Annotated in this window: 210 protein-coding genes, 1 other RNA gene and 6 pseudogenes (2 of these 217 cut by a window edge); 113 read left to right on the top strand and 104 right to left on the bottom strand. The window is 59.9% G+C overall.

The annotated features are described in order from the left end of the window. Positions 1–93 (bottom strand): annotated as a pseudogene (locus BLS87_RS35275) (cache domain-containing protein); its annotated part reaches 594 nt to the left of the window's first position; the annotation flags it as partial. A gap of 686 nt (positions 94–779) precedes the next feature. On the opposite strand from BLS87_RS35275, the gene BLS87_RS19010 reads away from it, so the two are divergent. Next, positions 780–1172, top strand: a complete 393-nt coding sequence (locus tag BLS87_RS19010) for a response regulator (protein ID WP_244165863.1) — start codon at positions 780–782, stop codon at positions 1170–1172. Positions 1173–1175: 3 nt separating this feature from the next. Here the strand turns inward: BLS87_RS19010 and BLS87_RS19005 are convergent, their stop codons facing one another. After that, positions 1176–1784, bottom strand: a complete 609-nt coding sequence (locus BLS87_RS19005) for a TetR/AcrR family transcriptional regulator (protein WP_074754448.1) — start codon at positions 1782–1784, stop codon at positions 1176–1178. 160 nt (positions 1785–1944) lie between these two features. Here BLS87_RS19005 and BLS87_RS19000 point away from each other — a divergent pair, with 160 nt between their 5' ends. Both BLS87_RS19000 and BLS87_RS18995 read left to right on the top strand, forming a co-directional pair. After that, on the top strand, positions 1945–2874 hold the full coding sequence (locus BLS87_RS19000) for a DUF808 domain-containing protein (RefSeq protein WP_074754446.1): 930 nt from the start codon (positions 1945–1947) through the stop codon (positions 2872–2874). A 30-nt stretch (positions 2875–2904) separates the two neighbouring features. Next, positions 2905–3129, top strand: a complete 225-nt coding sequence (locus BLS87_RS18995) for a hypothetical protein (protein ID WP_074754444.1) — start codon at positions 2905–2907, stop codon at positions 3127–3129. A gap of 34 nt (positions 3130–3163) precedes the next feature. On the opposite strand, the gene BLS87_RS18990 is transcribed toward BLS87_RS18995, so the two are convergent. Next, a complete protein-coding gene (locus tag BLS87_RS18990) occupies positions 3164–3922 on the bottom strand; it encodes a COG4705 family protein (protein WP_074754442.1) in 759 nt (252 codons plus the stop codon). Positions 3923–4203: 281 nt separating this feature from the next. Between BLS87_RS18990 and BLS87_RS18985 the strand changes: the two genes are divergently transcribed. Next, on the top strand, positions 4204–4485 hold the full coding sequence (locus BLS87_RS18985; RefSeq protein ID WP_074754440.1) for a hypothetical protein: 282 nt from the start codon (positions 4204–4206) through the stop codon (positions 4483–4485). Between the two features lie 140 nt (positions 4486–4625). Here BLS87_RS18985 and BLS87_RS18980 read toward each other — a convergent pair whose 3' ends face one another. The 7 genes from BLS87_RS18980 to puuE all read right to left on the bottom strand — a co-directional run bounded on the left by BLS87_RS18980 (position 4626) and on the right by puuE (position 11903). Next, positions 4626–5414: an outer membrane protein OmpK gene (locus BLS87_RS18980; RefSeq protein WP_074754438.1), complete on the bottom strand. Its 789-nt coding sequence runs from the start codon at positions 5412–5414 to the stop codon at positions 4626–4628. Positions 5415–5772: 358 nt separating this feature from the next. Next, positions 5773–7128: a nucleobase:cation symporter-2 family protein gene (locus BLS87_RS18975; protein WP_074754436.1), complete on the bottom strand. Its 1356-nt coding sequence runs from the start codon at positions 7126–7128 to the stop codon at positions 5773–5775. A gap of 233 nt (positions 7129–7361) precedes the next feature. After that, positions 7362–8666: a urate hydroxylase PuuD gene (locus tag BLS87_RS18970; protein ID WP_074754435.1), complete on the bottom strand. Its 1305-nt coding sequence runs from the start codon at positions 8664–8666 to the stop codon at positions 7362–7364. 48 nt (positions 8667–8714) lie between these two features. Further along, positions 8715–9218 (bottom strand): ureidoglycolate lyase, encoded by a 504-nt coding sequence (locus BLS87_RS18965; protein ID WP_074754433.1) that lies wholly within the window; start codon positions 9216–9218, stop codon positions 8715–8717. A gap of 209 nt (positions 9219–9427) precedes the next feature. Next, positions 9428–10423: an allantoicase gene (alc, locus tag BLS87_RS18960; RefSeq protein ID WP_074754431.1), complete on the bottom strand. Its 996-nt coding sequence runs from the start codon at positions 10421–10423 to the stop codon at positions 9428–9430. A gap of 41 nt (positions 10424–10464) precedes the next feature. Then, positions 10465–10980, bottom strand: a complete 516-nt coding sequence (gene uraD, locus BLS87_RS18955; protein WP_074754429.1) for a 2-oxo-4-hydroxy-4-carboxy-5-ureidoimidazoline decarboxylase — start codon at positions 10978–10980, stop codon at positions 10465–10467. Further along, the gene (gene puuE, locus BLS87_RS18950; protein ID WP_074754427.1) at positions 10977–11903 is read right to left on the bottom strand and encodes an allantoinase PuuE; all 927 of its coding nucleotides are present in this window, start codon (positions 11901–11903) and stop codon (positions 10977–10979) included. Before puuE ends, uraD begins: the two co-directional genes overlap by 4 nt. A 383-nt stretch (positions 11904–12286) precedes the next feature. On the opposite strand from puuE, the gene uraH reads away from it, so the two are divergent. Then, entirely contained in the window at positions 12287–12640 is a 354-nt protein-coding gene (uraH, locus tag BLS87_RS18945) for a hydroxyisourate hydrolase (RefSeq protein WP_074754425.1), read from the top strand. A gap of 259 nt (positions 12641–12899) precedes the next feature. Here uraH and BLS87_RS18940 read toward each other — a convergent pair whose 3' ends face one another. Together BLS87_RS18940 and BLS87_RS18935 are read right to left on the bottom strand one after the other, a co-directional pair. Further along, positions 12900–13526, bottom strand: a complete 627-nt coding sequence (locus BLS87_RS18940; protein WP_074754423.1) for a LysE family translocator — start codon at positions 13524–13526, stop codon at positions 12900–12902. Between the two features lie 171 nt (positions 13527–13697). After that, positions 13698–15005 (bottom strand): NCS2 family permease, encoded by a 1308-nt coding sequence (locus BLS87_RS18935; protein WP_143024422.1) that lies wholly within the window; start codon positions 15003–15005, stop codon positions 13698–13700. 413 nt (positions 15006–15418) lie between these two features. Here BLS87_RS18935 and BLS87_RS18930 point away from each other — a divergent pair, with 413 nt between their 5' ends. Continuing rightward, entirely contained in the window at positions 15419–16183 is a 765-nt protein-coding gene (locus BLS87_RS18930) for a GntR family transcriptional regulator (RefSeq protein WP_074754419.1), read from the top strand. Between the two features lie 148 nt (positions 16184–16331). Here the strand turns inward: BLS87_RS18930 and guaD are convergent, their stop codons facing one another. The 4 genes from guaD to xdhA all read right to left on the bottom strand — a co-directional run bounded on the left by guaD (position 16332) and on the right by xdhA (position 22651). Beyond that, complete coding sequence (guaD, locus tag BLS87_RS18925; RefSeq protein WP_074754416.1) at positions 16332–17636, bottom strand: guanine deaminase; 1305 nt, start codon at positions 17634–17636, stop codon at positions 16332–16334. Between the two features lie 23 nt (positions 17637–17659). Continuing rightward, complete coding sequence (gene xdhC, locus BLS87_RS18920) at positions 17660–18511, bottom strand: xanthine dehydrogenase accessory protein XdhC (protein ID WP_074754414.1); 852 nt, start codon at positions 18509–18511, stop codon at positions 17660–17662. Positions 18512–18780: 269 nt separating this feature from the next. Continuing rightward, entirely contained in the window at positions 18781–21189 is a 2409-nt protein-coding gene (xdhB, locus tag BLS87_RS18915; protein WP_074754412.1) for a xanthine dehydrogenase molybdopterin binding subunit, read from the bottom strand. After that, on the bottom strand, positions 21182–22651 hold the full coding sequence (gene xdhA, locus BLS87_RS18910) for a xanthine dehydrogenase small subunit (RefSeq protein WP_074754410.1): 1470 nt from the start codon (positions 22649–22651) through the stop codon (positions 21182–21184). The genes xdhB and xdhA overlap by 8 nt, the downstream gene beginning before the upstream one ends. A gap of 310 nt (positions 22652–22961) precedes the next feature. Here xdhA and BLS87_RS18905 point away from each other — a divergent pair, with 310 nt between their 5' ends. The 6 genes from BLS87_RS18905 (at position 22962) to BLS87_RS18880 (ending at position 34045) form a co-directional block, all read left to right on the top strand. Beyond that, complete coding sequence (locus tag BLS87_RS18905; protein ID WP_074754409.1) at positions 22962–23621, top strand: GntR family transcriptional regulator; 660 nt, start codon at positions 22962–22964, stop codon at positions 23619–23621. A gap of 3 nt (positions 23622–23624) precedes the next feature. Further along, positions 23625–27113: a chromosome segregation protein SMC gene (smc, locus tag BLS87_RS18900; RefSeq protein WP_074754408.1), complete on the top strand. Its 3489-nt coding sequence runs from the start codon at positions 23625–23627 to the stop codon at positions 27111–27113. Positions 27114–27377: 264 nt separating this feature from the next. Next, positions 27378–28235 (top strand): cell division protein ZipA, encoded by an 858-nt coding sequence (zipA, locus tag BLS87_RS18895; protein ID WP_074754407.1) that lies wholly within the window; start codon positions 27378–27380, stop codon positions 28233–28235. 211 nt (positions 28236–28446) lie between these two features. Next, entirely contained in the window at positions 28447–30804 is a 2358-nt protein-coding gene (ligA, locus tag BLS87_RS18890; RefSeq protein ID WP_074754405.1) for an NAD-dependent DNA ligase LigA, read from the top strand. Between the two features lie 91 nt (positions 30805–30895). Then, positions 30896–32062 carry a zinc-binding metallopeptidase family protein gene (locus tag BLS87_RS18885; RefSeq protein ID WP_074754403.1) on the top strand — a complete coding sequence of 389 codons (1167 nt, stop codon included), beginning with the start codon at positions 30896–30898 and terminating at the stop codon, positions 32060–32062. Between the two features lie 177 nt (positions 32063–32239). Further along, on the top strand, positions 32240–34045 hold the full coding sequence (locus tag BLS87_RS18880) for a putative bifunctional diguanylate cyclase/phosphodiesterase (protein ID WP_074754401.1): 1806 nt from the start codon (positions 32240–32242) through the stop codon (positions 34043–34045). Positions 34046–34063: 18 nt separating this feature from the next. Here BLS87_RS18880 and BLS87_RS18875 read toward each other — a convergent pair whose 3' ends face one another. Then, positions 34064–34552 carry a GNAT family N-acetyltransferase gene (locus tag BLS87_RS18875; protein ID WP_074754489.1) on the bottom strand — a complete coding sequence of 163 codons (489 nt, stop codon included), beginning with the start codon at positions 34550–34552 and terminating at the stop codon, positions 34064–34066. 145 nt (positions 34553–34697) lie between these two features. Between BLS87_RS18875 and ffs the strand changes: the two genes are divergently transcribed. Beyond that, positions 34698–34794: signal recognition particle sRNA small type (gene ffs, locus BLS87_RS18870), an RNA gene on the top strand. A gap of 606 nt (positions 34795–35400) precedes the next feature. On the opposite strand, the gene BLS87_RS18865 is transcribed toward ffs, so the two are convergent. The 4 genes from BLS87_RS18865 to BLS87_RS18850 all read right to left on the bottom strand — a co-directional run bounded on the left by BLS87_RS18865 (position 35401) and on the right by BLS87_RS18850 (position 38717). Next, entirely contained in the window at positions 35401–36747 is a 1347-nt protein-coding gene (locus BLS87_RS18865; RefSeq protein WP_074754399.1) for a sensor histidine kinase, read from the bottom strand. Then, complete coding sequence (locus tag BLS87_RS18860) at positions 36723–37388, bottom strand: response regulator transcription factor (protein ID WP_074754397.1); 666 nt, start codon at positions 37386–37388, stop codon at positions 36723–36725. The genes BLS87_RS18865 and BLS87_RS18860 overlap by 25 nt, the downstream gene beginning before the upstream one ends. Positions 37389–37476: 88 nt before the next feature. Next, positions 37477–37917, bottom strand: a complete 441-nt coding sequence (locus BLS87_RS18855; protein WP_074754395.1) for a hypothetical protein — start codon at positions 37915–37917, stop codon at positions 37477–37479. 32 nt (positions 37918–37949) lie between these two features. Then, entirely contained in the window at positions 37950–38717 is a 768-nt protein-coding gene (locus tag BLS87_RS18850; protein ID WP_074754393.1) for a COG4705 family protein, read from the bottom strand. Positions 38718–38908: 191 nt separating this feature from the next. On the opposite strand from BLS87_RS18850, the gene BLS87_RS18845 reads away from it, so the two are divergent. The 6 genes from BLS87_RS18845 (at position 38909) to BLS87_RS18820 (ending at position 43588) form a co-directional block, all read left to right on the top strand. Further along, positions 38909–39184 carry a metal/formaldehyde-sensitive transcriptional repressor gene (locus BLS87_RS18845; protein WP_074754392.1) on the top strand — a complete coding sequence of 92 codons (276 nt, stop codon included), beginning with the start codon at positions 38909–38911 and terminating at the stop codon, positions 39182–39184. 25 nt (positions 39185–39209) lie between these two features. Further along, on the top strand, positions 39210–40178 hold the full coding sequence (gene dmeF / locus BLS87_RS18840) for a CDF family Co(II)/Ni(II) efflux transporter DmeF (protein ID WP_074754391.1): 969 nt from the start codon (positions 39210–39212) through the stop codon (positions 40176–40178). Positions 40179–40367: 189 nt separating this feature from the next. Continuing rightward, complete coding sequence (coaA, locus tag BLS87_RS18835; protein WP_244165862.1) at positions 40368–41270, top strand: type I pantothenate kinase; 903 nt, start codon at positions 40368–40370, stop codon at positions 41268–41270. After that, a complete protein-coding gene (locus BLS87_RS18830) occupies positions 41258–41638 on the top strand; it encodes a Rap1a/Tai family immunity protein (protein WP_074754389.1) in 381 nt (126 codons plus the stop codon). Before coaA ends, BLS87_RS18830 begins: the two co-directional genes overlap by 13 nt. A 108-nt stretch (positions 41639–41746) precedes the next feature. Beyond that, positions 41747–42325, top strand: coding sequence for a TetR/AcrR family transcriptional regulator (locus tag BLS87_RS18825; protein ID WP_074754388.1), 579 nt, complete (start codon positions 41747–41749; stop codon positions 42323–42325). Between the two features lie 39 nt (positions 42326–42364). Continuing rightward, positions 42365–43588 carry an MFS transporter gene (locus BLS87_RS18820; protein WP_074754383.1) on the top strand — a complete coding sequence of 408 codons (1224 nt, stop codon included), beginning with the start codon at positions 42365–42367 and terminating at the stop codon, positions 43586–43588. A gap of 137 nt (positions 43589–43725) precedes the next feature. Here BLS87_RS18820 and BLS87_RS18815 read toward each other — a convergent pair whose 3' ends face one another. The 5 genes from BLS87_RS18815 to BLS87_RS18795 form a co-directional block, all read right to left on the bottom strand. Beyond that, complete coding sequence (locus tag BLS87_RS18815) at positions 43726–44562, bottom strand: PhzF family phenazine biosynthesis protein (RefSeq protein WP_074754379.1); 837 nt, start codon at positions 44560–44562, stop codon at positions 43726–43728. 123 nt (positions 44563–44685) lie between these two features. Continuing rightward, positions 44686–45612, bottom strand: coding sequence for a LysR family transcriptional regulator (locus BLS87_RS18810; RefSeq protein ID WP_074754378.1), 927 nt, complete (start codon positions 45610–45612; stop codon positions 44686–44688). Positions 45613–45808: 196 nt separating this feature from the next. Then, positions 45809–46039 carry a hypothetical protein gene (locus BLS87_RS18805; RefSeq protein ID WP_074754375.1) on the bottom strand — a complete coding sequence of 77 codons (231 nt, stop codon included), beginning with the start codon at positions 46037–46039 and terminating at the stop codon, positions 45809–45811. Between the two features lie 53 nt (positions 46040–46092). Continuing rightward, positions 46093–47724: a methyl-accepting chemotaxis protein gene (locus BLS87_RS18800; RefSeq protein WP_074754373.1), complete on the bottom strand. Its 1632-nt coding sequence runs from the start codon at positions 47722–47724 to the stop codon at positions 46093–46095. A 173-nt stretch (positions 47725–47897) separates the two neighbouring features. Further along, positions 47898–48899 carry an AraC family transcriptional regulator gene (locus BLS87_RS18795; RefSeq protein WP_074754371.1) on the bottom strand — a complete coding sequence of 334 codons (1002 nt, stop codon included), beginning with the start codon at positions 48897–48899 and terminating at the stop codon, positions 47898–47900. 326 nt (positions 48900–49225) lie between these two features. On the opposite strand from BLS87_RS18795, the pseudogene BLS87_RS34670 reads away from it, so the two are divergent. The 5 genes and pseudogenes from BLS87_RS34670 to BLS87_RS18775 all read left to right on the top strand — a co-directional run. Beyond that, positions 49226–49327 (top strand): annotated as a pseudogene (locus BLS87_RS34670) (OprD family outer membrane porin); the annotation flags it as partial. A gap of 94 nt (positions 49328–49421) precedes the next feature. Further along, positions 49422–49580 (top strand): annotated as a pseudogene (locus tag BLS87_RS18790) (5-oxoproline transporter, DUF969 family subunit); the annotation flags it as partial. 510 nt (positions 49581–50090) lie between these two features. After that, positions 50091–51011 carry a ribokinase gene (rbsK, locus tag BLS87_RS18785; RefSeq protein WP_074754369.1) on the top strand — a complete coding sequence of 307 codons (921 nt, stop codon included), beginning with the start codon at positions 50091–50093 and terminating at the stop codon, positions 51009–51011. Positions 51012–51091: 80 nt separating this feature from the next. Next, positions 51092–52423, top strand: a complete 1332-nt coding sequence (gene fucP, locus BLS87_RS18780; RefSeq protein WP_074754367.1) for an L-fucose:H+ symporter permease — start codon at positions 51092–51094, stop codon at positions 52421–52423. After that, entirely contained in the window at positions 52420–53505 is a 1086-nt protein-coding gene (locus BLS87_RS18775) for an aldose 1-epimerase family protein (protein ID WP_074754365.1), read from the top strand. The genes fucP and BLS87_RS18775 overlap by 4 nt, the downstream gene beginning before the upstream one ends. A gap of 126 nt (positions 53506–53631) precedes the next feature. Here BLS87_RS18775 and deoR read toward each other — a convergent pair whose 3' ends face one another. Next, on the bottom strand, positions 53632–54402 hold the full coding sequence (deoR, locus tag BLS87_RS18770; RefSeq protein WP_074754363.1) for a DNA-binding transcriptional repressor DeoR: 771 nt from the start codon (positions 54400–54402) through the stop codon (positions 53632–53634). 143 nt (positions 54403–54545) lie between these two features. Here deoR and deoC point away from each other — a divergent pair, with 143 nt between their 5' ends. Beyond that, positions 54546–55226, top strand: a complete 681-nt coding sequence (gene deoC, locus BLS87_RS18765; RefSeq protein ID WP_074754361.1) for a deoxyribose-phosphate aldolase — start codon at positions 54546–54548, stop codon at positions 55224–55226. 440 nt (positions 55227–55666) lie between these two features. After that, the gene (locus BLS87_RS18760; RefSeq protein ID WP_074754359.1) at positions 55667–56620 is read left to right on the top strand and encodes an alpha/beta hydrolase; all 954 of its coding nucleotides are present in this window, start codon (positions 55667–55669) and stop codon (positions 56618–56620) included. On the opposite strand, the gene BLS87_RS18755 is transcribed toward BLS87_RS18760, so the two are convergent. Further along, the gene (locus tag BLS87_RS18755; protein ID WP_074754358.1) at positions 56621–57352 is read right to left on the bottom strand and encodes a CatB-related O-acetyltransferase; all 732 of its coding nucleotides are present in this window, start codon (positions 57350–57352) and stop codon (positions 56621–56623) included. A 277-nt stretch (positions 57353–57629) separates the two neighbouring features. Here BLS87_RS18755 and BLS87_RS18750 point away from each other — a divergent pair, with 277 nt between their 5' ends. Further along, positions 57630–58469: an AraC family transcriptional regulator gene (locus tag BLS87_RS18750; RefSeq protein ID WP_074754356.1), complete on the top strand. Its 840-nt coding sequence runs from the start codon at positions 57630–57632 to the stop codon at positions 58467–58469. A 567-nt stretch (positions 58470–59036) separates the two neighbouring features. Here BLS87_RS18750 and BLS87_RS18745 read toward each other — a convergent pair. From BLS87_RS18745 to BLS87_RS18725, 5 genes are all read right to left on the bottom strand, one after another. Beyond that, the gene (locus BLS87_RS18745) at positions 59037–60284 is read right to left on the bottom strand and encodes an aspartate aminotransferase family protein (RefSeq protein WP_074754354.1); all 1248 of its coding nucleotides are present in this window, start codon (positions 60282–60284) and stop codon (positions 59037–59039) included. Positions 60285–60385: 101 nt separating this feature from the next. Beyond that, a complete protein-coding gene (locus BLS87_RS18740) occupies positions 60386–61210 on the bottom strand; it encodes an ABC transporter permease (protein ID WP_074754352.1) in 825 nt (274 codons plus the stop codon). Between the two features lie 5 nt (positions 61211–61215). Further along, on the bottom strand, positions 61216–62463 hold the full coding sequence (locus BLS87_RS18735) for an ABC transporter permease (RefSeq protein WP_074754350.1): 1248 nt from the start codon (positions 62461–62463) through the stop codon (positions 61216–61218). A 10-nt stretch (positions 62464–62473) separates the two neighbouring features. Continuing rightward, complete coding sequence (locus tag BLS87_RS18730) at positions 62474–63553, bottom strand: ABC transporter ATP-binding protein (RefSeq protein WP_074754348.1); 1080 nt, start codon at positions 63551–63553, stop codon at positions 62474–62476. A 166-nt stretch (positions 63554–63719) separates the two neighbouring features. Beyond that, positions 63720–64781: an ABC transporter substrate-binding protein gene (locus BLS87_RS18725; protein WP_074754346.1), complete on the bottom strand. Its 1062-nt coding sequence runs from the start codon at positions 64779–64781 to the stop codon at positions 63720–63722. A 376-nt stretch (positions 64782–65157) separates the two neighbouring features. Between BLS87_RS18725 and BLS87_RS18720 the strand changes: the two genes are divergently transcribed. After that, positions 65158–65793, top strand: a complete 636-nt coding sequence (locus BLS87_RS18720) for a cupin domain-containing protein (protein WP_083370713.1) — start codon at positions 65158–65160, stop codon at positions 65791–65793. A 37-nt stretch (positions 65794–65830) separates the two neighbouring features. On the opposite strand, the gene BLS87_RS18715 is transcribed toward BLS87_RS18720, so the two are convergent. Next, on the bottom strand, positions 65831–66730 hold the full coding sequence (locus tag BLS87_RS18715) for a LysR family transcriptional regulator (protein WP_074754344.1): 900 nt from the start codon (positions 66728–66730) through the stop codon (positions 65831–65833). 104 nt (positions 66731–66834) lie between these two features. After that, positions 66835–67371 (bottom strand): 2,4'-dihydroxyacetophenone dioxygenase family protein, encoded by a 537-nt coding sequence (locus tag BLS87_RS18710; protein WP_074754342.1) that lies wholly within the window; start codon positions 67369–67371, stop codon positions 66835–66837. Positions 67372–67600: 229 nt separating this feature from the next. Between BLS87_RS18710 and BLS87_RS18705 the strand changes: the two genes are divergently transcribed. After that, complete coding sequence (locus BLS87_RS18705) at positions 67601–67993, top strand: cupin domain-containing protein (RefSeq protein WP_074754485.1); 393 nt, start codon at positions 67601–67603, stop codon at positions 67991–67993. A gap of 101 nt (positions 67994–68094) precedes the next feature. On the opposite strand, the gene BLS87_RS18700 is transcribed toward BLS87_RS18705, so the two are convergent. Further along, positions 68095–68979 carry a LysR family transcriptional regulator gene (locus BLS87_RS18700; RefSeq protein WP_074754483.1) on the bottom strand — a complete coding sequence of 295 codons (885 nt, stop codon included), beginning with the start codon at positions 68977–68979 and terminating at the stop codon, positions 68095–68097. Between the two features lie 128 nt (positions 68980–69107). Here BLS87_RS18700 and BLS87_RS18695 point away from each other — a divergent pair, with 128 nt between their 5' ends. The 8 genes from BLS87_RS18695 to dctM all read left to right on the top strand — a co-directional run bounded on the left by BLS87_RS18695 (position 69108) and on the right by dctM (position 78210). After that, the gene (locus BLS87_RS18695; protein WP_074754340.1) at positions 69108–69947 is read left to right on the top strand and encodes an HTD2 family dehydratase; all 840 of its coding nucleotides are present in this window, start codon (positions 69108–69110) and stop codon (positions 69945–69947) included. A gap of 66 nt (positions 69948–70013) precedes the next feature. After that, positions 70014–71177, top strand: coding sequence for an acyl-CoA dehydrogenase family protein (locus tag BLS87_RS18690; protein WP_074754338.1), 1164 nt, complete (start codon positions 70014–70016; stop codon positions 71175–71177). A 10-nt stretch (positions 71178–71187) separates the two neighbouring features. Next, a complete protein-coding gene (locus BLS87_RS18685; protein WP_074754336.1) occupies positions 71188–72537 on the top strand; it encodes an MmgE/PrpD family protein in 1350 nt (449 codons plus the stop codon). A 177-nt stretch (positions 72538–72714) separates the two neighbouring features. Then, complete coding sequence (locus tag BLS87_RS18680; protein ID WP_074754334.1) at positions 72715–73914, top strand: CaiB/BaiF CoA transferase family protein; 1200 nt, start codon at positions 72715–72717, stop codon at positions 73912–73914. Positions 73915–73988: 74 nt separating this feature from the next. Beyond that, complete coding sequence (locus BLS87_RS18675) at positions 73989–74813, top strand: HpcH/HpaI aldolase/citrate lyase family protein (RefSeq protein WP_074754332.1); 825 nt, start codon at positions 73989–73991, stop codon at positions 74811–74813. Between the two features lie 386 nt (positions 74814–75199). Then, complete coding sequence (locus tag BLS87_RS18670; RefSeq protein WP_074754330.1) at positions 75200–76195, top strand: TRAP transporter substrate-binding protein; 996 nt, start codon at positions 75200–75202, stop codon at positions 76193–76195. A 99-nt stretch (positions 76196–76294) separates the two neighbouring features. Beyond that, positions 76295–76927, top strand: coding sequence for a TRAP transporter small permease (locus BLS87_RS18665; RefSeq protein ID WP_074754328.1), 633 nt, complete (start codon positions 76295–76297; stop codon positions 76925–76927). Further along, entirely contained in the window at positions 76927–78210 is a 1284-nt protein-coding gene (gene dctM / locus BLS87_RS18660; RefSeq protein ID WP_074754326.1) for a C4-dicarboxylate TRAP transporter large permease protein DctM, read from the top strand. Before BLS87_RS18665 ends, dctM begins: the two co-directional genes overlap by 1 nt. Positions 78211–79180: 970 nt before the next feature. Here the strand turns inward: dctM and BLS87_RS18655 are convergent. Then, on the bottom strand, positions 79181–79981 hold the full coding sequence (locus tag BLS87_RS18655) for an aldolase (protein WP_083370712.1): 801 nt from the start codon (positions 79979–79981) through the stop codon (positions 79181–79183). A gap of 10 nt (positions 79982–79991) precedes the next feature. Then, positions 79992–80708, bottom strand: a complete 717-nt coding sequence (locus BLS87_RS18650; RefSeq protein ID WP_208605181.1) for a haloacid dehalogenase type II — start codon at positions 80706–80708, stop codon at positions 79992–79994. 106 nt (positions 80709–80814) lie between these two features. On the opposite strand from BLS87_RS18650, the gene BLS87_RS18645 reads away from it, so the two are divergent. Continuing rightward, complete coding sequence (locus tag BLS87_RS18645; RefSeq protein WP_074754322.1) at positions 80815–81684, top strand: LysR substrate-binding domain-containing protein; 870 nt, start codon at positions 80815–80817, stop codon at positions 81682–81684. A gap of 180 nt (positions 81685–81864) precedes the next feature. Here BLS87_RS18645 and BLS87_RS18640 read toward each other — a convergent pair whose 3' ends face one another. After that, on the bottom strand, positions 81865–82797 hold the full coding sequence (locus BLS87_RS18640; protein WP_074754320.1) for a hypothetical protein: 933 nt from the start codon (positions 82795–82797) through the stop codon (positions 81865–81867). Between the two features lie 413 nt (positions 82798–83210). Between BLS87_RS18640 and BLS87_RS18635 the strand changes: the two genes are divergently transcribed. The 3 genes from BLS87_RS18635 (at position 83211) to BLS87_RS18625 (ending at position 85107) form a co-directional block, all read left to right on the top strand. Further along, a complete protein-coding gene (locus tag BLS87_RS18635; protein WP_074754318.1) occupies positions 83211–83687 on the top strand; it encodes a GNAT family N-acetyltransferase in 477 nt (158 codons plus the stop codon). Positions 83688–84056: 369 nt separating this feature from the next. Continuing rightward, complete coding sequence (locus BLS87_RS18630) at positions 84057–84320, top strand: DUF1652 domain-containing protein (RefSeq protein WP_074754316.1); 264 nt, start codon at positions 84057–84059, stop codon at positions 84318–84320. Between the two features lie 370 nt (positions 84321–84690). Continuing rightward, positions 84691–85107, top strand: coding sequence for a hypothetical protein (locus BLS87_RS18625; RefSeq protein ID WP_143024416.1), 417 nt, complete (start codon positions 84691–84693; stop codon positions 85105–85107). A 20-nt stretch (positions 85108–85127) separates the two neighbouring features. Here the strand turns inward: BLS87_RS18625 and BLS87_RS18620 are convergent, their stop codons facing one another. Then, positions 85128–85442, bottom strand: a complete 315-nt coding sequence (locus BLS87_RS18620) for a hypothetical protein (RefSeq protein ID WP_074754312.1) — start codon at positions 85440–85442, stop codon at positions 85128–85130. 904 nt (positions 85443–86346) lie between these two features. On the opposite strand from BLS87_RS18620, the gene BLS87_RS18615 reads away from it, so the two are divergent. From BLS87_RS18615 to BLS87_RS18605, 3 genes are all read left to right on the top strand, one after another. Next, complete coding sequence (locus BLS87_RS18615) at positions 86347–87777, top strand: NAD(P)/FAD-dependent oxidoreductase (RefSeq protein ID WP_074754310.1); 1431 nt, start codon at positions 86347–86349, stop codon at positions 87775–87777. A 197-nt stretch (positions 87778–87974) separates the two neighbouring features. Further along, a complete protein-coding gene (locus BLS87_RS18610) occupies positions 87975–88916 on the top strand; it encodes a ketopantoate reductase family protein (protein ID WP_074754308.1) in 942 nt (313 codons plus the stop codon). A gap of 200 nt (positions 88917–89116) precedes the next feature. Next, positions 89117–89359, top strand: coding sequence for a DUF465 domain-containing protein (locus BLS87_RS18605; protein ID WP_074754306.1), 243 nt, complete (start codon positions 89117–89119; stop codon positions 89357–89359). Positions 89360–89732: 373 nt separating this feature from the next. Here BLS87_RS18605 and csrA read toward each other — a convergent pair whose 3' ends face one another. The 3 genes from csrA to BLS87_RS18590 form a co-directional block, all read right to left on the bottom strand. Next, positions 89733–89921 carry a carbon storage regulator CsrA gene (csrA, locus tag BLS87_RS18600; RefSeq protein WP_062380972.1) on the bottom strand — a complete coding sequence of 63 codons (189 nt, stop codon included), beginning with the start codon at positions 89919–89921 and terminating at the stop codon, positions 89733–89735. Positions 89922–90435: 514 nt separating this feature from the next. Then, positions 90436–91788 (bottom strand): GntP family permease, encoded by a 1353-nt coding sequence (locus BLS87_RS18595; protein ID WP_074754304.1) that lies wholly within the window; start codon positions 91786–91788, stop codon positions 90436–90438. A 115-nt stretch (positions 91789–91903) separates the two neighbouring features. Beyond that, positions 91904–92419 carry a gluconokinase gene (locus tag BLS87_RS18590; RefSeq protein ID WP_143024419.1) on the bottom strand — a complete coding sequence of 172 codons (516 nt, stop codon included), beginning with the start codon at positions 92417–92419 and terminating at the stop codon, positions 91904–91906. Positions 92420–92692: 273 nt separating this feature from the next. Between BLS87_RS18590 and gntR the strand changes: the two genes are divergently transcribed. Next, complete coding sequence (gene gntR, locus BLS87_RS18585) at positions 92693–93709, top strand: HTH-type transcriptional regulator GntR (RefSeq protein WP_074754300.1); 1017 nt, start codon at positions 92693–92695, stop codon at positions 93707–93709. A 161-nt stretch (positions 93710–93870) separates the two neighbouring features. Here gntR and BLS87_RS18580 read toward each other — a convergent pair whose 3' ends face one another. From BLS87_RS18580 to glcD, 5 genes are all read right to left on the bottom strand, one after another. Next, positions 93871–96051: a malate synthase G gene (locus tag BLS87_RS18580; protein ID WP_074754298.1), complete on the bottom strand. Its 2181-nt coding sequence runs from the start codon at positions 96049–96051 to the stop codon at positions 93871–93873. A gap of 253 nt (positions 96052–96304) precedes the next feature. Beyond that, positions 96305–96712 carry a heme-binding protein gene (locus BLS87_RS18575; protein ID WP_074754296.1) on the bottom strand — a complete coding sequence of 136 codons (408 nt, stop codon included), beginning with the start codon at positions 96710–96712 and terminating at the stop codon, positions 96305–96307. Between the two features lie 49 nt (positions 96713–96761). Next, the gene (gene glcF, locus BLS87_RS18570; protein WP_074754294.1) at positions 96762–97985 is read right to left on the bottom strand and encodes a glycolate oxidase subunit GlcF; all 1224 of its coding nucleotides are present in this window, start codon (positions 97983–97985) and stop codon (positions 96762–96764) included. 3 nt (positions 97986–97988) lie between these two features. Next, positions 97989–99086 (bottom strand): glycolate oxidase subunit GlcE, encoded by a 1098-nt coding sequence (gene glcE / locus BLS87_RS18565; RefSeq protein WP_074754292.1) that lies wholly within the window; start codon positions 99084–99086, stop codon positions 97989–97991. Further along, complete coding sequence (gene glcD / locus BLS87_RS18560) at positions 99086–100585, bottom strand: glycolate oxidase subunit GlcD (protein WP_074754290.1); 1500 nt, start codon at positions 100583–100585, stop codon at positions 99086–99088. Before glcD ends, glcE begins: the two co-directional genes overlap by 1 nt. 431 nt (positions 100586–101016) lie before the next feature. Here glcD and glcC point away from each other — a divergent pair, with 431 nt between their 5' ends. The 3 genes from glcC to hppD all read left to right on the top strand — a co-directional run bounded on the left by glcC (position 101017) and on the right by hppD (position 103727). Beyond that, positions 101017–101790 (top strand): transcriptional regulator GlcC, encoded by a 774-nt coding sequence (gene glcC / locus BLS87_RS18555; RefSeq protein ID WP_074754288.1) that lies wholly within the window; start codon positions 101017–101019, stop codon positions 101788–101790. An 85-nt stretch (positions 101791–101875) separates the two neighbouring features. Continuing rightward, positions 101876–102508, top strand: coding sequence for a maleylacetoacetate isomerase (gene maiA / locus BLS87_RS18550; RefSeq protein ID WP_074754286.1), 633 nt, complete (start codon positions 101876–101878; stop codon positions 102506–102508). Positions 102509–102650: 142 nt separating this feature from the next. Further along, a complete protein-coding gene (gene hppD / locus BLS87_RS18545) occupies positions 102651–103727 on the top strand; it encodes a 4-hydroxyphenylpyruvate dioxygenase (protein WP_074754284.1) in 1077 nt (358 codons plus the stop codon). 145 nt (positions 103728–103872) lie between these two features. Here the strand turns inward: hppD and BLS87_RS18540 are convergent, their stop codons facing one another. Further along, positions 103873–104664, bottom strand: a complete 792-nt coding sequence (locus tag BLS87_RS18540; RefSeq protein WP_074754282.1) for an IclR family transcriptional regulator — start codon at positions 104662–104664, stop codon at positions 103873–103875. Positions 104665–104774: 110 nt separating this feature from the next. On the opposite strand from BLS87_RS18540, the gene hmgA reads away from it, so the two are divergent. Together hmgA and fahA are read left to right on the top strand one after the other, a co-directional pair. Beyond that, positions 104775–106091 (top strand): homogentisate 1,2-dioxygenase, encoded by a 1317-nt coding sequence (gene hmgA, locus BLS87_RS18535; RefSeq protein ID WP_074754280.1) that lies wholly within the window; start codon positions 104775–104777, stop codon positions 106089–106091. Continuing rightward, on the top strand, positions 106088–107383 hold the full coding sequence (fahA, locus tag BLS87_RS18530) for a fumarylacetoacetase (RefSeq protein WP_074754278.1): 1296 nt from the start codon (positions 106088–106090) through the stop codon (positions 107381–107383). The genes hmgA and fahA overlap by 4 nt, the downstream gene beginning before the upstream one ends. Before the next feature lie 389 nt (positions 107384–107772). On the opposite strand, the gene BLS87_RS18525 is transcribed toward fahA, so the two are convergent. The 4 genes from BLS87_RS18525 to BLS87_RS18510 form a co-directional block, all read right to left on the bottom strand. Then, positions 107773–109230, bottom strand: a complete 1458-nt coding sequence (locus BLS87_RS18525; RefSeq protein WP_074754276.1) for an N-acyl-D-amino-acid deacylase family protein — start codon at positions 109228–109230, stop codon at positions 107773–107775. Positions 109231–109233: 3 nt separating this feature from the next. Beyond that, complete coding sequence (locus tag BLS87_RS18520; protein ID WP_074754274.1) at positions 109234–110094, bottom strand: MurR/RpiR family transcriptional regulator; 861 nt, start codon at positions 110092–110094, stop codon at positions 109234–109236. Continuing rightward, positions 110095–111444, bottom strand: a complete 1350-nt coding sequence (locus tag BLS87_RS18515) for a GntT/GntP/DsdX family permease (protein WP_074754272.1) — start codon at positions 111442–111444, stop codon at positions 110095–110097. 254 nt (positions 111445–111698) lie between these two features. Further along, positions 111699–112679, bottom strand: coding sequence for a GlxA family transcriptional regulator (locus BLS87_RS18510; protein WP_074754270.1), 981 nt, complete (start codon positions 112677–112679; stop codon positions 111699–111701). Positions 112680–112788: 109 nt separating this feature from the next. Here BLS87_RS18510 and BLS87_RS18505 point away from each other — a divergent pair, with 109 nt between their 5' ends. Next, positions 112789–113469, top strand: a complete 681-nt coding sequence (locus tag BLS87_RS18505) for a DJ-1/PfpI family protein (protein ID WP_074754268.1) — start codon at positions 112789–112791, stop codon at positions 113467–113469. Here BLS87_RS18505 and BLS87_RS18500 read toward each other — a convergent pair. Continuing rightward, positions 113466–114095, bottom strand: a complete 630-nt coding sequence (locus BLS87_RS18500; RefSeq protein ID WP_074754266.1) for a TetR/AcrR family transcriptional regulator — start codon at positions 114093–114095, stop codon at positions 113466–113468. The genes BLS87_RS18505 and BLS87_RS18500 overlap by 4 nt on opposite strands. Positions 114096–114317: 222 nt before the next feature. On the opposite strand from BLS87_RS18500, the gene BLS87_RS18495 reads away from it, so the two are divergent. Continuing rightward, the gene (locus tag BLS87_RS18495; RefSeq protein WP_074754264.1) at positions 114318–115415 is read left to right on the top strand and encodes an MBL fold metallo-hydrolase; all 1098 of its coding nucleotides are present in this window, start codon (positions 114318–114320) and stop codon (positions 115413–115415) included. Between the two features lie 24 nt (positions 115416–115439). Here BLS87_RS18495 and BLS87_RS34215 read toward each other — a convergent pair whose 3' ends face one another. The 3 genes from BLS87_RS34215 to BLS87_RS18485 form a co-directional block, all read right to left on the bottom strand. Further along, on the bottom strand, positions 115440–115604 hold the full coding sequence (locus BLS87_RS34215) for a hypothetical protein (protein WP_167362082.1): 165 nt from the start codon (positions 115602–115604) through the stop codon (positions 115440–115442). Positions 115605–115659: 55 nt separating this feature from the next. After that, on the bottom strand, positions 115660–117207 hold the full coding sequence (locus BLS87_RS18490) for an FAD-dependent oxidoreductase (RefSeq protein WP_074754262.1): 1548 nt from the start codon (positions 117205–117207) through the stop codon (positions 115660–115662). A gap of 85 nt (positions 117208–117292) precedes the next feature. Continuing rightward, the gene (locus tag BLS87_RS18485; protein WP_074754260.1) at positions 117293–117778 is read right to left on the bottom strand and encodes a GFA family protein; all 486 of its coding nucleotides are present in this window, start codon (positions 117776–117778) and stop codon (positions 117293–117295) included. Between the two features lie 194 nt (positions 117779–117972). Between BLS87_RS18485 and BLS87_RS35270 the strand changes: the two are divergent. The 3 genes and pseudogenes from BLS87_RS35270 to BLS87_RS18475 form a co-directional block, all read left to right on the top strand. Then, positions 117973–118740, top strand: a pseudogene (locus BLS87_RS35270) (MCP four helix bundle domain-containing protein); the annotation flags it as partial. Beyond that, positions 118735–119598, top strand: a complete 864-nt coding sequence (locus BLS87_RS35265; RefSeq protein ID WP_425262237.1) for a methyl-accepting chemotaxis protein — start codon at positions 118735–118737, stop codon at positions 119596–119598. The pseudogene BLS87_RS35270 and the gene BLS87_RS35265, both read left to right, overlap by 6 nt. Before the next feature lie 224 nt (positions 119599–119822). Further along, the gene (locus BLS87_RS18475; RefSeq protein ID WP_074754256.1) at positions 119823–121067 is read left to right on the top strand and encodes a D-mannose isomerase; all 1245 of its coding nucleotides are present in this window, start codon (positions 119823–119825) and stop codon (positions 121065–121067) included. 33 nt (positions 121068–121100) lie between these two features. On the opposite strand, the gene BLS87_RS18470 is transcribed toward BLS87_RS18475, so the two are convergent. Then, entirely contained in the window at positions 121101–122180 is a 1080-nt protein-coding gene (locus BLS87_RS18470; RefSeq protein WP_074754479.1) for an AbrB family transcriptional regulator, read from the bottom strand. A gap of 122 nt (positions 122181–122302) precedes the next feature. Between BLS87_RS18470 and BLS87_RS18465 the strand changes: the two genes are divergently transcribed. The 5 genes from BLS87_RS18465 (at position 122303) to BLS87_RS18445 (ending at position 127006) form a co-directional block, all read left to right on the top strand. After that, positions 122303–123205: a LysR family transcriptional regulator gene (locus BLS87_RS18465; protein WP_074754254.1), complete on the top strand. Its 903-nt coding sequence runs from the start codon at positions 122303–122305 to the stop codon at positions 123203–123205. 61 nt (positions 123206–123266) lie between these two features. Continuing rightward, positions 123267–123482 carry a hypothetical protein gene (locus BLS87_RS18460; RefSeq protein ID WP_074754252.1) on the top strand — a complete coding sequence of 72 codons (216 nt, stop codon included), beginning with the start codon at positions 123267–123269 and terminating at the stop codon, positions 123480–123482. A 168-nt stretch (positions 123483–123650) separates the two neighbouring features. Next, a complete protein-coding gene (atzF, locus tag BLS87_RS18455) occupies positions 123651–125465 on the top strand; it encodes an allophanate hydrolase (protein ID WP_074754250.1) in 1815 nt (604 codons plus the stop codon). A 60-nt stretch (positions 125466–125525) separates the two neighbouring features. After that, positions 125526–126239 (top strand): GntR family transcriptional regulator, encoded by a 714-nt coding sequence (locus tag BLS87_RS18450; protein WP_074754248.1) that lies wholly within the window; start codon positions 125526–125528, stop codon positions 126237–126239. 227 nt (positions 126240–126466) lie between these two features. Then, positions 126467–127006 (top strand): cytochrome P460 family protein, encoded by a 540-nt coding sequence (locus BLS87_RS18445; RefSeq protein WP_074754246.1) that lies wholly within the window; start codon positions 126467–126469, stop codon positions 127004–127006. A 52-nt stretch (positions 127007–127058) separates the two neighbouring features. Here BLS87_RS18445 and BLS87_RS18440 read toward each other — a convergent pair whose 3' ends face one another. Further along, positions 127059–128186 (bottom strand): alkene reductase, encoded by a 1128-nt coding sequence (locus tag BLS87_RS18440; RefSeq protein WP_074754244.1) that lies wholly within the window; start codon positions 128184–128186, stop codon positions 127059–127061. A gap of 148 nt (positions 128187–128334) precedes the next feature. Between BLS87_RS18440 and BLS87_RS18435 the strand changes: the two genes are divergently transcribed. Further along, positions 128335–129264, top strand: coding sequence for a LysR family transcriptional regulator (locus BLS87_RS18435; RefSeq protein WP_074754242.1), 930 nt, complete (start codon positions 128335–128337; stop codon positions 129262–129264). Positions 129265–129857: 593 nt separating this feature from the next. Here BLS87_RS18435 and BLS87_RS18430 read toward each other — a convergent pair. From BLS87_RS18430 to BLS87_RS18400, 7 genes are all read right to left on the bottom strand, one after another. Beyond that, positions 129858–130766: an NAD(P)-dependent oxidoreductase gene (locus tag BLS87_RS18430; RefSeq protein WP_279616218.1), complete on the bottom strand. Its 909-nt coding sequence runs from the start codon at positions 130764–130766 to the stop codon at positions 129858–129860. Between the two features lie 64 nt (positions 130767–130830). Continuing rightward, positions 130831–131667: an ABC transporter ATP-binding protein gene (locus BLS87_RS18425; protein ID WP_074754238.1), complete on the bottom strand. Its 837-nt coding sequence runs from the start codon at positions 131665–131667 to the stop codon at positions 130831–130833. Beyond that, entirely contained in the window at positions 131655–132458 is an 804-nt protein-coding gene (locus BLS87_RS18420; protein ID WP_074754236.1) for an ABC transporter permease, read from the bottom strand. The genes BLS87_RS18425 and BLS87_RS18420 overlap by 13 nt, the downstream gene beginning before the upstream one ends. A gap of 13 nt (positions 132459–132471) precedes the next feature. After that, positions 132472–133458 (bottom strand): ABC transporter substrate-binding protein, encoded by a 987-nt coding sequence (locus BLS87_RS18415; RefSeq protein WP_074754234.1) that lies wholly within the window; start codon positions 133456–133458, stop codon positions 132472–132474. Positions 133459–133791: 333 nt separating this feature from the next. Next, positions 133792–135462, bottom strand: coding sequence for a GMC family oxidoreductase (locus tag BLS87_RS18410; protein WP_074754232.1), 1671 nt, complete (start codon positions 135460–135462; stop codon positions 133792–133794). After that, on the bottom strand, positions 135459–136859 hold the full coding sequence (locus BLS87_RS18405) for a purine-cytosine permease family protein (RefSeq protein WP_074754230.1): 1401 nt from the start codon (positions 136857–136859) through the stop codon (positions 135459–135461). Before BLS87_RS18405 ends, BLS87_RS18410 begins: the two co-directional genes overlap by 4 nt. Positions 136860–136889: 30 nt before the next feature. After that, a complete protein-coding gene (locus BLS87_RS18400; RefSeq protein ID WP_425262233.1) occupies positions 136890–138413 on the bottom strand; it encodes an aldehyde dehydrogenase in 1524 nt (507 codons plus the stop codon). A 240-nt stretch (positions 138414–138653) separates the two neighbouring features. Here BLS87_RS18400 and BLS87_RS18395 point away from each other — a divergent pair, with 240 nt between their 5' ends. Then, a complete protein-coding gene (locus BLS87_RS18395) occupies positions 138654–139565 on the top strand; it encodes a LysR family transcriptional regulator (protein ID WP_074754226.1) in 912 nt (303 codons plus the stop codon). Positions 139566–139713: 148 nt separating this feature from the next. Here BLS87_RS18395 and argE read toward each other — a convergent pair whose 3' ends face one another. The 3 genes from argE to BLS87_RS18380 all read right to left on the bottom strand — a co-directional run bounded on the left by argE (position 139714) and on the right by BLS87_RS18380 (position 143153). Continuing rightward, entirely contained in the window at positions 139714–140877 is a 1164-nt protein-coding gene (argE, locus tag BLS87_RS18390) for an acetylornithine deacetylase (protein WP_074754224.1), read from the bottom strand. Positions 140878–140922: 45 nt separating this feature from the next. Continuing rightward, positions 140923–141597 carry a DUF1028 domain-containing protein gene (locus tag BLS87_RS18385; protein ID WP_074754222.1) on the bottom strand — a complete coding sequence of 225 codons (675 nt, stop codon included), beginning with the start codon at positions 141595–141597 and terminating at the stop codon, positions 140923–140925. A 173-nt stretch (positions 141598–141770) separates the two neighbouring features. Next, positions 141771–143153, bottom strand: a complete 1383-nt coding sequence (locus BLS87_RS18380; RefSeq protein WP_074754221.1) for an aspartate aminotransferase family protein — start codon at positions 143151–143153, stop codon at positions 141771–141773. 187 nt (positions 143154–143340) lie between these two features. Between BLS87_RS18380 and BLS87_RS18375 the strand changes: the two genes are divergently transcribed. The 3 genes from BLS87_RS18375 (at position 143341) to BLS87_RS18365 (ending at position 145891) form a co-directional block, all read left to right on the top strand. Beyond that, a complete protein-coding gene (locus tag BLS87_RS18375) occupies positions 143341–143943 on the top strand; it encodes a TetR/AcrR family transcriptional regulator (protein ID WP_074754219.1) in 603 nt (200 codons plus the stop codon). Between the two features lie 117 nt (positions 143944–144060). Then, positions 144061–145386, top strand: a complete 1326-nt coding sequence (locus BLS87_RS18370) for a flavin-containing monooxygenase (RefSeq protein ID WP_074754217.1) — start codon at positions 144061–144063, stop codon at positions 145384–145386. Positions 145387–145453: 67 nt separating this feature from the next. Then, complete coding sequence (locus BLS87_RS18365) at positions 145454–145891, top strand: RidA family protein (protein ID WP_074754215.1); 438 nt, start codon at positions 145454–145456, stop codon at positions 145889–145891. 67 nt (positions 145892–145958) lie between these two features. On the opposite strand, the gene BLS87_RS18360 is transcribed toward BLS87_RS18365, so the two are convergent. After that, positions 145959–146225 carry a hypothetical protein gene (locus tag BLS87_RS18360; protein ID WP_074754213.1) on the bottom strand — a complete coding sequence of 89 codons (267 nt, stop codon included), beginning with the start codon at positions 146223–146225 and terminating at the stop codon, positions 145959–145961. Positions 146226–146552: 327 nt separating this feature from the next. On the opposite strand from BLS87_RS18360, the gene BLS87_RS18355 reads away from it, so the two are divergent. After that, positions 146553–147089 carry a GNAT family N-acetyltransferase gene (locus BLS87_RS18355; protein ID WP_074754211.1) on the top strand — a complete coding sequence of 179 codons (537 nt, stop codon included), beginning with the start codon at positions 146553–146555 and terminating at the stop codon, positions 147087–147089. Here BLS87_RS18355 and BLS87_RS18350 read toward each other — a convergent pair. Then, positions 147086–147490 carry a RidA family protein gene (locus BLS87_RS18350; RefSeq protein ID WP_074754209.1) on the bottom strand — a complete coding sequence of 135 codons (405 nt, stop codon included), beginning with the start codon at positions 147488–147490 and terminating at the stop codon, positions 147086–147088. The two genes, BLS87_RS18355 and BLS87_RS18350, sit on opposite strands and share 4 nt — an antisense overlap. A 145-nt stretch (positions 147491–147635) precedes the next feature. Here BLS87_RS18350 and BLS87_RS18345 point away from each other — a divergent pair, with 145 nt between their 5' ends. The 3 genes from BLS87_RS18345 (at position 147636) to BLS87_RS18335 (ending at position 151570) form a co-directional block, all read left to right on the top strand. Further along, on the top strand, positions 147636–148550 hold the full coding sequence (locus tag BLS87_RS18345; protein ID WP_074754207.1) for a LysR family transcriptional regulator: 915 nt from the start codon (positions 147636–147638) through the stop codon (positions 148548–148550). 126 nt (positions 148551–148676) lie between these two features. After that, positions 148677–149864, top strand: a complete 1188-nt coding sequence (locus tag BLS87_RS18340) for a GAF domain-containing sensor histidine kinase (RefSeq protein ID WP_074754205.1) — start codon at positions 148677–148679, stop codon at positions 149862–149864. 137 nt (positions 149865–150001) lie between these two features. Continuing rightward, positions 150002–151570 (top strand): alkaline phosphatase D family protein, encoded by a 1569-nt coding sequence (locus BLS87_RS18335; protein WP_074754203.1) that lies wholly within the window; start codon positions 150002–150004, stop codon positions 151568–151570. Positions 151571–151637: 67 nt separating this feature from the next. Here the strand turns inward: BLS87_RS18335 and BLS87_RS18330 are convergent, their stop codons facing one another. Continuing rightward, positions 151638–152546 carry a LysR family transcriptional regulator gene (locus BLS87_RS18330; protein WP_074754477.1) on the bottom strand — a complete coding sequence of 303 codons (909 nt, stop codon included), beginning with the start codon at positions 152544–152546 and terminating at the stop codon, positions 151638–151640. Between the two features lie 113 nt (positions 152547–152659). On the opposite strand from BLS87_RS18330, the gene BLS87_RS18325 reads away from it, so the two are divergent. From BLS87_RS18325 to BLS87_RS18310, 4 genes are all read left to right on the top strand, one after another. Continuing rightward, positions 152660–153616, top strand: a complete 957-nt coding sequence (locus BLS87_RS18325) for a hydroxymethylglutaryl-CoA lyase (RefSeq protein WP_074754201.1) — start codon at positions 152660–152662, stop codon at positions 153614–153616. 44 nt (positions 153617–153660) lie between these two features. After that, entirely contained in the window at positions 153661–154602 is a 942-nt protein-coding gene (locus BLS87_RS18320; RefSeq protein ID WP_074754199.1) for a D-2-hydroxyacid dehydrogenase, read from the top strand. Between the two features lie 36 nt (positions 154603–154638). Further along, positions 154639–155937: a dicarboxylate/amino acid:cation symporter gene (locus BLS87_RS18315; protein WP_074754197.1), complete on the top strand. Its 1299-nt coding sequence runs from the start codon at positions 154639–154641 to the stop codon at positions 155935–155937. A 100-nt stretch (positions 155938–156037) separates the two neighbouring features. Beyond that, entirely contained in the window at positions 156038–156541 is a 504-nt protein-coding gene (locus BLS87_RS18310) for a GNAT family N-acetyltransferase (protein ID WP_074754195.1), read from the top strand. 19 nt (positions 156542–156560) lie between these two features. On the opposite strand, the gene BLS87_RS18305 is transcribed toward BLS87_RS18310, so the two are convergent. The 3 genes from BLS87_RS18305 to BLS87_RS18295 all read right to left on the bottom strand — a co-directional run bounded on the left by BLS87_RS18305 (position 156561) and on the right by BLS87_RS18295 (position 158328). After that, positions 156561–156905, bottom strand: a complete 345-nt coding sequence (locus BLS87_RS18305) for a hypothetical protein (protein WP_074754193.1) — start codon at positions 156903–156905, stop codon at positions 156561–156563. A 133-nt stretch (positions 156906–157038) separates the two neighbouring features. Continuing rightward, a complete protein-coding gene (locus BLS87_RS18300) occupies positions 157039–157419 on the bottom strand; it encodes a hypothetical protein (protein WP_074754191.1) in 381 nt (126 codons plus the stop codon). A 171-nt stretch (positions 157420–157590) separates the two neighbouring features. After that, a complete protein-coding gene (locus BLS87_RS18295; protein WP_074754189.1) occupies positions 157591–158328 on the bottom strand; it encodes a lipopolysaccharide kinase InaA family protein in 738 nt (245 codons plus the stop codon). Positions 158329–158604: 276 nt separating this feature from the next. Between BLS87_RS18295 and BLS87_RS18290 the strand changes: the two genes are divergently transcribed. The 3 genes from BLS87_RS18290 (at position 158605) to BLS87_RS18280 (ending at position 162102) form a co-directional block, all read left to right on the top strand. Further along, complete coding sequence (locus BLS87_RS18290) at positions 158605–158790, top strand: DUF3606 domain-containing protein (RefSeq protein ID WP_074754187.1); 186 nt, start codon at positions 158605–158607, stop codon at positions 158788–158790. A gap of 434 nt (positions 158791–159224) precedes the next feature. Continuing rightward, a complete protein-coding gene (chrA, locus tag BLS87_RS18285; RefSeq protein WP_074754185.1) occupies positions 159225–160586 on the top strand; it encodes a chromate efflux transporter in 1362 nt (453 codons plus the stop codon). A 169-nt stretch (positions 160587–160755) separates the two neighbouring features. After that, positions 160756–162102: an MFS transporter gene (locus BLS87_RS18280; protein WP_074754183.1), complete on the top strand. Its 1347-nt coding sequence runs from the start codon at positions 160756–160758 to the stop codon at positions 162100–162102. Between the two features lie 66 nt (positions 162103–162168). Here the strand turns inward: BLS87_RS18280 and BLS87_RS18275 are convergent, their stop codons facing one another. Further along, on the bottom strand, positions 162169–163068 hold the full coding sequence (locus BLS87_RS18275; RefSeq protein WP_074754181.1) for a LysR family transcriptional regulator: 900 nt from the start codon (positions 163066–163068) through the stop codon (positions 162169–162171). A gap of 99 nt (positions 163069–163167) precedes the next feature. Between BLS87_RS18275 and BLS87_RS18270 the strand changes: the two genes are divergently transcribed. Further along, positions 163168–163794 (top strand): RraA family protein, encoded by a 627-nt coding sequence (locus BLS87_RS18270; RefSeq protein WP_074754179.1) that lies wholly within the window; start codon positions 163168–163170, stop codon positions 163792–163794. 16 nt (positions 163795–163810) lie between these two features. Continuing rightward, positions 163811–164680: an NAD(P)-dependent oxidoreductase gene (locus tag BLS87_RS18265; protein ID WP_167362081.1), complete on the top strand. Its 870-nt coding sequence runs from the start codon at positions 163811–163813 to the stop codon at positions 164678–164680. 284 nt (positions 164681–164964) lie between these two features. Here the strand turns inward: BLS87_RS18265 and BLS87_RS18260 are convergent, their stop codons facing one another. Further along, positions 164965–165279 carry an oxidoreductase gene (locus BLS87_RS18260; RefSeq protein ID WP_244165861.1) on the bottom strand — a complete coding sequence of 105 codons (315 nt, stop codon included), beginning with the start codon at positions 165277–165279 and terminating at the stop codon, positions 164965–164967. 370 nt (positions 165280–165649) lie between these two features. Here BLS87_RS18260 and BLS87_RS18255 point away from each other — a divergent pair, with 370 nt between their 5' ends. Together BLS87_RS18255 and BLS87_RS18250 are read left to right on the top strand one after the other, a co-directional pair. After that, positions 165650–166429, top strand: coding sequence for an SDR family NAD(P)-dependent oxidoreductase (locus BLS87_RS18255; protein ID WP_074754176.1), 780 nt, complete (start codon positions 165650–165652; stop codon positions 166427–166429). A 179-nt stretch (positions 166430–166608) separates the two neighbouring features. After that, on the top strand, positions 166609–166887 hold the full coding sequence (locus tag BLS87_RS18250; protein ID WP_074754175.1) for a DUF3509 domain-containing protein: 279 nt from the start codon (positions 166609–166611) through the stop codon (positions 166885–166887). Positions 166888–167347: 460 nt separating this feature from the next. Here BLS87_RS18250 and BLS87_RS18245 read toward each other — a convergent pair whose 3' ends face one another. The 4 genes from BLS87_RS18245 to BLS87_RS18230 all read right to left on the bottom strand — a co-directional run bounded on the left by BLS87_RS18245 (position 167348) and on the right by BLS87_RS18230 (position 172996). Then, the gene (locus BLS87_RS18245; RefSeq protein WP_074754173.1) at positions 167348–168754 is read right to left on the bottom strand and encodes a diguanylate cyclase domain-containing protein; all 1407 of its coding nucleotides are present in this window, start codon (positions 168752–168754) and stop codon (positions 167348–167350) included. 41 nt (positions 168755–168795) lie between these two features. After that, a complete protein-coding gene (locus BLS87_RS18240; RefSeq protein ID WP_074754171.1) occupies positions 168796–170250 on the bottom strand; it encodes a DUF7125 family protein in 1455 nt (484 codons plus the stop codon). After that, positions 170247–170675, bottom strand: a complete 429-nt coding sequence (locus BLS87_RS18235; protein ID WP_083370708.1) for a hypothetical protein — start codon at positions 170673–170675, stop codon at positions 170247–170249. The genes BLS87_RS18240 and BLS87_RS18235 overlap by 4 nt, the downstream gene beginning before the upstream one ends. Before the next feature lie 149 nt (positions 170676–170824). Continuing rightward, on the bottom strand, positions 170825–172996 hold the full coding sequence (locus BLS87_RS18230) for a response regulator (RefSeq protein ID WP_074754169.1): 2172 nt from the start codon (positions 172994–172996) through the stop codon (positions 170825–170827). A 376-nt stretch (positions 172997–173372) separates the two neighbouring features. Between BLS87_RS18230 and BLS87_RS18225 the strand changes: the two genes are divergently transcribed. From BLS87_RS18225 to BLS87_RS18205, 5 genes are all read left to right on the top strand, one after another. Further along, complete coding sequence (locus BLS87_RS18225) at positions 173373–173624, top strand: Lpp/OprI family alanine-zipper lipoprotein (protein ID WP_244165860.1); 252 nt, start codon at positions 173373–173375, stop codon at positions 173622–173624. Next, positions 173621–174040 carry a hypothetical protein gene (locus BLS87_RS18220; protein ID WP_074754167.1) on the top strand — a complete coding sequence of 140 codons (420 nt, stop codon included), beginning with the start codon at positions 173621–173623 and terminating at the stop codon, positions 174038–174040. The genes BLS87_RS18225 and BLS87_RS18220 overlap by 4 nt, the downstream gene beginning before the upstream one ends. Before the next feature lie 80 nt (positions 174041–174120). Further along, entirely contained in the window at positions 174121–174384 is a 264-nt protein-coding gene (locus tag BLS87_RS18215; protein WP_074754165.1) for a hypothetical protein, read from the top strand. Positions 174385–174540: 156 nt separating this feature from the next. Continuing rightward, positions 174541–175194 (top strand): BON domain-containing protein, encoded by a 654-nt coding sequence (locus tag BLS87_RS18210; protein ID WP_074754163.1) that lies wholly within the window; start codon positions 174541–174543, stop codon positions 175192–175194. A gap of 26 nt (positions 175195–175220) precedes the next feature. Then, a complete protein-coding gene (locus BLS87_RS18205; RefSeq protein ID WP_074754161.1) occupies positions 175221–175703 on the top strand; it encodes a DUF1269 domain-containing family protein in 483 nt (160 codons plus the stop codon). Between the two features lie 83 nt (positions 175704–175786). Here the strand turns inward: BLS87_RS18205 and BLS87_RS18200 are convergent, their stop codons facing one another. From BLS87_RS18200 to BLS87_RS18180, 5 genes are all read right to left on the bottom strand, one after another. Beyond that, positions 175787–176491 (bottom strand): VIT1/CCC1 transporter family protein, encoded by a 705-nt coding sequence (locus BLS87_RS18200; RefSeq protein WP_074754159.1) that lies wholly within the window; start codon positions 176489–176491, stop codon positions 175787–175789. Positions 176492–176566: 75 nt separating this feature from the next. Further along, a complete protein-coding gene (locus BLS87_RS18195) occupies positions 176567–177685 on the bottom strand; it encodes an ABC transporter permease (RefSeq protein ID WP_074754157.1) in 1119 nt (372 codons plus the stop codon). After that, positions 177685–180408, bottom strand: coding sequence for a ribosome-associated ATPase/putative transporter RbbA (rbbA, locus tag BLS87_RS18190; protein ID WP_074754155.1), 2724 nt, complete (start codon positions 180406–180408; stop codon positions 177685–177687). The genes BLS87_RS18195 and rbbA overlap by 1 nt, the downstream gene beginning before the upstream one ends. Beyond that, positions 180405–181346 (bottom strand): HlyD family secretion protein, encoded by a 942-nt coding sequence (locus tag BLS87_RS18185; RefSeq protein ID WP_074754153.1) that lies wholly within the window; start codon positions 181344–181346, stop codon positions 180405–180407. Before BLS87_RS18185 ends, rbbA begins: the two co-directional genes overlap by 4 nt. A gap of 179 nt (positions 181347–181525) precedes the next feature. Further along, positions 181526–182173: a BON domain-containing protein gene (locus BLS87_RS18180; RefSeq protein WP_074754151.1), complete on the bottom strand. Its 648-nt coding sequence runs from the start codon at positions 182171–182173 to the stop codon at positions 181526–181528. A gap of 272 nt (positions 182174–182445) precedes the next feature. On the opposite strand from BLS87_RS18180, the gene BLS87_RS18175 reads away from it, so the two are divergent. Further along, a complete protein-coding gene (locus BLS87_RS18175) occupies positions 182446–183375 on the top strand; it encodes a universal stress protein (RefSeq protein ID WP_074754149.1) in 930 nt (309 codons plus the stop codon). A gap of 1 nt (position 183376) precedes the next feature. Here BLS87_RS18175 and BLS87_RS18170 read toward each other — a convergent pair whose 3' ends face one another. After that, positions 183377–184129: a helix-turn-helix domain-containing protein gene (locus BLS87_RS18170; protein ID WP_074754147.1), complete on the bottom strand. Its 753-nt coding sequence runs from the start codon at positions 184127–184129 to the stop codon at positions 183377–183379. Between the two features lie 318 nt (positions 184130–184447). Here BLS87_RS18170 and BLS87_RS18165 point away from each other — a divergent pair, with 318 nt between their 5' ends. The 13 genes and pseudogenes from BLS87_RS18165 to BLS87_RS35255 all read left to right on the top strand — a co-directional run bounded on the left by BLS87_RS18165 (position 184448) and on the right by BLS87_RS35255 (position 201742). After that, complete coding sequence (locus BLS87_RS18165; protein ID WP_074754471.1) at positions 184448–185350, top strand: universal stress protein; 903 nt, start codon at positions 184448–184450, stop codon at positions 185348–185350. Positions 185351–185437: 87 nt separating this feature from the next. After that, a complete protein-coding gene (locus tag BLS87_RS18160; RefSeq protein WP_074754145.1) occupies positions 185438–187942 on the top strand; it encodes a phosphoketolase family protein in 2505 nt (834 codons plus the stop codon). Positions 187943–187983: 41 nt separating this feature from the next. After that, a complete protein-coding gene (locus BLS87_RS18155; protein ID WP_074754143.1) occupies positions 187984–189012 on the top strand; it encodes a class I fructose-bisphosphate aldolase in 1029 nt (342 codons plus the stop codon). Next, a complete protein-coding gene (locus BLS87_RS18150; RefSeq protein WP_074754141.1) occupies positions 189009–189611 on the top strand; it encodes a histidine phosphatase family protein in 603 nt (200 codons plus the stop codon). The genes BLS87_RS18155 and BLS87_RS18150 overlap by 4 nt, the downstream gene beginning before the upstream one ends. A gap of 170 nt (positions 189612–189781) precedes the next feature. Continuing rightward, a complete protein-coding gene (locus BLS87_RS18145; RefSeq protein WP_074754139.1) occupies positions 189782–189967 on the top strand; it encodes a hypothetical protein in 186 nt (61 codons plus the stop codon). A 124-nt stretch (positions 189968–190091) separates the two neighbouring features. Further along, positions 190092–190901, top strand: a complete 810-nt coding sequence (locus tag BLS87_RS18140) for a PRC-barrel domain-containing protein (protein WP_074754137.1) — start codon at positions 190092–190094, stop codon at positions 190899–190901. A gap of 159 nt (positions 190902–191060) precedes the next feature. After that, positions 191061–192266 (top strand): acetate/propionate family kinase, encoded by a 1206-nt coding sequence (locus BLS87_RS18135; protein WP_074754135.1) that lies wholly within the window; start codon positions 191061–191063, stop codon positions 192264–192266. A 77-nt stretch (positions 192267–192343) separates the two neighbouring features. Further along, positions 192344–195322, top strand: coding sequence for a cation-translocating P-type ATPase (locus tag BLS87_RS34950; protein WP_083370707.1), 2979 nt, complete (start codon positions 192344–192346; stop codon positions 195320–195322). Positions 195323–195416: 94 nt separating this feature from the next. Next, positions 195417–197600, top strand: coding sequence for an ornithine decarboxylase (locus tag BLS87_RS18125; protein WP_074754133.1), 2184 nt, complete (start codon positions 195417–195419; stop codon positions 197598–197600). Between the two features lie 387 nt (positions 197601–197987). Further along, positions 197988–198479, top strand: a complete 492-nt coding sequence (locus tag BLS87_RS33370; protein WP_425262236.1) for a hypothetical protein — start codon at positions 197988–197990, stop codon at positions 198477–198479. 88 nt (positions 198480–198567) lie between these two features. Further along, positions 198568–199260 carry a type 1 glutamine amidotransferase domain-containing protein gene (locus BLS87_RS18115; protein WP_074754129.1) on the top strand — a complete coding sequence of 231 codons (693 nt, stop codon included), beginning with the start codon at positions 198568–198570 and terminating at the stop codon, positions 199258–199260. 547 nt (positions 199261–199807) lie between these two features. Further along, positions 199808–200884 (top strand): annotated as a pseudogene (locus tag BLS87_RS35260) (methyl-accepting chemotaxis protein); the annotation flags it as partial. After that, on the top strand, positions 200870–201742 hold the full coding sequence (locus tag BLS87_RS35255) for a methyl-accepting chemotaxis protein (protein WP_425262235.1): 873 nt from the start codon (positions 200870–200872) through the stop codon (positions 201740–201742). The pseudogene BLS87_RS35260 and the gene BLS87_RS35255, both read left to right, overlap by 15 nt. Positions 201743–201861: 119 nt before the next feature. On the opposite strand, the gene BLS87_RS18105 is transcribed toward BLS87_RS35255, so the two are convergent. The 3 genes from BLS87_RS18105 to BLS87_RS18095 all read right to left on the bottom strand — a co-directional run bounded on the left by BLS87_RS18105 (position 201862) and on the right by BLS87_RS18095 (position 204804). Further along, a complete protein-coding gene (locus BLS87_RS18105; RefSeq protein ID WP_074754125.1) occupies positions 201862–202791 on the bottom strand; it encodes a MurR/RpiR family transcriptional regulator in 930 nt (309 codons plus the stop codon). A gap of 69 nt (positions 202792–202860) precedes the next feature. Then, positions 202861–203973 (bottom strand): succinylglutamate desuccinylase/aspartoacylase family protein, encoded by a 1113-nt coding sequence (locus tag BLS87_RS18100; protein WP_074754123.1) that lies wholly within the window; start codon positions 203971–203973, stop codon positions 202861–202863. Between the two features lie 54 nt (positions 203974–204027). After that, positions 204028–204804, bottom strand: coding sequence for an ABC transporter substrate-binding protein (locus BLS87_RS18095; protein WP_074754121.1), 777 nt, complete (start codon positions 204802–204804; stop codon positions 204028–204030). A 381-nt stretch (positions 204805–205185) separates the two neighbouring features. Between BLS87_RS18095 and BLS87_RS18090 the strand changes: the two genes are divergently transcribed. Next, the gene (locus BLS87_RS18090) at positions 205186–205485 is read left to right on the top strand and encodes a hypothetical protein (RefSeq protein WP_074754119.1); all 300 of its coding nucleotides are present in this window, start codon (positions 205186–205188) and stop codon (positions 205483–205485) included. Between the two features lie 113 nt (positions 205486–205598). Here BLS87_RS18090 and phnX (BLS87_RS18085) read toward each other — a convergent pair whose 3' ends face one another. The 6 genes from phnX (BLS87_RS18085) to BLS87_RS18060 form a co-directional block, all read right to left on the bottom strand. Beyond that, positions 205599–206426, bottom strand: coding sequence for a phosphonoacetaldehyde hydrolase (phnX, locus tag BLS87_RS18085; RefSeq protein WP_074754117.1), 828 nt, complete (start codon positions 206424–206426; stop codon positions 205599–205601). Between the two features lie 85 nt (positions 206427–206511). Beyond that, positions 206512–207393, bottom strand: a complete 882-nt coding sequence (locus BLS87_RS18080; RefSeq protein WP_074754115.1) for a LysR substrate-binding domain-containing protein — start codon at positions 207391–207393, stop codon at positions 206512–206514. A gap of 51 nt (positions 207394–207444) precedes the next feature. Next, entirely contained in the window at positions 207445–208740 is a 1296-nt protein-coding gene (locus BLS87_RS18075) for an MFS transporter (RefSeq protein ID WP_074754113.1), read from the bottom strand. Positions 208741–208860: 120 nt separating this feature from the next. After that, positions 208861–209952: an iron-containing alcohol dehydrogenase PsrA gene (gene psrA / locus BLS87_RS18070; protein ID WP_074754111.1), complete on the bottom strand. Its 1092-nt coding sequence runs from the start codon at positions 209950–209952 to the stop codon at positions 208861–208863. A gap of 218 nt (positions 209953–210170) precedes the next feature. Then, positions 210171–210998, bottom strand: coding sequence for a phosphonoacetaldehyde hydrolase (gene phnX, locus BLS87_RS18065; protein WP_074754109.1), 828 nt, complete (start codon positions 210996–210998; stop codon positions 210171–210173). A 25-nt stretch (positions 210999–211023) separates the two neighbouring features. Further along, complete coding sequence (locus BLS87_RS18060) at positions 211024–212127, bottom strand: 2-aminoethylphosphonate--pyruvate transaminase (RefSeq protein ID WP_074754107.1); 1104 nt, start codon at positions 212125–212127, stop codon at positions 211024–211026. Positions 212128–212233: 106 nt separating this feature from the next. On the opposite strand from BLS87_RS18060, the gene BLS87_RS18055 reads away from it, so the two are divergent. Next, positions 212234–213100: a LysR substrate-binding domain-containing protein gene (locus BLS87_RS18055; RefSeq protein WP_074754105.1), complete on the top strand. Its 867-nt coding sequence runs from the start codon at positions 212234–212236 to the stop codon at positions 213098–213100. Between the two features lie 51 nt (positions 213101–213151). On the opposite strand, the gene BLS87_RS18050 is transcribed toward BLS87_RS18055, so the two are convergent. The 4 genes from BLS87_RS18050 to BLS87_RS33810 form a co-directional block, all read right to left on the bottom strand. Continuing rightward, the gene (locus BLS87_RS18050; RefSeq protein WP_074754103.1) at positions 213152–214174 is read right to left on the bottom strand and encodes a putative 2-aminoethylphosphonate ABC transporter substrate-binding protein; all 1023 of its coding nucleotides are present in this window, start codon (positions 214172–214174) and stop codon (positions 213152–213154) included. Positions 214175–214219: 45 nt separating this feature from the next. Then, positions 214220–215929: a putative 2-aminoethylphosphonate ABC transporter permease subunit gene (locus BLS87_RS18045; RefSeq protein WP_074754102.1), complete on the bottom strand. Its 1710-nt coding sequence runs from the start codon at positions 215927–215929 to the stop codon at positions 214220–214222. Continuing rightward, positions 215926–217011, bottom strand: a complete 1086-nt coding sequence (locus BLS87_RS18040) for a putative 2-aminoethylphosphonate ABC transporter ATP-binding protein (protein ID WP_074754100.1) — start codon at positions 217009–217011, stop codon at positions 215926–215928. The genes BLS87_RS18045 and BLS87_RS18040 overlap by 4 nt, the downstream gene beginning before the upstream one ends. Before the next feature lie 151 nt (positions 217012–217162). Next, entirely contained in the window at positions 217163–217474 is a 312-nt protein-coding gene (locus BLS87_RS33810; protein ID WP_143024415.1) for a hypothetical protein, read from the bottom strand. A gap of 30 nt (positions 217475–217504) precedes the next feature. Here BLS87_RS33810 and BLS87_RS18035 point away from each other — a divergent pair, with 30 nt between their 5' ends. Further along, a complete protein-coding gene (locus BLS87_RS18035) occupies positions 217505–218341 on the top strand; it encodes an EamA family transporter (protein ID WP_074754098.1) in 837 nt (278 codons plus the stop codon). Here BLS87_RS18035 and BLS87_RS18030 read toward each other — a convergent pair. Next, positions 218338–219195: a LysR substrate-binding domain-containing protein gene (locus tag BLS87_RS18030; protein ID WP_074754096.1), complete on the bottom strand. Its 858-nt coding sequence runs from the start codon at positions 219193–219195 to the stop codon at positions 218338–218340. The genes BLS87_RS18035 and BLS87_RS18030 overlap by 4 nt on opposite strands. Before the next feature lie 204 nt (positions 219196–219399). On the opposite strand from BLS87_RS18030, the gene BLS87_RS18025 reads away from it, so the two are divergent. Then, positions 219400–219804 (top strand): g-type lysozyme inhibitor, encoded by a 405-nt coding sequence (locus BLS87_RS18025; RefSeq protein ID WP_074754094.1) that lies wholly within the window; start codon positions 219400–219402, stop codon positions 219802–219804. A 148-nt stretch (positions 219805–219952) separates the two neighbouring features. On the opposite strand, the gene BLS87_RS18015 is transcribed toward BLS87_RS18025, so the two are convergent. Next, complete coding sequence (locus BLS87_RS18015; protein WP_074754090.1) at positions 219953–220429, bottom strand: GNAT family N-acetyltransferase; 477 nt, start codon at positions 220427–220429, stop codon at positions 219953–219955. 166 nt (positions 220430–220595) lie between these two features. On the opposite strand from BLS87_RS18015, the pseudogene BLS87_RS18010 reads away from it, so the two are divergent. The 3 genes and pseudogenes from BLS87_RS18010 to BLS87_RS18000 form a co-directional block, all read left to right on the top strand. Continuing rightward, a pseudogene (locus BLS87_RS18010) lies at positions 220596–220893 on the top strand (formaldehyde-activating enzyme); the annotation flags it as partial. A gap of 240 nt (positions 220894–221133) precedes the next feature. Then, entirely contained in the window at positions 221134–221835 is a 702-nt protein-coding gene (locus BLS87_RS18005; protein WP_074754088.1) for a glutathione S-transferase family protein, read from the top strand. Positions 221836–222069: 234 nt separating this feature from the next. Beyond that, entirely contained in the window at positions 222070–222633 is a 564-nt protein-coding gene (locus tag BLS87_RS18000; RefSeq protein ID WP_074754086.1) for a TetR/AcrR family transcriptional regulator, read from the top strand. A gap of 31 nt (positions 222634–222664) precedes the next feature. On the opposite strand, the gene BLS87_RS17995 is transcribed toward BLS87_RS18000, so the two are convergent. Beyond that, positions 222665–223573: a LysR family transcriptional regulator gene (locus tag BLS87_RS17995; RefSeq protein ID WP_074754084.1), complete on the bottom strand. Its 909-nt coding sequence runs from the start codon at positions 223571–223573 to the stop codon at positions 222665–222667. Positions 223574–223696: 123 nt separating this feature from the next. Here BLS87_RS17995 and BLS87_RS17990 point away from each other — a divergent pair, with 123 nt between their 5' ends. Continuing rightward, positions 223697–224107 (top strand): nuclear transport factor 2 family protein, encoded by a 411-nt coding sequence (locus tag BLS87_RS17990; protein WP_074754082.1) that lies wholly within the window; start codon positions 223697–223699, stop codon positions 224105–224107. A 31-nt stretch (positions 224108–224138) separates the two neighbouring features. Here BLS87_RS17990 and BLS87_RS17985 read toward each other — a convergent pair whose 3' ends face one another. After that, positions 224139–224522 carry a GFA family protein gene (locus tag BLS87_RS17985; RefSeq protein ID WP_083370706.1) on the bottom strand — a complete coding sequence of 128 codons (384 nt, stop codon included), beginning with the start codon at positions 224520–224522 and terminating at the stop codon, positions 224139–224141. A gap of 319 nt (positions 224523–224841) precedes the next feature. Between BLS87_RS17985 and BLS87_RS17980 the strand changes: the two genes are divergently transcribed. The 6 genes from BLS87_RS17980 to BLS87_RS17960 form a co-directional block, all read left to right on the top strand. Continuing rightward, positions 224842–225243 (top strand): NUDIX hydrolase, encoded by a 402-nt coding sequence (locus BLS87_RS17980; protein WP_074754080.1) that lies wholly within the window; start codon positions 224842–224844, stop codon positions 225241–225243. A 217-nt stretch (positions 225244–225460) separates the two neighbouring features. Further along, a complete protein-coding gene (locus tag BLS87_RS34210) occupies positions 225461–225616 on the top strand; it encodes a hypothetical protein (protein WP_167362080.1) in 156 nt (51 codons plus the stop codon). A gap of 104 nt (positions 225617–225720) precedes the next feature. Beyond that, positions 225721–226521, top strand: coding sequence for a GNAT family N-acetyltransferase (locus BLS87_RS17975; protein ID WP_074754078.1), 801 nt, complete (start codon positions 225721–225723; stop codon positions 226519–226521). A 205-nt stretch (positions 226522–226726) separates the two neighbouring features. Then, positions 226727–227968 (top strand): DUF1835 domain-containing protein, encoded by a 1242-nt coding sequence (locus tag BLS87_RS17970; protein WP_074754076.1) that lies wholly within the window; start codon positions 226727–226729, stop codon positions 227966–227968. Positions 227969–228177: 209 nt separating this feature from the next. After that, complete coding sequence (locus tag BLS87_RS17965) at positions 228178–229989, top strand: ABC transporter ATP-binding protein (protein ID WP_074754074.1); 1812 nt, start codon at positions 228178–228180, stop codon at positions 229987–229989. A gap of 270 nt (positions 229990–230259) precedes the next feature. After that, a protein-coding gene (locus BLS87_RS17960; RefSeq protein WP_074754072.1) for an AraC family transcriptional regulator crosses the window boundary here: on the top strand, positions 230260–230686 show its 5' portion. Its footprint extends 419 nt past the window's final position; only the first 427 of its 846 coding nucleotides appear in the window; the start codon lies at positions 230260–230262; its stop codon lies beyond the right edge, outside the window.

Here is a 230686-nt window from a genome sequence, read left to right as displayed (position 1 = left end):
GTAGTAGTCGAGCAGGCCGCTGGCGGTCTGCACCACATGCATGGTTTTCTGCGCCTTGGCGTCGTAGAGGTCGTCGTGGATCTGTTTGAGCATGGCCACGGCCAGCGTGAACAACATCAAAACAGCGACGATAAGGATCAGCCACAAACGCCGGCTGATCGAGAGATTGCGCATAGTCATAACCGTCACTCCGTTCATTGTTCTTGTTATTACGCCAAACCGTTTCTGAGTCCGGCTTGCGTGAGGGGGAATCTTCCACGCTCGCAGCTGGCAAAAGCGTGCCCGTCATAAAGCATCTCGGCTCCGCTGAGACAAACCTGAGAGCGTTGTAGGGCATTTCTCAACTAGTCGTCGAATAAGTCTGAATCGTCGTAAGGGATGACCAAAAAGTGACGTCAGAATTTTTACAGATATGGCGAAAGGCTTACACGAAGTGGAGATTTTTGCTCTAGGTTGGATCCCATTTCAGCAGTACATTGGATCCATCAACTGCAGCAATGGACCGCTGCAGGATCAGGGACGATCGACCGTTGCCAGGCATTGGCGGCCGACAGGAAGTTGGACGGTCTTGCACAAACCCGCTTCGGCGGGTTTTTTTATGCCTGCGAAAACGACGCTTCCGTCCCTGCGCGCGGCCTCTGTTACAACCGTTTCGACCAAATGTCATCACTTGATGGAATTTCCAGCGCTTGCGCCGTTCACAGTACGGACGACAACCCGAGTCCAGGACAGGGCCGGCCGGGCAGGCAATGGGAAGAATTATGGTGGACGCAGCGCAAATGGAAGCAAACGGGCAGCAAAAAGGACTCATTCTGGTGGTGGAGGATGAGTCGATCATTCGCGATTTTGTGTGTGAGATTCTGGGGGACGAGGGTTTTTCAACCCATGCCCTGGAGAGCGCAGACGAGGCCGCGAAATTTCTCGACGATCACGCCGAGCGAGTGTCGCTGCTGTTGACCGACATTTTGATGCCGGGCACGTTGAACGGTGCTGACCTGGCAAATCTGTCGGGCAACAAATGGCCGCAGATTCCGATTCTCATCATGTCGGGTCACGAGACGCCAGAAAGCTCCGGCGTCCAGCACGCTGTGACCTTTATCCGCAAACCCTGGAGCTTTGGCCAGCTGCTCGACGGTGTCGACAAGGCGCTGCAAGGCGGCAAGGCGCTTTAGGGATCAGCGGTCGGGCTCACAGCCTTTTAGTACAAGCCGAATGATGGTCTGGGCGGCGGCTTCATAGTCGGCGTCGTCCAGCTTCGGCTTGCCCGTGACCGTGGAAATCTGCCAATCGAAATCCGCGTACGTCTGGGTCGCCGCCCAGATGCTGAACATCAGATGGTTAGGGTCGATCGGGGCGATCAAACCGTCGTCGATCCAGCCCTGGATACAGTCGATGTTGTGCTTCGCCTGGCCATTGAGCTGTTCGACCTGCTCAGGCGTCAGGTGCGGTGCGCCGTGCATGATCTCGCTCGCAAACACCTTCGAGGCGAACGGCAGTTCCTGTGAAATACGGATCTTGGAGCGGATGTAGCCGCTCAGCACGTCGGCGGGCACCCCTTCGCGGTTGAAGGGAGTCGAGGCCTGCATGATGGGCTCGATGATGCTTTCGAGCACCTCGCGGTAGAGGTTTTCCTTCGACTTGAAATAGTAATAAACGTTGGGCTTGGGCACACCGGCCTTGGCGGCGATGTCGCTGGTCTTGCTGGCGGCGAAACCCTTGTCGGCGAATTCTTCACTGGCTGCGCGCAGGATCAGTTCTTTGTTGCGCTCGCGGATGCTGCTCATAAAGCTGAATGTCCTTGCCTGCTCGGCGGTGGCGAATGGTAGCACCGGCTTCGCGGCAGGCTCAAGATTGGTGGCGGGGCGGGCCAGCGTCGGTCCGACAGGTTATGCTGCACACTCTAAACGCACTCCATCGCTACACCTCGCGAGCAGGAAAAAACACATGGCAGGAAGCAGTTTGCTGGTATTGATCGACGACATCGCGACCGTCCTCGACGACGTTGCGCTGATGACCAAGATGGCGGCGAAGAAAACCGCTGGCGTACTGGGTGACGATTTGGCCCTCAATGCACAGCAAGTGTCGGGCGTGCGTGCCGAGCGCGAGTTGCCGGTGGTTTGGGCCGTCGCCAAGGGCTCGTTCGTCAACAAACTCATTCTGGTGCCAGCGGCATTGGCAATCAGCGCGTTCATTCCCTGGGCGGTCACGCCCCTGTTGATGCTCGGCGGCGCGTACCTGTGTTTCGAAGGTTTCGAAAAACTGGCGCACAAATTCCTGCACAGCCCGCAAGACGATCAAGCGGAGCATGCGCAACTGACCGATGCCGTCGCAAACCCGGCGACCGATCTGGTGGCGTTCGAGAAAGACAAGATCAAGGGCGCGGTGCGCACCGATTTCATTCTTTCGGCGGAAATCATCGCGATCACGCTGGGCACGGTGGCCGAGGCTTCGCTGACGCAGCAGGTCATCGTGCTGTCGGGTATCGCGATCGTCATGACCGTCGGTGTGTATGGCTTGGTGGGCGCCATCGTCAAACTCGATGACGGCGGCCTTTACCTCAGTGAACTGAAAGGCGAGGGCGGACTGCGGCGCATGCAGCGGGCGTTGGGTCGAGGCGTGCTGAGCGCGGCGCCGTACATGATGAAAAGCCTGTCGGTGATTGGTACGGCGGCGATGTTTCTGGTGGGTGGCGGCATCCTGACCCATGGCCTGCCGGTGCTGCATCACGGCATCGAAAGCCTGGCGTCTGCAGCCGGTGCTCTGTCGTTTGCGGTGCCCACGCTGCTCAACGCGGTGGCGGGAATAATTGCCGGTGGTATTGTGTTGGCGGTGGTCATGGGAGCAGGAAAAATCTGGCGCCTTTTCAAGGCCTGAACGGGTATTAGGTGGCGAGGTGTCGGCAGAATGAACAGCCCTTTGTTTTCCAGTGTGGTCGCTTACGCCCAGCATTGTGAGCGGCAGCTGGTGGAGATCCTCCATCGTCGACCGTCGCTCGACCGGCAACAGGTCATGACGTGGGTGGATGAGCAAAGTCATGCGATGAAAGACCGTGATCCTCTGGACCTGTTGCGCTCGCTCAATGCCCGGGTGCGTGCTGGCAAACCGTTGCCGTGGGAGAGCCATCCCTGAGGCCCTCCGTGGGCGCACGCAGCGGCGGATTGCCTTAATTGTCAGTGACCTGCCCGTAGGCTTTGGCCGGCTGGCGGTTGTACATCATTGCCGCGCCCACCAGCAGCACCAGAATGCTCAGCAATACCAGCGACGAACCGACGGTGCCGAAGTCCAGACCGCCCTTTTCGTGCGGCTTGGTCAGTACGTCGCCCAATGTCGCCCCGAACGGACGGGTCAGCACGAAAGCGATCCAGAACAGCGCCACCGACGAGATCCGGGTGGTGTAGTGCAGCACCACGACCACCGCAATCGCCGCGCCGATCAGCAGTGCACCGCCCATGAACCCGAGGCCCGAATCATCGGCCAGGAAGTCACCCAGGGCTGTGCCCAAGGTGTTGGAAAACAGAATCGCGAACCAGTAGAACAGCTCGGCCTTGAGCGTGGTGACGCGGGTCACGGACAGCGATTTTTCACTCAAGTACCAGACCGAGAAGATCGCCAGCAGAATGGCGATCAGAATGGCGGAGCCTGCTGCGTAGCCGAGCCCAAGGGTGCGGTCCATGAAGTCGGACATCGTCGTGCCCGCGGTGCTGGTCGAAAGAATCACGATCCAGTACAGCGCAGGGTTATAGCGTTTGGATTTCAGCTGCGTGAGCAGCGTGACCACGAACACGCTGATCAGAATCAGCGAGCTCATCAAATAGCCGACATCCAGCGTCATCGACAGTAAGTCGCCGGCTGTTTCGCCCAATGTCGTGGCACAGATTTTCATGACCCAGAATGCAAGGGTGATCTGTGGAAGTTTATTCATTGTTAATACCCGGGAAGGTTTGACCGCGTTATTCAAGTGGCCGTCTGCATGAAGCCGACGATGGCGCGCATGATCCCGGGATGGGTGTTAAAAATAGGTCGTCTGAATATGAAAACGTTATGAAAGAACCTGTTGTCGCCTCAATAGCAGACAGTGCGCGACCCATCGCGCGGTTATCGGTTTCAGGGAGGTGTAGAATGCCGGGCGGCGTGACGTTAAGCGAAGCCGCTGATTGAGTGTCCAGGATTGAAATAAGGAGAGATCCGATGCACGGAAATGGAATGTCCGGAGACTTGTTGCACCTGTGTGTTTATCTGTTGACCATCGTTGCCTGGTTGTACCTGTGGCTGACGTGTGTGTTCAGCGCAAAAGTGCCGTTCAAACGAAAACTGGGAACCCATGCGTTGCTGATCTTCGCACTGGGCGTGCCCAGTCTGGCGACTGTCATGGTAGGCGGCGCTTTTCTGCTGTTCGGGTTGGAGTACATCCTCTGGAGCCTGATGGTGGTCGGGGTCGGGTTTCCACTGGCCAGCGCCCAGATGGTTCGCGCTCACCGGATCTGACGACCGTGGGTCGCCCTTGAGCGCGCATTGCCTCATTGATCCGGCTTGAACGCGTCATGTGCACGCCCAGAAGCGCAATCGCTGATCAGGCGCGAGGTCAGGCGGTGCGCACACGACTGTGCGCGCGCACCGCAGCGACGTCAGAAAAACACTTTCACCAGCAAACTCGCGGTGTTCTGGTCGGTGTCGAAGTAACGGGTGTCGTTGATCCCGTACTTGTTGGTCCAGTAGTCATACTCGATACCCACGTACAACTGTCTTTCCGGCAGGTTCATCGCTTTGCCCAGGTCGTACTTGATTTGCGGATTGAAGTGCAGGTTGGAGTGGTAATCGCCTTTGGTGTTGGACTGCTTGTTGTCCACGACCCAGTCCATGAAACCGTCGATCAGGATGTCGGACTTGCCCACGGGAATGGTGTAGGACCAGACCGGGGTGATCTGCCAGGCGCCGTAGCCAGCACGATGACCGTCGTTATAACGCTTGTAGAAGTTCAGCTGGAAGTAGTCGAAGCCCGGGATGTTCAGGTCAAAGCCGGGACCGATCAGATACGACTCGACATCGCCTTCGCCAAACTCATACGTGCCCGCCAGCAACACGTCCTTGATCGGACCCAGCTCGAATTTCTGATCGAAGATCTTGCCCAGGGACAGGCGAGGGGAGAACTCGCCGTACAGGGTGTTATTGCCCACGCCCGCGTCTTTTTTGCCGTTGTAGAAGATGTTATCGACGAACAGGAAGTTGTCGCCGTATTTCCAGCCATCAGCATGTTCAAAAGTAAAGGTTTGCTGAATTTCCGGGTTGACGGCGAAGTCTTTGCCGTAAAGGTACGTCAGGCTGTTGCTCTGCCACTGCAACAGATCGCCGGACATGGCCGGAGCGGCGGCAAGCAGGCTACCTGCGGCCATCAGGCTGGAAAGCGTACGGTTCATGCGGTTACTCCCTAAGGTTGAAAGTCGTTGTTGCCCATGGTTGACGCTCTGTTCAGGCGCCTTTTTTTTGCTGATTAAGTTGTCTAATTGGTCAGCTTTGTGTTGATAGCAAGAGCTGAGCCAACACCCTGAAAAAAGACAAAAAAGTCTCGTCGGCTGTTTAGAAAACAGTCGATTCGCGGATTTCTTCGTGCCTTTTCGAGTGTGTTGAGACTGATCGGTAATCTGTCCGACCAGTCAGGATAAAGTCAGCGGTCGTTCCGGGCTGATTTCGAGCGGCGGCGGAGGATACTGACTCGCGCAGCCGTCCTCAAGTGCTCTGCGACAGAGCACCCGAGTCGAAAACAGGGCAGTGGGTTTAGTGCGAGTGTGCCGGCCCGGCCATGGCTGCGCGTTCGGCACCGCCTAGCACGTTGAACAGCAGGTTCAACAGCACTGCGCTCAGGGTCGCCATCGCGATGCCGCTGTGGGTGATCGGGCCCATCCAGTGAGGCAACTGGCTGAAAAACTCAGGCCGTACCACCGGGATCAGGCCCATGCCGATGCTCACCGCGACCAGCAACTGGTTGCGGCGATCAGAGATATCGGCTTCCTGAAGGATCTTGATACCCGTCGCCGCCACCATGCCAAACATCGCGATGGCTGCGCCGCCCAGGACTGCAGGCGGAATCGACGCCACCAGATACGCCGCTTTGGGCAGCAGGCTCAGGAGGATCAGGAAACCACCGGCGACGATGGTCACCGAGCGGCAACGCACGCCGGTCATCTGCACAAGGCCAATGTTCTGGGCGAACGAGGAGTGGGTGAAGGTGTTGAGGAAACCGGCGAGGAACGAGGCTGCGGCATCGCACAGCAAGCCGCGACGCAGCATGCCCGGTGTGACTTCGCGATCGGTGATCTTGCCCAGCGCCAGAAACATCCCGGTGGACTCGACGAAAATGATCACCACCACCAGGCACATCGAGAGGATCGGTGCGAGGCTGAACTGCGGCATGCCGAAGTGCAGCGGCGTGACCACTTTCATCCAGTCGGCCTGGGCCAGCCCGCTGAGGTCGACCATGCCGATGAAGCCGGAAAGGATGTAGCCCAGGCCCATGCCGATCAGCACCGAAATGTTGACCCAGAAACCGCGCATGAAGCGATTGATCAGCAGGATGGTCAGCAGCACGAGAGCAGCGACGCCCAGATAAAGCGGGTCGCCGAAGCTGACCGCTTTGTTGCCGCCGCCCGCCCAGTTCACCGCGACGGGAAACAGCGATAAACCGATCGAGGTGATGACGGTGCCGGTGACGAGCGGTGGAAAGAAGCGGACGATTTTCGACATGAACGGCGCGATCAGCATGCCGAAGAGCCCGGCCGCGATGGTTGCGCCGAAGATACCCGGCAAGCCCACGCCCGGCATGCCTGCCATGGCGACCATGCTGCCGACGGCGGCGAAGCTGGCGCCCATCATGATCGGCATGCGAATGCCCAGTGGGCCGATGCCCAGCGACTGCACCACGGTGGCGATGCCGGCGACGAGCAGGTCAGCGTTGATCAAAAAGGCGATTTCTTCACGGGAGAGGCCAGCGGCCTGGCCGATGATCAGCGGCACCGCCACGGCACCCCCGTACATCAACAGGACGTGTTGCAGGCCCACCAGAATCAGTTGCATCAGTGGCAGGGGCTGTCGTGGTGGCGCAGCAGGGATGCGCGCGTGAGTTGACTCGGACATGCAACACCTCATTTGTTCTTATTTTTTGAGTACGCCCGTTGCGGCTGGGCGGTGAAACGTTGGTTGAGCACATTCTCTGTAGGAGCGAGGCTTGTCCCGCGATCGGCGACGAAGTCGTCGTAACGGCAGCGATGCCGTTTTTCCAGATACACCGCGTTCACCGAATTCACGACTGCTTCGCAGCCGATCGCGGGACAAGCCACGCTCCTACACTGGGCGCGTGGCTCGGCCGCTTAATTCGTCTGCGCCCCCTTATCAATCCACTGCCCCAGCAGGTCGCGTTCCTGTTGAGTCATCTGGGTGATGTTGCCCAGCGGCATGATCTGCGCGGTCACGGCCTGGGCCTGGATGCGCGGCGCCAGTTGCTGGATCTGTTGCGGGGTGTCGAACATGATCCCGGCCGGTGCGCTGCTGAACAGCGGGCTGGTCGGTTTGGCCGAGTGGCAGACCGCGCAGCGCTCCTGAATCACGCTGTGCACCTTGTCGAAATCCACGCCGCCGCCGTTGCTGGCCTGTGCAGGTGCTGTGGCCGGAGCAGGGGCAGGCGCAACTTCCGGTTTTGGTTCATCGGCACGGTGACCGCCAATCGCCGTGGCAGGCAGCGGCTGGTATTCGATCCTGGCGACCTCCGGACCACGCGGCATTTGCGCAGGACCGGTCACGTAAGCCAGGCAGATCATGCCCAATGCGCCGACCGGCAATGCCCAGGCAAACTTGTGGCTGTTGTGACGGGTGTTGAAGTAGTGACGCACCAGCACCGCACACACCGCGATCGCCGCCAGAATCAGCCAGTTGTACTGACTGCCGTAGGTGCTCGGGAAGTGGTTGCTGATCATGATGAACAGCACCGGCAGGGTGAAATAGTTGTTGTGACGCGAACGCAGCAGGCCTTTGGCTGGCAGCGTCGGATCCGGCGTGCGGTTTTCGGCAATCGCCGCGACCAATGCGCGCTGCGCCGGCATGATGATGCGGAACACGTTGCCGACCATGATGGTGCCGATGATCGCGCCGGTGTGCAGGTACGCACCTCGACCGCTGAACACCTGGCTGAAGCCGTAGCACGCGCCGATGACCAGCACGAACAGCACCAGACCCAGCAGCCCGGGACGCTTGCCCAGTGGCGAGTCGCAGAGCAGGTCATAGATGAACCAGCTGGCAACCAACGCACCGACGCCGATGGCGATGCCTTCGCCGCCGCTCAGTGTGCTGCCGGGGGCCAGCAGGTAAAGGGTAGGGTTGGAATAGAACACGATGCACAGCAGCACGATGCCCGACATCCAGGTCCAGTAGGCTTCCCATTTGAACCAGTGCAGGTTGTCCGGCATGGTCGGCGGGGCCAGCTTGTATTTTTCCAGGTGGTAGATACCGCCACCGTGGATCGCCCACAGATCCCCCGAAAGCCCGTCGCGCGGGTTGGCGCGGTTGAGGTTGTTCTCCAGCCAGACGAAGTAAAAGGACGCGCCGATCCAGGCGATCCCGACGATCATGTGAATCCAGCGCACGCCCAGATTCAGCCATTCCATCAGATGTGCAGCCACAGTCTTTACCGTTAGTCTTCCGCCACTTAACGAGCGGTCAGACCCTCATTATTTTTGGGGATCGAGAATCATCTTCTGACTCTCTTCGAAGAAATGCTCATCGCAGTTATTGCCACTGCCACTGCGATCAACCACCAGGAAGTCATCCCGCTTTTCGATCGTCAGCACCGGGTGGTGCCAGACGCCGCGATGGTAATTAACACCCTGCCTGCCATTGGAAATGAAGGCGCGGGTCAACTCTGGCTCAGGTACATCGCCAAATGGCGCGACCACGACCAGAAAAGGGTTGCCTAGCAGCGGAATGAAAGCCTGGCTGCCCAGCGGATGGCGCTCCAGCATGCTGACGGTCAATGGCATGTCCAGCGCGTCGGCGCGGAAGATGCTGATGATCGCCTGGTCGTCCGGGGTGGCCGTTTCCACGGTCGCCAGACGATGAAAGCGCATGGTCGAGCCGTTGTTGATCATGAAATGATCGCTGCCATCGGTTTCGATGACATCACCGAAAGGGGCGAAGGCTTCTTTGGTCAACGGCTCGATAGTCAGTGTGCGCATGCGGGTTCTTCTTTCTCGAAATTCGTAAATGAAAACACAGCAATTTTTGTCTTTACGCGATCTTCTGTAGGAGCGCGGCTTGTCCCGCGATCGGCGACGCAGTCGTCGTAAATCCGAGAAATGCGGTCGGTCTGATACACCGAATTTGCCGGTATCACTGCCGCTTCGCGACAGATCGCGGGACAAGCCACGCTCCTACAGACTCAGCATTACTTCGCGACCTTACCCAACACGCGCAACCGGCTCACACCGCCGTCCGGGAAAACGTTCAGGCGGATGTGGGTGATCGGGCCCAGGCTTTTGATCTGCTCGACGAAGCTATGCTCGGCGTGCATCTCCAGTTTCTGGCTTGGCAGCAGTTCGCGCCAGAACAGGCTCTGGGTTTCGATCTGGCTGTCGGTGCCACCTTTGACGTAGGCGCCCTGAATCGAGCAGCTGTCCGGGTAGTTGCCTTTGAAGTGCAGGGTGTCGACGACAATCTGCTCGACTTCACCGGCATGACCCAGGGCCACGATGACCCAGTCGTTGCCAGGCGTGCGACGACGTGCCGTTTCCCAGCCGTCGCCCATGTTCACGCCACGGCCCGGGTTGAGGATGTTGCTCATGCGGCCGAAGTGCTCGTCGGAGCAGGCCAGTGCGCGTCCGCCATTGAGCGCCGCGGCCAGATCGACCTGTTCGTTGTCACCCACCGCCGACCAGTCGCGGTGCGGCACGCCGTACACGCGCAGACGCGCCACGCCGCCGTCCGGGTAGATGTTGAACCGCAGGTGGCTGTAGGCCTTGGTGTCGCTGATTTCGTGGTAGTGATGGCTGTCGCCTTTGAGCTCCACGGCGGGCAGCACTTCGGTCCACTCGGTGCTTTCGTCTGGCTCGCCCGAGGCCAGGAAGCAGGCTTCCAGCGAGGCCGATGGCGGGTAGTTACCGGTGAAGTACGAGGTGTCGATGTCCACACCTTTGATCGAACCGGCCACGCCCAGGCGAATCACCGCGCTGTCATAACCTTCGAAGCGCTTGCGGCGCGATTCCCAGCCGTCCATCCACTTGCCGTTGTCATCGAACACGCCTTCTTTCCATACGGCCGGGGTCGGCTGGAACAGGCGGTTGGCATCGGCGAACCAGTCGTCGGTGACGGAAATGATTTTGGTGCCCAGACGGGCGTCGGCAAGGTTGACGAATTTTTCGAAGGGTACGGCGTAAGCTTTCATTATTGTCTGCCTCTGGTAGTGGGCGTGGGGATGGTCACGGCTCAAAGGGTCTGCAAACGGAACATCGCGATCTTGTTGATTTCGGCCAGCGCGCACGCGAACTCGACGTCGGGCGAGTTGTGAATGCGCGTCTCGAACGCCGCGAGGATCTGATGCCGGTTGCTGCCTTTTACCGCCATGATGAAGGGGAACGCGAACGTGGCCTTGTAGGCGTCGTTCAGCTCGGTGAAGCGTGCGAACTCTTCAGCCGTGCATTGGTGGATACCGGCGCCAGCCTGTTCATTTGTGCTGGCTTCGGTCAGTTGGCCTTGCACGGCGGCTTTGCCGGCAAGATCCGGGTGAGCGTTGATCAGTGCCAGTTGCGTGGCGTGATCGGCGCTCAACAGGATGTCGCTCATACGGGCGTGCAGCGTCTCGATGTCGTCCAGATCGCTGCCTTGCCCCAGGTCGTAGGCCTTTTCGGCGACCCAGGGCGAGTGCTCGTAGATGTCGGCGAAGGCTTTTACAAAGTCTTCGCGGCTCAGGGAAGAAGGTGTCAGGGTCTGGAAGCGGCTCATTTTACGTCTCCCTTGAAGGGATGAACGTCATGCCAATGGCGAGCGATTTCGACGCGACGGGCAAACCACACCTGCTCATGGCCTTTGACGTATTCAAGGAAACGCTGCAGCGAAGCGAGGCGGGCAGGGCGGCCGATCAGGCGGCAGTGCAGACCGATCGACAGCATTTTCGGTGCGTCGGCGCCTTCGGCGTACAGCACGTCGAACGCGTCCTTCAGGTAATCGAAAAAGTCGTCACCCTTGTTGAAGCCTTGCACCTGGGTGAAGCGCATGTCGTTGGTGTCCAGCGTGTAGGGAATCACCAGGTGAGGCTTGCCGGTCGGGTTGTTGGGTTCCCAGTACGGCAGGTCGTCGTCGTAGGTGTCGCAGTCATAAAGAAAACCGCCTTCTTCCATCACCAGCCGACGGGTGTTGGGGCCGGTGCGACCGGTGTACCAGCCCAGCGGGCGTTCGCCGGTGAGCTCGGTGAGGATGCGGATCGCTTCGAGCATGTGCTCGCGTTCCTGCGCCTCGTCCATGTTCTGATAGTCGATCCAGCGGTAACCGTGGCTGCAGATCTCGTGACCGGCTTCAACCATCGCGCGGATGACGTCCGGGTGGCGCTGCGCGGCCATGGCCACGGCGAAGATCGTCAACGGGATGTCGAATTGCTTGAACAGCTTGAGGATGCGCCACACACCGGCACGGCTGCCGTATTCGTACAGCGACTCCATGCTCATGTTGCGCTGGCCTTGCAGCGGTTGCGCCGCGACCATTTCGGACAGGAACGCTTCGGATTCCTTGTCGCCGTGCAGAATGTTGCGCTCGCCGCCTTCCTCGTAGTTGAGTACGAACGACAGCGCGATCCGGGCATTGCCTGGCCAGTGTGGGTGGGGCGGGTTACTGCCGTAACCGATCAGGTCGCGTGGATAGTCGGCGCTCACTGCAATCTTCCTTATCTACGTGTTGTCTGTGGCAGGGCCTTCGTTGAATCATCAGGCCGCCGCTGCGATGGGTAGATTGTATACAACTTTATTTCGGATTTGTAAGCCTGTTTTTTCGCTTTTTCTGTGCCGTACGTCACTGCAAGAAACTTGCCTGAGTGGTCAGGATCCGTGGAAAAACCCTAATACTTTCCGAGATGCCCGTGAATTCGGGCGTGTCGGTAGTCGAGCGGCGCTCGCGTCATAAAATCTGTTTTTTATTGTGTACAATATTTTTGAAAAGTGTCTTAATCGGTCATCGGTCGCACCCGAGGGATTGCCATCACGGCACCAAATGGGTGCGGCTCCTCGACATCCAACCACCAATGAGGCACTGACACGCCATGGGACGACTGACCACACACGTACTGGACGCCGCGCACGGCTGCCCCGGCAGCGGAATCCGGATTGCCCTGTACAGGGTCGAAGGCGAGCGCCTTGAGAAAGTCGCCGAAGCGCTGACCAACAGCGACGGCCGCTGCGACGCCCCCTTGTTACAGGGCGATGATTACCGTTCAGGTGTCTACCAGCTGCAATTCAGCGCGGGGGACTACTACCGCGCCAAAGGCGTCAAGCTGGGTGATCAAGCCTTTCTGGATGAAGTCGTGCTGCGCTTCGGCATCGATGCCGCTCAGGACCACTACCATGTGCCTCTGCTGATTTCTCCTTACAGCTATTCGACCTATCGCGGCAGCTAGCCATCCCGTTTCACCCGCTTCACTGCTTTGCCCCTGTTCCTCTTGCCCGCCCCACACTGCGGGCTTTTTTTCGTCTGGTGAAAACGGTGCTGACGCTTCATGACTGTAGGAGCGTGGCTTGTCCCGCGATCGGCTGCGCAGCAGTCGTAAACTCATATGCATTGGCAATATCTGATAGGCGCATTCACATGTTTTACGACGACTGCGTCGCCGATCGCGGGACAAGCCACGCTCCTACAAGGGCGAGGCGTGTGCGGCATCAATGACTGATCAACGCCGCCGTCCCCGCCGTACCAAACAGCCCGGCGCTGATACGGTTGAACCAGCTCTGACCCTTGCCGGTGCGCAGGTAACGCGCCGCGCTCTGGGCGCTGAGGCCGTAGAACAGCTTGCAGGCCAGGTCGAGCAGGGTCCAGGTGATGATCATCGTGATCAGTTGCCCGAGGAAGGGTTGGTCGGCCTTGAGGAACTGCGGCAGAAAAGCGGCGAAGAACAGAATGTCTTTGGGGTTACTGCCGCCGAGTACGAAGGCGCGCCAGAACAGTGAGCCGAACCCTGGAAGACTGATCGCGCCAGGCACGTCGGCGCCTGTTGCGGGCTGGCGTGATTGTTTCCAGCTTTGCCAGGCCAGATAGAACAGGTACAGCCCGCCGACGATCTTCAGCGCGCTGAACACCTGTTCCGACGCCATCAGCAAGGCGCCCAAGCCCAGCGCCGACGCACTGAGCAGGCAGACCGAGGCGCAGACCCCGCCGAGAAACGCCGGGTAAGAACGCAGCAGGCCATAGTTGAGGCTGTTGCCAATCATCAGCAGCGACAGCGGTCCCGGGATCAGAATCACCACCAGCGCAGCGCCGCTGAACAGCAGCCAGGTTTCCAGGGTCATGCGGGTTTCTCCTTGTTGAACATCAGAAAAGCAAAAACGCCTTTCGGCGTTGATGTAGAACCCTTGTAGGAGCGCGCTTGCCCGCGATTGCGTTCTTTCGGTCACCAGATCCCTGGCTGAGATGACGCATCGCGGGCAAGCGCGCTCCTACATTTGGGTATTCATACGGGCTTACAAAAACACAAACTTGGCAATGAAGATCGCACACAGCGCCCAAAGGCTCACTGAAATCTCTTTGTGTCGCCCGGTGCAGGCTTTCAGCACCACGTAGGTGATGAAGCCCAGCGCAATCCCGTCAGCGACCGAGAACGTCAGCGGCATCATGATCGCGGTCACGATGGCGGGGATCGCGTCGGTCGCCTCGTCCCATTCGATGTGCGCCATGCCGCCCATCATCAACATCGCCACGTAGATCAATGCCCCGGCGGTCGCATAAGCGGGAATCATGCCAGCCAGCGGCGCGAAGAACATCGCGGCGACGAACAAGACACCGACCGTCACCGCGGTCAGGCCAGTACGACCACCGGCGGCCACACCCGAAGCACTTTCCACATAGCTGGTGACCGGCGGCACACCGACCATCGCGCCGAACACGCTTGAGGCGCTGTCGGCCTTGAGGGCGCGGGACAGGTTCTCGATGCGGCCGTCGTCATTGACCAGACCTGCGCGCTGGGCCACGCCCATCAACGTGCCTGCGGTGTCGAACATGTGCACGAAGAGGAAGGCCAGGACCACGCTGATCATGCTGACGTTGAACACGCCTGCGACGTCCATCGCCATCCAGGTGGGCGCCAGGCTCGGCGGGGTCGAAAAGATGCCGTTGTAATGCACCAGCCCCAGGCCCCAGCCCGCCAGCGTCACGGTAATGATGCTGATCAGGATCGCACCGAACACGCGGTGATAACTGAGCACGGCAATCATCAGGAAGCAGATGGCGGCCAGCAACGGGCCAGGCTCACGCAGCGAACCCAGCTTGATCAATGTTGCAGGGCTGTCGACCACGATGCCCGCAGTCTTCAGGCCGATCAGCCCGAGGAACAGGCCGACACCGGCGCCCATGGCAAAGCGCAGGCTCACCGGGATGCTGTTGAGCAGCCATTCACGAATGCGCGACAGGGTCAGGACCATGAAGATCAGCCCCGAGATGAACACCGCGCCCAGCGCCGTTTGCCAGCTGTAGCCCATGGTGCCGACCACGGTGTAGGTAAAGAATGCGTTCAGGCCCATGCCTGGCGCCAGGCCGACGGGCCAGTTGGCGTAAAGGCCCATCAACAGGCAACCCAGCGCGGCAGCGATGCAGGTGGCCACGAAGGCAGCACCATGATCGATACCGGCGTCGGCCATGATGTTCGGGTTGACGAAGATGATGTAAGCCATGGTGATGAAGGTCGTCAGCCCCGCCAGCAGCTCGGTTTTGACCGTCGTGCCATGCAGGCTCAACTTGAAGATGCGTTCAAGCAGACCTGTTCGCGGCGGCATGCTTTTGAGATCGTTGGCTTCAAGTTGAGTGGCATCCAGCGGCGCGGCTTCGGTTTTGCGACTTTCCACAGTGAATTCCTCGGAACGTTTTTGTTGTTTTTTTCAGAGCCGGTAACTGCTCCGTGAGGCGACTTGACCTGTCAGTGTGATTTGTTGACTGAAAGGTCAGAAACGTGCACGAGCGAATTATGCTTTTGTATACAAAAATTGCAAATAATGTTTTTGGTTTTGTCGTGAGTATTTTCGGGATTGTGTGCATAACGGCTTGATGAGCAGAAGCGTGTTCAGACTTTGCACACTGTGTACAATGCGCCATTACTTTTACTGTGACTTTTGGGCGATATCTGCTATTGATTTGCTCATTACCGATCACGGTCACGGCCCCGCGCCGGATTCAGTTCTTACGAGTGCCCATGAACGATCAGCTGCAACCCCTCAAGAAACAACCGCGCGCCGCCAAGGCTGGCCGCAGCGGCACCCAGGACGACATCGTCTACGCGCACATCTTCGAGGCCATCCTCGAGCAGCGGCTGGCGCCCGGCACCAAGCTGAGCGAAGAAGCGCTGGGCGAGATCTTCGGGGTCAGCCGCACCATCATCCGTCGTGCCTTGTCGCGCCTGGCCCATGAAGGGGTCGTGTTGCTGCGTCCGAACCGTGGCGCGGTGGTCGCGAGCCCAAGCGTTGAAGAGGCACGTCAGGTGTTCTTCGCTCGCCGCATGGTCGAGAAGGCGATCACGGAACTCGCCGTCGAGCATGCGACGGCCGAGCAGCTCACTGAACTGCGCAAGATGGTCAGTGACGAGCGCGACAGTTTTTCCAGGGGCGATCGCGGGGCGGGCATTCGTCTGTCCGGCGAGTTTCACCTGAAACTGGCAGAGGCGGCGAAGAATGCGCCGCTGATCAGCTTCCAGCGCAGCCTGGTGTCCCAGACATCGCTGATCATCGCCCAGTACGAAAGCGGCAACCGCTCGCACTGTTCCTACGATGAGCACACCCAACTGATCGACGCCATCGAATCCCGCGACGCGGCGCTGGCGGTGAACCTGATGATGCACCACATGGACCACATCGACAGCAAGCTCAACCTCGACGAAGAAAGCGCGTCGGACGACCTGCACGCGGTGTTCTCGCACCTGATGCTGCCGAAGAAGAAAGCGGGGCGCAGCACGTCGGTTTGATGGAGTTTGATCGTTCCCACGCTCCGCGTGGGAATGCATCCCTGGACGCTCCGCGTCCAAAGTCGACGCAGAGCGCCGAGAAAGGCGCTACCACGCAGAGCGTGGGAGCGATCAGAAAGGGCGCGCTCATGACACCAGGCTTCGAGCCTCAGCGCTTATGCACCAAAACCCCCGCCGAATACGTCTCGCTGACCGTCCTGTCATCCCCCAGCGTCATCAGCACGAACAACTTCTCTTCAATACTGGTCGCCTGTTTCATGCGATAGGACAGCAGCGGCGTGGCGTTGAAGTCCAGCACCACGAAGTCGGCCTCGGTGCCTTCATGCAGGTTGCCGATCTTGTCTTCCAGACGCAGCGCTCGCGCACCGCCGAGCGTCGCCAGGTACAGCGACTTGAACGGGCTCAGCTTGGCGCCTTGCAGTTGCATCACCTTGTACGCCTCGTTCAGCGTCTGCAGGATCGAGAAGCTGGTGCCGCCGCCGACGTCGGTGCCCAGGCCGACATTGACCTTGTGCCGCTCGGCCATCGGCAGGTTGAACAGCCCGCTGCCGAGGAAGAAGTTGGACGTGGGGCAGAAGGCGATGGCCGAGCCGGTTTCCGCCAGGCGCTCGCATTCCTGATCACACAGATGCACCCCGTGCGCGAACACCGAGCGCTCGCCCAATAGCTTGAAATGGTCGTAGACGTCCAGGTAGTTCTTGCGCTCTGGAAACAACGCTTTGACCCATTCGACTTCCTTCAGGTTTTCGCTGATGTGGGTCTGCATGTACAGGTCCGGATACTCGGTCAGCAGTTGGCCCGCAAGGGTGAGCTGCTCCGGTGTACTGGTCGGCGCAAAGCGCGGCGTGACGGCGTAATGCAAGCGACCCTTGCCGTGCCAGCGCTCGATCAGCGCCTTGCTGTCGACGTAACTGGACTCGGCGGTGTCCACCAGATAATCCGGGGCATTGCGGTCCATCATCACCTTGCCGGCGATCATGCGCAGGTTGAGCTTCTCGGCGGCGGTGAAGAATGCGTCCACCGATTCCTTGTGACGGCTGCCGAACACCAGCGCAGTGGTGGTGCCGTTGCGCAGCAGTTCCTTGATGAAAATATCGGACACTTCAGCAGCGTGGCCAGGGTCGGCAAACTGCCGCTCGACCGGGAAGACGTAAGTGTTGAGCCAGTCCAGCAACTGTTCGCCATAAGAGCCGACCATGCCGGTCTGCGGCAGATGGATGTGGGTGTCGATGAAGCCGGCGGTGATCAGCGCATCTGTGTAGGTCACCACTTCGACGTCGCTGGCGAGGCTGCCAAGGAGGTCTCGGGTGTGGCCGACGGCCGTGATTTTGCCGTTCTCGACCACCATCAGGCCGTCTTCGAAATACTCGTAGGAGGCTTCGACGACTACCTCGGCAGGGTCGGCGATGCTGTGGACGATGGCGGCGCGGTAAGCTTTCTTTTCAATAGTCATGTTCAGGATTCGTTCGTCTTAATTCATTGAGCCTGACTGCGGCGCGAGACCGGCAGCAGCTTGGCAACAGGTTCGGCGCTCGAGCCTTGCTCGCCGCTCTCCATGCCAAAGCAGGCGTTGTAGGTGGCAATCACTTCTGCGGCGACCGAGACCGCAATCTCTATCGGCAGCTTGCCCTTCACCTCGGCCAGGCCCATCGGGCAGCGCATGCGCTGAACCAGGGCCGGATCGAAGCCGCGATCACGCAGGCGGTGTTCGAATTTTGCGCGTTTGGTTTTCGAGCCGATCAGGCCGAACCAGGTGAAGTCGCCGCGTTTGAGGATCGCGGCGGTGAGCTCCAGGTCCAGTTGATGGTTGTGGGTCATGACGATGCAATAACTGCCAGCGGGCAGATTGTCCACTTCATCGACGACCTCCTCGTTGACGATTTTGGTCACACCTTCAGGCAGTTGCGCTGGGAACTCGGCATCCCGCGAGTCGATCCAGCGCACGCGACACGGCAGGCTGGCGAGCAGCGGCACCAGCGCGCGGCCGACATGACCTGCGCCGAAGACTGCGATCTGCGCGTGTGGCTGGCCCATCGGTTCGAACAGCAAGACGTTCACGCCGCCACAGCACTGACCCAGGCTGGCACCCAGGCTGAAGCGCTCCAGCCGCGTTTGCTGGCTGCCGCTGTCGAGCATTTCACGGGCAATCGCCATGGCCTTGTATTCCAGATGGCCGCCGCCAATGGTGTCGTAGATCCGCTCGGCGCTGACCACCATCTTCGAGCCTGCATTGCGCGGCGTTGAGCCACGCTCCTCGATGATGGTCACCAGCACGCAGGCTTCACCCTGGGTTTGCAACTCGGCGAGGGCGCTGATCCAGTTGTTCATGTGTTTCTCCTGATCACCTGTGTGGCAGATCAAAAATTCTGGTTGTCCTTTCGGGCGTCATCGCGAGCAAGCTCACGCCTACAAGGGACCGTGTTCCTACTGTAGGAGTGAGCTTGCTCGCGATAGGGCGGTGCGGACACCCCAACAATCCCGGCAAACTACGTCGGTCCTTCTGGCCAATCGCGAATGAATTCGCTCCCACAGGTTTACCGCGTACCTCCTGTGGGAGCGGATTCATCCGCGATGGCGTCGGTCCAGACGACAGTCTGTTAGACCGGCGAAACCGTCAGCTCATGGGCCACGCCTTCCGCTTCCGGCGCTGCGGCCTTCAACTGGCGCATCTGCTCGCAGCCCCACAGCACGCGCTCCGGTGTTGCCGGTGCGTCGATCTTTGGCTGATGGCGGTAATCGCCCAGGCTCGCCACCGCATCCTTGATCGCACACCACGCCGCGATTCCCAGCATGAACGGCGGTTCACCCACGGCCTTGGAGTGGAACACCGTGTCTTCGGGGTTCTTGCGGTTTTCCACCAGTTTTACGCGCAGGTCTGCTGGCATGTCTGCCACCGCCGGGATCTTGTAGCCGGCCGGACCGTTGGTCATCAGCTTGCCTTTGGCGTTCCACACCAGTTCTTCGGTGGTCAACCAGCCCATGCCTTGAATGTAGCCGCCCTCGACCTGACCGATGTCGATCGCCGGGTTCAGCGAGGCGCCGACGTCATGCAGGATGTCGGTGCGCAGCATTTTGTACTCGCCGGTCAGTGTGTCGACGATCACCTCGGTGCACGCCGCGCCAAAGGCGAAATAGTAGAACGGCCGGCCGCGTGCCTGACTGCGGTCGTAGTAGATCTTCGGCGTTTTGTAATAGCCGGTGCTCGACAGCGACACCTGCCCCATCCATGCCTGCTGCGCCAGGGTGTCGAAGCTGATCACCTGCTCGCCGACGCGCACGTGGCCGTTGCGGAACTCGACCTGCGACGCTTCGCACTGATAGTGTTTTGCCGCGAACTCGATCAGCCGTTGCTTGATGGTTTCGGCTGCATTCTGTGCCGCCTTGCCGTTCAGGTCCGCGCCGCTGGACGCTGCGGTGGGCGAGGTGTTCGGCACTTTGTCCGTGTTGGTCGCAGTGATCTGCACGCGGTCAATGCTGACCTGAAACACTTCCGCCACGACCTGCGCGACCTTGGTGTTCAAGCCTTGGCCCATCTCGGTACCGCCATGGTTCAGGTGAATGCTCCCATCGGTGTAAATGTGGATCAGCGCACCGGCCTGATTGAGGAAGCTGGCGGTGAAGGAAATGCCGAATTTTACCGGGGTCAGCGCCAGGCCTTTCTTGAGGATCGGGCTGTTGGCGTTGTAGGCCATGATCGCCTTGCGACGCTCCGCGTACTGACTGCTTTCTTCCAGTTCGGCGGTCATCTCTTCAAGCATGTTGTGCTCGACGGTCTGATAGTAGTGCGTGACGTTGCGCTCGGTCTTGCCGTAGTAGTTGGCCTTGCGCACGGCCAGCGGATCCTTGCCCAGATGCCGGGCAATCGCGTCCATCACTTCTTCGATGGCGACCATGCCCTGCGGGCCGCCGAAGCCGCGGTAGGCCGTATTGGAAGCAGTGTTGGTCTTGCAGCGATGGCCGTTGATGGTGGCATCGCCCAGGTAGTACGAGTTGTCGGCGTGGAACATCGCCCGGTCGACGATCGAGGCCGACAGGTCAGGGGAGCAGCCGCAATTGCCCGCCAGCTCCAGCTGAATCCCGTGCAGACGGCCGTCGTTGTCGAAGCCCACGTCGTACTCGACGTAGAAGGGGTGGCGCTTGCCGGTCATCATCATGTCTTCGACGCGCGGCAGGCGCATCTTGGTCGGCTGACCGGTGAGCCGCGCCACCACGGCGCACAGGCAGGCAGGGCTCGCCGCTTGGGTTTCTTTGCCACCGAAACCGCCGCCCATGCGACGCATGTCTACGACCACCTTGTTCATCGACACGTCGAGCACTTCGGCGACGAGCTTCTGTACTTCGGTCGGGTTTTGCGTGGAGCAGTAAACGATCATGCCGCCATCTTCGGTCGGCATCACCGAGGAGATTTGCGTCTCCAGGTAGAAGTGTTCCTGGCCGCCGATGTGCAGCGTGCCTTGAATGCGGTTCGGCGCGGTTTCCAGCGCCCCGGCTGAATCGCCGCGTTGATGGGTGTGGCTGTCGAGCACGAAATGCTTCTTGCGGTAAGCCTCGACCACGTCGAGCACCGGCTCCAGATCCTCGTATTCGATGATCGCGGCCATCGCTGCTTTGCGCGCGGTTTCGTGGTCGCGCGCCGCCACGGCAATCACCGGTTGACCGACGAACTCGACGGTGTCGATGGCCAGCAGCGGGTCGCCGGGCAGCAACGGACCGATGTCTTTCAGGCCGGGAATGTCTTCGTGAGTAATCGCGATGCGCACGCCTTCGAAGTCGTAGCACGGCGAGACGTCAACGCTGACGATTCGCGCGTGCGCCCGGTCGGACATCCGCGCATAGACGTGCAGCTGATTGGGAAACTCCAGCCGGTCATCGATGTAGATCGCTTCGCCCGACACATGCTTGTCGGCGCTGTCGTGCTTGACGCTGCGGCCAACGCCGGTGGTGAGGTCCTGCTGGAACAGGGCGACCAGTTCTTCTTGAGTCTTTTGGGGAGCGTGATTAGACATATGCAGTCACCCGAGTCTCGATGTGTGGCGTTTGCAGCTCGATGAAGTATTTGCGCAGCAGGTTCTGCGCGCTCAGCAGGCGGTATTCCTTGGTGGCGCGGAAATCCGAGAGCGGCGTGAAGTCTTTTTCCAGCGCAGCACAGGCGCGCTCAATGGTGGCCGACGTCCAGGGCTGACCGATCAATGCCTGTTCGCAGTTCGCGGCACGTTTGGGAATCGCCGCCATGCCGCCGAATGCCGCGCGGGCGTCGACGATGGCGCCATTCTCGACCTGCAGGCGAAAGGCTGCGCACACCGCCGAGATGTCGTCATCCAGACGTTTGGACACTTTATAGGCGCGGAAGGCCTGTTTGGCATTGGCCTTGGGCACGATGATCTTCTCGATGAACTCGCTTTCCTGACGTGCGGTCACGCGGTAATCGATGAAGTAATCTTCCAGCGCCAGGGTGCGAGACGTGTCGCCTTTGCGCAGGACGATCTTCGCGCCCAGTGCGATCAGCAGGGGAGGCGAGTCGCCAATTGGCGAGGCATTGCCGATATTGCCGCCCAACGTGCCCTGATTGCGGATCTGCAACGATGCAAAACGGTGCAGCAGTTCGCCGAAATCCGGGTATTGGCTGCTCAGCGCTTCGTAGCAATCGGTCAGTGCGGTGGCGGCGCCGATCTCGATACGGTCGTCGAAGTGTTCGATCTTCTTCATCTCGGCGACGTTGCCGACGTAGATCATCACCGGTAATGGACGATGGAACTGCGTGACTTCCAGCGCCAGGTCGGTGCCGCCGGCCAGCAAGCGTGCCTGAGGGTACGAATCGTAGAGGTCGGCGAGGTCCGCGACGGTCATCGGCACCAGGCAGCGTTTGTCGCCGCTGTTCAGCTCGGCGGTTTCCTGCGGTTTGATGGCTTTCAGGCGGCCGATGGTCTGCGCCTGGCGGGTGTCGAACTGGTCGGGCTGACGGCGGCTGCAGCTCTGTTCGGCGGCGGCCAGAATCGGGCGATAGCCGGTGCAGCGACAGAGGTTGCCGGCCAGGGCTTCATGGGCCTGAGCGTGTTTGACCTGAGTCGAGTCCGCCTCGTTGCTGTTCTTCTGCAAGGCAAACAGCGACATCACGAAACCCGGGGTACAGAACCCGCATTGCGAACCGTGGCACTCGACCATGGCCTTTTGCACGCTGTGCAGTTCGCCCTGGTGCTTGAGGTCTTCGACGCTGATCAGCTGTTTGCCATGCAGCGATGCCACGAAGGTCAGGCACGAATTGAGACTGCGATAGCTCAGGTGATCCTGACCGTCGTCATCGGTGGTCAGCTCGCCCACCACCACGGTGCAGGCGCCGCAGTCGCCGCTGGCGCAGCCTTCCTTGGTGCCGGATTTGTGCAAATGCTCACGCAGATAGTTGAGCACCGTCATGTTGGGGTCCAGAGCATGCTCGGTTTTCAGCTCTTGGTTCAGCAAAAACTGGATCACGGGTCGCGCCTCGTCTTCTTGTAATGGATAGCGATCTTGGAAAGGTATAACGGAATCTGTCATTGAACCTGTCGATGAATCTATCAGTTCTGACTATTGGGTCAATTAAATTCTGACCTTTAAGTCAAGAAAACGGCTTTTCCGCTGGCTGGCCGATTAACGGCAACATGACCTTGCAATAAAACGGTGTGGAGACGCTCAAAGTTTTGCTTATTTCGTGCCAGTTTCCGTGCATATGGCCCTGCGCCACAGGTATCCAGTGCGATACACTGCGCCGCTTGTGTGCAGCTATTGGATTTAAAGGAAAGACATGACGTTCAAGGCACCGGACAGCCTCGCTGAGCAGATCGCTCACCACCTCGCCGAGCGGATCATTCGCGGCGAGCTCAAGCCAGGGGAGCGGATTCAGGAGCAGAAGGTCACTGCTGCACTCAACGTCAGCCGCGGCTCGGTGCGTGAAGCGCTGCTGATCCTCGAGCGTCGGCACCTCATCGTGATCCTGCCGCGCCGTGGCGCCCAGGTGTCGGTGCTCACGCCGCATAACGTCACCAGCCTTTGCGCACTGATGAGCGAGCTGTACATCCTGCTCGGCCTCGCGGTGGCCAAAAGCTGGACGGAAGAACTCGAACTGGCGCCTTTCCTGCAGATCCAGCAGCGTCTGATCGCCAGTTGTGAACGACAGGATGTGAAGAGCTTCGTCGAGGACAGTTTCAACGTGATGCGCGCGGCGTATCCGTTTGCCAACAACCCGTACCTGGAAGAGACCGTCGAGAATCTGCAGCCGTCCATGAGCCGTTTCTACTATCTCGCGCTGGAACAACGGCAGGCCGAGATGAGCGAATACCTGACCCTGTTCGGTCAGTTGCTCGAAGCGGTGGTTGCACGAGATCTGGCGCGCATTCGCGCCGTGCTGACCCGCTACGCCGAGCGCAGCTGCCAGTCGATCCTGTCTGCCCTGGCGGCCAGCTGATCCATGCGCCTTAAATGCATCAGGCTGGCGGGGTTCAAGTCGTTCGTCGACCCGACGACGGTGAACTTCCCCAGCAACATGGCGGCCGTGGTCGGCCCCAATGGATGCGGCAAATCCAACATCATCGACGCGGTGCGCTGGGTCATGGGCGAAAGCTCGGCCAAGAACCTGCGCGGCGAGTCGATGACCGACGTCATTTTCAACGGTTCCACCAGCCGTAAACCGGTCAGTCAGGCCAGCATCGAGCTGGTGTTCGACAACTCGGACAGCACCCTGGTCGGCGAATATGCCAGCTACGCGGAAATTTCCATTCGCCGCAAAGTGACCCGCGACAGCCAGAACAGCTACTACCTGAACGGCACCAAGTGCCGTCGTCGGGACATCACCGACATCTTCCTCGGCACCGGCCTTGGCCCACGCAGCTATTCGATCATCGAGCAGGGCATGATCTCCAAGCTGATCGAAGCCAAGCCTGAGGACCTGCGCAACTTCATCGAAGAAGCAGCGGGCATTTCCAAGTACAAGGAACGCCGTCGCGACACCGAAAACCGCATCCGCCGCACCCACGAAAACCTCGCGCGCCTGACCGACCTGCGCGACGAGCTGGGTCGTCAGCTGGAGCGCCTGCAGCGTCAGGCGCAGGCCGCCGAAAAGTATCAGGAATATAAAGCCGAAGAACGGCAGCTCAAGGCACAGCTGTCGGCGTTGCGCTGGCAGGCCCTGAACGAACAGGTCGCCCAGCGCGAATCGGTCATCGGCACTCAGGAAATCGGTTTCGAATCCCTCGTGGCCGATCAGCGCAGCGCCGATGCCTTGATCGAGCGTCTGCGTGACGGCCATCACGACCTGTCCGAACGGTTCAACCTGGTGCAGGGCCGCTTCTATTCGGTGGGCGGTGATATCGCGCGCGTCGAGCAGAGCATTCAGCACGGTCAGCAGCGCTTGCGTCAGTTGCAGGACGACCTGCGCGAAGCCGAACGTGCGCGGCAGGAAACCGAATCGCACCTGGGCCATGACCGCACCTTGCTGGCGACCCTCGGCGAAGAGCTGGAGATGCTCGAGCCCGAGCAGGAAATGACCCTCGCCGCCGCCGAGGAATCCGCCGCATCGCTGGAAGAGGCCGAAGCCTCGATGCACAGCTGGCAGGAGAAGTGGGATGCCTTCAACCTGACTTCCGCCGAGCCTCGGCGCCAAGCCGAGGTTCAGCAGTCGCGCATCCAGCAACTGGAAACCAGCATGGAGCGGCTGGCCGAGCGTCAGCGCCGTTTGGGCGAAGAACGTCAGCTGCTGGCCGCCGATCCTGAAGACGCCGCCATTCTTGAGCTCACTGAAGACCTCGCTGCACGTGAGATGGCCTTCGAGGAACTGACGGCTGAAGAAGAACAGCTGATCGAACGCCTTGAGGCGCTGCGCCTGGAACTGCAACAGGCCACGCAATCCCAGCAAAAGGCGCAGGGTGATCTGCAACGCCTGAACGGGCGTATCGCGTCGCTGGAAGCGTTGCAACAGGCGGCGCTCGATCCCGGCACCGGCACCGCCGAGTGGCTGCGCGATCAACAGCTCAGCGAACGCCCGCGTCTGGCCGAGGGCCTGCGCGTCGAAGCAGGTTGGGAGCTGGCGGTGGAAACCGTGCTCGGTGCCGATTTGCACGCGGTCTTGGTGGACGACTTCTCAGGGCTTGATCTCGCCGGTTTCAGTCAGGGCGATTTACGTCTGGTAAGTCCGGCCGCAGACAAGACGCGCATTCCCGGCAGCCTGCTGGACAAGGTGGACACGCAGGTCGACCTGACCCATTGGCTGGGGCAGGTCAGGCCGGTCGAAACCCTGGACGATGCGTTGTCGCTGCGTGCACAACTGAGTGCCGGACAGAGCCTGATCAGCCGTGACGGCTACTGGGTCGGTCGGGATTTCCTGCGGGTTCGTCGTGCCAGCGAAGCCGAGAGCGGTGTGTTGGCGCGGGGTCAGGAACTGCAGCGTCTGGCGCTTGAACGTGAAGAGCGCGAAGCGACCCTCGCGGCGCTGGAAGAACAACTGCTGACGCAGCGCGAGCAGCAACGGTTGCAGGAAGGCAATCGCGAGCAACTGCGCCGTCGTCTGCAAGATGAAACCCGTCAGCAAAGCGAACTCAAGGCGCAACTGTCCGCGGCCAGAGCCAAGGTCGAGCAGTTGACCTTGCGCCGCACGCGGCTGGATGAAGAACTCACCGAACTGGGTGAGCAGCGCGCCATCGAGCAGGAAAGTCTCGGTGAGTCGCGGCTGCAATTGCAGGAAGCCCTGGACAGCATGGCGCTGGACACCGAGCAACGCGAGTTGCTGCTGGCCCAGCGTGACAGCCTGCGTGAACGGCTCGACCGGGTGCGTCAGGAGGCGCGTCAGCACAAGGACCACGCCAACCAGCTGGCCGTGCGGCTCAGCTCGCTACGGGCACAGCACGACTCAACGCGGCAGGCGCTGGAGCGTCTGGAAATGCAGTCCGAACGGCTGACCGAAAAACGCGAGCAGTTGAACCTCAACCTGGAGGAGGGCGAGGCGCCCCTTGAGGAGCTGCGCCTGAAGCTCGAAGAGTTGCTGGAAAAACGCATGGTGGTCGACGACGAAATGCGCACTGCCAAAAACGCGCTCGAAGACGCCGACCGTGAGCTGCGCGATGCCGAGAAACGCAGGACTCAGGCCGAGCAGCAGTCACAACTGTTGCGTGGACAGCTGGAGCAGCAGCGCCTCGAATGGCAGTCACTGACCGTGCGCCGCAAGGCCCTGCAGGAGCAACTGCACGAAGACGGCTACGATCTGAATGGTGTCCTGGCGACGCTGACGCCCGAGGCGAGCGAGAAAGAAGCCGAGGAAGAGCTGGGGCGTATCGATGCCCGTATTCAGCGTCTGGGTGCGATCAACCTCGCGGCCATCGACGAGTACCAGCAGCAGTCCGAGCGCAAGCGTTATCTGGATGCTCAGGACGCTGACCTGGTGGAAGCGCTGGAGACGCTGGAAAACGTGATCCGCAAGATCGACAAAGAGACCCGTAATCGCTTTAAAGAGACCTTTGATCAGATAAACAGCGGAATTCAGGCACTTTTTCCAAAAGTTTTCGGTGGTGGCAGCGCTTACTTGGAACTGACGGGCGAAGATTTACTCGATACAGGAGTGACGATCATGGCGCGTCCCCCGGGCAAGAAGAACAGCACGATCCATTTGCTGTCCGGTGGCGAAAAAGCCCTGACCGCATTGGCGCTGGTTTTTGCCATTTTCAAACTCAACCCGGCACCGTTCTGCATGCTCGACGAGGTCGACGCGCCGCTGGACGACGCCAACGTGGGTCGCTACGCCCGACTGGTCAAGGAGATGTCGCAAACCGTGCAGTTCATCTACATCACCCACAACAAGATCGCCATGGAAATGGCTGATCAGTTGATGGGCGTCACCATGCATGAGCCTGGGTGTTCGCGCCTTGTGGCCGTTGACGTAGAGGAGGCGATGGCGCTGGTGGATGCGTAGCGGACTGCCACGCGGTCAAACAGATTAACGAGGGAAAAGTGGCGCTTCGAAGGCACGGCACAGGAATAACTGTCGTAGCGGTACAGATGCTCGCGACATGCAGATGTAACAGACGGTGTAAAGTTACCTTTGGTCGTGCTAGCTTAATGTCCACTTTTTCATTTTGCGTGGGTAAAAGGCCATTCAGAACATAGAGTTGGCTCCACGTTTTAAAGGGGTTTACGCCCTTAATTTTCAGAATTTTCATTAGAGGCACGGGATTACATGGAAATCGGTCTGCGAGAGTGGCTGATCGTCATCGGCATCATTGTCATTGCCGGTATTCTTTTTGACGGCTGGCGCCGGATGCGCGGCGGTAAAGGCAAGTTGAAATTCAGGCTGGACCGCAGTTTCTCAAACCTGCCGGACGACGAAGAAGGCTCGTCCGCCGAGGTATTGGGCCCTGCACGTGTCCTAGACACCCAGAAAGAACCGCAGCTCGACGAGCATGACCTGCCCGCCATGAGCGCGGCCCGCGAGCGGCCGGAACGCCCCGAGCGCGAAAGCAAACGCAACAAGCGCAAGGATGAGCCGCAGCAGGGCGACCTGAATCTGGATGTCGACGGCCCGAGCCTGTTCAGCGCCCGCGACGACGATTTCCCGGACGACAAGCCGACTCAGCGCATCACCGAAGATAAGGATCTGCCGCCGGTCGAAGAAGTGCTGGTGATCAGCGTGATCTCCCGCGACGAAAGTGGCTTCAAAGGTCCTGCGTTGCTGCAGAACATTCTGGAAAGCGGCCTGCGTTTCGGCGAAATGGACATTTTCCATCGCCACGAGAGCATGGCCGGCAACGGTGAAGTGCTGTTCTCCATGGCCAACGCGGTCAAGCCGGGCGTATTTGACCTGGACGACATCGACCATTTCACTACCCGTGCAGTGAGTTTCTTCCTGGGTCTGCCGGGTCCGCGCCATCCGAAGCAGGCGTTCGATGTGATGGTGGCCGCTGCTCGCAAGCTCGCTCACGAGTTGAACGGTGAATTGAAAGACGATCAGCGCAGTGTCATGACCGCGCAGACCATTGAGCACTACCGCCAGCGCATCGTCGAATTCGAACGCCGCGCCCTGACTCAGCGTCGTTGATAGGGCTAACGGGTCCTTATGACCAATGAGGACCCACTGTGGGAGCGAATTCATTCGCGAAAAATGCTTCAGGCGATATAGCTCTGTCGGCTGTACGCCCGCCTCGCGAATGAATTCGCTCCCACAGAGAGCAGTGTGGCGCCGTGATTGCGCGGCAGCACCATGAATTGAGCAGCTCCGGCTGCTCTTTTGCATTCTGAGAGAACACCGTATGAAAGCCGCCGAAACCCGAATCCTGGAACTGCGCGCAGAGCTGGACCTTCACAACTACCGCTACCACGTTCTCGACGAGCCGAGCATTCCGGACGTTGAATACGACCGGCTGTTCCACGAACTCAAGGCGCTGGAAGCTGAAAATCCGCATCTGGTCACGCCGGATTCGCCCACGCAGCGGGTCGGCAGTGCGGCGCTGTCGGCGTTCACTCAGGTGCGTCATGAAATCCCCATGCTCAGCCTGGGCAACGCCTTCGAAGAGACCGACATGCATGAGTTCGACCGGCGTGTCACCGAAGGTCTGGACTTGCCAAACGACGGGTTGTTCGCAGAAAAGGTCGAATACAGCTGCGAGCCCAAGCTTGATGGTCTGGCGGTGAGCTTGCTGTACCAGAACGGCGCATTGGTCCGGGGTGCCACGCGTGGCGATGGCACGACCGGCGAAGACATCAGCGTCAACGTGCGCACCGTGCGCAATATCCCACTCAAGCTGCACGGCGAAGGCTGGCCGGAAACCCTCGAAGTGCGCGGCGAGGTGTTCATGTCCAAGGCGGGCTTCGACCGCCTCAACGAAAGCCAGCTGGAAGTCGGCGGCAAGACCTTCGCCAACCCGCGCAATGCCGCTGCGGGCAGCCTGCGCCAGCTGGACTCGAAGATCACCGCCAACCGGCCGCTGGAGTTCTGCTGCTACGGCATCGGCCAGGTTTCACACGACATTTCCGACACCCACATCGGCAACCTGAAGCAACTGAAAGCGTGGGGCATGCCCATCAGTCGCGAGCTGAAGGCGGCCGCCGGCATTGAAGACTGCCTGAAGTACTACCACGACATTGGCGAGCGTCGCCTGTCGCTGCCGTATGAAATCGACGGCGTGGTGTTCAAGGTCAACAGCATCGCCGCGCAGCGCGAACTGGGTTTCCGCGCTCGCGAGCCGCGCTGGGCCATTGCGCACAAATTCCCGGCCATGGAAGAGCTGACCGAGCTGCTCGACGTGGAATTTCAGGTCGGCCGTACCGGCGCCGTAACCCCGGTCGCGCGTTTGAAACCGGTCAAGGTCGCTGGCGTGACGGTCGCCAATGCCACGCTGCATAACATGGACGAAGTGGCGCGCCTGGGCCTGATGATCGGTGACACCGTGATCATCCGCCGTGCCGGTGACGTGATCCCGCAAGTCGTGCAAGTGGTGCTTGAACGGCGTCCTGACAACGCGCGCAAGGTCGAGATCCCGCAGACCTGCCCGGTTTGCGGCTCGCAGGTCGAGCGCACGCAACTGATCAAGCGCAGTAAAGGCAAGGAAACCGTCAGCGAGGGCGCGGTGTATCGCTGCGTCGGGCGGCTGGCGTGTGGCGCGCAACTCAAGCAGGCGATCATCCACTACGTGTCCCGTCGTGCGATGGACATCGAAGGCCTGGGCGACAAGACCATCGAGCAGTTGGTGGACGAAAAGCTCATCGGTTCGCCCGCCGATCTCTACAAGCTCGAATACGACCAGATCATCGAGCTGGAAGGCTTCGCCGATATTTCCAGCAAGAAGCTGCTGAAGGCCATCGACGACAGCAAGACGCCAACGCTGGCGCGCTTCATCTACGCACTGGGCATTCCCGATGTGGGTGAAGAAACCGCCAAGGTACTGGCCCGGTCTCTGGGGTCGCTGGACAAGGTCAAGGTTGCGCTGCCGGAAGTGCTCACCTACCTGCCGGACATCGGCCTGGAGGTCGCCCACGAGATTCACAGTTTCTTTGAAGACGACCACAACCAGAACGTCATTGGCGCGCTGCTGGGCGAATGCAAAATGCAACTGCAGGACACGGGCGATCTGGGCGCCGAGTTCGCCGCCAGCGCGACGCTGGGTGGCATGCTCGACAAACTGAACATCCCTTCCATCGGGCCGGGCGGCGCACAGAAACTGGCGGACAAGTTCGGCACGCTGGAAGGCGTGGTCAAGGCCGACTGGCTGGACATGCGCCAGACCTTGCCGGAAAAGCAGGCGCAGTCTGTCAGAGCGTTCTTCGATGTTCCGGAAAACGCCGAGCGCGCGCTCAAGATCGAACAGCAGCTCAAAGACTTCGGCATGCACTGGCAGAATGAGAAGAAGGTGGTGGAAGGCTTGCCGCTGACCGGCCAGACCTGGGTGCTGACCGGTTCGCTGGAGCTGATGAGCCGCGACGTAGCCAAGGAAAAGCTCGAAAGCCTTGGTGCTAAGGTGTCGGGCTCGGTGTCAGCCAAGACCCACACGGTGGTCGCAGGGCCGGGGGCGGGCTCCAAGTTGACCAAGGCCAATGAGCTGGGTTTGAAGGTGCTGGATGAAGAAGCGTTCGTGGCGTTTCTCAAGCAGCATGATATTTCGGTGGAGTAAGCCGCTCCTGCAGGTGGTGCGGCGCAAACAAATCATGGAACCGCCGCACCCCCCAACGATCTAGTGCTTGCAGCCCCTTCAGGAGATCGCCATGTTCCAGTTCTTCGAACAACTCAGCACACGGATCGCGGCGCCCTTCGCCGGCGAAAGCAAGCGCAACAGCAAGGTCTGGCAATGCCATTGCGGACAGTCGGTGTTCTTCCGCAACAGCCAGTGCCTGGCGTGTTCAGCCGCGTTGGGGTATCTGCCTGAACAAAGCAAAATTGCTGCCCTTGAACCGGGGCCCGACCTCCATACCTGGCGTCTGAGCGACGAGCCGCAGGCCGGTCTCTATCGTCGCTGCGCCAACCTCGACACATCGGCTGCCTGCAACTGGCTGTTTCCGGCGCACAACTCCGGGGAGTTTTGCACTGCGTGCAGCCTGAACAGGACCATCCCCGATCTGTCCGTCCCGGAAAACGCCGAGCGTTGGCGCAAGATCGAGATCGCCAAACGCCGGCTCGTCGCACAGCTCATCACGCTGGGCCTGCCCGTCATCCCGAAAAGCATCGATGAAGAGCGCGGCCTCGCCTTCGAGTTTCTCGGCGTCGACCTGGAAGGCAACCTGCCCACCACCGGCCACGCCAATGGCCTGATCACCCTCAACGTTGATGAAGCCGACGACGCGATTCGCGAGAAAGTGCGCGTGCAGATGCACGAACCCTACCGCACGCTGCTCGGGCATTTCCGTCATGAGGTGGGGCATTACTACTGGGACAGGCTGATCGCGAACACCTACTGGCAGGACGGTTTTCGCCATCTGTTCGGAGACGACCGCGCAAGTTACGCCGACGCGCTCGATCACCATTACCAGCACGGCGCGCCAGCGGACTGGCAGCAACGTTATGTCAGCGCCTACGCCACGATGCATCCCTGGGAAGACTGGGCCGAAACCTGGGCGCATTACCTGCACATGATGGATGCCGTCGACACGGCGCTGAGTCTGGGCATGAGCGCACGCGACATGGACCTCGACTATCAGCCCTTCGAGCTGGAAACCCTCTACGATCCGCAGCATCCGGGAGGGCCTTCGTTCCTCGCCTTCGTCAATGCCTGGATCGAGCTGGCGGGCATGCTCAACGAACTGTCTCGTGCGATGGGCCAGCCGGATTTCTACCCGTTCGTGCTGCCGCCAGCGGTGATCACCAAGCTGCACTTCATTCATCTGGTGATACAAGGTGCGGGCGGCAAGGCAGATGAAGTGCTGCAGGTTCAGTGACCCACTCATCTGGAGGGTGAGGGCCCGGGCGCTGCAACATGTTGCAACTTTGTTGGAGGGGCTCGGCCATTGCCGTCGGTCTGCGAGTGCCTGCAGGCCGTTGAATCTAGTGCTACTTTGCCTAGCAATATCGTTTTGATACTACTGGCGTAGAGCAGTTGCACAGGGATTTCGCATATGGCCAATAGCGCTCCAATACCGTTGAACGAGGCCTCACGGCTGTCCCGCATCACCCACATGGGGCTTCTCGATTCAGCCGCTGACGAGGTGCTGGATCACATCGTCGACATGGTTGCTCACTACTTCGACGTACCCATCGCGCTGGTGTCCATTGTCAGTGAGCACCGACAGTGGTTCCGCGCGGGCACCGGCCTGGACGAGCGTGAAACACCGCGTGAAATTTCTTTTTGTGCCTACTCCATTCTCAGTCACGACGTGTTTCAGGTCCCCGACGCACTGCTCGATACCCGCTTCAATGACAACCCGCTGGTCACGGGCGAGCCGCACATTCGTTTCTATGCCGGTGTGCCGCTGGTCACCGCCGACGGATTGGCGCTGGGCACGCTCTGCATCATCGACAACCAACCCCGACCGCCACTGGCGCCGCGCGACCTCACCATGCTGGAAATGTATGGCCAGCTGGTAATGAAGCGGCTCAACAACATGCGCAAGGCCAGCTATGTCGATCAGCCAACCGGGTTGTTCAATCGCCTGCGCCTGGAAGAAGACATCTTGGCCCTGGCTGAGCGCGACGATCATGCGTTGGTCGCCCTGGACATGGTCAACCCGGTGTTCCTCGACAGCATCATCAAAGCGCTGGGTTACAACTTCGCCCAGGAATTGGTGCGGTGCATGATCGATAGCTGCCGCGAGCAACTGCCGGCCGACACGGCGTTGTACAAGGTCAGCCCGACACGCATCGCGCTGCTGACCCGACACGACGGGCCTGAGCAGGCAGAGCACCTGTTTCGCCGGTTGATCAAGCATTTTCAGCGCCCGTTGATCTGCCGCAACATCCCGATCCAGATGGATGTCGGCATCGGTGTGCTGCCGTTGGGATTGGGCCGGTGTGATGAAAAAGACTGGATTCGTCTGGTGGTCAGCGCCGCCGACGAAGCCCGCGGCAAGGCGACGGGCTGGCGCTGGTACGAACCGCATCTGGATTTCGCGCAGCAACGCGCCTTCCTGCTGCTGGCGTCACTGGCCGACGCCGTTCGCAGCCCGGATCAGCTGTCGCTGGTGTTTCAGCCGCGGCTCGAAGTCTCGACCGGGCGTATTGTCACCGTCGAGGCGCTGCTGCGTTGGCAGCATCCGGTCCTGGGGCCGATCAGCCCGGCCGAGTTCATTCCTCTGGCGGAGAAGACCGCACTGATTCGCTCGCTGAGTCTGTGGGTGCTGCGCAACGCCGTCGAGCAGGCGAGGAGCTGGCAGCGCCAGGGTTATGCATTCAAGGTCGCCATGAACGTGTCTGCCATCGACCTCGCGAACTCGCAGTTCAGCGACGCGCTGTTTGAGCAATTGGCGATCAGTGGCCTCGACCCAGGCCGCTTCGAGCTCGAATTCACCGAGAGCGCGCTCTGTGATAACCCTGATGTCACCCGGCAGCAACTCGAACGCCTGCGCGCGTTGAACATCGACATTGCCATCGACGACTTCGGCACCGGTTACAGCAACTGGACTTACCTGCGCCAGTTGCCGGCCACCACCGTCAAGCTCGACAAGTCGCTGGTGGAGAACGTGGACGCTAACGAAAAGGATCGGCGGTTGGTAGAAGCCATCGTCGACCTGGCACGGCGTCTGGGTTATCGCGTCGTCGCGGAAGGGGCGGAGACAGAAGACGTCTACGAGATTCTTTGCCAACTCGGCTGCCATGAAGTGCAGGGCTACCTCATCGCCCGGCCCATGACCGTCAGCGCGCTGGAACACTGGATGAATGGCGAGCGCAGCAACAAGGTCAAGCAACTGCGCGCGCTGGGGCGCTGATGGCCTGACCTCCGCATGCTAAGGCAGTTTGAGCAGCATCCGGCGCTCGAACCCCACCAACGCCCGGTCGGCGTCGCCGTAGTCCTGCCAGCCAAGGCTTCGGTACAGCGCATGAGCGGTCGTGTTTCCCAGATCGACCGCCAGCATCAGTTGCCGGGTCTCAGGCCACAGTTCGCGGACCAAGTCCGGTAACTGCTCAAGGCAGTTTTTCCCCAGCCCACGGCCCTGGTATCGCCGATCAATCATCACGCCGTGCAAGGTGACCGTCTGACCGTTCGCCCAACGCGGTAGCAACGACCGGCGCTTGAGCAGGAAAAAGCCACGGGCAACGTCATCCACCAGCACGGCGTAGCCCTGAATGTCAGACGCCGGTCGCGCTGTCAGCCCATGCACGGCGCCATAAGCATCCCCGACCAGGGTTTTCTGCTCACCCAGCAACTCGATCTCCAGCACCTGCTGACGCTGCAACGCCGAGAGCGTTTCGTATTTCTTCAAAATGCTTTTCATGAACGCCACCATGCCGCGTCCACAGCCACCCGTGCAAGTGGTTGAGCCCTATCAAATTTTTTATCTGAAACCAGAGGTTGTAACTTCGCGCCAGACCGGTACAATGGCGCGGCTCGCCGACTGGCGAGCGTCGTTATGGTGACCCCATCGGTCCCCCCGCAACGATTACCCGTGAACCTGGTCAGAGCCGGAAGGCAGCAGCCACAGCGGGAACATTGTGTGCCGGGGTGTGGCTGGTGGGGTTGCCTCCATAACGAATCCTCTTCGGAGTTTTCGCTCCCGCTTCAAACACCACGCATTTAAAGCTGAACGACAGTACGTCAAGTTCATTGTGTTCGAATTTCCCTTCCTGGATCAGTCGCTCAACACGAAGGTTTCCCGAGCCCCGCATCCCGACTCCGGAGCACCTCCCCCCGCACAGTCATAGCTCGAAGTGGTGCCATCACCTCTCGTTCGCCCATGCCTCCGATGAGCGCGCCGCTCGCTCACTGGCAAACTGTTTCCCTTGTGCCGTGCGCTCTGCTACCACGCATCCATCTCTGACAGAAACGGATGCATAGCCCTGATCCCTGAGGTAGAGCAGTGCGGTGAAATCCAGCGGGTTGACTCTGGACGTCGCCCCATCCGTGAGCGTTTGAAGAAGTCGAATGGCCAACGATTCAAGCCGCATGAAGCACGCCTCGGGTGGTGTGTGTGGGATAGTGGCTATTCGTCACCAGAGGGCAATGTGTAGTTCCATTTATTTCATTGGGTCATTCGTTTGAATAGGCCGGTGCGAGTCCGCTGTTTCAATCGAATGAGGGCGTTGTTCAACGCGAAATTGGGCGATTTTTTGAAGCGTTGCGCAGTCATGCGCGCGCCAGACGAATCTCAACCACCAGACCGACTCCCTTCATCCCGGCGCCCAGGCGAACGATTGCGCCATTGCGTTCGGCGATCGCTTTGACGATCGACAGCCCAAGACCGGATCCGACTTCGAGGTTGCCGAGGGTGCGATAGAAGGGGTCAAACACGCGCTCGCGCTCTTCGACGTTGATGCCGGGGCCGCTGTCGTTAATCGACAGGATGGCGTGACCCGTTTCGACGCTGAGCGACAGGTCGACGCGTCCGCCCGGCGGGGTGTAGCGGATGGCGTTGTCCACGAGGTTCTTGATCAGGATGGTCAAGTCGGTTTCATCGATCAGCACCCAGGCGTCCTGTTCGCCCTCGACGCCGATGTCGATGTTTTTGGCCTCCGCCAACGGCAGCAGGTCTTCCAGCACGTGGCGATAGACGTTGAAGACGGAAGCGGCCGTGGCGGGCGCGGAGGGGGTGGACTGGGCTTTGGCAAGGCCCAGCAGTTGGTGGACAAGGTTGCGGCCGCGTTCGATGCCGCGACGAAGCGGCTGGAAGCGTTCCAGAGCCGCTGGCGACATCTCGACGACGGCCAGGCGTTCGGCTTGCAGCGACAGCGCGGTCAGGGGCGAGCGAAGCTCATGGGCAGCGTCGGCGACGAAACGACGCTGGGTTTCCATGGACTGGGCCACTCGGTCGAGCAGGCGATTGATGGCGATCACGAAGGGTCGGATCTCTGTCGGAAGGTGCTGTTCGTCGATGGGATGCAGGTCCTGCTCGGCGCGCTGGTCGATCTCTGTGGACAGCGTTGCGATAGGCCGAAACAGCTTGCGTACCAGATCACCGACCACCAGCAGCAGGACCGGAAGCAGAATCAGAAACGGGAGCAGGCTGCGCAAGGCGCTTTCTTTGGCGTCCTTGTCACGGGCGCCACTTTCCTGAGCGACGGCAATCCGTTCGCCTCGCGAAGTGGTTTTGACCAGCACCCGGAAGGGTTCACCACCCACCTCCAGCGTGTGGATACCGTCCTTCAGGTCTGTAGGCAACGGCAACGGCAGGGTGTTGTCTGTGTTCTTCTCTGCGTGGGCGCCATCGGCCATATACTGCACAACGACCCGCTTTTCCTCATCGTCGCCTTCAATGTGATGCCCGTCAGCAGGGTAGGTCAGGGTCATGTGTTGACGGTCGATCAGGACGGCCACCCGACGCAACGTATCGTCCTGCATTTCGTTGGCTTCGTCGTAGGCCGAGATGAACGCGAACACGCCAGCCGCCAACGCGACGATCAGGATGGCCAGCGACAAGGCAAACGAAAGCCTGAGCTGCACCGACTCGCTCAAGCGTTTTTTGAAACCATCCATCCCACACCCCTTACATTCTTGATGATCTTCGCGCCCAGCTTGCGCCGCAGCCCGTGGATCAAAAACTCGACCGCGTTGCTTTCCACCTCGTTGCCCCACCCGTAGATCCGGTCTTCCAGATCGCTGCGTGACAGAATCGCGCCGGGGCGGATCAGCAGCGCCTGCAGTAACGCGAACTCGCGGTTTGAGAGTTGAACACCCTGCGTGTCTTGAGTGCAGGCTTCGCGTGTGGCGGGGTCCAGCGACACCAGGCCGTTACTCAGCATCGGCTGAGCAGAACCGCCTTTACGCCGCAACACCGCGCGCATGCGTGCGAGCAATTCGGCCATGTCGAAGGGCTTGAGCAGGTAGTCGTCGGCGCCCCCGTCAAGCCCGCGCAGTCGATCGTCGAGCCCGTCGCGCGCGGTGATGATGAGCAGCGGCACCGGGTTGTTGCGGGCACGAATGCTGTTGAGCACGCTGAGCCCGTCTTTGCCCGGCAAGCCGAGATCGAGCAACACCAGATCATAATGTTGAGTGTCGAGGGTGGCGAGGGCGGTCAGGCCGTCCTTGACCCAATCAGTCGCGTAACTTGCGTCCTTGAGTGCGCCGTGGATTGCGTCTCCGATCATGGGATCATCTTCGACCAGCAAAATCCGCATGTTTCCCTCCTTATGCGGTCGCAGTGGTTGCATTGAAGCATGGCAAAAGGGTTCGCGCAGCGCATTGATGCCGCGCGAACCCCTGAGATCACTGTTTACCCTGCAACGTATCAAAGGTTTTCAGCAGGTCGTCCATGGCGGTTTTACATTCGGCCTGGTTTGGCGTGCTGGCACGCAGGGCCGCGAGTGCACGGTCGATGGCCTTGTCCAGCAGATGCCAGTCGCTCGCTGCTCGCGGTTTGATCCCGGCCTCGGCTTCATCCCAGGAGAGTTCCAGATCCTTGATGCGTTTTTTCGCCGCTGGCAGGTCGTTTTTGTCGACAATCCCGGCAACGTCCACAGCGATATTGCGGAAGCCCGACAGATCTCCCAGTTTTGTACCCGATGTGGGAGTGCCTTGCTGGACGGCTGCTTCGGCGGCAGCTGTCTTGGGTTTTTCCGCCGGTTTGGAGCAAGCGGTCGCCAGGCTCAGGAGGGCAATGGCGGAAATGATGGCGGCCGAACGAATGACGGATTTTACGGAATGCATAGGGATACCTTGAAGGATGTTTGAAAGGGGAATCAGTGTGTGGCGGATGGGCGTTGACCGGCACTGAACTGGGCGACGCCCACCAGAATAAGGATCACGCACAGAAAGATGGCGCTGGTCCAGGTGGCGCCCATGCCCATGCCGCCGTATTGCTTCGACTGGGTCAGCAAGTCGCCCAGAGATGCGCCGAATGGGCGGGTGAGGATGTAGCCGATCCAGAACGTCAGCACGGCGTTGACGCCTTTGCGCCAAGCGGCGAATGAAATCGCGATCAGTGCGCCAAATATCAATACGCCCAGCGTGAAGCCCAGCCCGAGTGCTTCCGTCGCAAGATCACCTGCGGCGGTACCCAGCGCGAAGGTGCAGAGCACGGTCGCCCAATAGAACAATTCGCGTCGTGGCGTCACGATTTCGTGGATCGACAGGTTGCGCTCCACCGCGTACCAGACTGCGAAGTTGATCGCCAGCAGGACCGAGAACACCGCCGTGCTGGTGTACAGGCTGATGTCGAGGATGTCGGTCATGATGTCGGTGATCTGGGTGCCGACAATGCTCACCAGCACCACTGTCAACCAGTAGATCCAGGGCGTGTAGGCCCGTGTGCGCAGTTGAGTAAACAACGCAATCATCAGAAGGACGGCCATGCCGATGCTGGTGATGCCGGCCCCGAGGTCTGCATCGACTGCAAGAAAGTCGGCGACCGTCTCTCCCACAGTGGTGGACATGATCTTGATTACCCAGAAGGACAGCGTCACCTCGGGCACCTTGTTGAGCCAGTCGGCCCTCGTCATTGAATACATCGGTTAGCTTCTCCTCTAGCGCAGAGCAATTGACAGGGAGGAGAGGTTACGGCGCGAAACTTAGCGCTGACTGAGGAAGGCGATTAAAACGTGCAGGCCTTTATGGTGTGCCTGCGGGTAAGGGGCAGGGGCTTGCAGGGTCTGTGTAAAAGGCTCATCATGCCGCCCAATATAGGTAGGGGGGGTATGGTATGGCGCATTTGCACGCCGAGAAAGACGATCTGCTCAAGCGTGTCAGGCGCATTGCGGGGCAGGTGCAGGCGATCGAGCGGGGTCTGGAGTCGGATACCGATTGCGCCAAGACCCTGCATCTCGTGGCCGCCACCCGCGGTGCGATCAATGGTCTGCTTGACCAGATCATCGAAGCCCATGCTCGCGAGCATGTGGCTCATCCAGATTTGAGTGATGAGGATCGAGCCCAAGGGCTTGAAGATTTGCTCGAAGCGATTCGTCGGTATTCAAAATAAGTCGCAGGCGACACATGGAGGCCGCATGGTCCTTTCGCAGAAGCACACACACGAACATGTTTTCCTCAGTCAGTCTCACGACGAAAATGCTCGCCGCACGTTATGGGTGGTGGTGCTGACCTTCGTGATGATGGTCGGGGAGATTGCCGCCGGTTACGTCACAGGCTCCATGGCGCTGCTGGCCGACGGCTTTCATATGGCAACCCATGCCGGTGCATTGGGCATCGCGGCGGCGGCCTATTCGTTTGCGCGGCGCAACGCCAATAACGGTCGCTTCAGTTTCGGCACCGGCAAGGTAGGCGATCTGGCGGGGTTCGCGTCGGCGCTCATTCTGATGATGGTCGCGCTGGGCATCGGCATCGAGTCGCTGATGCGCCTGTTCGAACCGACGCAGGTGGCGTTCGGCGAGGCCACCTTGATTGCGGTGGTCGGTCTGTTGGTCAACATCGTCAGCGCCTTCATGCTGTCCGGCGGCCATGGCCACCACGGGCATCACCACCATGGGCATCACTCGCACGATGATCACGATCACCATAGCCACGATCACCATGCCCACGAAAAGCACCATGGCCACGGCGGGGACAACAACCTGCGCTCCGCCTATGTGCACGTCCTGGCCGATGCATTGACGTCGGTATTGGCGATCGGTGCATTGCTGGCAGGACGTTACCTGGGCTGGGTCTGGCTCGATCCGTTGATGGGCGTGGTCGGCGCGGTGGTCATCGCCAAGTGGTCTGCCGGCCTGATCAAGCAGAGCGCCAACGTGTTGCTGGACGTCACCGATGAGCACGTCGCAGAAGAAATTCGTGAAGTGCTCGAAGCCGATGGCAACGTGCAGATCACCGATCTGCATGTGTGGAAGGTCGGTCCGGATGCCCGTGCGGCGATTGTCAGCGTGCTGGCGAAGGTCGAGGTGACGGCAGAGGCGATTCGGGAGCGGCTCGGTGTCGTGCACGAGGTGTCGCACCTGACCATCGAGTATCGAACGGCCTGAAGGGCGGCTTCATGCTGAATCGTATCCAGCGCTTTTCGGGGCGCTGGAACGATGCCGAATCCGCCAATAATGCGTGTCAAATCAAAGAAATCTGCCCCGTTTTTAGGGCAATACGATAGTCTTCGCACCATTGTCGATACAGACACCTGGATTGGAAGGCTATAGATGGCGCCTGATGACTATCTCGTAATGACCAGCAAGGAGTGGGCGGGGCTGCGCGCCAGTACGCCACTGACCTTGTCCGAAGAAGATCTGGCGGCGTTACGAGGCGTAAACGAAGATATTTCCCTGGAAGATGTGGTCAACATCTACCTTCCGCTGTCGCGCCTGATCAATCTGCACGTCAGCGCCGCGCGCAATCTGGCGAGCATCAAGGACACTTTCCTCGGGCGTCCGGCGAAAAAACAGACCTATGTCGTGGCGGTTGCGGGCAGTGTCGCGGTCGGCAAAAGCACGTTTGCCCGTGTCCTGCAGGCGCTGATGGCGCGCTGGCCGGATCATCCTCGGGTCGATCTGGTGACCACCGACGGTTTCCTGCACCCGAACGCCCGGCTGGATGCGGACGGCATCATGCACCGCAAGGGTTTTCCGGAGAGCTACGATCGCAAGCGCATGGTCAAGTTTCTCTCGGACCTCAAGGCGGGCATTCCCGTGATCAGCGCGCCGGTCTATTCGCACATCAGCTACGACATCGTCCCGGATAAATTCATCGAGATCAGCCAGCCGGACATCCTGATCTTTGAAGGTCTGAATGTGCTGCAGACCGAGGGCAATGACGGCCAGAAGCCTGGCAGCATCGTGTCGGATTTCTTCGACTTCTCGATCTACCTGGACGCGGCCGAAGGGGATATCGAGCGTTGGTACGTCGAGCGCTTTCTCATGCTGCAACGCACTGCATTTCGTGCCCGGGGCGCTTATTTCCGTGAACTGGCCGACTTGCCGCCCGAGAAATCCCCGGACGCCGCGCGCAAGATCTGGCGCGACATCAACCGTCCCAACCTGCTGGAAAACATTCTGCCAACTCGCGAGCGGGCAAGCCTGGTGGTGCGCAAGGCAGCGGATCATTCGGTGAAAGAGCTGTGGCTGCGCTGACGATCGGCTCTGCCGTGCGCCTTTCAGCATTGCTCGCCCTGTGCTTCAGCGCTGCCGCGATGGCAGACGGCAACAAACTGCTGCTCGAATGCCAGGACGGTATCAACAGCATGAGCGGCGGGGTGGCCAAGAACCCGGTGGGGATTGGCCATTGCGTCGGCGTTTTGCAAGCGACCATGGACACCCTCGACATTTTTCACGAAGCCGGCGGCGTGCCCAAGCTGGTGTGTGTGCCGGAAGGCGGGATTCCGATGGTGCAGTCCATGCGCGTGGTGGTTCAGTCTCTTGAAGCACATCCCCAGAGTCTGCACCTGAACGAATCGGTGCTGGTCGTCTCCGCGCTGAAAAACGCCTTTCCCTGCCGCTGAACACCTCCCAGTATTGATGGCCGCTCGTCGTAGCCGGTGATCAGTGCTGGTTTTTTTTGTTTCGAGGTCTATCCTTACCGGTCAGTACAGTTAAATTGAGAGGCAACCATGCCGACCACCCGAGACGCCAGCGTCAATCATCAACGCTTGATCGATGCGGCCTCCGCGCTGTTTTTTCGTGACGGGATCAATGCGACGGGAATTGCCGCCGTGGCGGAATTTGCGGGCGTGTCGAAGATGACGCTGTACGCCCACTTCGCGTCGAAGGACGAGTTGATCGTGGCGTTTCTGGACAAGCGCAATGAGCGCTGGGAGGCGGCGGTGGAGCAGACGTTGGCGGCCAGCGAGGCGCCAGCGGAGAAGCTTCTGGGGCTGTTCGACCTGCACCGGCAGTGGCTGCGCGAAGGCGGATTGCGTGGCTGCCCTTACGTGAATTCCGCTGCCGAGTTCCCAGACCGCAGTCACCCGGTTCGCCTGGCGGTGGATCGGCATAAACAAGGGGTGAAGCAACACCTGCTGGACCTCGCCGAAAGGGCGGGGCTGACCGACCCGCAGACGTTGGTAAGACGATTGTTCCTGTTACTGGAAGGGGCGTTTCTCACAGGCGCTCTGGAAAACGACGACAGCGTATTTCTGGTGGCGCGAGCGCTGGCCGCAGAGCTGATTGACGCGGCGCAACCGGCGTAATCCTGTTCTCTCCTTCACATTCAAGAAAGGAAGCTGACCATGCGTATCAATGCACTGATTGTCTTGCTGCTCACCGGGCTGGTGGCGGCGACGTTTGGTTTCGGTATCTACCTGTTCGCGCAACTGGTGCCCGACATGCGCGCCAGCCTCGGTTTTGACATTGCCTACGTTGGCACCATTACCGCGTCCGGGCAGTTCGGTTTCCTGCTGTGTGCGTTGTTGGCGGCGTGGATCACCCCACGGGTGGGCGGGGGTTGGGTGATTTTCGGTTCCGGGGTGGTGTGCGCCGTAGCGCTGCTGCTGATCCCCCTGACCCACAATATCCTGCTGATCGGCGCCTTACTGACGGTGTTGGCGGGCACGGCAGCGACCGTTTTCGTGCCCATGGTCGACGTGATCTCCCGCACGGTTGCCTATAAATCACGCGGCATGGCGATGGGCCTTGTGTCCAGCGGCACCAGCTATGGCGTGTTCATCAACAGTCTGTTGGTGCCGCTGTATGCACCGCAGGGCGAGTGGCGCATGGTGTGGTGGATCGTCGGGCTGATCACCGTGGCGCTGGCGGTTGGCGTGATGGTGGTGTTCAAGCGGGCGCGGTTGTTCGTCCATGAAAAGGTTTCGGCACCCGAGGCTGAACAGACCGCACAGGCGGGCAAAGCCGCGCTGAAGCAGCCATGGGTGCTGACGGTGTGGACGATGAATTTCCTCCTCGGTTTCTCGACCTTTCCTTTTCAGAATTACCTGTCGTCCTACCTGCGCAGCGAATTGAATTTCGACGTGACCTACACCGCGCACATCTGGGCGAGTGTCGGTTTCGTTGGCATGTTTGCCGGGCTTGCCGTCGGTGGGCTGTCGGATCGCATCGGCCTGCGCGCGGCGATGGTGCTGGTCTACGCCTGTGTGGGCGCGGCGGCGTTGATCTTCGTCGTTCATCCTGTCGGTTACTGGCCGTTGGCAGCGGGCGTTCTGTTCGCGGTGGCGTTTTACCCGATCTTCGGCTTGATCCCGGCGTATGTGTCGAAGATGGCGGGCAGTGCGACGCTGGCCGTGACGATTTTTGGCGTGGCCAACATCCTGCAAGGCGTCGGCGGCATGATCGGAAACTTCTGCGGCGGGTTGCTGGCCAGTTTCAACGGCTCGTTCGTGGGTGTTTACGTGGCCATCGGCATGGTTGCCGTGGTGTTGGCGATGTTGACGCTGCGTTTGCCGAAGGAGGCTCGCGGTCTGGAGCAGGATAACGCGCTGGCCTGCGTGAATGGCTGATTGCCCAAGGCCGGGCGCGGTGCGAGCCGCCCGGATGGGGTGTCATCCCGCCGCACCATTCAGGCGGCGTCATTGTTGATCGCCGGGCCTGAAGTTCCGGCCCGGCTGATCCTTGCATCGACGACGCAGCCCATGGTTTACAGCGTGACACTCCCCGCGATGCAGGTCTGCACCTCACCGCCGACCCAGATCTGATCCCCGACCTGTTCGATGGAAACGCGTCCGCGGTGGCCCAGGACGGTGCCTTGGCGCGTGGTGTACTGGCGCGGCGCGAGACCGGCCGGGATCAGCCATTGCGCCAGGCTGGCGTTGAGGCTGCCGGTCACCGGATCTTCGGCGTTGAGGTCGCCGGTCAGCGCCCGCACCTCGAAGTCGGCCTCGGCGTCCGGCCCGGTCCAGGGGGCGACGATGCCTACATTCAGGCCTTTGAGTGCCGCGTAATCGGGACGGATCGCCAGGACCTCTTCACGGCTCGCCAGCATCACCGCGACCCAGCCCGGCCCGTTATCCGCCCACTGACTGCCGATGATCTGTTCGCGGCGCACGCCAAGCCCGGCTACCAGACTGGTCAACACTTCGTCTTCCACCGGGCCGCTGCGCAAAAGCGGTGGGGCGCAGAACGCCAGACGTGAACCGTCCCGACGAATGCGCACCAGCCCTGCGCCGCACTCCTGAACCACTTCCTGGGCTTTGGCCGCGCCGCCGTCATCCAGCCAGACGAAACAGCTGCCCAGCGTCGGATGACCGGCAAACGGCAGTTCACGCGTGGTGGTGAAGATGCGCACACGGTAGTCCGCTTCCGGGTGAGTAGGGCGCAACAGGAAAGTCGTTTCACTGAGGTTGGTCCAACGGGCGAACGCGGCCATTTGCGCGTCGGTCAGGTCATCGGCGGCACTGACCACGGCCAGCGGATTGCCTTGGGTGGCGGCGCTGGAAAACACGTCGACCTGCTGGAATTTGAGGGTGTGTGCCATGACGTTATCTCCTTGGACGGTGGCGGGATCGGCCACTCTAGGGAGGCGGTAGGAGGCTGTACAGAGACAGATGACCGTGATTTTTTTAGCCGTCTGAATGGTTCAGGCGGCTGTCATCCACGGTTACGCCTCACCGCCCGCCAGCACGAAGCCTGTCGGCATTTGTTGCGCGTATTCGCTCACCACCTCGCGTGTCAGGCCGACGATGTCCTCCACCAACTCCATGCCCGCGCCGGTTCGCCAACTGGCGACAATGTCCATGACCGGCGGCAGGGGCACATTGTCGATGCGCGTTAGCACGCCTTGGGTAAGTTCGCCATGCACCAATGTGGCGGGCAGGGCGCCGATGCCGAAGCCGTCGCGCACCAATCGGGTGATCGCGGACGCTGAGTTCACGCAGTTGATGCGCGGCGTGACGATGTCGGCCGTGTGTAGCATGTTGAGGATGTCCTGATGCGGCCGTGAATGACGGGAAAAGGTCACGATGCGCGCCATGGCAATCTCTTCCAGCGTCACGTCCGCGCGGTCGAATTCAGAGCCCGTCGGCGCCACCCAATGCAGCGGGTATCGGGCGAGCACCGCGTTGCGAACGGTGTCGAAGCGTAGGATGTCGGTCTGGAAAATGATGTCCTGGTAACCCTTTTCCAGTTGCGAGCACAGGTTGCTGGCCGTCTCGGCGGTCAGTTCGATCTCAAGATTGGGGTAACACTTCATCAAGCGTGTTACCAAGGGACTGAGCCAGGTGTGTATCACCGTATCCATGGCGCCGATGCGAATCCGTCCACGCACCTGGCTCGGGTCCTTGATCGCTGCCTTCATGCTTTGCAGGGTGTCCATGATGTGCTCGGCGTACTCGAGCACCCGCAAGCCCTCGGGTGTCAGTGACACGCCTTTGGAGTCACGCACGAACAGCCGCACGCCCATTTCGTCTTCCAGCGCCGCGATCCGGCTGGAAATAGAGGCCTGCGTGCTGAACAGTTTTTCCGCCGTGAGCCGGAAGCTTTTCAGCCGTGCGACCCAGACGAAGGTTTCCAGAAACTTGAGGTTCACCGAAAGATTTCCTTGAGCGGGGTACGACGATGCGCGCTGGACGGGATGAACCGTCTAACGCCGTCGCCCGCGTTGACATGCATGTCATGGAGAGACAGCAGGTTGCATGCCAGTCGATCAATGGAAATTCTTATCGGGGCGCGCGATTTTTCTTGTTTGACGTCGCTTTCACGTTCTGCCGCCCCGACCCAACCGCTTATTTGACGAGGTAAAGCGCTGGCCTCAGGGGCTGCGACTGAGGCCCTGTCGCTGGCTGATTTCGGGCCAAGGCTTGCAGCTGGATGTTCAGTTTCTCGGTGGCGATGAGGAGTTTTCTCAGGGCATCAAGGAGGATTTTTTGACCTTCAATGTCCAGGTCGCACCGTTTCTCGGCGATCTCCTGCAGCAGCGTTGTCAGGTTCATGCTCAATTCGTTGATAGGTTCCATGGCTAATCCTGGCTCAATCCTTTCGGTAGCGGTTGTCGTGCCGCGTCGCGTGTTCACCCGAAGGTGAATCCGTCCAGGCGCTGCTTGAGTGCGACGGCGATCTGCGCCAGTTCTTCACTCGCGGCTCGGGTCTGATCGGAGCGAACCGACGACTGCACCGAGAGGTCGCGAATGCGGATGATGCTGCGGTCCACATCCTTGGCGACCAGGGCCTGCTCTTCACACGCCGTGGCGATCAGGGCATTGCGCTCGTCAATGCTGTTGACCGTGGTCGTGATGCCTTGCAGCGCCTTGTTGGCGGAAGCCGCCTGCTCGCGGGTCTGCGCGGCTTGAATGGCGCTGTCGTTCAACGCGCCCACGGTGTCCTGAGTGCCGTTCTGGATATGGCCGATCATGCGTTCGATATCCATGGTCGACGTACTGGTGCGGTGCGCCAGCGATCGGACTTCGTCGGCGACGACGGCAAACCCCCGTCCTGCTTCCCCTGCGCGTGCGGCTTCGATCGCGGCGTTGAGCGCCAGCAGGTTGGTCTGGTCGGCGACCGAACGAATCACCTCAAGCACCTTGCTGATTTCCACGGTGTTGGCCGCCAGAATGCCTGCGCGCTCGGAGGCGCCGTTGACGCTGGTGTCCAGCCGGGTGATCGCATTGATCGTCGAGGTCAGTTCCTGCTGGCCATCGCGAGCGAGATTCAGCGAGGCCCGCGACTCCTCGCATGTGCTGCTCGCGTTGCGTGCGACTTCGTCCACAGCCTGACTCATCTCGGTGATGGCGGTGGCTGCCTGTTCCAGCTCACTGTTCTGCAGCTGCAGGTCTTCGTAGCTGGTGCTGACGAGCATGCTCAGCTCCTCGGCAGCGCTTGAAAGCTGGCTGGCCGCCTGGTGCACACCGGTCAGCGTCTGACTGAGGCTTTCACGCATGGTCACCACCGCTCGCAGCAATTGCGCAGCCTCGTCATTGTCGCTGACGTCCAGGGCGGTTTCACGTAGATCGCCCCGCGCGATGGCGTCGGCAGCGTGCAGCGCCTGCGCGACAGGGCGTGCAATGCTTTCGGTCAGGCGATAGGCGATGACGATCGCGCCCAGCGTCGACAGCACGATTACGATCAAGGTGACACGAAGCGAGGTCTGGTACGCCTGCTGCCCGGCCGCGCTTGCAGTTTGCTGCGCCTGGTCGTTGAGCAGCTCAAGCTCGCCCAGTGTTTTGATCATGGCCTGAGCGAGGGTCGACATCTCGCCGTTGACCAGCGCGTTCGCGTCGTTGGAAGCGCCTTGCTTGAGCAAGTCATGAACGCGGACGGCAGAGGTCCGGTACTTTTCGAAAAGCGTGCCAATGGTATTGAACAGGGTCCGTTCCTGATCCCCGCTGATGATCGGCCGATAGGTGTCCTGAGCCGTCGCGAACTCCCGGGTGTCGGAGACAAACGCCGCATAGTTGCTGTCCAGCGCGCTGTCGCTGGTGGAAGTCAGCAACCGAATCACGCCGAAGCGGGTTTTGGTAAAGGCCAGCGTGATGTCGTCACCCAGAGCGATGCCGGGCAGGGCATCCTGTTCGACCACCAGACTCGCCTGACGTATTTCCCTGGCTTGATACATGGCAAAGGCGCCCACGCCCATCAGCGCCGCGATCACCAAGGCAAAACACAGTCGGATTCGCATCGCGAAATTAAAACGTCTTAGCTGCATCGTTCGATTTATCCACGTGAAGGTCAGGTCTTACTGCCAATTCTCACCTTGTTAGTAGCGTGATGAGTAAGACTGTCCTGCCGCGGATAAATGAAAACCGGATGCGGATAACAATTATGGACGGCGCGTTACTGCATGTTCCCGACTATCGGTTACGCCCGCTTTCGAATACCTCAGGCCCGTCTGCCCAGGCGATAAGTACCCGAAGACATACCGAACCATCGTTCGCATGCTTTGTTAAACGCGCTGGGGTTTTTGAAACCCACGCTGTATGAAATCTGTTTAAGGCTGAGCGACGTGTTCATCAACAAATGGTGACTGTGTTGCTTTTTAACGGTGTCCACCAGCTTTTGAAAACGCTGCCCGTCTTTGTCCAGCGACCTGATCAATTGATGGTTGGAGAGCCCCAGCGTCTTTGCGATGTCTTCCATGCCAAGTGCCCGGGCTTGATTGAGGTGTTGCAGTATTGCGCCGGTGGTCCTTGCGGTGATGCTGTCGCTGTTCTGCTCGTCCTGACAGCGTTTCAGGTATTGATCGTGGATATGTTGCAGGGAAGGATCGAAGGTGGCGACGGCATGCTCTGCGTCAGCCCGCTGGAAGGTCAACGCATTCACCGGGCATGAAAAGCGCAGGTCGGTACCGAACAGTTGTTCGAGTCGCCCCGTATTCCGGGGCTGCTCGTACATGAATTCCGCTCTGACCGGCGTAATCCGCAGCGATGGGGCGAGCCAGTGGAGCAGGCCCAGCGTGATCGACGCCACCGCATCGACGAAGACCCTGGGCAATGCGTTCTGTGGGGTCGCAGACAGTCCGGCCATTCTGAGGGTGCTCGCGGTGCTGTCCATAAACATGCAGAAGCCGGTGCCAATCATGGTGTGGTGTTCCACCATCCGAGCCATGGCCTCGCGCAGTGTGGCGCTGGACATGGCCGCGTAGCCCAAGGCTCCCAAATGAGCCGGGTGGGCCTTTTCATAGGCCAGCAGCCCAAGGTCTTCATTCCCGCTGCGCACCTGAACGTCTTCAATGAGCCGTGAAAGTTCATGCAGGGGTATCCGCTCAGGCGTCAACGGTGCGGTCGTTTTGGTGAGCGTTACTGCAAGCGGATTAATCGGTGTATCGGCACTGCCCATTGCCTCGATAAGTGCGAGGGCGAACGCAGAAGAAATACTTTGCATATCGATTCCATTGGGAGAGTTATCGAGCTCCTGTTGTTCTTGTTGTGCGAGATATTATTGTTGACTCATTGATCAGGAAAATAAGACGGACATTTCCAGTGTGGTGTCATGGGAAGCGTTCGAGCGCATTCAGGACACTTTTTCAGGCAGCGCAAGTTTGCGACTCATTAAAGGCGGGCGTTATTCCAATCAAATACCTGAGCCCGCCGCTGAACAGAAAATGTTATCGGGCATAGTGGTTTTTTCCCGTTGGACGCAGCGCCCCGACCTGCAGAAAGATGGCCGTCGAGAAGAGCAAGGGACGCCGCCGGAGTGGACGCAGCACGCTGGAAAACCTCGGCCTGAAGTGGCGCAATGCGACCGTGCGCTCGAACGTCGGCAATGACCTGGACGAGAACCGCTTGATCGTCAGCTTTACCGTGCCGATGGGGTCGGCGCGTTGGCATCTGCGCCGAATCGGTCGGTCCACCGTCGATGTGTCCATTCCCCGAATCAGGGCACCACAACCACGAGATCTCGATTATGCAAACCGCTATCAACCTCTGGCCGCTGCTCGGTGTGCTGGTGATCGTTCTGGGATTTGTCCTGCGCTTCAATCCGATGCTGGTGGTGGCACTGGCCACGGGCCTGGCCGCGAGCATGCCGCTGGACACCCTCCTTGCCAACATCGGTACGGGGTTCTGTATTTCCTGATGTAGTGCGTAGGGGGTTGGTTTTGCCCGGCTTTGCTCGGTTTACCTGACACTCCGTATGCATCCGTTGTGCTGCCGGTTCCCGGCAGATCGTCCGAATGCGGCCCAGACCAAGCGCGCTCCTACATTGAAGCGTGTTCAGCCATGGGAGCGTGGGGCGAACATTGAAGCGTGTTCAGCCATGGGAGCGTGGGATGCGCAGTGAGCGTGTTTAGCCGCAGGTGCGTGCGGCTGACAGCGATCTCGAGATGACGAAAAAAGGTGATCGCAAACGATTGCGACTGGCGGTGGTCTGTATAGACCAGCGGCGCCAACCCCTCTAAATCCAGGGTTTTCACGGGCCAGGCAGCGATGTCTGGCCCGTTTTCGTTTGCGCAGCACGACCGCCTATAAAAAATAGGTTGAATAGTCACAACAAATGTTATTTAAATAACAAAAATAATAACGCGCTGTGGTTCGTTTTCCAGAACCTCACCGCGTGCACAAGGTAATCACACACATGAACAAGATCGCGGTCATCGGCAGCAACATGGTGGATTTGATCACCTACATCGACCGGATGCCGGCTCAGGGCGAAACCCTTGAAGCGCCGAATTTCGCCATGGGGTGCGGTGGCAAGGGTGCCAACCAGGCCGTCGCGGCTGCCAAGCTCGGCGCCGACGTGCTGATGCTGAGCAAGGTCGGCGACGACATGTTCGCCGACAACACCTTGGCCAACTTCAAGCGCTTCGGCATCGACACCCAATTCGTGCAGCGCGTGCCTGGCGTATCCAGCGGCGTCGCACCGATCTTCGTGCAGAGCGATTCGCACAACAGCATCCTCATCGTCAAAGGCGCCAACGCGCACCTCAAACCGTCCGACATCGACGCCGCGCACGCCGCATTGCGCGACTGCAAACTGATGGTGCTGCAGCTGGAAATCGAGCTGGAGACGGTTTACTACGCCATCGAATTTGCCAAGGCCAACGGCATCCCGGTGTTGCTCAACCCCGCGCCGGCCGTCAAAGGCCTGAGCCGTGAGCACCTGTCGCAACTGGACTTTTTCATCCCCAACGAGACCGAGCTGGCGCTGATCACCGGGCAAGTCGTCGACTCCCTGGAGGCTGCCCGCGCTGCCGCCTTGCAACTGGTGCAGGACGGCATTCGTCACGTCATCGTGACCCTTGGCGAGAAGGGCGCGCTGTACGTGGGCGAAGAGGGTGAATTCCGCGTCGAGGGCATTAAGGTCAACGCCCGCGACACGACAGGCGCAGGCGATGCCTTCATCGGTTGTTTCGCTCGCCACTGGAGCGAGGACGGTGACATGCGCAATGCCATGACCCAGGCGGTGGCCTACTCCGCCTGTTCGGTCACCGGCCTGGGCACTCAGAGTTCCTATCCGGACGCTGCCAAGTTCGGGCAATTCCTCGAAACGCTGTAAGTCATCCACGCGCCGCCGCGCCATGACCGATGACCGCATCGGCGTGGCGCGGCAGTCCCTGCACTTCACGGAGAACAACAATGACAAAACCCGCGCTCCAACAATCACCGGACGGGTTCTACCTGAACCGCACGCCCTGGTTCGCCTTCCTGCTGCTGTGCTGCTGTTTCGCGTTGTGGGCGGCGGCGGCGAGCATGAACGATGTGCTGATCGCGCACTTCAAGAAGGCCTTTCTGCTCAGCGATTTCCAGACCGCCTTCGTCCAGTCGGCGTTCTATCTGGGTTACTTCTTCGTGGCGATTCCGGCGGCCATGGTCGTCCGGCGTTTCAGCTACAAGACCACCATTCTGATCGGCCTGTTGTTGTACATGGTGGGTTGCTCGCTGTTTTTCCCGGCAGCGTCCATGGCCAAGTACGGCATGTTCCTGATGGCGCTGTTCGTCATCGCAGCGGGGCTGTCGTTCCTGGAAACCGCCTGCAACACTTACTCCACCCTGATGGGCCCTCGCGAAACCGGTACTCGCCGCCTGAACATCTCGCAGACCTTCCACCCGTTCGGCGCCATGGCGGGCGTGTACGTCGGCAGCTTCGTGATGTTCAAGGACACCGACGCCACCCGTGAGCAGCTGACGCAGATGAGTGCCTCCGACGCGGCGATCCAGCAACTGGAAATGATCCAGTCGACCCTGCTGCCGTACAAATGGATGATCGCGGTGCTGATTCTGATGTTCGTGCTGATCGCCTTCACCAAGTTCCCGGCCTGCAAAGGCATCGTCAAAGCCAGCGTGAAATCCAGTAGCATCGGCCAGAGCCTGTCGCGCTTGTGGCGCAATCCGCGTTTCACCTTCGGTGTGCTGGCGCAGTTCCTGTACGTCGGGGCGCAAGTCGGTGTGTGGAGCTTCACCATTCGCCTGGCGATGCAGATGGGTGGCATGAACGAACGCAGCGCGTCGTGGTTCCTGCTGACCACCTTTGCTGCTTACTTCGTCGGCAAGATGATTGCCAACCTGCTGATGCGCAAGATGCACCCTGCAAAGGTGCTGGCGATCTACGGCGTGCTGACCATTGCGCTGCTGGCGTACACGATTCTGGTGCCGAACATCAGCGCGGTTTACGCCGCGGTGGGTGTGAGTATCTTCCTCGGTCCTTGCTGGCCGACGATTTATGGCCTGACCATCGATGGCCTGGGCGAAGACACTGGCGTGGGCGGCTCATTGCTGGTCATGAGTATTGTCGGTGGCGGCGTCATGCCGATCTTCCAGGGCCTGCTGTCCGATGCCACCCACGGCAATATGCAGATTGCCTACACCGTGCCGCTGTTGTGCTTCGTGGTGATCGTCGCCTACGCGATCAAGTGCATGCGTGATCCGCGCAGCGAAACAGCACCTGTCGGTGCGGTGACGGCATCATGACCGGTCTCGACACGCGCACCACGATCTCGCTCTACCCCGAGCTGTTCGGTGGCGACGAGAAAACCCTGCTCGAGTCGGCGGATTTTCGCGTGTTGGCGTGGACGTACCCGAGCGGCGTGAGGGCGCTGGCGCTGGAGAACAATCGCGGTCGCGTGGTGGTCTTGCCGTATCAGGGGCAGATGATCTGGTCGGCCGTGTTCGACGGTTGCGACCTGACCATGCGCAACATGTTCGAGCAACCGCGCCCGAGTGCGACCGTGATCGGCACCTATGGCTGCTTCATGTTCCACAGCGGCCTTCTGCGCAACGGCTGCCCGACCCCGCAGGACGATCACCCGCTGCACGGCGAAATGCCGTGCGCGCCCATGGACAGTGCCTGGCTGGAAGTCGGCCAGGATGCGGCCGGCGCGTTTCTGCGCGTTGGCGGCGAGTATGAGTACGTGATGGGCTTCGGCGATCACTATCGCGCCCGGCCCAGCGTGACGCTGCGTGCCGGTTCGGCGCTGTTCGACATCGGCATGGACGTGCGCAACCTGGCCGGCAAGCCGATGGAACTGATGTACATGGCGCACATGAACTACGCCTACGTCGCGGACGGGCAATTCGTCGAGCCGCTGGGCGTTGAACGCACGCGGGTTCGCAGCAGCGTGCCGGCGCATGTCAAGCCGACTCCTGCATGGTCGGCGTACATGGCCGAGCTGACGGAAGATCCCTCGCGCTTGCAGACCTTGAACACGCCCGAGCTGTATGACCCGGAGATCGTCTGTTTCTTCGACGGCGTTCAGGCGGACGCCAGGGGCGATGCGCATTTCCTGCTCAAGCACCCCGACGGGCCTGCTTTTTATACCCGTTACAAACCGCAGCAGTTCGACCACGCGGCACGCTGGATTCTGCACAACGTCGATCAACAGGTGGCGGCGTTCGTATTGCCCGCCACCTGCGAGCCCGAGGGGTACCTGGCCGAGAAGTCCAAGGGCAATGTGCGGATGCTGGGGGCAGGGGAGAGTGCGTCGTTCAGCGTGACGACGGGGTATCTCGCTGCGGGTGAAGTGCGGCAACTGGAAGGTGATTTGAAACGCTGATGCCATTTCTTTTGTAGGAGCGCGCTTGCCCGCGATGGCGGTGTATCAGACGCCACTATTGCAACTGACAGACCGCAATCGCGGGCAAGCGCGCTCCTACAAGGGCCAGCGTCTGTCAAGACAACATCACATCACCAACTGCGCCCCATACCCTTGAATCAGGTCGCGGTACGGTTTGGGCAGTTTCTTGTCGGTGACCACCACATGGAAGTTCTCCAGCGCGGCGAAGTGCGCGGTGCGCACGGCGTCGAATTTGGTGTGGTCGGCCAGCAGCATGCAGTGGCGCGCCTGGCGCAGGACTTTCTGCTTGACCTCGACCTCGTTGAAGTTGAAGCAGGTCACGCCGAATTCATCGCTGACACCCGCAGCCGAGACAAAGGCCCAGGTCAGGCGAATGCCGTCCAGGATGCTGGCTTCGCTGTGATGCTCGAAGACTTGGTTCTTGCGATGAAACGTGCCGCCGCACAGCACGATGGTGCAGTTGGGTTTCTGCTGCAGCTTGAGCAACACGTTGAGCGAGTTGCACACGGCAGTGAACTCCAGCTCGTCGGGGATGAAATCGATGACGAAAGGGATCGTCGTGCCGCAGTCGAAGAACACGGTGTCACCCGGCTTGATGAAGGCGGCTGCCAGTTTGCCAATGCGGCGCTTTTCTTCGACGTGGCGCGTGCCTTGCTCGGTGACCTTGTAATCGCTGGCGTCGGACGGATCGAAGGCCAGCGTGATGTGCCCGCCCAGCAGGTGGAATTTGTCGGGATGACGGCCCAGGTCACGGCGCAACGTCATTTCCGAGACGTCCAGCAGGTCAGCCATTTCACGCAGGTGAATGGCTTTCTGATCCTGCAGGGCTTGTTGAATCAGTTTGATGCGGTCGGATTTTTTACTGTCCACAGGCATTCCGGCTGTCGATTGAATATGGTAAAAAAATAACATTTACTGTTATATATACAACACAAAATGAAGCGCACAGGCTTGCAGCTTAAAGCGTGTCGCTGGTAACTGCTTCTCTTACCCGCTCCCCGACAGGAAGAAGGACCGAAATGAAGATCGAACCCGCAGCACTCGCGCAGTATATCGACCACACCTTGCTGGCCGCCGATGCGACTCGCGAGCAGATCGCCACATTGTGCCGTGAAGCGCAGGAGCATGGATTCTATTCGGTGTGCGTGAACTCAGGCCAGGTGCCATACGCCGCCTCGCTGCTTACCGATGGGCAGGTCAAGGTCTGCGCCGTGGTCGGCTTCCCGTTGGGCGCCGGCTTGAGCGACACCAAAGCCTTCGAAGCGAAGCAGGCGATTGCGGCAGGGGCTGGCGAGATCGACATGGTGCTGAACGTAGGCGCGTTGAAAGATGGCCTGCTGGATCAGGTCGGTGACGACATCGCCGCCGTCAAACAGGCCTGTGGTGAAGTGCCGCTAAAAGTGATTCTGGAAACCTGCCTGCTCGACGATGCGCAGAAAACCAAAGCCTGTGAAATCTGCCGCGAGCTGAACGTGGCGTTCGTCAAAACCTCCACTGGTTTCAGCCGCAGCGGCGCGACCCTCGAAGACGTTGCCCTGATGCGCAAGGTCGTGGGGGCCGACGTCGGCGTCAAAGCGTCGGGTGGCGTGCGCGACTACAAGACGGCCATCGCCATGATCGAAGCCGGCGCCACGCGTCTGGGCACCAGCTCCGGGATTGCCATCATCAGCGGCGCTGAGGCGTCGGGTTCGGGGTACTGAATCCTTCCGCCGTGTAAAACGATTCGCCAGCCTCCAGGTTTGCGCATCGGCGCAATACCTGTGGGAGTGAGCTTGCTCACGAAAGCGGCATTCCGGCGAAGCGCTGTGTCAGTTGACGATGATGTTCAATGGTCCACCGCCTTCGCTAGCAAGCCAGCTCCTACAGTATCCGCGTCATGCTCAAGTCTTTGGTGCCCCCGATTCCTGTAGGAGCAATCGGAGGTTACGACGGTCGCGATTGCGGTGTGTCATTCACCCTTGATGCTGCTGACCCACCGCAATCGCCAGCAAGCCACAGATTCAAACCACCTCGCAGGCTTCGTCAGTCCTCTGACGTTCAAGCATGCAAAGCTGGCTTTCCTTTCAGCAGACAGACATGACCTGCCTCGGTAATGAGTGGCACACTGCCCCTGTACGTCCTCTCACACCGGAAACGCTTTATGCCGCAACTCTCCCTGGCCCACTTCAAGGCGCGCTGGTTTTTCTGGCTGTGCATGCTGTTGATCGTCGTCGGCCTGCCGGTCGGGTGCGCGGCATTGCAGCACAAGGAGCGGGAGCTGGTGTTCATGATCGAACCGGGCGTCGCCAGTTGGTATCACGGGATCCCGGAAGACGTTCAGGTCCTGGAGCTCAAGGCGCCGTCGTTTGGCGTCTCCCAGAACATCCACGCCTGGTGGTGGCTGGCGGAAAAAAAGGACGCGCCCGCTGTGCTTTACCTGCATGGGTCGCGCTGGAATCTCACCGGTCAGTTCTTTCGCATCGAACAATTGCATGCCTTGGGCTTTTCCGTGCTGGCCATCGACTATCGCGGCTTTGGCGAAAGCAAAGGGCAGCTGCCCTCTGAAGCCTCGGTGTACGAGGATGCGCGGATCGCCTGGGAGCGGTTGAAGCAACTGCAGCCCGATCCGCAGAAGCGCCTGATCTACGGGCATTCGCTCGGTGGTGCGGTGGCCGTGGACCTGGCCGCCGAGCTGGGCCGCGATGCGCAAACGGGAAAGGAGCCGATACAGGCGCGCGGCCTGATTATCGAGTCGACCTTCACCAACCTCGCCGATGTGGCGGCGTCCGTTGCAAGTACGCGAACATCGCTGCCGGTGCGCTGGCTGGTGTCGCAAAAATTCGACTCCATCGACAAAATCGCCGAGGTCCACATGCCGCTCCTGATCGTTCACGGGACCGCCGATCCGTTCGTCTCGCCGCGCTTCAGCCAGGCGCTTTTCCAGGCGGCGCAAGAGCCCAAGCATCTGCTGATGGTGCCCGGTGGCAATCACAACAACAGCATGAACCTGGGACGACAGGCCTACAATCAGGCGATTCAGGCGCTGCTCAATGCCAGGATGCCTGACGCGCATGCCACCAACGACGCTGCGGTCAGCACGAAACAGTCGGGTTAGTCACTGCGCTGCGTGGTAGTCCACCGCAAATGGCTGGTTGCGCACCACGACCTTGCCCGGGTGACTGTCCGGCACGACAAAACCTTTCAACGCGTCCAGCAGCGCCTCGGGGTCTTCAATCGGCAGTTCGGCGAGTTGATGCGGGGTCAGGTTCCACCACTGGCTGGCGAGCAATCCGTCGATGATGTGCGGCTCGAAGCGATAGCGCTGCACCTTGCCCGGCGACCCCGTCACGATGGCGTACGGCGGAACATCCTTGGTGATGAGCGACTGAGCGCCAATCACCGCGCCGGTGCCAATGGTAACGCCTTCCAGAATCAACACGTCCATGCCGATCCACACGTCATGCCCGACGACGGTCTGCTTGACCTCCTCGTGAGTCGAGGTGGCGGGGCTTTGGCGCTGACGCAGGCCGACCAGACCACTGTGGGAGCTGAGCCAGCTCAGTGGATGCGATTTCCGGTTTTGACCGATGGTCACATTGCGGGCAATGGAGCAGTAGCGGCCGATGCTGGAGACATTTTGCAGCTCTGAACCGCTGACGATATCGGTGTAGGCGCCGATGCTCAGTTTGCTGGCGTTGATCTTGATCTGGTGCAGCTTCACGCCGTATTCCAGGGTCAGCTCCATATCCTTGCGCAGGCCTCGGATGCCACTGTCCAGTCGGCATTTGTTGCGGGACAGGGAGTGTTTGAGCTGTCGATCAAGCACGCTACGGCGCAGAAAATTCATAGTGAGGCAGTCCGCGTAAAGAAGGAGGCATCAAGGGCTGCGTGTGCCGAATCGGTCGATGCCACGCGCCTGTTTTTATTTGAGAACGGTTCTCGATGGTGTCACATTAATGGCCATTCCGGTAAACGAGAACCCGTGGGTCACGCGTCAGTCGTCTGAAAGGTGCTGGATCAATCTGACGCAGCCCGTCGGACCGTCCATGCACCTGAACATTCCCAATAATGTTGCCAGATGGTATCTGTGTCGCGTTGCAACCTTTCGATCATGAGTCGTCACGATGGATAAATATTCAAACGGAGAAGCCCACCTCGCCCATTCCGAGCGGGACTGGGTGGTGCGTGCCAAACCGTTACCGCAGATGGAGCGGATCGAGGCGTTTTTCCATGGCCATGGTTTCGAGATGCATCGGCACGACACCTATGCCATCGGGCATACCTTGTCGGGCGTGCAAAGCTTTCAGTACGGCAAGGAGCGGGTGAACAACCTGCCAGGTCAGACCATGGTGTTGCACCCCGATGAGCCGCACGACGGGCATGCGGGCACCGAAGACGGTTTTCGCTATCGGATGTTCTACCTGGAACCGGCGATGATTCAGGATGTGCTGGGCGGCAAACCGTTGCCGTTTATTAAAGGCGGTGTGTCCAGCGATCCGCGGTTGTTCAAAGCGACGCAGGGGTTGTTGCAGGACTTGCACACAACGCTCGATCCGCTGGAGCTGGACGATGCAGTGTTCGACATTGCCATGGCGCTGCAGGACGCGGCGGGCGTGCGCAAGGGGCGGCAATCGGTTGACTATGCGGCTGCCGAGCGTGCGCGGGAGTTGCTGATGGCGAGCCTGGAGCAGGGCGTCAGCCTCGACCAACTGGAGCAGGCCAGTGACACCGACCGCTGGCGCCTGTCGCGGGATTTTCGCGTGCTGTTCGGCACCAGCCCGCATCGCTACCTGACCCTGCGAAGACTGGATCTGGTGCGGCATTCGATTTCACTGGGCGTGTCGCTGAGTGACGCGTCCGTGATGGCCGGATTTTCCGATCAAAGCCACATGACGCGGCATTTCGTGAAGACCTATGGTTACCCGCCAGGCCGGTGGCTGAAGATGCTCGGCACTGGGATGTGATCTCAAGCCTGAGAGCGGGGGAGTGCATCAGTCACCGGCGATGTCACTGACCCACCTCCTTCGTCGGAATGCCGCCCAGACCAAGCTCGCTCCCACAGGTTGAGTGTCCACCGCAAATTCTGGTAACCCCGCATTACCTGTAGGAGACGTCGGAGGTTACGAGGGTATGGGCCGCACTCGGACGAATGCGGTGTGTCATGCAGCATGAATGTCGCTGACCTACCGCATTCGCCAGCAAGCCGGCTCCTACAAATCGATGTGTGCCGCAAAATCCCCGAAACGCCGCAATACCTGTAGGAGACGTCGGAGGTTACGAGGGTATGGGCCGCACTCGGACGAACGCGGTGTGTCATGCAGCATGGATGTCGCTGACCCACCGCATTCGCCAGCAAGCCGGCTCCTACAAATCGATGTGTGCCGCAAAATCCCCGAAACGCCGCAATACCTGTAGGAGACGTCGGAGGTTACGAGGGTATGGGCCGCACTCGGACGAACGCGGTGTGTCATGCAGCATGGATGTCGCTGAGCCACCGCATTCGTCAGCAGGCCGGCTTTCAGGGCCAGCCTTCAAGCGTCGGCAAATGCCGGCTTCAATTTTGCGGCAGCGGTTTCAAATGCCGCTTTCATCGCGTCAATCACCTCGTCGGTGTGCTCGAACGAGATGTAAATCCGTCCGTAAGGCGAAGGCATCATCAGCAATCCTGCTTCACGCAATGCCAGGTGAAGCGCGGTGGTGAATGCAGGGTTCGCCTTGTGCGCCGCTTGCTCATAGGTCACCGGCGCGTCCGCTGAAAGCCAGATGCCAAAGACGTTTCCATAGCCGCTGGTGACCACCGTGATGCCCTGGGATTTGAAGGCAGCTTCAATCGACTGACGCAGCGCGTCGCCGCGTTCGATCAGCGCCTCAAAGTCGCTTTCGTCCAGCTGCGCCAAGGTGCTGGTCACGGCAGCGCAGGCCATTGGGTTGCCGCTGAACGTGCCGCCGCGTGCCACGCGACCTTCCTCGAAACCCGCCAGAATCTCGGGCTTGCCGACCACCGCCGACACCGGAACGCCATTGCCGATGGCTTTGCCGACGCTGGCCAAATCAGGGTCCAGCCCTTCGCGCAAACCGGCGAGGCCTGCGTACAGGCGAAAGCCCATCAGCACTTCGTCGCAGATCACCAGCGCACCGTGCTGGTGGGCGATGTCCTGCACATGCTTCAGATAACCGGGCAGCGGCATGATGCAGCCGGCGTTGGCGAGCATCGGTTCCAGGATGACCGCCGCAATGTCCTGATCTTCGGCGAACAGTCGCTCCACATCCTCGAAGTCGTTGAAGCGCAGCAGCGTGGTCCGTTCGGTCGTGGGGCGAGCGCCATCGCTGAAGCTCGCTTCGTTCGAGGTCACGTTGCCGAAGCTGACATCATCGAACCAGCCGTCGAAACCGGCCGCCATCTTGGCTATCTTCTTGCGACCGGTGTACGCCCGCGCCGCGCGGCAGGCCAGGTGCACTGCCTCGCTACCGGAGTTGGTGAACATCACTTTGCTCAGCGCACCGGTGTGCTGAGCCAGTGCCGTGGCCGCGCCGTGTTCGCGAACGTGCGCCCAGGAAGGCGCCGCACTGTCCGCCAGGGCTTGGGTCACGCCGGCGTTGACCGAGTCATTGGCGTGCCCGAGCAACACCGCGCCGAAACCCAGCGCGGTGTCGATGTACTGGCGGCCCTTGTCGTCCCAGAGATACGCGCCCTTGCCGTGACGAATGAACAGCTTCTCGCCGTTCAATTCCGGAAGGATGCGGGCAGCGCTGGATACATCGCCAACTAAGTTAGCCATTTTGAACCTCTGAATCTGGACAGTAGTTTGCCGTCCCGAAGGCGGTCCGGGAGGCGTCACGTGGTTTTCTTCGATGCGGCCGACAGGGCGGCGCGGCCTGCTTATTCTTGTTTTACCTTCAGTTTTTCGTTGCGCCGCCTCAGCACCTCCAGCGTCAGCAACATCAGCACCGACAAAACGACCATGATGGTGGCGACGGCGGCGATGTTCGGGCTGATGTTCTCCCGGATCCCGGCGAACATCTGCAGCGGCAGGGTGCGTTGCGACGGGCTGGCGAGGAACAGCGTGACCACCACTTCATCGAAGGAGGTCGCAAACGCAAACAGCCCGCCGGAGATCACACCCGGCGCAATCAGCGGCAACACGACCCTGAAGAACACGGTCAACGGCGGCGCGCCGAGGCTTGCTGCGGCGCGGCTCAGGTTGGTGTTGAACCCCTGCAGCGTGGCGTTGACCGTGATCACGACGAAGGGCACGCCGAGCATGGCGTGGGCCAGCACCAGGCCGATGTAGCTGTTGAGCAATTGCAGCTTGGCGAAGAAGAAGTACAGGCCGACCGCCACGATGATCAGCGGCACGATCATCGGCGAGATCAGAAACGCCATGACCACGCTTTTGAAGCGGAAGTCACCCCGGCACAGGCCCACTGAAGCCATGGTGCCGAAGACCATCGCCAGCAACGTGGCGCCGGGCGCGATGATGAAGCTGTTCTTGAACGCCTGCTGCCAGTCCTGCGAAGACATCAACTCCTCGTACCAACGCAAGGAAAAACCGTCCATGGGGTACGTCAGGAACGACGAAGAATTGAACGACAGCGGAATGATCACCAGGATCGGCACGATCAGGAACAGCAGGATCAGGATGGACGCCGACACCAGGGCGAACCGGGCGAGCTTTTCAGCGGGGGACGCATAAGGCTGCAACATGTCGATTACCTCGCCTGGGTCGGTTGGGTGAGCTTGCCGTACACCACGTAGAGCAACAGCGTCGCGATCAGCAGCAGGCTGCCGAGCGCCGACGCCATGCCCCAGTTCACCGTCTTGTTGGTGTAGAACGCGACGAAGTAGCTGACCATCTGATCGGCAGCGCCGCCCACCAGCGCGGGTGTCACGTAGTAACCGATGGCAAGGATGAACGTGAGCAAACCGCCCGCTGCCAGCCCCGCGACGGTCTGCGGGACATAGACGCGCCAGAACGCCACGAACGGGTGAGCACCCAGGGAAATGGCGGCACGCACGTAGTTCGACGGAATGCTTTTCATGACGCTGTACAGCGGCAGGATCATGAACGGCAGCAGCACATGGGTCATCGCGATGATCACCCCGGTCCTGTTGAACACCAGTTGGATCGGCGCATCCACGACGCCGAGGAACATCAAGGTCCGATTGATCAGACCGTCCGATTGCAACAGCACGATCCACGCCGCCGTGCGCACGATCAACGAGGTCCAAAACGGCAGCAGCACGCAGATCATCAGCAGGTTGCTTTTGCCTTCCGGCAGGATCGCCAGCCAGTACGCCACGGGAAATCCGAGCAACAGGCAGAGCACCGTGACGATGGCGCCGATGTAGAACGTGCGGGCGAAGATGTCGACGTAGATCGACTGATTGGGATCGGCCTTGACGATGCTGCCCGCCGCCGGATCAAAGCGATGATCCAGCGAGGCCAGCAGGTAATACGGCGTCAGTTTCGACGAAGCTTGCTTGAGCGCTTTCCAGTAGGTGACGTCGCCCCAGGCCCTGTCGACCTCAATGAGCGCGTCGCGTTTCGATGCGGCGCTGTCGTCCGGCAACTTGCGCAAGGTCTTGGTGATGACCGTGCGGTAGTCCGGAATTTCGTAACTCAGGCGTTTGCTCAGCGCCAGAATCTGACCGTTCTCTTTGGCATCGGCCAGGTCCTTGATCAAGGCCACGTAGGTGCGTTCATCAGGCAGTGCGTTGCCTTGCCAAGTGCTCAAGGCGGCAGTCGTCGCCGGCATCGCCGTATTGACTTCAGGGTTGTCGACGCTGCGACTGAGCATCGTGCCGATGGGGAATGCAAAGCACACCAGCACGAACAGGAACAACGGAGCGATCAGCGCAAGGGACTTCAGTTTGTAGGCGCGCTGGGACTTGCGCAGCTTGGCCCTCAGGTCGAAGGTATCTTCATCGCCCTGAAGCAGTGTGGCGGTCTGGCTCATGATCGGCGCCTCAGTGCTGGATGACGTCGAGGGCGCGAATATGCTCGGGCGCCCACGAGAGGGAAATGGAGCTGCCGACGGTCCAGCTGCTGTCCATCTGCGCGGTCGGCAGCTTGATCATGAAGTCAGGCTGGCCGGCGATTTCGGTGATCATCCGCACGTGGTCACCGAGGTAGATGTACTCGCGGATGCGCGCGGTCAAAGGCGTTGTTCCGGCGGCGCTGACAATCACGCGCTCAGGGCGGATGCACAGCGCGACGGACTCGCCCGGTTGCGCGTCGGTGACCGTGATTGCCTGCACGATGCTGCCGTCCTTGAGACGGACGCTGGAGTGGGTCGCGTCTCTGGAAAGCACGGTGCCCAGCAACGTGTTGTTCTCACCGATGAACTGCGCCACGAAGCTTTTGGTCGGGGTTTCGTAAATGGCGGCCGGGCTGTCGATCTGCTGAATCACGCCGTCGTTGAACACCGCCACGCGATCCGACATCGTCAGGGCTTCGCTCTGATCATGGGTCACGTAGACGACGGTGAGCCCGAGTTGCTTGTGCAGATGCTTGATTTCCAGCTGCATGTGTTCGCGCAGTTGCTTGTCGAGTGCGCCGAGCGGTTCGTCCATCAGCACCAGCTTGGGCTCGAACACCAGTGCCCGCGCCAGGGCTACACGCTGCTGCTGGCCGCCGGACATTTGCGCCGGGTAGCGTTTTGCGAAATCGTTGAGCCGGACCATGTCCAAGGCGCGGCGGACTTTCTCGGCCCGCTCTATACGGTTCATCTTGCGCACGGACAGCGGAAACGCGAGGTTTTCCTCAATGGTCATGTGCGGGAACAGCGCGTAGTTCTGAAACACCATGCCGATGTCGCGCTTGTGCGGCGGCAGGTTATGCAGCGGCTTGTCTTTCAGGAAAATCTCGCCGTGGGTGGGCGTTTCAAAACCGGCCAGCATCATCAGACTGGTGGTTTTGCCCGAGCCGGAAGGGCCGAGCAGGGTGACGAATTCGCCTTCCTTGATGTCCAGGTTCAGGTCTTTGACGACAGGACGAAAGCCGTCGTAGGTTTTTTGTATGTTCTTGAAGCTGACCAGGTGTTTCATGTCGCAGCCCTCATCAGGGAGTAGGCAGAATCCGTTTTCGCTACTCATCTGCCTGCTCACGCAAAATGAAGAAGCAAACAGTGACCGCACCTCGCGAACAGCGCGAGGCGGGGATCATTCATGGGTTAAACCGCCGCCCTGAAGCGGGCGGCCGGGAAGGTGAGTCTTACTTCTGCGCGATCCAGGCGTTGAAACGCTCGGTAAGCGACTCGGTGTTGTCGACCCAGAACTCGACGTCCAGCGGCAGCGCGGCGGCGAGATTGTCCGGCGTGGTCGGCAGGTCGGCCTTCAGGTCTGCCGGCACCAGGTCGTTGGCTTTCTTGTTGGGCAGGCCGTAGGCGATGAACTTCGGCAGCTTGGACAGGTTTTCCGGCTTGCTGGCGAACGCGATGAAGTCCATGGCGGCTGCTTTGTTTTCGCTGCCCTTGAGCACGGTCCAGGAGTCGATCGCCGACACGCTGCCGTTCCACAGGAACTTGAAGTGCTTGCCTTCGTTACGGTTGAAACCGGTGATGCGGCCGTTGTAGGCCGAGCTCATGACCACGTCGCCCGCGGACAGCATCTGCAGCGGCTGGGCGCCGGCTTCCCACCAGACGATGCTGGATTTGATGCTGTTCAGCTTGTTGAACGCGCGGTCCACGCCTTCAGGGGTGCGCAGCACTTTGTACACGTCGGCGGGCTTCACGCCGTCGGCGATGAGGGCGAATTCCAGCGAGTATTTAGGGCCTTTGCGCAGGCCGCGTTTGCCTGGAAATTTCTGCGTGTCGAAGAAGTCGGCCCACGAGGTCGGTGCAGTTTTCAGCTTGTCACCGTCCCACGCCACACCGGTGTTCCACACGATCGCGCCGACGCCGCAGTCGTTCACGGCTTCGGGGATGAAGTCAGCCTTGTTGCCGACTTTCGCCCAGTCGATTTTTTCGTAGAGCCCCGAGTCGCAACCCAGCGCCAGGTCTTCGGCTTCCACTTCGACGACGTCCCAGTTCGGGTTGCCGACTTTCACTTTGGCGTCGAGGACACCCACGCCACCGTCCCAGCTTTGGTCGAGGACTTTCTTGCCGGTTTGCTGGGCAAACGGCGTGAAGAAAATTTCCCGTTGCGCGTCCTGAAAGTTTCCTCCCCAGGAAACGATGGTCAGGTCACGGGCGCTTGCAGTCTGTGCGGCGGCCAGACCGGCGACGGCAAACGCGAGAGCGGCTAACGCGTGGCACGGCTTGTGCTTCTTGTGCATTTGGAACCTCGACGCAGATGGTGTGTGTTGTGGTGGTAAAAATTTTTACCACTGCGAAATCTGCGACGCAAGTTTTATTTTCGTGCGCCTCTGAAAACTGAAATTGCCCGGATGACCGGTAAGCGATTGATTTTTCATGCCTGAAATTTGATATTCGGCCACACGCATTTCCGCGCCCGCTGTCGCCTGCACGCTCGCCAGGCAGCGCCTTGCCAGACCGAGCGCGATTCCCGCCTGTTACTTTTGCGCTTGTCAGGTGACGCGTGTTGGTGCGAAATACCCAACATGGTGCGCCGCGATTCCCTTGGCATTGCGCGCGCGCAAACCACAGCACGGCAGCGCCGTGATGTGTTGCGTTCATTCGAGGAATAACACCGTGACCGATACGCCGGCGATCAGCCGCAACCCCCACGCGCCGGAAGAGCCGCCTGAAGACGAGATCGCGGGCGAAGAAACCGACTCCGTCGGTGCGCGGCTCAAGGCCCTCCGACAAAGCCGGGGCTTGTCCATACGCGGCCTCGCCGAACTGGCAGGCGTGCCTCACGCCACGCTGTCGATCATCGAGCGGGACAAATCCAGCCCCTCAGTCAGTATCCTCAAGCGCTTGCTCAAGCCACTCAACGTGACCTTGAGCGTGTTTTTTTCAGACTCCGCCGTGGTCGATCGCGCGGTGTTCTACAAGGCCAACGAGCTGGTCGAACTGGCGGACGGCAAAATGCTGTCGTATCGACAGGTGGGCGCCAACCTGACCAACAGCTCGATGATGATCCTGCACGAACGCTACGAACCCGGCGCCGACACCGGCCAGGAAGGCGAAGAGCTTTACTCCCACGAAGCCGAGGAGGGCGGCATCATCATCGAAGGCCGGCTGGAAATGACCGTGGGCGATGAGGTGCGGGTCCTGTCGGTCGGAGACGCGTACTACTTCGACAGCCGCCTGCCGCACCGGATGAGAAACCCCTTCGATGAAGTGTGCGTGGTGGTCAGCGCGGTGTCGCCGCCGACGTTCTGACGTCTGTGCCTGCGCTCAGGCGCGCGGATGCATGGCATTAATCCCAAGGCGACTCCCGCAGCCTGTTCTCCAGAAAATCGCGAAACACGCGGATTCTGGGGCTCAGGTGCTTTCTGTTCGAATAGATCAGGTACAGCGGCTCTTTGTCCGGCAGGTCGAATTCGGTCAGCAACGGGACGAGTCGCCCGGCACGAATGTCTTCGCCGATGTGAAACTGCGCCAAGCGCACGATTCCTGCTCCGCCCAGCGCTATCTCGCGTAGCAGGTCTCCTTGAGCGAACGCCGCTTTGGGCGTGATGGGCACCGTCACCACGCCTTCCGGTGTCGAGAACCGCCAGTTGTTCCAGGCGCTGGTGAAACCAAAATTGAAGCAGTCGTGGGCGAGCAAGTCCTGCGGCCGGGACGGCGTGCCTCGTCGCGCCAGGTACGCGGGCGACGCGCAGGTGATCCACGCGCTTTCGCCGATCTTTTTCGCCACTCGGGACGAGTCAGACAGCACGCCGCTGTGGATTGCGACATCCAGCCCCTGATCGAAAGTGTCCACGTACTGCGCGCCCACCTGAATGTCGACGGTCAGCCCCGGGTAAGTGGACAGGAATTCCGGCAGCCACGGCAGAATCTGGTGTTTGGCGAACGTGGTCATGGTGTGGATGCGCAGCGATCCGCTGACCCGGTTCGGAAAGGCTTCGGCCAGCGAGTCCGCTTCGGCCATGGCATTAATGACTTCGCGCGCGCTGAGCAGGTACGCCGAGCCTTCTTCCGTCAGGGTGAGGCTGCGTGTGCCGCGCTGAAAAAGCCGGGCCTGCAAGCGGTTTTCAAGGCGAGTGATCAGCTTGCTCACCGCTGACGGGGTCAGCCCGTGCGCGCGCCCTGCAGCGGAAAAGCTGCCGTGTTCGGTCGCCCACATGAACGCCAGCATCTGTGAGTAGTTATCCATCCGCCTCTCGTGACCGCCTGTGATTTGCCATGCAGCCTGCCAGTATTTCGACCCTCGAACAACAAACGCGCCCACGGCGCGCCTGTCGTCTCTCGCGGCACCACTCAGCGAATGAACTGCTCGATGTAATCGTCAGGCAGGCCCAGGGATTTGTAGTGTTTACGTGCGGCTTCAAGCTTGGTGAACACGTCTTCGTAGCCGACCGCGACACCCTGAGGATCGACATAGGTGTAGCCGCCCTGAACGTGAAACCAGGTGATCATTTCCTCGACGTCTTCCGGCACGAACAAAGTATGGGTTTCACCTGGCGGCTCGTAGGCAAAAGAGCCCTCTTCGGCGACCCAGTCGTGCTCCAGGTAATACCAGCGGCCTTTCAACACGATCGCGTGAACCCCGCCGCTGTGGCGATGACGGGACAGCACACCACTCTGGCGAACGCGCAGCAGGTTGATGTAGTAGCCCCCGGTGGTGCTGAGCAGCAGCGGCTTGAATGAAACGGAACGGGTCACTGGCACCCAGAGGTTGTCGTCGTCGAGCCAGGTCGTGAGCACGCCAGGGTGCACCATGTCTGGCGTCATATACGGCACTTGTGGCAATTGATAGGGAATGTCGAGTTCGTCTGGCTTGGCGGGTGTGCTCATCGGCGGCTGCTCACGGTAGGTGATCTGAATCCCGGGATGCTCGAATGTCCAGGGTTGAGTTCAGCCTATGCCGTTCCTGAAAGAGGAAAAAGCCCCTTGCTGGCACACCTGCTATGAATCTGCGTCACAGGTAACAGCCATGGCGCTTGCAATAACGTACAAGACGTTCCCGGCGGGTACCCCTTAGATTCACCGCTCCACCGAACCCTTTGGAGTCGCTCACGTGTCTATCCCCGATACCGCGCATACCCGCTCAACCGTCCGTACACCCATCAACTTCGCTCAGAAATACAGCCTGTTCACCGAGCAATGGCAGCCCAAGGTCGTTGCACAAATGAACGACTACCAGTTCAAGCTGGCGCGCCTGGAAGGGGACTTTTTGTGGCACAGCCACGCCGACACCGATGAAACCTTCATCGTGCTCGAAGGCTGCCTGCGCATCGATTTTCGTGACGGCTTCGTCGAGCTCAACGCCGGCGAGTTGTACGTCGTGCCAAAGGGCCTGGAGCACAAACCCTATGCCGAGAAAGAAGTGAAGCTGATGCTGATCGAGCCGGCCGGCGTGATCAATACCGGCGACGACACCAACGAGCGCACGGCGCAAAATGACGTGTGGATCTGAGTGCTGAGGCGCCTGACCCGCCGCATCCGGATGAAGACTGAATTTTTGACGCTCCAGATCAGACAGCCATACGGGCACTTTCAGTGAGTGCGGTGTTTTCGCTAACCCGGCATCAACGTCGCAATCAACGCCCTGACCACGCCTGGCAGGGCGTCCAGTTCCCGGACCAGAATGCTGCGCTCGCGTACAGCCCATGGCTCGTCCAGCTCAATGGTCACCAGCTTCATGGTTTTGCTGTGCCGCAGTGCCGCCGACTCGGGGATGATGCCGATGCCCACGCCCGCTTCCACCATCCGGCAAATCGCTTCGAAGCTCGACACCTGAATCCGCAACGAAAGATTCTGTCCCAGCCGCTCGACGTGATCGCGTAGAAAACTCAACAACGTGCTGCCTTCGTGCAGACCGATGTGCTGAAACGCCAGGGTCTGTTTGAGCGTGACTTTCTTCTGCTTCGAAAGCTCGTGTCCTTCTGGCACCGTCAGCACCAGGCGGTCGGTGCTGAAGTGGATGATCTGCAAGCCTGCGGCTTCGACGGGGCCGGCAATGATGCCTATGTCGGTGCTGCCGTCGAGCACGCCGCGCACGATGTCGCGCGATAACCGTTCCTGCAGGTCCACCGTCACGCCTGGCCGCTTGGCAAGAAACCCGGCCAGTACTTCAGGCAAAAACTCGGTCACGGCGGTGGTGTTGGCGAAGATGCGGATGTGCCCGGCCGAGTCTGTCCCGTAATGGGTGAACTCACTCTTCAGGTAATCCACCTGACTCATGATCAGCCGCGCGTGCTTGAGCAGACGTTGCCCGGCCGGGGTCAGTTCGACCCCCCGGCTGTCGCGATAGAGCAGGCGCGTATCGAGCTGACCCTCAAGTGCCTTAATGCGCGCACTGGCGGCAGCAGGAGACAGAAAAGCACGGCGAGCGCCCTGGGTCAGGCTTGGGGATTCACCGATGTGAATGAAGAGGCGCAAGTCAGCCAGGTCGAAGTGCATGGTTGTGTCCGAACATTGCAGAAAGCGTTCAGCATACATGAACGCCGGTATATGCAAATGCAAATTCACAGAATGCCGGACAGCTCCCATGATCTGCCAATAACAACAAACGCAGAAGGTTCCTTGCCATGAGTGCTTCAGATTCGCCTGTGGATTTCAGTGCCTGGATTGGTCGAACCGAGCAAGCGCAGGATCACTTGAGCCACAACCTGATCAAGCGCATTGCCGCCACCTTTGGCGAGCCCACGCCTGCCGATGGTGATGCATTACCGCCACTGTGGCAGTGGTGCTTTTTTCAGGAACCGGTGTTTGAAGCGCAGCTGGGCGGCGACGGTCACCCCGCGCGCGGCGGCTTTTTGCCTCCCGCCGACAACCGCAATCGGATGTGGGCCGGGGGGCGCGTGGAATTCATCCAGCCGCTGATCGTCGGCGCGGATGCCCATCGTCTGTCGACCATCCTGCACATCGAAGAAAAGCACGGCCGCACGGGTTCGCTGCTGTTCGTGACGGTGCGTCACGACTATTCGCAGCATGGCGAACTGTGCGTGCGCGAAGAACAGGACATCGTGTACCGCGAACCCAATCCGCCCAAGCTCACCAGCGGCGAGCCGCCTGCGCAGGGTGACTGGAGCGAGACCGTCGAGCCGACGCCGACCCTGCTGTTCCGTTATTCGGCCGTGACCTTCAACGGTCATCGCATCCACTACGACTACCCCTACGTGACCGAGACCGAAGGCTACCCGGGGCTGGTGGTGCATGGTCCGATGATCGCCACGTTCAACCTGCGTGCCTTTATCCGTGGCAACCCGGGCAAGCGCGTGCGTCATTTCGCTTATCGCGGCGTCCGGCCGCTGAACGTCCCTGATGCGTTTCGCGTCGGCGGTCGCATCGTCGAACCCGGCAAAGCGCAGCTGTGGGCGGGTAATGAAGCCGGTGTCGCGCAGAGCGCTGAAGTCAGCTTCGACTGAACCCTTCTTCTTATAGATCGCCAGGCCCGGCTATACACGGGCGGCTGGCAGACGCGAGCAGACACGATGAATCCATACGAAAACGAAGACCTGAATGCCATCCGCGAAGGCGTGCGCGCCCTCTGTGCCGAGTTCCCGGCTGAATACTGGCGCAAGATCGATGAAGAAAAGGGCTTCCCCGAAGCCTTCGTCAAGGCGCTGACCGACGCGGGCTGGCTGTCGGCGATGATCCCGGAAGAATATGGCGGTTCAGGTCTGGGCCTGGCCGAAGCCTCGGTCATTCTCGAAGAGGTAAACGCCTGCGGCGGCAACTCCGGCACCGTGCACGGCCAGATGTACAACATGTTCACCCTGTTGCGTCATGGCAGCGAGGAACAGAAGCGCTACTACCTGCCCAAGCTCGCCAGCGGCGAGCTGCGCCTGCAATCGATGGGCGTCACCGAGCCCACCACCGGCACCGACACCACCAAGATCAAGACCACGGCGGTGAAGCAGGGCGACAAGTACGTGATCAACGGCCAGAAGGTCTGGATCTCGCGCATTCAGCACTCCGACCTGATGATCCTGCTGGCGCGCACCACGCCGTTGGCTGAGGTGAAGAAGAAATCCGAAGGCATGTCGATCTTCCTGGTCGACCTGCGTGAAGCCATCGGCAAAGGCCTGACCGTTCAGCCCATCGCCAACATGGTCAATCACGAAACCAACGAACTGTTCTTCGACAACCTTGAGCTTCCGGCCGACAGTCTGATTGGTGAAGAGGGCAAGGGCTTCAGGTACATCCTCGATGGCCTGAACGCCGAGCGCACCCTGATCGCCGCCGAGTGCATTGGCGACGGTCGCTGGTTCATTGAGAAATCCGCGGCCTATGCCCGCGACCGCGTGGTGTTTGGTCGCCCGATTGGGCAGAACCAGGGCGTGCAGTTCCCGATTGCCGAAGCGCACATCGAGATCGAAGCCGCCGACCTGATGCGTTGGCGTGCCTGCGAGGAATACGACAGCGGCAAAAACGCCGGCGCCAGTGCCAACATGGCCAAGTACCTCGCCGCCAAAGCTTCATGGGAAGCGGCCAACGCGTGTCTGCAGACCCACGGCGGTTTCGGCTTTGCCTGCGAATACGACGTGGAGCGCAAATTCCGCGAGACCCGTCTGTATCAGGTCGCGCCGATTTCCACCAACCTGATTCTTTCCTACGTCGCCGAGCACTTGCTCGAACTGCCACGCAGCTTCTGAGGACACCGAGATGAGTCATACCCAGGCATTGGCGGGCTTCCTCGCCGAGCTGACCTACGAACAGATCCCGGGCCATGTGCTGGACCGGACCGAAGACCTGTTTCTGGACTGGATCGGCTCCGGCCTCGCCAGTCAGGGCGCGCGGCCGATTCCGATCTTCGAACGTTATGCCGAGCGCATGGGGCCGGCAGACGGCAAGTCGAAGATTCTGGTTAACGGACGCGGCACCTCGGCTTACTTCGCGGCGCTGGTCAACGGTGCGTCCTCGCACTTGGTCGAGCAGGATGATCTGCACAACAGTTCGGTGTTGCACCCGGCGACCGTGGTGTTCTCCGCGGTGCTGGCCGCGGCGCAGGACCTGGATAAATCCGGGCAGGACCTGTTGCTCGCTTCGGTGGCCGGTTACGAAGCCGGGATCCGCATCGGCGAGTTCATGGGCCGCTCGCACTACCGCATCTTTCACACCACGGCCACGGTCGGCACCCTCGCCGCAGCGGTCGCAGTGGGCAAGCTGCTGAATTTCGACAAAGAGCAGTTCATCAACCTGCTGGGCAGCGCCGGGACACAGGCGGCCGGTTTGTGGGAATTCCTGCGCGACGCCGCCGACTCGAAACAGCTGCACACCGCCAAAGCGGCGGCGGACGGCTTGCTCGCCGCCTATATGACCCAAGACGGTCTGACTGGCGCGCGCAACATTCTCGAAGGTGACCAGGGCATGGCGGCGGGCATGTCGACCGACAGCGACCCGGGCAAGTTGTCCGACCGGCTTGGCTCGCGTTGGGCGCTGGTGGAAACCTCGTTCAAGTTCCATGCCTCGTGCCGTCATACGCATCCGGCGGCCGATGCGCTGTTGCACCTGATGCAGCGCGAGCACCTGCGTCATGACCAGATCGCCAAGGTCGTCACGCGTGTTCACCAAGGGGCGATCGATGTGCTGGGGCGGGTCGATGTGCCGCAGACCGTGCACCAGGCCAAGTTCTCGATGGGCGCCGTGCTGGGCCTGATCGCCGTACATGGCAGTGCGCAGCTGATCGAGTTCCGCGATCTGGCGCTGACCGATGCCGACGTGGCGGCCTTCCGTGAAAAAGTGACGATGGAACTCGACCCGGAAGTCGATGGCGCCTACCCGGCGCGTTGGCTGGGACGGGTGGTCGTGACGACCACTGACGGACGCACGCTGACGGCTGCCATTGATGATCCGAAGGGCGATCCGGGCAATACCTTGTCGCGGCGGGAGTTGGAGGACAAGGTTCAGCGCCTGTTAGCGTTCTCCGGTGCCCGCACGCCGGAGCAGGGCCAAGCCTTGATCGAGCGTGTCTGGCACCTGCGCGATGCGCGGGATTTGGCTGATTTGATTTAAAGCGAACGCCAACCTTTGTAGGAGCGTGGCTTGTCCCGCGATCTGCCGCGTAGTGGCAGCAAATTCGGAGTTCCCGGAGTGTCTGGCACACCGAGGTGTCTGGTTTTACTGCCGGTATCCGGCAGATCGCGGGACAAGCCACGCTCCTACAAGGGAGCGTATGAGAGGTTTCCACACATGACTCAACAAACTCCCCGTCCACTGGACGGCATCACCGTCGTCAGCCTGGAGCACGCGATCGCGGCGCCGTTCTGCACGCGGCAACTGGCGGATCTGGGCGCGCGCGTGATCAAGGTCGAGCGTCCGGGCGTTGGCGACTTCGCCCGTGGTTATGACCAGCGTGTCGATGGCCTGGCCTCGCATTTCGTCTGGACCAACCGTTCCAAGGAAAGCCTGACGCTGGACCTCAAGCAGGACCAGGCGGGCGACATTCTCGAGTCGTTGCTCGGTAAGGCCGACGTGCTGGTGCAGAACCTCGCACCGGGTGCGGCGGCCCGCATGGGCCTGTCGTTCGAGGCGCTGCATGAGCGTTTTCCGCGGCTCATCGTGTGCGATATTTCCGGCTACGGCGAAGGCGGCCCTTATGAAAAGAAGAAAGCCTACGACCTGCTGATTCAGAGCGAAGGCGGCTTTCTGTCGGTCACCGGCGGCCCGGGCGAAAACGAAATGGCCAAGGCTGGATGCTCCATTGCCGACATTGCCGCCGGCATGTACGCCTACACCGGGATCCTGTCGGCCTTGTTGCTGCGCGACAAGACTGGCGAGGGTAGCCGCATCGACGTGAGCATGCTGGAAAGCCTGGTGGAGTGGATGGGCTATCCGATGTATTACGCCTACCACGGCGCGCCTCAGCCACCAAGGGCGGGCGCTTCACACTCGACCATCTACCCGTACGGGCCGTTTCCGACGGGTGATGGCGGCACGATCATGCTCGGCTTGCAGAACGAGCGCGAGTGGGCGCTGTTCTGCGAAAAGGTGCTGCTGGACAAGGCCTTGGCGACTGACGAGCGTTTCTCGGCCAACTTCAAACGCTCGGAAAACCGTGAGGTGTTGCGCCAGATCATCGTCGATGGGTTTGCTTCGTTGAGCGTGGACGAGGTGGTCGCACGACTTGAAGGCGCGCAAATCGCCAACGCACGCGTCAATGACATGCAAGGGGTGTGGAATCACCCTCAGCTCAAGGCTCGCGACAGCTGGCGCGAAGTGGACAGCCCGTCCGGTTCGTTGCCATCGCTGTTGCCCCCGGGACGCAACGCAGCGTTCACCCCGCGCATGGACGGCGTGCCGGGATTGGGACAGCACACAGGCAGCATCCTTGGCGAGCTGGGTTTCAGTGACGAGGACCAGGCGCGGATGGCCGCGGCCGGAGTGGTTTAGCGCCCCACACATTCTTCTGTAGGAGCGCGCGCTGACCTCGTGCGCCCGACCTTTTATTCAGGAGTTGATCCACCATGCCCCCATCCACCGTCCGCTCAGCACTGTTCGTGCCTGGCAGTCGACCCGAACGCTTCGCCAAAGCCCTGGCGGCTGGCGCCGATGCGGTGATTGTCGACTTCGAAGATGCCGTTGAGGAACCGCTCAAGCGTCAGGCCCGGGATCATCTCTCGGCGTTTCTGCACGCCAATCCGCAGGTCTCGCTCTGGGTGCGGGTCAATGCCCCCGATCACGCCGAGCACGTGGCGGATCTGGCGTTCTGCAAACAACACGCCGGGGTCACTGGCGTGTTGCTGCCCAAAGTCGAAAGCGCCGCACACGTGGCGGCCGTGTGGCAAACCGGTAAACCGGTCTGGCCGATCATCGAGAGCGCCAAAGGCCTGCTGGCGCTGGAAGCCATTGCGCATGCACCCGGGGTGCAGCGCCTGTCATTCGGTGGGCTGGACCTGGCGCTGGACCTGAACCTCAACAGCGGCACGCCTGCTGCGCAGATGTTCCTCGATCAGGCGCGGATGTCGGTGCAGTTGCATTCACGAGGCGCAGGGTTGTTGCCGCCGCTGGATGGTGTGCACCCGGCCATCGGCGACCCCGATGGCCTGCACCGCGCGATTCGCCATGCCTATGACATGGGCTATGGCGGCGCGCTGTGCATCCACCCTAAACAGGTGGCGGTCATCCATGCTGCGCTCGCGCCCAGTGCAGACGACCTGAGCTGGGCCCAGCGAGTGGTGGATGCAAGCCAGGCGGCGAAAGGCGCCGGGGCGTTTCAGCTGGACGGGCAGATGGTCGATGCACCGGTTTTGCTGCGGGCTCAACGGCTGTTGGCGCTGGCGAGTGAGTAGAAACCTCTGATCACGGCACATTTTCTCTGGGAGCGAGTTCATTCGTGATTGGCCGGTGAGCGTGATGAATCTCTATCGCCTGGCAGTTTTTTCGCGAATGAATTCGCTGCCACAGGAGGGCCGCGTCGTTCCCAAGGTGTATGAACAGCCGGGAAGTAGTGGCACTTTTCTCTCAGCGTGCTAGTTTCCGTGGGACACGCTGTCTAGCACGCGGGTGAAGGGGAGAGCGCCACAAAGGTCGGCGTTCAGCAATGCCGAATGCCGGCTTACAAAAAAGCTAATTCTCTAAACACCTCGTGTTCGGCATCGTTAGATGGCACAACGCTCAAGCGACACCTACTGCTCATACAAAAATAAGCTCTTACAACAATAAGAAGGTGATATCGATGTTGAAGCTGACCAAGGCGCTTTTCTGCGCCGCTGCAGTGTCCATGGCCGGCATGGCCTGCGCTGACCCAATCGTCATCAAGTTCGCCCACGTAGTGGCGGAAAACACGCCAAAAGGCCAGGGCGCCTTGATGTTCCAGAAGATGGTTGCCGCCGATCCTGCCTTGAAAGACAAGGTCAAGGTCGAGGTCTACCCGAACTCTTCGCTGTTCGGTGACGGCAAGGAAATGGAAGCGCTGTTGCTGGGGGATGTGCAGATGCTTGCCCCGTCGCTGGCCAAGTTCGAGCAATACACCAAGAAGGTGCAGATCTTCGACCTTCCTTTCCTGTTCAATGACCTCGCCGCTGTTGACCGCTTCCAGCAAGGTCCTCAGGGCAAGGCGCTGCTGACCTCCATGGACGACAAGGGCATTCACGGCCTGGCTTACTGGCACAACGGCCTGAAGCAACTGTCCGCGAACAAGAAAATGATCGAGCCCAAGGACGCTCGCGGTCTGAAATTCCGCGTACAGGCCTCCAGCGTGCTGGAAGCCCAGTTCGTGGCCCTTCACGCCAACCCACGCAAGATGAGCTTTGCCGAGGTGTATCAGGGGCTGCAGACCGGCACCGTCAACGGCACCGAAAACACCTGGTCGAACTACGAAAGCCAGAAGGTCAACGAAGTACAGCCGTTCTTCACCGAAACCAACCATGGCCTGATCGACTACATGGTGATCACCAACTCCAAGTTCTGGAACGGTCTGCCGGCTGACGTGCGTGACGAGTTGCAGAAAATCATGGATCAGGTGACGGTCGAAGTGAACAAGCAGGCTGAAGCCCTGAACCAGACCGCCAAGCAGAAAATCGCTGATTCCAAAACCAGCGAAATCGACACGCTCACGCCCGAGCAGCGTGCCAAATGGCGCGAAGTCATGAAGCCGGTCTGGGACAAGTTCTCCGACGAAATCGGCGCTGACCTGATCAAGGCCGCGGACGACTCGAACAAGGCACCTTGACCCTCAAGGCCGCTTGATCGACACAGGCAGTGATGTCTGCGTGACCACCCGGAGCATGGGTGGTCACCCTCTACGTTCGAATACGTTCGGAGAATTCTTATGCAATCGCTGACGCGACTCTGGGAGCATCTGGAGGAGGGCATGATCGCCTTTCTGCTCGCTGCCATGACGCTGGTGACATTCGTCTACGTGGCGCTGAACAACATCTACACCCTGTTTTACACCCTCAGTGACCAGTGGGCGGTCAGCAGTGACTTTTTCGCAGGGATTGGCGATCACTTGATGGGCTACGCACAGGGCATGACCTGGAGCGTGGCGCTGACCAAAGCCATCTTCGGCTGGCTGATCTTTTTCGGGATTTCCTACGGTGTGCGCACCGCCGGGCACTTGGGTGTCGATGCGTTGGTGAAGAAAACCAGCAAACCGGTTCAGCGCTGCCTGGCGATGCTGGCGTGTGCCTGCTGCCTGGCGTATGCCGGGCTGTTTCTGGTGGCAAGTTACAAATGGGTGTCGGCGTTGTGGGTCGCGGGCATCGGCGCTGAAGACCTGGACCGGTTCGGTATCAAGGTGTCTTACATCACGATTATTGTGCCCATCGGTTTCGCGCTGGTGATTGCCCGTTACCTGGAAATCCTTTATCGCATCTGGACCCACCGGCAGACCGGTCTGGGTCTTGCCGACGAAGCGGCCGAAGCGAGCAAACTGGCCAACCCTGGTGAGGAGCAACACTGATGACGGTTATCTGTTTGTTCCTGCTGCTGTTCGTGTTCATGTTCCTCGGCGTGCCTATCGCGATCTCGCTCGGGCTGGCCGGTGCCACCTCGATTCTGCTGTTCAGCCCCGACTCATTGAGTTCGCTGGCGATCAAGCTGTTCGAGACGTCCGACAGCTACACCTTTCTGGCGATTCCGTTCTTCCTGCTGTCCGGTGCGTTCATGACCACCGGTGGCGTGGCGCAACGTTTGATCGACTTCGCCAACGCCTGTGTCGGCCACATTCGCGGCGGCCTGGCGATCGCGGCGGTGCTGGCGTGCATGTTGTTCGCCGCATTGTCCGGCTCATCCCCGGCGACGGTAGCGGCGGTGGGTTCGATTGCCGTGGCGGGCATGGTGCGCTCCGGTTATCCGAAAGAGTTCGGCGCCGGGATCATCTGCAACGCCGGTACGCTGGGCATTCTGATCCCTCCCTCCATTGTCATGGTGGTGTATGCGGCAGCGACGGAGACCTCGGTTGGCAAGCTGTTCATCGCCGGTGTGGTACCAGGGATCTTGCTCGGCGTGGCGTTGATGGTGGTGATCTACATCGTCGCCCGGGTCAAAAAACTGCCCGCCCAGCCTCGGGTGACGTTCCGTGAATGGCTGCACACCGCGCAACGGGCGTTCTGGGGCTTGCTGCTGCTGGTGATCATCCTCGGCGGTATCTACAGCGGCATGTTTACCCCGACCGAAGCCGCAGCGGTCGCGGCGGTCTATTCCGCTTTTATCGCGCTGTTTGTTTACAAAGACATGAGCCTCAAGGATTGCCCGAAGGTCTTGCTGGAGTCCGGGCGGTTGACCATCATGCTGATGTTCATCATTGCCAACGCGATGCTCTTTGCGCATGTGCTGACCACCGAACAGATTCCGCAGCAGATTACCGCCTGGGTCATTTCCGAAGGCCTGACGCCAATCGGCTTTTTGATCATGGTCAATATCGTTTTGCTGATCGCTGGCAGTTTCATGGAGCCCTCGGCGATTATCCTGATTCTTGCGCCGATCTTCTTTCCGATTGCGATGAAGCTGGGGATTGATCCGATTCACTTGGGTATCGTGATGGTGGTGAACATGGAGATTGGACTGGTGCATCCACCGGTGGGTCTTAACCTGTTCGTCACCTCCGCAGTGACCGGCCTGACGCTCGGGCAGACCATTCGTGCGGCACTGCCTTGGCTGTCGATCCTGCTTGTATTCCTGTTGTTGGTGACCTACGTACCGTTCATATCCCTTGCTCTGCCGAACTGGCTGGGGATGCCTTGAGGGCTGTTCGAGCCCTGAAATAGAACTGTGAGCGCAGTGCCTTGGCCCTCGTTGACGTTGAGTCTTCGGGGGCTTTTTTATGGTCGGGATTTGAGGTGTTCTGGATGTTTGGTGGTGCTGGTTTTTGTGTGTGTATCCGTTGTTGCAGGCGACACGGATTCACCTTTTCGCCCCTCGGCGAGTCACTTTTGAAAAGGCGCCAAAAGTAACCAAAAGCGCCTTGCTCCTGGTTTGGCCTCGACTGCGTCGAAGTTCCTTCACTCCGGCGACGCTCCGTGGGCCTGCGTTCAGCCTGCACCCAAGTCGCGTTTTGTGGCGTTTGGGCTATCGCGCTAGAAAAGCAAAATCAAAAGCATCGGGTCACGCGAATCCTGTAGGAGCGTGGCTTGTCCCGCGATCTACCGCGCAGCGGTAGCAAAATCAGACGACTCAGTAATGCCTGACACTACGCGTGCACAGGTCTTGCTGCCGGTTTCCGGCAGATCGCGGGACAAGCCGCGCTCCTACAATTACCGGGGTAGCGTTCCACCTTGCCCGCGATCTACCGCGCAGCGGTAGCAACATCAGCCGACTCGATGAGGCCTCACACCCCGCGTGCACAGGTTTTGCTGCCGGTTCCCGGCAGATCGCGGGCAAGCGCGCTCCTACAGGGGGGGACGGCAGGTAGATGCACGAACCAAGAAAGCGAAGAGCGTTAGCTCCAGCCCGCGTTGCTCTTGTACGCGAGAGCCGCCCCCGGCCATGGATGGCCGATGGCGGCGGGCCCACGGAGCGTCGCCGGAGAGAAGGAACCCGACCCAGGAGGGCCCGACCGGGAGTTCAGACCCTTGGTTACTTGGGGATGGTCCGGCATTCCGGTTTTCAAGTAACCCGCCGAATGGCGGAACGCTTCTGCCGTTAGGCAGAACCAGAAATGCCAGTGGCACCACAAAATTACGGATAGACACAAAAACTCAACGCAACTCCAGACTCAATCAACATAATCCGGCTCAGTCCGCGCCAGCACCCGCTTCACACTCTCCAGATGCAACCGCGCACTTTCAGCATCCTCCTCACTCATCTGCCGCGCCGTACGCAGCAGCACCTCCTGATCGATCACCTTCAATGGACGCCCGGAACTCATCGCCTTGAGCTGCACCTCAGCCGCCCGCTCCAGGTAATACACATCATCCCAGGCCTGCGCGATGCTGGGTGCCGTCACCATCACCCCATGGTTCTTCAAAAACACAATGTCCGCCTGACCCATCGAGGCCGCAATCCGGTCGCCTTCCTGATTGTCCAGCGCCAGGCCGTTGTAATCCTCATCCACCGCTACACGCCCATAAAACTTCAACGCCGTCTGACCCGCCCAGACCAAAGGCTGACCTTCCAGCATCGCCAGCGCCGTCGCATAGGGCATGTGCGTATGAAACGCCGCCACCGCGCGTGGCTTTTGCAGGTGCAGCCGCGCGTGGATATAGAAGGCCGTCGCCTCAGGCTTGCCATCCCCCATGATCACGTTGCCGTCGAAATCACACACCAACAGGCTCGACGCCGTGATTTCTGCGAAGGCCAGGCCATAGGGATTCACCAGAAACAGCTCCGGATAACCCGGCACCAGCGCTGAAAAATGATTGCAGATGCCCTCGCTCAAACCCAGTCGCGCCGCCATGCGAAAGCTGGCCGCCAGATCGATGCGGGCGGCGTGGACCTGTGGGGCGGTCAGATGTGGATAGCACCTGTCGTGACGATCATGCAGCGGGTCACCGGAAACACGCAGATCGTGCGCCATGAGTTTCTCCTTATTCGTTCACCCAGCCTTGGCTGCGGAGGTAATCCGGCACGTTCGCCAAGTCTGGCAGTGTAGCGTCAGGCGTGTAGTCCGGGAGTGGTTTGCGTTGGGTTCCCCGGTCGATCCAGACGCAACGGAACCCCATACCCTTGGCGGCTTCGAGGTCCAGGTGCGGGCTGGCACAAATGTGCAGCACGTCATCAATGCCCACACCCAGTAGCGCGTGAGCATGCAGGAACAACCGATGGTCCGGCTTGTACGCCTGCGCCTGTTGAGCCGTGATCACCCGGTCGATGCAACCGCCCAGTTGAGCAACGTTACCCGCGATGATGTCGTCATCAGTGTTGGAGACGATGCACAGCATGAAGCCCTGCGTTTTCAACCATTGGAGCGTAGCGACCACCTCGGGAAAGGGCGGCATCTGGCCGATGCGCCGAATCAGTCGTTCGCCATCGTCCGGCTCGAAAGCCATACCCAGTTCTTCAAGCGTCAGGGACATCGACGCCCTGGAAATGTCGGCGAACGAGCGGTGGGGAGGTGTTTGCTCCAGCCGATGTTCGTGGCGGTCATAGACGGCGATGAAACGGGCAACGTCCAGGTCCGTGTTGCCCTTGCGCTGCAGCAGGTCGCGGACGCAATCGAGCAGGCCTTCGTCCCATTGAATCAAGGTGCCGTAGCAGTCGAAGGTCAGCCAGCGCGGCCGGGTAGGGGAAGTGGTCATGGTCAACTCCGTGGTCAGGGTGCGTACCCCACTTTAGGAAGCAGTGGTGTGGATCGTAAAATTAAATTAAATTGAAAAATTAATTCGATAGTCGAATGAAAGGCCCGCCCCCATGTTTGATCTTGAACTGCTTCACACCTTTGTCTCCGTGGTCGATGCAGGCGGCTTTACCAAGGCAGGGGAGCGGGTCAATCGCACGCAGTCCACGGTCAGCCAGCAGATTCGCAAGCTTGAGGAGCAGTTGGGTCGGCCGCTGTTGTTGCGTCAGCGCGCGAGCAAGCATATTGAGCTGACCGAGGATGGCGAGCGTCTGATGGGCTATGCGCGCCGTCTGGTTGCGTTATCGCTGGAAGCGCACAGCGTGCTGTGTCGCAGTGATGACACGGGCGTGGTCAAACTCGGCGTGCCCGAGGATTTTGATGTGCAGCGCTTGATGACCTTGCTCTCGGGTTTCGCACAGCAACACCCGCGCATTCGTCTGGACACGGTGAATGGTCTGAGTGTCGACCTGCATGCACGGCTCGAGGCCAGGGAGATCGATCTGGCGTTGGTCAAACGAGACCTCCCTTCCCGTCAGGCCAAGCGAGACGAGCCTGCACTGGCGAGCTGGCCTGAGCAAGTGAACTGGGTCGCCGGCCGGGAGGTGAGGGTCATCGAAGACCCGGTGCCGCTGGTGGTTTATCCCCAAGGCTGTATCTATCGCAATCGCATCGTGCATGCCTTGGAGTCGTCTGGCCGGCGATGGCGCGTGGCGTTTGCCAGTCAAAGTCTGGTGGGGATTCAGGCGGCGGTGTCGGCAGGATTGGGGATCAGTCTACTGCCAGCATCGGCGATGTTGGCGGACCATCGTCTGCTGAACGAAGAGGAAGGATTCGCGCCGGTGCCGGCCAGTGAGCTGGCGTTGATTGCGGGGAACCGTTTGTTGACTGACGTGCAACGCACGCTGGTGACCTACATGAAGCAGGCGATGGCCGCGAACTGATCGGTCACGTGCCGGATGTCAGGCAATAAAAAATCCGCGTGGGCCTGACAGAAACTCAGGGCGCCACGCGGATCGTCTACGACTCGGTCAGTGCATGAACAGGGCGATCAGGATGATCACTGGAATCGGCACACCCAGGAACCACAGCAGTAATGAGCGCATAGCGTTTCTCCTTGATACTCAGCGAATGTTGGAAGTAGTGGTGTAGGCACGGGCTTCGACGTAGGTCACGGCGTCGCGACGACGGCCACCCCAGATCGCTGCAAGGCTGGCAACGAAGGCACCGCACAGCAGGGCAACGAAGGTCCACAGCGCACTCATGGCGGCTACTTTGGCAGCGGTTTCAGCCGCCTGTTGAGCTTTCAGCTTGGCATCGGCCACCGCTTGCTTAGCCTGGCCATACACCTGATCGACGCGGGCTTGTGCATCAGCCTGACTGAGGTTGGTGCGCTGAGCGACCAGTTGAGCCAGGTAGTTACGGTCTTCAGGCGCCAGCTGACCGTCGTTGGCCAGGGTCTTGGTAAAAATCCGTACGACAACGCCGCGTGCAGCATCGTCGCTGACCGCAGCTGGACGGTCGTCGCGGAACAGGGTGTCGACGAAGTAACCATATTGATCTCCACTGGTGTTGCCTGCTGCAGTGCCTGCAGCAACAGCGGCGGTACCGGCTACCCCGGCAACTGCGCTGGCACCCGCTTTGACTCCGCTGCCCACCAAACCGCTCACGGACCCAATGATCAGCACGGCGGCGACCAGAGTCGCGATAGCCCACGACAGGAAGCCATGCGCAGTGTCGCGGAAATACACTTCATCGCCATGCATGTTCGACCACTTCACCCGCAGACGACCGGCCAGGTAGCCGCCCAAGCCGGACGCGACGATTTGCGTGAACGCCAGCCAGACCACCGTTGAAATCCCGATGGTTTTGGCACTGACCCCTTCGTTGGCCCAAGGCGACATTGCCGAAAAGCCAAGACCCGAGCCCAGCAGGACGAGTATCAGAGATAAAGCGGCGGCGCCCGCGGCACCGGCGAAAATAGCGCCCCAGGACACGCCCGAGACAGAGGAGGGTTCTTCTACAGCGGCAGGGTAAGCATCAGGCGAGACATTCATTGTTATGCAGCTCCATGCGAATAAGGGTGTGACGTCGCAGGGATAGGTGCAGCGCTTGTGCCAGATCGATAATTTTAAAAATACCCTTAAATATCAATAGCTTGTTTTTGTAATGAAACGTCTGGTTCATGCAAATTGCATGAATGGCCCGGTCGGCGCATGCGTTATGCCCGGTTTGTAGAAGTTCAACGTGTTCAGTGGCTTGCGACGGCCTTTTAGCGTCCGCTCAGACGAGATTGAAACACCTTGGGACTATTTTTTTAAAAAAGTTGTCCTATGCGTTCAACACTGACACTGTGCAATCGCCGACCTGACATATAAATGTGCTTCTGAGCGGATTCGCTAATGTCCTCGTGCCAGTGTTTGACCTATAGTTTCCGCTCAGCGCCTGTTTCTTCGAGAGGTAAATCGTCATGTTTCTACATCGTCCCCTGGAAGAAAAAGACATCCCGGCTGTGTGCGACATGCCACAGAGTGTCGACGAGCTGTTTTACATGTTCCCCAAAGCGGTTTTCCCGCTGACGCCCGCGCAGCTGCGCGACTCGATCGAACAACGGTCCGACAACACGGTGATCGAACTCGATGGCGAGGTCGTCGGCTTTGCCAACTTTTCGCGCTATGACTTCCGCGGACGCTGTTCGATGGGCAATGTCATCATTGCGCCCCATGCCCGCGCCAAGGGTGTCGGTCGGTATATGATCGGCTGCATGATGGAGCTTGCGTTCGGCAAGCATGAGGCGAAAGAGCTGACGGCTTCGTGTTTTAACCACAACGTGCCCGGCCTGTTGTTTTATCCCAAGCTGGGCTTCAAGCCCTTCGCGATAGAAGAGCGTCAGGACAAGAAGGGCGCTCGCGTTGCGCTCATTCACCTGCGTCTGCCTCGGGAATAAGGCCCACACACGTCATTCGTCGGTCGGCGTTACAGTCACCGACGAGTGGACGCCCCCAAAACTTCTCCTCTGGCCCCTGCCAGACGGCATCCGTGCCTCTGCATCAGAAGAAACCCCTTCTTTTATCTGCACGTTATCGCTGATGAAACGTTTTTTCTGAAATCCTGATCTTTATTTACCGCATTGAGGCACGCGTATTTGCTTGTTTGCTTCAAGTTGGGGCCAGGCGTATAAGTTGGACAGGCGTCATTCTTGTGATCGAGGCGGCGATTAACGCTCAACCTCAGTACAAGGAAGCCATTAATAACAACGTGTCAGGCGAGCGACTGTACATGTGGTGACAGGGACCGCCTCTGGAGGATATCGCTAATGATTGCATGCACACTCTCCAACCTTGAACTGCGCAGCATAATTGAAAGTGCGTTCCTGCCGCTGCGGTGCAATTGCACCGTTCTGGACGACACCATGACGGTTGAGGTCATTGATCCGGCCACCGAACACGTAGAGCTGCTGGTCACCGGGATTGCCCTGGACCGGCTGGACACCAGTCGGGCGCTGTGCGAGTTGATTTCCGAGCTGCACGCTGAGTTAAATAACAGTCGACACACTCACAGGCATGCGTTGGCCAGTTAATTTTTCGTTCACCGCTTCATTTGCTTTACTACGGTACGCCCATGATGCAGTCGTTATCATGGGCGTTGTTGTATCTGGCTCACTATAACGGGGTATGTCATACACCCTCAGAGGCGTGATAGTTTCAACGTGCCGTTGCCAAATGAGTGGATATTTTAAAAGATTGAGTATTTCTTATCCCTTCTCGATAGAGGAGCCCGTGGCCAGCGAACAAACACACTGTCCCAAGGTGATGAGCGCGTTGAGACCTTTGCTACCAGAAAGGCACCCGGGCGACACCCCAAATGAATCTGGCAAACTGCGCGTTTACCTTTTATCTTAAGGTCGATTACGGCGGTTGAGCGCCGACTTTCAATCTCAAGGGGAACGCATGGCGCATCACCAGCCCAATGACCTGGGACTGCCAGACTCTGACGATTCGAGAAGAATGATTCGCCGACGCCGAATGCTGTGGGGTGTTGGCTCACTTCTGAGTGTCGTGGTGATCTGTGTCGCCGTCATGATGACGATGTTGCAACGTCTCGAAGACAGAACCGCCAGCTTCCAGCCACCCATGACCGCGCTGGAGCGCCAGCGCCTCCTGCCCAAGGACCCTGTTCTTGAGGCTGCACCCAGGCTGGATGGGTTGCGCTACGGAGATGGGGCGGAGTCTGACGCCACGCATTACTCGGTCAGGGAGGTAGAGGCGCAGGGGCGCGATGCGCCGCTCGGGCAGACATTGATTCTTCAGCAAACCCATCTGCACGCCAACACTGAGGATGGCCTGCGGTCAGCCAGGCAAAACTGACCGGCCGTACCCTTGCCTGATCAGTGCACCCGGCGACGGTGCTCATTCTCGAACAGCACTTTAAACCGTTCCTCGCCCTCTTCGTCGGCCGCGTAATGTTCGCGAATCGGGCCTGCTTCTATCCTGCCATCCAGGGCAATGCGGATGATGGCGGACTTGGGCAGGTAATCCGGTACGTCGCCAATAATGGTCAACTCCCTCAAGGTGTGCCCGTCTTGCTCGACCGTCGCCAGCCTCACCCGGCAAGTGGCCTGCATCGGGATCGGCCCGAAAAGGGTGTCCCGGGAATAATCGATTTCGGCAATGCTGGACCGAAGGTTTTTCTCAGCATTCATGTCAGCGACCTCTATGTCAGTTTGAAAGCGGGCAGGAGCCTGATAATGGAGACGGATCCGACTGAAATAGTTCGGCTTTTTTTTCCGCGGGTGTGACCATTCATCGGTGGGCGTCCTGACGCTGGCTTATCGGCCTGCACGGGTTGAGAGAAAACCGGCGCCATAAAACAGGTCGCCGCTCTAAAATCATGCAACTAAAGAGAAGGTTTCGCATTGGCAAGATGCCCCACTTTTTAGTACGACAAAAAACCGGCAACTTGTGAGAACGGAGGTGCGGCGAAACACGCTGTCTTAGTTTGTGACTGCCAAAAAAGGAATTTTTTAATGTTAAAAATGCATGGCGCGTGGTGCAGTTTACGGAAATCCGACGTCAAAAAATAAAAAACATACAAATCAATGAGTTGCACTGTCTGATTGTCGCTTTTAATGAATTCTCGAAAATTTGACACTTGATGTGATTTTTGAAACTATCACGTTACGGATTTTCTCTTGTAATAGTTTGTAATAGATTCCCGGCGACGCTCACAGCATGGACGAGACACTTGATCCAGGGCGCCTGGTGAAAGGGCGGTAGCGTCCGTCATTGCTCCACCACGGCCGCCAGCCCGTCATCTATTCCCTCTCTTTACCGTTCGTTAAGTTCAGGCCAGACGCAGGCGTTCGTATTGCTTGTTCACGGCGTCCATTGAACATGAAGTGCGTGTTTTCTTTTCGTTTAAAGCCCGACTGTCCTCGCTGTCAGTTGTAACGGTAGTCATGCCTGAATTTTACCCGTTGCAGGGTTATGTACCCAGTTCGACATAAAAAGAAGTCTCGTCAGAACGGGCGGTTGTTTGTGCCTGTTATTCAGGGCCCAGAGGATTTGGGCGCGCTCAATGCATCGACTAAGTTCGGAGTTACGATTATGTATGGAGATCATCTGGAAACCGTTTGTGGTTGCGTAGTAGGGGGAGCCGGGCCCGCAGGCATGGGGTTGCTTTTCAATGCGTTGAAAAGCGGCGCAATGCCTGAGCTTGCCAAGGAAGGCTTGATCATTGTCGATGCGAGCCCCAATCCCGGCACGGGTCGGTTGGGTGACTACAGAATCACCGCCAACTCGGTGGGCGATGTCTTCCTCGATTGTCTGCGCGACCCTGCGTTGCGAGACGTGTTCGAGCCCCTTGAGCACTCGCCTGCCTACTGGCGCATTCGTCGTCAGGCGCAAAGTGCGCCGCAGCTTTCGGATGTTGCGGAGTTGTTGGCCGAGGCGTCGACGCTGGTGCTGAACTTCATTGTCGAACACTACGGTGTGAAGCTGTGGACCAGCACCACCATCACCGAAGTCGTGCATGAGGATGACGAATACCAGGTCTGGGTGGAGTCGGAAGGCCGCAGCCGCCGCATCCGCTGCCGAGCCGTCGTGCTCAACCTGGGCGGCCGTCAGGATCCCCGGCATTTGCTGAACAGTCTGGCCGATCAGGGATTGGCGGTGCCACCCGCTGCCAAGGTGCAAAGTGCCGATGAGTTGCTGCGCATGAACGGCGTGCAATTGCGCAATTTCTTCGCACCGACCCTGGCACGTCAAGGCCGGGTGAGCGTGGTCGGTGGCTCCCACAGCGCGTTCTCGGTGTTGGAGAATCTCGCCGATGCGCTCGAGTTTGCAGGGCTCAGTGAAGTAACACTGGTGCATCGCTCGCCTATCCGCCTGTTCTACGAAACCGCTGAGGCAGCCATCGAAGCCGGCTATTCGTTCGATCCGCTTAAAGACGTATGCCCGGTGTCGGGGCGCGTCAATCGCTCGGGCGGATTGCGTTACCGTGCGCTGGATGTAGGGCGCGAGGCATTGGCGCGCGGCCACATCGGCAAGACCGGGGTGCGCGTGCAGCTGCTGCAGACCCAGAACGGCCCTGAAGGTCAATTCGAACGTGCGCGGCAAGCCTTGGCCGAATCCGAGGTCGTGGTGCAATGCACCGGGTATCAGCCACTATTGCCGACGCTGACATACGCTGGCGGGGCCGCCGTCAGCCTGATGGAAGTGAAGGGCGGTCTGGATTCCGATCCTTCTGGCTGTCCGCTCGACAGCAACGGACAGCGCCTCTACGGGCTGCACCTCTTTGGTCTGGGCGCCGGGCTTGGCGTCGACCCGCGATTGGGGAGCGAGGCGTCGTTTGACGGCCGCATCTACGGCGTATGGCAATTCCACAACGACGCCAGCGGCGCCGTCATCGATGCCGTGCTTGCGCGTCTGCAACAGCCTGTGATCCAGCCCGTCAGCCTCAGTCGTCGGCTGATCGTCAACCGCGAAGAACAGCGCCAACCGTTCCTCTGGCCTGCGCTGGCCAACGCGCAATCCTGACTCTCCTTGCAACACGTATCCCGGACCGCCTGGCGCGCTCCGGGATTTTTTTTGCCGGTGCCTCTGACCTTGATGTATCGATGCTTTGAAAAAGCAATATGTTGGCCATCATTCCACGGTTGGATAGAGTGGACGCCTTCATCTATTCTGGGGTGTCCCAACCCTCTCTGGCTGACTCGACAAGGAATCAACAGATCATGCGAATTTTGATCGTGGGTGCAGGCGCGATAGGTGGCTATTTTGGCGGCCGGCTGCTGGAAGCCGGGCGCGATGTCACGTTTCTGGTTCGCCCGGGTCGCGCGGAAGAGCTGGACCGTAATGGCCTGATCGTGCGCAGTCCCTTGGGGAACATCCTGTATCCGTCACCGCCGCACGTGATGACGCCGATGCTGGACCAGACCTTCGACCTGATCCTGCTCAGTTGCAAGGCTTACGACCTTGATGCGGCCATGGATTCTTTCTCTGCGGCAGTCGGCGCACAGACGATGATTCTGCCGATGCTCAACGGGATGGCGCATCTGGATCGATTGGACGAGCGCTTTGAGCCTGAGAACGTCCTGGGCGGGCAGTGCCTGATTTCCCTCGATCGTGATGCCTCCGGCGCCATCCTGCATCTGAACGACACCAACCAGCTGTCCTTTGGCGAACGAAGCGGTGCGTTGACGCCGCGCATTCTCAAGGTCGCCGAGGCGCTGGCAGACGCCGGCTTCGATGCCAATCTGAGCCAGCATATCGTTCAGGAAATGTGGGAGAAATGGTGTTTCATCGCCACGGGTGCGGGGATCACAGGCTCGATGCGCGCCAGCATCGGCGATGTGATTGCCAGCGGTGGCGAGGGGATGATTCTCACGTTGCTGGCCGAATGCGCGCAGGTGGCGGAGGGCGCCGGTTATGCGATTCGACGCGACGTCAGACAGCGCTTTCAAACCATGCTGACCACCCAGGGCTCGAAAATGACCGCGTCCATGCTGCGGGATATCGAGCGGGGCGCCTCGATTGAGGTCGAGCACGTGATCGGCGATATGCTTGCCCGCCGTTCCAGCACCGATAAATCCGCGAAAAGTCAGCTATCGATGCTGGAGGCTGTTTACGTCAACCTCAAGTCCTACGAAGCCCGGCGGGTAAGGGAGGCGGGCTGAGCGGTCGCACGCAACACCTGTTGGTTGAGCGATCAAACTTCTTCCAGCATTGCTGCGCGCACGCCGGTTTTTTGAACGGGTCTGTGCAGGTCGGTTTGCGACGAGGATGCAGCTCGGTCGATTGCATTGCACAAATGCCGAACCTTTGGGGTGAGCTACCCTCAATCATTCAACATCTGTCATCAGAGGAGAGGCGCACCATGCCGGTCAAGCACGATTTGTACGCGGATTTAAGTGTCAGCAAGGACGAGTTGGGCAAACTTCGCAGCAAGGATGCCAAGCTCAACCAACTGGTCGACCAATACGAAATGATCGACGCTGACATCGTCAAGGCGGAGGCCGGATCGGCCGGCGACATGTCGGACGACCAACTCAAGAAGCTTAAGGAAAAACGCCTGCTGGCCAAGGACAATATCGTTGACCATCTGCCGCCTTCGAACTGAATCTTCCTGATTCCTGAATAACAGACGGCCGGTTTTCATTGGAAATCGGCCGTTTTTTATTGAGCTCTCACGTGAACGCGCACGGCAATGAAGCCGCGGCCTCTTCCTGAAAGTACGAGCTAGAGCGGTTCTTTGGACCTGTCAGTTAAGTAGCGAGCTAACTTGTTAGTTGACGGCAGCCAATGGTTAAGCGGCGGCGGGCGCCAAGGGAACGATGGCTGTCATGGATCCAAAAGTGTCGCCGAAAATAAACGGCGCCGGGCGTGCGCCGTTTAATGTGTCTGCCGCCGGGCAGCAGCAGACGCGTGACTTAAACACTAAACCCGGGTGGCTAACATGCGCACGGGTGGGCAAGTCAGCTGCACCGGGTGGTTCATTGGGGTTCTTGGTTCGGTGCGATTTCGGCCTGAATACGTTTGTAAATTTCTTCACGGTGTACTGAAACATTCTTCGGGGCGTTGATGCCGAGCCTTACTTGAAGGCCTTGTACGCCCAGAATGGTGACAGTGATTTCGTCACCGATGTTTATGCTTTCGCCGACTTTGCGGGTGAGTATCAACATAATCTTTTCCTTGATGGCCTCTTGAAGCGCCTCTACCAGGAGGCTGGCGTTAGCCTTTTGGGTGGTGGTAATGCCGAGTGCATCCAAATGCGTCCGTCAGTATGACGCTATGGATACGGTTTTAATTCCCCAGGACCCGCTTCTTATCATTGGTATGGGTGCTCCCGAGGCGAGACGGCATGCGAATTTTGCCTGTTTTTGGCAGTACATCCCCTTAGTGATTGGCTATAACCCTGATAGCCGGATCCGGGGCGGCGCCTATTGCACACTCCTTTCGCATTTATTGCAAAGAACTCGTGCCAGACGGCGATGAAATTTTCATTAGCCTGCTTGTACGTGATCTCCTAGAGCAGTGTAGGAGAGTTCCGAATTGCGTGGCGGCAAAGTGAGATGAGTTTGAGCAAATCGGCGACAGGCTGCGTGAGTCCCGCAGCGTGCGAGCGAGCAGAGGCGGGAGGAGGGCAGAAACAACATGCCCACCGCGAGGGTGGGCATGGGTGCAGCGGTCAGGGAATCAGACCACCAGCGACAGCAGCATGATCAGGATGATACCCACCACGGAGAGGATGGTTTCCATCACGGTCCAGGTCTTCAGGGTTTCAACCACGGTCATGTTGAAGTACTGCTTCACCAGCCAGAAACCGGCATCGTTGACGTGGGACAGGATCAGCGAGCCCGCGCCGGTGGCCAGCACCAGCAGCTCGCGGTTGACGCCTGGCACCAGTGCAACGACGGGGGCCACGATCCCGGCGCCGGTGATGGTGGCAACGGTTGCAGAACCGGTCGCAACGCGGATCACCGCAGCCACCAGCCACGCCAGCAGGATCGGCGAAATCTGCGCCTGCACGGCCATGTGACCGATCAGGTTGCCGACGCCGCTGTCCACCAGCATTTGTTTGAAGCCGCCACCCGCGCCCACGATCAGCACGATTGCGGCGACCGGCGCCAGGCTCTGGTCCAGCAGCTTGATGATCTGGTCGCGGCTGAAGCCGCGTGCCGAGCCAAAGGTGTAGAACGCCAGCAGCAACGCGAAGAGCAGGGCAGCGATCGGGTGACCGATGAAGTCCATCCAGATGCGGAAGATATGGCCGTTCGGCAACGCGACGTCGGCGAAGGTTTTCAGCAGCATCAGGAAAACCGGCAGCAGGATCGTGACCAGCGTGATGCCGAAGCTCGGCAGGTTCTCGTTGGTCGATTCCCTGGCGATCTGGTCCATCAGCTCTTTGGACGGGTTGCCAGGAATGCGTTTGGCGATCCATTTACCAAAGATCGGGCCGGCGATGATTGCCGTCGGGAAAGCGACGATCAGGCCGTAGAAAATGGTCTTGCCGATGTCAGCGTTGAAGATGCCGATGGCCAGCAGCGGGCCCGGGTGCGGTGGCACCAGACCGTGTACCGCGGACAGGCCGGCGAGCAGCGGGATACCGATCTTGACGATGGAGACGCCGCTGCGACGGGCAACGATGAACACCAGCGGGATCAGCAGCACGAAGCCGATTTCGAAGAACAGCGGGATACCGACCAGAAAGGCCGAGAACATCATGGCCCAGTGAACACGATCCTTGCCGAAGCGACGAATCAACGTCTGGGCGATCTGGTCGGCACCGCCGGAGTCAGCCATCAACTTGCCAAGCATGGTGCCCAGGCCAAGGATGATACCGACGAAACCCAGAACGCCGCCAAAACCGTCCTGGAACGATTTCATGACTTTGTCTACTGGCATCCCGGAGGTCAGCCCGAGAAAACCTGCTGCGATGGTCAGTGCAATAAAAGGGTGGACTTTGAACTTGGTGATCAATAGCACGAGGCCAATGATGGTCACCAACGCATCGACGAGTAGATACGTGTCTTGAGTCATACCGAACATGGGGTGTCTCTCCGTTGTATTTTGTTTTTTTGGAGCTACTGCTCAGCGCTGTTGTTCACTGCCGTGTGCACACAAGAAGACAGCGCTATCTTTGTCGCTCACGCCGGATCCAGGATCAGGAGCCGGTGAGAGCGTTGGCAGATTGGGTTTGCGAAGCCGTCCACCAGGTCGCCGCTTCGGCACCGATGGTCTCGATGGTTTTGGTCGCATCGACGACCAGCGTCCGGTCTTCACCGTAGGGCGGCTCGAGGGTCGCGAACTGGCTGTCGACAAGACTGGCCGGCATGAAATGCCCTGGGCGGTGCGAGCAACGCTCGGTCGCCAGCTCCTTGGTCAGTTCCAGAAACACGAAACCAAGCCCTGGCACGGCTGCACGCAGACGGTCACGGTAGATGAGCTTGAGGGAGGAGCAGGTCAGGACCGGCTTTTCGCCATTCTTCAGCGCGTTGGCCACTTCTTCGCCCAAACGGGTCAACCAGCCTGCGCGGTCTTCGTCATCGAGGGGATGGCCAGCGCTCATCTTGTCGATGTTCGCTTGAGGATGGAACGCATCGCCTTCGATAAGGCGACCGCCGCAGTTCTTGGCAATTTCAGCGCCGACGGCGCTTTTGCCGCAGCCGGAAACACCCATTACCACAACGGCGGATATTGCATGTGGAGCAGTAGTCATAAAAACCTCGTCCCGAAGACAGCGCTGTCTTTGCCGGATGGTGTGCAAAACCGGCAAGACTGTTTCCGGGTGTAGTCATTGTTATGGGTATCTCGCTGATCCATGAGATGCATCGGTTCCGTTCGTGAGTACGATCGAAGAAAGTTGCGGGCCTCCGTGAGATAGCGCTACCTTAGAGCCCATCCGAAACAATCGCGACCCCTTCAGCTTTTCCTTCCAATCAGTTGGCAACGCATGACACGCATTGGTTCCCGCTCCACCGGTCGTCCCACGCTCAATGAAGTCGCGAAACTGGCCGCCGTCTCCCCGATTACCGCTTCCCGAGCACTGCGTGGCGTGGCCACGGTGGCGCCGGAACTGGTGGAGAAAGTCCGTGCCGCTGCGCAGAGTCTAGGCTATGTCGCCAACCCTGCTGCCCGTGCGCTGGCTTCCTCGCAAAGTCAGTCGGTCGTGGTGCTGGTGCCGTCCCTGTCCAACCAGTTGTTCATTGAGACACTGGAAGCCATTCAAACCGTCTTGCGCCCGCGCGGGCTGGAAGTGGTGATCGGTAACTATCACTACTCGCCTATAGAAGAAGAAAACCTGTTGCGCAGCCATCTGGCGAACCGACCGCGTGGCATTTTGCTGACCGGCTTCGATCGCAGTCAGGCTGCGCAACAGCTGCTGGCGGCGAGTGGTGTACCGTGCGTGCACATGATGGAGCTCGACCCTGCGCGCGCGGAGCCTTGCGTGGGCTTTTCCCAGCAGCAGGCGGGCGCCGAGGCGGCGCGGCATTTGTTGAGCCGTGGGCGTCGGCGTCTGGCGTATGTGTCGGCGCAACTGGACCCACGGGTGATTCAGCGCGGCACGGGGTTTCGCGGAGCACTGGAAGCGCAAGGGCTGTATGACGAAACCTTGCAGATGGCCTCGCCGCTGCCGTCCTCGATCGGCCTGGGCGGCGAGTTGTTTGCGCGTCTGCTGGCAGAGCATCCGGACGTGGACGGGGTCTTCTTCTGTAACGACGACCTGGCGCAAGGGGCTGCGCTGGAGGCATTGCGTCGCGGGATCAAGATTCCTGAGCAAGTGTCGCTGATCGGCTTCAACGACTTGCCAGGCTCGGCCCATATGGTGCCGCGTCTGACCTCCATTCGTACCCCCCGTGAAGAAGTCGGTCAGCGCGCCGCGCAATTGCTGCTCGGCTTGCTGGACGGCAATGTTCAGCAGGCGCAGGTCGATCTGGGGTTTGAGCTGGTGGTGCGGGAAAGCACCTGATCACGATGGTGTGCGGACCGGGATTTCTGGCTGACACATCTCGTTGCGGGAGCTGCAGGAGGTAACGACGGTGGCGAATGCAGTGTGTCAGGTAAACCGCTTTCGCCACCGTCGTTACCTCCTGCAGCTCCCACAGGTGCTGCAGTCTTCCTGGGACAGCTTTACTTGTCTTCTTTCTTATACGCCAACCGGAACGCGTGCAGCAGCGGTTCGGTGTACCCGCTCGGCTGTTCACGGCCTTTGAACACCAGTTCACATGCGGCCTGAAACGCGTCCGATGTGTCGAAGTTTTCCGCCATCGGTTTGTAGGCCGAATCGCCGGCGTTCTGCTTGTCCACGACCTTCGCCATGCGCTTGAGAGTTTCCAGCGCGTAGTGATCGTCGATCACCTTGTGGCGCAGCCAGTTGGCGATGTGCTGACTGGAGATGCGCAGCGTGGCGCGGTCTTCCATCAAGCCGACGTTGTGGATGTCCGGCACCTTGGAACAGCCGACGCCTTGCTCGACCCAACGCACGACGTAGCCCAACAGCCCTTGCGCATTGTTCTCGACCTCTTCGCGAATCTGCTCGTCGGTCCAGTTCGCTTCGGCCACAACCGGGATGCTCAACAGGTCGAGCAGAATGTCTTCGCTGACGCTGTCCAGATCAACCTGTTCCAGCTCCAGTTGCACCGCCTTCACATCGACCTTGTGATAGTGCAGGGCGTGCAGGGTGGCGGCGGTTGGTGAAGGCACCCAGGCGGTGGTCGCACCGGACTTCGGATGGCCGATCTTTTGCGCCAGCATGTCGGCCATCTGGTCCGGCATTGCCCACATGCCTTTGCCGATCTGCGCCCGACCGCGCAGACCACAGGCCAGACCGACCAGCACGTTGCTGCGCTCGTAGGCCTTGATCCACGGCGTGGCCTTCATGTCGCCCTTGCGCAGCATCGGGCCTGCTTCCATCGAGGTGTGCATCTCGTCGCCGGTGCGGTCTAGGAAGCCGGTGTTGATGAACGCGACCCGTGCGGACGCGGCATTGATGCAGGCCTTGAGGTTGACACTGGTGCGCCGCTCTTCGTCCATGATCCCCATTTTCAGGGTGTTGCGCGGGATCTTCAGAACGTCTTCGATGCGGCTGAACAGTTGATCGGCGAAGGCCACTTCGGCCGGGCCGTGCATCTTCGGTTTGACGATGTAGACACTGCCCGCACGCGAGTTGCCGCGATTGTGCAGATCGTGCAGCGCGATCAGGCTGGTGATCACGCCGTCGAGAATACCTTCCGGAATTTCCTTTTTGCCGTCGTAAAGGATCGCCGGGTTGGTCATCAGATGGCCGACGTTGCGGATGAACAGCAGCGAACGACCGTGCAGGGTGATGTGGCTGCCATCGGCGGCGGTGTATTCGCGATCGGGGTTGAGTCGGCGAGTGATGGTCTTGCCGCCCTTGACCAACGCTTCGGTCAGGTCGCCCTTCATCAGGCCCAGCCAGTTGCGGTAGATCACCAGCTTGTCGTCGGCGTCAACGGCCGCCACGGAGTCTTCGCAGTCGATGATCGTCGACAGCGCCGCTTCCATCAGCAGGTCTTTGATGCCCGCGGGGTCGCTGCTGCCGATCGGGCTGGTCGGATCAATCTGGATTTCGATGTGCAGGCCGTGGTTTTTCAGCAGGATCGCAGTGGGCTGCTGGGGGTCACCCTGATAGCCGACGTATTTTTCCGGCTGTGCGAGGCGCGACTGGCTGCCGTCGGCCAGGGTCACCCGCAGTTCGCCGCTGTCCACGGCGTAGGCCTTGGCGTCGACATGGGAGCCGGACGCCAGCGGTGCTGCTTCGTCGAGCAGCGCACGGGCGAAGGCGATGACTTTTTCGCCACGCAGCGGGTTGTAACCGGCCTTGATCTCCGCACCGTTGGCGCTGGAAATCGCATCGGTGCCGTACAGCGCGTCATACAGCGAGCCCCAACGGGCGTTGGCGGCGTTGAGTGCGTAACGCGCATTGGCGGCGGGCACCACGAGCTGCGGACCGGCCTGTTCGCTGACTTCAATGTCGACCTTGCTGGTGGTCGCCTGAACCTCGGCCGGCACCGGTTGCAGGTAGCCGATGGAGTCGAGGAAGGCGATGTAGGCAGGCATGTCGGTGACAGGGCCCGGATTGGACTTGTGCCATTTGTCCATCTGCACCTGAATCCGGTCGCGCTCGGCCAGCAGTTCACGGTTGATGGGCGCCAGGTCGTGGATCAGCGAGTCAAAATCGGCCCAGAAGACGTCCGGGTCCAGTCCCGTTCCGGGAAGCACGTCCTCGTCGACAAAGCGTTTCAGGTTGGCCGCGACCTTCAGGTTGTGGCTGTTGACGAATTCGGTCATCTCGGGTTCTCCGTTAAAAACATGTCTATGCGCTTTCCGTCGATGGCGGATGGGCATTTCTGCATCACGCCTTATGTGTAGGAGCGCGCTTGTTCTGGGCCGCACTCGGACGATCTGGCGCGAAGCGGCAGTAAACCCTGATCGCGCGAAACCTCTGACACTCCGCGTATGGATCATTTGCTGCCGGTTCCCGGCAGATCGCGAGCAAGCTTGCTCCTACGCCCTCCGGGCAGAATCAAAAGCAGTGCAGCATTTATCCCGCGTTCACCGCTGCGACACCGGCCTTGGCGACTTGCGCATCCTGGTCGGCTTTTACGCCGGACACACCCACCGCACCGATGGTTTCGCCGCCCACGATCACCGGCACGCCGCCTTCCAGCGAGGTCAGCAGCGGCGCGGTCACGAATGCGGTGCGACCGCCATTGACCATCTCCTCGTAGCCTTTGGACTCGCGACGGCCCAGCGCCGAGGTGCGGGCCTTTTCGATGGCGATATAGCCGCCAATCGGCGCGCAACCGTCCAGGCGCTCGAAGCCCAGCAGGTGGCCGCCGTCGTCGGTCACGGCGATGGACACGGCCCAGCCGTTGGCCTGAGCTTCGGCGCGGGCGGCGGCGAGGATTTGCGTGACTTCGGTCTGGGTCAGTACGGATTTGGTTTTCATGAAGTTCTCCTGATGAAGAGGGTGGCGAAAGGGAGAAGACGGTCTGCGATCAACTTGGATGCAGCGCGTCCTCGATGAGTTCGATCCAGTGCTTGACCGGTGTGCGGCCCGCGCTGGCCAGGTGGGTCTGGCAACCGATGTTGGCGGTCGCGATGACCTCAGGTCGGCCGCTTTCCAGCGCATTCATTTTGTTGTCGCGCAATTGCTTCGACAGCACCGGTTGGGTGATCGAGTACGTGCCTGCCGAGCCACAGCATAGGTGACTGTCAGGAACCGTGGTCAGGTTGAACCCCAGTCGGGTCAGCACCGCCTCCACCGCGCCGCCGAGTTTCTGCGCGTGCTGCAGGGTGCAGGGACAATGAAACGCCAGTTTTGCGCTGGTGCAGGCCCCGAGTTTTTCCAGGGGTTCGACACGCAGCACCTCCACCAGGTCTTTGGTCAGGGCGCTGACTTTGGCTGCCTTGTCGGCGTACGCCGGATCGTCGCGCAGCATATGGCCGTAATCCTTGACGAACGCACCGCAACCGCTGGCCGTTTGCACAATGGCTTCAGCACCGGCCTGCACGCTCGGCCACCAGGCATCGATGTTGCGCCGGGCGCGGTCCAGGCCTTGTTCCTGTGCATTCAAGTGGTAATCCACCGCGCCGCAGCACCCGGCCTGCGCGATCGATTTCACGCTGATTCCCAGGCGATCCAGCACCCGTGCGGTTGCGGCGTTGGTGTTGGGTGAAAGGCCCGGCTGCACGCAGCCTTCAAGAATGAGCACCTGCCGGGCATGTTGTTGCGTGGGGCGGGCTTTGGCCGGACGAATGTTGCCGGGCAACTTGTCCTTGAGCGAGCCCGGCAGCAGGGGGCGAAACGAATTGCCCATCTGCGTGAGCGTCTTGAACAGGCCGGCGTTCGGCACCACGGCGCGCAGGCTCTCGCGCAACATGCGCTGGCTCAGGGGACGGGGCACGGCGGCGTCGACCACGGCACGACCGATGTCCAGCAGGTTGTGATAATTCACGCCGGACGGGCAGGTGGTTTCGCAGTTGCGGCAGGACAGGCAACGGTCCAGGTGCAGCTGGGTTTTCTCGGTGACTTCCTTGCCTTCCAGGACTTGCTTGATCAGGTAAATTCGCCCGCGCGGGCCGTCCAGCTCATCGCCAAGCAGTTGGTAGGTCGGGCAGGTGGCGTTGCAGAAACCGCAATGCACGCAACTGCGCAAAATGCTTTCGGCTTCTTCGCCGCGGGGCAGGCGTTTTGCCTGTTCGCTCAGGGTGGTCTGCATGGTTCAGATCTCTGCGTACATTCGGCCCGGATTGAAGATTCCGTGCGGATCGAGTTGCGCCTTGAGCTGGCGGTGATAGCGCAGGAGCGGCGCCGCCAAGGGCTGAAACGGGCTGTCGTCCAGGCCGTGGCTGTAAGAGAGCGCATGCCCGCCAACCGCGCTGACGATGGCGCGAATCTCGCTGCCGCTGGCGTCGGATTTGAGCCAGCGTTGCGCGCCACCCCAGTCGATCAATTGATCGCCCGGTAGGTCGAGCACAGCGGTATTGGTCGGCAGCGACAGCCGCCACAGCGGTCGGCCATCGGTGAAGAAGTCCAGCCGATGCTCGTTCAGCGCTCGCCAGTAAGCCGGGTCGATGGATTCGCCGCCCAGGCGATCGTGGGCCGCCGCCACCGAGCCTTCGCCACCTTCCAGGCGCAGCCTCAGCACACGGCCATCGTGACTGGCCGCACTGATCGGTAACGGCTGCTGGCCCCATTCAGCCAAGCGGGCGAGGGCACGGGCGCTGTCCATCTCCAATGCGATGCTGGTGCACAGGCGTGGCTTGGGCAGCACTTTCAGTGAGACTTCGGTGATCAATCCCAGGCAACCGAAACTGCCGGCCATCAAACGCGAGAGGTCATAACCGGCGACGTTTTTCATCACCTCGCCGCCGAATTTCAGGTGTTTGCCCAAACCGGTGATGACGCGCGTGCCGAGAACAAAATCGCGCACCGAGCCTGACCACGGCCGGCGCGGACCGGACAAGCCCGCCGCGATCATGCCGCCCACCGTTGCATCGCCCACGCCGCCGTCACTGAAGGTGGGCGGCTCGCACGGCAGCATCTGTCCGGCAGCGTCCAGCGCAGCGTTGAGTTCGCTGAGCGGGGTTCCGGCGCGGGCAGTGATGACCAGTTCGGTCGGGTCGTACGTCACGATGCCGCGATGAGCCCGAGTGTCGAGCACTTCCCCGGCGACTTCCCGGCCCAGGAATGACTTGCTGTTGGCGCCCTGAATACGCAGCGGCAGGCCGCTTTCAATGGCTTGGTTGACCTGTTCCAGCAGCACGTCGCTGGCGTCGCGATCCTGCGCGGTGAAATGGGGTTGACGTTCGGCACCCATCAGAAACGCTCCAGTTCAGGGAAGGGCAGCTTGCCCATGTGCACGTGCATCGCACCGAATTCGGCGCAACGATGCAGCGTCGGGATGTTCTTGCCGGGATTGAGCATACCGCTGGGGTCAAACGCCGCTTTTACCGCATGGAACAACGTCAGTTCGTCGCTGTTGAACTGCGCGCACATCTGATTGATCTTCTCGCGGCCGACCCCGTGCTCGCCGGTAATGCTGCCGCCGACTTTCACGCACAGCTCGAGAATCTTGCCGCCCAGCGCTTCGGCCCTGTCCAGCTCGCCCGGTTGGTTCGCATCGAACAGAATCAAAGGGTGCATGTTGCCGTCGCCGGCATGAAACACGTTGGCCACGCGCAGCCCGTATTCTTCGGACAAGGCCGAGATGCCTTTGAGCACCCCCGGCAATTCCCGGCGCGGAATGGTGCCGTCCATGCAGTAGTAATCGGGTGACAACCGACCCACCGCAGGAAACGCATTTTTACGACCGGCCCAGAAACGCACGCGCTCGGCTTCGTCTTTGGCCTGGCGCACTTCGGTGGCGCCGGCTTTTTCAAGCACGGCGCGAACCCGGTCGCAGTCGTCGTGAACGTCGGCTTCCACGCCGTCGAGTTCGCACAGCAGAATGGCTTCGGCGTCGACCGGGTAACCCGCGTGAATAAAGTCTTCGGCGGCCCGGATCGCCAGGTTGTCCATCATCTCCAGCCCGCCCGGAATGATCCCCTCGGCGATGATGTCGCCCACCGCACGCCCGGCTTTCTCCACGGAGTCGAACGCCGCCAGCAGCACCCGCGCGACTTGCGGTTTGGGCAACAGCTTGACGGTGACTTCGGTGATGATGCCCAGCATGCCCTCGGAGCCGGTGAACAGCGCCAGCAGGTCGAAGCCGGGCGTGTCCAGTGCGTCCGAGCCCAACACCATACGTTCGCCTTCGACGGTCAGGATGTCGACCTTGAGCAGGTTGTGCACGGTCAGGCCGTACTTGAGGCAGTGCACGCCACCTGCGTTTTCCGCGACGTTGCCGCCGATGGAACAGGCGATTTGCGACGAAGGGTCGGGTGCGTAGTAGAGGTCGTGAGGCGCAGCAGCCTGAGAAATGGCCAGATTGCGCACGCCGGGTTGAACACGGGCGAAACGTCCGGCGGGGTCGATGTGCAGGATCTTGTTAAAGCGCGCCATCACCAGCAGCACGCCTTTTTCCAAGGGCAGGGCGCCACCGGACAAGCCTGTTCCCGCGCCGCGCGCCACGACGGGCACGCCGCGCTCGTGGCAGACCTTGAGCAGCGTCTGGACCTGTTCGACCCGCTCCGGCAGCACCACCAGCATCGGGGTGGTGCGATAGGCGGAGAGGCCGTCGCATTCGTAAGGACGCAGTTCTTCCTCGCGATGGAGGATGTCCAGATCAGGCAGTCGCGCTTGCAAGGCCTGAAGCAGCTGAGCCTTGTCGATGGCAGGCAACGCGCCATCGACGCGTTCGTCGTACAGAATATTCATGATGGGTTCGCAACCCTGTTGTTTTTATATAAAGCGGTTTTATGGAGGGCCCGTTCTTGGACGGAACGTTCTACCGCTGACTTGCATCATTGGCTGTGAGCGTCTTACTGTCCATGTCTTAAAGCACTGGTCGAACCAGTTTTTTTTGTCATTTGCACAACGGCTGTTGAAAAATTGTTTGCTTATCAAGGTCTTGGTATCGGGTCGTTTCCTCGATATCTTCACGTTTATCACTGGTCATACCAGTTGGTTCGGCGTGAATGGATACTGCTCTTCCAATGCTTGATCAAAGAACGCTGTCTTGTAGGAGCCGGCTTGCTGGCGAATGCGGTCAGGCAGAAAGCTAAAGGGTAGCTGACCCTCTGCGTTCGCTAGCACCCCGACTCCTACAGGCATGCACAGGAATCACCCCTATCGCGGACGCTGGATCAATGGAAACGCCTGCAAACAAGCTCGCGCCTCAAGTCGCCGATGTGGTCAGCGAGCGTATCGAACGGCTGATCGTCGACGGGGTGCTCAAGGTCGGGCAGTTGTTGCCCTCCGAGCGGCGCCTGACCGAAAAGCTCGGCGTATCGCGCACGGCGCTGCGTGAAGGGCTCAAGCTGTTACGCGCCAGAGGTATCATCGAGACCCGACAAGGCAAGGGCTCGTTCGTCGCCCAGATGGGTGGGTTGGGGCTGACCGCCGCCTCGCCCTTGATGCACTTATTCGCCTCTCAACCTCGCACGCTGTACGACCTGTTCGAGGTGCGCAGCCTGCTGGAAGGGGAATCCGCTCGCCTGGCAGCCTTGCGTGGGACGGACGCTGATTTCGTGCTGATCAGCCGGGCCTACGACGCGCTGGTTGCCGCTCACGACCATGAACTGTCGGCCTCCGAACACGCACGCCTCGATCATGCCTTCCACCTGGCGATCTGCGAGGCCTCGCACAACCCGGTCCTGGTCCAGACCTTGCGCTCGCTGACCGACCTGCTGCTCAACACGGTGTTTGCATCAGTCAACAACCTCTACCACCGCGAAGCGCAGAAGCGCCAGATCGACCGCCATCATGCGCGGCTTTACAACGCCGTCACCGGGCGGCTGCCGGAACAGGCGCGCAAGGCAGCCGTGGCGCACATTCAGAGCATCTGCGACAGCCTGCGCGAGATCGAGAACGAAGAGCAGCGACTGGTGCGGGCCACCTTGCGGCTGGAGGGGTGGACCTGACCTTGACAGCTGACAGGTATTGCCGCAATTTACGCATTGCGTAAATCGTTTACGAAAAACAAGAAAACAACGCGAAGGCCTGCCCGTGGATCTTTATACCTACTACCGATCAACCTCCAGCTACCGGGTGCGGATTGCCCTGGCGCTGAAAGGGCTGGAGGTCAATGCCATCCCCGTCAACCTGATCCGCGACGGCGGCGAGCATCGCAAACCTGACTACCTGGCGATCAATCCTCAGGGTCGCGTTCCCGCGCTTCGGCTCGACACGGGCGAGGTCATCATCCAGTCGATGGCGATCATCGAATACCTGGAAGAGCGTGCATCCCTCCCGGCGTTGCTGCCCGGGGATCTGATTCAGCGAGCCCGGCATCGAGCGGTGGCTGCGTTGATCGGCTGCGACATTCATCCTCTGCACAACGTCGCGGTGCTCAATCGGTTGCGCGGTCTTGGGCATGACGAAGGCAACGTGACGGCCTGGATTGGACACTGGATCGGTGAGGGCTTTGCCGCGCTTGAAGCGATGATGGGCGACGAAGGCTTCTGTTTCGGCGAGGTGGGCCTGGCCGATGTTTACCTTTTACCGCAGCTGTATGCGGCACGCCGCTTCAATGTCGACCTGACCGCGTTCCCGCGAATCTGCCGGGTCGAGGCGCTGGCGTTGCAGCATCCGGCCTTTCAGGCCGCGCACCCTGATGCGCAATCCGACAAGCCGGAGTAACCTCTCTTCCATGAAAATCTTCGGTCTGCAACTGATCTTCGGCGACTTCCTCGCCCGCAGTGTACGGGGCATTCCCTGTGCGCCACCCGCTGAACTGTGACCCTCGCCGCTGTGCCTCTCACTTTTTAGCAGGAGCAAGACCGTGACTGATCTCTACGAAAACCCGATGGGCCTGATGGGCTTCGAATTCATCGAATTCGCCTCGCCGACCCCCAACACGCTGGAGCCGGTGTTCCAGATGATGGGCTTCACCAAGGTCGCCAACCACCGTTCCAAGAACGTGGCGCTGTACCGTCAGGGCGCGATCAATATCATCCTCAACAACGAGCCTCATAGCGAAGCGTCCTACTTCGCCGCCGAGCACGGTCCTTCTGTGTGCGGCATGGCGTTCCGGGTCAAGGATTCGCAGCAGGCCTACAAACGCGCGCTGGAACTCGGTGCTCAGCCGATCGAGATCGGGACAGGCCCGATGGAGTTGCGTTTGCCTGCGATCAAGGGCATTGGCGGCGCGCCGCTGTATTTGATCGATCGTTTTGGTGAAGGCACTTCGATCTATGACATCGACTTCGTGTTCATCGAAGGCGTCGACCGTCACCCTGAGGGCGCAGGCCTTAAATTCATCGACCATTTGACCCACAACGTCTATCGCGGGCGCATGGCGTATTGGGCCAACTTCTACGAGAAACTGTTCAACTTCCGCGAAATTCGCTACTTCGACATCAAGGGTGAATACACGGGGCTCACCTCCAAAGCGATGACCGCGCCGGACGGGATGATCCGCATCCCGCTCAACGAAGAGTCGTCCAAGGGCGCTGGCCAGATCGAAGAGTTTTTGATGCAGTTCAACGGCGAAGGCATTCAGCACGTCGCGTTCTTCACCGAAGACCTCATCGACACCTGGGACCGACTCAAGGCACTGGGCATGCGCTTCATGACGGCCCCGCCTGAAACCTATTACGAAATGCTCGAAGGGCGACTGCCGAACCACGGCGAGCCGGAAAGCGAACTCAAGGCGCGCGGCATCCTGCTGGACGGCACATCAGACGGCGGCAACCAGCGCCTGCTGCTGCAGATTTTCTCGGAAACCCTGATGGGGCCGGTGTTCTTCGAATTCATCCAGCGCAAGGGCGATGACGGCTTCGGCGAGGGCAACTTCAAGGCGCTGTTTGAATCGATCGAACGCGACCAGTTGCGGCGTGGGGTGTTGACGGCGGATTGATCTGCGGCGTCTGGCGCTGTTCTGCCTGTAGGAGCGAATTCATTCGCGAAAAATGTTTCAGGCGAAAGAGATTTGTCGGTCGTACCGGCAATCGCGAATGAATTCGCTCCTACAGGGTTTATCGGTGTCCGAGCCGTATCAGGGATCAGACCTTCGGCATTTCACCGCCCATCCGCGCGCTGATCGCTTGGGCTGTGGTTAACAGCTTCTGCGCTGCCAGCGCCTGGCGTTCATCGGTGAGCACCGATGCCGAGCCCACCACGGTCACCACCCCCACCAGCGTGTGGCCCATGGCGAACACCGGTGACGACACGGCGTTGACGCCGGCCATCAGCAGGCCGTGAATCTGATGCACGCCGGTGCTGCGGATTTCCTCAATGTGACGGTCGATCTCCTTCAGCTGTTTCGCGTTCAGGGACGCGGCTTCCGCTTTTCTCAGCGCTGCTGTCTCGGCGGGCGAGAGGAAGGTGTCGAACACAAGCCCAGTCGAGGAACTGAGCAGCGGCAACACCGAGCCGATCTGCGTGACCAGCGTCACCGCGCCCAGCGATTGCTCGACATACACCACGGTGGGGCCTTTGTTGCCCCACACTGCGAGGAAGCAGGTTTCATTGAGGTCGTCGCGCAGCGCAATCAGTTCAGGTGCCGAGGTCTTTAGCACGTCCAGCTGACTCAGCGCCGCAAGGCCGACCTGCAGCGCCGAACGTCCCAACCGGTAATGGTTGGTGACCGGGTCCTGCTCGGCGAAGCCGCTGTCCACCAATGCCTGTAAGTAACGATGCACCTTGCTGGCAGGCATGCCCACGTATTCGGCGAGTTTCGACAACGAGGTGGCGGGGGCGAGTTCGGCCAGCGCTTTGAGAATGCCGACGCCGACTTCGGCGGACTGCACTTTCTGTTGGCGCGAGCCTGCGGGGATTGCGGATTCTTCGGTCATGAGCGGGGCGTGCGCCGGTCTGGAAAGGCTGCTTTATAGCTTGACCGACCTGCAAACTCAAATTACGTTATGCGTAATCTGTTTACGTAAAATAAAAACAAGAGGTCGAGATGTTCACAGCACCTGCATCCGAGGCTTTGAGGTATCAATCCGGCTTCGGCAATCAATTCAGCAGCGAGGCCGTACCGGGCGGTTTGCCGGTGGGACAGAACTCGCCGCAACGTCACCCCCTCGGTCTCTACGCCGAACAATTCTCAGGCACTGCCTTCACTGTCCCTCGCGCCGAAGCCCGGCGTACCTGGCTGTACCGTATCCAGCCCTCGGCGGCGCACCCTCAGTACCAACGTCTGACGCGGCAGATCACCGGCCAGCAGCAAGGACCGATCACCCCCAATCGCCTGCGCTGGAATGCGTTTGACGTTCCCACTGAGCCCACCGATTTCATTGACGGTCTGATCGCCCTGGCGAGCACGTCGGCGGCGGATCAGGCTGAAGGCGTCAGCGTGTATGTGTACGCCGCCAACCGCTCCATGCAGCGCGCATTCTTCAATGCCGATGGCGAATGGTTGATCGTTCCGCAGCAGGGGCGCCTGCGCATCGTCACTGAGCTCGGCCTGCTGGACATCGAGCCGCAGGAAATAGCGGTAATGCCCCGTGGCCTGAAATTCAGCGTTCAGCTGCTCGACGAAATGGCGCGCGGTTATATCTGCGAGAACCATGGCTGTGCCTTGCGCCTGCCAGACCTCGGGCCGATTGGCAGCAACGGGCTGGCCAATCCCCGCGACTTCCAGGCGCCGGTGGCTCACTTCGAGAACAGCGAACAACCCACCGAACTGGTGCAGAAATTCCTTGGCGAGCTGTGGAGCGCACCCCTCGACCACACGCCTTTCGACGTGGTGGCCTGGCACGGCAACAACGTGCCTTACAAATATGACCTGCGCCTGTTCAACACCCTGGGCACGGTCAGTTACGACCATCCTGATCCGTCGATCTTCACCGTGCTGACCTCGCCGGGCGCGGTTCACGGGCAAGCCAACGTCGATTTCGTGATCTTCCCGCCGCGCTGGATGGTGGCGGAAAACACCTTCCGTCCGCCGTGGTTCCACCGCAACCTGATGAACGAATTCATGGGCCTGATCGACGGTGCGTACGATGCCAAGGCCGAGGGTTTCATGCCCGGCGGCGTCTCCTTGCACAACTGCATGAGTGCCCACGGCCCGGACAACGCCACGGCCGAGAAGGCCATGGCCGCGGACCTCAAACCGCACAAGATCGAACAGACCATGGCGTTCATGTTCGAGACTGGCAAGGTCCTGCGCCCCAGCCGTCATGCGCTGGAATGCCCGCAACTGCAAAGCGACTACGATGCCTGCTGGAAGGGCATCGCCAGAACGTTCAAACCCTTCGATACGGACAGCCAACAATGAGCACTTCCCGACACCTCCGCAGCTGGGTGACCAGCGCCAACGATCACCCTGATTTTCCGCTGCAGAACCTGCCATTCGGCGTGTTCAGTGTTCCGGGCCTCGGCAAACGTGGCGGGGTGGCGATCGGCGACTTCATTTTCGATCTGCAGGTCGCGCTGGAGGCAGGGTTGTTCAGTGGCGCTGCGCAAGTGGCGGCAGAAGGCGCCAGTCGCAGTCAGTTCAATGAGTTTTTTGCGCTGGACGCTTCTGCTCGCCAGGCCTTGCGCTCCCGCTTGTTGCAGTTGCTGGATGAACACAGCCCGCAGCGCGAACAACTGCAGGCACTCGGCAACCTGTTGCAACCGATGAGTGACAGCCAGATGCACCTCCCGGCGCAGGTCGGCGACTACACCGACTTCTACGTCGGCATCCATCACGCAATGAACGTCGGCAAGCTGTTTCGCCCCGATAACCCGCTGCTGCCCAATTACAAATACGTGCCCATCGCCTACCACGGCCGGGCATCCACGCTCTGCGTGTCGGGGGCGCCAGTCAAACGTCCCCAGGGTCAGACACTCGCACCGGGTGCAGAGGCGCCGGTATTCGGGCCGAGCAAGCGGCTTGACTACGAGCTGGAAGTGGGCGTCTGGATGGGGCAGGGCAACGAAGCGGGCGAGCCGATCCCAATCGCGCAAGCCAGCCAGCACATTGCCGGTTTCTGCCTGCTCAACGACTGGTCGGCGCGAGATCTGCAGGCCTGGGAATACCAGCCGTTGGGGCCTTTTTTGTCGAAGAGCTTCGCCACCAGTATTTCGCCGTGGGTGGTGACCGCTGAAGCCCTGGCGCCGTTCCGCAGGGCACAACCCGCGCGGCCGGATGGCGACCCAAAACCGCTGGACTATCTGTTCGATGAACAGGACCAGCAACATGGCGCACTGGACATCGAGCTGGAGGTATTGCTGCTTACCGCGCACATGAAACAGCAAGGCCTTGCGCCACAACGCCTGGCGCTGAGCAACACGCTGAACATGTACTGGACCGTCGCGCAGATGGTCACCCATCACAGCGTCAACGGCTGCAAACTGCAGCCGGGCGACCTGTTCGGTACCGGCACATTGTCCGGTCCGCAAGCCGGGCAGTTCGGCAGTTTGCTGGAGATGACCGAGGGCGGGAAACAGGTGGTCGAATTGTCCAGCGGCGAGACGCGCACATTCCTGCAAGCCGGCGACGAAGTGATCCTCAAAGCGCGCTGCCGCAAGGATGGCGAGGTGAGCATCGGGTTTGGCGAATGCCGTGGGGTGGTGGTGGGGTAAGCCGCGATACGTGTAGGAGCCGTATTCGTCGGAATGCCGCCCAGACCAAGCTCGCTCCCACAGGTTTCGCGTGATTTCACAGGCCTTTTGCAGCGACGCGGTCCCTGTAGGAGACGTCCGAGGTTACGAGGGCAGCGAATGCGGTGGGTCATTCAGCATTGACGTCGCTGACCCACCGCATTCGCCAGCAAGCCGGCTCCCACAGGTCAGATGTCGACCACAAATCATCGTAACGACGCAGTACCTGTAGGAGACGTCCGAGGTTACGAGGGCAGCGAATGCGGTGGGTTAGTGACATCAATGTCGCCTGAAACACCGCATTCGTCGAAATGCCGCCCTGACCAAGCCCGCTCCCACAGGTTTCGCATGATTTTCCAGACCTTGTTGTATCAAGTGAATCCCGAAACCAACGAACCTTCACGAGGCAGGAACCTGCCGTGTCTTTCGCCCTGCGGTTTGCCGTCGGCATAACTCAAGTGTCCATTGACCCAAACCCCATCGATCCCTTCGGCTGCACGCTTCGGTTCTTTGAAATCGGCGACATCGCGAACCGTCTCGGCATTGAACAGCACCAGATCGGCCCAATAACCCTCACGCACGAATCCACGCTCATGCAGGCCAAAGCGCGTGGCGGTCAGCCCCGTCATCTTGTGCACGGCGGTGTGCAGCGGGAACAGCCCCACGTCCCGACTGAAATGCCCTAACACCCTCGGGAAAGCCCCCCACAGGCGCGGGTGCGGGAACGGGTCTTCCGGCAGGCCGTCCGAACCGATCATCGACAACGGATGCTTCATGATGCGCTGCACGTCGTTCTCGTCCATGCCGTAATACACCGCGCCCGCCGGTTGAAGCTTGCGGGCCGCATCCTCCAGCGACAGGTTCCAGTGCGCGGCGATCTCGTTCAGGTCACGGCCGCCCTGATCCGGGTGAGGCGTCGACCAGGTGATGGTGATGCGGTGGGCGTCGGTGACTTGCTTCAAATCCAGCGTCGAGGAACTGGCGGCGTACGGGTAGCAGTCGCAGCCGACCGGGTGCGTGAGCGCGGCTTTTTCCAGCGAGGCCAACAGCTGCGGACTGCGACCCCAGTTGCCGGCGCCGGCGCATTTAAGGTGGGAAATCACCACCGGCGAGCGGGCATGGCGACCGATCGCGAACGCTTCGTCCATCGCTTCCAGCACCGGCTCGAACTCACTGCGCAGGTGCGTGGTGTACACCGCGCCGAAGTCGGTCAGTTCCTCGGCCAGTTGCTTGACCTCGTCGGTGTCGGCCGAATAAGCCGAGGCGTAGGCAAGTCCGGTGGAAAGCCCCAGCGCGCCGTCCTGCAGACTCTCGCGCAACTGGTCGCGCATGGCGCTGATCTCCTCGGGCGTCGCCGTGCGGAACAGGTCGTCCAGATGGTTGCTGCGCAACGCCGTGTGGCCAACCAAGGCCGCGACGTTGACCGCTGGACGCGCCTTGTCCACGGCGTTGCGATAATCCATGAAGCGCGGGTACGCAAAGGCCTTGGCCGGACCCAGAAGGTTCATCGGGTCGGGTGGATCACCGGCCAGGGTGACCGGCGAGGCACTGATCCCGCAGTTGCCGACGATCACCGTGGTCACACCTTGAGTGATCTTCGGCAGCATGTCCGGCTGGCGAATGACCACGGTGTCATCGTGGGTGTGCACGTCGATGAAGCCCGGCGCCAGCACCCGGCCGGCAGCGTTGATGTCTTCCTTGGCCGAGACACCGTTCAGGTCGCCGATCCGCTGAATGCGGCCGTCGCGAAGGGCAACATCAGCGCGGTAGCCTGGCGTGTCGCTGCCGTCGATCACCAGCGCGTCGCGAATGATCAGGTCGTAAAGCATGGTTCAGTCTCCAAGCGGCAGGCCGTCGTCGCCGCCGCGGTAATCATCGAGGGCCAGCTTGATGCGCCGCAGCCGCTCCTGATTGTCATCCGGGGCGATCAGCGCAAGCTCGGTGGCGAGCACGTCGATGGTCAGCAGCATGCCGTAACGCGCTGCCGTGGGTTTGTAGATGAAATTGGTTTCGGCGATCTGCAATGGCAACACCGCATCGGCGAGACCGGCCAGCGGAGAGTCGGGCAGGGTGATCGCCACGGTCTTCGCGCCATAGCTGCGCGCGAGGCTCACGGCATCGAGCAGTTCGGGCGTACGACCGCTCAATGAACACACAATCAGGCTGTGATCCGGGCCGAGGGTGGCGGCGATCAGGCGCATCATCACTGGATCGCGGCTGGCGGCGATCGGGTAGCCGAGGCGCACCAGACGGGTCTGTAATTCTTCGCTGCACAGACTCGAACAGCCGCCCATGCCGAAGCTGTGAATCATGCGTGCCGGGGTCAGCAGGGCAACGGCAGCCTTGAAGCGGGCGTCGTCGAACCCGGCCAGATGCTGGCGCAGCGTCGACTCGATATCGCCGACGATCTGGGTGAAAAACGCCGATTGCTCAGGCGCCTGTTCCGGATTGAGAAACCGAGTGCCAACGCCGCTGGCCTGGGCCAATTGCAGGCGCAAATCGCGAAGATCCTTGCAGCCGATCGAGCGCGCAAACCGCGACAGCGTGGCGCTGCTGACCTCGGCGCGCGCGGCCAACTCGTCGAGGCTGGCGCTGGCGCAGAACGCAACGTCGCTGAGAATCAGTCGGGCGATGCGGCCTTCACCCGCGCTGAATGAATCCTGGCGAGCGCGGATCTGGTAAAGGATGTCCACTCAGATCACCTGGGCCAGGCCAAGGGTGAAGAGGAAGGCGATGACGGAAATCAGCGTTTCCAGCACCGTCCAGGTCTTGAAGGTTTGCGCCACGGTCATGTTGAAGTACTCCTTGATCAGCCAGAAGCCGCCGTCGTTGACGTGAGAAAAGATCACCGAGCCCGCACCGGTCGCCAGCACCAGCAGTTCCGGATGCGGATAGCCCAGGCCCATCGCGACCGGGGCAACGATGCCTGAGGCGGTGGTCATGGCCACGGTCGCCGAGCCGGTCGCCACGCGCATCAATGCCGCGAACAACCAGCCCATCAACAGCGGGGACAGATGAAAATCCTGCGCCAGGCTGACAATCTCGTTGGTCACGCCACTGTCGACGAGAATCCGGTTCAGGCCACCCCCCGCACCCACCAGCAAGGTGATGCTGGCCGTGGGCGCGAGGCATTCCTGGGTGAATTTCAGGATCGCGTCTCGGTTAAAGCCCTGCGCGATGCCCAGGGTCCAGAAGCTTAGCAAGGTCGCCAGCAACAGGGCGATCACGGAGTTGCCGACAAACAGCAGGAAGCTGTTGAACGCGCTGCCGGGTGTGGAAATCAAGTTGGCCCAGCCACCGAGCAGCATCAGCAAGACCGGCAGCAGAATGGTCGCCATGGTGATGGCAAAGCCCGGCAGTTGCTTGCGCGGCTCGCGGTCGAGAAACTGCTTGGCCAGCGGGTTCTCTTCCGGCAGCTGAATGTGCGGCACGATGAACTTTGCGTAGAGCGGACCGGCAATGATCGCGGTCGGGATACCGATAAGGATGGCGTAGAACAGCGTCTGACCGACTGAAGCCTGGTAGGCCTGAACCGCCAGCATCGCTGCAGGGTGCGGTGGAACCAGCGCATGCACCACCGAAAGGCCTGCGACCATCGGCAGGCCGACCATCAGGATCGAGACCCCTACACGCCGTGCGACCGTAAACGCGATGGGTACGAGCAAGACGAAGCCGACTTCGAAGAACAGCGGCAGTCCCACCAGGAACGCGATGCAGACCATCGCCCAGTGCGCGTTGCGCTCCCCGAAGCGGTCGATCAGCGTGCGCGCCACCTGCTCGGCGCCGCCGGACTCGGCCATCATCTTGCCGAGCATGGTGCCCAGCGCCACGACCAACGCGATGTGACCCAGTGTCTTGCCAACGCCACCTTCATAGGAACTGACCACCGAGGTGGCGGGCATGCCGGCGACCAGGGCCAGGCCCACGGAAACAAGGGTGATGACGACGAAGGGGTTGAGGCGAAAACGCGCAATCAGGACGATCAGGGCGATGATCGCGATGGCGGCGTAGACCAGTAGAGAAAGGCCGGTAGACGGTGGCATGCAACGGTTCCTTGCAGAGAAAGAGGGAGGCCAGGCTGGGCGAAAGGACGTCAGTCCGGGCGCAGGCAAGCGGTGAAAACACTCTCGGCAGTGGGTGTTGCAGAAGGCGCACACGATAAAGCGGGGGTCGAAAAACGACGATCACAGGCAGGCATTATTGTTATCTCTGATTTCGTGATGAAAATTAAATTACATGAATTCAGATACAGATATCAATTTATGAAAATTAATTTCTTAAACGATTAGCGCAGGCGTCATCCCGCGCTGAACCGCTCACGGTACGCCTGTGGCGTCACCGACACTGCGCGCAGGAAGCTTCTGCGCAATGTTTCCTCCGTGCCAAAGCCGCACCGGTCGGCGATCCGCTTGATCGGTAACGCGCTGTCGCCCAACAAGCGCCGGGCGGCTTCAACGCGCAACTGTTCGATGGCGCGTGCGGGCGTGTTACCCGTATGGGCACGGTAATGCCGGACGAAACTGCGCTCGCTCATGCCCACTTGTGCCGCGAGGGTGGCAACGGAAAGGTCGCTCGCAAGGTTGTCGAGAATCCAGGCGTGAAGGTCGCCAAAGCGGCTGTCCTGTCCGCGTGTGGCCTGTTGCATCGACAATGCAGTGCTGAACTGGGACTGGCCACCGGGCCGTTTGAGAAACACCACCAGGTCCCGCGCCACGGCGAGGGCGATGTGTCGGCCAAGGTCGGCTTCGACCATCGCCAGCGCCAGGTCAATACCTGCCGTGACGCCGGCCGAGGTCCACAGTGCTTCCTCATTGATGAAGATCGGTTCCGGATCGACCTGCAACGCCGGATAACGCCGGGCCAGTTCATCGCAACTGTCCCAGTGGGTCACCACTCGATGCCCGTCGAGCACACCGGCTTCGGCCAGCATGAACGCGCCCGTACAGACCGATGCCACCCGTCTCGCGCGGGCGGCCTGGGCACGCACCCAGTGCAGCAAGCCTTGATCGCGCAACGCCGTGTGTACGCCACGACCACCCGCGATGATCAGCGTGTCCGACGGTGTATCCGGCAACGGATGAGTGTGCAGACCCAGGCCTGCCGACGACACCACGCTGCCATTCTCGCTGGCGATGACCATGGGCACATAGGGCGCTGGCAGATGGTTCTCCAGCATCTGCACATTCGCCGACGCGAAGACTTGCAACGGGCCGCTGACGTCGAGCAATTGCACGTTGGGGAACGCCAGGATGTGGATGGGTCTGGGCTGATCGGGCATGACGCACCTCATCAGAGGGTTGGCGGAAATTGTGGGTGTTATGGCGTATCCGCCAGAGCGTATCTGGCTACAGTGAATTCGTCCAATCGACCTCTCACTGGAGAACCCCATGACTCTGCACATCGGCTTGCTGGTATTTCCCAAGGTTCAACAGCTGGACCTCACCGGTCCCTACGACGTTTTCTGCACGATGCCGGGTGTCGAGGTGCATCTGGTCTGGAAAAACCGCGACCCGCTGCAGTCCAGCACCCATCTGACGTTGACGCCGACCTGCACATTCGACGATTGCCCTGACCTCGACGTGATCTGTGTGCCGGGCGGTGTAGGCGTGGACGCCCTGATGGAAGACGCCGAAACGCTGGCGTTCATTCAGCAGCAGGCCGCCAATGCCCAATACGTCACGTCGGTCTGCACCGGCGCGCTGGTCCTGGGCGCTGCGGGGTTGCTGGAGGGCAAGCGCGCGACGACTCACTGGGCCTCCCATGGCTTGCTGGAAAAGTTCGGGGCGATCCCGGTCAAGGAGCGGGTCGTTCGCGACGGCAATCTGATGACCGGCGGCGGCGTGACCGCAGGCATTGATTTCGCCTTGACGCTGATCAGCGAAATCTTCGATGCAGACACATCGCAGACTATTCAACTGCAGCTGGAATATGCACCCGCGCCACCGTTCAATGCCGGTCGTCCGGACACAGCGCCTGCCCACGTGCTGGCGATTGCCACGGAGCGGGCAACGCCTGGACTGGTCGCGCGTCAGCAGATCGTCGAACGGGTGACAGCAGGCCGTCGTTAAGCGGGCGAGCAGGAGGCGGGGACTTCGTACCAGCACAGGAACAGGTCCAGCGCCGATTCCACCACCGACACCTGCTCCTCGGGTGTCAGCAGTGGTTTATTGAGGGTGACTTGCGGCCAAAAGGCAAAGGCCTTGAGCAGGGCGTGAATCTGTGACGCGGCGAAACCGGGTTCGACGGCCTTGAGGCGGCCGTCCTGCTGGGCGCCGCGCACCCAGACCGTGAACGTTTCCTCACGCTCGTTCAGACGGTTGACCCACGCCTGAGCGCGTTCGGGGGAGTGGATGGTCGCACCGATGGCGACGCGCGCCAGGTCGATAAAATTGCTGTCGCCGAGGGTCTTCATCTTCGCGTCGAGCAAGTCGCGCAACTGATCACGCAATGGCAGGGTGGGGCGGTAGATCGCCTCGGGCTGTGCGGTGGCGCTGGCCCACAGGCGCTGAAGCATTTCGGCGAAAAGCTCTTCCTTGCTCGGGAAATGGTTGTACACCGTGCGCTTGGAGACTTCGGCCCGTGCTGCGATGCGGTCCATGCTGGTGACCTCGAAACCGTTGTCCCGGAATTCGGCAATCGCCGCCATCACAATGGCTTCACGTTTTCGGTCGGTCAGTCGCAGGGGAGCAGTCATGGCATCGCTTCTAAAGGGTTGGACGCAGGTCGGGCGAACTCCCGACAATAAAATTACACCGGGCAGTTTACTTCTCTTTGACGATCGTGCAAGCTTGAAACTACACTGTGTAGTGTAAAACACGGTTACAAATTGCCGCTTACTTCTTTCCGTCGTATGCAACATTCTGCAATGCGTCCGCCGTCGCAGAAACCTCCACCCGTTTCATGGAGTCAGCACCTCATGGCCTCGATCGAAAAAAACCTCGATAACGCCTCCTCGTTGCCCGTTCTATCCCGGCAAGAGGGCCGCTATCTCAATCACAAGCCGATGAAGCGCTCCGGGTTTCTCAAGACATTGCGCATCTTCTGGAACGCGATGGTCAACAAACCTCGCCACACCCGTCCTGTGGGCGAGATCCCGGTTCAGCCGCTCTCGCGTCAGCAACTGCTCGCGGCCCCGAACAACACGGTCTATCGGCTGGGCCACTCGACGGTGTTACTCAAGCTGCGCAATCAGTACTTCCTGACGGACCCGGTCTTCGCCGAACGGGCGTCGCCGATCCAATGGGCTGGCCCGCAGCGTTTCCACCAGCCACCCATCAGCCTGGAAGACCTGCCGCCGCTCAAGGCGGTGATCCTCTCCCACAACCACTACGACCACCTTGACCACATGACCATTCAGGTGCTCAAGGACAAGGCCGAACACTTCATCGCGCCGCTGGGTGTGGGCGATACGCTGATCAAGTGGGGCGTGGACGCAAAGAAGGTTCAACAATTGAACTGGTGGGAAGCCACCGAGATCCATGGCATCCGTTTTGTCGCAACGCCCGCGCAGCACTTTTCAGGACGCAGTTTCAGTGACAGCAACCAAACGCTGTGGTGTTCGTGGGTAATGATCGACGCTGACCAGCGGATTTTCTTCAGCGGCGACACCGGTTATCACAGCGGCTTCAAACTCATCGGCGAGCAATACGGCCCGTTCGACCTGACGTTGATGGAAACCGGGGCCTACAACGTGGACTGGCCGGATGTGCACATGCAACCGGAGGAGACGCTGCAGGCGCATATCGACGTACGCGGCAAGTGGCTGCTGCCGATTCACAACGGGACGTTCGACCTGGCCATGCACGCTTGGCACGAGCCATTCGACCGCATTCTGGCATTGGCGTGGGATCGCAGTATCTCGATCACCACGCCGGAAATGGGCCAGCCGTTCTATGTCCAGTACCCAAGCCGCGGCGAGGCCTGGTGGATGAAGGTCGAAAAGGCTGTTGAATCCGAGGCGCCGCGCCGTCGTGGCCGTCGCTGCGATCGGCAGCAGGCGACCAGTCGAGGTTAGACCAGTCGAGGTTAAAGGGCGGGATCAGGGTTTGTTGTGATTCTGATCCCGATCCTGTTCATCGCCTTCTGGTTGGCCAGGGTGCCTGGGCTGTTCGCCCTGCTGGTTGGCCTGCTTGTGCTGCTCGCCCACTTTCCCCGCATTGTCAGGTTGGTGGTCCAGGTCTTCACGGCTGGATTCTTTAGGCATCACATGTTCTCCGTTCGTTAACAGCTGAGCTCAAGGCGCGCGGCGCCCGCAGCGTTCACTGGCTGAGCTGGTGGATCAACATCAAGGCTTCGTCCTTGAACAAAGGTTGTTTCATCCGTTCAGCCAGCAACGCGACTTCACGTTCGCGCTCGCATCCCACGACGCTTCTGACGACCCCTTGTTTGCAGAGCAGCGCCAGGAACGTAAATGTTTCGGGCTCGCCGAGATAGACGATGTCGTCCCAGTCTTCGGCATGCCCCAGACAGTCCAGACGTTTACCGAAGTGGAACGTCCAGAAGTAGGGCACATCGCTGTAATGCTTGTCGTCGCCGAGCATGTTGCTCGCCGCGATGCGCGCGTGTTGTTGCGCCAGACGCCAGTGCTCGATGCGTTGCGGGGTGTCGTTGATCGGGAAGGTCGCGATATCGCCCGCCGCCCACAGACCCTTGCCTGCCTGCATTCCGGCATCCACCCACAGCGATCCGTCCTCTTCAAGCTCAATGCCGTCGATGAACTGCGTCGCCGGCGCCACGCCGATGCCAACCAATGCAGCATCGACCGGCATCCGTTCACCATTGCTCAACACCGCCACCTTCAGACGTTTTTCCTCAGTGTCCCCGTCGCCTTCGAAGCAAGTGACCTCGACATGGGTGCGGAACAACACCCCGTTCTGTTCATGCAGCGCGCGGATCGCCTTACCGATCCGCTCGCCAAGCTGTTTCGCGAACGGCACTTCGTGGCGGGCGATTACCGTCACTTTGACGCCGTGCTTACGCAGCGCGGACGCCGCCTCCAGGCCGATAAAGCTGTCGCCGACAATCAATACGTGACGCCCCGGTTGTGCCGCCGCCAGAATCTTTTTCGCATCATCTCGGCAGCGCAGCGTCAGCACTTGCGGCAGATCAGCGCCGATCAAAGGCAGCGCACGGGGCTCGCCACCGGTGGCGATCAACGCGGCGTCATAAGCAAAACGTCGTCGGTCCGCCAACGTCACGCGTTTGTTGATGACGTCCAGCTTCATCACCTCGCCCTGAATGCGTTCGATGTGATTCTCGTCATAGAAGGCGTCTTCGCGCAGCGGCGGCGTTTCATCGGGACGCATCTCTGCCGCCAACACAAATTTGCTCAATGCCGTGCGGTCGTAACCCGGTGAATCTTCCCGGTCGATCAGCAGCAACTGGCCGTTGAAGCCCTTTTCCCTCAATGCGCAGGCCGCAGCTGTGCCTGCGGCGCCAGCGCCGATGATGACGAAGCAGCGGTCGTCGTCGGCGCGTATCTGCGGCGCGGTCTGAACGGGCTGATCGTCGACGTGGATCTGATCGTCGATCACCTGCGTCGCATAACGCCTCAGCGCGTTCAGCGCAGGCGGCTCACACAGGCGCCCGTCATGGACGGCGAACTCGGCCTTGTGCCAAGGGCAAATCAGATGGCCGTTGCACACGGCGCCATCGGCGAGCGGTGCACCCGCATGAGGGCACTCGCCTTGATACGCGCGCACCGCTTCACCGTCACGGACCAAAACGATTTTTGTCTCGCCAACTTCAACCTGAATACCGCGATCTTGACGAAGATCGGCCAGGCTAGCGACCCGATGCATAGGCATGTGACTTTCCTCCCAGGCTTTCTTTTGGGAGTGGGCCGCGCATGAAGAGGTTCAGCGAATCTGCCGGGCGCATCAAATGAGTGGGTCAGCGCACCAGCCCCAGGCGCTCATGCCAGTCTGCAATGGACTCATCGGGGTACTGCTGGAACTGCTGATCCTTGGGCCCGGCCTGGACTTCGACCCACGGCGCTTTAGAATTCAGCAACAAATGCGTGTGTTCCGGCGGCGTCGGCAACGGTGTGTCAATGGCCGAGGCGAACGGATGGATCAGCTCCGGCCATTGCGGACTGAACAGCCACAACCCGCTGCCGCACTGCTTGCAGAAGTGTCGTTCTGCGCTGCTGGTGTGGACGTGATGGTGTTCGTCGCGCATCTTCGCGTGGTAGATGGCAATGCTGTTTTTGCCTTTGACCTTGAGGCTTTTTGCGTCGCCGCCCAGGTTGATGGAATAGCCGCCACCGCCTTGGGTCTTGCGGCAGATCGAGCAGTAGCAACGTTGATAAGGGTAGGGGTGGGCGCTCGTCAGACTGAACTCGACCGCGCCGCAATGGCAGGAACCTTCCAGGTGCATGGCTTTTTCTCCGTGCTGGTGATCAGGGACACTTAGGTCTAGACCGCTCTGGGTCGTGGGGTTCGCAGTTTTTCTCGAACAGCCGTTCGTTTTCTTCATGTGGCGGGCACTCAAGAAGCGACAGCGACCGTCGATAAGCGATAGTCGTACGATGAGATACGACCACTGCCACTTATAACAACGAGCCAACGGTCATGAATCTACGCAATTTGACCATCGCCCGCCGTGCGGGCCTTGGATTCACCCTGATCTCCCTGCTGGTGGCGCTGCTGGGCTGGTTTGCCCTGACCCAGATGTCCAACATTCGTCAAAGCGAAGTGGCGGTCGAGAGCAACTGGATGCCGAGCATGCGACTGGTCAACGACATCCGCGAAGCCATGCTGCGCATCCGTACCATCTCGCTGCGCATGGCGCTGGACACCGACCCCAAGAACGTCAGCGTCTACAAAGGGCAAATGGATGCCCGCGCCAAGGTGCTCGCCGACAAGCTGAGCAGCCTCGACGCCTTCATCGATACACCTGAAGAAAAGGTCCTCTACGACAAGTTTCGCGGCACGTTGGCTGACTATCAGCGCGGGCTGGCCCGCTCGTTCGTGCTGGCGGAAAGCGGCGATCTGAAAGCGTTGAACACACTGCTGCTGGTGGACATGAAAACCGCCGTCGACAACTCAGGTACGCAACTGGGCGATCTGGGCGACTTCTATTCGCATCAGGTCGAGCTCGAGGGGGTGGCTGCGCAATCGCAGTACGGGCAGTCGCGCACGGTGGTCCTGGTGTTCGTGCTGATCGCGGCGCTGGCGACGGTCATACTCGCACTGTGGCTGACCCGCAGCATCATTCTGCCGCTGGAACAGGCGGTCACTGCGGCTGAGTTCGTGGCCAAGGGCGATCTGACCCACGACATCCGCGTCGAAGGCAAAGACGAAGTGACGCGTTTGCTCAACGCCTTGCAGCAGATGCAGAACAACCTGCGTAGCACCTTGAGCCTGATCGGCAGCTCCGCCAGTCAGTTGGCGTCCGCTGCGACCGAGCTGAACTCGGTGACCGAAGACAGTCACCGTGGCCTGCATCAACAGAACGCCGAAATTGAGCAGGCGGCGACGGCCGTCAACGAGATGACCTCCGCGGTCGAGGAAGTGGCGCGCAATGCCGTGTCCACCTCTCAGGCGTCGAGCGAGTCCAACACCGCCGCGCAGGATGGCCAGGCACGTGTCATTGAAACCGTGACCTCAATCCAGAACCTCTCCAGCAATGTGCAACACACCTCGGTGCTGGTGCAGAGCCTGGCCGATCAGTCTCAGGACATCGGTAAGGTGCTGGATGTGATTCGCTCCATTGCCGAGCAAACCAACTTGCTGGCGTTGAACGCGGCCATCGAAGCGGCGCGCGCAGGTGAGTCGGGCCGAGGCTTTGCGGTGGTGGCGGATGAGGTGCGGGCACTGGCGCATCGCACCCAACAGTCGACGCTGGAAATCGACAAGATGGTCTCGACGATGCGCAGCGGTTCCAGCGAAGCGCTGGAGTCGATGCTGATCAGTCGCTCGCGGGCGTCCGAGACGCTGGAGCTGGCGCAGGGCGCGGGCGAGTCGCTGACCCGCATCACGTCATCGATCAACCAGATTTCCGAACGCAACCTGGTGATCGCCAGCGCGGCCGAGGAGCAGGCGCAGGTGGCGCGGGAAGTGGACCGCAACATCGTCAACATTCGTGATCTGTCGCTGCAGTCTTCCTCGGGTGCCAACCAGATCAGCGCGTCGAGCAATGAGTTGTCGCGTCTGGCGGGTGAGCTGAATCAGGTCGTGACGCGTTTCCGGGTTTAACAAAAAAGTGCAGGAGCGCGTTGCCCGCGATGGCTGCCTGTCTGTGACAGCGATGTTGGCTGAGGTATCGGGTTCGCGGGCAAGCGCGCTCGTACAGGGGAATGCTTCACCTGCATAAACGTTTCACCTCATTCACTTGCCTGCACCCGCGGTTGGCTTGCATGATTCGCCCCGACTAATAATTCCTGGCGGGCTGAACCTGCCGAGCAGATAGGTGAATGGCAATGGATAATGTGAATCGCGGTTTCAGCAGCTGGCTGCGCTCCCCCGGACACAAAGCGTGGCTGGCGCAAGAAGGCAATCGGCTGCTGGCGTTCGCCAAGGCGTCGAGGTTGCCTCAGGGCTTTGGCAATCTGGACGAGCAGGGGCGCCTCCCCGCCGACGCCATTGCCGAAACCATGAACACCGCGCGCATGACCCACAGTTTCGCCATGGCCCACATCAACGGCATTCCCGGTTGCGCCGAGCTGGTCGATCACGGCGTTGCTGCGCTGGCCGGCCCATTGCGCGACGCCGAGCATGGCGGCTGGTTCGCCAAACCGCTCGAGCACAGTGCCGATACCGGCAAAGCCGCCTACCTCCACGCCTTCGTCGCGCTCGCGGCCAGTTCTGCCGTTGTCGCACAACGACCTGGAGCCAAGGCGCTGCTGGAGCAGGCCATTCAAGTGATCAGTCAGCGTTTCTGGAGCGAGGAAGAAGGCGCCATGCGCGAGTCGTTCGCCCGCGACTGGAGCCAGGAAGAAGCCTATCGCGGCGCGAACAGCAACATGCACAGCACTGAAGCCTTTCTGGCGCTGGCGGACGTGACGGGGGATGCCCGCTGGCTGGACCGCGCGCTGCGCATCGTCGAGCGCGTGATTCATGAGCACGCCGCCGCCAATAACCATCAAGTCATCGAGCACTTCACGCTGCAATGGCAGCCTGTTCCCGAGTACAACGCTGACAAACCGGATGACGGTTTTCGCCCTTACGGCACCACGCCCGGGCATGCGTTCGAGTGGGCGCGGCTGGTGCTGCATCTTGAGGCCGCGCGACAGAAAGCCAAGCTGGAGACGCCGTCCTGGCTCGTGGAAGATGCGCGGTTGTTGTTCGAAAATGCTTGTCGGTTCGGCTGGGATGTCGACGGCGCACCGGGCATTGTCTACACCCTCGACTGGGAGAATCGCCCGGTGGTTCGCCATCGTTTGCACTGGACCCACGCCGAAGCCGCTGCGGCCTCGGCGGCGCTGCTGCAACGCACGGGTGAGCAGCAATACGAAACCTGGTACCGCACGTTCTGGGAATTCAACGAAACCCTGTTCATCGACCTTGAGCAGGGCAGCTGGCGTCATGAGCTGAACCCGCAGAATCAACCCAGCGCCGATATCTGGCCAGGCAAGCCGGATCTCTATCACGCCTATCAGGCGACCCTGCTGCCGGTCTTGCCGCTGGCGCAAAGTCTGGCGACTGCGCTGGAGCATTTGCAGTGAGACGGCAATGCTTTTGATCCTGCCGCTGACCCGTCAGGCCAGGCGCTGGGTTACCCGAATCACCTGCCGCGCGATGTAGGCCCCGGTCACAATGACCCCGAACAGACGCAGGGTTTGCATCGCCAGCACGAAGCCAACGTCGGAGTGGGTGTCGATGGCGATGATCGCCATGGCGTCCAGGCCACCAGGGCTGGTCGCCAGGTACACCGAGAGGAAGTCCTTGCCCATCATTTCGGCGATCACCCAGGCGGAGATCGCGCAGAGCAGGATCAACAGCAGTGCGCCGAAAATCATTGCCGGCAGCCGCCGCCAGACATAACGGATGGTGGCCCGATCGAAGCGCAGCCCAATGTAACTGCCGATGGCGCCATAGGCGATTGCCAGCAGCCAGGTCGGCATGACGATCTGCAGGACGCCACTTAATTGCAGCGCGCCCCCCAGTAACAGCGGCACCAGCAAGGCGCCGGCCGGAACCTTCGATCCGAGGGTCACACCCACCACGATCACCAGCAGGCTCAGGCCAAGATTCAGCAGGTTGGCACCTTGCAACAGGGCATCGCTGCTGTGTGCATCGGTGCCGCCCACGTCAGCGCCGATCAGGCGGCTGACCAACGCGCCGACCATCACCACGCACACCACCCGCACATACTGCATCGTTGCAACCACGCGCGAGTCGGCGCCGTAATCCTCGGACATCGCCACCATCGCCGACGCGGCGCCGGGCGAAGTGCCCCACGCGGCCGTGCTGCCTTGAATACCGCCCCAGCGCGCCAGGCCGATACCGACCACGGCGCTCAAGGCCACGGTCAGCAGGGTGGCGAACACCATCACGTGCCAGGACTGCAGGGCAGTGAGCAACACGCCCATGGTCATTGAGTGCGCGACCAGCACGCCGACGCTGCCCTGGCCCAGGCGAAACACATGCTTGTGCAGCCGGATATTTGCGCCGCAAACCCCGAAGCCGATGGCGACCAGCATCGGGCCAAGAAACAGCGCAGCGGGAACGTGAAAGTATTTGAAGGCCTGACCGGCGCTGCCCGCCAGAACGATGAGCAGCGACCACTGCACAAGCGAAGGCAGGGAATCGAGGGAAAAGGGTGCAGGGCGTGACAACGAGGATCTCCAGAGCATTGGCAGGTTCCTGGTGGAAGTGTGTCCAATGCCGGGAAGTATCGACAGTTGAATTGATCAAGTCTATTTTCTAATAATCATGAATTGATAACTTTGGTTGATATATGGACCTGCGTGACCTGACCTATTTCGAAACCATCGCTGAGCTCGGTCACCTGGGGCGTGCGGCTGAAAAACTCAATCGCAGCCAGCCTGCACTGACCAAAAGCATTCAGCGCCTGGAAGAATCGTTTGGCACCAAGTTGTTTCAGCGCGACGGTCGGCGGATCAAGCTCACGCCGGTCGGCGAACTGCTGCAGGCGCGGGGCAAAATGCTCCAGCAAAGCATTGCCCAGACCCAGCGAGAGGTTCGTGATTTCGCCAGCGGGGCGGTGGGCGAGATTCGTTTGGGGTGTGCGTCGACGATGGCTGAATACCTGCTGCCGGAGTTGACTGACGCGTTACTCAAGCGCGCGCCGGACATCACCCTGAAACTGGTGATCGGGCAGGATGACATGCTGCGCGAGCAGTTGCGCTCGGGGCATCTGGACATGATCATCTGCGCGCAACGCAGCATTGAAGACGAGTTCACGGCCCATCCTATTCTCACGGACGAGGCGGTCGTGATCGCCAGTCGCAATCATCCGATCTTCAATGCGCCGTTTCAGATGAGCGACCTGTGCAGCTACCGCTGGGTGTTGCCGCCACCCGGTGTGTCTTCGCGGATCTGGGTCGACGAGGCGTTCGCACGGCACAACCTGCCGCTGCCGGTGGTGCAGATCGAAGCCAATTCCATTTCCCTGTTGCCCCGGCTCATCGCCCAGACCCGCCTTTTGAGCTTCATCGCCAGGGAAACCCTCGAATATGGCAAGAACATGCAATACCTGCGGGAGGTGCCGCTGGAAAATACCACCATGGCGCGGACCATCTGCGTGATCCTGCGCCGCGAGGGTTACCTGTCTCCGGCCGCTCACGCCATGGCGAAAATGCTGCGCGAGGACGGCGGATCGTTTTTCAGCTGGGTGTGATCGCGCCGGGATCTGGAGTAACTTGAAATTGAACATGAAGAGCCGTTAGGAGACTCCTGCAATGCACGTACAGCCACACAAACGCGGCAAGCATCATCTGACACCGTATTTTCTGAACAACGAAGACCCGCATTTCGGCGGCGACCAGTCGCCACTCAACGACGCCGATGCCGACGAAGACAGTGACCCGGAAGGCGATCTTGACTTGGGAGACCTGCGGCTGGACGAGTTTGAAGATTCGGACAAGCTGGACATTGGGTCATCGACGCTGGGTTGAATCCGGCCGGGCACCAAAATCACGCACGGCTGCCTCCTGAGCGGGCATCTTGGTGTGGGCTGGCGCAGCTGAAATCCCTACGACGCCGCGTAAATAAAGGCTTTCAACAAGATGGCCTGCGTTTTGCTGTTGTTGGATTCAAACTTGGATACAAGATGGAATCCACACATGCAGAACGCTCAACACCCCTTGTTCGGTTGGACCGTTAACCAATGGATCGCTGCGTATCAGCGCGGTGAGGTGACCCCGAACGGGTTGCTGGCGCTGCTCGATGCTTTTCCCGCACCGGATAACGCCTGGATCTCGCGCGTCAGCCACGCACAACTCGATGCGCAACTGGCCCAGCTGGCGACTCGTCTTGAAGCCGTTGGCGGCGATATCGGTAAGCTGCCGTTGTACGGGGTGCCGTTCGCCATCAAGGACAACATCGACGCTGAGGGCTGGCTCACGACAGCGGCGTGCCCGGAGTTCGCCTACACCGCCAGTGCCGATGCGACGGTGGTCGCCAGGCTGCGCGCGGCCGGTGCGATTCTGATGGGCAAGACCAACCTCGACCAGTTCGCCACGGGGCTGGTCGGTACGCGTTCTCCCTACGGTGCAGTACCGAACAGTTTCAATCCCGAGTACGTCAGCGGCGGTTCGAGCTCGGGCTCGGCGTCTGTCGTGGCGCGGGGCCTGGTGGCGTTCTCCCTGGGTACCGACACCGCCGGTTCCGGACGGGTGCCTGCCGGGTTCAATAACATCGTGGGCCTGAAACCCACCAAGGGTCGCTTGTCGAATACCGGGTTGGTGCCGGCCTGTCGCACCGTGGACTGCATCTCGGTCTTCGCCCTGACCGTCGAGGACGCTGAGTGCGTGGCCGGGATCGCCGAAGGGTACGACGCCTCCGACGCGTATTCCCGTGCCAACCCCAACACTGCGCCAGTGGGCTTCGGTGCATCGATCAAACTGGCGGTGCCGGCCACACTGGAGTTTTTTGGCGATGCTCATAATCAGGCCGTCTACGAGCAGGCCTTGCAGACACTCGGCGACATGGGGGCCGAGATCACGCGCATCGATTTCGCTCCCTTCAAGGCGCTGGCCGAGCAGCTTTATTACGGTTCATGGGTCGCGGAGCGGACCGTGGCGCTCGAGTCGATGCTCGCCTCCAGCCCGGACGCGATCAACCCGGTGGTGCGGGGGATCGTTGAAAACGGCTTGGGGTACAGCGCCTGCGACGCCTACAAGGCCGAGTACCTGCGTGCGACGCTGAGCCGGCAGATCAACGATGCACTGGCCGGTTTCGACGCGCTGGTGGTGCCGACCTCGGCGACGATTCGCACGCTGGCCGAGATGGCGGCGGAACCGGTGCTCTATAACTCGCAATTCGGGTTCTACACTAACTTCACCAACCTGGCGGATTTGTCTGCTCTGGCGCTGCCCGCGGGGCTGCGGGCGGATGGCTTACCCGCCGGCATCACGCTGATCGCACCGGCCTGGCATGACGCAGCGCTCGCGCGTTTCGGCAAGCAGTGGCAAGCGCATCTCAAACTGCCGATGGGGGCAACGGGGCGCCCATTGCCTGAGCCAGCTGCCGCACCTCAACCGTTTGGCAGTGTCCGCGTGGCCGTGGTCGGCGCACACCTGACCGGCATGCCGCTCAATTTTCAGCTGACCCGCCGCGACGCCGTGTTCGTCGAGCAGACCCTGACCCAGGGTGACTACCGCTTGTACGCGCTCCCCGGTACGGTGCCGCCCAAGCCTGGCCTGGCCAAAGCCGAAGGCGGGCAGTCGATCATCGTCGAGTTGTGGGACATTCCGCTGGCGCGCTTCGGCGAGTTCGTCGCCGAGATTCCTGCGCCGCTGGGCATCGGCAACCTCACGCTGGCGGACGGTCGCAGCGTGAAGGGTTTCATCTGCGAACCCTGGGCATTGGCAGACGCGCAAGACATCACCGCGTTCGGTGGCTGGCGCGCTTATATCGCCAGCTTGAACAAGGCCTGACGTTCCTCAGACAAGGCGGCAAGCCTTCGTTTTAACCCCGATAACCGCTCGGACAACACCATGCAGATCCTAACGTCGCAAAAGCCCAAGGAACGCCCGGACAACATGGTCGAGCGGATCTACCAGCAGCTCAAGGACGACATTTTCGAGTTCCGATTGCTGCCGGGTGATCGCTTTAGCGAAAGCGAGGTGGCCGAGCGTGTCCAGGCCAGTCGCACGCCGGTGCGTCAGGCGTTGTACAGGCTCGAACGCGAAGGTTATCTGCAGGTGTATTTCCGCAGCGGCTGGCAGGTCAAAGCGTTTGACTTCCAGTATTTCGAAGAGCTTTACGACGTCCGAATTGTGCTGGAAAGCGCGGCGGTGGCGCGTCTCGGACACATGGATATCCATTCCAACCCGGTGATCGCTGAACTCAAAAACACCTGGTTGGTGACAGAAGTCGAACGCGTGCAGGACGGCGCACGGGTGTCCGCGCTGGACGAGCGATTCCACTGCGCGCTCGTCGAGGCCGCAGGCAACACAGAGATGGCGCGCATGCACTTCGAAATCACCGAGAAGATCCGCATCATCCGGCGTCTGGATTTCACCCAGGCGCCGCGCATCGATGCGACGTATGCCGAGCACGGGCAGATCCTCGACGCGATCCTGCAACGCCGTACCGAACAGGCCCAGCAACTGCTGAAACACCACATCGACATCAGCAAGCAGGAAGTGCGCAAGATTACCCTCCACAGGCTGCATACGGCGCGGCAGCGCAACGTGCCAGGCACCTGAGCACGGCAGCTGACAAAGCGTCTGCATGACGTTGCCGGCCCTCCCTTCGGCGAGGGAGCAATTACCTGACGCTTGACGGCGGTGTGCAGGTTTGTATCGCAGCGTATCCGCAGGGCGCGCGCTTACACGTTCATGCAATACCGCGCTTCGTCGATACACCCTGGATACATCGCCTGCGTACCGTTGCGGCTTAGCCACTCACCTCACCCAGAGAGAGGACGCCGCTCATGAAGCGTGCCCGCATCGGTTTGCTCACCGCCGTTATGGCATCCGCCATTGCCGCGCCGTTTGTGTTCGCGCAAACAAGCCCGCAAAGCAGCCCCCCGCAAACCGCCAGTGATCATGACGCGAAGGCATCGCCGATCTATGGCGTGACGATCCCGGAAGGTTACCGGCAGTGGCAACTGATCGCGCCCGCCACCGAAGGCGCACCGCTTAACGAGATCCGCGCCGTGCTGGGCAACGACATCGCCATCAAGGCTTATCAGGAAGGAACGCTGCCATTTCCCGACGGCACCGTCCTGACCAAACTGGCCTGGAAGCACGTGCAATCTCCGGAATTTGAACCGGCGGCGGTGCCGGGTGCCGCGACCACGGTGCAATTCATGGTCAAGGACTCGGTCAAGTACAAGGATTCGGGAGGCTGGGGGTTCGGGCGCTTCGTCAACGGTCAGCCCGTTGACGAGAAACAACACCAGACCTGCCTCGGCTGTCATCAGGCCAGGGTCAAGGACCACGATCTGGTATTCACCCGCTGGGCGCCTTGATCGCCGTTCATGTTCTGCGATCAAGGCCCATCATTGCTGGCGTGCAACGGGGTCAGGCGGGTTCGTACGGCGGGTAGTCCACGTAGCCTTTTGCGTCGCCACCGTAGTAGGTGTCACGGTCCGGCGTGGTCAATGGCCAGCCGTTCTTGAGACGCGCCACCAGGTCGGGGTTGGCGATGAATGGCTGGCCGAAGGCAGCGAGGTCGATCAGTCCGGCGTCCACCAGATCCTGAGCGCGCTCCAGCGTCATGTCCCCCGCAAGAATCAACGCGGTCTGACCCAGTTCGGCCTTGCAGTGCGTGAGCAGGGTGCGCAGAGCCTGCTCCTGCGCCGCCGAATCTTCACCCGCGAGGAAGAAGTGCGATTGATCCATGACATGGACGTAGGCGATGCCACGCTGGTTCATGCCTGCGCACAGCGCCGAGTAGGTCTCGTCGATTTCCGGGTAGATCGGCATGTCGAACAGCTGACCGTACGGCGAGATGCGAATGCCGACCCGGTTGGCACCGATTCTGGCGCTGACCGCATCCACCACCTCGAACACGAAGCGCAAACGGTCTTGCAGGTCTTTTGCCGAGTAACGGTCCGTGCGGTCGTTGACCAACGGGTTCAGGAACTGCTCGATCAGGTAGCCGTTGGCACCATGGATTTCCACGCCATCGAAGCCTGCGTCAATTGCGTTTTGCGCCGCCTGGGCGAAGTCTTCGACGACCCGACCGACTTCTTCGGTGGTCAGCGAACGCGGCACCGAAGTCGCCACGAAGCCGGGCTCGCCGCTTTCGTCGTAGCCAAAAGCAATCGCGCCTTGCGCGGGCCTGTTTGTGGCGCTCACCGGGGCTTGTCCGTCTACCTGAATCGATGTGTGGGACACACGGCCCACATGCCACAGCTGAGCGAACATGCGACCGCCGACGCTGCGCACCGAGTCGGTCACCAGTTTCCAGCCCTTGATCTGCGCCTCGGTGAAGATACCCGGATTGAACAGGTAACCCTGGCCTTCGCGGGAAATCGGTGTGCCTTCGGAAACGATCAGTCCGGTGGTGCCGCGCTGGGTGTAATGCAGAGCAATCTCGGCAGTGGCGATGTCTTCCGGCGCGCGGGAGCGGGTCATTGGCGCCATGACGAAGCGGTTGTTCAGGGTCAGACCGTGGAGGTCGTAGGGTTCAAACAGATTGATCATGGGGTGAAGTCTCGTGTGGCAGAAGACGAGGCGTGATCGCGGTGTCTTCGTAAAAGATGCCGCCATGGTAGGAGCTTGCTAAAACAGCCACAATGCACCGCATTGGCAAAATACTATTGCGATTACAGCAATTCGTTCGAGGCCTTGCATGCACCTCAAAGCCCACAGATTTTTCGCGATGGTCGCGGTCACCGGCAGCTTTTCTGCCACCGCGCGTCACTTTCAGGTTCCGGCGTCATCGGTCTCGCGCTTCATTGCTGCGCTTGAGCGTGAGGTCGGGCAACAACTGCTGTACCGCAATACGCGCGCGGTGAAGCTGACCGATGCCGGTGAGCGCTATTACCTGCAGATCCGCGAAGTGCTGGAGCTGCTGGATGCCGCCGATGAGGAAGTCACCGGCACCGGCAGTGCCGTTCGCGGACTGGTAAGGATCAACGCGCCGGTTGCGCTGGGGCATCTGCATATCGTCAAGCTGTTGAACGGCCTGTACGAGCGATACCCGCAACTGACTGTCGAATTGTCGGTCACTGACCTGTACATCGACCCGGTGCAGGAGGGCATGGACATCGTGTTTCGGGTTGGGCATCTGGGCGATTCCGGGTTGATCGGGCGCAAGTTGTGCGACCAGCAATTCGTGGTGTGCGCGAGTCCCGCTTACCTCGAAAAGTACGGCGAGCCGCAAACCCCGGAAGACCTAAAAGACCACTGCTGTCTTGTCTACAAAGGCAACATCGGGGCGCAGCGCTGGTATTTCCGTCACCCTGAAAGTCATGAGCTCCAGATCATCGACGTCACCGGCCCCCTTCGCAGCAACAACGCGCAAGTGCTGGTCGAGGCCGCGCTTGCCGGTCGGGGTATCGTGTTTTTCCCGACCTGGTTGTTCAGCAAGGACAGCTTCATGGAAAAGAAACTGGTCAGGCTGTTGACCTGTTGGGGTGGGTCGGTGGAAGAAGTGCCGAGCCAGATCCACCTGATCTCTCCGGAAAACCGCCTGCGCTCGCAAAAGACCCGCGCGGTGTGGGAGTACTTCCTGGAGGCAATCGGCTCGCCGCCGTATTGGGATGATCTGGAGGGGTAGGGTGTGTGGAGGGTCAGTCGCCGATGAGGTTGACTGACCCATCGCATTCGCCAGCAAGCCGGCTCCCACAAAATTCAGCTTCGACGCAAAATACTCAGCGATCGCGAATTTTGAAGTCTGGTAACAGGTTTGTGCATCACCCCGGTTCTTGTAGGAGACGTCCGAGGTTACGAGGGTATGGGCCGCACTTCGGACGAATGCGTTGGTTCATTCAGCATTAATGTCGCTGACGTACTGCATTCGCCAGCAAGCCGGCCCACTGGTTTAATGCGGTGGGTCAGTGACAGATGACGTCGCCTGATCCACCGCATTCGTCGGAATGCCGCCCAGACCACGCTCGCTCCCACAGGTCCGAGGTCTGGACATAGGTTCGTGTATCGACCCGGTCTCTGTAGGAGACGTCCGAGGTTACGAGGGTATGGGCCGCACTTCGGACGAATGCGTTGGTTCATTCAGCATTAATGCCGCTGACCCACCGCATTCGCCAGCAAGCCGGTTCCCACTGGTTTAATGCGGTGGGTCAGTGACAGATGGTGTCGCCTGATCCACCGCATTCGTCGGAATGCCGCACTACCCAGGGATATCGGCACACATCACGCCGGGTTACGACGCTCCGCGACCTCGGCCAGGACCGCAAGGTCCATTTCACCCTGGCCGTGGTCGACGGCATCCTGCAGGTTGGCGCGGATCATGTCGGCGGTCGGCATCTGTACCGACACCTGACTGGCCGCCGCCAGGATCAGATCCACGTCCTTGAGTCCCAGCACGGCCTTGAATGCGGCGGGCTCGTAGCGGCGTTCCCCGATCAGCGCGCCGTAGCCGGCATACACCGGGCCGGTGAAGATGGTGTTCGACACCAGGTCCACAAGGTCCGCTGATTTGAGGCCGTGGCGGGTGACGAGCACGGCGGCTTCGCTCATGGCTTCAACCGCCGACACCAGCAGGAAGTTCGTCGCCAGTTTCATCGCGTTGGCGGCCGAGGCTTTCTCGCCGAGGCGCCAGGTCTTGCGCCCGATCAGGTCGAACAGCGGTTGAACGGTGTCGATGGCCTGTTCGGGCCCGGCCGCCAGAATATTCAGCTGAGCCGCAGCGGCGACATTCGGCCGCCCCATCACCGGCGCTGCGATGTAGTCGATGCCCTGAGCCTTGTGCAGCTCGGCCAGCTCATCGGCAAACGTCACGGCAATGGTCGCCAGGTTGACGTGAATCAGCGGCGCCTTGAGTTGCTTGAGCAGGCCCGAATCCAGCAGCACCGAGCGCAGCGCCTTGTCATCGGCGAGCATGCTGAACACCACGTCGGCGTCGAACGCCTGTGCGGGGTCTGCCACCGCCTTGGCGCCGAGTTCGACCAGCGGCTGGGACGCCTGCGGCGAGCGGTTCCACACCCGCAGTTCATGTTCGCCTTTCAGCAGATTGGCGGCGATGGCCTGACCCATGTTGCCCAGGCCCAAGAAACCGATTTTCATCCGATGTACTCCCGTGAGCGGTGTGATGAGTGTCACCTGTGTGGTGAAGGACTCTACCACCGCATGGCGTTACACGGAGTGATACGAACGTGCTATCGCGTCATAGGTGTTCTTCCGGCCCGTCATGCAACAGATGGAAAATGTTGCGTTTCATGCGGATGAATTCCGGGTCCATGACCATGTCCAGGTTGCGCGGACGGCTAATCGGCACATCGAGCACTTCCTTGATCCGGCCCGGACGCGCGCCCATGACGAAGATGCGATCGCCCAACAGAATGGCCTCGTCGATGTCGTGAGTCACGAACAGTACGGTCTTCTTGCTGTGCTCCCAGACCTTGAGCAGCAGTTGCTGCATCTGCAGACGCGTCTGGCTGTCGAGCGCGCCGAACGGCTCGTCCATCAGCAGGATCTGCGGGTCGTTGGCCAGGGCGCGGGCAATCGCCACGCGCTGCATCATCCCGCCGGACAGCTGCTTGGCGTAGTTGTCGGCGAAGCGCGACAGGCCCACTTCGTTCAGGTAGAACTCGACGATTTCCTTGCGTTCGGCCGCCGGCATGCCACGGCGCTTGAGGCCGAATTCGATGTTCTTGCGCACGGTCAGCCACGGGAACAGCGTGTAGCCCTGAAACACCATGCCGCGATCCGCGCCGGGGCCGTCGACTTGTTGACCGCCGACGTAGATGTCACCCGACGTCGGTTCGGCCAGGCCGGCTGTGAGGTACAGCAGGCTGGATTTGCCGCAGCCCGACGGGCCGACCAACACGGCAAACTGTTGATCGGGAACATCGAACGACACTTTGTCCAGCGCCGTGAAGGTGCTGCCCGAGGGTGTCTTGTACTGCAACGTGACGTTGTCGACGCGCAGGCGTGGCGTGGCGGCCGTTGTCACGGGAGCGGGGCGTAGCTGAATCGGCGAGGTTGCGGTTACTGAGCCCATGCGGCCACCTTCAAGCGAAGAAATCGGAACAGTTGATCGGTGATCAGGCCCAACAGCCCGATGACGGCGATCGCCAGGAAAATCACGTCCACCTGAAAACCACGCATGGCCTTGAGGCTCAGGTAACCCAGGCCACTGGACGCTGCGACCAGCTCGGCGACCACCAGGTAGGTCCAGGCCCAGCCCATGGTCACGCGCAGGGTGTCCAGCACACCGGGCAGCGAAGCCGGTGCGATGACATGCAACACGGCGTCGGCGCGGCTGGAGCCCAGGGTGTAGGAGGCGTTGATCAGGTCCTTGGAAATGCCCTTGGACACGTCGGCGATCATCACCAGCTGCTGGAAGAACACGCCGAAGATGATGATCGACACACGCTGTTCCAGGCCAATGCCGATCCACAGGATGAACAGCGGAACGAACGAGGTGACCGGCAGGTAGCGGATGAAGTTGACCAGCGGCTCCAGGAAGGCTTGCACGACACGGAAGCTGCCCATCATCAAACCGATCGGCACCGCGACCACTGAAGAGATCACGAAACCGACCATCACCACTTCGACGCTGGCCCACACATGCGGGCCGAGGGTGCCGTCACGGGCCAGGCGCATCGCAGCATCGAAGACCGCACCGGGCGTTGGCAGGAACATCGCCGGCACCACGCCGCCGTAGGAAAGAAAAGCCCACAGGCCGATCAACAGCGCCCAGGCCAGACCGCTGGCGCTCCAGATCACCTGGATCGGCAAGCTGGTCTTGGGCGTGAGGCAACGGTTCAGCCACGAATTGCGCTTGGACATGACGTGCTCCTGTTTATTTCGGGCTGATGAAACGGTTGTCGATCAGGTCGCTGTAGCTGACGTTGTACGGTTTGCCCTGCAACTCGCTGGCGGTTTCGTTCGCCAGTTTGATCACTGCGGCGGCGTCGCCGGTGCTGCCGTTGCTGCCGAGCAGTTTTTCGCTCATGGCCTGGTCGTAGAAGCGCACCCCTTTGGCCGCGGCTTCCAGTTCAGCCGGGTCGGCCAGGTAACCACCGACGCCTTTGGCCATGATTGCGTAGGCTTCTTTCGGATGGTCCTTGGTGTACTGCACGGCTTTGTACAGGCCTGCGACCAGTGCCTTGACGTCAGCCTGTTGCTTGTCGACCACATCGCAGCTGAGGGCCACGACATCGACGATCACGCCGGGTGTCGTGCTGCTGTCGACGAGCACTTTGCCTTGTTGCTTGTTGCGCACGGTGGTCAGGTGCGGTTCCCAGGTCACGGCGGCCGGTACACGACCGGCAATGAACGCAGTGGCCGCATCGTCAGCGGTCATGTTCTGGATGGTCAGGTCGCTCATCTTCATGCCGGCGTTTTTGAGCAGGTAGTTGAGCCAGAACTGCGAAACCGAACCTTCGTTGACCGCGACTGCCTTGCCTTTGAGGTCCTGCAGGTTGTTGATGTCCTTGCTGACCAGCACGCCGTCGCCGCCGTGGCTTTCGTCGAGCGCGGCGACCGCCTTGAAGCAGAACTGCGGACGGTACTTGAGGATTTCATCCAGGGTCGAAGCGGAGCCGGACAGCTTGCCCGAGGCCTGAGCCGCCATGTACATCGAGGCTTCTTCGATGGTCGGCAATTCGACGGTCAGGCCGTTGTCCTTGAAGTAACCCAGGTCCTTGGCCAGGTACAGGGTGCCGTAACCTACCCAGGTGGTGTGCCCGATGGACAGGGTGCCGGCCTGAGCGCCGCTGGCGATGCCGGCCGCCAGTGCAGTCAGGGCCAGCGGACGCACACAGCGCGATACGAAAGACTTGATCATGGAACACTCCCGGATGGTGGTTTTTTAATTCGACGTTGTCTCGGGGCAGTGGGGCTAGACGCCAAAACTTGAACCGCTCGTGGCCTCTGACGGACCTTTTGCCTCTGTGGGGCGAGGTTGATGTTGGCCGATGTCGCGGGATACGAAAATTAGTAAATATGTGGTCCCTGACGAGGAAAAAACTGGGGTGGGAAAAGGTGTTCGAAGCTGGGGCAGGCGCACAAAAAACGCCGCTTCCTAGTGCAGGAAAGCGGCGTTTTGGTGAGGCTGTCTAGTGGCTTCTATTCTGCCCGCAGGGCGTCGTGTCCCACGCTACTGTGGGAGTGAGCTTGCTCACGAAGACTGAGTTTCAGCCGCCGGAGAGGTGGGGGTGGTTCCGGTCTCTTGGCGAGCAAGCTGGCTCTCATAAGGCCGGGTGTTTCTGTTGAGGATCATATCCGCCGCTTTTTCCCCGATCATGATGCAGGGCGCATTGGTGTTGCCGCTGATCAGTGTCGGCATGATCGATGCGTCGACCACCCGCAAGCCTTGCACGCCGTGCACCTTAAGGTCCGGCCCCACGACGCTCATCGGGTCGACGCCCATCTTGCAGGTGCCAACCGGGTGGAACACGGTCGCGGCGCATTCACGCACATAGGTCATCAGTTGCTCGTCGGTCTGCACCTGCTTGCCGGGAAGCATCTCGGTGCCGCGGATGCCATCGAACTGCGGATCGGCCAGGATCCTGCGCGCCAGTTTCAGGCCTTCGATCAGCACCTTGGCGTCTTGGGGATCGGCGAGGAAGTTGAAATCGATCACGGGTTTGCCGTCGCGACCCAGGCGTATTTCGCCAATGCTTTTGGGACGCAGCACGCAGGTGTGGACCGCGTAGCCATGGCCCCATTCGAACAGCCGGCCGCGATGGCTGCGATAACCCGGCACGAAGTGAAACTGCACATCGGGCAACGTCTCTGCCAGCGGCGTGCGGGCAAAGCCACCGGCCTCGACGTAATTGGTGGTCAGCCAGCCTTTTTTGCCGAACAGATAACGCAGCGGCGAGGTCAGGATGCTCGGCAGTGAGCCCAACGAAAAGCCCAGGGTCAGCGGGCTTTTCGAGCGCACGGTGATCAGGCCGTCGAGGTGGTCCTGCAGGTTCTTGCCGACGCCGGGCAGGTCATGCTCGAGCTGGATGCCGGCGTTCGTCAGGTCGTTCGCTGGCCCGATCCCCGACGCCAGCAGCAGGCTCGGACTGCCCAGCGAACCCGCCGACAGAATCACTTCACGACGGGCAGTCAGGGTGGTCTGCTCACCCTCGGATTCGACCCTTACACCTCGGGTCACCCGATCCTCAATCACCAGTGACTGCACCGAGCAGTCGGTGATCACGGTCAGGTTGGGGCGGTCGAGCACCGGTGCGACAAACGCGCGGTAACTCGACAGGCGTCTGGCGTCTTTCTGCGTGAGGTTGTAGAGGCCGCAGCCTTCCAGCTGGTCGCCGTTGAAATCATCGTTGCGGCGAATGCCTACCTGTTGCGCGGCCTTCACGAACAGCCGCGACACCGGGTTGGGATCACGCGCAGCTTCCACGTTCAATTCGCCGGTGGTGCCATGCAGGCGTGGGTCCTGGCCAAGCCGGTTGTTCTCGGATTTCTTGAAGTAGGGCAGCACGCTAATCCAGTCCCAACCGGGGCAGCCGGCCTGCGCCCAGCGATCGTAATCGCTGGCGTGACCGCGGATGTAGATCATGCTGTTCATCGAGCTTGAGCCACCCAATGCTTTACCGCGCGGGGTGTGCAGGCTGCGACCGTTGAGGTTTTTCTGCGGGGCGGAAAAGAAGTTCCAGCTGTATTTTTTGCTCTTGTACAGCGTGATGGTCCCGGCCGGTGTCTGGATGCGCAGGCTCTTGTCGTGGCTGCCCGCTTCGATCAAACAGACGCTCACGGCAGGGTCGGCGCTCAGACGATTCGCCAGCACGCAGCCGGACGAACCGGCGCCGACGATGATGTAGTCGTAATCGGTTTTCATGCGTTTCTCCCGAGTGCGCCCACTGAGGGCTTGCGGCTGCGACGGCGGCTGGCGAGGTAGTAGATCGGCGAGATCACCACCAGGCCGACGATCCACGATACGTCGGCGCCGCCCATGGCTTTGGCAATGACCCCGGTGTACAGCTCGGTGGCCATGAACGGGATCTGCACCAGGATGCCCAGCACGTAGCAGCCGACCGCCGTCCAGTTGAAGTAACCGTAGATGCCGCCGTCGCGTCGGAAAAACGAAGCCACGTCGTAGCTGCCGTGGGCGACCAGGTAGTAATCCACCAGGTTGATGGCGGTCCACGGCACGAGCACGTACAGCAACAACAGAATGAAGTTGGTGTAGTTGGCCATGAAGTCGTCCTGCCCAAACAGGGCGAGCGTCAGGGAAATCGAGAACAGCACCAATGCCGTGATGGCGCGGGAGAGGGCGCCTGCCGACCATTTGGGCACCAGCGTCTGGCCGACGGTAATGGCCGAGAGCGTGCCGCAATACAGGTTCATGGCGTTGGTGGCGGCGATACCGATGGAGAACACCGCCACCACCAGCGTGGCGATGCTGCCGGTCATTTCGATCAATCCACCGATGATGTCGCCTTCCACGCACAGGCCGACGATCACGCCCAGGGCCATCGGCAGAATCGAACCCAGGCAGCAACCCCAGTAGCTGGACCAGAAGGCCGCTTTGCCGCCGGTGTCAGCGGGCATGTAACGGGAGTAATCCGACACGTAAGGCGCGTACGCCAGTTGCCACAGCGCCGCAATCGACAGGGTGCCGAGAAAGCCCGCGAGGTTCATGTCGTTGCGCTGCAGGAAGTCTGCGGGCAGGCCGTGTACCGCGATGATCCAGACAAAGCACAGCAGCAGGATGGCCCCGGACAGGTAGGACATCAGCCGGGTGTAAGCATGAATCAGGCGATAGCCAAACACGGTCGCCACCACGCTGATCAGACCGACCAGCACGATGCCCTGGTTGGTGCTGAACATCGCGTAGCGGCTGTGCAGCGATTGCCCGCCGAGCACCAGATTGGAGGCGAAGAAACCCAGGTACATGATCACCACCAGGGCGACCACCAACAGCGAGCCGTAGGAGCCGAACTGGCCGCGGGTCTGGACCATCTGCGGTACGCCCAGTTGCGGCCCCTGGGCCGAGTGCAGGGCCATGAAGATCCCGCCGATCAGGTTGCCGAGCACCAACGCGACCATGGCGGCGATGAACGGCAGCTTGAACACCGTGACGGCCAGGGCGCCGGTGACGACGGTCAGCAGCATGATGTTGGAGCCGAACCAGATCGTGAACAGATCACGCGCGCGGCCATGGCGCTGATCAGGTGCAATGGGCTGGATGGTGCTCAATTCGAGGGTGGCGACGCCAGGGTCGTTGTGGTTCATGGCTATTTACTCAAGTAATGGGGCGACGACTCAGCGCAACTGAAACCAGGTGGTTTTCAGTTGGGTGTATTTGTCGAATGAGTGCAGCGACAGGTCGCGTCCGAACCCGGACTGCTTGCCACCACCGAACGGAACGGTCACGTCCAGGGCGTCCACGGTGTTGACCGAGACGGTGCCGGCGTTCAAGCGACTGGCGACGCGGTGCGCGCGATTGAGGTCATCGCTCCACACGGAGGCAGCCAATCCATAGATATGGTCGTTGGCCATGTGCACCGCCTCGTCCTCGGTGTCGAACGGGGTGATCGCAAGAACCGGGCCGAACACCTCCTCGCGGGACAAACCCATGTCCGGGGTGACGTGGGTGAACAGCGTGGGCTGAATGAAATTGTTCGAGCCGTTGATCAAGACCCGGTCGCCGCCTGCGACCAACCGGGCACCGCTGGCACTGGCCTGGTTGATGTATTCCATCACCCGCGCGGCCTGGTTCGCGTCTACGATCGCACCCATTCGGGTTGCCGGGTTCAGCGGGTCGCCGGGCTGCCAGTGTCGTGCTTGCTCGATCAGGCGCTCGACGAACGCATCATGAATCGACCGCTGCACCAGCAACCGTGAGTTGGCCGAGCACACTTCACCTTGATTGAAGAAGATGCCAAAGGCGGCTTTCTCGGCGGCCAAGTCGAGGTCCTGGCAGTCGGCGAACACCAGGTTCGGACTCTTGCCGCCGCACTCCAGCCACACTTGCTTGAGGTTGGACTGCGCCGCGTATTGCATGAAGTACTTGCCGACCTGCGTCGAGCCGGTGAAGGCCAGTGCATCGACGTCCGGGTGCAGCCCCAGCGCGCGCCCGGCCTGTTCACCCAGCCCGGTGACCACATTGAAAACGCCCTCGGGAACACCGGCTTCCAGGGCCAGTTCGGCCAGACGTAACGCCGAAAACGGTGATTGTTCGGCGGGCTTGAGGATCACGCTGTTACCGGCGGCGAGGGCAGGCGCGAGTTTCCAGGCGGCCATGTCCAGCGGGAAGTTCCATGGCACCACGGCGGCAATCACGCCCAACGGCACCCGGGTGATGGTCGCCAGTGTTCCGGGGCCGGTGGGTGCGACCTGGTCATACAGCTTGTCCAGGCTTTCGGCGTACCAGGCGAATACGTGGGCGGCGCCGGGCACATCGATGCTGTACGCGTCCATCACCGGTTTGCCCATGCTCAGTGAGTCAAGCAGTGCCAGTTCTTCGCGGTGAGCCAGGATCAGCTCGGACAAGCGCAACAGGATCGCCTTGCGTTCCTTGGGCTGCATGCGCGGCCACGGGCCGCTTTCAAAGCTTCTCCGGGCGACGCTCACGGCCAGGTCGACCTCCGTCTCCGAGCAGGCCGTCACGTTGGCCAACACGGCGTTGGTGGCGGGGTTGATGACGGCGAAGGTTTCGCCGTTGCGGGCCTGATGAGGACGGCCGGCGATCAGCGCCGCGTCGATGAAGCGTTGATGTCCGGCACGCTGTTGCCAGTGGTTAAAGTCCGTCACTGCACACACTCCTGGATGGCCTCTGCGGGCCATGTTCACGATCAATGGTGCCGATAGTGGGCGATGTGGAGAGGTCAGGAAATGAGTAAAAATGTGTTCGCTGTCGATAAAAAAACTCACCAATAACGCACCTTTGCGGTGCGTCTGCGCACCGTTTTAAGGTCAGTTTTTTTAGCTTCAATGGGCAGGAAATTGCTTGTTTCTCCTGCGCTGGGAACGCCGCAGAATAACGCGCAAGATCTGGTCTGACAGTTCACCGATTTCGAGGTAGCAATGGCCGCGTACAACCTGCGACAACTCAAGTATTTCGTCACCACGGTGGAGTGCGGCAGCGTGGCCGAAGCGTCGCGCAAGCTCTACATCGCACAGCCTTCGGTCTCTACCGCCATCAAACACCTGGAAGAAAGCTTTGCCGTGCAGCTGTTCATTCGGCATCACGCGCAGGGTGTGTCGTTGACGCCCAGCGGCGCGCGCTTCTACCGCAAGGCGCAAGAGTTGCTGCGGGTGGCGCACGAGTTCGAGCAGAACGCCCTGGCGGACAACGATGTCGTGGCCGGTCAGATCGACATCGGCTGTTTCGAGACGGTCGCGCCGCTGTACCTGCCACGCTTGATCGCCGGGTTTCGGGATCGCTGGCCGGGCGTGGAAATTCGCATCCGCGATGGCGAGCAGCAGGAACTGGTGCAGGCCCTGACGTCGGGCAGTATCGATCTGGCGATTCTGTATGAGCACGATCTGGACAGCACCATCGACACCGTGCCGCTGATGGCGCCGCAACAGCCCTATGCGCTATTGCCCGAGGGGCATCGCTTTGCCAGCCAGGCCAAGGTTTCGCTGAACGATCTGGTGCTCGAACCGATGGTGCTGCTGGATGTACAACCCAGCCGGACCTATTTCGTGAGCATCTTCGAGGAGCGCGGACTGACCCCGCACATCCAGTTCAGCTCGCCGTCGATCGAGATGGTCCGCGGCATGGTGGGTCGCGGGTTCGGTTTTTCGATTCTGGTGACCCGACCGAAGTCCGAATACACCTACGACGGGCAGAAGCTGGTGTGCGTGCCGCTGGCCGAGCAGGTCACCGGTTCAGGGCTGTCCGCTGCCTGGCTGCGCCGTTCGCAATTGACCAAACCGGCGCAGTTGTTCGTGGATCATTGCCGGGAGGAGTTGGCGCCGAAAGAAGGGTAATAAGGGTAATAAGGGTAATAAATAAGCCTGCCGCTGATTCGCTGTGGGAGCGAATTCATTCGCGATTGGCCAGTGCAGGCGAAAGGGTATCGACTGGACGAGTTTTCGCGAATGAATTCGCTCCCACAGGGGAACATGCCCCCCGTTGTTATCGGTGCAGTCCCGTTCGCAAGGCTTCGATCATCCGACGCAACATCGCGTCACAGGCCTCCAACTGCTCGACGCTGACAAACTCATCCGGCTTGTGCCCCTGATCCATGCTTCCCGGCCCACACACCACGGTGGGGATGCCGATGGCATCGAACAAGCCACCTTCGGTCCCAAACGCCACGGTGGTGAATTCTTCCGATCCGCAGAACTGCGCGATCAACCGTGCGGCCTGGCTTTTCTCATCGGTCACCAGGCCCGGATAGGCTGAGAGCGCGGAGAAGCGGATATCGCTGTCCGGGTTGACCGCCTGCATGCGCGGCAGCACCTGGTCTTTGGCGTACTGCTGCAATCGTTGAGCGACTTCAAGGGGATCATGGGCAGGCAATGCCCGCACTTCGAAATCGAAGCGGCAGTCGGCGGGCACGATGTTCAGCGCCTTGCCGCCGGTGATCACACCGGTCTGCACCGTGGTGAAGGGTGGGTCGAAGCGCGGATCGTGCAGATCCACGGCGCGCAGCGTCGTGCCGATGCGTCCCAGCTCGCCGATGAGCTCGGCGGCGTATTCGATGGCGTTCACACCCTGCGGCGCATACGCCGAATGACAGGCTGCGCCGTGCACATCGCAACGCATGGCCAGCTTGCCCTTGTGGCCCAGCACGGGCTTGAGTTCGGTGGGTTCGCCAATGATGCACAACAGCGGTTTGACCGGTCGCTGTTCAAGCTCGGCCAACAATGAACGCACCCCGAGGCAGCCGACTTCCTCGTCATAGGACAGGGCGATGTGCACCGGTATCGTCAAGGATGCAGCCAGCAGGCCCGGCACCGCCGCCAATACACAGGCTATGTAGCCTTTCATGTCCGCCGTGCCACGCCCGAACAGCTTGCCGTCATGTTCGCTCAGTTCAAACGGCGGTACGCTCCATGGCTGACCGTCCACCGGCACCACGTCGGTGTGGCCGGACAGCACGATGCCCGGGCGATCCGCCGGGCCCAGGGTGGCGAAGAGGTTGGCCTTGCTGCGCTCGGCGTTGTAGATCAGTTCACAGGGCACGTCGAGCTGGGCGAGGTAGTCGCGAACGAACTCGATCAATTGCAGGTTCGACTCACGGCTGGTGGTGTCGAATCCGACCAGTGCGGCCAGCAATTCCCGGCTTTTGCTCATACGTTGATCCTTGCGGGGTTCATAAGCGCGTGATGGATTACCGTTTCACTCATCACCGGGAACGCCATAGCTCGGCGCTTTGGTCGGGTCGAGGGCGCGGGTGATGTAGTCCTGCAGTTGAGGGCGATAGTCGGTCCATAGTTGTGCGAGTTGACCGATCGGGTCCTCATCGGCCCAGTCCACGCGCAGATCGACGATCGGCCAGGTCAGTTCGCCGACCACCACCAAGGCAGCCGAGTGTACAGGACCTGCTTCGCCGCCGGCCGCGACCGCCGCCTGCATCGCGGCGATCAGCCGGTCTGCGAGTTGACCGCCGCTGTTTTCGAAGGTGTGCACCAGCGTTTCGATGACGGCACGATCGGCCAGCATGTTGCCGGCGCCCACGCACTGTTCACCCGCTAACGCGTTGTGTGTACCAAGGGTTTCACTGCCGCTGAAATGGGCGGTCTGGCCGAGGTGGTCGATGGCGGTCAACTGCCGAAACTGGCTGTAGCCGTTGCTGGTCAGGGCCTTGTCCAGCGCTTGGGCAGGGGACAGGCCTTGTTCCAGTTGATCGAGCACGTGCGGGCCCAGCGCGGGGAGGGTGATGTTCTGGGTGGCGACCGCGCCGACGCCGGGGCGCAACCAGGGGCAACGCGCGCCTACCGCAATGCTGGAAGAGCTGATGGCGATGCCCAGTTGTCCGGTTTCGGCGCAACGGCCGACGATTGAAAACGTCATGGTGTGTTCGTCCTGTTTCGTCCTGACCCGCCATCCGGCGCCCGGCGAGCGTGCTTGACGCTGCCCGGGCGTGGATGGGACATGACTGCATTCTGTCCATGGGTTGCGGTTGGCGAAACGAGGTTTTTTGTGGAGCCTGATTACGAAAAAGCGTGCCAGTGCCTCACGGCGTTTTACAGCCGGCCGTACTCGCGGGCGGTGCGGTCCACGGCAATGCGGGTCTTGTCCACCAGTTCGTCCAGCTCCAAGCGTGTGGCGACCAGCGCGGGCGCCATGATCATGCGGCCCAGCGTGGAGCGAATGATGATGCCTTCTTCAAAACCCAGGGTGCGGCAGCGCCAGGCGATGTCGTTCTCGTTGGCGAAGCGTTTGCGCGTTGCTTTGTCCTCGGCGAATTGCAGCGCGGCGACCAGCCCGACGCCTTGAACCTCGCCCACCAGCGGATGGTTGCCGAAGACTTCGCGCAGGCAGTTCTGCAGGTAAGGGCCTGTGTCGGTCTTCACTTGAGTGACCACGCCTTCGTCGCGCAGTGCCTTGAGGTTGGCAATCGCCACGGCGGCGGCGACGGGGTGCCCGGAGTAGGTCAGACCGTGGGCGAATACACCGCCTTTTTCCACCAGCGCTTCGGCCATGCGCCGCGACAGGATCAAGCCGCCCATGGGGATGTAACCCGAGGTCAGGCCTTTGGCGATCGACAGGGTGTCGGGCTCGAAACCGAAGGTTTGATGCGCGAACCATTCGCCGGTGCGACCGAACCCGCCGATCACCTCGTCGGCACACAGCAGCACGTCGTACTTGCGGCAAATACGCTGAATTTCCGGCCAGTAGGTCGAGGGAGGAATGATCATCCCGCCCGCACCCTGGAACGGTTCGGCAACGAAGGCAGCCACGGTGTCCGCGCCCAGTTCGAGAATCTTCTCTTCCAGTTGGCGAGCCGCGCGCAGCCCGAAGGCTTCGGGGCTTAGATCGCCTTCATGGGCAAACCAGTAAGGCTCGTCGATGTGCGCGACATCCGGAATCGTACCGCCCATTTCGTGCATGAATTTCATGCCGCCCAGCGCAGTCGCCGCCAGGGTCGAGCCGTGGTACCCGTTCCAGCGCCCGATCATGACTTTCTTCTCCGGCTTGCCCATGACCTGCCAGAACTTGCGCACGGTGCGGATCAGCACCTCGTTGGCTTCGGAGCCTGAGTTGGTGTAGATCGCGTGGCTGTAATGGTCGGGCAGCAGGCTGAACAGCAGCTCGGACAGCTCGATCACCGCCGGGTGGGTCGTGTGGAAGAACATGTTGTAGTAGGGCAGTTGCTCCAGTTGCGCGCTGGCGGCAGCGGCCAGGTCTTTGCGTCCGTAACCCAGGTTGGTGCACCACAACCCTGACATGCCATCCAGATACCGCTTGCCGTCGTTGTCCCACAGCGCCAGCCGGTCGCCTTTGACCATCACCCGCGGGCCCTCCGCGTTGAGCGCCTTCTGGTCGACGAATGCATGAATGTGGTGGGCGGCATCGGCGGCCTGGTAGTCAGTGGTGGTGCGGGAGGTCTCGGGGCTGATGGACATGTCGCGTCTCCAGGGTCGATGGCGCCCAGCCCCTGCGATCACGGTTTTCCAGTGGGCGGGGCGGGGTGGCCGGGGCTTCGTTGGCAATAAGTTTTGTCATCTAAAAATATTTTGTAAAGAAAATATTTGTTGGGAAAAACATACGCCCGTAATCTGGGCAGCACTGCACATCCACCTCAGGGGCAACATGACAGGGCTTAGAGAACGGCAGAAGGAACAACGCCGACAGCTGATCGCGGACGCGGCATTGACGTTGTTCAAGGCCAATGGCTTCGGCGCGACCACACTGGAACACATCGCTAACGAAGCTGGGGTTTCAGCCCCCACCGTCGTGAATTACTTCGGTGGCAAGCAGGAAATCCTGCTGGCGCTGCTCAAAGCGCCGGACGAACAGGCGATGCGCGAGGCGCGGGCCAACCTGGATGAAAACACCGACCCCCTCGACGCCCTGTGCGAGCTTGAAGGGCTGATGACCCGCTACCAGTTGCGCGCCATGCCCGCGTCATTATGGCGTGAGCTGGCGCCGTTTCTGTTTACCGGCGAACTGGCCCAGGCGTTCCATCCGTGGAATGCCGCCGTGGTCGAAGAAGCCAAGGCACTGCTCCTGCATTTTCAAACGCAGGGCAAAGTGCGCGACTCGGTCGATATCGACGTGGCCGCCACGTTGTTCAACCAGTACGCCAACCTGGCGTTTATCCGACTGGCCACCGAAGCCGTGCCGGATCGCGAGGCTCATGCCGCACATATGCGCAGCGTACTGGGCCTGATGTGCCACGGCATGTTGAGCTGAGCAGCGCCATTCACAGGCCTAGCTTTTTCCTGCTTTGCGACGACAAAAATCATAATTTCGCTATCCCCTGATCCTGCACAGAATGCGCTCACACCCGCCTTCGTGAAGGACACAGGTATGACAGCTGGAAAAACAGAAATCGATACGCTCGTGGTCGGTGCCGGTCAGGCAGGCGTGGCCATGAGTGAGCACCTGAGCAGGCTCGGAATCCCTCACCTGGTCCTTGAGCGCAACCGCATTGCGGAAGCCTGGCGCAGCGGCCGCTGGGATTCACTGGTCGCCAACGGACCCGCCTGGCACGACCGGTTTCCGGGCCTCGAGTTTGATGACCTCAGTCCGGACGGTTTTGCGCCCAAAGAGCGGGTTGCCGACTATTTCGAAGCCTACGCGCGCAAATTCAAGGCACCGATCCGCACCGGCGTCGACGTGCGCAAGGTCGAGCGTAACGTTGGACGTCCGGGCTTTACGGTGGAGACGTCCGACGGTGTCATCGAAGCCAATCGCGTGGTGGTGGCCACCGGCCCGTTTCAACACCCGGTGATTCCCGCCATCGCACCCAAAGACGAACGCCTGACGCAGATTCACTCCGCCCAGTACCGCAACCCGCAGCAGTTGCCGGAAGGCGCCGTGCTGGTCGTGGGCGCCGGGTCTTCCGGTACGCAGATTGCGGACGAACTTCAGCGAGCGGGCAGGCAGGTCTACCTGTCGGTGGGCCAGCACGATCGTCCACCGCGCGCGTATCGCAACCGGGATTTCTGCTGGTGGCTGGGCGTGCTCGGCGAATGGGACCAGGCCGCGATGAAGCCGGGTCGCGAGCACGTGACGATCGCGGTCAGCGGTGCCCATGGCGGCCGTACGGTGGACTTTCGAGAACTGGCGCAGCGCGGTATGAAGCTGGTCGGCGTGACGCGCGGGTTCAACGATGGCGTGGTGAGCTTTCAACCGGACCTGGCCGACAACCTGGCGCGCGGCGATGAGAACTACCTGGCGGTGCTGGACGCTGCAGATGCCTACATCGAACGCAATGGCCTGGACCTGCCGCTGGAGCCCGAAGCACGCCGGGTGTTTCCCGACCCTGAATGCATGAGCACGCCGATTCTAGAGCTCGATCTGGCCAAGGCCGGCATCACCACCGTCATCTGGGCGACCGGCTTTGCCACCGATTACAGCTGGCTGAAGGTCGATGCGTTCGACGCCAAGGGCAAACCGCTTCATCAGCGTGGGGTGTCCACCGAGTCGGGGATCTACTTCCTCGGTTTGCCATGGCAGTCGCGACGCGGGTCTTCGTTCATCTGGGGTGTGTGGCACGACGCCAAGTACGTGGCCGACCACATCGCGATCCAGCGCACTTACCTGGAATACCGCGACGCCGCGCAGCGCCAGGCCGCGCAAACCGTGGCGCCGGTATCGGCGACCCAAGGGCACCCCGTCGTCACTGCCTGACCGTGAACACCCGTGCCGACCCACCTGTCGGCGGCGCGACCCGTTTTGTGTTTTCGAGGAGCTTCACATGGCGCAGCCAACCCACACACGCATTCGCATGTTCAACACCAAAGAAACCTACCCGAACCAGTCGCTGGACAACGACCTGTGCCAGGCGGTTCGGGCCGGCAACACCATCTATGTGCGTGGCCAGATCGGCACCGACTTTGAGGGCAATCTGGTGGGCCTCGGTGACCCGCGCGCCCAAGCCGAACAGGCCATGAAAAATGTCAAGCAACTGCTGGAAGAAGCGGGCTCCGACCTGTCGCACATCGTCAAGACCACCACGTACATCATCGACCCGCGCTATCGCGAGCCGGTGTATCAGGAGGTCGGCAAGTGGCTCAAGGGCGTGTTCCCGATTTCCACAGGGCTGGTGATTTCAGGGTTGGGGCAGCCCCAGTGGCTGATGGAAATCGACGTGATTGCGGTGGTCCCGGACGACTGGCAGGCAAACCCGGCATAAGCCACGCTGCGATGCGGTCCGCCTGAGTCGTCGCTTCAGGTGTTCGCATCGCGTTGCAGCCAGCGGATCAATAACGCTGATACTGCGAACCGAACTCGGCGCGCACGTCAGCGACGGTTTCGGCAGACTTCAGGTCGAAGCTCACCGAGCCACGCTCGGCGGTGCGGAAGGCTTTCAGGTGATCCGAGCCATCCGACGCCACGCGTTGCTGATTGACGATGTGCGAACCGGCCTGAGCTGTCTGGAACTGTTTGAGGTGTTCCGCGCCATCGGCGGCGAAGACGTTGGCGGCGAGTACGGACAGTGCGATGCTGAGAAGGATCTGGCGTTTCATGGGTGAACTCCTGCGGTCATGACCGATTGGGTTTTCAGGTTTTGATCGCGTTGCCGCTGTGAGGGGCTGCGCTGATCGACGAGCCCAGTAAACCTCTTGGGTGTATCGCGTCTGTGTCCGGTGCTGTCTGCAAATGAGGGTGGATGTATCACTGCGAAGGCTGTACACAGAGCGATACAAAAAGCCCGCTCCCTTCTGTTTTTTCCACGCCGTCGCTGCCGAGCGATCATGGATCCTCGCAAAGGCACCTCACAAACGTCTTGGGGCTATACAGGGCGAAGTGGAAGTGGGTAATGTTTTCCACCTGACTCAAGAGGCCGCACAGACATGCAGAAAACCACCGCCCGACTGGTTTTGCGGCCACCTGTCCTTGACGACCTCGACAGCCTTTTTGCCATTTATGGCGATCCGGCGACCAACCGCTTCAATCCATCCGGGCCTCTGTCCAGCATCGAACAAGCGCAGTGGCTGCTGAACGGCTGGATAGCCCACTGGAAAGCTCATGGGTACGGACAATGGGTGATCTGCACACGGGAATCCCCCGACGACATCATCGGCTTCGGCGGGATCGACGCGCGTAAATACCTCGACGTGGAACGCCTGAACCTGGGTTACCGGTTCGGCACTCAGGCGTGGGGCAAAGGCTTCGCAACGGAACTCAGTCAGGCGGCGCTTGACTATGCGTTCACCGAGCTGCACGTGCCGGAAGTCTTCGCGGTGGTCAGGCCCCACCACCAGGCGTCGATACGCGTGCTGGAAAAAGTCGGCATGCTGCGTATCGACACGCTGGACGATGTGCCGGGGCAGGCGGCGAGTCTGGTGTATCGATTGCGGCGTGAGGACGCCGCCCCTGGGCGTTATTAGGCGGCATCGCTCTCCGGCAATTTGGCAATGACCTTGATCTCGAAATCAAAACCGTACAGCCAGGTCACCCCGACCGCCGTCACTGTCGGGTGCGGGGCCTGACCCCAGAATTCCGGCACCACTTCCCATATCCTTTCGAACCGCGATTGCGGATCGACGATGAAGACCGTGACGTCGATCACGTCATCAAACGTGCAACCTGCCGCATCGAGGATGGCGTTGAGGTTGTTGAAAGCCAGCCTGACCTGCGCCTGAAGGTCGGGCTCGGGCGAGCCGTCTTCGCGGCTGCCGACCTGTCCCGAGACGAACAGCAGACCGTTGGATTTGATGGCCGGCGAATACCGGTTGATGTCGTAAAGCGCCTGGCGTCCGGCTGGGAAAACCACGTTGCGAACTGTCATGTGCAGCCTCCATCTGTGGGTCGGGTGTGACCCGTTAGTGACGATGAAGAGACTGTAAAGCGCTTGCGTGCGGCCGATAAACGAGCAACCTTGATCAGGACTGTTTGTAAATCCCAAACAATCCCCTTCATTTTCGGGAGTGGCGATGGACCGTTTTGATGCAATGCAGGCCTTTGTTCGCGTCGTGGAAACCGGCAGTTTCACCAAGGCCGCCGGCACACTGCACATGAGCAAGACCAGCGTGACCCAACTGGTGCAACAACTGGAAGCGCGCCTGCGGGTCAAGCTGCTCAACCGCACCACACGCAAGGTTAACGTGACGGCCGATGGCGCCGCGTATTACGAGCGCGCAGTGCGGGTGCTGGCCGATCTGGACGATGCGGAAACCGGCTTGTCGAGCGCGGCGACGTTGCCCCGTGGACGGTTGCGGGTGGACGTTCCGAGTCCGTTTGCGCGCTTGATCCTGATTCCGGCGCTGCCTGCGTTTCACGCACGCTACCCCGACATCCAGCTCGACCTGGGTGTCAGTGATCGCATGGTCGACATCATCGGCGAGCACATCGATTGTGTGGTGCGCGGCGGTGAGTTGACCGATCAATCGCTGATGGCGCGGCGTATCGGCGATCTGCAGCTGGGGGTTTATGCGGCGCCCCATTATCTGGCGCGGGCAGGACGGCCAGCGCACCCCGCAGAACTGGAAGACACGCATCATCGCATCGTGGGCTATCGCTGGGCGCGTACCGGCAAGCTGTTTGCGATGGTCATGCGCAAAGGCGAAGAAACCGTCCAGGTGCAAGGCCGTTACGCGGTGTCCGTGGACGACGGCAATGCCTACATGGCGGCTGGGGTGGCCGGGATGGGCATGCTCTGGTTGCCGCATTACATGGCCAGGGCGTCACTGGCGAGCGGCGAACTGCTGCCGTTGTTCGAGGACTGGCGTCTGGACACCATGCCCATGTTCGTTGCGTTTCCGCCCAATCGGCACATCAGCATCAAGCTGCGGGTGTTCATCGACTGGATGATCGAGTTGATGGCCGAGCATGCGCCGGTCGTCGGCTGACGACACGGCGAAGGCGAGAACGCCTCGCGGTGGCGGGATTCAGCATTCGTTTTCCTGACCGTTGCGTTAAGATCGAGCGCGTTGTGATGACAGCGACCTTTATTTATTCACTCTCCAGGCGAACCGATGTCTGAAAACGATGCGTTTACCCAGGATATCGCCGCCGTCGCCAGGATCGACGCCGTCCCGATCATTCTGGACATGGTCAAGCATGTGACCGGCATGCGCTTTGCGGCGGTCGCACGGGTCACGGATGCGCACTGGGTGGCGTTGGCGGTCGATGACTCGATCAACTTCGGCCTGAAACCCGGTGGCGAGTTGCTCCTTGAATCGACGATCTGCCATGAAATCCGGCAGAGCCGTCAACCCGTGGTCTTCACCCACGCCAGTGAGCATCCGGTGTACGCGCAGCATCACACGCCCAAAACCTATCAGCTGGAAAGCTATGCCTCGATCCCGATCGTCAAGGCCAATGGCGAGTTTTTCGGCACCCTTTGCGCGATCGACACGGTGCCTGCGCATTTCGACGAGTGCGCTGTCCTCAAAACCTTGGGGTTATTTGCTCAGTTGATTGCGATGCACCTGGATTTGCGGAGCGATCTGGAAAAGTCTGAAAACGCCCTGGCCGATGCGACCCAAGCCGGTCGTCTGCGCGAGCAGTTCATTGCCGTGCTCGGCCATGACCTGCGCACGCCCCTCAGCGCCATCCGCATGAGTGCCGACCTGCTTGAGTCCAGACTCGAGGACAAACGCGAACGCGGACTGGCCAGCGCGATCCGCAAGAGCTCGCAGCGGATGGGCGCCTTGATCGAGGACGTGCTGGATTTCGCCCGTGGCCGACTCGGCGGCGGGATTCCGGTAAGGCGCATGCGGGTGGACGATCTGCAAGGCGTGTTCAGTTCGGTCATTGCGGAGATCCAGGCGTCGGAGCCGGATGTGCAGATTGAGCAGGACTTCGCGATCCCGGCGGACATTTATTGTGATCCGACGCGCATCGGGCAGTTGCTGTCCAATCTGGTGGGCAACGCCGTGACCCATGGCACCCGCGAATCGCCGGTCAGGATCGTGGCAAAAACCGAAGGCGATGATTTTGTTTTGTCGGTGACCAATCACGGGGCGTGCATTCCCGCTGCATTGATGCCGCTGCTCTTTCAGCCCTTCAAGCGCTCGGATGGAGGGCAAAGGGGAGAAGGCCTGGGCCTCGGGCTTTACATCGCTTCGCAGATTCTTGAGGGCCATGGCGGCACGCTTTCGGTCAGTTCGTCGCCGGATCAGGGCACGTGCTTCGTGGCGCGGTTTGCGGCCAGACTCTAGCGGGCTATCGGTATCGTAAAACGAAGCTAGTATGAGTCGTTGCAACCGTATTGCCTTCGCCAGCGATGCGCAGTGGGTAAGCAGTGCAAAGACCGGCATGACTTGGCGTTCACCTCGACCTTCAAAGGATGAAATGTATGAGTGTGTTACTCGGTCCTGTGCTTCAGTTTCGTGGTTGTTCCGACCCTGATTACAACGTGTCCGCCTTGGTTGTCACGCCTCTCGACAGCCCCTCGCCGAAGGTTACGAAGGATGCGGGCCTTACGGCTGGCAAGCCGGTGCCATTGGCAGACATCCCGCTGCTGAAACCGCAATACCGGGTGTGGCGTATCGATGTGAAGGTTGCTCAAGGCACCAGTAAAAAGACCTTTAACCTGAGCATTGACGACCAGCCGGCCTCCTTTGAAGTGCCCGCCAGGGGCCAGGCGCCGCGTATGGCGTATGCCTCGTGCAACGGGTTTTCGGACCCGAAGCTGATGGACAAGGTCGACAAGAAAAACGATCGCTGGGACGACATGGCCGCGGTGCATCAGCGTACGCCTTATCACCTTTTGTTGTTGGGCGGCGATCAGGTCTACAGCGATGAGATGCGCGGTCGTGTGAAGTCCATGAAGGACTGGTTCGCGAAAGGCATGGACGGCCGGATCGCTGCGACGTTCACCAAAGGGATCGAGTCGGACCTCGACACGTTTTTCACCACGCTTTACATGGAGCGTTGGAAGCAGCCTGAGCCCGCCCGGATGTTCGCGGCCATCCCGTCGATCATGATGTGGGACGACCACGACATTGTGGACGGCTGGGGTTCCTACGACGAAGGCCTGCATAGCTGTCCGGTTTTTCAGGGGCTGTTTCGAACCGCCAGGCTGTATTTCCGGATTTTCCAGCAACAGTTGATCACGCAACCCGCCGCTCAACCGTCCCCTGACGTACACCCTTGCCAGATCGCCGGCATCGCCGACGGCTTTCACATGGGGTTCACCGGCCTGGGCGGTCTCTCGATTCTGGTCCCGGACCTGCGAACGGAACGCCACCCCGATTTCAAACGGGGCGACTTCACGCCCACCCAGATTATTTCCGCGCAGAGTTGGGACGCCATTTTCGCCTGGCTGGACAAGGTCAAAGGACAGCGGCATCTGCTGGTGATGAGCAGCATCCCGGTGGGGTATCTCGATCTGCAGGCCGCTGAGAAGGCGCTTGACCTGCTGCCCGGCCAACAGGAACTTGAAGATGACCTGCGCGATCACTGGCGCAGCCTTCCACACCGGGACGAAAGAAAGCGTCTGATCATGCGCCTGCTTGACTATGCGAGTTCAACAAACGGCTGCAAGGTGACCTTGGTGTCGGGTGACGTTCACGTCGCTGGCGTGTGCGCGATCGAGTCGACCCTTCAGCAACATTCGGTCGGCGGAGCGGGTGTGATCAAACAGCTGATTTCGACCGGTGTCGTGCACCCGTCGCCACCCGCGCTCGCGGTCTATTTTCTGGAATCGCTTGGGGCCGGGCAGGAGCAGATCGATTACAAAATCACCGGGACGATGCTGCCGATCGGCACCCGAGGACGGTACCTGATTCCTGCGAGGAACTGGATGGCGATCGAGCCGGACGAAAACGATCCCCGCGCGCGGCTCTGGATCAATTGGCACGTGGAAGGTCTGGACCATCTGGTCACTCAGGTCATTGATCCGGTCGTGAAAGCGGGCCCCTGAGCGGTCCTTCCCTGAACTCGGGTGTGCGCTTGAGTGGCTGACAGGTTGAGGCCCCTCAAGGCGCCGGTCAGGCTTCGTCCTCCAGGCTGGTCAGAAAAGCGAACAGGTTCGCGGCTTCGGGAGACAGGCGTGCTCCCGACGCCACGCCGACGAACAGCGTGCGCGCGGCCCATGGGTCTTGCAGCGGGATCGCGGTCAGCGTGCTTTCCAGCAGGGCGGGCTGCACTGAACCCAGCGGCAGAATTCCGATACCGAGACCGGCGTCGATCATCCGGCAGATACCGTCGAAGCTGCTGACCTGGATGCGAACCTTCAGCCCTTTCCCCGCGCTGTGGGCCGCGTCGCTGATGCGCTTGAGCAGCGAACTCCCCTGATTCAATGCCACGTAGTCACAGTCCAGCGTCTCGGTAAACCGCACGGATGACCGCTGCGCCAAGGGATGATCGCGAGGCACCAGCACCACCAGCCGGTCCCGCCGGTAAGGCCGCAGGTCCAGATTAGGGGCGGGGACGTTGTCGGCGAAGATCCCGATGTCGGCACGACCGTCTTCCACGGCCTGAATGGTCATCTCGCTCAGTGCTTCTTCCATGCCGATGCGTACGTGTGGGTTGGCTGAAAGGAAAGTATTGAGGTCCTTGGGCAAGAACTGGATGACCGCCGAGGTGTTGGCGAACAACCTTACGTGGCCGCGTACGCCGTTGGAAAAATCACTGGCGTCATGGGCCATACGCTGCGCGCTTTCCAGAATATGGCGCGCGTGTTCAGCCAGACCCCGTCCGGCCGGCGTCAGTTGCAGGCCCCTTGGAAGCCTTACGAACAGGGTGCAGTCGGTGATGCGCTCCAGCTCTGCCAGGCGCTTGCTGGCGGCCGACACGGTGAGGTGAGCACTGTCCGCAGCCTTGGTGAGGTTTTCGCTTTCCGCCGCCAGCACCAGCAGGCGCAGGGACACCAGATCCAGCTGAAGCACGTTATGCATGGGTACACCCAGTGTTTCCGTTTCGGAAAGCATAATGGAAATCTTTGAAATTCTCATCGCTCGGGTTTGCGCCGATCATCCAGCCAAGACAAGGCCCGGGAGAGGCAGCCAGAATGAAACGTCTGTTCATGCAGGAAGTGGCGACACGCGACGGTTTCCAGAACGAAAAAACCTTTATCGAAACCGACGACAAGATCGCCCTCATTGATGCGCTGAGCGAGTGCGGTTACGCCAAGATCGAGGTCACCTCTTTCACCTCGCCCAAGGCGATTCCCGCGCTGCGCGACGCTGAGGCCGTCATGGCCGGCATCACCCGCCGGCCCGGGGTCGAGTACACGGTGCTGGTGCCCAATGTCCGCGGTGCCGAACGCGCATTGGGGTGCGGGATCGATGAGGCGAATCTGGTGATGTCGGTCAGCGAACCGCACAACCGCTCCAATCTGCGCATGACGCGTGAGCAATCGTTCGCCCAGTTGACCGATGTCATCGGGGTAATAGGGCAGGGGCCGGTTGCGGTCAACGTATCGCTTTCAACTGTCTTTGGTTGCCCGATGCAAGGCGAGATGTCGGCCGATGAGGTGCTCGCCTGGATTGATCGTTTTGCCGCGCTGGGCGTGCGCGGTGTGACGTTGTGCGATACGACCGGCATGGCCTATCCCTCGCAGGTTCAGGCGCTGTCCCGACAGGTGCGCGAACGTTTTCCTCACTTGCAGCTGACCCTGCATTTCCACAACACCCGCGGCATGGCGCTGGCCAACACGTTGGGCGCACTGCAGGCCGGTGTCGATCGCTTTGATGCTTCGCTCGGTGGGCTTGGCGGGTGTCCTTATGCGCCCGGTGCCAGCGGCAACGTGTGCATGGAAGACCTCGTGCACATGCTCGACCTCATGGGGTATCAGACCGGAATGGACCTTGAGCGCGTGCTGGCGGCGTCGGCGCGGTTGCCGGGATTGATCGGCCACGACACCCCCGGTCAGGTGCTCAAAGCCGGTCGCCGACTGGACCTGCATCCCGTGCCCGAGCACGTTCACACGCTGAGCAAACAGGTCGCCAACGCCGAGCGGGGTTGACGCAGGCCCGCACACCCTCACAACGTCACAAAAGAGCACTTGCCATGAACATCGTTTTTCTCGACGGCGCAAGCCTGCCGTCTCCCTTGGCGCGTCCGCCCGAAGCCCGTGAATGGACGGTGCGTGAAACAACGCCCCAGGACCAGGTCCTCGATGCACTGGCGCTGGCCGACGTCGCGATCACCAACAAAGTCCGGATCGACCGTGCGGCGCTGGCGCATCTTCCGAGGCTCAAGCTCATCTGCGTGGCGGCGACCGGTTACGACTGTGTCGACATCGCCGCGTGCCGCGATCAGGGCGTGACGGTCTGCAACGTACCGGCTTACAGCGCCGTCAGCGTCGCCGAGTCGGTCATCGCGTCACTGTTCGCGCTGCGCCGTCATCTGATGGCGTATCGCGCCGCCGCTGCAACCGAATGGCCGACGTCTTCGCATTTCTGTGTGCATGGAGCGCCGATCCAGGACCTTCAGGGATCAACGCTGGGCATCGTGGGTCGGGGTGACATCGGCAGTCGTGTGGCACGCCTTGCCCGCGCGCTGGAGATCAATGTCCTGTTTGCAGAGCATCGCGGTGTTTCGCGCGTGCGTGAGGGCTACACCGCGTTCGATGACGTGCTCGCAAAGGCCGACGCACTGACCCTTCACTGCCCGCTGACGTCGCACACCCGATACCTGATCGGCGCGGCGCAAATCGCCCGCATGAAACCTGGCGCGCTGCTCATCAACACCGCCCGCGGTCCGTTGGTGGACGAAAACGCGGTGCTGGCCGGTCTTGCCAATGGTCGACTGGGCGGCGCGGCGCTGGACGTGCTCTATGCAGAACCCCCGCAGGCCGACCATCCGTTGCTGCACTGTACGCACCCCAACCTTATCGTCACGCCGCACGTGGCCTGGGCCAGCCAGAGCAGCGTGGCGCGTTTGAAAACAGTACTGACCGCCAACATCGCCGCCTTCGCCGCCGGTGCGCCCATCAACGTGGTGACCTGAACCGCATTCCCCTGAACAACCTCATAAGGCAGAGCCATGACAAAAACAATCAGCTCTACGATCGATACCGCCGCCGTGCACTCGCCGCGCCGCAAGCCGTTCTATCATCACCTGTACGTTCAGGTGCTCGCGGCCATTCTGCTGGGCATCGTGCTCGGGCATTTCAGTCCCGCGCTCGGCGAGCAGATGAAGCCGTTGGGCGACACCTTCATCAAACTCATCAAGATGCTCATTGCGCCGATCATCTTCTGCACCGTCGTCAGCGGCATTGCCAGCATGCAGAGCCTCAAGCGCATCGGCCGTATCGGGTTCAAATCGCTGATCTATTTCGAGGTGCTGACCACGATCGCGCTGGTCATCGGGTTGATTGGCGTCAACGTGCTCAAGCCTGGGGCAGGCATGCACATCGACCCCGCGTCGCTCGACTCATCGGCGATCGCAGGCTACGCCAAGGCCGCCCATGACCAGAGCGTGGTGGGCTTCTTGACGCACATCGTGCCGGGCACGGTGTTCGGTGCCTTCGCTGAAGGCGAGATCCTGCAGGTGCTGTTCATTTCGGTGCTCTTCGCCTTTGGCCTCCAATTGCTGGGCGAGGCAGGCAAACCGCTGTTGGCGATCATTGACCTGGTGGCCAAGGCGTTCTTCCGCATGCTGAAGATCGTGATGTATGTCGCGCCGCTCGGCGCATTCGGCGGCATGGCGTTCACGGTCGGCAAGTACGGCGTTCAGTCCTTGGGCGCCTACGCCAACCTGCTGGTGTGTTATTACCTGACTGCGTTGGTGTTCGTGTTTGTGGTGTTGAACATCGTCGCGTGGCTGGCGGGTTTCAGTCTGTGGAAATTCCTCAAGTACATTCGTGAAGAACTCGTGCTGGTATTGGGCACGTCGTCGTCGGAATCGGCGCTGCCGCGTTTGATGGACAAGCTTGAGAAGCTGGGCTGCGAGAAATCCACCGTCGGCCTGGTCGTGCCGTCGGGCTATTGCTTCAACCTGGACGGCAGTTGCATCAACATGACCGTGCTGGCGATGTTCATCGCCCAGGCGCTGGACATTGATGTCTCGCTGTACCACCAGGTGACGCTGTTGCTGATTCTGCTGCTGACCTCCAAGGGCGCGGCCAGCGTGACGGGCGGCGCGTTCATTACCTTGGCGGCGACTCTCTCCTCGGTCGATGTGATTCCCGCTGCCGGGCTGGTGCTGGTGTTGGGGGTCTACCGTTTCATCTCGGAAGGTGGTGCGCTGATCAATGTGATCGGCAACGGTGTGGCGACCTTGTTCGTCGCGCGGTGGGACGGCGCGCTGGACCGCGAGCAACTGCAGCGTGAACTGGGCTGAGTCTGCCGGACGCGGGTGCACTGAAAGGCGATTCTCGGGCACTATGCCGGCAGCGCATCCGACCTGCGCCGCCATGCACCGATGAAAAAAGGAGAGGGATTTGAGGGAGTCATTCAGTGTTCGCGAACTGCTCCGCACCGATATCGAAGCACTGCTGGCATTCGAAACGCAGAACCGCGCGTGGTTCGAGTCCCACATCGATGCCCGCGCGCCTTCGTTCTACTCAGTGGAGGGCGTTACCGAGCACATCGACGGGTATCTGTCCGATTTTGCGCGAGGTGTCTGGCATCCTTTCGTGATCGAGGACTCATCGGGAAGAATCGTCGGCCGCGCCAACTTGAAAGGTATCGACACGACTGCACGCCTTGCAGAAGTCGGCTATCGGATCGCGCAAAGCGCCTGCGGCCAGGGACTGGCGACCCATGCGCTGGAACACCTGATCGGGCAGGCACAGACGCGCTGGGCGCTGACGCAACTGGTGGCGTACGTGTTCCCGGAGAATGCGGGTTCAACAAAAGTCCTGGAGCGCTGCGGGTTTCTGCCAGAGCCCCCTTTGAAAAGCGACGCGGTGGCCGCTGAGCGCCGGTTCGTTCGTGCGATCTGATGCCTCGGTCAGCGCTTTATTACTCGGCCCGGTAGTTCCATACCAATTCCACCACGCGTTCCGAGATAAACACGTACAGGACGACGATCATGATCTGCCAGACGATGTGATACCGCAGACGGGCCAACCGGCGAATACCGTCGCTGAGGTTCAGCACCATCAGGATCGCGGCGATCGCGATCAGGCCCCAGCCGGTGGTGCTGGAGTCCACGGGACTCATGAACAACGAATGCCCCTTGCGTAGAGCATCCGTGCCCGCTGCAAGCAACAGGGCACACAGCACCATGTTTTTAAAGTTGTCGAATATTTTGGGGCTGAGATCGTTGTCGAGTAACACCAGATAACGTTGCCAAAGTCGGTGCATGCAGACCCCCTGAACAACAGCGTCGAGTGTGGGCGCAGCTTGGCGCTGCAACCTCGTTGCACAGTCAGGGTAGACCGATACCATGCAAAAAACCGCCGTCAGTGATGACGGCGGCCTTTTTGTCTACAGCGATTTACCAGCGACCGTCGCCACGGCCATGGTCGTAACCTCGATCGTGGCCTCGGTTATCCCAGCCCCGGCGATCATAGCCACCGTGGTAATAGCCGTGAGGCGGTGGCGGGGCGAAGCGGCGGTATTCAACCCGAGTGGCCACCGGCACATACGCTACCGGCTGGTACTGGTACTGCGGTTGATAACGCGGCTGCGGTCGGTATTGCGGGTACTGAGGGCGGTAGTGATCATGGCCCGAATTGCTGAGCGCGGTGGCCAATACGGCACCCACGGCGGCCCCGGCGATGACGGGCACTATCACGTTGCGTTCACCGGCGGATGCTGCACCCCCAGCGACCAGGCAACCGGACAGGATCAAGGCTTGGGTCATCTTCGAAAACATGGTGTCTCCTCAGGCGATGTGTTTGGGTTCGCCATGGATCTATGAAACACCCATTGCGTGTAAACGAACGTCCAGACTCGGTAAACGTTGAGTAAAGGGTCAGGATTTTCGTTTTACATCGCCCTACTTGCTGCACCTGTGAGAGACGTCCGGACTTACATCCCCTCCGGCCTAGACGTTTCGCTCTGCGGGATGCGGTCGCTTTTGGCCCAGACGATGCTGCCGGCTGGACCGGGCGATCGTTTTACCCAGACTCGATTCATAGCACGACATGAGGGCCTGCCACTCCGACTCGCTCCAGAAAGAGTGGCGCCTGAGTTGGGGAATGTCGTGCCGCGCGGCGCCCAGGGCCGTGAGTCGCCCGTGGGATTTCTCAAGGTCCAGCAGTGCAAGGTCGAATTCATGGCCAGCGGTGCCGTTCCTGACCCTGATGAAAATATGCTTCGAACGCATGCAGCCATGTTGCCAACGGGCCAAGTGCATGCGGGATAAAAGCTGGGCCAGTTGATCCAGGATTTTCAGGTGCTCGTCTTCGGTGAGTCGAGTCCGGCCACCCTCCGAATACCAGGTGTCCAGGTCTTGAAAGCCGCCTAGATCCTTGGTCACCAGAATCCCGCGCCAAATGCCATCCACTTTCTGCGCGCCGTAAAAAATAGGGGAAGGCGCTGTGACGCCAAGTTGCAATAACTTCGACAGTGCCTTGCCTTCGCGCATGACCGTGGGCCGCCCGAAGGGATAGCGGATGCTGCGGGACAGGTGCCCGGTCTGGCGCTTTACATAGACCAGTTTCCCGTCATGCATGACGCGCTGTACGCCGCTGGTTCCGCTTCTGCGGACATTAGGCTCTTCAACCCACGGTCCCGAAGTATTCCACCAGTAATCAAAGTTCTTTTCGTGTTGTGCCAGCATCGTTGCTCCTGTTCGCGAATCACTAAGCTCAACACTCAGCGATAAAGCGTGATCCTTCGCAAGTTTCACACCAGTCTGACGGGAAAGTGGGTGCTGACGTATACCGCTGGTCGATGTCTGGTGTTCCAATGGCTTTTTCTGCGACGTTATGGCGGATATGGCAGGCTGCCCCTTAGATCAACTAAAGGATAAAGGCAGTTCAATGGACACGAATCGGCACACCACCCGAAATTCCCAGCTAACCTCTACTTGCCTCTTCAGGCAGGGAGAATGTCCATGAAACAGCGCAGGCGCACTCCGGGCACTGATGACATCAGGATAAATGTTCAGGACAGCAGTGAACTCAAGTACTGGGCGGATAAATTCAGCGTCTCCAAAGACACGATCAAATCCACCGTCATTGCGGTCGGGGATTCATTGACCGATGTACAACGACAGCTTCAGCTCTCGCACTTCGCGTGACGATTAAAGCCCGGCAAACATGCCGGGCTTCTACTTTTTTCACGCTCTTGGCGCCTCTAATGCCGGCTGTAATGACAGCTGGGAAAAAGGTTTTTCTGACACCATCTTTCCGCCGGGGTCGTCAGTCAGCCGACACTTTAATTGTCCCGTTAGATGCAGGTGAGGGTGATGGGTATTGCACCTCGGCATCACCGTCGAGACTACGCTGCGCAATTGAAGCGACCGTCTGTGGGGCAGTCATGCCTGGATCATGGAGGCCCTCGGCACCTTGCAAACGTGCGCAGGCGCTATATCGTAATTGCCTCTGGATTGGGGTGGTGATCGCGACATGAACAAATGGATCGCACAGGTGATGGGGCTTCCTGGCACGCCGGGTTCAACCGAACCTCTCCCTGGCTGGCTCATAAGCGCAGACGTCAAAAAAGAAGCCGCCCATGAGTGAGTGGACCACGGATCACACTGAGGCTGCTGCTCCCAAGAAAGTCAGCCTGCGCGAGGCCTTCTGGTTCTGGCTGAAACTTGGCTTCATCAGTTTCGGTGGCCCGGCGGGCCAGATTTCGACCATGCACCAGGAGTTGGTGGAACGCCGTCGCTGGATCTCCGAGCGGCGGTTTTTGCACGCACTCAACTACTGCATGCTGCTTCCCGGCCCGGAAGCACAGCAACTGGCGACGTACATTGGATGGCTGATGCATCGCACCCGAGGGGGCGTAATCGCAGGCGTGCTCTTCGTATTGCCCTCACTCTTCGTACTGATCGCCCTGTCCTGGATGTACATCGCGTTCGGTGAGGTTCCCTGGGTGGCCGGTATTTTCTACGGGATCAAACCCGCCGTGACCGCAATCGTCGTTCAGGCGGCCCACCGGATTGGATCGCGAACGCTCAAAAACACCGGGCTGTGGGGAATTGCTGCGGCATCGTTCGTCGCCATCTTTGCATTTAACGTCCCGTTTCCCCTGATCGTGCTGGGGGCCGCCGTGATCGGCTATCTGGGAGGACGGTTTGCGCCCGACAGGTTCGACAACGCAAACCATCACGCCGCGAATAAATCCTACGGCCCCGCCCTGATTGATGACGACACGCCTTCACCCGAGCATGCCCGTTTCAGTTGGCCGACGCTTGCCGTGATCGCCGCAGTCGGCGTGACGTTGTGGGTGCTGCCCATGGGGTTGCTGACGCTGCTGTTGGGCTGGTATGCCACGCTGACGCAGATGGGCTGGTTCTTCACCAAGGCCGCGCTGTTGACGTTTGGAGGCGCCTACGCCGTTCTGCCCTATGTGTACCAGGGTGCGGTCGGTCACTACGGATGGCTCACACCCACACAAATGATCGACGGTCTGGCCTTGGGGGAGTCAACGCCTGGACCGCTGATCATGGTGGTGGCCTTCGTCGGGTTCATCGGTGCGTACGTGCTGCAGGTATTCGGCCCGAATCACGCGTTTCTGGCAGGCGCCGTCGCGGCATCACTGGTCACCTGGTTTACGTTTCTGCCGTCGTTCCTGTTCATCCTGGCAGGCGGGCCGCTGGTGGAGTCCACCCAGAACGCTGTCCGGTTTACGGCTCCACTCACCGGGATCACGGCCGCTGTTGTCGGCGTCATCCTGAACCTTGCGCTGTTCTTTGCGTATCACGTGTTCTGGCCGGCCGGCATGGCGGGAAGCGTTGACTGGGCCTGCGTGATCATCGCGTTGGCCGCCGCCATCGCGCTGTTCAAATACAAGCGCGGGGTCATTCCCGTATTGATGGGCAGTGGCATGGCTGGGATGGTGGTGTTTCTGGTGAGGCAAAGTTACTGAGGATCGCGGTCATTTTGATGTCTAGCGCTATGCGCTATCCCTGCATCGATGAGACTCTTAGCCCAATTATTCTCTTAAGGAATGAATGGGGTTTCCAATTTATCGCTTTTTCTACAATGGCTGATTCCCGACCATGGTCACTCCAATAAACATAAAAAGGGGGAGAGCCATGCCTGCCATCGCCACCACGGACACCGCCGTGCAAACGGCCAGGTCAAAATATCGCTGGGTAGTCCTGTCGGTTATCGTCCTTGTCTACATGCTGGCCGCCGCCGACCGGGCCAACATCGGTATCGCGCTGCCCTACATCCAGAAGGAGTTCGGCGCGACCAACGCCCAGGCAGGGCTGTTGGTTAGCGCGTTCTTCCTGTTCTATTCCTTGGGGCAGATTCCCGCAGGCTTTTTGCTGAGCCGCGTGGGCGTGCGTCTGGTGGCGCCGGTGTCCATTGGCCTGACGTCGGTTGTCACGCTGCTCATTGGCACGGCGCACAACTTTGGGCTGCTCAAGATCTACCGGTCAGCCCTCGGTATCGCCGAAGCTGCGCTGCCGTTGTCGATGCTCAGTACCATCAACCGCTGGTTTCCGGCCCGTGAGAAGGGCCTGGCGACCGGGGCTTTTCTGTCGGCTGCGAAGATGGGGGCGGTGATCGCGCCGCCCATTGGGGCTGCGCTGATCATGTTCGATGGCTGGCGCACGATGTTCTTCGCCTTCGCCATCCCGGGAATTCTGATGGCGCTGATCTGGTGGTGGCTGGTGCCCAACGATCCACGTTCGGGGCAGCGGGTCAACGAGGCCGAAGCCACCTACATCGAGGATCAGACCAAGAGCGAAACGGGCGTTGCACGCGTGCACAAGAACTTCGGCGCGCTGGACAAACTGCTGCGTTACAAACACACGACGCCACTGGCCACGTCGCGCTCGGTGTTTGCGTCGTGGAATATCTGGGGCTGCGGGCTGGGCTACTTGCTGATGACCGGCGTGGTCAATGTGCTGCTGGCCTGGCTGCCGAAGTACCTGGGGGAGGTGAAGCACTTCGAACTGATGCAGATCGGCTTCGTCGCCTCGCTGCCGTTTGCTGGCGGCGTGTTGGGCAACATCGTGGGGGGCTGGCTGTCCGACACCGTTCTGGACCGTCGCAGAAAACCGACCATGATGATCAGCGCCGTGGCCACGTGCCTGATGATGGTCGCGCTGGTCTACGCGCCCAACGATCTGCTGTCGGTCAGCCTGTTGCTGTTTGGCACCGGTTTCTTGCTGAACATCGGCTACTCATCGTTTTCGGTGTATTCGATGGGCGTTACCACGCGCACGACGTACCCGGTCGCTGCCTCGCTGGTCAACAGCGCAGGGCAGGCGGGCGGGGCGATGGCGCCGCTGATCACTGGCATGCTGCTCGATAGCTATAGCTGGACCGCAGTGTTCCTTTTTTTGGGTGCCTGTTCACTGGCGGCGCTGATGTTCGTGCTCACCATTCATGAACCCGTTGACCTCAGCGAGCAGCAAGCTGCCCGGTAAACTGCCTGCCGTTTTCCCTATCTGCCTAATCGAACAAGGCGCACGTGCATCAGCCCGTGCGCCTTGTCAGCTCTGCAGTTGTCGCGAGAAATCGCACAGCTCCACGGCCCGAGACGCCACTTCAGTGACGAACGCTGAGGGCCGGTCATTTCGGTACATCGCCATGTACGGCACCGGCGGCAATTCGGGGTCGGTCTTGATGATCGTCAGCTTCCCTTCGTCCACCAGCGGACGAAAGCATTCCAGCGGCAGATAGGTCACACCCAACCCGGCGGCGGTCAGGCCGAGCATCGCCGTGAGGCTGTCGGAGGACAGCGTCTTGGGCAGGTCGATGCCCAGCGCGCCCAGCCATTTGTTGACGAACAGGCCCGACCCCGAGCGTTTGCCCTGCACCAGCACCGGGTATTTGGCCAGCTCTGCCAGGCCCACCACACCTGAATGCCCGATCAGCCCCGGTGCTGCCATCCAGGCGTTTTCCACGATGGCCAGGGGCACGGCCGTCACCTCGGGCGCCGTGAAGGTGTCGGGGATGATGATGAGGTCGACCAGATCGTCCATGAGCTTTTCGTGGAGGGTGCGACTCATGTCGACCTCAGGCTCGACGGTCAGCCCCGGAAAGTCCTTTACCAGCCGCGCGATCAGCCGTGGCAGCCAGGTGAGCGCGGTGAGTTCGGTCACACCTAGCCTCAAGCGTCGGGTGATGACTTGGGTACCGTCTTTCAATGAGGTGATTCGATCGGCAAGACTGAGTATTTCACGAGCAATGATCAGGAGTTCTTCGCCAGCGGCGGTGAGCCGTGCGCCGCGCTGCGATCGGTCGAAGAGTTGCAGACCCGTTGTCGACTCCAGTTCCTGCACTCGCTTGGAGATAGCGGACTGTGTGGTATGAAGATGTTCGGCTGCGCGTTCGAATGTTCCAAGACGTTCGATCCAGTGAAGCGCGGTGAGTTGTCGAAGCGTGATCACCTATATTCCTTATGGGAATGTATTTCCATAAAATAATATCGCTTTTTCTATTTAACGGCGCCTTTATTCTCAGAGACATCAGCCATCTGAGGAACACCCATGAACGCTATCGCCTCAACGTTGGAAGTCAGCACCTTGTTGGCGGCTTTCACCCGCACCTCGACCTCAATCATCAGCGACTGCCTGGAGCGCCTTCCCGGCGCGCGGCTCAAGCCATTTCACCGCATCGAAGGCACCATGGCCGGCATCGCCCTGACCGTGAAAGTCCCTTGCGGCGATAACCGTGCGATTCATCAGGCGCTGGAAATTCTCACCCCTGGCCAGGTGCTGGTAGTCGACGGCGGGGGCGACGTCAGTCGTGCGTTGATGGGCGACATCATGGCCGCAATCGCCGAAAAACGTGGTGCTGCCGGCGTCGTGGTGGACGGCGCCATTCGTGACCTGGCGACCATCGGCAAGGGGGCATTCCCGATGTTTGCCCGCGCAGGCTTCCATCGCGGCCCCTACAAAAACGGCCCCGGCGAAATCAACGTGCCGGTCAGCATTGGCGGCATGCTGGTCTCGCCGGGCGACATCGTCGTGGGCGATCATGATGGCATCGTCGCGTTTCCCGCAGCCCAGGCAGAAAGCCTGTTGCAGCGCTGCCTGGCCACCGAGCAAAAAGAAGCAGAGATGCTGGAGCAAATCGCCGCCGGCACTTACAAAGGCGCCTATGCGGCCCACTGAAGCGGAAACCAGAACAATGAAAATCGGAATTATCGGAGCGGGTGAAGTCGGTCTCACGTATGCACAGCCGTGGTCGGCCGCAGGGCATGACATCGTGCTGTGCGATTTGAAACCGTCTCCTCGCGCCCAGGCGTTTGCGGCAGAGCTGGGGCTGAACGTCTCCACGTCCATTGCCGAGGTCGTGCCAGCCTGCGATGTGGTCGTCTCCTGCGTCTTTGGGACGGTCTCCCTGGCGGTCGCCGAACAGGCCTTGGGCAGTCTGCAAAAGAGTGCGCTGTTCATCGACATGACCACCGCCGATCCGGCGCAGATCCGTGTCGCAGCGTCCCACGCGGCGCAACGGGGTGTGGCCTACGTGGATGTTGCTATCCTCGGCGCCATTGCCCTGACCCACGAGAAAACCAACCTGCTCGGTGCAGGCGTAGGGCTTGATCGAGCTATCGAGCTGTTCGCGTCGGCAGGGGCGCCGCTCAAACCCGTGGAAGACGGTGCAGCGGGTGATGCAGCAGCGCTGAAAATCCTGCGTAGCGTGTTCACCAAAGGTCTCGAAGCGCTGACCATCGAGTGCTTCATGGCCGCCGAAAAACAGGGCGTGACTGACAAGCTCCACGACGCTTTGAGCGATATCGATCAGGCCAGCCTGCGCGACTTCCTCGGCGCCCTTATTCGCACCCACGTCGTCCATGCGCCCCGTCGCCTCAAAGAGATCGAAGAAGCTGAGCGCCAACTGCGCGCCGCCGACATGCCGGTGTCGGTACTTCCCGGCGTCAGGGACCTGTTCCAGCGTACGGCCGACCAGATCAGCGCCACCCCCGTGCAGGCGCCTGCGCCAACGCTGGAGCAGGCATTCGAGTGGCTTTTCAAGGCCAATGGGATAAGCCGTTAATCCGCTGGGAGGGAAAGGGCTTTTGCCCTCTGCACGTCAGGAGGGAGCACAGGCAGGCTCTCTCTCCCTTTGCACAGGCGATCACACAGGCAGAGGCACGTAAAAAAGCAGGGGTTTTGCGCTGATATCCTGGTTGGATACGAAGAGGAATTCAGTCCGTTTCCGACCCGAATTAGCCGCTCAGCAGGGATGGAAATTGGCCACTGGCTGACGCTGGTGGGCGAGAGCCTTGGCAGCAAAGTGCACAGCTGGAAAATGCACTTTTCTGCTTGCCGATTACGGGATTATTTCTGAGATACACTGGCGAATGGATAATCGGTGTAGCCACGCTCGTCACCCCCGTAAAATGAATTCCGGTCGTAGGCGTTCAGTGGCAAGTCCTCACGCAAGCGGCGTGGTAAGTCTGGGTTGGAGATGAAGTGCCTGCCGAACGCCACCATGTCTGCATGTCCCTCGGCAACAATAGCCTCAGCGCTTTTGCGGTCGAAGCCGCCAGCTGCAATGATCGGCCCTTTGAACAAGGTACGCAGGTACTGGACAGCTACCGGCGCAGCATGTGCATCCACCGTTTCGGTGCCTTTGATGCGTGGCTCAACCACGTGCAGATACGGAGCGCTAGCGCGGCACCCTTGCGAAACTCTTCAATTACGCTTGGGATTCCGTCGATATCAAGGGCCGAGGTATACCAAATGCGACTGGGCCGTTTTCAGCGAAAGCCTCGCCTTCAGCCTGAATCGCCGAAGGCGCAACAGGGTCGATGCCACCTGGCCGCAACATCGAGCTGAGTTACTGCCCCGAGGCGATGATCCGAGCTGTTCAAGGCGCCGCGGCTCCCAGGGTGGATCGTTCGCGTGGTTTTGAAGAGCGTTCGCGTCTGGCCGTCTCCCGTCCCTCACCATCTTCCGTGCATTGATTCGGTCCGGCAGCGTCTACGCTGTATCGCAAGCAGTACATCTGAAGGGGCGGATAATGTTCAATGATTTGAGGGGCCACGTCGCGCTGGTCAGTGGGGCGGGCAGCGAGGGGGGAATTGGTTTCGCCATCGCCAAGCGGCTTGGAGGTCTTGGCGCAAAGCTGATCATCACCGGCAGTAGTGCACGGATCCATGACCGTGTCGCGGACTTGAGCGCGGCCGGTTATGAAGTGGAAGGCCGTGCGGCGGATCTCACAGATCAGTCCCAGGTCGTTGAACTGGTCACTTGGGCTGAATCGCTGTGGGGACGCGTTGATGTGCTCGTGAACAACGCAGGCATGGCGATTCAGGGCGATCCCGAGGCGTTCTCTGAAGTGGCGAGCATGAGTCTTGATGTGTGGAGTGCTTCGATTGCCCGCAACCTGACCACCGCGTTCTTGCTGACCCGCTCAGTGTTGCCGGGCATGCAGCGTCGACGATATGGCCGCATCATTAACATCAGTTCCACAACCGGCACCCGTGTCAGTAATCCTGGCGAGGCCGCGTATGCAGCAGCGAAAGCGGGAATGGTAGGAATGAACATGAGCCTGGCTCTGGAAGTTGCGCCTTATGGCGTCACCGTGAATGCGGTTGCTCCCGGATGGATCGCTACGCTGTCCAGTACACCGGAGGAACTGGCCGCAGCGAAGTATGTTCCGGTCGGGCGTGCGGGTAGACCGGACGAGGTCGCCGCAGCCGTTGCCTTCCTCGCGTCTCCTGAGTCCAGCTATATCACCGGCGAGTTGCTCGTGGTCGACGGTGGCAACTGTCTCACCGAGAACAAGAGCCCGCGTTAGCAAGCCCGCCCTCGCTAGCATTATGCAAGATCTCCAGAAGCAAATCAGGCAAAAAGCCCGATGGTAATGACCATAAATATCATTAACTTATTGATTTTAAAGGACTTTATTTTTATTCGAGTTTGGCACAGTTGCTGCGATGTCAGTTTCATTCATCAACCTGCCATGAGCATCCCACTGTGACTAATCATTTCGATCGACTGAGCTCCGCGTTTGCAGGCTTTCAGACCAGCACCCGAAATCGGCCTGATGGCGGCGTTTTATTTGAAATCAAAGATGGCAGCGGCGGCACCATCACCCGGGCCATTTCGCACATGCAGCTCCACAATGCCCTGCAGATGGAGTGGTTAATCAGCTCCATCAGACGTGACATGGCAGCGTCGCCTGAACATTTGCCTGCTATTGCGGCGCTTCAGAGTCAGCAACGCTTCGATATGCCCACCTACGTATCGCGATAACCCAGCCTCTTCTACACGTACTCTCCTTCAGCCGCGATCAATGTCGTGGCTTTTTTATTTCACCTCATCGTGACCCGGTTCGCTGCCGTAGACCCAATACCCTGGATCGGGCAAACCTTGCACGCATCCCTGGGTCCTGTTCATGCGATCCAGGAAGAGTATGGCTCCAGACTCTTGCACAGCTGACAACCCGTACCCAGGTGAGTATTCACGCTGGGATTGGCGCTGACGTAAACCGGAAAGGGAGCGCTCACCTAACAAGTGTTAGGTACATGCTTGACCCGGGATAAGCGGCTGGTTTCGACCGATTTCTGCCTGTCGCTGGAATCCCAAGTTGCTCGCACCCTTGCGGCCGCGTTCGAAGGCGACGAATCTGCGGGCGCTGCACGCTGCACGCTGCACGCTGCACTCATCCTCATTAACCCTCATCGCGCTTCGTGGAGCGCGCCAGCCACCCGCGCTAAACCTCGGGGACCAATTGACTGAGCTCCGAAAGCGGCAGGCGTGTGGTGAAGCAGCTGCCCAACCCCAGTCCGCCGCTTTGAGCGACCACGCAGCCGCCATGAGCCTCAACCAGTTCACGCACTACCGTCAATCCGATCCCCAAGCCCTTGCTGTTGAGGCTTCGTGAGTGTGGATCCTGGACAAATGGCTCGAAAATGATCGGCAGCGCTTCTGGGGAAATGCCCACGCCACTGTCTGCAATCTCCACTTTTGCCCAGCCGTCGACAGCGCTGAGCGACAGGGTAATCACCCCCGTGGTCAGCGAAAACTTGCAGGCGTTGCCTAGCAGGTTGGTAAACACTTGGGTGAGTCTCAACGGATCGCCATCGACGTACAGCACACTGCTCGGCGACTGGAGTTCGAGCATCTGGTGCCGCGCTTTCATCGCAGGTGCGCACACCTCGATCGCCTGCCGAATGACCGTCGACAGATCCACTGTCGTCCGTATCAGGTGCATCTTTCCCGAACTGAATCGAGTGACGTCGACCAGATCGTCAACCAGTCGGGTCAGGTGCTCTATCTGCCTTGCGATCATGTCATGCAGCCGTGGCAACGCTTTCTGTTCGACACGGCTGAGCAGCTCTGTGCTCAGGCCAAGCGGCGCCAAGGGCGCGCGCAGTTCGTGGGCGACCTTGGCCAGGATAAATTTCTCCTGCTGCAGCGTGGCTTCGGCACGCTGTTGCGACAGCTGTGCGTCCAGAGCAGCCATGACCAGTGCGCTGTTAGCCGCGCGCATCTGAGACATTTGCAGGTCTTGGCTGGGAGCGCTTGCAAGCCTTGCGCGTTTGACCCGGTACATTGCAGCATCGGCGCTAGCGATCAGACATCGGGCATCGGCGCCGTCCTGCGGATAAACGCTGATGCCGATACTCATGCTGATGAACAGTTGATACTCGTTGATCAATTTGGGGTTACGCAGGCGCTGGATGATGTCATCGGCGACGGCCAACGCCTCGACGTGGGAAGCGCAGCGTGTGAGCAGAATGACGAACTCATCGCCGCCGTATCGCGCGACCGTGTCGTGATCGCGAACGCACTCAGTCAGGCAGCGTGCCGCTTCGATGAGCACTGCATCCCCGGCCTCATGACCCAAGGCGTCGTTTATCTGCTTTAAATCGTTCAGATCCAAAAACAGCAACGCGAAGCTTTCACCGGACTGTTGCGCGTGATCGAGTGTCTGGTGCAGCCGTGTTCGAAGCTCCCGACGATTAGGCAAGTTGGTTAACTCGTCGAGACTCGCAACGCGAAATATCTCTCTCAAGGTTTTGTCGGTCGCTTCTACCTCGTTTTGAATGCGCAGCATGCCCAGTACGAGCTGTTCGTTGATGGCCAACAGCTGTTCGGGGTCAAGGGGAGGTTTCATGGCGGTGCTCCGTCAGTGTCGAGCGGGAAATCCAGTCGCCCTTACGCGCCTTTGAGTTTCTGCGAGGGTCGTCCACCCAGCAGTCCTTCCTGGTTACTCATAGGTTGGCCCACCACGATTCCAGTATCGTTAATGTCGTAAAGTCGCAGCTCATCGGAGTGGGCGCTGGCTCTGACCTTCACGACGGCCATGACGCGCAACAGGCGACTGTCCACTTCGATATAACGTTGGACGATAATCGCGTCTGTCATGAATGCCGTACCGTAGGGACTGAAACGCAGGTCCGTATAGCGGTCTTCGAGTTCGCACGTCATAAGAACGCTAACCCCCGCCTGGTTCAAGGCACTGACCAGCCGCGACAGGGACTCGCGAAAGTCTTCGCGAAACGTAGGTGCCAGGGCCAGCTCAAATCCCGAGAGCGAATCGATGACCACGCGTGTGGCGCCGAGTCGATCAACTTCACGAAGCAGCAGATGGACAATTTCATCGATGGACAAGTCAGGCGCGCGGCTGTCCACCAGGCCCACACTGTCGGAGTCGATTAACTCCGCAAGCGCAGGATTCTGGGAGCGGTTGGGGCGCTGCTCGAACATCGCAATGACGCCCGTTTCACCTTGCTGGGCGCCACAGGCAAGAAAGCTGGCGGCGAGGATGCTTTTGCCAGAACCAGACGGCCCAGCTACAAGCAGCGAGTAGCCCTTGGGCAACCCGCCGCCGAGCATTTCATCCAGGCCTGAAATGCCGGTCTTCAGACGCACCGCAGTGCCAGGTGGGTGGGCACGCGTTCGGGCAACGGGCTGCACAGGGGCGAAGACGTTGATGCCATCCTGGTTGATGCGAAAGGTATGCAGCCCGGGCAGGCTCGGTTGCCCACGCATTTTCATGATCTGCATCTGGCGCACCATTGAATTGCGCTGGACGCTCTGACCCATCCAGATCAAGCCATCGGCCACGGTAAAAATGGGGTTGCTCTCGGTCTGGGAGAAGTACTCACCGATCAGAAAGGTGGTTGCCTGCCAGCTGGTCATCATCACGCCCAGTTGTTGAACGAACTGCGGCAGGTTGTTGTTTGGATTGGCCTGAGTCTGGCTGGCCAGCACCACAGAGCGGAATGAATCAACGAACACCATCGCCGGACTGTAGGTTTCGACTTCCGTCACGATTCTGCGCAGTACCTCGTCAAGATTACCGGCGAGCGTATCGATGGAGAGGTTGATGTAGCGGACGGAATCGTTGATCGCCTGGTTCTTGAAAAACTCGAATTGCTGCTGATAGCGCAACATCTTCAGCGGGGGTTCGCCCAGTACAGTGAAGTACAGGGCAGGTCGTTGCGGCGTTGCCAGGGCAAACATCATCTGATGGGCGAGGGTGGTCTTGCCGCTGCCGGGTGGTCCGGCGATCAGGTTGAATGAAAGTTCGGGCAGGCCGCCACCCAATACTTCATCGAGTCCGGGTACACCCGTATTCAGGCGTTTGATACTTAGTTTGGTGCTCATTGGGCAATGCCCTGGTGATCGTCGCCACCCATGGAGCTTGCCGTGTAGTCGCCCACCAGTTGCTCAGTGAGCGCGAGGCCGATGAGGGAAGCCAACAAAGTATGGAATGTGGTGATCAGCGCATCACCCCGTCGACGGGCCTCTGCGTTGCTTTGTTGAGCCAGCATCGTTTTGACAGCCAAGGTATTCATGACGGTTTCTTCGTTCCCGTAGAGAGATTCGAAACACGGATGGTCTGCCGCGCAGAGGTGCAGGCAGCGTCGATACAGCGCGGCTACTGCCTGCGGGCCCAGTATCGGTGTTAGCACCGCGCGCATCTGTTCCAGCGTTTGCGCGAATACTTCGGACACTTGAATGGCGCTGGAATGATCGCTTCCCACTGCCTTGAGCAGCGGTGCGCTGCGTCTTTGTTCATCATTTGGCATGAGTATCGTCACTCATCAGCACGAAGGACCTGCAAACGGTATCGCCAGCGATAAACCCAGAGGCGTTTACGCTCGCGATTCGATCATGACCGTTGCAGTGGAAGTCGTCTGTGTGCTGGCACACATAGCGCGGTGACCTCAGGATCTGTTCATGAGTCCATCACGACGCTCTCGACATTTTGCAGATTGGCGGCCAGGGCCAGACGGGCCAGGGCCGGTATGGAACGGGAGTGAGTCCGGGTCATGATGGACGCACGATGATTTTCAACGGTGCGTTGGCTGATGCCCAGATCGACCGCAATGTTCTTGCTGGGATGGCCGGCCAGTACCATTTCCATGATCTGGCGTTGGCGTGCGGTCAATGTCGCGATGTAGTCGATGGCCTCCTGACGCCCGGCCAGGATCTTGTGATCAAGCTGTGAGCGGCCCAAGGCACGGTTGATGGTGTCTAGCATTTCGTGACGGTCAAAGGGCTTCTCGATGAAGTCCCATGCGCCGGCTTTCATCGCGTCCACAGCGAGGGCAATGTCACCACTGCCGCTGATGATGGTGGGCACCAGGTCGCCTCGCTGACGAAGTGCTCGGAGCGCGTCGACCCCATTCATTCCCGGCAAACGCGCGTCGAGCAGCAAGCAGGCACGCTCCTCAGGTGAGTAGGCAGCAAGGAAAGCCTCGCATGTCGGGAAGTCATACACCCGGTAGTCTTCGGCCTGCAGAATCTGTCTGACCATGTCGCGCATCACGTTGTCGCTGTCCACGACATACACCACCGATGTGTTGGCCGGACATTGGCGAGGGACCGAAGGCTCGGGTTCTGATTGCGTGAACATGGCGTGCACCAACTGGATCAGCTCCTTGAGCTTGGCGGGCTTGTTCAACTGAGTGCATCGAGCGGAAGCGATCTCAAAAGCGGTCTGGCCTGACACATCGCCTGTCAGGACGATGGCGGGAACCTCTGAGCGCCATTGCTCACGAAGCGTATCGATGAGCATAAGGCCGCTCATGTCGGTGCCGAGGTGGTAATCGGCAAGAATCAGGTCCGGTTTCAAGCCGCTGTGTTGGATCCAGCTGAGTGCAGCGGCACTGTCGAGCGCCATCGCCACTTCGTAGCCTTGATGGTGCAACAATGTGCCCAGCAACTTGAGCAAGTCAGCGTCGTCCTCAACGATGAGGATGATGCCTCGATGGCTTGCGGCAGATGCGTGGGATCCTTTGCCCGAATCGATCAGCAGATCCGATTGGCGATCACCCTGGACCGACAACGCGATGCTGATCGCGTAGTTCATGCCGATACCTGACGCGGTATGCTTGTGCAGTCGATGGCCCAATACGGCGCTCAGACGCTCTACTTCGGCAAGCGCCTGCGCATCGGGCAGTGGGTCCATCATGCTGACGCCCGAGGTTCTGACCTCAAGACTTACCCAGCCATGATGACGACGGCAACCGACGGAAACCCGGCCGTGCCAAGTATGCGTAAGCGCGCTGTCCAGCAAGGTGTGGAGCATCTGTTTCAATAACAGCGGGTCACTATGTACCGATTGACTGCACGGGATGAAGCGCAGCGTCGTGGCGTGTTCACGTGCTTGATGACCGAGTGCGAGGTTGATTTTCTGAAACAGTGTATTGAGTTGAAAATCCTCGCGATGCGCCCTGAGCCCACTCGACGTATCAGACGTATCAGACGTATCAGACGTGTTATCGAGGTTCAGGCTGATCATCCCCGACATCGCCGCCAGGGTATCGCCAATCTGCTCGGCCAACTGCAGGGCCGGGACGTCATTGAGCGTTTCCCTTAAAAGCGCTTGCAGCAACTTGAGGGTTTGCAGCGGCTGGCGCAGGTCATGGCTCAAGGCAGAGAGCACGTTCAGATGGCTCGTGCGAACGGTCTCCATTTCTTTTTGCACCCTGGCGAGCTCAATGCGTGACCGCTGACTGGCGGTATGGTCGGCGAACGTGATCGAAATACCAGGCAGCTCGGCACCCAGCCAGTCGAACAGTGATACCCGACGCAGAAAGCAGCGGTTATTGCGATCGACGATTTCCCGCTCCAGATCACAGCCGGAGGTCAGCACTTGGGCGGCGTCGCCAGATAAATCAGCCCCCAGACCCTCAGTGCTCAGGTCGAGTAGCGGCCTGCCAATGTCGAGCGTGAGGATATTGATTAACGAGGTAATGGCGGGGGTGAAAAACAGGATGTTGAGGTCCGCATCGAGAAACAGGGTTGGGGAGGCGGCCTGGTTGAGGAAAGGCTGGAAGTGACTGCTCACTGCATCGACGGCCAGTGCGCAGGCCTTCGGTGGGCCCGTTGCACGTCTCATCATTTATCCCTCCCTCTGTTTGCGCTCGAACCTCCAGACGGTACGAGTCGGCGTGTACTGTCTGTTTATAGGCCTGAACGCCGGTCAATGCCCGGCAATTCCGATCAAAGGAAAGGGTCCTGAAGTTGTTCGGACTCTAAGCTTCCGGGCCGTGCTTTTTGTGTAGGTATATTCCGAGTCTGTCGAGTGCGCGGGGCCTTGGCTACTGTGCGAGGTACTGCCAACTTCGGCATTCAGAGCACGCACGGATGAACAACGACGACTGGCTCCAGCGCGATTGCGATGACGAATTCAGACAGGGCGCCAGGCCCTGCTCGTCGCCATTCAACGTTATTCCTTCCCATGGAATTGATCTGCCCGTGCACGCAGGAGAACGACCATGAACATGACTAAGTGGGGGACATCGCTGGGTTTGGTGATGACGATCACGCTGACCTCCGGCTGCATGCAGCAACGCCATCGGGAGACCGAGGCACGCATCAGCGGTGCTGAAGACATGGCCGCTGCGGCGCGGGTGCATGCCAATGATGCTTACACCAAGGCTGAACAGGCGTTGAAAGTAGCGCTTGAAGCCCAGCATTCGGCAGACGATGCAAACAGGCGCGCAAGCCTGAGACTCGACAAAAAATGAAACTGAGTCTGTGGATCTCGCTGTTCGTGTTGGCTGGTTGCCAGCAACTCCCGGGCGCCCAGCCACCTGCATCGGCAGACGGCAATACAGAGTCCCTGACCGGGGTAGGTAAGTCTCGAGTGGAGGTTCAGGTTTCAAGCGCAGCCCGAAAAGCGGCCGAGACAAAAGCACTCACCGGCGTGGAGGGCAAAGGATGGGTATTCGATCCTCCGTTTGCCACGGCGCGCGATGACCGTGGGGATGATATGGCCGTATGTGGCCACGCTCATCAGTCGGGTAGCGAAAACACACTGTTCTTCGCGGTCTATCAGGGCGAGCTGCTGTTATGGGACGAGCGCGCCCCGGCGGGTTTAAGCGTCGAAAACGAATTCCTCACGCTCATTTGCAGCGCCTCGCCATTGGCGACCCGTTTTTAGAGCGTGACAGTGCTTGGGTTTGAATGCGGATTCAGTGGGCGCAGGGACATTGATGGACAACCACAGACAGGAAGAGCGTGATGAGCAAGGCACACAAACGCACGGACGATATTTTGTACGTCAACTCCGATGGCACCAAGGCAAAAATAGCGTTCATCTGGGGTCGCAAGAAAGACCCCGTTCCCAAGGGCCTGGACATCACCGTCAAGCTGGCTCACCGCAAAAGCCGTGACCTGGTGATTCACTACGATCACAAGGTCTATGGGACGGTCGGTCAGGCCCGCAAACAAGGCTTGATACTGGCGCGAGGCATCGTTGACCTGCTGAGTGAGCCGCTGGATTGACGTGACGCTGTTCGTGGGTGAGGCACAGGTACAGCGTCTCTGCTGATGAGTAGTTTCCGAGGCTGTCGGCTCCGTGACACGAGGTATAGGTTTCAGTGGCCGCGGACGGCTAGCGCGCCGCCCTGGCACCTCCTTGATCAAGCAGAGGCATGAACCATGAAAACGGACAGGCAGTTGAAAGATGATGTTATTTCGGAGTTACGTTGGGAACCTTCGGTCAATGCCGAGCAGATCGGTGTGGAAGTCAAGGACGGTGTGGTAACGCTGGCAGGCCAGGTCGACACCTACGCCGAAAAGTGGAACGCGGAAAAGGCGGCAGAGCGAGTATCGGGAGTCAGAGCCATGGCGCTGACAATGGAAGTCAAACTGCCAGGTCTGCACCAGCGCACCGACCCCGAGATCGCCGCCTCGGCGGCCAACGCTTTGCAGTGGAAAACCTTTTTTCCCAATAACGCAGTGAAGGTCGTTGTTCAGGACGGCTGGCTGACCCTCTCCGGTGAGCTTGAGTGGGAGTATCAGCGTCAGGCGGCGTTTAATGCGCTGCGGGATCTGACCGGCGTAAAAGGCTTGAGCAACAACATCGTGCTCAAGCCGAAGGTATCGGTCAGCAGCGTTAAATCGGACATTGAAGCAGCATTGAAACGCCGTGCTATCGCTGACGCGGCCACTATTCGGGTTGAGGTCAAAGGCGCAGACGTGACCCTGAGCGGCACAGTCAAGAGCTGGCCTGAGCGAGAGCTGGCTCGTTATTCCGCCTGGAGTACCGCCGGGGTTCAGGACGTGGTGAACAATATCGTCGTTTCCTATTAATGCAGTTGACTGCAAGGAATAGAGTCATGACTGCGCAAAGTTCCTACACCTACATTTTCAATACTCATGCCGAAGCGGAGACCGCTATCCGTTCGCTGAGCAAATCCAGTTTCGACGTTAAGAAGCTGTCGATCGTTGGCAAGGGATATCACAGTGAAGAACATCCCATGGGCTTCTACACCGTCGGTGACCGGATGAAAACATGGGGCAGCATGGGGGTTTTCTGGGGCAGTATCTGGGGCTTGCTGGCCGCGCCTGCAGTGTTCTTTCTACCTGGTCTGGGTGTCATTGCTCTGGCAGGGCCGTTTGTCACGATGCTGGTGGGCGCGCTTGAGGGCGCCGCGGTGGTGGGTGGTCTGTCCGCCTTGGGGGCGGCGTTCATGAGTATCGGTGCCAGCAAAGACGATGTGATCAAGTACGACACGGCGCTCAAGGCAGACAAGTATGTCTTGATCGTGCATGGCAGTGCCGACGACATTGCCCACGCCCGCTCGGTGCTCGATCACTGACTCATATCCGGATCTGCTCTGATCAGCCCGATTGCCAGCCAGTCGCGTTTTTTGTGGGCAGTCATCTAACGCTCCATACGTGGCTAAACGACCGCGCCGAACAGCCGGCCCACCAGCGCCGTGATCACCATCGCCAGCGCGCCCCAAAACGTCACGCGCCAGGCACCCAGCAGCAGAGAGGCGCCGCCGGCCTTTGCAGCGATTGCACCGAGCACCGCCAGGAAAATCAGGGACATCAGCGACACCCAGAGGATGACCTGCTCCAGTGATACCAGCAGCGTGACCACCACCGGCAAAATGGCGCCTACCACGAAGCTCATTGCCGACGCGAACGCCGCGGAGAGCGGCTTGGCGCTCAGCGCTTCAGAGATGCCGAGTTCATCACGGGCGTGGGAGCCCAGCGCATCGTGCGCCATCAGCTGAGTAGCCACTTGCGTGGCCAACGCAGGTTCGAGTCCGCGTTTGACATAGATCTGCGCCAGCTCGCGGTTTTCAGCCTCAGGCGCCGTATTGATTTCCTTCTGCTCTCGGGCCAGGTCGGCGTGCTCCGTATCGGCTTGAGCGTGTACTGAAACATATTCCCCGGCAGCCATGGACATGGCGCCCGCCACCAGCCCCGCGATGCCCGTCACGATGAGGGTCTGGTGCGTTGTGCCGGCGGCCGCAACCCCTATCAATAGGCTACCCGTCGAGACGATGCCGTCGTTTGCTCCAAGCACTGCCGCTCTGAGCCAGCCAATACGGCTGCTGTTGTGGGTTTCGGCGTGACGCTGGGTGAATGTGCTCATGGCATGACCCGTTAGGCAGGGAGAAATTCGTTGTGTCAGGGGTTTGCAGGTGACGGTGTAGATGGGTGACCTTCATCAGGAAGCGAGACTGGAACGAAACCGCAGCAACGTGAACCCAAAGAAAATAGACCCGATAGCCGCCAGTGCGAGGAGGTCCGGCCACACCAGATCAAGACCCGCGTCGCGGAACAATATCGCCGAGCTGAGGCTGACGAAGTGGGTGGAGGGCGAGAGCTGCATCGCCCACTGCAACCAGACCGGCATGCTTTCCAGTGGCGTGCTGCCGCCTGACAGCAGAAGCATCGGTATGATGACAGGGATCGCCAGCAGTCCAAATTGAGGCGTTGAACGCGCCAGCGTGGCGAGGAAAATCCCCAGTGAGTTGGCAGCGAACAGATAGGTCGCAGTGGCGCAAAGAAACAGCGTCATCGATCCGGTGAGCGGCACGCCCAGTGCGTATCTGACCACACCCTCCAGCGACAACCCGGTACAGCCCACCACGACCAGCGCGTTGCTGCCGATTTTCGACAGCATGATTTCAAACGGGGTAAGGGGCATGACCAGCAAATGATCCAGTGTTCCGTGTTCGCGCTCTCGGAGCAGCGCAGTCCCGGTAAGCACGATGGCCATGATGGTGATGTTGTTGACGATCTGGATCACCGCCAGAAACCACCCGCCGTTCAGGTTCGGATTGAATAGGGAGTGGGTCACCAGCTTGATCGGCGGCGTCAACGTGTCATGGCCCCGGGAGCGATAATTCTCAAGCTCCTTTTCGAAGATGCGAGCGATATACCCTGCGCCCATGAACGCCTGGCTCATCGCCGTGGCATCGACATTGATCTGTAGCGTGGGGCCGCGCCCGGCATTGAGATCGGTTTGAAAGTGCGGCGGGACATCGATGATGAAGGTGTAACGCCCAGTATCCATGGCCGCATCCAACTGATCGTACGGCAGCAGGACAGGGTGCTGAAACTCCGGCGGCAGCAAGGCGGCCGATACTTGCCGTGACAGGTAGCTGCGGTCCTCGTCGACAATCGCCACGCTGGCGTGGTGGACGCCGATGACTGAACCTGCGGCGGGCATGTAGATTGCCACGCTGAACGCATACACCAGAAACAGCAGCAGCACCCGATCATGACGCAGGCTGGTGAGTTCCTTGAGCACCAACCAGAAGACATGCGCGGTTTTGTTCATCACCGCTCCTGCTTCTTCAGCATGAACAGGCTGATCCCGCTGAATGCCAGGAAGAATCCCGCCAACGCCAGGCATTGGGGCCAGAGTTGCCTGATATCGAGGGCTTTGGTGAAGGTGCCCACGGCGATGTCCAGAAAATCTCCGGCGGGGAACAGCGCGCCCATGATCGCTGCCGCCCCTTCCAGTGATGAGCGAGGGACGATCAGTCCCGAGAACTGAATGGTCGGCAGGCTGGTGATAATCATCGTGCCGAGAATGGCGGCAATCTGCGTTCGCGTGAACGCCGAAATCAACAGCCCCATACTGGTCGTGGCCAGCACATACAGCAGCCCGCCCAAGGCCAGTGTCAGCAGGCTGCCTTTGAAGGGGACCTGAAACAGCCATCGATTCATTGCCGTCAGCAGGCACAGATTGATCAGGCTGATCACGACATAGGGCATCTGTTTACCCAGCAGAAATTCGAGGCGTGAAAGCGGTGTCGCGAAGAAATTGGTGATCGACCCCAGCTCTTTCTCCCGCACGATGCCCAACGCCGTGAGCATCGCCGGTATGAACGCCAGAATCAGTGCCATGACGCCGGGGCCGATGGCGTTGACGCTGACCACATCCTGGTTGTAGCGGAAACGAACCTGCAGGGTCGCTGCGGGCGGAGGGGCCTTGTCGTGGCTGTTCAGCGCACGCAATTGCTCAAGGTTCGACGCGTGTACGGACTCGACATAATTGCGCGCGGTCTCGGCACGAAACGGCATGCCGCCTTCCAGCCACGCCGCCACCACTGGCTGGCGCCCGGCGTACAGATCACGGCCGAACCCCGGCGGGATTTCCAGCGCCAGCTTGATCTCGGAGCGTTGCAGGCGTTGCTGCAACTGGGCAGGGTCATGAATGGGGGCTAGTTCAGAGAAGTAACGAGAGCCACGAAAAGCCTCAAGGTAGGCGCGGCTCTGCGGCGACTGGTCCTGGTCAAACGCGGCGAACGCCAGGTTCTCTACATCCAGCGAGATGCCGAAGCCGAAGATCACCATCATGAACAACGCGCCCACGAAGGCGAACGTCAGGCGCACCCGGTCGCGCAGTAATTCCCGCGTCTCCTTACCCGCGACGGCCAGCAGACGACGCAAGCGAAAGCCCTGGCGGGTGGGTATCGGCGCCTCATCGTTGGCGATCACTTTGCTTTTGGAGACTGACGGAGCGTCTGGCGTCTGGGCTTTTTCGAGGCAGGCAATGAACGCCAGTTCAAGCGTCGCTGCTGCATACTGCTGTTGCAGTTGCGCCGGTGTGCCACAGGCGAGCACTTTGCCGGCGTGCATGAACGAAATCCGGTCGCAGCGCAGGGCTTCATTCATGAAGTGGGTCGACAGAAAGATCGTCACGGCTTCGTCCCGGGACAGCTCGGTCAGCAAAAGCCAGAACGCGTCCCGAGCCGCCGGGTCCACGCCCGAGGTCGGTTCATCAAGGATCAGCACCTGTGGGCCGTGCAGCACCGCAACCGCCAGCGAAAGGCGCTGACGCAGGCCCAACGGCAACGGGCCGGAGGCTTGTGCCGCGACATCAAGTAATTCAAAGCGCGTCAGCAACGTCTTGATGCGGGCCGCGCTCCTGGCTTTGGGCATATCGTAAAGGCGTGCGTGCAGGTCCAGGTTCTGACGCACGGTCAGTTCGCCGTAAAGCGAAAAGCTCTGAGACATGAAGCCGACGCGCTTACGGGTGTCCAGATCGCGTGCATTCACTGGTTTGCCCAACAACTCCACGGTGCCCTGAGTCGCAGGAATCAGTCCGGTGAGTACCTTCATCGTCGACGTTTTGCCGCAGCCGTTGGAGCCCAGAAAACCAAAGATTTCCCCCCGCTTGATCGAGAAGCTGACGTTATCCACGGCCGTGAAAGTGCCGAATCGAAGGGTCAGGCCGGTGGCGGCAATGGCCACTGGCGGCGGTCCGGTCTCCTGTCTTTTGACCGTTGGCGACGCCTGCCAGGCCTTTCTCGTCCCGCCCTGAAAATGGGTAAAGGCATCGTCAAGCTTGCCGCTGGATGTGGCCGCCGCCAGCTCGGCGCTCAAGCCGGATGCGATGATCCGTCCTTGGTCGAGCATCAGGCACTGCTCGAACTGTTCGGCCTCTTCCATATAGGCCGTCGCCACCAGCAACGTCAGTTGCGGGCGAAGAGCGCGCACCTGATCGATCAATTCCCAGAAACGCCGACGTGAAAGAGGGTCTACGCCGGTGGTGGGCTCATCGAGAATCAGCAGGTCGGGTTCGTGAATCAGCGCACAGCACAGGCCCAGCTTTTGCTTCATGCCTCCCGAGAGCTTGCCGGCGGGTCGGTCTTTGAAACGTGCGAGGTCGGTGGCTGCCAGCAGGTCGTTCAGTCGCGCCTCAGTGGTTTGCCCGTGAAGGCTGAACAACGCCGCGAAGTAGCGCACGTTTTCGGCGATGCTCAAGTCCGGATACAGATTGTTACCAAGACCCTGAGGCATGAACGCAATGCGGGCGTACAGCGTGGCGCGGTGGGCGACGTCGCTGATCGAACCGTCCAGCACCCACAGTTGACCGGTTTGCAGTTTTTTGACCCCGGCGATCAGGCCCAGCAATGTCGACTTGCCAGCGCCGTCGGGGCCGATCAGACCACAGCGTATGCCGCGCGGCAGTTCAAGGTTGATGTCGGTCAACGCATTCTGTGCGCCATAGGCGTGGTTCAGTCCGCTGACCCTGATCGCCGCGTCTGTCATGGAAACGTAGCCGGCCAGACCGCGGTTGTTGTTCGCACGTAGCCCTGGCCAGGCATCCCGGGTTTTGCCTGCGGTGTGTCGGCAGGACTGACCAGGCGTGCCTTGACACGAAATACCAGCTTTTGTCGCTCGTCTTGTGTTTCCACTTCTTTGGGCGTGAATTGGGATTTGTCTTCGACAAAGGTAATGCGCGCCGGCAATGACTGACCGGGGAGGGCATCCAGAACGATTTTCGCCTCATCGCCGGCGGTCAGCTTGCCCGCGGTAGCGGCTGGCAGGTAGAGGTTCATGTATTGGTCGCTAAGGTCGATGAGCACGAATACTTGCCCGCCTGCACCCAATACTTCGCCGGGTTCGGCCATGCGCAGCTGAATCAGACCGTCGATGGGCGCGCGCAGGCTGTTGTCGTCGATTTCGCTTTGCAGGCTCGCGGCGTTTGCCAAGGCTTCGGCAATGGTCGCCTGGAGGGCTTGCACTTGAGCGCTGGCGGACCTGACAGCTGCAGTGCGCGTGTCGAATTGCGCTTGATGCTGATCGAGCAACTGAGCGCTGTAATAGCCACGCTCGAACATCTGCCGCGCACGGTTGAGCTCCTGTCCCGCCAGCCGTTGCTCGGCCTGGCGCAGTTGCACGGTGGCCTGAGCGACGGCAACGTTCTGGCGTGCCGCTGAGACACCCGCCTGTGCCTGGCGAAGCTGCGCTTCAAGCGTGCGGGTGTCCATCCGCGCGAGCAGTTGTCCGGTGCTGACCCTATCGCCCTCGTGCACCAGTACCTGAGCGAGGCGGCCGGCGGTCTTGCTGGCGATTTGCACCTCTGTGGCTTCCAGCCGGCCGTTGGCGACATAGAAATCCGCTGAGAGGGCAGGGTGACTCCAGCGCCAGTAGGCAAACACAGCTCCCGCCAGCATCAGAATGAACATCACCCCGACCGAGATCATCAGCCTGCGATGTTTTGTCCGCCCGGCATTGCCCCCGGATTCCACGGGGGGGTGTGCGGGTGTGACGGTGGGTGCCGGTTGACCCTCGTCAGGAGTTTCAGGCGCCTGTCGCCCGAGGGGCAAGGGCACCACGTTCGGCGCCGCATCCAGATCAGTGTGCAATGGCATGCCGTGCCCAGTCAGGTAATGAGCAGATGGTTTTCGACATTCTTGACGCCAGGCACAGCCCAGGCAGCATGCTCGACGGCCTTGCGTTCAAGCCATCGATTGACAGTCCCTTCAAGCTTGACCTGATTGCCGTCTGCAGAGACGTGGATCTTGCTGGCGTCCAGGTCCGAGCTTCTCGCCAGCGCGTCCTCGATCAGCTTCTTGATGTCCTGGATGTCGAGTCTGGGTTTGATGACCAGCAGGTTGTTGAGGCCCGTAATGCCGTCCAGTTTCTGTATTGCGTTTTGCGCGGCCTCTTTCTGATACTGCCACTCCACGTCGCCTTCGAGCGTGACCCAGCCCTGCTGTACCTTGATTTGTATCTGTTCGTCGGGCACGACGCTGTTCCAGCGCAGCAGGTCCAGGCACCGTGATGCAATCACGTCGTCCTCGAAGCCCTGCGTACTGTCCACCCTCACTTTCAGTTCCTCGGCAACGGCCCGCACGCCCTTCACGCGTTTGACGGCGCGTTCCGCGGCTATTTTTTCGGCGTAGGTCTTCACATGCCCACTCAGGATGACAACACCGTTCTCGAGGGTGACGCCGATGGCGCCGGCATCGATGTGGGGCAGAAACTCAAGCTCATCCAGGATGCGTCGGCGTAAGGTCAAGTCGTTCATGGTTAATCCTCTGGCTGCAAGCAATCGGCGCGGCCCATTCACCCGAAGCCGCGCTGTGCTTATTGAGCGCTCGCAGGGAAATCAAACATTGAGGTTTGTCAGGGAAAGACGCTTTAGGTGCCTGGCGATGCAGATGGCTTCTTTGATCTACATCAGGTTCAGAGCCCGGTGCACGTCCACACTTCACCCAAGGCGCAAAGCCCTGACAGGTTGTTCATCACTGATGAGTGGCCGCCGTTGTTCAGCCCAGAGAGATAACGAGTGAGGTCTGCATGGACGACTCTCCGTACCTTTTATTAATCGCCTCGTCGAAACCAGCGCGTACGCCTGCGTTCGAGCGAGCGGTTGCGTTAGCCAGGGCCAGCGGTGCCCGCTTGCGTATCGTGGCTCTGGACCACGTCAATCTGCTGGAGGTCATGGGGCTTTTCGAGCCTCGCGCATTGGCGAAACTGCGCGACGCGCACTTGCAGTCTTATCAGGGCTGGCTCGATTCGCAGGTCGAAGAAGAGCGCAGCAGGGGCCTTGATGTTTCTGTGCAGATGCTGTGGACGGGCCATGTGTTCGACGAAATACTGCACTGTGTCAGGGCTGAACGGCCCAGCATGCTGATCAAGGACGTTCACCATGAACCCTCGCTACAGCGGCTGTTTTCCACCCCTCTGGACTGGGAGTTGTTGCGCCACTGCCCGTGCCCGGTGCAACTGGTGACCCGTTCCACGCACCCGTTGCCGGTCAAGATGCTGGCAGCAGTCAATCTCTACCGCTCCAATGACGCCGACCTGCGCCTGAACGATCACCTGCTCAAGGTCTCGACCCGGCTGGCGGCCCAATGTCATGCCGTACTGCACGTGCTATATGTCTACGATTGGGCTGCGATTTATGCGTCGGGCGCGACCATGATGGGCGCCATGCCTGTGGAGTCCGGGTTTCAGGAAGCCTTAAGCGACGCACACGAAGAGTCGTTTTCGCTGTTATGCACGCAGCATGGGATCGCGGCGCGGCGTCGCCATTTCATGACCGGTACTCCACAGCCGACGCTCGAAGCGTTCGCCCGACAAAACGACTTTGATCTGCTGGTGATGGGGACGTTGCCGCGCCATGGTCTGGAAAGGGTCATGGGTGACACGGCAGAAGTGGTGCTGACGCACGCGCCTTGCAGCGTTCTGATCGTCAAGGCCGACACGTTGGAGATGGGCTGCTGATTCAGAGCGTTTTCGGTCCGCAGCCACAGCCGTTTATCAACGCATCCAGGCGTTTGAGGTCAAGGATCTCCACAGCGCGTCCGGAAATTCTGACAATGCTGTGGTCGCGCAGATTGGCGATGGCGCGACAGATCGTTTCAAGGCGTAATCCAAGGTAGGAACCGATGTCTTCCCGGGTCATGCGCAGCACGAAGGCGGTGGGGGAGTAGCCTCGGTTGGCCATTCGACCCGACAGGTTAAGCAGAAACGCGGCCATGCGCTCTTCCGCGTTGAGATTACCCATCAGCAGCAACATCTCATGATCACGAACGATCTCTCCGCTCAGAGCGCGGTTGAGGTTGTGCTGCAAAGAAGGCAGCTCGCGGGATAACCGTTCCAAGTGGGTGAAACGAATGGGGCACACTTCACTGTCTTCCAGCGCGATGGCGTCACACACGTGGCGATTGTTGCTGATCGCATTGCAGCCCAGCAATTCTCCCGACATCTGAAACCCGGTCAGTTGATCGCGCCCGTCGTGCGAGGAAATCGTCGTCTTGAAAAAGCCGTAGCGCACGGCGTAAAGCGATCGCAGCGCATCACCTGCGTGATAAAGCGCCTGGCCTTTCTTGACCTTCAGGGGCTGGGGAATGATGGCGGACAAACGATCGGTATCAATGACACTCATACCCATCGACAGGCACATCTCACGAACACCGCAATTGGCGCACTCAGCCTTGAGAAACAGATCGGGGACAGCGGCCAGATGGGCGCTCATGGGAATCTCCTTATTCAATTCAGCATAGGCGTGCCGGACCAGCACTGACAGCAGGCATTTGGAATGTGGATGAGCGGGGCGGTGGAAATAGACAAAGCCAGCGAATTAGCAGCTGTTCCACGCGAACGGATAGAGATTGTCGGACAACTGGCCGCATCTCCCGTTGTTCTCCGATCTCTGCACCGTCCTTGATGTAAATCAAGCGAGCTTCTGATCGGCCACCGAGAATCGAAAGCAATCGCCCACACCCCATGTGTGGAGCCTGTGGTTGCCGTTCTTGCTGATTGGAGGTGCGCCGTGTTCGAACCAGAGCGTCTGATGCTGATCGCTTCGCCGTTAATGAACAAAACACCCGCCTTTGATCGCGCAGCGGCGCTGGCTCACGCCAAGGACGCGGCGTTGCATATCGTCGCCTTTGATTACGTGGACGGCCTTGCCACTGCCGGCCTGGTCAACGAGAGGGCGCTGAGAGAAATGCGCGAGGGTTACCTGTTACGGCACCGTGAATGGCTAGAGGAACAAGCCCATTCGATACGAAATCAGGGCGTGCAGGTCACGACGGAGGTGGTTTGGGTCGCGCAACCGCTTGAAGAAATCATGGTGCACATCCGTGAAATCAATCCGTCGCTGGTCATCAAAGATCTTGAACAGGAATCCTGGTTGATGCGCATGCTCTTCACCTCTCTGGATCTGCGTTTACTGCATGATTGCCCGGCCCCGTTGCATCTTGTGTCGAAGGTGACCCATGCCCTGCCACGCAGGGTGTTGGCGGCGGTGGACACCTTCGGTCCCGATGATCAGTTCGCGGGGATCAATGAAGCGATCATCACCCATGCCGAGAAACTGGCCGCGCAATGCGATGCGCAGTTGCATCTGATCTACGCCTACGACCTGACCTCTGTTTTCGCTTCGCAGGACGCGGTGGGTTTCAGCTCGGACTTAGCACAGACCCTTTATGAAGCCGAGGAAGGCGCATTCAACACACTGGCCGCGCAGTTTGGTGTGCCCGATGAGTGCAAGCACTTGGTGATGGGCTATCCGGCCAAGGTGATTCGCGCGTTTGCCGAGACCGAAAGCATTGATGTCATCGTCATGGGAACGGTGCACCGTAATCGCTTGAGCGCCCTGTTGGGCAGTACTACGGAGCAGGTGGCCTATCACATGCCGAGCAGCTTGCTGGTCGTCAACCCTCGGAGCAGCGAGCACCGAGCATCGGAATGAATCGCTCAGGTGCAGGGTATGTCTGTGAATCCCGACACGCTCCAGCCAACGGCAACCTGTGCGTTGACTCACTTCCCCGGAGTAACCATGTACCGGTTTAACGCAACGCTCTCCAGCGCCGAACTTTCGAACGACTTGTCACCTATGGCCAGGGCAGACACGGGGCAGGCTGGCCCTTTGAGCTCGGAACTGCTGTCCTGTCTGCATCGATACTGGAGCGCGGCGAATTATCTGTGTGTCGGGCAGATTTACCTGCAGGCCAATGCCATGCTGCGTGAGCCTCTGCTGGCTGAGCACATAAAACCCAGGTTGCTGGGGCACTGGGGAACGTCCGTCGGGCAGAACTTTATTTACGTGCACCTGAACCGTTTGATCAGCCAGCGCAATGCCCAGGTCGTGTTTATTTCCGGGCCGGGCCACGGCGGTCCGACCATGAACGCTTGCGCCTGGCTGGAGGGGACATACAGTGAGGTTCACCCTGAGATCGGTCGCGATGAAGACGGGGTGCTGCGCTTTTTCCGCAGTTTCTCAACGCCTGGCGGGGTGCCGAGCCATTGTGGTCCGCACACGCCCAATTCAATGCACGAAGGCGGGGAGCTGGGGTATTCACTGTTGCATGCCTTCGGCGCGGTGTTCGATAACCCGGAATTGCTGGTGGCCTGTGTCATCGGTGATGGCGAGGCCGAGACCTGTCCGCTGGAGGGCAGCTGGAAGAGCATTCACTTTCTCAATCCACGTCGCGACGGTGCGGTGCTGCCGATCCTGCACCTCAATGGCTACAAGATTTCCGGGCCGACGGTGGAGGCACGATTGCCCGACGAAGACCTGATCGAACTCTACAGGGGCCGTGGTTATCAGCCTTTGATAGTGGCCGGCGATGACCTGCCCGGCATGCACCAGCGATTTGCCGCCGCACTGGACGCCTGTCACGACGAGATTCTGCGAATACAGGCCCAGGCCAGACACGAAACGGGGCCGGTTCGTGCCCGCTGGCCGATGATCATCCTGCGCAGCCCCAAAGGCTGGACGGGGCCCAAAGTGGTTGACGGGCTGCCGGTGGAAGGCACGTTTCGGGCCCATCAGGTGCCGTTGGCAAACGTCAAAACCAACGCCGAGCATCTTCAGCAACTGGAAGCCTGGATGCGCAGTTACGGGGTGGACTCGCTGTTCAGCGAGCGCGGCGAGTTGTTGCCGGATCTGCAAGCCCTGACTCCACCGGCCAATTTACGCATGGGCGCGGTTCCCTATGTGAATGGCGGCCGAATGCTGGTGGCGCTGGATCTTCCGAACTTCGCCGATTATGGGTTGGAGGTGCCGGCTCCCGGCGAGGTCATTGCCGAAGCGCCCCGCAAGCTGGGCGAGTACCTGCGTGACGTGATGCGCTACAACCCCCACGACTTCCGGGTGTTCGGCCCGGATGAAACCAACTCGAACCGCCTCAATGCGGTGTTCGAAGCCAGCAATCGCCTCGCACCGGGACCTTGTCTGTCCATCGACGATCACTTGTCCCCTGAAGGCCGGGTCATGGAGGTGCTCAGCGAGCACCTGTGCGAAGGCTGGCTGGAGGGTTACCTGCTCACCGGTCGACACGGCATGTGGTCCACGTATGAGGCGTTCGCCCAGGTGGTCGACTCAATGGTCACCCAGCACGCCAAATGGCTGCAGCAAAGCAAGGAGTTTGCGTGGCGCCGGCCATTGGCTTCACTGAATATCCTCATCACCAGTCATGCCTGGCGTAACGATCACAACGGTTTCAGCCACCAGTCCACCGGCTTTGTCGATAACGTCTTGCAGCGTCGCGCGGACGTGGTGCGCGTGTACTACCCGCCGGATTCCAACTGCCTGGTCAATGTCTTCGATCACTGTCTGCGCAGCCGCAACTACATCAACGTCGTGACCTGCGGCAAACAGCCGGAATTTCAGTGGCTGGATGTCGACGCCGCGCTCAAGCATTGCTCTCAGGGCGCATCGATCTGGTCGTTCGCGAGCAATGACCACGGCCAGAAAGCTGACGTGGTGCTGGCCTGCGCCGGCGATGTGCCGACCACAGAAGCCGTCGCCGCCAGTTGGCTGCTACAGAAACATGTGCCTGGCATTCGGGTGAGGCTGGTCAATGTCATCGATCTGGGCATCCTCAGTGCCCCGCAAGATCGCCCTCACGGCATGGATCATCTGTCCTTCGAAGCGCTGTTTACCCATGACGTGCCGGTGATGTTCGCCTTTCATGGATCGACATGGGTGATCCATTCCATGGTTCACGGGCGTGCCAACGAGGCGCGCTTTCACGTGCGAGGCTTCAGTGACCGAGGCACCACGACGACGCCGTTCGACATGGTGGTGCTCAACAACATGAGCCGCTACCAGTTGGCAATCGATGCATTGAGTCATGTACCGCGCCTGCAGAACCAGGCTCAGGAGGCCCTCCGGTTTTTCGAGAGCCAGCTGCTTCGTCATCACGTGTGGATTCGTGAGTATTTCGAAGACTTGCCGGAAATCCGCAACTGGCACTGGACCCCTGATTTCAGTGAGCCGCAGTCACCGCCACCGCTGGCAGAAGGTCATGTCAGGGATCAGGTCTTCACCGACGCCTGATGACGGTCAGGCTTCACTTCACGGTGAACGAGGAGAAAAGCATGAATGCGCGAGCACTGATCCATACGGCACGGGCGTTGGTCAAAGGTGAAAAAGGCTTGCTGGCCTTGGATGAGAGCACGCCCACCTGCAACCGGCGTTTTGCTGCGTTGGGTATCCCTCAGACGGAGGATGCCCGGCGTGCCTATCGAGAACTGATTGTGACCACCCCGACGCTGGGTGAGTACATCAACGGAGCGATTCTCTACGAAGAAACCCTCCGTCAGATGACGCACGAGGGCGTTCCGTTCACCAAGGTCCTGAGCGATGCGGGCGTTATGCCGGGCATCAAGGTGGACATGGGCACAACGGAGTTGGCGGGGCATCCCGGTGAGACCATCACCGAGGGCCTGGACGGTTTGCGCGGTCGACTGCAAGCGTACGTAAAACTGGGTGCGCGGTTTGCCAAGTGGCGGGCGGTCATCACGCCGGGAGCAAATATTCCCAGCCATGGCTGCATCCACTCCAACGCTCATGCGCTGGCCCGATACGCAGCGTTGTGTCAGGAGGTCGGGCTGGTCCCCATCATCGAGCCAGAAGTGTTGATGGACGGTGACCAGACGCTCCAGCAATGCGCCGCTGTCACGCAGGACGTTCTGCGGACCGTCTTTGAGCAGCTGCATACCCAGCGGGTGCTGCTGGAGGGGATGCTGCTCAAACCCAACATGGTACTGCCGGGGTTGGCCTGCACTGCACCGACCACGGTGGGCGAGGTCAGCGAAGCGACCGTCAGTTGTCTGCTGCGCACCGTACCCGCCGCCGTGCCGGGGATCGTTTTCTTGTCGGGAGGGCAGACGGCGGAGCTGGCTTCAGCCCGATTGAATGACATGAACGCAAGATTCAAACTGCAGCTGCCCTGGGCACTGGCGTTTTCATTTGCCCGGGCCATACAGCAACCGGCGATGGAGATCTGGAAGGGGAATCCGGGCAATACGGCGGCGGCCCAAAAGGCGTTGCTGCACCGGCTCAGGTGCAACCACGCGGCGTGCCGCGGTGAATACAACGCCGATCTGGAGTGGCTGACGGTATGAGCGCGACTGCACCCGCGCCTTTGCGCCTGTACCTGATCAGGCACGGCGAAACGCAATGGACGGCGTCTCGACTGCACACCAGTCACACGGATATCGCGCTGACGGCGAACGGCGAGGATCAGGCGCGCAAGCTGGCGCCTTACCTGCTCAATGTCGAGTTTTCTCATGTACTGACCAGCCCGCTCCAACGAGCGCGACAAACCTGCAGCCTGGCAGGGCAGGGAGCGCATGCGGTCATCGACCCGGACCTGACCGAGTGGGATTACGGCGATTACGAAGGGCAGCGTTCAGTGGACATTCTCAAGCAGCGAAAGGGCTGGAATCTGTTCCGCGATGGCTGTCCCAACGGTGAAACCACGGTCCAGATCACTGAGCGTGCTGATCGTCTCATCACCCGGCTACACACCCTCGATGGTCATGTTGCGCTCTTCTCCCATGGCCATTTTGCCACCGTCCTGGGTATGCGCTGGGTTGGCTTGCCGCTCATCGCAGCACAGCATTTTCCGTTGAGCACGGCGTCACTGAGCATTCTTACCTACGACAGCCATCACCCCGACGTCGCGGTCGTCGCGCTGTGGAACGCGTTATCGAGCCCATGATGTAGGCGCCTTGTCTCTCGCTCGCCTCATCCTCGCTCGCCCGTTCGCTTCAGACCCGGTCTGCTTACCCGTCAATTCAGCCCTGTGCACTAGGTACATTCCGAGCCTTACGGATGTTCAACCCGCTGGCTACTGTATCCGGACTGCCATTTCGGCACCCAGAGCATGTGATGATGAAAACGAATAGCGAACTCAATGTCGACCAGAAGGACGAGTTTGCTGGTGATTCGTCGAGCGGTCCCGCGCAACGCGATGTTGAAGTCCAGAGCGGTATTGTCCTGCTCAACGCGTATCTGGATGGCTTCTTCGATAACTGGAGTGCCGAACAGGCCGCCGAGAAAGTGGCAGGTGATTGACAGGTAATCCGTATCAATCCTCACCGAAAACCCATCAACGAAAGACCGACTGCCCACCGCGTCTCCCGTACTGGGTATCTCCCTGTACTAAGTCGTTGATCGCCGTCTGAAAAGGACACCCTCCATGTTGCTGAGTATGAAAGACCTCAAGGGTTACACCATCGGTGCCACCGATGGGGATATAGGCGAAGTGACAGACTTCTATTTCGATGATGACGCGTGGGTAATCCGGTATTTCATCGTCGACACAGGAAGCTGGCTTTCCCAGCGCAAGGTGTTGATCTCGCCGATTGCGATCCGGCAGCTGGATGGCGATGCGCGTCGCCTGTCCGTCGCGCTCACCCGGGAGCAGGTGAAAAACAGCCCCGATATCGATACCGACAAGCCCGTCTCTCGACAGCATGAAATCCAGTACTTTGGTTATTACGGCTATCCGTACTATTGGGGACGTTCGGGGATGTGGAATGCCGGGATTTATTCCGGGGGATTCGGCCTGCCCGGTGGGGAATCAGGCCAAATTCAGGCCCGCGCGGAAAGTGAAAGGGCCGAGCGGGTGATCCATGAGGACGATGACCTTCATTTGCGCAGCTGCGAGGCCATTATCGGCTATCACGTAAAAGCCACCGACGGTGGGGTGGGGCACGTCGACAGTCTGTTGATCAATGAAAAAACCTGGGCGATTCAATACCTGGTGATCAATACCAGCAACTGGTGGCTCGGCCACAAGGTCCTGATTGCTCCCGAATGGATCGATGGGGTGCACTGGCACGATAAGACCGTCGCCGTGGACCTTGATTCTGAGTCGATCAAGACCTCGCCTACCTATGAATCCTCGCAGGTGTTGAACCGGGAGCGAGAGGAAAGTCTGTATAGCCACTACGGTCGTAGCGGCTATTGGGTGACTGAGACGGTCATCATTGATGTAGAGCGCTGAACCTGCCAATTCTCGGGAAGGCCTCACTACTTGAGCCAGACTGCGGTTTTCTGATCCAGATCAATTCCGCCCATGCGTGGCGGATCAGACTGTCGTCACTTGATTCGTCTTGATCGGGACCACGATCAAACGGATCTCAAGCCATCACCGGAGCGCTGCATGAACGATCAATCGCCGGCTTTGCTCCTGGTCCTCAATGCGGGTTCCTCCAGCATCAAGTTCTCGTTATACGACGCAGCCGAAAATGGGGTGGGCCTCAAATGCGTTGGCAATGGCACCTTTGAGGTGCGCGAGGACACCGAGCGCTTGATCTTCTATCACAGCGGCCACGCTGCGCAAAAACGCGAGGAGTGGCCGCGAAACGATTCTTCACCGGACAGCGGCACGCTGTTCAATCTGATGGACTGGGTCGAACGTCACATGGGTGGCGATATTAGTGCTGCTGCGCACCGTATCGTTCACGGTGGCAACCGCCGCGAAGTGGCGATGCGGGTCGATTACTCGCTGATGGAAGAAATGGAAGCGCTTATTCCGGTTGCGCCATTGCATCAACCGATATGCCTGGCGCCGATCAGGTACTTGACGCGCGAACATCCCGACATGCCCCAGTTCGCCTGTTTCGATACGGCGTTTCACCACAGCCTCGACCCTCTGGAGACCCGTTTCGGGCTGCCACTGGCGCTGACCGAACAAGGCCTTCGCCGCTATGGTTTTCACGGATTGTCCTACGAATACATCGCCAGCGTGCTCCCTGAATACGATCAGCGTGCAGCCACTGGGCGGACGATCGTCGCTCATTTGGGTAACGGCGCAAGCCTGTGCGCCATGCATGACCGGGTCAGCCGCAGCACGACAATGGGCTTCAGCACGCTGGACGGCGTGCTGATGGGGACGCGTCCTGGACGTCTTGACCCGGGCCTTTTGCTGTACCTGCTGCGCGAACGCGGCATGACCGCGCAGGCGTTGGAATACATGCTCTATCACGAGTGTGGATTGCTGGGCGTGTCCGGTGGAGTCGCCAGCGACATGCGCGCACTGTCCGCCAGTCAGGCGCCCGAGGCCCAAGACGCCGTCGCATTGTTCGTGCGCAGCGTGGTCCGCGAAATAGGCAGCCTGACCGCTGTCCTGGGCGGCGTGGACGCGCTGGTCTTCACCGGCGGCATCGGCGAGCACTCGGCGGGCGTGCGCAACGCCATCCTTGATGGCTGCGCCTGGCTCGGGCTGGAGCACGACGGGGCTGATCCGACTGAACGGGCGGGACGGCTGTCGTCGGTGGGCAGCGGTGTCTCGGCATGGGTGATCCCCACGGATGAAAACGCAGTCATCGCGCGGCATGCCTTGGGATTACTGCAGGGCGGTACTTGACGCCCGCGTTCGCTCAACACTGCGAGCGGGGCGCACATTTCGCCAACTCCCCACCTGTCGATAGGGAAGGGTGATACATGACCAGATTAAAAACAGACAGCATTGTCGTTGGACGGAATGAGTCTCTAACCTGTGCAGAATCCGGCGTTGCTGACATAAATGCGGATGAGCGAAGTCAGTCACTCCCTTGGAACGATGCATCGTTGATTGGCATTGCCGAACTGGTCTGCGGATTAGGTACTGATCTGAACCGAGGTCTCAGTTCTGAGGAAGCATTTGCCCGGCTTCGGGCCGACGGCCCTAATGAGTTGCGGGCTGTCCTTCCTGTCGCAGCCTGGCGTCGTGCATTGGCACAGTTGCACAGCCCGTTGATTTACTTGCTAGTTGCCGCTGCGGCTATCGCGCTCGCTGCTTGGTGGTTTGAGGGGCAGGGGCATGATGGCGTTGCAGCTTGGCCACTGGATGCCATCGTGATCGTCTGCGTGATTTTGCTGAATGCGTCAATTGGGTGGCTGCAGGATGCCAAGGCGACCCAAGCAGTCGCAGCTCTTGCGAAGATGACGATTGCAACATCGACGGTTCTGCGCGATGGCGCGCTGACTCGGGTCTCTAACACAGAATTGGTAAAGGGAGATCTTCTCGTCCTGGCCGAAGGTGATGCCGTGGGAGCCGATGCTCGCGTGGCGCAATCCTCTGCTCTTATGGTGCTGGAAGCCTCGTTGACGGGTGAAAGCGAAGCGGTGCTCAAAGATGCGGCGTTGTTGCAAGGTGCCGTTGCACTGGGCGACCGCCTGAACATGGTGTTCAAAGGCACAGCGGTTGCGCAGGGCACAGGGCGTGCGATTGTAACTGCCACCGGCATGCAGACAGAGGTCGGCGCGATCGCCACGCTGTTGGAGTGCACCCAAGACGCTCCCACACCCCTGCAGATTGAAATAGCCTATCTGGGCAAGGTGCTCGGCGTCAGTGTTTTGCTCATCAGTTGCGTAGTGGTGGCCATCGCACTTTTAATTTCCGAGACCTATAGCGTCGCATCGGTCATGAAAGTGCTTCTGATGGGCGTGTCTTTAGCAGTAGCGGCAGTACCTGAGGGGTTGCCTGCGATCCTTTCGGTGGTGCTTGCCATGGGCGTGCGGCGCATGGCACTGCGTCACGCTATCGTCAAACAATTAGCATCCGTGGAGACACTCGGGTCGGCTTCAGTCATCGCCACTGACAAGACAGGCACACTGACTCGCGGCGAAATGACGTTACAGCGAGTGATGACGGCCTCGGGGCGCAGCGACATCACCGGAGTGGGCTATGCCCCTGATGGGCGTGCAGAGCGTGGAGGTATACCGCTGACAGCGGGTATCTTGCGCGACGAACTGGAAGCGGTGCTCGACGCAGGGAGCCTGGCAGGCAACGCTCAGTTGCGCAGGGATGATGCCGGTGTGTGGGCCATTCAGGGGGATCCTACCGATGCCGCATTTTTGGTGGCCCAATACAAGCTGAAAGCAGGTGCGGGGACAACAGGCATCGACCGATTGGAGCGTATAGGAGAAATACCCTTCACCTCACATCGAAAAATGATGTCCGTGCTTGTCGCAGACCGGAGCAACGACGCCGCACACCTGCTGTTCACAAAAGGCGCGCCTGACGTGCTTTTGGCTCATTGTTCCCACGTTCGCAGGGGACGAGCCACAGTGCCATTGGATAAAACCTTGCGTAGCCAGCTTGTCTCGGACGTGGAGACAATGGCCGGTGATGCGCTACGGACCCTCGCTGTCTCCTACCGCAAGCTATCGCCTGGCGCACAAGTCCCGGCTGATAGGGTGCAGGCAGCGGCACTTGAACAAAACCTGGAGTACATCGGCGCGGTTGGCATCATCGATCCTCCTCGCATAGAGGCGGCGCAGGCGATAGCTCAAGCCAGCCACGCCGGTATTCGAGTGATCATGATTACCGGTGACCATCCTCGCACTGCCCTTCGCGTTGCCGTCGATCTCGGAATCGTTGCGATCGACGCTCCCGTGTTGACCGGCATCGAAATCGACGCGCTTGAGGATGCCGACTTCGCTGTTGCAGCGCTGACAACCTCGGTATTCGCTCGGGTGGCGCCGAGTCATAAGCTGCGTATCGTAAGAGCGCTGCAAAATGCGGGCAATGTCGTCGCCATGACCGGCGACGGGGTCAACGATGCACCTGCATTGAAGGCTGCTGATATTGGCGTAGCAATGGGCGTTACGGGCACCGAGGTGACGAAGGAAGCCGCACGCATGATCCTCACTGACGATAACTTCGCCACCATCGTAATGGCGGTCCGCGAAGGTCGTGGTGTGCTGGATAACATTTGCAAGTTCCTGCGCTACTTGCTGTCCTCCAATCTTGCCGAAGTGCTAACGGTATTTATAGGGTTGGTAGCGGCGGGGATCATCGGGCTCAAGGACGCGGCAAGCGCCTCAGACAGCACGGTGGTCCTCCCGCTGCTAGCGACGCAAATTTTATGGATAAATCTGGTCACTGATTCCGGTCCCGCGCTGGCCTTGGGTGTCGATCCTATCGACGAAGAAGTCATGGCGCGGACTCCTCGAGCGCGAACACAGCGCATCATTGATGCCGGTATGTTACGCAGCGTAATCGAGACTGGGGTTGTGATGGCATTGCTGACGCTAGCGACACTGGATCTTTTCCTCCCAGGCGGTTTGATAGAGCCGATAGACCTGTTAGCCAGCCAGAACCCCTTCAGCCTGGAAGTTGCGCGAACCGCGGCCTTCACGGTGTTGGTGTTTACCCAACTGTTCAACTGTTTTAACGCTCGATCAGAAACGAAGTCGGCATTGCGCGGAGCTTTTTCGAACCGTTGGCTGCTCGTTGCCGTGCTGGTCTCGTTACTTCTTCAGATCGTTGTAGTGAATGACACCTCCCTCAACCTCGCGTTCGGCACCGTGCCGATGTCCATCGCACAGTGGTCTACCTGTGTCGTCATCGCCAGCGGGGTTTTATGGTTCAGTGAAGCACGCAAGTTTGTTCGCAGATTACACACCTCCTTTACAGGGCTGACTCCGAAGCCATGAGCGCGGATTCGTCCATGTCCTGCCGATTCATGCCTGTGATTCGCGCGGTGCCAGCTTTTGGTTGCTCTATCTACTCATTTAAAAAGGTCCTGACATGAACAGACTAAAAATCGCCGCAAGCCCTGGCGCACGAAGCAGCTTTCTGACGGACCGCGAAGTCGTAGCCTTTGGCGCCACCGACTTGACTGACGTCGCTGCGGTGGTGATCACGGCTGCTGACTGGCGTGAGGGGAGGGTGGACGATATCAGTCGATCTGGCTTCGACATCCCGGTCTTCTTTGCGGTGGCCGAACACGATGAGCTCAGCCGAGAAGTCATTGCCGACATCGAAAAGGTGCTGCTGCAGATCAGCGGCGTATTTGATCTGGGGACCGACAACGCCGAGTTTTATGGCCACAAGCTGGAGCGGGCGGCGACGTTATACGAAGAGGCCTTGTTGCCCCCGTTTTTCGGCGCGCTCAAACACTATGTCGAACGCGGCAATTCGACCTTTGCCTGTCCGGGACATCAGGGTGGCCAGTTCTTTCGCAAGCATCCAGCCGGTCGACAGTTTTTTGATTTCTTTGGCGAAGCACTGTTTCGGGCGGATCGCTGCAATGCCGACGTTGAGATGGGCGACCTGCTGATCCATGAGGGCGCGCCGCTGGAGGCGCAAAAACGTGCCGCACGGGTCTATAACGCCGACAAGACGTACTTCGTGCTCAACGGTACGTCGACCTCCAACAAGGTGGTGACTCAAGCGTTGCTCACGCCGGGGGACGTGGTCCTGTTTGATCGAAACAACCATAAATCCATTCACCAGGGCGCATTGTTTCAGGCAGGAGCGACGCCGCTGTATCTGGAGACCGCGCGCAATCCCTACGGCCTGATCGGGGGTATCGACTCGCACTGTTTCGAGGAGGCCTACCTGCGTGAGCAACTACAGGTTGTCGCGCCTGCCAAGGCCGATGATGCGCGGCCGTTCCGACTGGCGATCATCCAGTTGGGCACCTACGACGGTACTGTCTACAACGCGCGCCAGGTCGTTGACCGCATTGGTCATTTGTGTGACTACATCCTGTTCGACTCAGCCTGGCTGGGCTACGAGCAGTTCATTCCGATGATGAGAGATTGTTCGCCGCTGCTGCTGGAATTGGGCGCTGACGATCCAGGCATCTTTGTCACCCAGTCGATTCACAAACAGCAGGCGGGTTTCTCCCAAGCCTCGCAGATTCACAAGAAGGACCGCCACATCAAAGGGCAGGCACGGTACTGCAACCACTTACGCCTGAACAACGCATTCATGGCCCAGGCTTCGACCAGCCCGTTCTATCCGCTGTTCGCGTCCCTGGATGTTAATGCCCGCATGCACAGCGGTCGTTGCGGCCACCGGTTATGGGATGAGTGTGTTCGCGCCGGAATCGAAGCGCGCAAGCTGATGCTGGACAACTGCACCCTGGTCAAACCCTTCGTCCCGCCCACCATCGATGGTCGCTACTGGCAGGACTACCCCACCGATGAAATCGCCACAGACCTGAGGTTTTTCCGTTACCACCCGGGCGAGCGTTGGCACGCGTTCGACGGCTATATCGAGAATCAATATTTCATCGATCCGTGCAAGCTGCTGTTCACCACGCCAGGCATTGACGCAGAGACAGGCCAGTACATGGACTTTGGCATCCACGCTGGCGTGCTTGCGACGTTCCTGCGCCAGTACGAAATCATCCCTGAGAAGAACGACCTCAATACCATCTTGTTTCTGCTGACGCCTGCCGAAGGCAAAGCAAAAATGGAACATCTGGTGGCGCAGATCGGACGCTTCGAACGCTTCATCAAGGAGGACGCACTCTTGGCAGACGTGCTCCCCGGCGTCTACAACGCCCATCTGGCGCGCTATCGCGACTACAGCATTCGTCAGTTGTGTCAGGAAATGCATTCGTTGTACGCACGTCATGACGTCAAGCAATTGCAGAAAGACATGTTCCGCAAGGCAGGTATGCCCGCTGTCGCTATGGACCCGCGCGAAGCGAACCTTGAGTTTGTGCGGGGCAGGGTAGAGCTGATTCCCCTGGAAGAGGCGCGTGGACGGATGGCTGCAGAAGGGGCGTTGCCCTATCCGCCGGGCGTGCTGTGTGTCGTGCCGGGCGAAATCTGGGATGGCGCGGCGCTGGACTATTTCCTTGCGCTGCAGGATGCGATCAACCGTTTTCCGGGATTCAATCCGGAACTTCAGGGCGTGTATCTGCGCACCGAGGAAGATGGTCGCATCCGGGCGTATGGCCACCTCATCAAGCCGTGAGCAAACGGCACCCCGTATCGTGATGTTCATCGACCGCCAACTGATAGGGCAGACTTTTGATGCAGGAGAAAGCCTTATCTAGGGTGTCCAACGCGTTACCACGATGATGCTTGATAGTTGCTTTGCTGCAACACTGAAATCCGGACATGCCGTAAAGAGGGGTGCGCGCTCCAGCACCTCTCTCCCCACCTTTGTTCGAACCAGACCGCAGAAAGAACGCTGTGGCCATTGGGAGATCCGTTTGCCGATATGATCGGTGACGACCGCTTGTTTCATGTGCTCAATGCCAGTGAGCGGCTGGCGATGGCGGCATCGGTGGATGAGGTCGTCGCTGTGCTGTGAGATACGGCGCGCGCCACGTTAGGCGCGGAGAGCGTCGCGGTTGTCATCGAAAAGGATGGACGCTGCTTTTATGTCGCCGAGGATTCTATTTCGCCTCTCTGGCAAGGTCAGAGCTTTCTGCTCGACCACTGCATCTCAGGCTGGGCGATGCGTCACGGCGAGACGGTAGCGATCCGTGACGTGCGGCTCGATCCGCGTATCCCTAAGGAAGCCTACGCGCCGACCTTCGTTCGCAGCCTCGTGATGGTACCCATCGACTTCGTGGTCCAGACAGTCGGGCTATTGGTGCATCGTGCCCGAGCGGCCTCCGCCATCCGGATCAGCGAAGAGAGATTGCGTCTTGCCGTTGACCATGCCGATGTCGGTTTCTGGGATGTGGATTTCGTTCAGAACACCTTGGTCTGGCCGTCACAGACAAAAGCGATGTTCGGCGTGTCGGCTGATGTGCCGGTCACGTTGCAAGACTTCTACGACGGATTGCATCCCGAGGATCGGGACGCGATGATCGAAGCCTTCACGGCGGCCGCTGACCCGTGAATCGACTTGAACGTCTGCGCGCCCAAGGTCTCTGACAGTAACGCGGCGCGACTTTGTGCTGCCTCATCTTGCAAGGAGACCGGTTCACATGAAAATTCTCATGGTTCTTACCTCTCACGACCAGCTTGGCGATACTGGCAAAAAGACCGGCTTCTGGCTGGAAGAGTTTGCAGCCCCGTATTACGCATTCGTTGACGCCAACGCCGAGATTACCTTGTCTTCACCCAAGGGTGGACAGCCGCCGTTAGACCCTAAAAGCGACGAGCCCGATGCCCAGACCGAGGCCACTCGGCGTTTCAGCAAGGACAGCGAGGCACAGGCCGCATTGGCCGATACCGTGCCATTGAGCGGGATCGACCCCTACGATTTCGATGCGGTGTTTTACCCCGGCGGCCATGGCCCCCTGTGGGACCTCGCCGAAGACAAGGATTCCAAGACGCTGATCGAAGCGTTCTACGCGGCCAACAAGCCCGTTGCCGCCGTGTGTCATGCGCCGGGCGTATTGAAGAACGTTAATGCCCCCGATGGCCACCCGGTGGTGAAGGGCAAGAACGTCACCGGCTTTACCAACTCTGAGGAAGAGGCGGTTGGACTGACTCAGGTCGTGCCCTTTCTCGTCGAAGACATGCTGAGGGCCAAAGGCGGCAACTACTCCAAGGCCGCAGATTGGGCCAGCTACGTGGTAGAGGACGGGCACCTGATCACAGGCCAGAATCCAGCTTCATCGGAGGCGGTGGCTCAAGCACTGCTCAAACGCCTGCAGCAGGAACAATCAGCCTGATTCACACTGCCTGGTCTGCGCAATCGCAGATCAGGCATGCATTGCTGTGCGCGAAACAACCTACCCTCCCACTGTTTGACGCAAACACACCGTTCATATCCCAGCCCCCTTTTTTGAAAAGCACTCTCGGTTGAGCAGTGCCAGCACTTTGTCGGACCTGCATTCGCCCCTTGAACGGCTTAACGTAAGCAAATCACCAAGTGATAGCAAAGTGCTTGCTTAGCCTTTAAAAAGTTCAAAAGTTATACAAAAATAAAACGATGTACAACTTTCTTCCAAGCCCATAGCATCCCCGCCGAATGCAAGGGCTGAAACCTTTAAGCCTGTTCAACACATGCAGTTTCGAGGTGATGGGGAGGTGTGCACCTGTTCGGGATCGCTTGAATTTAATTCACCTGATCAGGTGCATCTGTTCCGCCATTTACCTTGAAACTGACCTTGAACATCGCTTTGGATGACGCCCCCGAACCCGTTGATGGCAACTGTCGTTGCCGAAATTCATGTTGTGCCTCACGGACTGATACGTGCTGGCGTTTGAGGCTGAAAAATGGCAAAGCAAGTGAGATTTCTAGACAATTTAAGGGTTTCCCGAAAGCTGGGGATCGGGTTTGGCACCCTGTTGCTGGCAGTGCTGGCGGTTGCTTTCGTCGGTTACACCAGTAACAACATTCTCGTTGATCGTTTGGATACCACACGCCTGATTGGTACGCTCAACGATGCCGCGCAGGACGTGCGTCTTTCAGAGAAACAGTACGAAGCGTCCGCCGACCCTGCGGCTCTTGAGGCATACCGAACCCAGCTCAGTACCCTGCAAGGGCTGACCTCAAAGGCCTTGCTGTCGCTGACACGTGCGGAGAATCAGCTAGCCCTTACACAGTTCAAAGCCAGGACGGTTGCTTACGACCAAAAGGTCAATCGCCTGGTCGAGACCGATCAAGCCACCAGTGGGGCGCTTAAACCGCTAGGGGCCTTGTCTGACAAGTTTGTAAACACCTTCGCTCAACTGCTTCAAACCACCACGGCCAGTGCTCTGGAACAACCAGGCGCCGAACGCATTATCGAACTGCGGGCGGTCGCTGATTTGCGCAATGGAATGACGATGTTTCGTCTTGTCTTGCGTCGCTACATCGCTGTTCCTGACGCGACCAACAAAACAGCGCTGCTCGACACAACCGACGTTTTTATGAACGACATCGTCAAAGCCCGCGCCAGCCTGCCTGCTGCACTTTCCTCTCAGTTGGAGGAAAGTGCAGCAGGCATGCGTCAGTACCGCGATGTACTGGTTCAAGTCGCTGCGTTGTTTGATCTAAAGCAAAGCCTGCGCCAGCAGGTGGATCAGGAAAGCGATGCGATGGATAAAATCATGACCGGCTTGATGGACACCCAGCAAAGCCTGGCGCGTGCCGATCAGCAGAGCGCGTTTATCCAGGTTGCTATCTTGACCTTGGTCGCGTTGCTGGTAGGACTGGTTGCCTCGATCGTTATTTCCCGACAGATCACCTCACCGCTTGCACTCACCGTCGAGCTGGCTCGGCGTATCGCCAAAGGTGACCTCACAGTGCAGGCCAAGTCATCGCGCCGCGATGAGCTGGGAGACCTTCAAAACGCGATGCAAGACATGGCTCAAAACCTGAACACGCTGGTGCAGGGCATCGGCATGGGCGTGACTCAAATCTCGATGTCTGCTGAAAAGCTGTCGGCGATGAGCGAGCAGACCAGCGCAGGTGTTCGTCAGCAAAAAGTCGAAGTGGATCAGGTGGCCACCGCGATGCACGAGATGGCCTCTACGGTCCAGGAGGTCGCGCGCAACACCACCGATGCCTCGGCCGCGGCAACCCTTGCCGAAGAGCAGGCACGTCACGGCGGCGCGGTCGTCAAGCAAGCCACCCTTCAGATCAGTGAGCTGTCGCATGCGATCGAGGATCTGGGCGGCGCCATGAACGTATTGACTCAGGACAGCGAGCAAATTGGCAAGGTCATTGACGTGATCAAGGCAGTTGCCGAACAAACCAATCTGCTGGCGTTGAACGCGGCGATCGAAGCCGCCAGGGCAGGCGAGCAGGGTCGAGGCTTTGCGGTGGTTGCCGACGAAGTGCGTTCACTGGCTCAGCGTACACAGGACTCTACCAAGGAAATCGAAACGCTGATTCTTGCCTTGCAGCAAGGTACCCAAGCCGCGGCAACCTTGATGGTATCGAGCCGCGAGCGCACATTGGACACTGTTGAATTGGCGCACAAGGCCGAGCAGGCCATCACCCAGATCAACCACTCCATCGGCACCATTCAGGAAATGAGCCTGCAGATATCGGCTGCCGCCGAGCAACAAAGCGCCGTGGCCGATGAAATCAATCGCAGCATTCTGAGCGTCCGTGACGTGGCTGATCAGTCTGCCGTGGCGAGCGAGGAAAGTGCTGCGGCGACGATTGAGCTGGCTTCGCTTGGGCACAATCTGCAAAAAATGACATCGCACTTCAAGATCTGAACGCCATGGGCCGGGCTTGGAGAATATGCCCGGCGACAACGCCGTGGTCGAGAGCCACGGCTGGCTTGGGCATCTGCCACCGCGATTGAATTAAAACGGCGTAAACCCTTCTTCAGGGGTCAGCGGGCCAGCGGTTTTCTCTTGTTTCCCAGAGTAGGTTTTGCAGACACATGGAGGTAGGAGAGCACGCTCTCGGTGAGCTCCGCCGACAGCCTGACAGCCTCCTTGTTACGCGTCATGACGGAGGCGACCAATCCTTCTATCAGCGCCAGCACTGCGGAATTTGAGCTGATCAGCACAGGATGGTTAGCTTCCGCGAACAATGTGTGATGGGCAATATTGGCCAAAGGTGATGCGGGCGAGTCTGTGATGGCCAGAACCGAGGCGCCGCGTTCTTTGGCAAATCGCGCTAATTGCAGGGTGTCCTGAGAGTAGCGCGGCAGTGAGATGGCCAGGAGTACGTCGTCGGGGGTGATGGAGGCCAACCGATAGGCTGCGTTTTCGTTGCCGCCTTCCATGCTGATGGCCTGTGCATCAGCGATGAAAGGGATCAGGTTTGAGGCCGCCAGTCCTGCCATGTACGCGCTGTTGCCAAAGCCCAGGATGTAAATCTTGCGCGCCTGAATCAGGGCACTGACGAAGGCGTCGAACAACGCCGGTGGATTGTTTGCGTCGGTCCTGCTCAGGTTGCTCGTGGCGATTTGAATCTGTTCGGTCAAACCAAATTCACCCGAAGGCCGCTGCGCCATCTCATTACGCAGTTTGTCGACCGGGGACACCATGTCCTGCAAGGTCGCGACCAGCTCGGCCTTTAATTGCGTATAGCCCTTCAGGCCTATGGCCCGCGCCAGCCGATTGACCGCTGCGGGTGAAGTCAGAGATTCCTGCGCCAGTTCTTCAATCGTCAGGGTCGCGGCCTTGAGTGGATGACGCAGGACAAAGTCAGCCACCTTGCGCAGCGAAGGTTGCAGGTCTGGCGCAGCCTCGGCGAGGTTGCGCATGATGGGAGCTGTATAAACGGTGGCATTGCGAGCGGAAGGTTGGAGCATAGGTTGGGCCGGCCTGTCGATCAGTTGCCCCAGTGTATCTGAAGCGAGCGAATTCACGGGAGTCTGGCTTCAGTCGGTCAACAGGCGCCCTTGGCGAATGGGTTCGCTGCCCGCCACCTTGGCCAGCCAGAGGCCGGGCTGCGCAAAACGCAACCGCTCGCGGGCGTAGAGCACGCCATCTGTGGTGGCGCACACACGTGAATGGCGGTCAGTGATGGGATCGAAAACATCAAACAGCGCATCGCCCTTGCTGACCCTTGCGCCCAACGGTTTCAGGAACGAGACAACACCGGTATGGGGGGCATAAGCGTACTGCGCGCCTGCAAATGGCGTGGCTTCACAGTGGGAGGAGGGCGCTGTGGGCCAGTCGCCGCTGATCAACTCCAGGCCACCCAGGTACCCCAGGATGGCGTCTGCATGCGCTTCGGCCTCGACGTGACCTGTGTCTGCCATACCTCCCAGTTCCACCGTTGTCGCGATGCAAGCCATTGGAATGCTCGCCTCTGGAAATTGCCTGGCCAAGTCAAGCCAAGGCGTGGAGCACGCTTCGTCAAAGGCGTCGCCGCCAGCGGCTTCAGCCAGTAACGCCACGCCGGCGCCGAGTCGGTTTGCCAATGGCTCAAGTGAGTCCCAAAGCTGAGGCAGGCTATACAGCAGAAGAATGGACTCAAAGTCACAGTGCAAATCAATGACCACATCTGCATCACAGGCGTGAGCCAATAAACGGCGCTGCAAACCTTCAAGCGTTGAGTTCGGCTCAGGCAACTCGTTCAGCACGTCCTGCATCGTGGCTCTGATGAGCTGCACATTCTGTTTGGCATTTGCAGTAAGGCGACCGGCAACGCGGGCAGCCACCGCCTTCCCGAGTGAAGGAAAATCCCGGTTGAAATTCTTGCCGCTGGCAAAGTCGAATCGACCCTGATGCGTCGCTTGAAACATTTGGGACAGCCCGATGGGGTTGGCGACCGGAACCAGCTCAATCGTCGCGTTCAACCGACCTGCGTTTTCCAGCTCGCGCAGGCGTTTTTTTAGCTCGACCGCAACGCGCATGCCTGGCAGCTCATCCGCGTGCAGCGATGCCTGAATGTAGGCTTTTCGTGGGCCGTCACCGAATCGAAAAACTGACAAGCGTCGCTCGATACCGGGGCTGCCCCAAGGGAGCACATGCTCAATATGTTCCATGAAGAATTCCTGAGGAGGGCAGGCGTCGTTGACTCACGACGCCCGCGCACGTGATCAGCCGCCGTAGATGTCGAAGCTGAAATACTTGTTCTGGATTTTTTGGTAAGTGCCGTCAGCGCGAACGGCATCGATCGCCGCGTTGAGTTTTTCAGCGGTCGCCGAATCCCCTTTGCGCACGGCAATACCCGCGCCGTTACCGAAGTATTTGCTGTCGGTGAAGTCGGGGCCTACCAGCGCGAAGCCCTTGCCAGCGTCAGTCTTAATGAAGCCTTCATCAGTGTTGACGATGTCGGCAAGGGTCGCGTCCAGGCGACCGGATGTCAGGTCCAGGAACGCTTCACTTTGAGAGCCGTAGCGCACGATCTCAATTCCCGCTGGGGCGAAGTTGTCAGTCGCGTAGCGATCATAGGTAGAAGCGCGTTGAACGCCGACTCGCTTGCCTTTGAGGTCCACCAGCGGATCGTTGATGACGGTGCCAGCCTTCATCGCCAGTTTGCCAGGCGTGTGATAGTACTTTTTGCTGAAGTCGACCGATTTAAGGCGGTCGGCTGTGATCGACATGGAGGAGAGAATCGCGTCGATCTTGCGAACCTTCAGTGATGGAATCAATCCGTCGAACTGCTGTTCAGTCCACACGCATTTAACCTTCATTTTCTCGCACAGCGCATTCCCGATGTCGTAGTCGAAGCCGGTGATTGCACCGTCAGCTGTTTTGGACGCGAAGGGCGGATAGGCGGCTTCAATGCCGATGCGCAGGGTCTGTTCTTCTGCCACCCCATACGTGCTGATGACAGTCAGCGCCACGGCACCGAGCAGTGCGATCTTTTTCATTGGACGACTCCTATTGCGGGTTATCAGGGTAAGTGGAGCTGATCGACGAGCAGGCATGGCGCCTGGTTTGATCGGATGCGGCTGCGGTCTTATGAAACGATTATTTTCACGTTATGTAAATCAAGAAAATATTATGACCATTTTTTCATGGTGGAGAATCGATCTCATAAATTAAATAACTTTCTGAAATTTAAAGATAAATAATGTTTTTTTCATCGCATTTCGTATTGTTAAAGCTCGAATTTCAGGCCTTGATCAGCCAAAAAAATGCGGCGTATAAGATTTCAATTCATAAAAATATGATGGAAATATTTTCATTTTAGGTGCTGTCGATTCCCGCGGCAGGCCGTCGATGTTCTCCCTACAACAAGAGCCAGACGGATGAGCAAAATGAGGAAAGGCAGGGTGTTGGTCGCGCTGGCGATCGCGTGTTCTGCGACGTCGGTGTTTGCCGACGGCCATTTACTGGCGGTGGGGGGCACGCTGAGGGCTAGCAACTTGCCCGTGTATCGCAAAAAAACGGTGACCAGGGATGAATGGGTTGAAGCCGTGAATGCCATGGTTGCAAAGGGCCTGGTTACAACAGTGCCAGCTGATGCGCACACAGCCGACGCGACCGTGCGGCGTGACGAAGTGGCCGAATTCATCGCCCGGTCGTATGGACTTGCGGACAACTCCTGAGTGCGGCAAGGCGATGGCAACAGCCCATACCCACTCAATGAATCGGTTGTCGCGCATCTTCACGAAGTGCCCGTATCCCAACGCGGCACTCCGTGACACAGCCACTGATAGGGTCAGTACGCTTGAGGCATTTCACCTCGTGCAAGGCGCGCGTTGATGTGTTCGATGACGCCAGGCAGCTCGACGATGGTGTCGATCAGGTAGTGCGGGCGCGAGCCTTCGAACAGTTCGCCGATGCGCGCGCGCTCGTGTTCGAGTTTTTCGGGGGACAGGGCTTTGAAGGCGTCGTAAGAGAGACCCAGCGCGTTTCCCGAGCAGGTCAACGCGACCGTCCACATGCCTGCTTTGCGACCTTCCAGAATCCCGGGCCACGTGTCGTCGACCTTCACGCACGCCGCCACATCGTCGATGCCCAGCGCGATCACGTTGGCCAACGCTTGTGCGGGGTGAGGGCGGCCGTTAGGCACCTCATCGGTCGCGACAACGTGATCGGCAACGTAGCCGTTGGTGCGCGCCAGCTCCACGACCTTGGCCATCACGACGGCGGGATAACCGGAGCAGGAGCCGATTTTGAGTCCGTTGTCCCGCAGTGTTTTGATCACCTCAAGCGCGCCGGGAATCAGCGCGGAGTGCTCGGCGATCTTTTCAATTTGCAGCGGCATGAAGCGGTTGTAGATCGCGGTGACATCGTCATCGGTTGGCAAGTGTCCGAAGGCAGCTTGATAGCGCTTGGCGATTTCGGGTTGATTGCAGAGGGTGCGGATGTGGTCCCATTTGCCCATGCCCATCGGCCCGCGTGCTTCCTCAAGCGAAACAGCGACGCCAAATTCGGCAAACGCTTCGACGAAGATTTGCGTCGGGGCGAAGGAGCCAAAGTCGACAACCGTGCCCGCCCAGTCGAGGACAACGGCTTGCAGGCGTTCAGGGGATTGATAGTTCATGGGTGTTCTCCTTGTTTTTAGATAAAGGCGGCCCGCTTCTTCAAACAGGAAAAAGGCCGGTGAATCGGGTTTTTTCGGTAAATGTTCAGGTGTGAGATGTTTCCGGCAGCGCGCAGGAGTCGAACAAGTCCGAGATGATCGGTCGGTTGCGGCGCACCCCCAGGCAGCACAGAAAGTAGTGGATGTGCAGAGGGTCTTCGATAAATGACACGGCCTTGGTGCCGGGCTGTTCCGCGTACTCGACCGCCGAGACAAACCCGACGCCGATGCCTTGCACCACGGCATGGACGATGGCTTCGCGGCTGTTCAATTGCATGACGCAGTCCAGGTGGATACCGCGCGTGTGGCAGGCTTCCTCGACCAGTTGCCGCGTGCGCGACGCTTTTTCTCGCAGCACCACCCGCTGCGCGCTGATCTCACTGATGCTGACCTGCGCCTGCTTCGCCCAAGGGTGGTCGTCACGCACCACGCCGAGGATCGGGTAGGTGCGATACAGCTGCGTCGTGAGCCGAGGGTCGAACTCGGAGAGCGCGAGAATCGCGACGTCAATATCGAAGTTGTACAAACGCTCCAGCGTTTCGGCCTCGGTGGTGAAAGAGGTTTCCAGATCGATGTCCGGATACTGCTGCATGAGCGAGTAGGTCAGGCTCATGGCAATCGGAGGCGATACAGCGCCGATTCGCAGCATGCCGTGTTTGCGCTGACTGAAGCTCTGGAGCAATTGCAGCGCTTCATCCTCCTGGCCGAACACCCCTTGAGTGATCTCGTACAGTTTCACGCCTGCGGCACTCAACTCCACGAACCGGCCACGGCGATGAAACAGCTCGACGGAGAACCGCTTCTCCAGCGCGCTGACCTGTTCGCTGATCGTGGGCTGGCCGACGTTCAGGTAATTCGCCGCCAGGGAAAAACTCCCGGTTTTGGCCACGGCATGAAAGGAACGTAACCACTTGTGATACTGATACATGCGTTCGTTTCCTGAATCGTCGGTGTTTTTAGGGTTGTGGTTTGCGCCGCTTCAGCGCCTGACGAACAGCGCCACGAACGCGCTGCACAGGCAGCTGATCGTCACCACAATGAAAATCAGCGAGGTATTGCCTGTGGTGTCCAGCATGCGGCCGATCAGTGGCTCCGCCAAGCCCGCGAACAGGTATGACGAGAAGTTCATGATGCCGGTGGCAGTGCCCGCGCGTTTCGCGCCCACCAGATCCGGGCACAAGGCCCAGAAGCTGGACGCAGGCCCATAGACGAAGAACCCGCAGAGAAACAGGGCGATCAGGCCGACCGAGCTGTGCGCCGGCAGGCTCCACATCCACAGGCTGGTCATGGCGCCCAAGCACATGTACAGCATGATTGCCAGATAACGCTTGGACCCGAACAATTTGTCCGACACCCAACCGTTGCTCAAGGCGCCCACCGCCATGCCTACCGGCAGCGCGACGGTGATCCACTTCGGATCGACCAGGCTCTGGCCTTTCTGCCAGTCAGCGCCGAGAAAATGCACAGGCACCCAGACGATCAGTCCGTAGCGGGCGGCGTTCTGGAAACCCAACGAGACGGCGGCGATCAAGAGACGAACGTTTTTCAGCACAGCCTTGTAGCGCTGGGCCGAGGTCTCTTCGTTTTCGTGATGGCCTTCGTGCTGTTTGTCGTCAGCATTGGCAACGCCGGTGTCAGTCAACGGGCTGAAGCCCAGATCCTCAGGTTTCTCGCGGGCGACCAGATAGAAAATGATCCCGCCGGCCAGCATCAGCAGGACGGGGAGCCGGAAGATCCAGCGCCATTCCAGATGAAAGACCTCCAGAACCACCACTGAAGTGACATAGGACAGCACCGACGCGCAGCCTGCCGCGAACACGTAAAAGCCATACATCTTGCCGCGCTCACCGGCACTCCACCAGTTGGAGAGCAGCCGGCTGCCCGGTGCCCAGCCCAGTGCCTGGAAGTACCCGTTAATGCCCCAGGGCAGGATCAGACTGCCGAAGCCTGCGGCAAAACTGGTGACCCAATTGGCACCGCAGGACAGCACCGCGCCCAAGGTCATGATGCGTCGTCCGCCAAACTTGTCGGCCAGGTTGCCGTTGATGGCCTGGCCGATGGCATACGCCCAGAGCATTGCGCTGGATGCCCACCCCAGTGTTTCCTTGCTCAGACCGAACTCAGCCTGAATGCCGGGGATGGCGAAGCCGAACGTCTGGCGTCCGGTGTAGAAGAACAGATAGCAAAACATGGCCGCCAACAGCATCCGCCACTGGGCAATACGAAAGCGTGACATCGGTACGGCAAGACCAGAGAGACTTTCGGCACGATTCATGGTGTTTTCCTTTCTTGTTTCGCTCTCGCGTGGCGGCAGCCAGCGAGTCGGCACTCTTTACGGTGCAGCAGGAAATAGAACGATGAACAAGATCGTTCCAGCGTAGTTGCGCAGGGTCCGTCAGGCGGCGCGCGCGCCGATGAAGTTCTTGCCTCGCGCGCCTTGCAGGGCGTATTCGACCATCTCTCGGGCTTCGGTATCGCTCACACCGTAGTCAGAGAACTCAGTCTTCACCTCAAGGCTTTGCAGGAAGTTCTGCAGGTGGTTCTGAGCCTTGGCCAGGTCAGGACCGAAGACCCGTTGAAGCACGCGGTCACGTTCGTGATCACGGCCCCACGCCAGGCCCAGCACGTAAGGCAGGGAGAAGGAACAGGCGATGCCGTGGGGCAAGCCGTGGCGCAGGGTCATTTCATAGGAGATGGAATGCGCCAACGCGGTCTTGGTGTTTGAGAACGCCATGCCTGCCTTGAGCGCCGCCAGTGCCATGCGCGAACGCAGCTCCTGGCTGTGCAGGTTCTTGCGCAGGGCCGGCAGACACAGAAACACTTCCTCGATGGCCGAAACGGCAAAAGTGTCCGAGATCGGGTTGGCGTTCACGTTCCAGATCGACTCCAATGCATGGGACAGCGCGTCGAGCCCGGTGGAAACCGTGACGCCGGCCGGCACTGTGAGCATCAGGTCGGGATCGACGATGGCGGCTTTCGGCCAGGTGCATTCCAGGTGCAGCGAGTATTTCTTCTTCTGCGCCGAATCCCAGATCGTCGCCCATGGCGTGACTTCGCTGCCGGTACCCGCAGTCGTGGGCGCTGCAATGAGTGTTTTGCAGTGAGCAGGCGTAAAGGGATTGCCCTGCGCCAGCAGTGCCAGCAACTCATCGAAGTGACCCGATTCGGTGCCCACGATCAGCGCTTTGGCGGTGTCTATCGCACTGCCGCCGCCCAAGGCGAACACCACGTCACAGTGCTCGGCGTGCTGCCAGAAATGCTCGTAGACCGACCGCAATTGATTGACATCGGGATTGGGCTGAACGTCTTCGAAGACGTAGACCAGGCGCTCGCCCAGCAAGTCTTCGACCTGTTTGATCAATCCCAGACCGCGGGCTTCGGGGAACGTCACCAGCGCCACTTTTTGGCCCGCGGTGAGCGCAGTGATCTGGCTTAGGCTGCCACTGCCAAAGTAAGTGGCGACAGGGTTGTGGAAATGGGCGGGCATGGTGCTTCCTCTTGTTGTTGTTTTCTGGAAGTCATGATCAGGGCGTGGCGAGCAATGCTCAAATCGATTGATTCGGGGTTTGTATCGGTCCAGCCGATAGCGAAAGTTGCGTCAACTGGTTGGGCAATGGCCCACGCCTGCAAATATGAAACAGCCGATGCGCATTGCACCGGCTGTCGATAGAGCTTGCTGAGTTGAGAACTGTCTCAGCGGGTCAGTCATGAGGCCTGAGGCACTTCACCGGCCGCCAGACGTCGGTCGATGTCCGCGATAACGGCCGGAAGTTCGTTGATGGTGTCGATCAGATAGTGAGGGCGAGCGCCTTCGAAGAGGCCGTGGATACGACTGCGCTCACTGGCGAGTGCGTCTGTACCCAACGCTTTGTATTGCTCGTAGGTGAGGCCCAGTGCGTTGCCGGAGCACACCAGCGCCACGGTCCACATGCCCGCACTGCGCCCCTCGAGGATGCCAGGCGCCGTATCGTCGACTTTGACGCAGGCGGCGACATCGCTGATGCCCAAGGCAATCACATTGGCCAGCGCCTGAGCAGGGTGCGGGCGCCCGTTGGGCACTTCATCCGTTGCCACGACGTGGTCGGCGACATAGCCGTTTTGCCGAGCCAGCTCGACCACTTTTTCCATGACCACTGCCGGATAGCCGGAGCAGGATCCGATCTTCAGGCCTTGTTTGCGCAGGCCATCAATGGTCGATAGCGCGCCGGGAATGAGCGCAGAGTGAGTCGCGATTTTCTCGATCTGCAAGGGCATGAAACGGTTGTAAATGGCCGTGACGTCGTCGTCATTCGGCGCGCGTTCAAAGACCTTTCTGTACCGCTCGCTGACCGGCGGAAGGTCGCATAGCGTGCGAATGTGATCCCACTTGCCCATCCCCATAGGGCCGCGTGCCTCTTCGATAGAAACCGCTACGTCAAACTCGGCGAACGCCTCGACGAAGATCTGAGTGGGCGCAAACGATCCGAAGTCGACGACGGTGCCCGCCCAATCGAGAATCAGTGCCTGGGTTTTAGCTGGGTTGTTGTAGTTCATGATTGGATTCCGCTGAGGTGAGGGTTCAGATGGCTTGCATTTCACGCAGGGCCTGGCCGATGGCGTCCACGGCGCCTTGCATGCCGCGGCTGTCAACGCAGCCGATACAGCCGACGCGGAAGGTTTCGACCTGGGTCAATTTGCCCGGGTACAAAATAAAGCCCTTGGCCTTGACGCGTTCGTAGAAGTCCTTGAAGCGGTAGTTCGGACTGTCGGGCGCATGGAAGGTGACGATGATCGGCGCCTGAATGTCTGCGGGGATAAAACTGCTCAGCCCCATCGCGCTCATGCCGTCCAGCAGTGTTTTGCAGTTTTGCGCGTAACGCTGATGACGAGCCGGCAGTCCACCTTCTTCGGCGTATTGCAGAAGCGCTTCGTGAAGGGCTGCGACGACATGGGTTGGGGGCGTAAAGCGCCATTGGCCTGTTTTGGCCATATAGCTGTTCTGGTCGTGGAGATCCATCGCCAACGAATGCGAATTGCCTTGCGCCTGATCCAGTGTCTGCTTGTTGGCGAACACAAAGCCCATGCCCGGAACCCCCTCCAGGCATTTGCCCGACGCGGCGACCAAGGCATCAAATTGCAGTTCACGCGCATCGATGGGCAGCGCCCCGAACGAGCTCATTGCATCGATGATCAGCCGCTTGCCGTGGCTTGCGACCACTTTCGAGATGGCTTGCAGCGGATTGAGTATCCCCGTGCTGGTTTCACAGTGGATCAGTGCGACGTGGGTGATGTCGCGGTCCTCAGTGAGCAGTCTGTCGACATCGTCTGCCGTGGTCGGCTGATCCTCGGCCGTTTCGAATGTGCTGTAGGCGCGGCCCAGTACGCTGCAGATCTTTGCCAGTCGCTGCCCATACGCACCGTTGACCAACACCAGCACTTTGCCGTTACGGGGCACCAATGTGCCGATGGCAGCCTCGACGGCGAACGTGCCGCTGCCTTGCAGCGGCACGCAATAGTGGGAGTCCTGGCCATTGATGATCGCGAGCAGTCGCTCACGCAGGCTGGCCGTCATTTCATTGAAGTCCCCGTCCCAAGAGCCCCAATCCATCATCATCGCCTGACGGGTACGGGTTGAGGTGGTGAGGGGGCCTGGGGTCAACAGAATCGGCGCAGCAGTGCTCATAGTGATTTCTCAGGGGTGGCTTAAGGTACGGAGCACAGGTTGCAATCGCGCCGGGTATCAAGCAAATTGTTTGTTGTTATCCAAGGTATAAGTCAGGCCGATAGATATGAACCTGTTTCAACTCCGCGCATTTGACGCCGTCGCCCGCGAAGGCAGCTTTACCCGTGCTGCCGCGCGGTTGTTCATCAGTCAGCCCGCGGTCACCGGCCACGTGAAAATGCTGGAGGAGCATTACCAGATCACCTTGCTGCGACGGACGGCCAGGCGCGTAGAGCTGACCCAGGAAGGCATTCAGCTGGCGGCCATCACCCGGGCGATGTTCGGACTGGTCGAGGAGGCACAGGCATTGCTGGAGTCCAATCGCCAACTGCTGACCGGACGTCTGGAAGTCGCGGCCGATGGCCCGCACCGGGTCATGCCCATGATCGCCAGCTTGCGTGCCCGATACCCCGGGGTCGTGGTCAATCTTCGGTTGGGGAATGCCCAGGAAACCCTGGCAGCGCTGTTGTCCGAGCACGCCGATGTGGCGGTGATGACTGAGGTCGAACCGCGCAAAGGTCTGCGCTTGCAGGAAATGCCGCCTTCGCAGATCTGCGCACTGGTTCCGCAAGGCCACTCGTTGGCCGGCAAGCGGATCGACATCAACCAGTTGGATCAGCAGATCATGGTGTTGCGCGAGCCGAGCTCGATCACTCGACGTACCTTCGATAAGGCATGCGAACAGGCAGGCGTTCAACCTCGGGTGTTGCTGGAGCTGGACAGTCGCGAAGCGGTGACTGAAGCCGTGGCTGCTGATCTGGGGATTGGCATTGTGTCGTCGGTCGAGCTGAGCCACGACCCGCGAGTGATCGCGGTGCCCATTGTGGGCGAGGGGCTGACCAACCGTCACATGATCGGGTGCCTGGAGCGACGCAGTGAGTCGCGCTTGATCGCGGCCTTCATGGCCCTTGATGGGCGTGTGGATTCAGCGTAAGTCATAGCGGTCACACGCGGTGTGGCCGCTATGGGGAGGCGAGTTCCGAGCTTATTTCTTCGGTTCGGATTTACCGTCGTAGCGAGCGCGCCACTTCTCCAGCACACCAGCACGCTGACTGCCGGCTTTGTCAAAATCGACCGTGATCAGACGGTCGTAGTAGGCGGCCGGCATCTCCGCCAGCTTGCTGTTGAACTCCGGACGGGCAAGCGCCGCAGCGTTGGGCTGGTACAGCAGGAATGCCTGTTCGCTCACGGCGAAGTCCTCCAGCTTTTTCGCCGCCTCCAGGTTGTGGCTACCCTTGATCAACGCGACTGCGTTGATGTCCAGCCCGAGCCCTTCGGTAGGGAGCACGATGTCCAGCGGGGCACCTTGGCGTTTCAGGGTGATGGCGCGGAAGTCGAGGGAAATGCCGATCGGGTACTCGCCCATGGCGGCTTGGGTACAAGGCTTGGAGCCCGAGTGGGTGTATTGGCCGATGTTGGCGTGCAGCCTGTCCATGAAATCCCAGGCCTTTTGTTCGCCCATGATTTGTATCCAGGCATTGACCGCCGAATAACCGGTACCGGAAGAGGCAGGGTTAGGCATCACGATTTTGCCTTGGTACACCGGCTTGGTCAGGTCTTCCCAACTCGTCGGGATGGGGAGGTTCTGCTTTTTCGCCTCCACCGTGTTCACGCACACTTCCGTCGCCTCGACCCCGTTGCCGACCCACAGCGGCGGGACCTGCTTGTCCCGAAAACGAGGATCGACTTTCTCCACATCCTTGGGCGCATAAGCCTCCAGCATTCCCTCTTTGCCCAGCAGCGCCACACTCGAGGCGTAGAGTCCCCAGATGACATCGGCTCGCGGGTTGGATTTTTCCGCCAGCAGCTTGGCGGTGATGATCCCGGTGGAGTCGCGTACCCACTTGATCTGGATATCAGGGTTTTTGGCTTCAAAGGCTTTTTTGTAACCGGCCAGCTGTTCGTTTTCCATGGCCGTGTAAACGGTCAGTTCTGTACTGGCGAAGGCGCTGGCGGCAACGCCAAAACCAAGAACGGCGGCAACGGCTGTAGTCCAGGATTTAATCATGGTAGGTCTCTTTAAGTGGAAGGTTGGCAGTAAGAATGTCGGGGGTCAGGCGTGCCCGGTTCGCCAGTGCTGGGTATGCCTGAGCAGGCCGCGCGAGAGCAGGTACAGCGCAAGTGAGACGAGTGCCGAGGTCAGAAGAATCAGCGAGGACAGCGCCGCAGCGGCGCCGATGTTGCCTGCGTCATCCAGGTTGAGCACCGCGACGGCGGCGAGCACGGTGTCGGGGCTGTAGAGGAAAATCAGTGCGGACACGGACGTCATCGAAGAGACGAACAGGTAGCGGAAAACTTCGAGCAGCGCGGGCAGGCAGATGGGCAGCGTGACACGCCGATAGGTGGTGATCAGCGGGACTTTTAACGACAGCGAGGCGTATTCGATCTCTTCGTTCAGCTGACGCAGTGCGGTAGTCGCCGTCATTTGAGCCGGCGTCAGGAAACGCATCACGCAGCACACGACCATCAGCGCGATGCCACCGTACATTCCGTTCAACGGGTTATCGGGATGGTTGAAGAAGAATACATACCCCAGGCCCATGACCAGACCCGGCACCGCCATCGGCAGCATGCACAGCAGTCGCAGCAGATTGTCGAGCCACCCGCTGCGGGTTTTTTCCATGAGGTAGGCGCACGTGAAAATCACCGGGGTGCCGATCAGCGCTGTCAGGCTGGCCAGCATCAAGCTGTTGCGGTAGGCCAGCCAGCCAACATCGCCATTGGTTTCAAAGTCGTAATGACGAAGTGAAACCGACAGATCATAGGGCCAGAAGTTGATCAGCGAAGCCCCGACTGCGACCACCACCAGGCTCAACAGCGCGAGGGCGACAATGCCTGCGGCCACCAGCAGAACGGAGTCCCGAAGGCCGTTGTCCGGCGCCACATAGGCGGCTGCCTGACTGCTGACTTGGCCTCCGCGCAAGCGGCGCATCCACACGTCAACCGCAAAACTGATCAGCGCAGGCACCAGCAGGATGCTGCCAATCAGTGCGCCCTCGGAAAACTTCTGCTGGCCCACCACTGATTTGTACGCCTCCATCGCCAGCACCTGATAGTCCCCGCCAATCACGACGGGAATACCAAAGTTGGTGATCGTCTGGGTGAAAACCAGGCAGCTGGCGGCAAACACCGCGTACCGGGTGCTCGGCCACGTGACATTCAGGAAGGTTTTCCAGTGAGTCGCGCCCATGCTCAGCGACGCGTCGTACAGACGTGCGTCTGCCAGACCCAGCGCGGAGATGAGGATCATCAGGGCCATGGGGAAGTTGTAAAACGCTTGGCCCAGCACAATTCCGCTGTAGCCGTAGATGCCGTCCGGGAACCAGGATTTGAGAAGCCCCTGATTGCCGAACAAGTAAATCAGCGCGATGGCCGAGAGCATCGACGGTGCCATCAGTGGCAGCAGCGAGATGCTGCGCAGCAGCGCCTTGCCAGGTATCCAGCTGCGTTGCAGGGCATAAGCGAAGAGGTACGCAGCGGGCACCACCAACGCGACCGTGCTGAGTGAAACCTTGATGCTGTTGCCCAACAGCCATAAAAATCGGGAACTCGACAGCATCTGCCAAACGCCGGCAATTCCGTTTTGCACATCGGCCACTTTGCTCAGCATGGCGATCAGTGGCAGGGCGAGCCCGACCACGAGCACCATCACCATGACCAGCTTTAATCCGCCGCTGAACAGCAGGTCCAACTTAGCCGCAGACGAATTCGTCTTGGGCTGAGGCGGCAACTCACGCGACTGGGGTAGGCGCAGACTGGTCATTGGCCGACTCCTGGAAACGCTCGCAAGCAATGGGGCGGAAACGTCAGCCATACCCGGTCAGCGTTCAACTGCACGGCGTTGAGGTCAGCGCTGACTTCTGCAACAAGGTGCTGGCCGCGAAGTTGCTCCAGCTCAATGGTGAGCCGGTAGCGGTTGCCCAGAAACAGTTTTTCGATGACGCGGGCGGCCATGCTGTTCGAGGGTTGGGCCAAGTTATCGACGCGCAGCGCTTCGGGTCTGCAAAAAAGTCGGCCCGGCCCACCGGCATGAGGCTTATCGAGTTGCAGCGACACCGATCCAACGTGAGCCTGGCCATCACTCAGGCTCTGATACTCAAGCCAGTTGGCATGGCCAATGAAGTTGGCAACAAAAGGCGTGGCGGGCGAGCGATAGATGTTTTCCGGGGTGTCGAACTGCTCGATCCGTCCTTGATTCATCACGGCGATGCGGTCCGCCATCACCATGGCTTCATCCTGGTCATGGGTGACCATGACGGTGGTGATGCCAAGCTTCTTCTGCAGGGCGCGGAGTTCGTGGCGCAGGTGTTCGCGCACCTTGGCATCCAGGGCGGACATCGGCTCATCAAGCAGCAGCAACGAAGGGGAAGGCGCCAAAGCCCGCGCAAGGCCCACGCGTTGTTGTTGCCCGCCGGACAATTGGCCTGGGTACTTGCCTGCAATCGCTGTGAGGCCCACGAGTTCAAGCATTTCCTCCACACGCTCTCGTATTTGAGCGTGCAGCAGGTTGCGTGTGCTCAGACCATAGCCAATGTTCTGCGCAATGGTCAGGTTGGGAAACAACGCATAGGACTGGAACAGGATGCCGTAATCGCGCTGGTGTGGATGAGCGCGCGTTATGTCCTTGTTGCCGAGTATCAAACGGCCCGCGTCCAGCTTTTCCAGGCCCGCGATAATGCGCAGCAGGGTGGTTTTGCCGCACCCTGAAGGGCCGAGCAGGCATACGAGTTCTCCGGCCTCGACCCCGAGCGACACGTCATCGAGGACGCTCAGTTTGCCGTAGGACTTACCAACGCCTTGAACCGATAGCGGCACGGTAGATAGTTGAGTAACTGTAGGAGCCATGAGGTTTCCCTGTGCAATGCAAGCCACCCGTAGCAAGGGTGGTACCGATGTAAAACAACGGAAATGAACAATTGACGGGCAGGTAGGAAAGAAGCGAAGGCCGGCAATCTGTCGTTGCCATGCGGGTGTCAGCTCGCTTGGATTTGATGTATCACGCAGAAAATTGACCCGCAAATACAAAACCGAAAAAAAACCAGGGCGGCGCAAATAACCCGGCTTGATTCATCGGGGAAAACGAATAAAAGCTATCTGATTCAATGGGTTGAATCGGTTTTTTTGGATTAATACCGTCGTTTTCTGCTGCGCAAAAATGGCTATGAATCCATAGCGTTTTTGGCAGTTTCTCAGCCGAAGAGCCGTTCTTCAGGCCGAGCGATGCCGTTGGCAAATACACCCGATCATAAGTTCTACTGATACAGGTTCGTTCTATAACCGATTGGATTGATGGTTGTCGGGTCGGCATGCTGACGGCCTTCCTACAGCGAGCCTCCTCATGTCCGATACCAATCTGGCCACACTGCTGGTCTTGATCTCTGCATTCATGCACGCCAGCTGGAACGCAGTGGTCAAGTCCAGTAATGATCGACTGTCTTCGATGGCGACAGTCGACGGTGTGGCGTTCGTCGTTGCGGTGATGGCCGTGCCCTTTGTCGAATTGCCCTCATTGCCGGTATGGGGGCTGATCGTGCTGTCTGCCGTGGTCAATGTGTTTTATCGGTATTTCCTGATTCGCGCTTACCACTTCGGGGACTTCGGCCAGGTGTACCCGTTGGTTCGGGGAGTGCCCCCGTTGCTGGTGGTGGTGTTTGCCGCCTGTTGGCTGGGTGAATCGTTATCCCTGCCGGGGATGGTGGGCGTGGTGATTTTATCCTTGGGCGTCCTGAGCCTGTTACACGTGACCGAACAGTGGCACGCGCCGCGTAATGCGCTGGCGGCCGGCGTGTGTGTCGCGCTGTATACGGTGATAGATGCTCAAGGTGTGCGAAGTGCGCAGGGCGTGCTGTCGTACCTGGTGTATTTCACGTTAGTGCTGAGTGTGCCGATCCCGCTGTTCGCAGCCCGGCGGCGCCGTCAGGCTCTGTGCATTCATCTGCAGAACCATTGGCGGTTATCGGTGTTCGGAGGCCTGACGTATTGCGCCGCCTATGCACTGGTGCTGTGGGCCATGACGCTGGATCACGTCGCGAAAATTGCCGCCCTGAGGGAAAGCAGCGTGATCATCGGCGCAGTGATTGCCACGCTGCTGTTCAAAGAGCCCTTTGGCCGGCGCCGGTTGATCGCAGCGGTCACCGTCACTGCAGGGATCCTGTTGATCAAGGCTGCGGCTTAACCGAAGCGTTTTTGCGCGACCTGCAGGAAGTCATCGATAAGGCGCGCAGCACGACGCTCTTTGAGGCAGTAGAGAAATTCGTCGAGCATGGCCGCCTGATGAATCGTCACGATACGCAGCTCCTGGCTGTCCGGAACTTCATGGCGGGCGATGATGCTGACTCCTATGTTGCGAAGCACCGCTTCGCGGATGGCTTCCCGGCTGCCGATTTCAATGACGTTTTCAAGGGTGAGCCGGGCGTTGCCCAGCATCTCTTCAGTGAGCTGGCGGGTGTGGGAGCCTTGTTCCCGCATCAGCACGCAGTGACTGGCGATGGCGCTCAAGGCAATGCGGCTCTGGTTCGCAAGCGGATGGCTACGATGGACCACCAGTACCAGCGGATCCTGCCCCAGTCGCAAACAGTAAAGTCGGGCATCCGTGAGCTGTTGAGATGACGTCACCAGGTCAACGCGGTAATCATCGAGGGCTTCGATCATCTGTTGGGAGTTACCCAACTCCAGACTGACTTGCGATCCGTGCAGCTCACGAAACGCCTTCACCAGATCGAGAATGTAATAGGGCGCGGTAGCCCCGATGCGCAACTTCCCGGCTTTGCTGCTCGCGTTGTTCAGGAAAAACTCGATGTTCGAGCTCTGGGACATCATGGGTTTGACGAGCGGCAGCAAACGGGCGCCCGTTTCACTCAAGGTCAAACGCCTGCCACCACGGTAAAAAAGCTCGACCGCGAACTGACTCTCCAGCTGGCGAATCTGATTGGTCACCGTGGGTTGGCTCAAGCCCAGTTTCTTGGCGGCAAGGGTCACGCTGCCCAGCTGGGCAACCATGTAGAAGGCCTTGAGTTCCGATTCAAGCATTTTGCACACTCTGGCTTGATGTCACCCCGGTCGTTGAAGCCAGGAGTCAGGCGGCTATCTTAATGGGTGAATTCAATCGATGGCGAGCAAAGGTCTGCGTGGCAACTGACTGGGATCACCCACCCGGTGCGGTTGTGTCCGGCAACGCTCCGCCCCATCAGCGCCTACCCAGGCGCACTGCCTGTCGTATGCAAAGGAGTCTTTATGAACAACGCGATGATTTACGGTTTGGCCTTCACCTTCATTTCCTCAACCTGCTGGGCCGCCGATAAGGTGACTACTGTGCCGGTCAGCTTTGCCAAAGGGGCGAGCAGTGCGCAGCTCAAAGGAACATTCAAAGGCTATGACAGCGTTCAGTACGTCCTCTCAGCGAAGTCAGGCCAGCATCTGACGGTACGTATCACGGGCAGCCATAACGCCAACTACAACGTTTTCGCGCCCGGCGACAAACCGGGCGAAGCCACTGCGCTGGGCACCGGTGGTGTCGGCTCGGACTGGACCGCAGCGTTGCCCGCGTCGGGCAAGTACACGGTGCAGGTGTTTCAGATGCGTGCATCCGCCAGACGTGGCGAGGCTGTGCCTTATACGATCAGCTTCAGCATTGACTGATCGACCTGCTGATCGACAGGCCGGTTCACTGGCTTGGCCATTGTGGCTGAAGGCGTGGAAACAGCAGACCCATTGGCCTACTTACGTTCCCGCCAGGTTCGTTATGCTCAAGGCTGGTTCTTCGCCAAAGCGATGCCCGCCCAAGCGTTCATTTCATATCTGAGTGATCAGCCGCAGCCAACACCTTTTCCATGATGATCGTGCGCTCGGCGCCCTGAACCTCATCTCGGCGTTTCACGAACCCGAGAGAATGGTAAAAACCTTGGGCAGTGATCGAGGAGGGGACAAGCAACCGTTCGACGCCAGCCTCCGCGGCCACTGACTCGACAGCCGCCATCAAACCACGGCCGATGCCCCGTCCCTGATACGCCGGGTGGACGAACACGCTTCGCACCGCATTTTGATCAAGACTCCCCGTCGCGACGATACGACTGTCGAGGGTGGCGACATACACCTGACGCACGGTCAGAAAGCGCAGGATGCGGTCGGGTGAAAAACTCTGCACGACCTGATCAATGACTTCGGCTGAATAATCCCGGGCATTGGACTCACGCAGCGCGGCCTCGACTATCTCGCTGATTGCTGATGCGTCTTTGGCTGTTGCCTTTCGAATCACGTAATCCATTGGAGACGGTTCCCCATGACCTGAACTCATAGCCCCATGAGTTTTTATGGTGACCGATCCTCAGATCCCCGGTGATACAAATTGCATCACAGCTCACCCACAAAAACAAAGCGCGTTTGCGATATGACTTTACTGCACCCTCTGGCTCCGTCCAGCCCACTGCGGCGCTCTCGGAAGCGACTTGCACGGCAACGCGACGGGTCGCGCCCCAGGCCGGTATCGCCAAGGCCCTGACCGAAGCGCTGCTTAACGGCACGCTTCCGGCCGAAGCCGAGGACGAGTGAGCCATTGTCACTGCCAATTGGGTCACTCCGGCCTGTGATGACCTCGATGCCGTCTACCTCAATAACTACAACGCCTGCCGCACGGCGATCCACGCTGCCCTGACCGGCAAGCCCGAGCATTCGGAACTGGCCGACGTGGTCAATCGCATCAGTAACCCTTTCTACACGCCAAAAGCCTGAGGTCCGCGCCATGCAATACATTCGGTTGGGACATTCGGGTCTTGAGGTTTCGCGGCTTTGCCTAGGCACGGTGAACATGGGCACGCCGGACTGGAAGTGGTCAGGCGCGCTTGGAAATCAGCAAAAACCCCCTACCTAACAAATGTTAGGTAGGGGGTTGACTTCGCGTAGGTGCGGGGGTAGATTGAACTCAAACTAACGGTCGTTAGGTAGTTATTTCTCTTCCTTCTGGAGCTGACCATGACCGCTAAACTGCAACTCTTCACATCGCCATCGGCTTTCCCCAACCCTCAACGCCTGCGTCTGTTCATGCATGAAAAGGGAATCGCTGAGCTGTTCGAAGAAACGATTTATGACATGGCACCCGGGGGCGAGCAGCGGGGGTGGCGTCACCTCAATATGAATCCATGGGGTGAAACGCCCACGCTAAAACTCGCAGACGGCAGTTTCATTTCCGAAACGGCAGCTATCGTCCGCTATCTCGATCAGTCCTATCCGGGTCGCAAGATCATGGGTGAGACCGCATTGGAGCAAGGGCTCGACAACATGTGGGATAACCGGGTCTGGGTGCATATCCTTTACCGGATCGTCACGGCGTTTCACGTGTTGCACACCGGGTTGGGCTTCAAACTCGAACTGACGAAGAATGAGGCGTGGGGCGAGCACTGCCGCAAGGAAGCGTTAGCTCATGCAGCGTTGGTCAATCGTCATCTGTCCGATGGACGTGAATGGTTGCTGGGCGGCGATGCGCCAACCTTTGCAGACATCACGCTGGCTACCGCGATTGCCTTCTCCAAGTTCCCGGTCAACGCCACGCCTCTGGATGAGCGTTTCGAATTCCTCGACGCCTACTGGAAGCGCTGGCAGAAACGCCCAGGCTTCCAGGCTGCCTATGCTGATCGCAGTAGCGGTATTCCGGAACTGGACTCACCGTCTGAGTGACCTCGTGCTGAGTGAGTAGAGTCGTCGGGAGCGCAATGCATGGCGTTCCCGGCGGAGCTATTTCTGACTCGGGGCGCCAGGGATGATGGGATGCGTGACAAGGTGCCTCATCTGCATGAGTTGAACCAATGAAGTCTGGTGACAGCTGCATAGGGCGGCTACCTAACAAAAGGTAGTCTTTTGATTTAGCATGGCGATGTTCCGATAACCCGAGCAAAGAACAAAGGCAAAGCAATGACCATTAACGCCCGAGAAGCCATTTTGCAGGCGGCAAGAAATATCGCTCAGTCCCAAGGCTACAACGGCCTGAATTTTCGTGATCTGGCCGCTGAGGTTGGAATCAAACCCGCAAGTATTTATTACCACTTCCCAAGCAAGGCCGATCTGGGTGTTGCTGTCGCCAGGCGGTATTGGGAAGACGGCGCTGCGGCGCTCGAGCTGATCTCGTTGGAAACGCCAGACGCTCTCGATGCACTGCATCGTTTTCCCGAGATTTTTCGGCGCTCACTTGAAGCCGATAACCGTCTGTGCCTGGGCAGCTTTGTGGGCGCTGAAACCGACAATTTGCCGGCAGAGATGACCCAGGAAATTCAGGCGTTTGCGGAGGTGAATGTCGCTTGGCTGAGCAAGCTTCTGGTAGCCGCCAACCTAACCGAGCCAGAAGACAGTGAGAAGCGAGCCCGTGCGATTTTTTCGGCCGTGGCGGGTGCTCAGCTTATTGCCAGAAGTCGATCGGACATTTCGCTATTTGACAACCTGATTGATACCTATCGTGCCTACGGGCCACTGCCGGCGTAGTTCGCAGCTTTAGAGCAAAAGCGGTCGCTCATTAATGCCCCTCCGCCATGCGCGTATAAACCCCGGTCACCCAGTCGGCAAAGACCCGGACCTTGGTGCTGAGCTGACGGCTCGGTGCGTAGCACAGGTAGACATCCTGAGGTTCTGGCCTCCACTCCTCAAGAACGGGTTGTAGATGACCTGCTTCGATGGCAGGCCGAACCATGAAGTCCAATGTGTGCACCAGGCCGATACCGGCCAGCGCCGTGGCTAGGTGAGCATTACTTTCGTTGACCATCACTTTGCACGGTGGCGTTATTTCCAGCGCTTCCCCTTGCTGACTGAATCGCAACGGCGCCGTCATTCCGGTATGCGACGAGAAGTAGCCAGCCACCGGAAAATCGCCCTCCATGAGCTGCTGCGGATGGGAGGGTGCGCCGTAACGTTTTAGGTAGGCCACGCTGGCGCACGTCGTCCAGGTCAGTGTGCCTATCTTGCGTGAGATCAACGCACCGTCGGTGGCGGTGACACGGATGGCGCAGTCGATATTCTCGCCGATCACATCGACAGTGCGGTCAGTGACACCAACTTGTAATTCGATGTCTGGATAACGCGCGCAAAAATCCGGCAGTGCAGGAATCAGTAATCCACTTGCAGCGGCTCCGCCGGTTTCGATGCGCAAGCGTCCGCTGGGACTGGCCTGGGCGCGGCCGAGGGTGGCGTGGATATCGTCCAGCTCACTGAGCAGAGGTTGGGTACGCGCGTAGTAGGCGGCTCCGTCGCGGGTCACGTTGACCCTGCGTGTGCTGCGCTCCAGCAGTTTCACCCCTAGTTGTTTTTCCAGAGCCTGGATCGCTTTGCTCAGTGTCGCATTGGGCATTTGCAGCGATTGTGCGGCGCGTGCAAACCCTCCGGTTTCCACCACGCGCGCAAATGCACGTATCGCTTGTAGTTGGTCCATGGAGGGCGCCAATCCTGGTTTGATTGTTTCTGTATGGGAATAAAGAAACCAAACTTACACGGTTTATTCCTGAAATCACCAGCTCTATAGTCGACCTTCACTTCAGTACGACAGGAAAATGCCATGACTCGCGAAAACAACCTCTCCATTGCCAAACTGTTTCTTGAACGCATCGGTAGCGGCGAATCGGCGCAAGCTATCGCCGAAATGTTCAGCGACGAATTGCACTGGAATGTGCCTGGAGACACGGGCGTGCTGCCATGGATCGGGTATAAGACCGGCAGGTTGGCGGTCACTGACTTCTTGCGCGACTCCGGGCAGATGCTCGAACGTGTGGCACTGGAAGTTCATGAGATTTTAGCCAGCGATGATCGGGCGATCATTTTGGGTGATCTGGCCTCTCGCGTCGTCAGCACGGGGAAAACCATTGAAACGCCCTACGCCATCGTGCTGACCCTCCACGAAGGCAAGATCACTCGCTTCCTGATGCTTGAAGACAGCTTCGCCACCGCTATGGCTGCGCGTGTTGAGTAGTTGAGTAGTTGAGAAGTCCAGCGTCCGAAGCTCACTCCAGATAAGCCCACGTGTTCGCACCGTCAAAATTTCTCACTGGCGTATTCTGAGTCAGTTGCGGATCAAAGTTGTTCATGTTCACACCGACCTCGGCACCTGCTTCCGGTTTGAGCGCTTCCCAGTGGGTCGCGCATCCACAGGTCCTGCACCGAATCGTCTTCAAGGTCTCTTGACCCCAGATATAAGCCGACGTGTTCTGGGGATGCCCTTCAACATTCACCATTGCAGACGTGTAATGAGCCCATAGCGCACCCAACCGGATACAGATCGAGCAGTTGCATTTGATGAGGTGGGCCGGTGGTCGGGCTATAACCAGGCGCACAGCGCCGCAATGGCAGGAGCCTTCCAGCAGGTTATTTTTGGTTTGGACAGGCATGTCTGCTCCGGAATGTTCAATCGCTTCGCGCGATTTACGTCAGGCGAGCGTATCACCCGCAGACAGGCTGTGGACCGCTGGATAACGGTCGATAACCTGAAACCAGTCACCCCCTATCGAGTATCGGCACACCTGCCGGAACTGTCCCTGTCAGCCAGGGTCAAGGTCTGTGCGCGGACGCCGATACCTGTGTTCGCACATGACCGATCCATTTACACCGTCATCAGATCGACACCTTCCAGGGTCAAGATGGTGAAAGCGTCGTAAAACTCCAATCGGATTTCCTAACGACGTGATGTCACTGCCAACGGGATGACCTATGGTTGCCACGCAAGCCAGTACGGCCAAACACAAGGGCTTGAAACGCCGCGCCACGGTGATCTACCGCCGGGATGGGGAGATACTGTTCGTTCGCAAGCGTCGTTCAAAATGGAATTTGCCCGGCGGACGCGTTGAGCGAGGGGAGACCCCGCTGCAGGCGGCGAAGCGAGAGATGGCAGAGGAAACGGGCCTCAGTTTTGATCGGCTGGCCTATGTTTCTCAGTACAGGCAAGACAACGTGGTGCACTTCCTGTTCGAGGCTCGGCGGACGTCGTCCAAGAAACCTCGCCCCCTGAATGAAATTGACGATTGCCGTTGGATCAGCCGTAAGGACATGGGCAAACGCAATGTGCGAGAGCCGATTCGTGACCTGCTTAAACGGTGCGCATCGGACCTGTAACAGACTCTTGCGCAATGCCTTTCTGGCCGTTCACTCCACTTCTGAAAGCAGACCATGACGGCGCCGTTCGCGCCTTCAAACGAAGCACATAACCGGTCGTCCTTTTTTACGGCTGGACGCGCCAGCAGTGCTAGTCTGCAACCCGCTTAAACTCACCGTCGTTGAGCGTTCAGGTTGTCTTCGGTGGCTAACTCTAAACTGAGGGAGGCCTGCACCCATGGTCATCACGATCGAAAAAGCGTTCTGCGGTTCCGACTGGCTGGTGAAGCTGAATGATTATCCGGTGAGCTTCCGTAACATGGCAGAAGCCGTGGCGTTTGCAGACCGGCTGAAAGCCAGGATCGAGGCGCCGCATGTGATCCCTGTCTACTGACCACCCCACTCATTGATCGCCGAGTGGAGTCGGCCGGTTTGCCTGGACGCATGCGTATGGTCGATGCGCTTATCGCGCTTGGAAACTCCAGAAAGGATAACAACATGGATGTTGAACTGGCTCATGGCATTGAGGCCGCAGAAAGCGAGTATTTACGTTCGCGCGTTGAGCGACTGGCAGCGGTCAGCGGAAATCCTTATGGCGCACGTGTTTTTTCCAACGCAGGCTTTCCGTGTTTCCAGGTGAAAGCATCGCCCAGCCCGATGCTCAACCGCATCTACGGTGATATCGCGAATGAACCGCAGGCCGTGTTGAAGTTGCTGAATGAGTCAGCGGCACATTCGACCGTGACCCCTCTTATCGGAACACCGTCGGCACTGAAGCCCAGCGCTTTTGTAGGCGAATCAACGCTTGAGCGTTTGAGGGGATGGACTCACTTGCAATTGGTTTGCGCCATTGAAAAGGCAGTCTTGAGTGAGCACTCATTCGAAATTGAGGAAGTCACGTCGCAGACCCACGCTCTGTTTGCAGATGTGCACGCTGGCGGCTTTCATACCAGGCCAGAGCATCGGTTGCTGAATCAGGCCTCCTTTGCAGGGCAGACGCCTGACGGACGTCTGAAACTCTACCTACTGAAAGCGGGCGGGGCCGTGGTCGCAGGGGCTTCGGTCTACCTGGCCAGTAATGGCATTGCTTACCTTGGGACGGCTGCAACCCGAAAGGATGCCCGAGGCAACGGCTACCACGGAGCGCTGATTTCTCATCGAATAAAGCAAGCTCGGCAGCACGGCTGCCACTGGGTTGCTGCGACCGCGCTGGCCGGCTCCCAAAGCCGGCGAAACCTGGAGCGTGCCGGGTTGACGGTGTCCCATGCTCAGGCGCTGTACCGACTGGCAGACCGCTGAGAAAAGCGGTTGAGATGTCTGGCCACCTGTTCAACCAGTCTTTGCTTCCCCGAGCCCATCCCGCTAAAGTCGGCGTTCGGGCGTTCGGGCGTTCGGGCGTTTGCTGCGCCTGCGGTCCGCGCGAAGGGGTTTCCCAGGCATGCGTTTTCATCTTTCCATTCCAGCTCCCGGCTTGTCGGCGGACCGAGCCCTGTAAGGAGTTGGCATGCCCGCCATAAACGCTTCACGCCGTCACGGTCTTCTTGATTTACCCTCGCTGCGCAAGCGCGCCAAGCGTCTTTTGAAAGCACTGAACAACGCCGAAGCTGACGATGTCCGTGCGCAGTTGATCGCGATCGGTTTGTCGGGGCCTGACTATCGACTTGCCGACACGCAGTGGCTGGTGGCGCGTGAGGCGGGTTTTCCCAGTTGGCCAAAGCTGATTGCCCATGCCGACAGCATTGCGTTCGCCGCGCGCCATCCGGATTTCACTGCTACAGGCGAGGCGACGGTCCAGCATTGGCGCTGCGGTAACGATATCGAGCACAGCCTGCGGATAGCAGGTTTTTCAGGCTCGTTTCACATGTTTGATGATCCGATGGTCATGGGCCCGGTTCCCGCGTTGCCTGACGATGAGTACTGGTCACTGCGGGCGGCTTACGTAGAGCAGGCATTTGGTTTGCCGGCACGCGATGTCCAACAGCGTCAGGCCACACAGCGCAAGGCATTAGGGCAACTGGGTGCTCACAGCGAGCTGGTGCTGTGGTGCGAAGCCGATGCGTACGATCAGCTGTTTCTGGTTCGGATTCTCGCGAGTTTGCCCGCCTTGCCGCGCAGGCTTGAATTGATCGAGATTGATCGGGTGCCAGGCGTTGAGCGATTCATCGGGATCGGGCAACTGGCCCCGGATCTGCTTGCCTGGCTCTGGCCGCAGCGGCGTTCTTTAGGCGCAGACGCGCTGGCATTGGCGCGTGAAGCATGGACGGCCTATACCTGCGCAAACCCCGGCGACTGGGCGCGGCTCGCCGCCCAGGTGCACCCGGCGTTGCCGTTGCTCGGGCCTGCTCTGGCGAGGCAACTGCAAGAGCTTCCGGGGGCGGGCGATGGGTTGAGTCTGACCCAGCGCTTGATATTGCGCGTGTTGACCGACCACGGCGAGCTGCCCTCAGGAAAAGTCTTCGGGCATCTCAGCCTGAGCTATGAGCCTCTGCCTTATCTGGGTGATTTGATGTTCCATGCGCTGCTGCGACCGATGATCGATTCGCCGCAGCCTTTGGTGCATGAGCAGCCGGAGGGCGAGTGGCAGAAACGCGCCATTCGCGTCACGGCGCTGGGTGAGCGCGTTTTGCTGGGACGCACGAACTGGCTCGACTGCGCGCCAGCGAAGCGCTGGGTCGGCGGGGTTCACATCGTCGCCGATCAACAGCCCTGGGTCGTGAGTGATCAAGGGCAGGTGTGGCGTCGTTGAGTGGACCGGGATAGGTGAGCAATGCCTGCCTGGGATGAGCGCTGGTACCCGTACGGGGAGAAGGTGTTTGAGAAGCGCTATCGTTGCCCGAGTATGCAAGGCGGCATCCCTTGACGGTGAATTCAATGAGCGATCAACAAGACCGGCGAAGCCTCCCGAACTCGCCGGTACAATGGCCTGTCACTGACCACCCGGAGCCTGCGCCTTTAATGTCGTTGTTCAATCGTTTGACTGCATTTTCAACCCAGAGCGGCAGGGCGGTCGGTCTTGTCTGGGCGACTTCCCGCCCCTTGTTCTGCGGCTTGATCGTGGCAACACTGGTCGCCGGCCTATTGCCCGCGCTCGCCGCCTGGATCGGCCAGCGGATCGTCGATGCGGTGGTTCAGGCGATGCAGATCCATGGCAATGGCAGCCAGGCGCCGGTATGGCCTGTCCTGCGTTACGTGTTGGCCGAGGCGGGCGTATTGGCGTTGCTGGCCGCGGCGCAACGGGCGCTTTCAATGCAACAAGCGCTACTGCGGGTGCAGTTGGGGCAGAAGGTCAACCTGATGATCCTGGAAAAGGCCCAGACCTTTTCGCTGCTGCAGTTCGAGGACTCGGCCTTTTACGACAAGTTGGTGCGCGTGCGCCGCGATGCGTCGACCCGGCCACTGGGCCTCGTCACAAAAGGCCTGGGGCTCACGCAAAACCTTATCTCGCTGGTCAGCTTTGCGGTGCTGCTGGTGCATTTTTCCCCTTGGGCGCTGCTGATCCTGGTGCTCGGCGCGCTGCCGGTGTTTTTCGCCGAGACGCATTTTTCGGGTAATGCCTTCCGCCTGTTTCAGCGTCGCGCCCCGGAAACTCGCCATCAAAATTACCTGGAATCATTGCTGTCCCATGAGGCGCACACCAAGGAAGTGAAGCTTTTCGGCATGGCGCCGTTGTTGCTGCAACGCTATCGCGACAATTTCATGCGCTTGTACGCCGAAGACCGCCGGCTCACCGTGCGACGCGACGCCTGGGGCTTTGCCCTCGGGCTACTGGGAACTGCCGCGTTCTACGTGGCCTACGCCTGGGTGGTATTGGACACCGTGCGCGGCCAGACCACGCTGGGGCAGATGACGATGTACCTGGTGCTGTTCAAGCAAGGCCAAGTCGCGATCACTGCCAGCCTCAGCGCAATTGCCGGTTTGTACGAGGACGGCCTGTACCTGTCTGACCTCTACGAATACCTTGGCGTGCCGGTGGCACCGATACGCGGCACGCTGAAGGCCGGTGCACGCCCAGGTGACGGCCTGCGCTGCGAGCGCGTGGGCTTCCGCTACCCGGGTGCCGCGCACCCCACGCTCAGCGACATCAGCCTGCACCTGACGCCGGGCATGAGCTTGGCCCTGGTGGGCGAAAACGGCTCGGGTAAAACCACACTGATCAAACTGCTTACCCGACTCTATACGCCCGACGAAGGCCGAATCCTGCTGGACGGCAGCGATTTGCAGGACTGGGACGAACAGGCCTTGCACCAGCGCATCGGGGTGATCTTTCAGGACTACATCCGTTACCAGATGACCGTCGGCGAAAACCTTGGGGTGGGGGACGTCGACGCTTTCGATGACCAGGAACGTTGGCGGGATGCGGCCACTCAAGGGATCGCCGCCGACTTCATCGAGCGCTTGAGCAACGGCTACCACACGCAGTTGGGCCGCTGGTTCGTTGGTGGGCAGGAACTGTCCGGTGGGCAATGGCAAAAGGTGGCGCTGTCACGGGCCTACATGCGCCGTGAGGCCGATCTGCTGATTCTGGACGAACCGACCGCGGCCCTCGACGCTGGGGCCGAGGCTGCCGTATTCGAGCACTTCCGCGAGTACGCCGAGGGGCGCATGACGCTGCTGATTTCTCACCGATTCTCCAGCGTGCGCAACGCTGATCACATCATCGTGCTGGATCAGGGCCGGATTCTGGAACAAGGAACCCACGTGCAACTGATGGCGGGCGGCGGGCGCTATGCCAGCCTGTTCAACATCCAGGCGCGTGGGTATCGGTAACCACCCCGGCTACCCACTGACGAGGCAACACTCGTTTAGTCGCCAGGTAGTCATGGTTGAATAAACCGGCGGCCTGCAGGCCGATCAACGGGGGGCCCGCGATTGCAAATCAGATCGTGCCAACCTCAACTCTTCCGGTACGTCGATCCGCTCTTTTTTCTCTGTCCCGTTTTCCTGCTCACTCAAGGTTTCAATAGAAGGCCGGCCACAAGGTGGCGCATTCCTTCGGTGTTATGATTTGAACGTGCATTTCCTGCCAAGAGACTTTCCATGGATCGCTTGTCTACTTTGTTATCGCAGTTCGGTGTGCGCGCAAACCTGTTTTACAGTGGCAAGCTGTGCGGTTTGTCGACTTATGACGGTGCAGAAGGACGTGGTTATATCCACTTGCTACAGGCCGGCAGCGTTACATTGCTGGGACCTGATCGTAAGGACTTGCTGCTGATCCGGCCCAGCTTGATTTTTATGCCGCGTCCAAGTCGGCATCAACTGTTTGCCGGTGAGTCCGAGGGCGCTCAGTTGTTGTGTGCAACGATGGAGTTTGAGGGAGGGGTCGACAATCCGGTGTCGGCTTCATTACCCGATTGTCTGGTGCTGTCGCTGGATGAACTACCCATGCTGGCCGATACGCTGAAATGGATGTTCCGCGAGGCGGCGGACTCGCACTGTGGCAGGGAGGCAGCCCTTGAACGGTTAT

The organism is Pseudomonas abietaniphila (genome assembly GCF_900100795.1).
Classification (GTDB): Bacteria; Pseudomonadota; Gammaproteobacteria; order Pseudomonadales; family Pseudomonadaceae; genus Aquipseudomonas; species Aquipseudomonas abietaniphila.
The sequence above is the reverse complement of the archived record's forward strand: the minus strand, read 5'-3'. Positions and strand labels throughout refer to the sequence as shown.

Coding starts and splice junctions, on each gene's coding strand:
- BLS87_RS19010 (WP_244165863.1), top strand. CDS start 780: ATGGAAGCAAACGGGCAGCAAAAAGGACTCATTCTGGTGGTGGAGGAT.
- BLS87_RS19005 (WP_074754448.1), bottom strand. CDS start 1,784: ATGAGCAGCATCCGCGAGCGCAACAAAGAACTGATCCTGCGCGCAGCC.
- BLS87_RS19000 (WP_074754446.1), top strand. CDS start 1,945: ATGGCAGGAAGCAGTTTGCTGGTATTGATCGACGACATCGCGACCGTC.
- BLS87_RS18995 (WP_074754444.1), top strand. CDS start 2,905: ATGAACAGCCCTTTGTTTTCCAGTGTGGTCGCTTACGCCCAGCATTGT.
- BLS87_RS18990 (WP_074754442.1), bottom strand. CDS start 3,922: ATGAATAAACTTCCACAGATCACCCTTGCATTCTGGGTCATGAAAATC.
- BLS87_RS18985 (WP_074754440.1), top strand. CDS start 4,204: ATGTCCGGAGACTTGTTGCACCTGTGTGTTTATCTGTTGACCATCGTT.
- BLS87_RS18980 (WP_074754438.1), bottom strand. CDS start 5,414: ATGAACCGTACGCTTTCCAGCCTGATGGCCGCAGGTAGCCTGCTTGCC.
- BLS87_RS18975 (WP_074754436.1), bottom strand. CDS start 7,128: ATGTCCGAGTCAACTCACGCGCGCATCCCTGCTGCGCCACCACGACAG.
- BLS87_RS18965 (WP_074754433.1), bottom strand. CDS start 9,218: ATGCGCACACTGACTATCGAGCCGTTGACCAAAGAAGCCTTCGCCCCT.
- alc (WP_074754431.1), bottom strand. CDS start 10,423: ATGAAAGCTTACGCCGTACCCTTCGAAAAATTCGTCAACCTTGCCGAC.
- uraD (WP_074754429.1), bottom strand. CDS start 10,980: ATGAGCCGCTTCCAGACCCTGACACCTTCTTCCCTGAGCCGCGAAGAC.
- uraH (WP_074754425.1), top strand. CDS start 12,287: ATGGGACGACTGACCACACACGTACTGGACGCCGCGCACGGCTGCCCC.
- BLS87_RS18940 (WP_074754423.1), bottom strand. CDS start 13,526: ATGACCCTGGAAACCTGGCTGCTGTTCAGCGGCGCTGCGCTGGTGGTG.
- BLS87_RS18935 (WP_143024422.1), bottom strand. CDS start 15,005: ATGCCGCCGCGAACAGGTCTGCTTGAACGCATCTTCAAGTTGAGCCTG.
- BLS87_RS18930 (WP_074754419.1), top strand. CDS start 15,419: ATGAACGATCAGCTGCAACCCCTCAAGAAACAACCGCGCGCCGCCAAG.
- guaD (WP_074754416.1), bottom strand. CDS start 17,636: ATGACTATTGAAAAGAAAGCTTACCGCGCCGCCATCGTCCACAGCATC.
- xdhC (WP_074754414.1), bottom strand. CDS start 18,511: ATGAACAACTGGATCAGCGCCCTCGCCGAGTTGCAAACCCAGGGTGAA.
- xdhB (WP_074754412.1), bottom strand. CDS start 21,189: ATGTCTAATCACGCTCCCCAAAAGACTCAAGAAGAACTGGTCGCCCTG.
- BLS87_RS18905 (WP_074754409.1), top strand. CDS start 22,962: ATGACGTTCAAGGCACCGGACAGCCTCGCTGAGCAGATCGCTCACCAC.
- smc (WP_074754408.1), top strand. CDS start 23,625: ATGCGCCTTAAATGCATCAGGCTGGCGGGGTTCAAGTCGTTCGTCGAC.
- zipA (WP_074754407.1), top strand. CDS start 27,378: ATGGAAATCGGTCTGCGAGAGTGGCTGATCGTCATCGGCATCATTGTC.
- ligA (WP_074754405.1), top strand. CDS start 28,447: ATGAAAGCCGCCGAAACCCGAATCCTGGAACTGCGCGCAGAGCTGGAC.
- BLS87_RS18885 (WP_074754403.1), top strand. CDS start 30,896: ATGTTCCAGTTCTTCGAACAACTCAGCACACGGATCGCGGCGCCCTTC.
- BLS87_RS18880 (WP_074754401.1), top strand. CDS start 32,240: ATGGCCAATAGCGCTCCAATACCGTTGAACGAGGCCTCACGGCTGTCC.
- BLS87_RS18875 (WP_074754489.1), bottom strand. CDS start 34,552: ATGAAAAGCATTTTGAAGAAATACGAAACGCTCTCGGCGTTGCAGCGT.
- BLS87_RS18865 (WP_074754399.1), bottom strand. CDS start 36,747: ATGGATGGTTTCAAAAAACGCTTGAGCGAGTCGGTGCAGCTCAGGCTT.
- BLS87_RS18860 (WP_074754397.1), bottom strand. CDS start 37,388: ATGCGGATTTTGCTGGTCGAAGATGATCCCATGATCGGAGACGCAATC.
- BLS87_RS18855 (WP_074754395.1), bottom strand. CDS start 37,917: ATGCATTCCGTAAAATCCGTCATTCGTTCGGCCGCCATCATTTCCGCC.
- BLS87_RS18850 (WP_074754393.1), bottom strand. CDS start 38,717: ATGTATTCAATGACGAGGGCCGACTGGCTCAACAAGGTGCCCGAGGTG.
- BLS87_RS18845 (WP_074754392.1), top strand. CDS start 38,909: ATGGCGCATTTGCACGCCGAGAAAGACGATCTGCTCAAGCGTGTCAGG.
- dmeF (WP_074754391.1), top strand. CDS start 39,210: ATGGTCCTTTCGCAGAAGCACACACACGAACATGTTTTCCTCAGTCAG.
- coaA (WP_244165862.1), top strand. CDS start 40,368: ATGACCAGCAAGGAGTGGGCGGGGCTGCGCGCCAGTACGCCACTGACC.
- BLS87_RS18825 (WP_074754388.1), top strand. CDS start 41,747: ATGCCGACCACCCGAGACGCCAGCGTCAATCATCAACGCTTGATCGAT.
- BLS87_RS18820 (WP_074754383.1), top strand. CDS start 42,365: ATGCGTATCAATGCACTGATTGTCTTGCTGCTCACCGGGCTGGTGGCG.
- BLS87_RS18815 (WP_074754379.1), bottom strand. CDS start 44,562: ATGGCACACACCCTCAAATTCCAGCAGGTCGACGTGTTTTCCAGCGCC.
- BLS87_RS18805 (WP_074754375.1), bottom strand. CDS start 46,039: ATGGAACCTATCAACGAATTGAGCATGAACCTGACAACGCTGCTGCAG.
- BLS87_RS18800 (WP_074754373.1), bottom strand. CDS start 47,724: ATGCAGCTAAGACGTTTTAATTTCGCGATGCGAATCCGACTGTGTTTT.
- BLS87_RS18795 (WP_074754371.1), bottom strand. CDS start 48,899: ATGCAAAGTATTTCTTCTGCGTTCGCCCTCGCACTTATCGAGGCAATG.
- rbsK (WP_074754369.1), top strand. CDS start 50,091: ATGAACAAGATCGCGGTCATCGGCAGCAACATGGTGGATTTGATCACC.
- fucP (WP_074754367.1), top strand. CDS start 51,092: ATGACAAAACCCGCGCTCCAACAATCACCGGACGGGTTCTACCTGAAC.
- BLS87_RS18775 (WP_074754365.1), top strand. CDS start 52,420: ATGACCGGTCTCGACACGCGCACCACGATCTCGCTCTACCCCGAGCTG.
- deoR (WP_074754363.1), bottom strand. CDS start 54,402: ATGCCTGTGGACAGTAAAAAATCCGACCGCATCAAACTGATTCAACAA.
- deoC (WP_074754361.1), top strand. CDS start 54,546: ATGAAGATCGAACCCGCAGCACTCGCGCAGTATATCGACCACACCTTG.
- BLS87_RS18760 (WP_074754359.1), top strand. CDS start 55,667: ATGCCGCAACTCTCCCTGGCCCACTTCAAGGCGCGCTGGTTTTTCTGG.
- BLS87_RS18755 (WP_074754358.1), bottom strand. CDS start 57,352: ATGAATTTTCTGCGCCGTAGCGTGCTTGATCGACAGCTCAAACACTCC.
- BLS87_RS18750 (WP_074754356.1), top strand. CDS start 57,630: ATGGATAAATATTCAAACGGAGAAGCCCACCTCGCCCATTCCGAGCGG.
- BLS87_RS18745 (WP_074754354.1), bottom strand. CDS start 60,284: ATGGCTAACTTAGTTGGCGATGTATCCAGCGCTGCCCGCATCCTTCCG.
- BLS87_RS18740 (WP_074754352.1), bottom strand. CDS start 61,210: ATGTTGCAGCCTTATGCGTCCCCCGCTGAAAAGCTCGCCCGGTTCGCC.
- BLS87_RS18735 (WP_074754350.1), bottom strand. CDS start 62,463: ATGAGCCAGACCGCCACACTGCTTCAGGGCGATGAAGATACCTTCGAC.
- BLS87_RS18730 (WP_074754348.1), bottom strand. CDS start 63,553: ATGAAACACCTGGTCAGCTTCAAGAACATACAAAAAACCTACGACGGC.
- BLS87_RS18725 (WP_074754346.1), bottom strand. CDS start 64,781: ATGCACAAGAAGCACAAGCCGTGCCACGCGTTAGCCGCTCTCGCGTTT.
- BLS87_RS18715 (WP_074754344.1), bottom strand. CDS start 66,730: ATGGATAACTACTCACAGATGCTGGCGTTCATGTGGGCGACCGAACAC.
- BLS87_RS18710 (WP_074754342.1), bottom strand. CDS start 67,371: ATGAGCACACCCGCCAAGCCAGACGAACTCGACATTCCCTATCAATTG.
- BLS87_RS18700 (WP_074754483.1), bottom strand. CDS start 68,979: ATGCACTTCGACCTGGCTGACTTGCGCCTCTTCATTCACATCGGTGAA.
- BLS87_RS18695 (WP_074754340.1), top strand. CDS start 69,108: ATGAGTGCTTCAGATTCGCCTGTGGATTTCAGTGCCTGGATTGGTCGA.
- BLS87_RS18690 (WP_074754338.1), top strand. CDS start 70,014: ATGAATCCATACGAAAACGAAGACCTGAATGCCATCCGCGAAGGCGTG.
- BLS87_RS18685 (WP_074754336.1), top strand. CDS start 71,188: ATGAGTCATACCCAGGCATTGGCGGGCTTCCTCGCCGAGCTGACCTAC.
- BLS87_RS18680 (WP_074754334.1), top strand. CDS start 72,715: ATGACTCAACAAACTCCCCGTCCACTGGACGGCATCACCGTCGTCAGC.
- BLS87_RS18675 (WP_074754332.1), top strand. CDS start 73,989: ATGCCCCCATCCACCGTCCGCTCAGCACTGTTCGTGCCTGGCAGTCGA.
- BLS87_RS18670 (WP_074754330.1), top strand. CDS start 75,200: ATGTTGAAGCTGACCAAGGCGCTTTTCTGCGCCGCTGCAGTGTCCATG.
- BLS87_RS18665 (WP_074754328.1), top strand. CDS start 76,295: ATGCAATCGCTGACGCGACTCTGGGAGCATCTGGAGGAGGGCATGATC.
- dctM (WP_074754326.1), top strand. CDS start 76,927: ATGACGGTTATCTGTTTGTTCCTGCTGCTGTTCGTGTTCATGTTCCTC.
- BLS87_RS18655 (WP_083370712.1), bottom strand. CDS start 79,981: ATGGCGCACGATCTGCGTGTTTCCGGTGACCCGCTGCATGATCGTCAC.
- BLS87_RS18645 (WP_074754322.1), top strand. CDS start 80,815: ATGTTTGATCTTGAACTGCTTCACACCTTTGTCTCCGTGGTCGATGCA.
- BLS87_RS18640 (WP_074754320.1), bottom strand. CDS start 82,797: ATGAATGTCTCGCCTGATGCTTACCCTGCCGCTGTAGAAGAACCCTCC.
- BLS87_RS18635 (WP_074754318.1), top strand. CDS start 83,211: ATGTTTCTACATCGTCCCCTGGAAGAAAAAGACATCCCGGCTGTGTGC.
- BLS87_RS18630 (WP_074754316.1), top strand. CDS start 84,057: ATGATTGCATGCACACTCTCCAACCTTGAACTGCGCAGCATAATTGAA.
- BLS87_RS18625 (WP_143024416.1), top strand. CDS start 84,691: ATGGCGCATCACCAGCCCAATGACCTGGGACTGCCAGACTCTGACGAT.
- BLS87_RS18620 (WP_074754312.1), bottom strand. CDS start 85,442: ATGAATGCTGAGAAAAACCTTCGGTCCAGCATTGCCGAAATCGATTAT.
- BLS87_RS18615 (WP_074754310.1), top strand. CDS start 86,347: ATGTATGGAGATCATCTGGAAACCGTTTGTGGTTGCGTAGTAGGGGGA.
- BLS87_RS18610 (WP_074754308.1), top strand. CDS start 87,975: ATGCGAATTTTGATCGTGGGTGCAGGCGCGATAGGTGGCTATTTTGGC.
- BLS87_RS18605 (WP_074754306.1), top strand. CDS start 89,117: ATGCCGGTCAAGCACGATTTGTACGCGGATTTAAGTGTCAGCAAGGAC.
- csrA (WP_062380972.1), bottom strand. CDS start 89,921: ATGTTGATACTCACCCGCAAAGTCGGCGAAAGCATAAACATCGGTGAC.
- BLS87_RS18595 (WP_074754304.1), bottom strand. CDS start 91,788: ATGTTCGGTATGACTCAAGACACGTATCTACTCGTCGATGCGTTGGTG.
- BLS87_RS18590 (WP_143024419.1), bottom strand. CDS start 92,419: ATGGGTGTTTCCGGCTGCGGCAAAAGCGCCGTCGGCGCTGAAATTGCC.
- gntR (WP_074754300.1), top strand. CDS start 92,693: ATGACACGCATTGGTTCCCGCTCCACCGGTCGTCCCACGCTCAATGAA.
- BLS87_RS18580 (WP_074754298.1), bottom strand. CDS start 96,051: ATGACCGAATTCGTCAACAGCCACAACCTGAAGGTCGCGGCCAACCTG.
- BLS87_RS18575 (WP_074754296.1), bottom strand. CDS start 96,712: ATGAAAACCAAATCCGTACTGACCCAGACCGAAGTCACGCAAATCCTC.
- glcF (WP_074754294.1), bottom strand. CDS start 97,985: ATGCAGACCACCCTGAGCGAACAGGCAAAACGCCTGCCCCGCGGCGAA.
- glcE (WP_074754292.1), bottom strand. CDS start 99,086: ATGGGTGCCGAACGTCAACCCCATTTCACCGCGCAGGATCGCGACGCC.
- glcD (WP_074754290.1), bottom strand. CDS start 100,585: ATGAATATTCTGTACGACGAACGCGTCGATGGCGCGTTGCCTGCCATC.
- glcC (WP_074754288.1), top strand. CDS start 101,017: ATGGAAACGCCTGCAAACAAGCTCGCGCCTCAAGTCGCCGATGTGGTC.
- BLS87_RS18540 (WP_074754282.1), bottom strand. CDS start 104,664: ATGACCGAAGAATCCGCAATCCCCGCAGGCTCGCGCCAACAGAAAGTG.
- hmgA (WP_074754280.1), top strand. CDS start 104,775: ATGTTCACAGCACCTGCATCCGAGGCTTTGAGGTATCAATCCGGCTTC.
- fahA (WP_074754278.1), top strand. CDS start 106,088: ATGAGCACTTCCCGACACCTCCGCAGCTGGGTGACCAGCGCCAACGAT.
- BLS87_RS18525 (WP_074754276.1), bottom strand. CDS start 109,230: ATGCTTTACGACCTGATCATTCGCGACGCGCTGGTGATCGACGGCAGC.
- BLS87_RS18515 (WP_074754272.1), bottom strand. CDS start 111,444: ATGCCACCGTCTACCGGCCTTTCTCTACTGGTCTACGCCGCCATCGCG.
- BLS87_RS18510 (WP_074754270.1), bottom strand. CDS start 112,679: ATGCCCGATCAGCCCAGACCCATCCACATCCTGGCGTTCCCCAACGTG.
- BLS87_RS18505 (WP_074754268.1), top strand. CDS start 112,789: ATGACTCTGCACATCGGCTTGCTGGTATTTCCCAAGGTTCAACAGCTG.
- BLS87_RS18500 (WP_074754266.1), bottom strand. CDS start 114,095: ATGACTGCTCCCCTGCGACTGACCGACCGAAAACGTGAAGCCATTGTG.
- BLS87_RS18495 (WP_074754264.1), top strand. CDS start 114,318: ATGGCCTCGATCGAAAAAAACCTCGATAACGCCTCCTCGTTGCCCGTT.
- BLS87_RS34215 (WP_167362082.1), bottom strand. CDS start 115,604: ATGCCTAAAGAATCCAGCCGTGAAGACCTGGACCACCAACCTGACAAT.
- BLS87_RS18490 (WP_074754262.1), bottom strand. CDS start 117,207: ATGCCTATGCATCGGGTCGCTAGCCTGGCCGATCTTCGTCAAGATCGC.
- BLS87_RS18485 (WP_074754260.1), bottom strand. CDS start 117,778: ATGCACCTGGAAGGTTCCTGCCATTGCGGCGCGGTCGAGTTCAGTCTG.
- BLS87_RS35265 (WP_425262237.1), top strand. CDS start 118,735: ATGCAGAACAACCTGCGTAGCACCTTGAGCCTGATCGGCAGCTCCGCC.
- BLS87_RS18475 (WP_074754256.1), top strand. CDS start 119,823: ATGGATAATGTGAATCGCGGTTTCAGCAGCTGGCTGCGCTCCCCCGGA.
- BLS87_RS18465 (WP_074754254.1), top strand. CDS start 122,303: ATGGACCTGCGTGACCTGACCTATTTCGAAACCATCGCTGAGCTCGGT.
- BLS87_RS18460 (WP_074754252.1), top strand. CDS start 123,267: ATGCACGTACAGCCACACAAACGCGGCAAGCATCATCTGACACCGTAT.
- atzF (WP_074754250.1), top strand. CDS start 123,651: ATGCAGAACGCTCAACACCCCTTGTTCGGTTGGACCGTTAACCAATGG.
- BLS87_RS18450 (WP_074754248.1), top strand. CDS start 125,526: ATGCAGATCCTAACGTCGCAAAAGCCCAAGGAACGCCCGGACAACATG.
- BLS87_RS18445 (WP_074754246.1), top strand. CDS start 126,467: ATGAAGCGTGCCCGCATCGGTTTGCTCACCGCCGTTATGGCATCCGCC.
- BLS87_RS18440 (WP_074754244.1), bottom strand. CDS start 128,186: ATGATCAATCTGTTTGAACCCTACGACCTCCACGGTCTGACCCTGAAC.
- BLS87_RS18435 (WP_074754242.1), top strand. CDS start 128,335: ATGCACCTCAAAGCCCACAGATTTTTCGCGATGGTCGCGGTCACCGGC.
- BLS87_RS18425 (WP_074754238.1), bottom strand. CDS start 131,667: ATGGGCTCAGTAACCGCAACCTCGCCGATTCAGCTACGCCCCGCTCCC.
- BLS87_RS18420 (WP_074754236.1), bottom strand. CDS start 132,458: ATGTCCAAGCGCAATTCGTGGCTGAACCGTTGCCTCACGCCCAAGACC.
- BLS87_RS18415 (WP_074754234.1), bottom strand. CDS start 133,458: ATGATCAAGTCTTTCGTATCGCGCTGTGTGCGTCCGCTGGCCCTGACT.
- BLS87_RS18410 (WP_074754232.1), bottom strand. CDS start 135,462: ATGAAAACCGATTACGACTACATCATCGTCGGCGCCGGTTCGTCCGGC.
- BLS87_RS18405 (WP_074754230.1), bottom strand. CDS start 136,859: ATGAACCACAACGACCCTGGCGTCGCCACCCTCGAATTGAGCACCATC.
- BLS87_RS18400 (WP_425262233.1), bottom strand. CDS start 138,413: ATGGCCCGCAGAGGCCATCCAGGAGTGTGTGCAGTGACGGACTTTAAC.
- BLS87_RS18395 (WP_074754226.1), top strand. CDS start 138,654: ATGGCCGCGTACAACCTGCGACAACTCAAGTATTTCGTCACCACGGTG.
- argE (WP_074754224.1), bottom strand. CDS start 140,877: ATGAGCAAAAGCCGGGAATTGCTGGCCGCACTGGTCGGATTCGACACC.
- BLS87_RS18385 (WP_074754222.1), bottom strand. CDS start 141,597: ATGACGTTTTCAATCGTCGGCCGTTGCGCCGAAACCGGACAACTGGGC.
- BLS87_RS18380 (WP_074754221.1), bottom strand. CDS start 143,153: ATGTCCATCAGCCCCGAGACCTCCCGCACCACCACTGACTACCAGGCC.
- BLS87_RS18375 (WP_074754219.1), top strand. CDS start 143,341: ATGACAGGGCTTAGAGAACGGCAGAAGGAACAACGCCGACAGCTGATC.
- BLS87_RS18370 (WP_074754217.1), top strand. CDS start 144,061: ATGACAGCTGGAAAAACAGAAATCGATACGCTCGTGGTCGGTGCCGGT.
- BLS87_RS18365 (WP_074754215.1), top strand. CDS start 145,454: ATGGCGCAGCCAACCCACACACGCATTCGCATGTTCAACACCAAAGAA.
- BLS87_RS18360 (WP_074754213.1), bottom strand. CDS start 146,225: ATGAAACGCCAGATCCTTCTCAGCATCGCACTGTCCGTACTCGCCGCC.
- BLS87_RS18355 (WP_074754211.1), top strand. CDS start 146,553: ATGCAGAAAACCACCGCCCGACTGGTTTTGCGGCCACCTGTCCTTGAC.
- BLS87_RS18350 (WP_074754209.1), bottom strand. CDS start 147,490: ATGACAGTTCGCAACGTGGTTTTCCCAGCCGGACGCCAGGCGCTTTAC.
- BLS87_RS18345 (WP_074754207.1), top strand. CDS start 147,636: ATGGACCGTTTTGATGCAATGCAGGCCTTTGTTCGCGTCGTGGAAACC.
- BLS87_RS18340 (WP_074754205.1), top strand. CDS start 148,677: ATGTCTGAAAACGATGCGTTTACCCAGGATATCGCCGCCGTCGCCAGG.
- BLS87_RS18335 (WP_074754203.1), top strand. CDS start 150,002: ATGAGTGTGTTACTCGGTCCTGTGCTTCAGTTTCGTGGTTGTTCCGAC.
- BLS87_RS18330 (WP_074754477.1), bottom strand. CDS start 152,546: ATGCATAACGTGCTTCAGCTGGATCTGGTGTCCCTGCGCCTGCTGGTG.
- BLS87_RS18325 (WP_074754201.1), top strand. CDS start 152,660: ATGAAACGTCTGTTCATGCAGGAAGTGGCGACACGCGACGGTTTCCAG.
- BLS87_RS18320 (WP_074754199.1), top strand. CDS start 153,661: ATGAACATCGTTTTTCTCGACGGCGCAAGCCTGCCGTCTCCCTTGGCG.
- BLS87_RS18315 (WP_074754197.1), top strand. CDS start 154,639: ATGACAAAAACAATCAGCTCTACGATCGATACCGCCGCCGTGCACTCG.
- BLS87_RS18305 (WP_074754193.1), bottom strand. CDS start 156,905: ATGCACCGACTTTGGCAACGTTATCTGGTGTTACTCGACAACGATCTC.
- BLS87_RS18300 (WP_074754191.1), bottom strand. CDS start 157,419: ATGTTTTCGAAGATGACCCAAGCCTTGATCCTGTCCGGTTGCCTGGTC.
- BLS87_RS18295 (WP_074754189.1), bottom strand. CDS start 158,328: ATGCTGGCACAACACGAAAAGAACTTTGATTACTGGTGGAATACTTCG.
- BLS87_RS18290 (WP_074754187.1), top strand. CDS start 158,605: ATGAAACAGCGCAGGCGCACTCCGGGCACTGATGACATCAGGATAAAT.
- chrA (WP_074754185.1), top strand. CDS start 159,225: ATGAGTGAGTGGACCACGGATCACACTGAGGCTGCTGCTCCCAAGAAA.
- BLS87_RS18280 (WP_074754183.1), top strand. CDS start 160,756: ATGCCTGCCATCGCCACCACGGACACCGCCGTGCAAACGGCCAGGTCA.
- BLS87_RS18270 (WP_074754179.1), top strand. CDS start 163,168: ATGAACGCTATCGCCTCAACGTTGGAAGTCAGCACCTTGTTGGCGGCT.
- BLS87_RS18265 (WP_167362081.1), top strand. CDS start 163,811: ATGAAAATCGGAATTATCGGAGCGGGTGAAGTCGGTCTCACGTATGCA.
- BLS87_RS18255 (WP_074754176.1), top strand. CDS start 165,650: ATGTTCAATGATTTGAGGGGCCACGTCGCGCTGGTCAGTGGGGCGGGC.
- BLS87_RS18245 (WP_074754173.1), bottom strand. CDS start 168,754: ATGAAACCTCCCCTTGACCCCGAACAGCTGTTGGCCATCAACGAACAG.
- BLS87_RS18240 (WP_074754171.1), bottom strand. CDS start 170,250: ATGAGCACCAAACTAAGTATCAAACGCCTGAATACGGGTGTACCCGGA.
- BLS87_RS18235 (WP_083370708.1), bottom strand. CDS start 170,675: ATGCCAAATGATGAACAAAGACGCAGCGCACCGCTGCTCAAGGCAGTG.
- BLS87_RS18230 (WP_074754169.1), bottom strand. CDS start 172,996: ATGATGAGACGTGCAACGGGCCCACCGAAGGCCTGCGCACTGGCCGTC.
- BLS87_RS18225 (WP_244165860.1), top strand. CDS start 173,373: ATGAACATGACTAAGTGGGGGACATCGCTGGGTTTGGTGATGACGATC.
- BLS87_RS18220 (WP_074754167.1), top strand. CDS start 173,621: ATGAAACTGAGTCTGTGGATCTCGCTGTTCGTGTTGGCTGGTTGCCAG.
- BLS87_RS18215 (WP_074754165.1), top strand. CDS start 174,121: ATGAGCAAGGCACACAAACGCACGGACGATATTTTGTACGTCAACTCC.
- BLS87_RS18210 (WP_074754163.1), top strand. CDS start 174,541: ATGAAAACGGACAGGCAGTTGAAAGATGATGTTATTTCGGAGTTACGT.
- BLS87_RS18205 (WP_074754161.1), top strand. CDS start 175,221: ATGACTGCGCAAAGTTCCTACACCTACATTTTCAATACTCATGCCGAA.
- BLS87_RS18200 (WP_074754159.1), bottom strand. CDS start 176,491: ATGAGCACATTCACCCAGCGTCACGCCGAAACCCACAACAGCAGCCGT.
- BLS87_RS18195 (WP_074754157.1), bottom strand. CDS start 177,685: ATGAACAAAACCGCGCATGTCTTCTGGTTGGTGCTCAAGGAACTCACC.
- rbbA (WP_074754155.1), bottom strand. CDS start 180,408: ATGACAGACGCGGCGATCAGGGTCAGCGGACTGAACCACGCCTATGGC.
- BLS87_RS18185 (WP_074754153.1), bottom strand. CDS start 181,346: ATGATCTCGGTCGGGGTGATGTTCATTCTGATGCTGGCGGGAGCTGTG.
- BLS87_RS18180 (WP_074754151.1), bottom strand. CDS start 182,173: ATGAACGACTTGACCTTACGCCGACGCATCCTGGATGAGCTTGAGTTT.
- BLS87_RS18175 (WP_074754149.1), top strand. CDS start 182,446: ATGGACGACTCTCCGTACCTTTTATTAATCGCCTCGTCGAAACCAGCG.
- BLS87_RS18170 (WP_074754147.1), bottom strand. CDS start 184,129: ATGAGCGCCCATCTGGCCGCTGTCCCCGATCTGTTTCTCAAGGCTGAG.
- BLS87_RS18165 (WP_074754471.1), top strand. CDS start 184,448: ATGCTGATCGCTTCGCCGTTAATGAACAAAACACCCGCCTTTGATCGC.
- BLS87_RS18160 (WP_074754145.1), top strand. CDS start 185,438: ATGTACCGGTTTAACGCAACGCTCTCCAGCGCCGAACTTTCGAACGAC.
- BLS87_RS18155 (WP_074754143.1), top strand. CDS start 187,984: ATGAATGCGCGAGCACTGATCCATACGGCACGGGCGTTGGTCAAAGGT.
- BLS87_RS18150 (WP_074754141.1), top strand. CDS start 189,009: ATGAGCGCGACTGCACCCGCGCCTTTGCGCCTGTACCTGATCAGGCAC.
- BLS87_RS18145 (WP_074754139.1), top strand. CDS start 189,782: ATGATGAAAACGAATAGCGAACTCAATGTCGACCAGAAGGACGAGTTT.
- BLS87_RS18140 (WP_074754137.1), top strand. CDS start 190,092: ATGTTGCTGAGTATGAAAGACCTCAAGGGTTACACCATCGGTGCCACC.
- BLS87_RS18135 (WP_074754135.1), top strand. CDS start 191,061: ATGAACGATCAATCGCCGGCTTTGCTCCTGGTCCTCAATGCGGGTTCC.
- BLS87_RS34950 (WP_083370707.1), top strand. CDS start 192,344: ATGACCAGATTAAAAACAGACAGCATTGTCGTTGGACGGAATGAGTCT.
- BLS87_RS18125 (WP_074754133.1), top strand. CDS start 195,417: ATGAACAGACTAAAAATCGCCGCAAGCCCTGGCGCACGAAGCAGCTTT.
- BLS87_RS18115 (WP_074754129.1), top strand. CDS start 198,568: ATGAAAATTCTCATGGTTCTTACCTCTCACGACCAGCTTGGCGATACT.
- BLS87_RS35255 (WP_425262235.1), top strand. CDS start 200,870: ATGCAAGACATGGCTCAAAACCTGAACACGCTGGTGCAGGGCATCGGC.
- BLS87_RS18105 (WP_074754125.1), bottom strand. CDS start 202,791: ATGCTCCAACCTTCCGCTCGCAATGCCACCGTTTATACAGCTCCCATC.
- BLS87_RS18100 (WP_074754123.1), bottom strand. CDS start 203,973: ATGGAACATATTGAGCATGTGCTCCCTTGGGGCAGCCCCGGTATCGAG.
- BLS87_RS18095 (WP_074754121.1), bottom strand. CDS start 204,804: ATGAAAAAGATCGCACTGCTCGGTGCCGTGGCGCTGACTGTCATCAGC.
- BLS87_RS18090 (WP_074754119.1), top strand. CDS start 205,186: ATGAGCAAAATGAGGAAAGGCAGGGTGTTGGTCGCGCTGGCGATCGCG.
- phnX (WP_074754117.1), bottom strand. CDS start 206,426: ATGAACTATCAATCCCCTGAACGCCTGCAAGCCGTTGTCCTCGACTGG.
- BLS87_RS18080 (WP_074754115.1), bottom strand. CDS start 207,393: ATGTATCAGTATCACAAGTGGTTACGTTCCTTTCATGCCGTGGCCAAA.
- BLS87_RS18075 (WP_074754113.1), bottom strand. CDS start 208,740: ATGAATCGTGCCGAAAGTCTCTCTGGTCTTGCCGTACCGATGTCACGC.
- psrA (WP_074754111.1), bottom strand. CDS start 209,952: ATGCCCGCCCATTTCCACAACCCTGTCGCCACTTACTTTGGCAGTGGC.
- phnX (WP_074754109.1), bottom strand. CDS start 210,998: ATGAACTACAACAACCCAGCTAAAACCCAGGCACTGATTCTCGATTGG.
- BLS87_RS18060 (WP_074754107.1), bottom strand. CDS start 212,127: ATGAGCACTGCTGCGCCGATTCTGTTGACCCCAGGCCCCCTCACCACC.
- BLS87_RS18055 (WP_074754105.1), top strand. CDS start 212,234: ATGAACCTGTTTCAACTCCGCGCATTTGACGCCGTCGCCCGCGAAGGC.
- BLS87_RS18050 (WP_074754103.1), bottom strand. CDS start 214,174: ATGATTAAATCCTGGACTACAGCCGTTGCCGCCGTTCTTGGTTTTGGC.
- BLS87_RS18045 (WP_074754102.1), bottom strand. CDS start 215,929: ATGACCAGTCTGCGCCTACCCCAGTCGCGTGAGTTGCCGCCTCAGCCC.
- BLS87_RS18040 (WP_074754100.1), bottom strand. CDS start 217,011: ATGGCTCCTACAGTTACTCAACTATCTACCGTGCCGCTATCGGTTCAA.
- BLS87_RS33810 (WP_143024415.1), bottom strand. CDS start 217,474: ATGCCGACCCGACAACCATCAATCCAATCGGTTATAGAACGAACCTGT.
- BLS87_RS18035 (WP_074754098.1), top strand. CDS start 217,505: ATGTCCGATACCAATCTGGCCACACTGCTGGTCTTGATCTCTGCATTC.
- BLS87_RS18030 (WP_074754096.1), bottom strand. CDS start 219,195: ATGCTTGAATCGGAACTCAAGGCCTTCTACATGGTTGCCCAGCTGGGC.
- BLS87_RS18025 (WP_074754094.1), top strand. CDS start 219,400: ATGAACAACGCGATGATTTACGGTTTGGCCTTCACCTTCATTTCCTCA.
- BLS87_RS18015 (WP_074754090.1), bottom strand. CDS start 220,429: ATGGATTACGTGATTCGAAAGGCAACAGCCAAAGACGCATCAGCAATC.
- BLS87_RS18005 (WP_074754088.1), top strand. CDS start 221,134: ATGACCGCTAAACTGCAACTCTTCACATCGCCATCGGCTTTCCCCAAC.
- BLS87_RS18000 (WP_074754086.1), top strand. CDS start 222,070: ATGACCATTAACGCCCGAGAAGCCATTTTGCAGGCGGCAAGAAATATC.
- BLS87_RS17995 (WP_074754084.1), bottom strand. CDS start 223,573: ATGGACCAACTACAAGCGATACGTGCATTTGCGCGCGTGGTGGAAACC.
- BLS87_RS17990 (WP_074754082.1), top strand. CDS start 223,697: ATGACTCGCGAAAACAACCTCTCCATTGCCAAACTGTTTCTTGAACGC.
- BLS87_RS17985 (WP_083370706.1), bottom strand. CDS start 224,522: ATGCCTGTCCAAACCAAAAATAACCTGCTGGAAGGCTCCTGCCATTGC.
- BLS87_RS17980 (WP_074754080.1), top strand. CDS start 224,842: ATGGTTGCCACGCAAGCCAGTACGGCCAAACACAAGGGCTTGAAACGC.
- BLS87_RS34210 (WP_167362080.1), top strand. CDS start 225,461: ATGGTCATCACGATCGAAAAAGCGTTCTGCGGTTCCGACTGGCTGGTG.
- BLS87_RS17975 (WP_074754078.1), top strand. CDS start 225,721: ATGGATGTTGAACTGGCTCATGGCATTGAGGCCGCAGAAAGCGAGTAT.
- BLS87_RS17970 (WP_074754076.1), top strand. CDS start 226,727: ATGCCCGCCATAAACGCTTCACGCCGTCACGGTCTTCTTGATTTACCC.
- BLS87_RS17965 (WP_074754074.1), top strand. CDS start 228,178: ATGTCGTTGTTCAATCGTTTGACTGCATTTTCAACCCAGAGCGGCAGG.